This window comes from Gordonia bronchialis DSM 43247, assembly GCF_000024785.1.
In the GTDB taxonomy this organism is placed as follows: Bacteria; Actinomycetota; Actinomycetes; order Mycobacteriales; family Mycobacteriaceae; genus Gordonia; species Gordonia bronchialis.
On the sequence record NC_013441.1, the window covers coordinates 115,344 to 343,636 of the forward strand.

Annotated in this window: 205 protein-coding genes, 4 tRNA genes and 7 pseudogenes (2 of these 216 cut by a window edge); 114 read left to right on the forward strand and 102 right to left on the reverse strand. The window is 67.5% G+C overall.

The annotated features are described in order from the left end of the window. The 4 genes in view from GBRO_RS00495 to GBRO_RS00510 are tightly spaced (at most 54 nt apart) and all read right to left on the reverse strand, a layout consistent with a single transcriptional unit that may run on beyond the window. On the reverse strand, positions 1-18 hold the start of the coding sequence (locus tag GBRO_RS00495) for an SAM-dependent methyltransferase (protein ID WP_012832043.1). It extends 1,269 nt beyond the left edge of the window; the window shows 18 of its 1,287 coding nt (coding positions 1-18); it begins with the start codon at positions 16-18; its stop codon lies beyond the left edge, outside the window. Further along, entirely contained in the window at positions 15-812 is a 798-nt protein-coding gene (locus GBRO_RS00500) for a DUF1365 domain-containing protein (RefSeq protein WP_012832044.1), read from the reverse strand. The genes GBRO_RS00495 and GBRO_RS00500 overlap by 4 nt, the downstream gene beginning before the upstream one ends. Further along, a complete protein-coding gene (locus tag GBRO_RS00505) occupies positions 809-2,206 on the reverse strand; it encodes an NAD(P)/FAD-dependent oxidoreductase (RefSeq protein WP_012832045.1) in 1,398 nt (465 codons plus the stop codon). The genes GBRO_RS00500 and GBRO_RS00505 overlap by 4 nt, the downstream gene beginning before the upstream one ends. 54 nt (positions 2,207-2,260) lie before the next feature. Then, complete coding sequence (locus GBRO_RS00510; RefSeq protein WP_012832046.1) at positions 2,261-2,506, reverse strand: hypothetical protein; 246 nt, start codon at positions 2,504-2,506, stop codon at positions 2,261-2,263. Between the two features lie 50 nt (positions 2,507-2,556). On the opposite strand from GBRO_RS00510, the gene GBRO_RS00515 reads away from it, so the two are divergent. Beyond that, positions 2,557-2,952: a YccF domain-containing protein gene (locus tag GBRO_RS00515; RefSeq protein ID WP_012832047.1), complete on the forward strand. Its 396-nt coding sequence runs from the start codon at positions 2,557-2,559 to the stop codon at positions 2,950-2,952. Positions 2,953-3,459: 507 nt separating this feature from the next. On the opposite strand, the gene GBRO_RS00520 is transcribed toward GBRO_RS00515, so the two are convergent. Continuing rightward, on the reverse strand, positions 3,460-4,023 hold the full coding sequence (locus GBRO_RS00520; RefSeq protein ID WP_012832048.1) for a maleylpyruvate isomerase family mycothiol-dependent enzyme: 564 nt from the start codon (positions 4,021-4,023) through the stop codon (positions 3,460-3,462). A gap of 40 nt (positions 4,024-4,063) precedes the next feature. On the opposite strand from GBRO_RS00520, the pseudogene GBRO_RS00525 reads away from it, so the two are divergent. Continuing rightward, positions 4,064-4,894 (forward strand): annotated as a pseudogene (locus tag GBRO_RS00525) (helix-turn-helix domain-containing protein); the annotation flags it as partial. A gap of 50 nt (positions 4,895-4,944) precedes the next feature. On the opposite strand, the gene GBRO_RS26685 reads toward GBRO_RS00525, so the two are convergent. Both GBRO_RS26685 and GBRO_RS26690 read right to left on the reverse strand, forming a co-directional pair. Further along, positions 4,945-5,619 (reverse strand): DUF2207 family protein, encoded by a 675-nt coding sequence (locus GBRO_RS26685; RefSeq protein ID WP_227892827.1) that lies wholly within the window; start codon positions 5,617-5,619, stop codon positions 4,945-4,947. Between the two features lie 111 nt (positions 5,620-5,730). Beyond that, positions 5,731-6,726: a DUF2207 domain-containing protein gene (locus GBRO_RS26690; protein WP_227892828.1), complete on the reverse strand. Its 996-nt coding sequence runs from the start codon at positions 6,724-6,726 to the stop codon at positions 5,731-5,733. Between the two features lie 232 nt (positions 6,727-6,958). Here GBRO_RS26690 and GBRO_RS00535 point away from each other — a divergent pair, with 232 nt between their 5' ends. The 3 genes from GBRO_RS00535 (at position 6,959) to GBRO_RS00545 (ending at position 10,493) form a co-directional block, all read left to right on the forward strand. Next, on the forward strand, positions 6,959-8,227 hold the full coding sequence (locus tag GBRO_RS00535) for a GAF domain-containing protein (protein ID WP_012832050.1): 1,269 nt from the start codon (positions 6,959-6,961) through the stop codon (positions 8,225-8,227). A gap of 298 nt (positions 8,228-8,525) precedes the next feature. Continuing rightward, the gene (gene exaC / locus GBRO_RS00540; protein WP_012832051.1) at positions 8,526-10,049 is read left to right on the forward strand and encodes an acetaldehyde dehydrogenase ExaC; all 1,524 of its coding nucleotides are present in this window, start codon (positions 8,526-8,528) and stop codon (positions 10,047-10,049) included. Positions 10,050-10,067: 18 nt separating this feature from the next. After that, positions 10,068-10,493 (forward strand): DUF779 domain-containing protein, encoded by a 426-nt coding sequence (locus GBRO_RS00545; protein ID WP_012832052.1) that lies wholly within the window; start codon positions 10,068-10,070, stop codon positions 10,491-10,493. An 8-nt stretch (positions 10,494-10,501) separates the two neighbouring features. Here the strand turns inward: GBRO_RS00545 and GBRO_RS00550 are convergent, their stop codons facing one another. After that, complete coding sequence (locus GBRO_RS00550; protein ID WP_041920096.1) at positions 10,502-11,308, reverse strand: PIG-L deacetylase family protein; 807 nt, start codon at positions 11,306-11,308, stop codon at positions 10,502-10,504. A gap of 213 nt (positions 11,309-11,521) precedes the next feature. Between GBRO_RS00550 and GBRO_RS00555 the strand changes: the two genes are divergently transcribed. After that, entirely contained in the window at positions 11,522-12,211 is a 690-nt protein-coding gene (locus GBRO_RS00555; protein WP_115311632.1) for a hypothetical protein, read from the forward strand. Between the two features lie 15 nt (positions 12,212-12,226). Here the strand turns inward: GBRO_RS00555 and GBRO_RS00560 are convergent, their stop codons facing one another. The 5 genes from GBRO_RS00560 to GBRO_RS00580 form a co-directional block, all read right to left on the reverse strand. After that, positions 12,227-13,489 (reverse strand): glycosyltransferase, encoded by a 1,263-nt coding sequence (locus GBRO_RS00560; protein WP_012832055.1) that lies wholly within the window; start codon positions 13,487-13,489, stop codon positions 12,227-12,229. A 4-nt stretch (positions 13,490-13,493) separates the two neighbouring features. After that, a complete protein-coding gene (locus GBRO_RS00565) occupies positions 13,494-13,829 on the reverse strand; it encodes a hypothetical protein (RefSeq protein WP_012832056.1) in 336 nt (111 codons plus the stop codon). 58 nt (positions 13,830-13,887) lie between these two features. After that, positions 13,888-14,355: a hypothetical protein gene (locus GBRO_RS00570; RefSeq protein WP_041920098.1), complete on the reverse strand. Its 468-nt coding sequence runs from the start codon at positions 14,353-14,355 to the stop codon at positions 13,888-13,890. A 177-nt stretch (positions 14,356-14,532) separates the two neighbouring features. After that, entirely contained in the window at positions 14,533-15,132 is a 600-nt protein-coding gene (locus GBRO_RS00575; protein WP_012832058.1) for a DUF937 domain-containing protein, read from the reverse strand. Positions 15,133-15,158: 26 nt separating this feature from the next. Further along, entirely contained in the window at positions 15,159-16,163 is a 1,005-nt protein-coding gene (locus tag GBRO_RS00580) for an alpha/beta hydrolase (protein WP_115311752.1), read from the reverse strand. Positions 16,164-16,642: 479 nt separating this feature from the next. Between GBRO_RS00580 and gltB the strand changes: the two genes are divergently transcribed. Both gltB and GBRO_RS00590 read left to right on the forward strand, forming a co-directional pair. Beyond that, a complete protein-coding gene (gene gltB / locus GBRO_RS00585) occupies positions 16,643-21,256 on the forward strand; it encodes a glutamate synthase large subunit (RefSeq protein WP_012832060.1) in 4,614 nt (1,537 codons plus the stop codon). Then, positions 21,249-22,703: a glutamate synthase subunit beta gene (locus GBRO_RS00590; RefSeq protein ID WP_012832061.1), complete on the forward strand. Its 1,455-nt coding sequence runs from the start codon at positions 21,249-21,251 to the stop codon at positions 22,701-22,703. The genes gltB and GBRO_RS00590 overlap by 8 nt, the downstream gene beginning before the upstream one ends. A 172-nt stretch (positions 22,704-22,875) precedes the next feature. On the opposite strand, the pseudogene GBRO_RS00595 reads toward GBRO_RS00590, so the two are convergent. After that, a pseudogene (locus GBRO_RS00595) lies at positions 22,876-23,798 on the reverse strand (alpha/beta hydrolase fold domain-containing protein). Between the two features lie 872 nt (positions 23,799-24,670). Here GBRO_RS00595 and GBRO_RS24510 point away from each other — a divergent pair. Further along, a complete protein-coding gene (locus GBRO_RS24510; protein WP_052298193.1) occupies positions 24,671-25,108 on the forward strand; it encodes a hypothetical protein in 438 nt (145 codons plus the stop codon). A 116-nt stretch (positions 25,109-25,224) separates the two neighbouring features. Here the strand turns inward: GBRO_RS24510 and GBRO_RS00605 are convergent, their stop codons facing one another. Then, positions 25,225-25,680, reverse strand: a complete 456-nt coding sequence (locus GBRO_RS00605; RefSeq protein ID WP_012832064.1) for an SRPBCC family protein — start codon at positions 25,678-25,680, stop codon at positions 25,225-25,227. A 135-nt stretch (positions 25,681-25,815) separates the two neighbouring features. On the opposite strand from GBRO_RS00605, the gene GBRO_RS00610 reads away from it, so the two are divergent. Continuing rightward, a complete protein-coding gene (locus tag GBRO_RS00610) occupies positions 25,816-26,706 on the forward strand; it encodes a cutinase family protein (RefSeq protein ID WP_012832065.1) in 891 nt (296 codons plus the stop codon). 254 nt (positions 26,707-26,960) lie between these two features. Continuing rightward, positions 26,961-27,128 carry a hypothetical protein gene (locus tag GBRO_RS26170; RefSeq protein ID WP_012832066.1) on the forward strand — a complete coding sequence of 56 codons (168 nt, stop codon included), beginning with the start codon at positions 26,961-26,963 and terminating at the stop codon, positions 27,126-27,128. Positions 27,129-27,153: 25 nt separating this feature from the next. Here the strand turns inward: GBRO_RS26170 and GBRO_RS00615 are convergent, their stop codons facing one another. Next, positions 27,154-27,378 (reverse strand): RNA-binding S4 domain-containing protein, encoded by a 225-nt coding sequence (locus GBRO_RS00615; protein ID WP_041920100.1) that lies wholly within the window; start codon positions 27,376-27,378, stop codon positions 27,154-27,156. Positions 27,379-27,454: 76 nt separating this feature from the next. Here GBRO_RS00615 and lysX point away from each other — a divergent pair, with 76 nt between their 5' ends. From lysX to GBRO_RS00680, 13 genes are all read left to right on the forward strand, one after another. Next, on the forward strand, positions 27,455-30,871 hold the full coding sequence (lysX, locus tag GBRO_RS00620) for a bifunctional lysylphosphatidylglycerol synthetase/lysine--tRNA ligase LysX (RefSeq protein WP_012832068.1): 3,417 nt from the start codon (positions 27,455-27,457) through the stop codon (positions 30,869-30,871). Beyond that, entirely contained in the window at positions 30,868-31,743 is an 876-nt protein-coding gene (locus tag GBRO_RS00625) for an alpha/beta fold hydrolase (protein WP_012832069.1), read from the forward strand. The genes lysX and GBRO_RS00625 overlap by 4 nt, the downstream gene beginning before the upstream one ends. 71 nt (positions 31,744-31,814) lie before the next feature. Then, positions 31,815-32,528 (forward strand): hypothetical protein, encoded by a 714-nt coding sequence (locus GBRO_RS00630; protein ID WP_012832070.1) that lies wholly within the window; start codon positions 31,815-31,817, stop codon positions 32,526-32,528. A 518-nt stretch (positions 32,529-33,046) separates the two neighbouring features. Then, the gene (locus tag GBRO_RS25835; RefSeq protein ID WP_147290607.1) at positions 33,047-33,502 is read left to right on the forward strand and encodes a hypothetical protein; all 456 of its coding nucleotides are present in this window, start codon (positions 33,047-33,049) and stop codon (positions 33,500-33,502) included. Continuing rightward, positions 33,429-33,902 (forward strand): helix-turn-helix domain-containing protein, encoded by a 474-nt coding sequence (locus GBRO_RS00640; RefSeq protein ID WP_041919648.1) that lies wholly within the window; start codon positions 33,429-33,431, stop codon positions 33,900-33,902. The genes GBRO_RS25835 and GBRO_RS00640 overlap by 74 nt, the downstream gene beginning before the upstream one ends. A 175-nt stretch (positions 33,903-34,077) precedes the next feature. Beyond that, complete coding sequence (locus tag GBRO_RS00645; RefSeq protein ID WP_012832072.1) at positions 34,078-34,533, forward strand: hypothetical protein; 456 nt, start codon at positions 34,078-34,080, stop codon at positions 34,531-34,533. 69 nt (positions 34,534-34,602) lie between these two features. Beyond that, on the forward strand, positions 34,603-35,067 hold the full coding sequence (locus tag GBRO_RS00650; protein ID WP_147290608.1) for a hypothetical protein: 465 nt from the start codon (positions 34,603-34,605) through the stop codon (positions 35,065-35,067). A 419-nt stretch (positions 35,068-35,486) separates the two neighbouring features. After that, positions 35,487-36,020, forward strand: a complete 534-nt coding sequence (locus GBRO_RS00655; protein WP_115311635.1) for a hypothetical protein — start codon at positions 35,487-35,489, stop codon at positions 36,018-36,020. A gap of 138 nt (positions 36,021-36,158) precedes the next feature. Continuing rightward, on the forward strand, positions 36,159-36,647 hold the full coding sequence (rraA, locus tag GBRO_RS00660; protein ID WP_227892829.1) for a ribonuclease E activity regulator RraA: 489 nt from the start codon (positions 36,159-36,161) through the stop codon (positions 36,645-36,647). A gap of 29 nt (positions 36,648-36,676) precedes the next feature. Continuing rightward, positions 36,677-38,230, forward strand: a complete 1,554-nt coding sequence (locus tag GBRO_RS00665) for a succinic semialdehyde dehydrogenase (RefSeq protein WP_012832077.1) — start codon at positions 36,677-36,679, stop codon at positions 38,228-38,230. 98 nt (positions 38,231-38,328) lie between these two features. Beyond that, positions 38,329-39,522, forward strand: coding sequence for a CapA family protein (locus GBRO_RS00670; RefSeq protein WP_012832078.1), 1,194 nt, complete (start codon positions 38,329-38,331; stop codon positions 39,520-39,522). 70 nt (positions 39,523-39,592) lie between these two features. Then, the gene (locus GBRO_RS00675; RefSeq protein ID WP_041919650.1) at positions 39,593-40,798 is read left to right on the forward strand and encodes a PQQ-dependent sugar dehydrogenase; all 1,206 of its coding nucleotides are present in this window, start codon (positions 39,593-39,595) and stop codon (positions 40,796-40,798) included. A 1-nt stretch (position 40,799) separates the two neighbouring features. Next, positions 40,800-41,594, forward strand: coding sequence for a cyclase family protein (locus tag GBRO_RS00680; RefSeq protein WP_012832080.1), 795 nt, complete (start codon positions 40,800-40,802; stop codon positions 41,592-41,594). Between the two features lie 22 nt (positions 41,595-41,616). On the opposite strand, the gene GBRO_RS24515 is transcribed toward GBRO_RS00680, so the two are convergent. Together GBRO_RS24515 and GBRO_RS00690 are read right to left on the reverse strand one after the other, a co-directional pair. Continuing rightward, positions 41,617-42,057, reverse strand: a complete 441-nt coding sequence (locus GBRO_RS24515) for a hypothetical protein (protein ID WP_147290609.1) — start codon at positions 42,055-42,057, stop codon at positions 41,617-41,619. Between the two features lie 4 nt (positions 42,058-42,061). Then, a complete protein-coding gene (locus tag GBRO_RS00690; protein ID WP_012832082.1) occupies positions 42,062-42,460 on the reverse strand; it encodes a hypothetical protein in 399 nt (132 codons plus the stop codon). 183 nt (positions 42,461-42,643) lie between these two features. On the opposite strand from GBRO_RS00690, the gene GBRO_RS00695 reads away from it, so the two are divergent. After that, complete coding sequence (locus tag GBRO_RS00695; RefSeq protein WP_012832083.1) at positions 42,644-44,680, forward strand: ArnT family glycosyltransferase; 2,037 nt, start codon at positions 42,644-42,646, stop codon at positions 44,678-44,680. Positions 44,681-44,737: 57 nt separating this feature from the next. Here the strand turns inward: GBRO_RS00695 and GBRO_RS00700 are convergent, their stop codons facing one another. Then, on the reverse strand, positions 44,738-45,175 hold the full coding sequence (locus GBRO_RS00700) for a DUF3224 domain-containing protein (RefSeq protein WP_012832084.1): 438 nt from the start codon (positions 45,173-45,175) through the stop codon (positions 44,738-44,740). Between the two features lie 105 nt (positions 45,176-45,280). Here GBRO_RS00700 and GBRO_RS00705 point away from each other — a divergent pair, with 105 nt between their 5' ends. Continuing rightward, positions 45,281-46,135, forward strand: coding sequence for a helix-turn-helix domain-containing protein (locus GBRO_RS00705; RefSeq protein ID WP_115311753.1), 855 nt, complete (start codon positions 45,281-45,283; stop codon positions 46,133-46,135). A 4-nt stretch (positions 46,136-46,139) separates the two neighbouring features. Continuing rightward, on the forward strand, positions 46,140-46,985 hold the full coding sequence (locus tag GBRO_RS00710; protein WP_012832086.1) for an alpha/beta fold hydrolase: 846 nt from the start codon (positions 46,140-46,142) through the stop codon (positions 46,983-46,985). Here GBRO_RS00710 and GBRO_RS00715 read toward each other — a convergent pair. After that, positions 46,963-47,535: a hypothetical protein gene (locus GBRO_RS00715; RefSeq protein ID WP_012832087.1), complete on the reverse strand. Its 573-nt coding sequence runs from the start codon at positions 47,533-47,535 to the stop codon at positions 46,963-46,965. The two genes, GBRO_RS00710 and GBRO_RS00715, sit on opposite strands and share 23 nt — an antisense overlap. A 67-nt stretch (positions 47,536-47,602) precedes the next feature. Then, positions 47,603-48,295, reverse strand: coding sequence for a DUF6474 family protein (locus GBRO_RS00720; RefSeq protein ID WP_012832088.1), 693 nt, complete (start codon positions 48,293-48,295; stop codon positions 47,603-47,605). A gap of 101 nt (positions 48,296-48,396) precedes the next feature. Between GBRO_RS00720 and GBRO_RS00725 the strand changes: the two genes are divergently transcribed. Continuing rightward, on the forward strand, positions 48,397-50,136 hold the full coding sequence (locus GBRO_RS00725; protein WP_041919651.1) for a TM0106 family RecB-like putative nuclease: 1,740 nt from the start codon (positions 48,397-48,399) through the stop codon (positions 50,134-50,136). On the opposite strand, the gene GBRO_RS26175 is transcribed toward GBRO_RS00725, so the two are convergent. Beyond that, positions 50,068-51,117, reverse strand: a complete 1,050-nt coding sequence (locus GBRO_RS26175; RefSeq protein ID WP_012832090.1) for a hypothetical protein — start codon at positions 51,115-51,117, stop codon at positions 50,068-50,070. The two genes, GBRO_RS00725 and GBRO_RS26175, sit on opposite strands and share 69 nt — an antisense overlap. A gap of 271 nt (positions 51,118-51,388) precedes the next feature. Between GBRO_RS26175 and GBRO_RS00735 the strand changes: the two genes are divergently transcribed. The 3 genes from GBRO_RS00735 to GBRO_RS00745 are packed head-to-tail and all read left to right on the forward strand — an operon-like array spanning position 51,389 to position 53,662. Then, positions 51,389-52,006, forward strand: coding sequence for a helix-turn-helix domain-containing protein (locus GBRO_RS00735; RefSeq protein WP_041919652.1), 618 nt, complete (start codon positions 51,389-51,391; stop codon positions 52,004-52,006). A gap of 31 nt (positions 52,007-52,037) precedes the next feature. Then, the gene (locus GBRO_RS00740; RefSeq protein ID WP_012832092.1) at positions 52,038-52,550 is read left to right on the forward strand and encodes a hypothetical protein; all 513 of its coding nucleotides are present in this window, start codon (positions 52,038-52,040) and stop codon (positions 52,548-52,550) included. Continuing rightward, entirely contained in the window at positions 52,541-53,662 is a 1,122-nt protein-coding gene (locus tag GBRO_RS00745) for an MAB_1171c family putative transporter (RefSeq protein WP_012832093.1), read from the forward strand. The genes GBRO_RS00740 and GBRO_RS00745 overlap by 10 nt, the downstream gene beginning before the upstream one ends. Here the strand turns inward: GBRO_RS00745 and GBRO_RS00750 are convergent. From GBRO_RS00750 to GBRO_RS00760, 3 genes are all read right to left on the reverse strand, one after another. After that, complete coding sequence (locus GBRO_RS00750) at positions 53,659-54,420, reverse strand: SDR family NAD(P)-dependent oxidoreductase (protein ID WP_012832094.1); 762 nt, start codon at positions 54,418-54,420, stop codon at positions 53,659-53,661. The two genes, GBRO_RS00745 and GBRO_RS00750, sit on opposite strands and share 4 nt — an antisense overlap. Before the next feature lie 106 nt (positions 54,421-54,526). After that, complete coding sequence (locus GBRO_RS00755; protein ID WP_012832095.1) at positions 54,527-55,243, reverse strand: TMEM165/GDT1 family protein; 717 nt, start codon at positions 55,241-55,243, stop codon at positions 54,527-54,529. A 118-nt stretch (positions 55,244-55,361) separates the two neighbouring features. Beyond that, positions 55,362-55,883, reverse strand: a complete 522-nt coding sequence (locus GBRO_RS00760) for a hypothetical protein (protein ID WP_012832096.1) — start codon at positions 55,881-55,883, stop codon at positions 55,362-55,364. 202 nt (positions 55,884-56,085) lie between these two features. Between GBRO_RS00760 and GBRO_RS00765 the strand changes: the two genes are divergently transcribed. Genes GBRO_RS00765 through GBRO_RS26695 form a run of 4 tightly spaced genes read left to right on the forward strand, consistent with a single transcriptional unit; the run spans position 56,086 to position 60,086 of the window. Continuing rightward, the gene (locus GBRO_RS00765; RefSeq protein ID WP_012832097.1) at positions 56,086-58,113 is read left to right on the forward strand and encodes an ABC transporter ATP-binding protein; all 2,028 of its coding nucleotides are present in this window, start codon (positions 56,086-56,088) and stop codon (positions 58,111-58,113) included. Further along, positions 58,110-58,859 carry an energy-coupling factor transporter transmembrane component T family protein gene (locus tag GBRO_RS00770; protein ID WP_012832098.1) on the forward strand — a complete coding sequence of 250 codons (750 nt, stop codon included), beginning with the start codon at positions 58,110-58,112 and terminating at the stop codon, positions 58,857-58,859. Before GBRO_RS00765 ends, GBRO_RS00770 begins: the two co-directional genes overlap by 4 nt. 46 nt (positions 58,860-58,905) lie before the next feature. Continuing rightward, positions 58,906-59,790, forward strand: a complete 885-nt coding sequence (locus GBRO_RS00775; protein ID WP_012832099.1) for a low temperature requirement protein A — start codon at positions 58,906-58,908, stop codon at positions 59,788-59,790. Further along, a complete protein-coding gene (locus GBRO_RS26695; RefSeq protein ID WP_012832100.1) occupies positions 59,790-60,086 on the forward strand; it encodes a hypothetical protein in 297 nt (98 codons plus the stop codon). Before GBRO_RS00775 ends, GBRO_RS26695 begins: the two co-directional genes overlap by 1 nt. Before the next feature lie 99 nt (positions 60,087-60,185). Here the strand turns inward: GBRO_RS26695 and GBRO_RS00780 are convergent, their stop codons facing one another. Beyond that, a complete protein-coding gene (locus GBRO_RS00780; RefSeq protein WP_012832101.1) occupies positions 60,186-60,815 on the reverse strand; it encodes a superoxide dismutase in 630 nt (209 codons plus the stop codon). Between the two features lie 219 nt (positions 60,816-61,034). Further along, on the reverse strand, positions 61,035-61,184 hold the full coding sequence (locus tag GBRO_RS25850; RefSeq protein ID WP_012832102.1) for a hypothetical protein: 150 nt from the start codon (positions 61,182-61,184) through the stop codon (positions 61,035-61,037). Between the two features lie 154 nt (positions 61,185-61,338). Between GBRO_RS25850 and msrA the strand changes: the two genes are divergently transcribed. Both msrA and GBRO_RS00790 read left to right on the forward strand, forming a co-directional pair. Next, positions 61,339-62,055, forward strand: coding sequence for a peptide-methionine (S)-S-oxide reductase MsrA (msrA, locus tag GBRO_RS00785; protein ID WP_012832103.1), 717 nt, complete (start codon positions 61,339-61,341; stop codon positions 62,053-62,055). A gap of 6 nt (positions 62,056-62,061) precedes the next feature. Continuing rightward, positions 62,062-63,129, forward strand: coding sequence for a winged helix DNA-binding domain-containing protein (locus tag GBRO_RS00790; RefSeq protein WP_012832104.1), 1,068 nt, complete (start codon positions 62,062-62,064; stop codon positions 63,127-63,129). 27 nt (positions 63,130-63,156) lie between these two features. Here the strand turns inward: GBRO_RS00790 and GBRO_RS00795 are convergent, their stop codons facing one another. After that, positions 63,157-63,918 (reverse strand): VOC family protein, encoded by a 762-nt coding sequence (locus tag GBRO_RS00795; protein WP_012832105.1) that lies wholly within the window; start codon positions 63,916-63,918, stop codon positions 63,157-63,159. A gap of 65 nt (positions 63,919-63,983) precedes the next feature. On the opposite strand from GBRO_RS00795, the gene GBRO_RS00800 reads away from it, so the two are divergent. The 5 genes from GBRO_RS00800 (at position 63,984) to GBRO_RS00820 (ending at position 68,552) form a co-directional block, all read left to right on the forward strand. Continuing rightward, positions 63,984-64,877, forward strand: a complete 894-nt coding sequence (locus tag GBRO_RS00800; protein WP_012832106.1) for a S49 family peptidase — start codon at positions 63,984-63,986, stop codon at positions 64,875-64,877. Positions 64,878-65,277: 400 nt separating this feature from the next. Further along, positions 65,278-65,625: a rhodanese-like domain-containing protein gene (locus GBRO_RS00805; RefSeq protein WP_041920103.1), complete on the forward strand. Its 348-nt coding sequence runs from the start codon at positions 65,278-65,280 to the stop codon at positions 65,623-65,625. Positions 65,626-65,705: 80 nt separating this feature from the next. Beyond that, positions 65,706-66,719: a DUF4328 domain-containing protein gene (locus tag GBRO_RS00810; protein ID WP_321573971.1), complete on the forward strand. Its 1,014-nt coding sequence runs from the start codon at positions 65,706-65,708 to the stop codon at positions 66,717-66,719. After that, positions 66,716-67,525, forward strand: a complete 810-nt coding sequence (locus GBRO_RS00815; RefSeq protein WP_012832109.1) for a glycerophosphodiester phosphodiesterase family protein — start codon at positions 66,716-66,718, stop codon at positions 67,523-67,525. Before GBRO_RS00810 ends, GBRO_RS00815 begins: the two co-directional genes overlap by 4 nt. A 43-nt stretch (positions 67,526-67,568) precedes the next feature. After that, positions 67,569-68,552: a DUF5926 family protein gene (locus GBRO_RS00820; protein WP_012832110.1), complete on the forward strand. Its 984-nt coding sequence runs from the start codon at positions 67,569-67,571 to the stop codon at positions 68,550-68,552. An 11-nt stretch (positions 68,553-68,563) separates the two neighbouring features. On the opposite strand, the gene GBRO_RS00825 is transcribed toward GBRO_RS00820, so the two are convergent. From GBRO_RS00825 to GBRO_RS00840, 4 genes are all read right to left on the reverse strand, one after another. Continuing rightward, positions 68,564-69,115: a ferritin gene (locus GBRO_RS00825; protein WP_012832111.1), complete on the reverse strand. Its 552-nt coding sequence runs from the start codon at positions 69,113-69,115 to the stop codon at positions 68,564-68,566. Between the two features lie 106 nt (positions 69,116-69,221). Beyond that, positions 69,222-70,622 (reverse strand): LCP family protein, encoded by a 1,401-nt coding sequence (locus GBRO_RS27865; protein WP_223373013.1) that lies wholly within the window; start codon positions 70,620-70,622, stop codon positions 69,222-69,224. Positions 70,623-70,692: 70 nt separating this feature from the next. Next, positions 70,693-71,499: a CPBP family intramembrane glutamic endopeptidase gene (locus GBRO_RS00835; RefSeq protein ID WP_012832113.1), complete on the reverse strand. Its 807-nt coding sequence runs from the start codon at positions 71,497-71,499 to the stop codon at positions 70,693-70,695. 45 nt (positions 71,500-71,544) lie between these two features. After that, positions 71,545-72,336 carry a DUF2470 domain-containing protein gene (locus tag GBRO_RS00840; RefSeq protein ID WP_012832114.1) on the reverse strand — a complete coding sequence of 264 codons (792 nt, stop codon included), beginning with the start codon at positions 72,334-72,336 and terminating at the stop codon, positions 71,545-71,547. A 181-nt stretch (positions 72,337-72,517) separates the two neighbouring features. Between GBRO_RS00840 and pheA the strand changes: the two genes are divergently transcribed. Both pheA and GBRO_RS00850 read left to right on the forward strand, forming a co-directional pair. Further along, positions 72,518-73,504, forward strand: coding sequence for a prephenate dehydratase (gene pheA / locus GBRO_RS00845; RefSeq protein ID WP_012832115.1), 987 nt, complete (start codon positions 72,518-72,520; stop codon positions 73,502-73,504). Beyond that, entirely contained in the window at positions 73,504-74,181 is a 678-nt protein-coding gene (locus GBRO_RS00850) for a histidine phosphatase family protein (protein ID WP_012832116.1), read from the forward strand. The genes pheA and GBRO_RS00850 overlap by 1 nt, the downstream gene beginning before the upstream one ends. 5 nt (positions 74,182-74,186) lie before the next feature. Here GBRO_RS00850 and GBRO_RS00855 read toward each other — a convergent pair whose 3' ends face one another. Both GBRO_RS00855 and GBRO_RS00860 read right to left on the reverse strand, forming a co-directional pair. After that, positions 74,187-74,537 (reverse strand): metallopeptidase family protein, encoded by a 351-nt coding sequence (locus GBRO_RS00855; protein ID WP_012832117.1) that lies wholly within the window; start codon positions 74,535-74,537, stop codon positions 74,187-74,189. A gap of 4 nt (positions 74,538-74,541) precedes the next feature. After that, positions 74,542-76,002, reverse strand: coding sequence for a septum formation family protein (locus tag GBRO_RS00860; RefSeq protein ID WP_083775496.1), 1,461 nt, complete (start codon positions 76,000-76,002; stop codon positions 74,542-74,544). Positions 76,003-76,144: 142 nt separating this feature from the next. Between GBRO_RS00860 and GBRO_RS00865 the strand changes: the two genes are divergently transcribed. The 4 genes from GBRO_RS00865 (at position 76,145) to GBRO_RS00880 (ending at position 79,873) form a co-directional block, all read left to right on the forward strand. Next, on the forward strand, positions 76,145-76,477 hold the full coding sequence (locus GBRO_RS00865) for an ankyrin repeat domain-containing protein (protein WP_083775664.1): 333 nt from the start codon (positions 76,145-76,147) through the stop codon (positions 76,475-76,477). Positions 76,478-76,565: 88 nt separating this feature from the next. Then, positions 76,566-77,825: a serine--tRNA ligase gene (gene serS / locus GBRO_RS00870; protein ID WP_012832120.1), complete on the forward strand. Its 1,260-nt coding sequence runs from the start codon at positions 76,566-76,568 to the stop codon at positions 77,823-77,825. A 65-nt stretch (positions 77,826-77,890) separates the two neighbouring features. Beyond that, positions 77,891-78,817, forward strand: coding sequence for a hypothetical protein (locus GBRO_RS00875; protein WP_012832121.1), 927 nt, complete (start codon positions 77,891-77,893; stop codon positions 78,815-78,817). Positions 78,818-78,889: 72 nt separating this feature from the next. Next, on the forward strand, positions 78,890-79,873 hold the full coding sequence (locus GBRO_RS00880) for a hypothetical protein (RefSeq protein ID WP_012832122.1): 984 nt from the start codon (positions 78,890-78,892) through the stop codon (positions 79,871-79,873). Between the two features lie 78 nt (positions 79,874-79,951). On the opposite strand, the gene GBRO_RS00885 is transcribed toward GBRO_RS00880, so the two are convergent. Both GBRO_RS00885 and GBRO_RS27445 read right to left on the reverse strand, forming a co-directional pair. After that, positions 79,952-81,205 carry an HNH endonuclease gene (locus GBRO_RS00885; RefSeq protein ID WP_012832123.1) on the reverse strand — a complete coding sequence of 418 codons (1,254 nt, stop codon included), beginning with the start codon at positions 81,203-81,205 and terminating at the stop codon, positions 79,952-79,954. 131 nt (positions 81,206-81,336) lie between these two features. Beyond that, complete coding sequence (locus tag GBRO_RS27445; RefSeq protein ID WP_169309849.1) at positions 81,337-82,791, reverse strand: LuxR C-terminal-related transcriptional regulator; 1,455 nt, start codon at positions 82,789-82,791, stop codon at positions 81,337-81,339. 139 nt (positions 82,792-82,930) lie between these two features. On the opposite strand from GBRO_RS27445, the gene GBRO_RS00895 reads away from it, so the two are divergent. Then, positions 82,931-83,530, forward strand: a complete 600-nt coding sequence (locus GBRO_RS00895) for a hypothetical protein (protein ID WP_012832125.1) — start codon at positions 82,931-82,933, stop codon at positions 83,528-83,530. A 25-nt stretch (positions 83,531-83,555) separates the two neighbouring features. On the opposite strand, the gene GBRO_RS00900 is transcribed toward GBRO_RS00895, so the two are convergent. From GBRO_RS00900 to GBRO_RS00915, 4 genes are all read right to left on the reverse strand, one after another. Further along, the gene (locus tag GBRO_RS00900) at positions 83,556-84,947 is read right to left on the reverse strand and encodes a lipase family protein (protein ID WP_083775665.1); all 1,392 of its coding nucleotides are present in this window, start codon (positions 84,945-84,947) and stop codon (positions 83,556-83,558) included. Positions 84,948-85,088: 141 nt separating this feature from the next. Then, positions 85,089-85,754, reverse strand: a complete 666-nt coding sequence (locus GBRO_RS00905; RefSeq protein ID WP_052298194.1) for a TetR/AcrR family transcriptional regulator — start codon at positions 85,752-85,754, stop codon at positions 85,089-85,091. Beyond that, on the reverse strand, positions 85,723-87,369 hold the full coding sequence (locus GBRO_RS00910) for an MBL fold metallo-hydrolase (RefSeq protein ID WP_012832128.1): 1,647 nt from the start codon (positions 87,367-87,369) through the stop codon (positions 85,723-85,725). Before GBRO_RS00910 ends, GBRO_RS00905 begins: the two co-directional genes overlap by 32 nt. A gap of 685 nt (positions 87,370-88,054) precedes the next feature. After that, positions 88,055-88,963, reverse strand: a complete 909-nt coding sequence (locus GBRO_RS00915) for an NAD-dependent epimerase/dehydratase family protein (protein WP_012832129.1) — start codon at positions 88,961-88,963, stop codon at positions 88,055-88,057. A 65-nt stretch (positions 88,964-89,028) separates the two neighbouring features. Between GBRO_RS00915 and GBRO_RS00920 the strand changes: the two genes are divergently transcribed. Genes GBRO_RS00920 through GBRO_RS00930 form a run of 3 tightly spaced genes read left to right on the forward strand, consistent with a single transcriptional unit; the run spans position 89,029 to position 91,453 of the window. Further along, a complete protein-coding gene (locus GBRO_RS00920; RefSeq protein ID WP_012832130.1) occupies positions 89,029-89,793 on the forward strand; it encodes a lysophospholipid acyltransferase family protein in 765 nt (254 codons plus the stop codon). Between the two features lie 23 nt (positions 89,794-89,816). Next, complete coding sequence (locus GBRO_RS00925; protein ID WP_012832131.1) at positions 89,817-90,623, forward strand: lysophospholipid acyltransferase family protein; 807 nt, start codon at positions 89,817-89,819, stop codon at positions 90,621-90,623. Continuing rightward, complete coding sequence (locus GBRO_RS00930) at positions 90,620-91,453, forward strand: Cof-type HAD-IIB family hydrolase (RefSeq protein WP_012832132.1); 834 nt, start codon at positions 90,620-90,622, stop codon at positions 91,451-91,453. Before GBRO_RS00925 ends, GBRO_RS00930 begins: the two co-directional genes overlap by 4 nt. A 196-nt stretch (positions 91,454-91,649) precedes the next feature. Here the strand turns inward: GBRO_RS00930 and GBRO_RS00935 are convergent, their stop codons facing one another. From GBRO_RS00935 to GBRO_RS00945, 3 genes are all read right to left on the reverse strand, one after another. Next, positions 91,650-92,258 (reverse strand): peroxidase-related enzyme, encoded by a 609-nt coding sequence (locus GBRO_RS00935; RefSeq protein WP_012832133.1) that lies wholly within the window; start codon positions 92,256-92,258, stop codon positions 91,650-91,652. Between the two features lie 9 nt (positions 92,259-92,267). After that, positions 92,268-92,804, reverse strand: coding sequence for a peroxidase-related enzyme (locus GBRO_RS00940; RefSeq protein ID WP_012832134.1), 537 nt, complete (start codon positions 92,802-92,804; stop codon positions 92,268-92,270). A 185-nt stretch (positions 92,805-92,989) separates the two neighbouring features. Next, a complete protein-coding gene (locus GBRO_RS00945) occupies positions 92,990-94,498 on the reverse strand; it encodes a peptidoglycan recognition protein family protein (RefSeq protein WP_012832135.1) in 1,509 nt (502 codons plus the stop codon). Between the two features lie 266 nt (positions 94,499-94,764). On the opposite strand from GBRO_RS00945, the gene GBRO_RS00950 reads away from it, so the two are divergent. After that, positions 94,765-96,312, forward strand: a complete 1,548-nt coding sequence (locus GBRO_RS00950) for a SpoIID/LytB domain-containing protein (protein ID WP_172491670.1) — start codon at positions 94,765-94,767, stop codon at positions 96,310-96,312. 18 nt (positions 96,313-96,330) lie between these two features. Here GBRO_RS00950 and GBRO_RS25855 read toward each other — a convergent pair whose 3' ends face one another. The 6 genes from GBRO_RS25855 to GBRO_RS00980 form a co-directional block, all read right to left on the reverse strand. Next, on the reverse strand, positions 96,331-96,858 hold the full coding sequence (locus GBRO_RS25855) for a hypothetical protein (RefSeq protein ID WP_012832137.1): 528 nt from the start codon (positions 96,856-96,858) through the stop codon (positions 96,331-96,333). 90 nt (positions 96,859-96,948) lie between these two features. Continuing rightward, positions 96,949-97,602: a GAF and ANTAR domain-containing protein gene (locus GBRO_RS00960; RefSeq protein ID WP_041919656.1), complete on the reverse strand. Its 654-nt coding sequence runs from the start codon at positions 97,600-97,602 to the stop codon at positions 96,949-96,951. A gap of 17 nt (positions 97,603-97,619) precedes the next feature. Beyond that, a complete protein-coding gene (locus GBRO_RS00965; protein ID WP_012832139.1) occupies positions 97,620-98,342 on the reverse strand; it encodes a class I SAM-dependent DNA methyltransferase in 723 nt (240 codons plus the stop codon). Next, the gene (locus tag GBRO_RS00970) at positions 98,339-99,097 is read right to left on the reverse strand and encodes a PIG-L deacetylase family protein (RefSeq protein WP_041919657.1); all 759 of its coding nucleotides are present in this window, start codon (positions 99,095-99,097) and stop codon (positions 98,339-98,341) included. The genes GBRO_RS00965 and GBRO_RS00970 overlap by 4 nt, the downstream gene beginning before the upstream one ends. Positions 99,098-99,168: 71 nt before the next feature. Next, on the reverse strand, positions 99,169-100,170 hold the full coding sequence (locus GBRO_RS00975; RefSeq protein WP_012832141.1) for an acyl-CoA dehydrogenase family protein: 1,002 nt from the start codon (positions 100,168-100,170) through the stop codon (positions 99,169-99,171). Continuing rightward, positions 100,167-100,844, reverse strand: a complete 678-nt coding sequence (locus tag GBRO_RS00980) for a glycosyltransferase (protein ID WP_012832142.1) — start codon at positions 100,842-100,844, stop codon at positions 100,167-100,169. The genes GBRO_RS00975 and GBRO_RS00980 overlap by 4 nt, the downstream gene beginning before the upstream one ends. Positions 100,845-101,072: 228 nt before the next feature. On the opposite strand from GBRO_RS00980, the gene glf reads away from it, so the two are divergent. The 13 genes from glf (at position 101,073) to GBRO_RS01045 (ending at position 123,372) form a co-directional block, all read left to right on the forward strand. Then, on the forward strand, positions 101,073-102,269 hold the full coding sequence (glf, locus tag GBRO_RS00985; RefSeq protein ID WP_012832143.1) for a UDP-galactopyranose mutase: 1,197 nt from the start codon (positions 101,073-101,075) through the stop codon (positions 102,267-102,269). Then, positions 102,270-104,222, forward strand: a complete 1,953-nt coding sequence (locus GBRO_RS00990; RefSeq protein WP_012832144.1) for a glycosyltransferase — start codon at positions 102,270-102,272, stop codon at positions 104,220-104,222. Beyond that, a complete protein-coding gene (locus GBRO_RS00995) occupies positions 104,203-104,922 on the forward strand; it encodes a phosphatase PAP2 family protein (protein WP_012832145.1) in 720 nt (239 codons plus the stop codon). The genes GBRO_RS00990 and GBRO_RS00995 overlap by 20 nt, the downstream gene beginning before the upstream one ends. Then, positions 104,919-105,845 (forward strand): decaprenyl-phosphate phosphoribosyltransferase, encoded by a 927-nt coding sequence (locus GBRO_RS01000; protein ID WP_012832146.1) that lies wholly within the window; start codon positions 104,919-104,921, stop codon positions 105,843-105,845. Before GBRO_RS00995 ends, GBRO_RS01000 begins: the two co-directional genes overlap by 4 nt. Next, positions 105,832-108,126: a flagellar motor control protein ZomB gene (gene zomB / locus GBRO_RS01005; protein WP_012832147.1), complete on the forward strand. Its 2,295-nt coding sequence runs from the start codon at positions 105,832-105,834 to the stop codon at positions 108,124-108,126. The genes GBRO_RS01000 and zomB overlap by 14 nt, the downstream gene beginning before the upstream one ends. Before the next feature lie 339 nt (positions 108,127-108,465). Next, entirely contained in the window at positions 108,466-109,455 is a 990-nt protein-coding gene (locus GBRO_RS01010) for an alpha/beta hydrolase (protein WP_012832148.1), read from the forward strand. A 275-nt stretch (positions 109,456-109,730) separates the two neighbouring features. Continuing rightward, complete coding sequence (locus tag GBRO_RS01015) at positions 109,731-111,158, forward strand: alpha/beta hydrolase-fold protein (protein ID WP_012832149.1); 1,428 nt, start codon at positions 109,731-109,733, stop codon at positions 111,156-111,158. Positions 111,159-111,339: 181 nt separating this feature from the next. Further along, positions 111,340-111,906, forward strand: a complete 567-nt coding sequence (locus GBRO_RS01020) for a DUF732 domain-containing protein (RefSeq protein ID WP_370452856.1) — start codon at positions 111,340-111,342, stop codon at positions 111,904-111,906. Positions 111,907-111,910: 4 nt separating this feature from the next. Further along, positions 111,911-112,924, forward strand: a complete 1,014-nt coding sequence (locus GBRO_RS01025) for a cutinase family protein (RefSeq protein ID WP_012832151.1) — start codon at positions 111,911-111,913, stop codon at positions 112,922-112,924. Between the two features lie 240 nt (positions 112,925-113,164). Continuing rightward, positions 113,165-114,175, forward strand: coding sequence for an LLM class F420-dependent oxidoreductase (locus tag GBRO_RS01030; protein WP_012832152.1), 1,011 nt, complete (start codon positions 113,165-113,167; stop codon positions 114,173-114,175). A gap of 285 nt (positions 114,176-114,460) precedes the next feature. Next, positions 114,461-116,383: a long-chain-fatty-acid--AMP ligase FadD32 gene (fadD32, locus tag GBRO_RS01035; protein WP_012832153.1), complete on the forward strand. Its 1,923-nt coding sequence runs from the start codon at positions 114,461-114,463 to the stop codon at positions 116,381-116,383. Positions 116,384-116,491: 108 nt separating this feature from the next. Then, positions 116,492-121,771, forward strand: a complete 5,280-nt coding sequence (pks13, locus tag GBRO_RS01040; protein ID WP_012832154.1) for a polyketide synthase Pks13 — start codon at positions 116,492-116,494, stop codon at positions 121,769-121,771. A gap of 50 nt (positions 121,772-121,821) precedes the next feature. After that, the gene (locus GBRO_RS01045; protein ID WP_041920116.1) at positions 121,822-123,372 is read left to right on the forward strand and encodes an acyl-CoA carboxylase subunit beta; all 1,551 of its coding nucleotides are present in this window, start codon (positions 121,822-121,824) and stop codon (positions 123,370-123,372) included. A gap of 145 nt (positions 123,373-123,517) precedes the next feature. Here the strand turns inward: GBRO_RS01045 and GBRO_RS01050 are convergent, their stop codons facing one another. The 3 genes from GBRO_RS01050 to GBRO_RS01060 form a co-directional block, all read right to left on the reverse strand. Then, the gene (locus tag GBRO_RS01050) at positions 123,518-124,726 is read right to left on the reverse strand and encodes a DICT sensory domain-containing protein (RefSeq protein ID WP_012832156.1); all 1,209 of its coding nucleotides are present in this window, start codon (positions 124,724-124,726) and stop codon (positions 123,518-123,520) included. A 318-nt stretch (positions 124,727-125,044) separates the two neighbouring features. Continuing rightward, positions 125,045-125,593 (reverse strand): Dps family protein, encoded by a 549-nt coding sequence (locus GBRO_RS01055; protein ID WP_012832157.1) that lies wholly within the window; start codon positions 125,591-125,593, stop codon positions 125,045-125,047. 337 nt (positions 125,594-125,930) lie between these two features. Continuing rightward, complete coding sequence (locus GBRO_RS01060) at positions 125,931-127,088, reverse strand: AraC family transcriptional regulator (RefSeq protein ID WP_012832158.1); 1,158 nt, start codon at positions 127,086-127,088, stop codon at positions 125,931-125,933. A gap of 176 nt (positions 127,089-127,264) precedes the next feature. Here GBRO_RS01060 and GBRO_RS01065 point away from each other — a divergent pair, with 176 nt between their 5' ends. The 3 genes and pseudogenes from GBRO_RS01065 to GBRO_RS01075 all read left to right on the forward strand — a co-directional run bounded on the left by GBRO_RS01065 (position 127,265) and on the right by GBRO_RS01075 (position 130,320). Next, positions 127,265-128,848, forward strand: a complete 1,584-nt coding sequence (locus GBRO_RS01065; RefSeq protein ID WP_012832159.1) for a 4-hydroxyphenylacetate 3-hydroxylase family protein — start codon at positions 127,265-127,267, stop codon at positions 128,846-128,848. Between the two features lie 56 nt (positions 128,849-128,904). Then, positions 128,905-129,386, forward strand: a pseudogene (locus GBRO_RS01070) (flavin reductase family protein). A 130-nt stretch (positions 129,387-129,516) separates the two neighbouring features. After that, entirely contained in the window at positions 129,517-130,320 is an 804-nt protein-coding gene (locus GBRO_RS01075; RefSeq protein ID WP_012832161.1) for an IclR family transcriptional regulator, read from the forward strand. Here GBRO_RS01075 and GBRO_RS01080 read toward each other — a convergent pair. Beyond that, the gene (locus tag GBRO_RS01080) at positions 130,317-131,057 is read right to left on the reverse strand and encodes an IclR family transcriptional regulator (RefSeq protein WP_012832162.1); all 741 of its coding nucleotides are present in this window, start codon (positions 131,055-131,057) and stop codon (positions 130,317-130,319) included. The two genes, GBRO_RS01075 and GBRO_RS01080, sit on opposite strands and share 4 nt — an antisense overlap. Positions 131,058-131,139: 82 nt before the next feature. On the opposite strand from GBRO_RS01080, the gene GBRO_RS01085 reads away from it, so the two are divergent. From GBRO_RS01085 to GBRO_RS01095, 3 genes are read left to right on the forward strand one after another with little or no spacing between them, the layout of a single operon-like run. Beyond that, positions 131,140-131,934 carry a 2-keto-4-pentenoate hydratase gene (locus GBRO_RS01085; protein ID WP_012832163.1) on the forward strand — a complete coding sequence of 265 codons (795 nt, stop codon included), beginning with the start codon at positions 131,140-131,142 and terminating at the stop codon, positions 131,932-131,934. Then, entirely contained in the window at positions 131,931-132,740 is an 810-nt protein-coding gene (locus GBRO_RS01090) for a 2-keto-4-pentenoate hydratase (RefSeq protein WP_012832164.1), read from the forward strand. The genes GBRO_RS01085 and GBRO_RS01090 overlap by 4 nt, the downstream gene beginning before the upstream one ends. Before the next feature lie 2 nt (positions 132,741-132,742). Further along, a complete protein-coding gene (locus GBRO_RS01095; RefSeq protein ID WP_012832165.1) occupies positions 132,743-132,949 on the forward strand; it encodes a tautomerase family protein in 207 nt (68 codons plus the stop codon). Positions 132,950-133,454: 505 nt separating this feature from the next. Here the strand turns inward: GBRO_RS01095 and GBRO_RS01100 are convergent. Then, a complete protein-coding gene (locus GBRO_RS01100; RefSeq protein WP_012832166.1) occupies positions 133,455-134,396 on the reverse strand; it encodes a GlxA family transcriptional regulator in 942 nt (313 codons plus the stop codon). Between the two features lie 107 nt (positions 134,397-134,503). On the opposite strand from GBRO_RS01100, the gene GBRO_RS01105 reads away from it, so the two are divergent. Together GBRO_RS01105 and GBRO_RS01110 are read left to right on the forward strand one after the other, a co-directional pair. Beyond that, positions 134,504-134,815, forward strand: coding sequence for a putative quinol monooxygenase (locus GBRO_RS01105; protein WP_003941073.1), 312 nt, complete (start codon positions 134,504-134,506; stop codon positions 134,813-134,815). Positions 134,816-135,447: 632 nt separating this feature from the next. After that, positions 135,448-136,775: pseudogene (locus GBRO_RS01110) on the forward strand (ISL3-like element ISPfr2 family transposase). Here GBRO_RS01110 and GBRO_RS01115 read toward each other — a convergent pair. Further along, complete coding sequence (locus tag GBRO_RS01115; RefSeq protein WP_012832167.1) at positions 136,741-137,769, reverse strand: AraC family transcriptional regulator; 1,029 nt, start codon at positions 137,767-137,769, stop codon at positions 136,741-136,743. The pseudogene GBRO_RS01110 and the gene GBRO_RS01115 sit on opposite strands and share 35 nt — an antisense overlap. Before the next feature lie 125 nt (positions 137,770-137,894). Between GBRO_RS01115 and GBRO_RS01120 the strand changes: the two genes are divergently transcribed. From GBRO_RS01120 to GBRO_RS01130, 3 genes are read left to right on the forward strand one after another with little or no spacing between them, the layout of a single operon-like run. Continuing rightward, positions 137,895-139,121 (forward strand): cytochrome P450, encoded by a 1,227-nt coding sequence (locus tag GBRO_RS01120; RefSeq protein ID WP_012832168.1) that lies wholly within the window; start codon positions 137,895-137,897, stop codon positions 139,119-139,121. 42 nt (positions 139,122-139,163) lie between these two features. Beyond that, a complete protein-coding gene (locus GBRO_RS01125; protein ID WP_012832169.1) occupies positions 139,164-140,186 on the forward strand; it encodes an NADH:ubiquinone reductase (Na(+)-transporting) subunit F in 1,023 nt (340 codons plus the stop codon). Beyond that, a complete protein-coding gene (locus GBRO_RS01130) occupies positions 140,186-140,497 on the forward strand; it encodes an EthD family reductase (RefSeq protein WP_012832170.1) in 312 nt (103 codons plus the stop codon). The genes GBRO_RS01125 and GBRO_RS01130 overlap by 1 nt, the downstream gene beginning before the upstream one ends. A gap of 182 nt (positions 140,498-140,679) precedes the next feature. Here the strand turns inward: GBRO_RS01130 and GBRO_RS01135 are convergent, their stop codons facing one another. The 5 genes from GBRO_RS01135 to GBRO_RS01155 are packed head-to-tail and all read right to left on the reverse strand — an operon-like array spanning position 140,680 to position 145,271. Beyond that, positions 140,680-141,096: a tautomerase family protein gene (locus GBRO_RS01135; RefSeq protein WP_012832171.1), complete on the reverse strand. Its 417-nt coding sequence runs from the start codon at positions 141,094-141,096 to the stop codon at positions 140,680-140,682. Further along, positions 141,096-141,857, reverse strand: a complete 762-nt coding sequence (locus GBRO_RS01140) for an SDR family NAD(P)-dependent oxidoreductase (RefSeq protein WP_012832172.1) — start codon at positions 141,855-141,857, stop codon at positions 141,096-141,098. Before GBRO_RS01140 ends, GBRO_RS01135 begins: the two co-directional genes overlap by 1 nt. Beyond that, complete coding sequence (locus tag GBRO_RS01145; protein ID WP_012832173.1) at positions 141,850-143,331, reverse strand: aldehyde dehydrogenase; 1,482 nt, start codon at positions 143,329-143,331, stop codon at positions 141,850-141,852. Before GBRO_RS01145 ends, GBRO_RS01140 begins: the two co-directional genes overlap by 8 nt. 9 nt (positions 143,332-143,340) lie before the next feature. Then, entirely contained in the window at positions 143,341-144,396 is a 1,056-nt protein-coding gene (dmpG, locus tag GBRO_RS01150) for a 4-hydroxy-2-oxovalerate aldolase (protein WP_012832174.1), read from the reverse strand. Further along, the gene (locus GBRO_RS01155) at positions 144,393-145,271 is read right to left on the reverse strand and encodes an acetaldehyde dehydrogenase (acetylating) (RefSeq protein WP_012832175.1); all 879 of its coding nucleotides are present in this window, start codon (positions 145,269-145,271) and stop codon (positions 144,393-144,395) included. Before GBRO_RS01155 ends, dmpG begins: the two co-directional genes overlap by 4 nt. Before the next feature lie 222 nt (positions 145,272-145,493). Between GBRO_RS01155 and GBRO_RS01160 the strand changes: the two genes are divergently transcribed. Then, the gene (locus GBRO_RS01160) at positions 145,494-146,582 is read left to right on the forward strand and encodes a VOC family protein (RefSeq protein WP_012832176.1); all 1,089 of its coding nucleotides are present in this window, start codon (positions 145,494-145,496) and stop codon (positions 146,580-146,582) included. Between the two features lie 79 nt (positions 146,583-146,661). On the opposite strand, the gene GBRO_RS01165 is transcribed toward GBRO_RS01160, so the two are convergent. Beyond that, a complete protein-coding gene (locus tag GBRO_RS01165) occupies positions 146,662-149,988 on the reverse strand; it encodes an arabinosyltransferase domain-containing protein (protein WP_012832177.1) in 3,327 nt (1,108 codons plus the stop codon). Then, positions 149,981-153,352 carry an arabinosyltransferase domain-containing protein gene (locus tag GBRO_RS01170; RefSeq protein WP_083775498.1) on the reverse strand — a complete coding sequence of 1,124 codons (3,372 nt, stop codon included), beginning with the start codon at positions 153,350-153,352 and terminating at the stop codon, positions 149,981-149,983. Before GBRO_RS01170 ends, GBRO_RS01165 begins: the two co-directional genes overlap by 8 nt. A 103-nt stretch (positions 153,353-153,455) precedes the next feature. Between GBRO_RS01170 and GBRO_RS01175 the strand changes: the two genes are divergently transcribed. Together GBRO_RS01175 and GBRO_RS01180 are read left to right on the forward strand one after the other, a co-directional pair. Then, the gene (locus tag GBRO_RS01175; RefSeq protein ID WP_012832179.1) at positions 153,456-156,800 is read left to right on the forward strand and encodes an arabinosyltransferase domain-containing protein; all 3,345 of its coding nucleotides are present in this window, start codon (positions 153,456-153,458) and stop codon (positions 156,798-156,800) included. Next, entirely contained in the window at positions 156,793-160,086 is a 3,294-nt protein-coding gene (locus GBRO_RS01180; RefSeq protein ID WP_012832180.1) for an arabinosyltransferase domain-containing protein, read from the forward strand. Before GBRO_RS01175 ends, GBRO_RS01180 begins: the two co-directional genes overlap by 8 nt. Before the next feature lie 119 nt (positions 160,087-160,205). Here GBRO_RS01180 and GBRO_RS01185 read toward each other — a convergent pair whose 3' ends face one another. After that, on the reverse strand, positions 160,206-163,538 hold the full coding sequence (locus tag GBRO_RS01185) for an arabinosyltransferase domain-containing protein (protein WP_041919658.1): 3,333 nt from the start codon (positions 163,536-163,538) through the stop codon (positions 160,206-160,208). A gap of 84 nt (positions 163,539-163,622) precedes the next feature. On the opposite strand from GBRO_RS01185, the gene aroQ reads away from it, so the two are divergent. The 3 genes from aroQ to GBRO_RS01200 all read left to right on the forward strand — a co-directional run bounded on the left by aroQ (position 163,623) and on the right by GBRO_RS01200 (position 164,977). Continuing rightward, positions 163,623-164,093 (forward strand): type II 3-dehydroquinate dehydratase, encoded by a 471-nt coding sequence (aroQ, locus tag GBRO_RS01190; protein ID WP_012832182.1) that lies wholly within the window; start codon positions 163,623-163,625, stop codon positions 164,091-164,093. Between the two features lie 109 nt (positions 164,094-164,202). After that, a complete protein-coding gene (locus GBRO_RS01195) occupies positions 164,203-164,655 on the forward strand; it encodes an SRPBCC domain-containing protein (protein WP_012832183.1) in 453 nt (150 codons plus the stop codon). After that, a complete protein-coding gene (locus GBRO_RS01200; protein WP_052298196.1) occupies positions 164,642-164,977 on the forward strand; it encodes an ArsR/SmtB family transcription factor in 336 nt (111 codons plus the stop codon). Before GBRO_RS01195 ends, GBRO_RS01200 begins: the two co-directional genes overlap by 14 nt. A gap of 9 nt (positions 164,978-164,986) precedes the next feature. Here the strand turns inward: GBRO_RS01200 and GBRO_RS01205 are convergent, their stop codons facing one another. From GBRO_RS01205 to arr, 7 genes are all read right to left on the reverse strand, one after another. Next, positions 164,987-165,733 carry an MBL fold metallo-hydrolase gene (locus GBRO_RS01205; RefSeq protein WP_012832185.1) on the reverse strand — a complete coding sequence of 249 codons (747 nt, stop codon included), beginning with the start codon at positions 165,731-165,733 and terminating at the stop codon, positions 164,987-164,989. Further along, positions 165,730-167,679, reverse strand: coding sequence for a galactan 5-O-arabinofuranosyltransferase (locus tag GBRO_RS01210; RefSeq protein ID WP_012832186.1), 1,950 nt, complete (start codon positions 167,677-167,679; stop codon positions 165,730-165,732). Before GBRO_RS01210 ends, GBRO_RS01205 begins: the two co-directional genes overlap by 4 nt. 2 nt (positions 167,680-167,681) lie before the next feature. After that, complete coding sequence (locus tag GBRO_RS01215) at positions 167,682-168,443, reverse strand: decaprenylphospho-beta-D-erythro-pentofuranosid-2-ulose 2-reductase (protein WP_012832187.1); 762 nt, start codon at positions 168,441-168,443, stop codon at positions 167,682-167,684. A 30-nt stretch (positions 168,444-168,473) separates the two neighbouring features. Beyond that, on the reverse strand, positions 168,474-169,898 hold the full coding sequence (locus GBRO_RS01220; RefSeq protein ID WP_012832188.1) for an FAD-binding oxidoreductase: 1,425 nt from the start codon (positions 169,896-169,898) through the stop codon (positions 168,474-168,476). 175 nt (positions 169,899-170,073) lie between these two features. Continuing rightward, entirely contained in the window at positions 170,074-170,475 is a 402-nt protein-coding gene (locus tag GBRO_RS01225) for a hypothetical protein (RefSeq protein ID WP_012832189.1), read from the reverse strand. 14 nt (positions 170,476-170,489) lie between these two features. Beyond that, positions 170,490-170,954 carry a hypothetical protein gene (locus GBRO_RS01230; protein ID WP_012832190.1) on the reverse strand — a complete coding sequence of 155 codons (465 nt, stop codon included), beginning with the start codon at positions 170,952-170,954 and terminating at the stop codon, positions 170,490-170,492. Between the two features lie 114 nt (positions 170,955-171,068). Further along, on the reverse strand, positions 171,069-171,494 hold the full coding sequence (gene arr / locus GBRO_RS01235) for an NAD(+)--rifampin ADP-ribosyltransferase (protein WP_012832191.1): 426 nt from the start codon (positions 171,492-171,494) through the stop codon (positions 171,069-171,071). 314 nt (positions 171,495-171,808) lie between these two features. On the opposite strand from arr, the gene GBRO_RS01240 reads away from it, so the two are divergent. After that, complete coding sequence (locus tag GBRO_RS01240; RefSeq protein ID WP_012832192.1) at positions 171,809-173,155, forward strand: hypothetical protein; 1,347 nt, start codon at positions 171,809-171,811, stop codon at positions 173,153-173,155. Positions 173,156-173,169: 14 nt separating this feature from the next. On the opposite strand, the gene GBRO_RS01245 is transcribed toward GBRO_RS01240, so the two are convergent. The 4 genes and pseudogenes from GBRO_RS01245 to GBRO_RS25000 all read right to left on the reverse strand — a co-directional run. Continuing rightward, entirely contained in the window at positions 173,170-173,820 is a 651-nt protein-coding gene (locus GBRO_RS01245) for a GntR family transcriptional regulator (protein ID WP_012832193.1), read from the reverse strand. A 44-nt stretch (positions 173,821-173,864) separates the two neighbouring features. Continuing rightward, positions 173,865-174,896: an isopenicillin N synthase family dioxygenase gene (locus GBRO_RS01250; RefSeq protein ID WP_012832194.1), complete on the reverse strand. Its 1,032-nt coding sequence runs from the start codon at positions 174,894-174,896 to the stop codon at positions 173,865-173,867. 27 nt (positions 174,897-174,923) lie between these two features. After that, positions 174,924-175,793 carry an ABC transporter permease gene (locus GBRO_RS01255; RefSeq protein WP_370452942.1) on the reverse strand — a complete coding sequence of 290 codons (870 nt, stop codon included), beginning with the start codon at positions 175,791-175,793 and terminating at the stop codon, positions 174,924-174,926. Between the two features lie 75 nt (positions 175,794-175,868). Then, positions 175,869-176,285: pseudogene (locus tag GBRO_RS25000) on the reverse strand (ATP-binding cassette domain-containing protein); the annotation flags it as partial. A 302-nt stretch (positions 176,286-176,587) separates the two neighbouring features. Here GBRO_RS25000 and GBRO_RS01260 point away from each other — a divergent pair. The 3 genes and pseudogenes from GBRO_RS01260 to GBRO_RS01270 all read left to right on the forward strand — a co-directional run bounded on the left by GBRO_RS01260 (position 176,588) and on the right by GBRO_RS01270 (position 180,124). Beyond that, on the forward strand, positions 176,588-177,766 hold the full coding sequence (locus GBRO_RS01260) for a hypothetical protein (protein ID WP_012832196.1): 1,179 nt from the start codon (positions 176,588-176,590) through the stop codon (positions 177,764-177,766). A gap of 36 nt (positions 177,767-177,802) precedes the next feature. Beyond that, positions 177,803-178,804 carry an isopenicillin N synthase family dioxygenase gene (locus GBRO_RS01265; RefSeq protein ID WP_012832197.1) on the forward strand — a complete coding sequence of 334 codons (1,002 nt, stop codon included), beginning with the start codon at positions 177,803-177,805 and terminating at the stop codon, positions 178,802-178,804. A gap of 5 nt (positions 178,805-178,809) precedes the next feature. After that, a pseudogene (locus tag GBRO_RS01270) lies at positions 178,810-180,124 on the forward strand (amidohydrolase family protein). Between the two features lie 10 nt (positions 180,125-180,134). Here GBRO_RS01270 and GBRO_RS01275 read toward each other — a convergent pair. Further along, complete coding sequence (locus tag GBRO_RS01275; RefSeq protein WP_012832198.1) at positions 180,135-181,676, reverse strand: phytoene desaturase family protein; 1,542 nt, start codon at positions 181,674-181,676, stop codon at positions 180,135-180,137. Between the two features lie 41 nt (positions 181,677-181,717). Beyond that, on the reverse strand, positions 181,718-182,923 hold the full coding sequence (locus GBRO_RS01280; RefSeq protein ID WP_115311637.1) for an alpha/beta hydrolase family protein: 1,206 nt from the start codon (positions 182,921-182,923) through the stop codon (positions 181,718-181,720). A gap of 66 nt (positions 182,924-182,989) precedes the next feature. On the opposite strand from GBRO_RS01280, the gene GBRO_RS01285 reads away from it, so the two are divergent. The 4 genes from GBRO_RS01285 (at position 182,990) to GBRO_RS01300 (ending at position 187,813) form a co-directional block, all read left to right on the forward strand. Continuing rightward, positions 182,990-183,838, forward strand: a complete 849-nt coding sequence (locus tag GBRO_RS01285; protein ID WP_012832200.1) for an aldo/keto reductase — start codon at positions 182,990-182,992, stop codon at positions 183,836-183,838. A gap of 173 nt (positions 183,839-184,011) precedes the next feature. Continuing rightward, positions 184,012-185,820, forward strand: a complete 1,809-nt coding sequence (locus tag GBRO_RS01290) for an HNH endonuclease signature motif containing protein (RefSeq protein ID WP_012832201.1) — start codon at positions 184,012-184,014, stop codon at positions 185,818-185,820. A 69-nt stretch (positions 185,821-185,889) separates the two neighbouring features. Beyond that, complete coding sequence (locus tag GBRO_RS01295; RefSeq protein WP_012832202.1) at positions 185,890-186,402, forward strand: GtrA family protein; 513 nt, start codon at positions 185,890-185,892, stop codon at positions 186,400-186,402. 10 nt (positions 186,403-186,412) lie between these two features. Continuing rightward, positions 186,413-187,813 carry a phytoene desaturase family protein gene (locus tag GBRO_RS01300; protein WP_012832203.1) on the forward strand — a complete coding sequence of 467 codons (1,401 nt, stop codon included), beginning with the start codon at positions 186,413-186,415 and terminating at the stop codon, positions 187,811-187,813. A 15-nt stretch (positions 187,814-187,828) separates the two neighbouring features. On the opposite strand, the gene GBRO_RS01305 is transcribed toward GBRO_RS01300, so the two are convergent. The 4 genes from GBRO_RS01305 to GBRO_RS01320 all read right to left on the reverse strand — a co-directional run bounded on the left by GBRO_RS01305 (position 187,829) and on the right by GBRO_RS01320 (position 193,946). Next, entirely contained in the window at positions 187,829-190,432 is a 2,604-nt protein-coding gene (locus tag GBRO_RS01305; protein WP_012832204.1) for an ABC transporter ATP-binding protein/permease, read from the reverse strand. Further along, the gene (locus tag GBRO_RS01310) at positions 190,429-191,394 is read right to left on the reverse strand and encodes an ABC transporter permease (RefSeq protein WP_012832205.1); all 966 of its coding nucleotides are present in this window, start codon (positions 191,392-191,394) and stop codon (positions 190,429-190,431) included. The genes GBRO_RS01305 and GBRO_RS01310 overlap by 4 nt, the downstream gene beginning before the upstream one ends. A gap of 6 nt (positions 191,395-191,400) precedes the next feature. Next, on the reverse strand, positions 191,401-192,951 hold the full coding sequence (locus GBRO_RS01315; protein ID WP_012832206.1) for an ABC transporter substrate-binding protein: 1,551 nt from the start codon (positions 192,949-192,951) through the stop codon (positions 191,401-191,403). A gap of 116 nt (positions 192,952-193,067) precedes the next feature. Beyond that, positions 193,068-193,946 carry a TIGR03619 family F420-dependent LLM class oxidoreductase gene (locus tag GBRO_RS01320; RefSeq protein WP_012832207.1) on the reverse strand — a complete coding sequence of 293 codons (879 nt, stop codon included), beginning with the start codon at positions 193,944-193,946 and terminating at the stop codon, positions 193,068-193,070. Positions 193,947-194,127: 181 nt separating this feature from the next. On the opposite strand from GBRO_RS01320, the gene GBRO_RS01325 reads away from it, so the two are divergent. Further along, positions 194,128-194,565, forward strand: coding sequence for a hypothetical protein (locus GBRO_RS01325; RefSeq protein WP_012832208.1), 438 nt, complete (start codon positions 194,128-194,130; stop codon positions 194,563-194,565). A gap of 5 nt (positions 194,566-194,570) precedes the next feature. Here the strand turns inward: GBRO_RS01325 and GBRO_RS01330 are convergent, their stop codons facing one another. Next, positions 194,571-195,044: a winged helix-turn-helix transcriptional regulator gene (locus GBRO_RS01330; protein ID WP_012832209.1), complete on the reverse strand. Its 474-nt coding sequence runs from the start codon at positions 195,042-195,044 to the stop codon at positions 194,571-194,573. 54 nt (positions 195,045-195,098) lie between these two features. On the opposite strand from GBRO_RS01330, the pseudogene GBRO_RS01335 reads away from it, so the two are divergent. Continuing rightward, a pseudogene (locus GBRO_RS01335) lies at positions 195,099-196,481 on the forward strand (DHA2 family efflux MFS transporter permease subunit); the annotation flags it as partial. A 34-nt stretch (positions 196,482-196,515) separates the two neighbouring features. On the opposite strand, the gene glfT1 reads toward GBRO_RS01335, so the two are convergent. From glfT1 to GBRO_RS01355, 4 genes are read right to left on the reverse strand one after another with little or no spacing between them, the layout of a single operon-like run. Further along, positions 196,516-197,421: a galactofuranosyltransferase GlfT1 gene (gene glfT1, locus GBRO_RS25005; RefSeq protein ID WP_012832211.1), complete on the reverse strand. Its 906-nt coding sequence runs from the start codon at positions 197,419-197,421 to the stop codon at positions 196,516-196,518. Beyond that, complete coding sequence (gene wzt, locus GBRO_RS01345; protein WP_012832212.1) at positions 197,418-198,251, reverse strand: galactan export ABC transporter ATP-binding subunit Wzt/RfbE; 834 nt, start codon at positions 198,249-198,251, stop codon at positions 197,418-197,420. Before wzt ends, glfT1 begins: the two co-directional genes overlap by 4 nt. Positions 198,252-198,257: 6 nt before the next feature. Further along, complete coding sequence (gene wzm / locus GBRO_RS01350) at positions 198,258-199,124, reverse strand: galactan export ABC transporter permease subunit Wzm/RfbD (protein ID WP_012832213.1); 867 nt, start codon at positions 199,122-199,124, stop codon at positions 198,258-198,260. A gap of 51 nt (positions 199,125-199,175) precedes the next feature. After that, positions 199,176-199,736, reverse strand: coding sequence for a bacterial proteasome activator family protein (locus tag GBRO_RS01355; RefSeq protein WP_041919664.1), 561 nt, complete (start codon positions 199,734-199,736; stop codon positions 199,176-199,178). A 65-nt stretch (positions 199,737-199,801) separates the two neighbouring features. Here GBRO_RS01355 and GBRO_RS01360 point away from each other — a divergent pair, with 65 nt between their 5' ends. Together GBRO_RS01360 and GBRO_RS01365 are read left to right on the forward strand one after the other, a co-directional pair. Further along, positions 199,802-200,998: a cysteine desulfurase-like protein gene (locus GBRO_RS01360; protein WP_012832215.1), complete on the forward strand. Its 1,197-nt coding sequence runs from the start codon at positions 199,802-199,804 to the stop codon at positions 200,996-200,998. Between the two features lie 87 nt (positions 200,999-201,085). After that, positions 201,086-201,586 (forward strand): MarR family winged helix-turn-helix transcriptional regulator, encoded by a 501-nt coding sequence (locus GBRO_RS01365; protein WP_052298198.1) that lies wholly within the window; start codon positions 201,086-201,088, stop codon positions 201,584-201,586. On the opposite strand, the gene GBRO_RS01370 is transcribed toward GBRO_RS01365, so the two are convergent. Further along, complete coding sequence (locus tag GBRO_RS01370; RefSeq protein ID WP_041919665.1) at positions 201,569-202,537, reverse strand: NAD(P)H-quinone oxidoreductase; 969 nt, start codon at positions 202,535-202,537, stop codon at positions 201,569-201,571. The genes GBRO_RS01365 and GBRO_RS01370 overlap by 18 nt on opposite strands. Before the next feature lie 85 nt (positions 202,538-202,622). Here GBRO_RS01370 and GBRO_RS01375 point away from each other — a divergent pair. After that, positions 202,623-202,708, forward strand: a tRNA-Ser gene (locus GBRO_RS01375). A 171-nt stretch (positions 202,709-202,879) separates the two neighbouring features. On the opposite strand, the gene GBRO_RS01380 is transcribed toward GBRO_RS01375, so the two are convergent. The 5 genes from GBRO_RS01380 to GBRO_RS01400 all read right to left on the reverse strand — a co-directional run bounded on the left by GBRO_RS01380 (position 202,880) and on the right by GBRO_RS01400 (position 206,028). Continuing rightward, a complete protein-coding gene (locus GBRO_RS01380; protein WP_012832218.1) occupies positions 202,880-203,278 on the reverse strand; it encodes a response regulator in 399 nt (132 codons plus the stop codon). Continuing rightward, positions 203,275-204,603, reverse strand: a complete 1,329-nt coding sequence (locus GBRO_RS01385; protein WP_041920125.1) for a sensor histidine kinase — start codon at positions 204,601-204,603, stop codon at positions 203,275-203,277. Before GBRO_RS01385 ends, GBRO_RS01380 begins: the two co-directional genes overlap by 4 nt. A 62-nt stretch (positions 204,604-204,665) precedes the next feature. After that, complete coding sequence (locus GBRO_RS01390) at positions 204,666-205,232, reverse strand: dihydrofolate reductase family protein (RefSeq protein ID WP_012832220.1); 567 nt, start codon at positions 205,230-205,232, stop codon at positions 204,666-204,668. Beyond that, positions 205,232-205,693 carry an SRPBCC family protein gene (locus GBRO_RS01395; RefSeq protein WP_012832221.1) on the reverse strand — a complete coding sequence of 154 codons (462 nt, stop codon included), beginning with the start codon at positions 205,691-205,693 and terminating at the stop codon, positions 205,232-205,234. The genes GBRO_RS01390 and GBRO_RS01395 overlap by 1 nt, the downstream gene beginning before the upstream one ends. Continuing rightward, positions 205,690-206,028 (reverse strand): ArsR/SmtB family transcription factor, encoded by a 339-nt coding sequence (locus GBRO_RS01400; protein ID WP_012832222.1) that lies wholly within the window; start codon positions 206,026-206,028, stop codon positions 205,690-205,692. The genes GBRO_RS01395 and GBRO_RS01400 overlap by 4 nt, the downstream gene beginning before the upstream one ends. Before the next feature lie 109 nt (positions 206,029-206,137). Here GBRO_RS01400 and GBRO_RS01405 point away from each other — a divergent pair, with 109 nt between their 5' ends. Further along, positions 206,138-206,680: an EXPERA domain-containing protein gene (locus GBRO_RS01405; RefSeq protein WP_012832223.1), complete on the forward strand. Its 543-nt coding sequence runs from the start codon at positions 206,138-206,140 to the stop codon at positions 206,678-206,680. Here GBRO_RS01405 and GBRO_RS26715 read toward each other — a convergent pair. Beyond that, complete coding sequence (locus GBRO_RS26715) at positions 206,611-207,111, reverse strand: multicopper oxidase domain-containing protein (RefSeq protein ID WP_223373103.1); 501 nt, start codon at positions 207,109-207,111, stop codon at positions 206,611-206,613. The genes GBRO_RS01405 and GBRO_RS26715 overlap by 70 nt on opposite strands. 330 nt (positions 207,112-207,441) lie before the next feature. After that, a complete protein-coding gene (locus tag GBRO_RS25010; RefSeq protein ID WP_227892832.1) occupies positions 207,442-207,837 on the reverse strand; it encodes a Fic/DOC family N-terminal domain-containing protein in 396 nt (131 codons plus the stop codon). Between the two features lie 69 nt (positions 207,838-207,906). On the opposite strand from GBRO_RS25010, the gene GBRO_RS01415 reads away from it, so the two are divergent. The 3 genes from GBRO_RS01415 to GBRO_RS01425 are packed head-to-tail and all read left to right on the forward strand — an operon-like array spanning position 207,907 to position 210,474. Next, positions 207,907-209,121, forward strand: coding sequence for a multidrug effflux MFS transporter (locus GBRO_RS01415; RefSeq protein ID WP_012832224.1), 1,215 nt, complete (start codon positions 207,907-207,909; stop codon positions 209,119-209,121). A 46-nt stretch (positions 209,122-209,167) separates the two neighbouring features. Further along, positions 209,168-209,740, forward strand: a complete 573-nt coding sequence (locus GBRO_RS01420; RefSeq protein WP_012832225.1) for a YceI family protein — start codon at positions 209,168-209,170, stop codon at positions 209,738-209,740. Further along, entirely contained in the window at positions 209,737-210,474 is a 738-nt protein-coding gene (locus GBRO_RS01425) for a dienelactone hydrolase family protein (RefSeq protein WP_012832226.1), read from the forward strand. The genes GBRO_RS01420 and GBRO_RS01425 overlap by 4 nt, the downstream gene beginning before the upstream one ends. Here the strand turns inward: GBRO_RS01425 and GBRO_RS01430 are convergent. The 4 genes from GBRO_RS01430 to GBRO_RS01445 all read right to left on the reverse strand — a co-directional run bounded on the left by GBRO_RS01430 (position 210,471) and on the right by GBRO_RS01445 (position 214,504). Next, a complete protein-coding gene (locus tag GBRO_RS01430) occupies positions 210,471-210,779 on the reverse strand; it encodes a hypothetical protein (RefSeq protein ID WP_012832227.1) in 309 nt (102 codons plus the stop codon). The two genes, GBRO_RS01425 and GBRO_RS01430, sit on opposite strands and share 4 nt — an antisense overlap. An 82-nt stretch (positions 210,780-210,861) precedes the next feature. Continuing rightward, positions 210,862-211,737, reverse strand: coding sequence for a hypothetical protein (locus tag GBRO_RS27325; RefSeq protein ID WP_147290611.1), 876 nt, complete (start codon positions 211,735-211,737; stop codon positions 210,862-210,864). Positions 211,738-211,791: 54 nt separating this feature from the next. Beyond that, complete coding sequence (locus tag GBRO_RS01440; RefSeq protein WP_370452857.1) at positions 211,792-213,306, reverse strand: phosphatase PAP2 family protein; 1,515 nt, start codon at positions 213,304-213,306, stop codon at positions 211,792-211,794. A gap of 133 nt (positions 213,307-213,439) precedes the next feature. After that, positions 213,440-214,504, reverse strand: coding sequence for a magnesium transporter CorA family protein (locus GBRO_RS01445; protein WP_012832230.1), 1,065 nt, complete (start codon positions 214,502-214,504; stop codon positions 213,440-213,442). 100 nt (positions 214,505-214,604) lie between these two features. Between GBRO_RS01445 and GBRO_RS01450 the strand changes: the two genes are divergently transcribed. Together GBRO_RS01450 and GBRO_RS01455 are read left to right on the forward strand one after the other, a co-directional pair. Beyond that, on the forward strand, positions 214,605-215,735 hold the full coding sequence (locus tag GBRO_RS01450) for an acyltransferase family protein (protein WP_012832231.1): 1,131 nt from the start codon (positions 214,605-214,607) through the stop codon (positions 215,733-215,735). A gap of 34 nt (positions 215,736-215,769) precedes the next feature. After that, the gene (locus GBRO_RS01455; protein ID WP_012832232.1) at positions 215,770-217,002 is read left to right on the forward strand and encodes a hypothetical protein; all 1,233 of its coding nucleotides are present in this window, start codon (positions 215,770-215,772) and stop codon (positions 217,000-217,002) included. On the opposite strand, the gene GBRO_RS01460 is transcribed toward GBRO_RS01455, so the two are convergent. Beyond that, positions 216,987-217,424, reverse strand: coding sequence for an acyl-CoA thioesterase (locus tag GBRO_RS01460; RefSeq protein WP_012832233.1), 438 nt, complete (start codon positions 217,422-217,424; stop codon positions 216,987-216,989). The two genes, GBRO_RS01455 and GBRO_RS01460, sit on opposite strands and share 16 nt — an antisense overlap. A gap of 210 nt (positions 217,425-217,634) precedes the next feature. Here GBRO_RS01460 and GBRO_RS01465 point away from each other — a divergent pair, with 210 nt between their 5' ends. Continuing rightward, complete coding sequence (locus tag GBRO_RS01465) at positions 217,635-218,612, forward strand: alpha/beta hydrolase (protein WP_012832234.1); 978 nt, start codon at positions 217,635-217,637, stop codon at positions 218,610-218,612. Positions 218,613-218,622: 10 nt separating this feature from the next. Here the strand turns inward: GBRO_RS01465 and hisC are convergent, their stop codons facing one another. Then, positions 218,623-219,690, reverse strand: coding sequence for a histidinol-phosphate transaminase (gene hisC, locus GBRO_RS01470; RefSeq protein WP_012832235.1), 1,068 nt, complete (start codon positions 219,688-219,690; stop codon positions 218,623-218,625). A gap of 130 nt (positions 219,691-219,820) precedes the next feature. Here hisC and GBRO_RS01475 point away from each other — a divergent pair. Both GBRO_RS01475 and GBRO_RS01480 read left to right on the forward strand, forming a co-directional pair. Further along, positions 219,821-219,909: transfer RNA gene (locus GBRO_RS01475), tRNA-Ser, on the forward strand. Between the two features lie 42 nt (positions 219,910-219,951). Beyond that, positions 219,952-220,024, forward strand: a tRNA-Arg gene (locus tag GBRO_RS01480). 90 nt (positions 220,025-220,114) lie between these two features. On the opposite strand, the gene GBRO_RS01485 is transcribed toward GBRO_RS01480, so the two are convergent. Next, entirely contained in the window at positions 220,115-220,699 is a 585-nt protein-coding gene (locus GBRO_RS01485) for a hypothetical protein (protein WP_012832236.1), read from the reverse strand. Positions 220,700-220,859: 160 nt separating this feature from the next. Between GBRO_RS01485 and aqpZ the strand changes: the two genes are divergently transcribed. The 4 genes from aqpZ (at position 220,860) to GBRO_RS01505 (ending at position 225,234) form a co-directional block, all read left to right on the forward strand. Beyond that, positions 220,860-221,630, forward strand: a complete 771-nt coding sequence (gene aqpZ / locus GBRO_RS01490) for an aquaporin Z (RefSeq protein WP_012832237.1) — start codon at positions 220,860-220,862, stop codon at positions 221,628-221,630. A 340-nt stretch (positions 221,631-221,970) separates the two neighbouring features. Further along, positions 221,971-223,665 carry a cation:proton antiporter gene (locus GBRO_RS01495; RefSeq protein ID WP_012832238.1) on the forward strand — a complete coding sequence of 565 codons (1,695 nt, stop codon included), beginning with the start codon at positions 221,971-221,973 and terminating at the stop codon, positions 223,663-223,665. Positions 223,666-223,746: 81 nt separating this feature from the next. Next, on the forward strand, positions 223,747-224,541 hold the full coding sequence (locus tag GBRO_RS01500; RefSeq protein ID WP_012832239.1) for a hypothetical protein: 795 nt from the start codon (positions 223,747-223,749) through the stop codon (positions 224,539-224,541). A 138-nt stretch (positions 224,542-224,679) separates the two neighbouring features. After that, complete coding sequence (locus tag GBRO_RS01505) at positions 224,680-225,234, forward strand: putative glycolipid-binding domain-containing protein (protein WP_012832240.1); 555 nt, start codon at positions 224,680-224,682, stop codon at positions 225,232-225,234. 13 nt (positions 225,235-225,247) lie between these two features. Here GBRO_RS01505 and GBRO_RS01510 read toward each other — a convergent pair whose 3' ends face one another. After that, on the reverse strand, positions 225,248-226,225 hold the full coding sequence (locus tag GBRO_RS01510) for a prephenate dehydrogenase (RefSeq protein WP_012832241.1): 978 nt from the start codon (positions 226,223-226,225) through the stop codon (positions 225,248-225,250). 59 nt (positions 226,226-226,284) lie between these two features. Here GBRO_RS01510 and GBRO_RS01515 point away from each other — a divergent pair, with 59 nt between their 5' ends. The 5 genes from GBRO_RS01515 to GBRO_RS01535 all read left to right on the forward strand — a co-directional run bounded on the left by GBRO_RS01515 (position 226,285) and on the right by GBRO_RS01535 (position 228,197). Beyond that, positions 226,285-226,824: a tRNA adenosine deaminase-associated protein gene (locus GBRO_RS01515; RefSeq protein WP_012832242.1), complete on the forward strand. Its 540-nt coding sequence runs from the start codon at positions 226,285-226,287 to the stop codon at positions 226,822-226,824. Positions 226,825-226,852: 28 nt separating this feature from the next. Next, the gene (locus GBRO_RS01520; protein WP_012832243.1) at positions 226,853-227,284 is read left to right on the forward strand and encodes a nucleoside deaminase; all 432 of its coding nucleotides are present in this window, start codon (positions 226,853-226,855) and stop codon (positions 227,282-227,284) included. A 103-nt stretch (positions 227,285-227,387) separates the two neighbouring features. Then, positions 227,388-227,657, forward strand: coding sequence for a hypothetical protein (locus GBRO_RS01525; protein ID WP_012832244.1), 270 nt, complete (start codon positions 227,388-227,390; stop codon positions 227,655-227,657). Between the two features lie 173 nt (positions 227,658-227,830). Further along, entirely contained in the window at positions 227,831-228,040 is a 210-nt protein-coding gene (locus tag GBRO_RS01530) for a CsbD family protein (RefSeq protein ID WP_012832245.1), read from the forward strand. A 66-nt stretch (positions 228,041-228,106) separates the two neighbouring features. Then, a tRNA-Ser gene (locus GBRO_RS01535) sits at positions 228,107-228,197 on the forward strand. A 65-nt stretch (positions 228,198-228,262) separates the two neighbouring features. Here GBRO_RS01535 and GBRO_RS01540 read toward each other — a convergent pair. After that, a protein-coding gene (locus GBRO_RS01540) for an HNH endonuclease (RefSeq protein WP_012832246.1) crosses the window boundary here: on the reverse strand, positions 228,263-228,293 show its final stretch. The gene runs 1,034 nt beyond the window's last position; 31 of the gene's 1,065 nt are visible here — the last part of the coding sequence; its start codon lies beyond the right edge, outside the window; its stop codon occupies positions 228,263-228,265.

The following is a 228,293-nucleotide window of genomic DNA, read 5'->3' on the forward strand; positions in this document are numbered from 1 at the left end:
GCGAATGGGGACGTTCATCGACGGACCTCCTCGGTGTCGGGTGTGGGCGCGGCAACGGTGTGGGTGAGCAGATGGGGCGGACGCGGCACGACGGACAGTCGCCGCGCCCAGAGTCTGATGCCCTGCAATCGGATTCGGGCCGATACGACGAGCGGTGCCAGCGGAGTGCGGATCTGCGCGGCCAGTAACGCGCGCGTGGTGGCCGCGACGGTGTGTCCGCGCAGCGTGGCCACAAACGGTGCGTGTCCGTCGCGATGCAACGTCACGGACAGGGCGACGCGACCGTCGGGTCCCGGCTCCGGTAGCGACAGCTCGTAGGCACCCTCGACGGGATTGAACGGTGACACATAGAATTCCTTGCCGACGCGGGCACGTCCGGCGGCGTCGGTGGTGACCACATAGCAGTGACGTTCGCCGTAGGTGTTGTGCACCTCGGCCACCACGTAGCGCAGTGATCCGTCGGCCCGGTGACACCAGAAGACGCTCAACGGGTTGAACACGTGTCCCGCGACCCGGGCCGAGAGCAGGGCGGTCACCGGCCCGTCGGGTGGGTCGATACCCGCCTGACGCAGGTGGCTTTCGAGTCGATCACGCAGTGACGCACCGGGAGTGGCGGGTTCGGGGAAGTGATCGTCGGCGTCGAACCGGGCGAAGGGGCCCAGTGGCCGTGGCGGGTGCGGCAGGTCGTCGATGTCGATGAACCACGAGTAGCTGCGGTAGGTGAATCCATGTCGCACCGGGGTGCGCCGAAGGTGCCCGATGGTGGCGGGGACCAGCGACGGTGTGCCGGCTCGGGGGCCGGAACCGGTCATGCCGGCACCACCTCGGTGGGCCGGCTGTCCCAGCGCACACCGAGCCGGGCGGCCGCACGCTCGCCGGATGCGGCACCGTCCTCGTGGAAACCCCACCCGTGATAGGCGCCGGCGAAGACGATCCGATCAGTGTCGATGGTGGGTAGAAGGCGCTGGGCAGCAACGGATTCGGTCGTGTACAGCGGATGCTCATAGGTCATCTCGGCGTGGATCGCTCTCGGGTTCACCAGATCAGTGCGGCCCAGGGTCACCAGCATGCGTGGTCTGCTCGTCGGTAGCCGCATCAGACGGGTGAGGTCATAGGTGACGGCGACCCCGACGCCGGCCTCACCCGCGTCGACCCGGATCTGCTGATTCCACGACGCCCAGGCACGCCGCGCCCGGGGCAGCAGTGATGTGTCCGAATGCAGCACAGCGGGTTTCGGGAGATAGCGGATCGCGCCCAGGGTTCGTTGGGTGGCGGGTGTTGGCGCGGTCAGCATCCGCAGTGCCTGATGCGGATGGGTGGCGATCACCGCGGCGTCGAATAGTGTTGGGCCGCAGCCGTCGTCGGCGGTGAGCCAGACGCCGTCGGACGCGTCGTCGATGCGGGTGACCGCCGCGCCGGTGCGGATGCTGCCCGCGCGGGCGGTGATCTCGGCGGCGACGGCGTCGACGTAGGTTATCGAACCGCCCACCACGGTCCGCCAGGTAGGGGAACCGTAGACCGACAGCATGCCGTGGTGGTCGAGAAAGGTGAACAGGTATCGGGCGGGGTAGCGCCCGGCGTCGGCGTCGCTGCACGACCACACCGCGGCGACCAGGGGATACAGGAAGTTGTCGCGGAAGTAGCCGGAGAAACCGGTGCGGATCAGGAAGTCGTCGAGCGGTTCGTCGGAGCCCGACGACGCGTCGTCGAGGAGCCGGCGGGCCTCGCGGTGAAACCGTTTGATCTCCACCAGCATCGCCAGATAGTGCCGGCGGACGAGGTTGCGTGGTGTCGGGAACAGGCCCGAGATGCCCAACGCCCCTGCGTACTCCAGGCCGTTGATCTGCGAGGACACCGACATCGACATGTCCGAGTCCTGCGTGGCGACACCGAGGTCGTCGAACAGCCGGGACACGGTGGGGTAGGTGCGGTCGTTGTGCACGATGAAGCCGGAGTCGACGGCGAGGTGAGTGCCGTCGGGCATCGGTACCCGGTGGGTGTGCGCGTGTCCGCCGAGCCGATCGTCGGACTCATAGAGGGTGACCTGCGCCTGTGCGGAGAGGATGTGCGCGGCGGTGAGGCCGGCGACGCCGCTGCCGATGACCGCGACCGATCTCGGCGGGGTGGACCGGCCGGGCACGGTGTGTCGGGACGCGGATGGGGGCTGCGGGGACCGGCGCTTGCTCGACCGATCGGTTGGTGTCATGCCCGGTATTCGGACCGGCGGGGGCTGTGGATGGGGTGACCGGGGTCTCGGGCTTCACGGAATCCATCCGTTGCGCCGCGGATACCGTACCCGCAGATAGCTGTACAGGTACGTGCTGAGGAACAGCGCAACACCGGCGCCGACGGCGGGCCAGAGGAAGACGTTGTCCAGCGACGAGCGGATGGCCGCGACGGCCCAGCCGAGGGCGAGCAGTACCAGCGCGATGGTGGCCAGAATGCGCACCACCAGTATCAGTGTCGTCACGACGGCCCACACCGCCTCACGTCCCCGCCCGGTCATGCGGCCAGCATATCGGCGCTCACCGCGCGGGCTTCGGGAAGAATGGGCTCATGAAGACAATTCTGAACGTGATCTGGCTCGTGCTGTGCGGGTTCTGGATGGCGGTGGGCTATGTACTGGCCGGCATCATCTGCGTCATCCTGATCATCACGATCCCGTTCGGTATCGCCTCCTTCCGGATGGCGAACTACGCGCTGTGGCCCTTCGGCCGCACCGTGGTGCGCAAGCCGACCGCGGGTTCGATGTCGATGATCGGCAATGTGATCTGGATTCTGGTGGCCGGCTGGTGGCTCGCCCTCGGCCACATCACCACCGGAATAGCGCTGTGCGTCACCATCATCGGTATCCCGCTCGGCATCGCCAGCTTCAAGATGGTGCCGATCTCGCTGCTGCCATTGGGGGTGGACATCGTCGACACCGACGATCCCGCCGTCGCCTACCGATAGGGCGGATCGACGTCTCACCCGGCCGGTTGAGCGCGCCGCCCTGTTGGTTGAAGCCGACCCCATCCCACTGCTGGTTGAGCTGTCCGGATCCCGCTGCTGGTTGAGTCGTCCGGATCCCACTGCTGGTTGAGCCGTCCCGATCCCGCTGCTGGTTGAGCCGTCCCGATCCCTCTGCTGGTTGAGCCGCGACGGGCGAGCTTGCGAGCCCGCCGCGCGTCGAAACCACAGTGAGACAACGATGTTCGCGACCACCGGGGAGCACTCGCTGGGCGCGGACATCGTCGGCTTGCGGGTGGTTTCGACGCGGCTCGGTCTCGCTTCGCTCGACCGTGCCGGCTCAACCAGCGGGTGGGATGGGGCCGGCTCGGCCAGCGGGGTGGGATGGGGCCGGCTCGGCCAGCGGGGTGGGATGGGGCCGGCTCGGCCAGCGGGGTGGGATGGGGCCGGCTCGGTCTCGCTTCGCTCGACCGTGCCGGCTCGATCAGCGGGTGGAGGGACGGCAGGTGTTCAGCTCCGGCGTCCCAGCCGGGCGAGCAGGATGGTCTGGCGGTCGGCGTCGTCGGGAATCTCGACGCGTTCGCACACGCCGTCGCTGTAGAGCGCCTCACCGAAGCCGTCGGCGGCGGTCTCCATCATGGTCAGTTCGTCGTCGGTGAATCGCAGCTCGGCGCCGACGGCGGTGGCGACGTCCCAGCGGTGGGCGACCATGTCGAATCCGTAGAAGCGGAGCAGGGTTTCGCCGACGCTCGTCGGGCCGAAGTGTCCGTCGAAGGAGCGGTTGGCGATGTCGGGGTCGGCCACCGCGCCGGCGACGCGATGACTGTGGCTGCGCCAGGCCGCGGCGGGGTCGTGCAGCGATGGGGCGGGCCCGGCGTCGACGTCGTGTCCGGCGAGAAAATCGCGCTGGGTGTCGATGACGTGCGCGACCACATCGCGGGCGGTCCACCCGGCGCATGGTGACGGTGCGGTCCAGTCGTCGGGGCCGACGGCGTCGAGGACGGCGCCGAAGCCGGCGGCGAGGCCGGCGTAGCGGTCGGCAAGGGATGCTGAGGTGTCGGTGGAGGAAGTCATGATGTCAGTGAACAGCGAGCGGGACGGGTGAGGATTGAACATTCGCGACAGATCCGGCGGTGATCGGCTCGATGACGTCGAACGGGCGCATCTCGTCGACCCCGCGGACGCGAGTTACCGGATCGGCCGATGGGGACCATCGCCGGAGCTCGGTGACCTGGTGCGACGGTTCTGGGTGCCGGTGTGGTCGGTTCCGGAGGGGGCCGAGGCCCCGCAACGGGTGCTGCAGTATCCGGTGTGTCTGATGGTGGTCAGCGACACCTACGCCCGGTTCTACGGCGTGGTGACCGGCCTGAGTGAGACCGTCCTGACCGGCGACGGCTGGGGCGTCGGCGTGATGTTGACACCGGCCGCGGGCGGATTGCTCGTGGGCGGCTCGGTGGACGCGTGGACCGACCGGCACGACGAACTGTCGCACGTCTTCGGCGACCGCGGCACCGCGCTGGCCGACGGGATACGCGCACGGATGGCACCGAATCCGGCCGACGAGTCGGCGCAACATGCGGCGACCAGGGTCGTCGAGGACTGGTTGGCACCGCATCTGCCCATCGACGACGACGGCCATCTGATCAACGGGATCGTCGATTTCGTGGAGAACGACTCGTCGGTGATTGCACTGAGTCAGATCTGCGATCGGTTCCATCTCACCGAACGCAGTCTGCAACGTCTCACCCGGCGACGACTCGGACTGACCCCCCGATGGCTCATCCAGCGTCGTCGTCTGCAGAAGGCGGCAGAACGGCTGCGCGACAACTCCACCACGCTGGCCGCGATGGCCGCCGACCTCGGCTACTCCGACGAAGCGCACCTCGTACGCGACTTTCACAAGGTCACCGGTATGACCCCGCGGGCGTTCACGGCGCGATTCAGTCGAGGAGATCCGCAGAAAACCGTCACCTCGCCCGCCACGGGTCGGCGTCATCACCACGAACCGCCCCCACCACCACCCCCGCCCCCGGAGAAACCGTCCCCGGAGAAGCTGCCGCCACCCGTACTCAACGACGCCGATTGACTCGCGGCGTACGCCGACAGCGACGACGAGAGACTCGACTCGAAGCTGTCGATGCCCGAACCGCCGAGGAAGCCGTAGGAGCCGTCGTGGCCGGTGACGGAGACGAGCCACAGCGGTGTGGGTGGTTCGGCAGCGGTGGCCGCGCGGTACTTCTGCGCCCACGCGTCGTCGCAGTCGAAGGCCACCGCGTAGGGAAGGTAGTCGCTGTAGAGCTCCTTCCGGGTGCCGAACTCCAGCCGTCCCGGATTCGACGGCGCCGACAGCAGACGTTCGAATCCGCCTGCGCGCGAACATATGTCGCGGCCGAGCTGGGTTCGTCTGGTGCGCGAGCCGGCTGCCCACAATCCGGCGCCCCCGACGGCGAAGGCGGCAACCGGGGCCACGAGTAGCGAGAACGGAAGCCACTGCCCGATGAGGAGTACCGCAGCGATCAGGAAGGCGAGGATCACCACCGGGCGTCCGATCCGCTCGGAGCGGTTGCGGGTGAAGGCGCCCACGCTCCTCGACCACGACGAGGTCGTCGCGGACAACTCGTAGCCGGCCGATCGCAGGATCTCCCCCGCCTCGAGTGAACCGTCGGCCACAAATGTGCTCCCGGCACCGGCCGACAGCCCCAGTTCGGGCCCACGGAACGGGAAACCTCGTCGACCCGCTCCCACCCGTCGGCGCCGACGAGCGAGGTGATCGTCCAGGTGTCACCGTCGCGGTCGAGCCGGACGAGGCGACGGTCCGCGAGATACAGCAACGTCGCCGCAAGGGCCCGTCGCGGCATCACCGTGCGTCGCGAAGTAGGTCTGCACCGGTCCGAGAGCGGAGTCCGGTCGCAGCGGATCCGCCGGCGGAACGACCATCACCGGCTGCGGCGGTGTGGACTCACGACTGCGGAGCACCCACGCGACGCCGGCGCCGAACAGGACCAGGGACGCGAGGACCAGTGCAATCACGGTGCGCAGGGATCGGCCGAGGACGGCGTCGAAGTACTGCGACCACGGCGTGGCGGTGCGATCCGGTACGGCCGACGGCAGGTCGGCGCGGAACGCCACACCCGTCATCGGGGGCAGCGCTCCGGTGGTCACGATGCGAGACCGGGGACCGCTCTCGGTGATGGTGCAGGGTGCACCGTCGTCTACACGGCAGGCGGCGGCCAGTGGTTTTCCGGGGAGTTCGATGCGGGTCTCCGACCGCGTGATAGGCATCCGCCTTCCGTCGGGCACCACCCGCCAGAGGAAGCGGGCGTCGGTGCCGGAGGTGCCCCCGCGCGCCGGCGCCAGCACACCGTCGACCCGGTAGGTGATGACGAACACGTGCATGCCCGGCGAGAGGTAGCTGTCGGGATCGCCGATCTTGGCCACACGGAACCGCCGGTTGGCTTCCCAGCTCAACTCGACCGGGACGGCATGGCCGTCGAGGGTCACCGCGATGGCGTCGGGGATGTAGCGAACATGGGGATCGGCGGCGTCGGTGACGTCCCAGAAACGGAAGATTCCATGGCGCGACGGGGGGAACAGGGTGCTGATCGATTCCCGCGCGGTGAGTTCCCCGTCGTGGGCGATGCGGTAGTCGGCGCGATAGTCGGAGATGGTCACCGGGTCGACCGTCGGATCGGCGTCGTCGCTTAACTGGATCAGAGGCGCCGCCAAGCCGATCAGGGCCAGCACGGCGACCCCGAGTGACATCAGCACCCGCTTCATCTGGGCAGCGTAAGCCTTCATCTGTCCAGGTGGGAGGCCATGTGTCATCTTTGACCGACACGACGCGCAGGGCAGCGCCCGCGCTATCCTGGTGCCACACGTATACGGAGAACACCGTCGGGGGACCACGTTAGTCCACTTGGGTGGGCGGCGTCGGCCGGGCTGTTTGTTGCCGAGATCACACTCGGCACGGCAGAATCGGAACATAGACCAGGCAAGCGACGGAGGACGAATGAGCGACGCTGCCGCCGTGTCCTCCCGGATCCGGCAGGCGTACGAGGACTTCCTGTCGGGGGTCACGCCGCCTGCCGACTCTGTGCGGTCGGTCGTGCGGGAGTCGTGGGTCCGGTCGCGCAATCGTGGTATCGATCCCGGCGACGCGGTTCCGGAGTCGTCGGTGCCCGCGATGAGCGACGCCGAGTTCGCCGATTACCGCGCCACGCATCCCATCACCGCCGTCCGTCCTCTGGTGCAGTCGCTGATGGTCGACGCCATCGCCGACTCCGGTGTGGTGGTCGCGCTGACCGATCAGGTGGGCCGGCTGCTGTGGGTCGAAGGCGAGTCCACGGCCCGCGACAAGGCCGGACACATCAACTTCGTCGAGGGCTCGGTGTGGAGCGAGGACGTCGTCGGCACCAACGCCCCCGGGCTTGCGCTCGCCGTCGACCGCGGCGTGCAGGTGGTGGGTCCCGAACATTTCGCCGGACCGGTGCAGGAGTGGAGTTGCGCGGCCGCCCCCGTCCACGACCCGCTGACCGGGCACGTCATCGGCGTGATCGATGTGACCGGTGGGCGGGAGGTCGCCGCGCCGTTCGCGCTTGCCGCGGTGCGTTCGGTGGTGGCCGCCGTCGAACGTGAACTGCAGTCCAAGGCCATCGATCTCGGCGACCCGCATACCTTCGAAGCCGCGGGTCCACGACTCACCGTGCTCACCGACAACGGCTACCGATGGCATCGCCATGCACCAGAGTCGCGAAGCCTGTCGCGGCGCCATGCCGAGATTCTCCTTCTGCTGCAAGCATTTCCGGAAGGCCTCAACACCGAGCAACTCGCGCTCAAGCTGGCCGAAGACGGAATTGACCCGGTGACGGTGCGTGCCGAGATCTCCCGGCTGCGCCGCGATCTCGGCGACGACGTGGTGCAGTCGCGGCCCTACCGCCTGACCGTCGAAATGTGGTCCGACGTCGGCGACCTGCGTCAACGTGTCGCCTCGGGTGGCGATCTGGAATCGGTGATCGACGAGCTGGGCCGTGGTGGTCTGCTCGTCGAATCGACCGCACCCGGCATCGTCGAGATCTTCGAGGAACTGCGCGAGGACGTGCGTTCGAGGGTCATCGCCGAAGGCCAGGTGGGAGCCCTGCGGAAGTGGACGTCGTCGATCCACGGACGCGACGACCTCGTCGCCTGGCGCCGGCTCGAACACCGGTTGCCCGTCAGTGACCCCGACCGCGCCGTGGTCGGCGGACGGATCCGGCTGCTGGATCGGCGTTACGGGGTGTAGGTCCGGTTCGGATCTGTACCGGGTGGGCACGTCGGGTGGATGGTGTGGGTTGGCTGGCTGGGGTGTTCCGGTTTCGGCGGGCCGACGATGCGCACAGCACACCCCCGGGTGCCCACTCGTACAGCTTTCCGCACCGCCCCGACCTGCGACGACGATCCGTTGCAACCGCTGCAACGTGTGTGCAACCAACCCGCTCCTACTCTGTGCAACAGATCACATGTGAGCCCGTCAGTGGCTCCTGTGACATCCACATAGGCCCTCGTCGAGAGGCGAGGCCGACAGCGAGGAGTAACACCACATGACTGTCTACGCAAAGCCGGGGACCGAAGGCTCGGTCATGAGCTTCGAGTCGCGCTACGACAACTGGATCGGTGGCCAGTGGACCCCGCCGGTCAAGGGCCAGTACTTCGAGAACCCGTCTCCCGTCGACGGCAAGACCTTCTGCGAGGTCGCGCGCTCTACCGCGGAGGACATCGACCTCGCGCTCGACGCCGCCCACAAGGCCGCACCGCAGTGGGGCAAGGTACCGGTGGCCGAACGCTCGCTGGTCCTGCTGCGCATCGCCGACCGCCTCGAGGAGAACCTCGAGAAGATTGCCGTCGCCGAGACCTGGGACAACGGCAAGGCCGTCCGCGAGACGCTGGCCGCCGACATCCCCTTGGCCATCGACCACTTCCGCTACTTCGCCGGCGCACTACGCGCCCAGGAGGGCTCCATCTCGGAGGTCGACGAGGACACCGTCGCCTACCACTTCCATGAGCCGCTCGGCGTCGTCGGTCAGATCATCCCGTGGAACTTCCCGATCCTGATGGCCGTCTGGAAGCTCGCACCGGCACTGGCCGCCGGCAACGCGGTGGTTCTCAAGCCGGCCGAGCAGACCCCGGCGTCGATCCTGTACGTGATGAGCCTGATCAGCGACCTGCTGCCCGCCGGTGTGCTCAACGTCGTCAACGGCTTCGGCGTGGAGGCCGGTAAGCCGCTGGCCTCGAGCAACCGCATCCGCAAGATCGCATTCACCGGTGAGACCACCACCGGCCGCCTGATCATGCAGTACGCCTCGGAGAACCTCATCCCGGTCACCCTCGAACTCGGCGGCAAGAGCCCCAACATCTTCTTCGACGACGTGATGAGCAAGGACGACGGCTTCCTCGACCGCGCACTCGAGGGCTTCTCGATGTTCGCGCTCAACCAGGGCGAGGTGTGCACCTGCCCGAGCCGCGCGCTCATCCAGGAGAACATCTACGACGACTTCATCGCGAAGGCCGTCGACCGGGTCAGCCAGATCAAGCAGGGTAACCCGCTCGACACCGAGACGATGATGGGCGCACAGGCCTCCAACGACCAGTTCGAGAAGATCAGCTCCTACCTGGCCATCGGCAAGGAAGAGGGCGCCAAGGTCCTCATCGGTGGCGAACCCGCCGACCTCGGCGGCGACCTCTCCGGCGGCTACTACATCAAGCCGACCGTGTTCGAAGGCCACAACAAGATGCGCATCTTCCAGGAGGAGATCTTCGGGCCCGTGCTCGCGGTCACGACCTTCAAGGACTACGCCGACGCCATCCACATCGCCAACGACACCCTCTACGGTCTCGGTGCCGGCGTGTGGAGCCGCGACGGCGCGACCGCCTACCGAGCCGGCCGTGAGATCCAGGCCGGTCGCGTGTGGACCAACACCTATCACGACTACCCGGCGCATGCCGCCTTCGGCGGGTACAAGCAGTCCGGTATCGGTCGTGAGAACCACCTGATGATGCTCGAGCACTATCAGCAGACCAAGAACCTGCTGGTCGGATACGCTCAAAACGCGAAGGGATTCTTCTAAAGAAGAAGAGGTGCAACGATGACCACCGAACAGAATGTTCCTGATCGGGTGGTCGCCACAGACGCCGCCGTGCAGCTCCTGACGAAATTATCGGAGCTGCACGGCGGACTCATGATCCACCAATCCGGTGGATGCTGTGACGGCTCGGCCCCCATGTGCTACCCGGTGGGCGAATACCGTGTGGGACAACGTGATGTCCTCGTCGGCGAGATCGACCTCCCGGAACCGATTCCAGCCGTGCGGGTTTGGATCAACGGAGACCAGTTCGAGCTGTGGAAGCACACCCAGCTGATCCTCGACGTCGTGCAGGGCCGGGGTGCCGGCTTCAGCCTCGAGGCGCCTGAAGGTGTCCGCTTCCTTTCGCGGGCAAGGGCTTTCAGCGACACCGAGAATGCTGTGCTGGCGGCCTATCCACCGCTGACCGGAGCCGCTGTCGGGGTGTGAAGCGAGAGTCAACCCTCGTCGAGCCACCACCCGCGCACCATGCCGGGTGGCCGGCCCGGTTCGAGGTAGTGCTCGGTGCCGAAGGCGATCGGGAACACCTCGACCGGTAGGGCCAGCAGCTGACGGACGTCGCTCTGACTGGCGTGGCAGGCCAGCGCTTCGCGTTTGGCCGCCACGTCGTCACCGAGTTCGACGGCCCAATGCAATTCGGCTTCGGGGGTGCCGATGGGATTGCCGTCGTCGCCCGCAGTGTCCGGATCGAATCCGTCCATCCCCATCTCGGTCGCCAGCACGAAGAGGTTGCGCATGAGGTCGCGGTTCATCGTGACCTCCAGATAGCGCGGGCGTTTCGTGGCGAGATCCGTTGCGGCGCGGGCGGTGTGGTGCAGCATAATGTGGTCGGGATGCCCGTAACCGCCGTGCCAGTCGTAGCCCACCACGACATCGGCAGATTCCTCGTCGAGGATGTCGGCCAGGCGTCGGGCCGCCTCATCGACGGGGACGCGCGAGAAAACGCCGTCGGTGTGGTTCTGCGCCCAGCCGGTCATCCCGGAATCGGCGTAACCGAGCCACGCCAGGCGCGCGGTGCCGGTGATGGCCGCCGACGCCTCCGCCTCGCCGCGCCGCCGGGTCGCGATCGTCTCACCTGGTGCCAAGTCGAGTGGTGCGCCATTCTCGCCACCGGAACCAGGGTCCCCGTCGGTGCAGTAGACGACCACCACCCGGTGACCCTCGCGGGATGCGCGGATCATGCTGCCGGCGGTGGCGGTGCCCTCATCGTCGGGGTGGGCGTGGACAAACACGATGGTGCTCACCGCCTCGATCATGCCTGCCCGAGCATTGCACCGCAGCATCGGGATGCCCAGCGCAGCGGGGGTATTTGCTTTTCCGATCGCGACATTTCGGTAAGTGAATCAATCATGGGGTGGAATTTCGCCGGTCGCCTTTGTTACGTTCGCCAAAAGTGATCCATTGTCACGAATCTCGGGAAAGGTGAATGCGCAGTGAACAAAAAACTCAGCCGCACAATGATTGTCGGTGCCATGATCGGCGCCACGTCGATGGCGGGAATGGTGACGTCGGGAGTGGCAACGGCCGCTCCGTTATCGCCGACGAACTGTGCAAAGACCGCAACACCGTCGGCCCCCAACGGGTGGGGGAACAGCTTTTCGGATGAGCGCGGGCAGGCGGGCAAGATCGTCGCCACCAACGTCGTCGATCAGGACGGTTCGCTGCAGTTCACGACGACTCCGGAAGTACCGCGTCAGGCGTCGTACCATTCGGCCGGCAAGCTGCCGCTGACGACCTTGGCCGGCAAGCCGCTGGCCTTCGAGAAGTCCGCCGGCAATGCGAACTGGCAGCTCCGGGTGACCGGCGCAAATACCGGGCAGGGTGACGGTTTCGCGACACTCGTCTGGTCGGCTCCTGATGCTGCGGGCAAGTACGACGCAGCGTCGTCCGACAAGTGGTGGGCGACCCGTGATCTCGGTTCGCTGAAGCGGGGTCAGACCGGCACTCTTGCGCAACTGACCGCGGCGGCCAACTCGGGTGGAAAGAACACGGTCGTCGAGCACTACGGCGTTTCGAGTCAGCCGAACAGCGGCACCGGAAAGGTGAATGTCGACAATGTGAGCCTCAACGGCTGCACGACCAACTTCGCAGTCAAGGGCGGAAACGGATCGCTGGGTATCGAACTGCCCGGTATCGGCACCCTGTAGTCGCGAGCGCGATGGTCAGTTGCCGGTGACCGTGCCGGGCCGCGCGAGTAGATGGTCGACGGTGGCGACCACATGGTCTGCGCCGTCCTCGGCCAGGATTGCGTCGCGCAATTGGGCTGCGGCGACTCGGTATCGGTCATCGGCTGTGGCGGCCGTCAGCGCCTCGGCCAGTTGCGTCGCCCGCAGCTTCGGCCGAGGAAGGGTGGCGGCACTCACGCCGAGCCGCCCGAGGCGTCGCGCCCAGAACGGCTGATCTCCTCCGGGAGAAGGGATTCCGACGACAGGCAGTCCCGCCCGCAGAGATGCCGCGGTGGTCCCGGCGCCGCAGGAATGGACAGCTGCGCGCATCCTCGGGAACAGCCAGGAATGGGGTACCGTCCCGACGGTGAGGACGTCGTCGCCCTCGACATGCAGGCCGGCGCCGCCGCCGGAGACGATGCCGCGCAGACCGGCGGACCGCAGCGCCGTGCCGATCACCTCGGAGAGGCGAGCCGACTCCTTCTCCGGCACCATCAGGCTGCCGAGTCCCACGTACACGGGCGCTTCACCCGCGTCGAGGAAGTCGACGAGTTCCGACGGTGGGGTCCAGTCCGGTAGGTCCTGCGGCCACCAGTAGCCGGTGACCTCCAGGCCGTGCCGCCAGTCGCCCGGTGTGCGAATCACCGAACGGGAAAACCCGTGCGGGATAGGCCATTTCACTGCAGTGCGGGCATTGCGTAGACTCCGCGCGGATCGTCGCGGTAGGCCGAGCTCGGCGCGGAACCCGGCCAGCGGTGTCCGATAGATCCGATCGAACCACCGTGCCGCCGACCGGCCGGCGGCACGGTTGACGACCCGACCGGCCGACCAGGCGCCGAGTAGTGACGGCGGGAAGTCTCCGGTCGCCGACATCGGCTGCAGTCGGAGACCCAGGCTCGGGATGCCCCGGGCCTCCGCGAAGAGGTGACCGGCCAGCTCGGCGAACGGGGTCAGCAACACGATGTCGGCAGGGGTATCCGACATGGCGGCAAGCAGATTCGCCCCGAGTTGTCGCATGCCTCGCGGCTTCACCATCTCGGCGGCCAGCTTCAGCGGATCGGCGGCTGACGTATCGACGTCGGCGTTGAGCCGGAAGTCGGCCGGCCGGGCGTCGATGCCGAGCGGGGTGATCTCGTCGACGAGGTCGGGTGTGCAGGTCATGCTCACCCGATGGCCCACTCGCTGCAGCGCTCCGGCTATGCCGGTCAGCGGCATGATGTCGCCGCGCGATCCGTAGGCGGCAATGAGTATGTCTGCCAAGTGCCTATCCGTTCTGTGATCCGGGTTCGGTAGCGCGCGCGAATGCGGTGACCAGGTCTTCCCCGTAGGCGACGACGTCGAAGTCGGGATCGGCGGTCGCGCGCATCACCGCACCACCGATCGCGCTGCGTACCGCGAGCGCCATGGAATCGGCTGAGATGCCGACGAATTCACCGGTGGCCAGTCCGTCGCGGAGGATCACCTCGAGGTCGATGCGGCGCAGCGCCTCGAGGTGGTCCGGGTCGACCTGCAGATCGGCGAGCCGCCGGCCACCCCGGCCACGAAAGTTGTTGGCGATCTCCATGATCGGGACCTGATGGGCCCGCGCCGGCCCGAACACACAAAAGACTCCGCTCCCGTCCGGGTGGACGGGAGCGGAGTTGGATTGTGTCAGCGGATCACCACTGGTCGAAGCCGACGTTGACGTTCGGGTAGCGGCTGGAGATGGAGTGGCTCATCCAGTATTGCTGGGCATGCGGACCCCAGATCCCGCTCATCGCGGTGTTGACGTTGCCCTTCATGTCCTCGATCTCGTAGTTGGCGGTGGGCCCGAAGTGCCCGATCCGGTACTGCGCGTTGGCCGTGAGATAGTTGCTGAACGGTGCGACCGCGGTGACGGTCTCGCTGGCACCGGGGTAGAGCACCCGCTGCGGCGCGTTGACCCACTGCCCGGACTGTCCGGCGGTGGAGCCGATCAGGTACTCGGGCTTGTCGGTGTGGTTGGTGATCGTCATGGCGACGGTCGGCTCGCCCGGGCGGGTGATCGGCATCGTGCCGGCGTGGGCGGCGCCGGCAGCACCGAGGCCGATGCCTGCGGCGGCGGCGATTCCGACGACTCCGGCGGCGATACGAGTTTGCAGCTTCATGGTGGTCTCCTCGGTGGTGGGCCGGTGGTCTGTCCGTTCCGGCGACACCACTGAGATTGCCTGGTCGGGAGCATTCCGGGTGGCCCCCGACCGGTGGATCGAGGGGATGAAACCCATGTCCACCGATCGGTGGACCCCGGCCATCACCTGTCCCCGAGCTCAGTGGGCTGGCCCGAGTTACTTGCGGCCACCCAGGATCGACCCCAGAAGATCACCCAGGCCGCCACCGCCCGGCGTCGCACCGGCCCCACCGAGGACGCTACCCAGCACGCTGCCCAGACCGCCGGCCGCGCCACCACCTCCGCCGAGCATTCCGCCCAGAATCGATCCCAGATCTCCGCCGCCGGGCGTCGTGCCGGAATTGGTTGCGCCACCGGTGATCTTGCGGGTCAGGTAGCTCAGCACGATCGGCGCGAGGATGGGCAGCATCCTGGCGATCAGTCCCTGGTCCACCGCGGCCGCAGGCACCTGATCGGACAGCGCGCCGGCGACCTGATCGGTCTTGTCACCGAAGATCTTCGACACGATCTTGGTGCCGTCGGCGGTGTCCACCTGGCCGAGATCGATCTCACCGTCGGCGAGGTCGTTGTCGTGCTGTTGCAGTGCGTGCGCGAGTTGTTGCGCTGAGTTCTCGTCTCGCGTCTGAGTCTGCAGACCGGTCAGCAGCGCCGGAACCGCTTGTGCGGCAGCCGCTTGCGCGGACGCTTCGTCGACGCCGAGCTGCGCGGCGATATCACCGATGGGCAGCCGGGACAACAGGTCGTCGACGTCGGACATGGCGATACACCCTTTCGTGGAACGGATCAGTCGGAGGCGGTCATGAACTCCGCGGCTACCGCCAGCGCGCGTCGCGATTCCGGGGTGAACCGCGGGAACATCTGGAAGACATGTCCCTGGTCTGGCCATTCCTGCAGCTCGACTCGTGCACCGGAGTTCGACAATTCACGGTGGATGGCTCGCGCGTCGGCACCCATCACCTCCAGCCCACCGAACTGGATCAGCGTGTCCGGCAGATCCATGTCGGCGGTGAGCCGTATGCGCATCCGCGGATCGTCCGGGTCGGCCGAGCGGGTATAGAGACGCAGAATGCGTTGCGCGGCAATTGCTTCGATGATCGGGTCGCGTCGCCCGGAGCGCTGGTGCTCGATGGCCAGGGAGAACGTCGGGTCATACAGCGGGGAGAACAGCACCATCGCGCCCGGCTGCGGGGTGCCCGCCGCGTGGTTGGCGGACAGCAGATCGAGGGCCAGGTGTCCGCCCGCGGAGTCGCCGGCCACCACGATCTGTTCGGCGCGGAACCCCTGCGACAGCAGCCAGCGGTAGCCGCGGATGGCGTCGTCGCCGGCGGCGGGAAAGCGGTACTCGGGGCCCATCCGGTAGTCGAGAGAGAACGCCGACATGCCCGTCCGGTTGCTCAGCCGGGCAACGAGTCCGCGGTGCGTCCGCGTCGAGCAGATGACGTACCCGCTGCCGTGCAGGTAGTAGATTATCGGCTGATCGGGATGGATCGGGCCGGCGGCGACGCGCGCCCCGGTCACCCACTCGCCGCGGACCTCACCGCCGTCGAAGCGTTCGCGGATGCCGGTGGCGCGCGTGCCGGCCGGTACCGGGCTCATCGCGACCAGCGTCTGATTCACACTCGGACGTAGCGCCCGGATCATCTGGGCGCGCACCGCGGGGTGGCCGGCGCGCGCCGTGGTCATCAGCGGGCGGGCTACGCGTCCGAAATAGCTGTTGATGGCCCGCGCGCGGGCCGAGCCCCGGTCGCCGGGTGTACGCAACCTCTCGGCCCGGGGAAAACCGGGCATTTCGGGCGCCACGAGGTCGGCGACGGCAGGTGGGGGCAGCGGTGCGCTCACCCGTGTGACGGTAGTCGCCTGCTGTGGCATCCGGAGCCGAAATGGGCGGATCGTCTCACTGTCTCTCGTCGGTGGCGCCGGGTCCTCCGACCTGCGGAATCGGTCTCGATGTGGTAGCCGGATTTCGATAGTTGGCCATCGGCGTGAGAAAATAACCGACAATGCTCATGCGACTGCGAGCGGGCCGGTACGGCTGCACGTGAGCGCGGATGAAGCAGGGGTGGTGCCGAACCGCGTGATCGGGGGTCGGCAGCGGCGATCAGCAACGGCGCTGATGCGGACGCCCACCAAGTGACCGTCGGATCTGCCCAGGTCAGCCCCCGATTTCGGGCGGATTTCGACATTGCGGCCAGTGGGACATCGGCGTCCCCAGACATTGACGACGTGGATGTGTGTGCCCGTCTGGCGCACAGAGTTGAGGCGAAGTTATGAAGCATGCTCCGGGACGAGTGGGTCTCTACGACCCGCGCTTCGAGCACGATTCGTGCGGTGTTGCGTTTGTCGTCGACATGTATGGGCGGCGCAGCCGCGACATCGTCGACAAGGCGATCATGGCGCTGATCAACCTGGAACATCGCGGTGCCGCCGGCGCCGAGCCCAACACCGGTGACGGCGCGGGCATCATGATCCAGGTCCCCGACCGCTTCCTGCGTGAGTCGGTGGACTTCGAACTGCCTGCCGCCGGCCGCTACGCCACCGGCATCGCCTTCCTTCCCCAGGGGTCCGAGGACGCTCGCCAGGCGTGCGCCGGAGTGGAGAAGATCGTCGAGGCCGAGGGTCTGAGCCTGCTCGGCTGGCGTGAGGTGCCCACCGACGACTCGTCGCTGGGCGCGCTCGCCCGCGACGCCATGCCGACGTTCCGGCAGATCTTCATCGCCCAGCCCGACGCGGGTGCCGGTGAGCCGTCGGCCAACGAGATCGCCGAACTCGAGCGGCGCGCCTACGTGGTGCGCAAGCGGGTCACCTACGAACTGGGCAACAAGGGAGCCGGCGCCGACGGCCCGGGCCGCGAGACCGTGTACTTCCCGAGCCTGTCCGGGCAGACCTTTGTCTACAAGGGCATGCTGACCACCCCGCAGCTGCGCGAGTTCTACGTCGACCTGCAGGATTCGCGGGTCGAGAGCGCGCTGGGCCTGGTGCACTCGCGCTTCTCCACCAACACCTTCCCGTCGTGGCCGCTGGCGCACCCGTTCCGGCGGGTCGCGCACAACGGTGAGATCAACACCGTCACCGGCAACGAGAACTGGATGCGGGCACGTGAGGCCCTCATCAACACCGACGTCTTCGGGCCCGACGCCGCGGAGAAGATCTTCCCGGCGTGCACGCCCGGCGCATCGGACACCGCGCGGTTCGACGAGGTGCTCGAACTGCTGCACCTCGGTGGGCGCAGCCTGCCGCACGCCGTGCTGATGATGATCCCGGAGGCGTGGGAACGCCACGAGACGATGAAGCCGGAGCACAAGGCGTTCTACCGGTATCACTCCTCGCTGATGGAGCCGTGGGACGGCCCGGCGTCGGTGTGCTTCACCGATGGCACCATGGTGGGCGCCGTGCTCGACCGGAACGGACTGCGCCCCAGCCGCATCTGGGTCACCAAGGACGGTCTGGTGGTGATGGCCTCGGAGGTCGGCGTCCTCGACATCGACCATGCCGACGTCGTGCAGAAGATGCGCCTGCAGCCCGGCCGGATGTTCCTGGTGGACACCGCGGCCGGCCGCATCGTCGACGACGAGGAGATCAAGGACGAACTCGCCGCCGAGCATCCCTACGCCGAATGGCTCGAGCAGGGTCTGGTGCAGATCGACGACATCGCGTCGCGACCGCACATCCACATGGCCCACGAGCGGGTTGCGTTGCGCCAGCAGGTCTTCGGCTACACCACCGAGGAACTCAATCTGCTGGTCGCGCCGATGGCCAAGACCGGGGCAGAGGCGATCGGCTCGATGGGCACCGACACGCCCATCGCGGTGCTCTCGGCCCGCCCGCGGATGCTGTTCGACTACTTCCAGCAGATGTTCGCGCAGGTCACCAACCCGCCGCTGGACGCGATCCGCGAGGAAGTGGTCACCAGCATCGGTGGCACCATCGGTTCGGAGGCCGACCTGCTCAACCCGAGCGCGGCGTCGTGCCGGCAGATCGTGTTGCCGGAACCGGTGCTGGACAACGACTCCCTGGCCAAGCTCGTCGACATCGGTGACAACGGCAGCCTGCCGGATTTCCGCAGTCTGCACGTGCACGGTCTGTACCCGGTGTCCGAGGGTGGCGCCGGATTGCGGCGCGCTCTCGACGAGATCCGCGCCAAGGTCAGCGCCGCCATCGACGACGGGGTGAACCTGATCGTGTTGAGCGACCGCGAATCCGACGAGAAGGCCGCGCCGATCCCGTCGCTACTGCTGACCGCCGCCGTGCACCATCATCTGGTGCGCGAACGCAAGCGCACCCGCGTCGGCCTGGTCATCGAGTCCGGTGACTGCCGCGAGGTCCATCATGTGGCCGCTCTCATCGGTTTCGGTGCGGCCGCGGTCAATCCGTACATGGCCTTCGAGTCCATCGAGGACATGGTGGAGCGCGGCGCCCTCGGCGACATCGACTTCCCCACGGCCCGTGCGAATTACATCAAGGCCGCCGGCAAGGGTGTGCTGAAGGTGATGAGCAAGATGGGCATCTCGACGCTCGCCTCCTACACCGGTGCCCAACTGTTCCAGGTCATCGGCATCGGCCAGGAGACCGTCGACGAGTTCTTCGCCGGGCTGCGCAGCCAGCTCGACGGCATCGGGCTCGACGAGATCGCCGCCGACGTCGCCAAGCGGCACGCGCTGGCCTTCTCCGAGCGGCCGACCGAGCGCGCGCACCGTGAGCTCGAGGTGGGCGGCGAATACCAGTGGCGCCGTGAGGGCGAGTACCACCTGTTCAACCCGGACACGGTCTTCAAGCTGCAGCACTCCACCCGCACCGGCCAGTACCAGGTGTTCAAGGAGTACACGCGCCTCGTCGACGACCAGTCGGCCAAGATGGCCTCGCTGCGCGGCCTTTTCGACTTCAACTTCGGCGACCGGGACCCCATTCCGATCGACAAGGTGGAGCCGGCGCGCGAGATCGTCAAGCGGTTCTCCACCGGCGCGATGAGCTTCGGCTCCATCTCCGCCGAGGCCCACGAGACCCTGGCCATCGCGATGAACCGGCTCGGTGGTCGCTCCAATTCCGGTGAGGGCGGCGAGGATCCGCGTCGCTTCCACCACGACGAGAACGGCGACTGGCGACGTAGCGCGATCAAGCAGGTCGCGTCGGGACGCTTCGGCGTCACCTCGCACTACCTCTCGAACTGCACCGACATCCAGATCAAGATGGCCCAGGGTGCGAAACCCGGTGAGGGCGGCCAGCTCCCACCGCACAAGGTCTACCCGTGGGTGGCCGAGGTGCGTGGCTCCACGCCGGGCGTCGGCCTGATCTCGCCGCCGCCGCACCACGACATCTACTCGATCGAGGATCTCGCTCAGCTGATCCACGACCTGAAGAACGCCAACCCGTCGGCCCGCATCCACGTGAAGCTGGTCAGCGAGGTCGGTGTCGGTACGGTCGCGGCGGGCGTCTCCAAGGCGCACGCCGACGTGGTGCTCATCTCCGGGCACGACGGTGGCACCGGCGCCACTCCGCTCACCTCGATGAAGCACGCCGGTGCGCCGTGGGAGATCGGTCTGGCCGAGACCCAGCAGACGTTGCTGCTCAACGGCCTTCGGGACCGCATCGTCGTTCAGGTCGACGGTCAGCTCAAGACCGGACGTGACGTGGTGGTCGCCGCACTGCTCGGTGCCGAGGAGTTCGGCTTCGCCACCGCACCGCTGGTGGTATCGGGCTGCATCATGATGCGGGTCTGCCACCTCGACACCTGCCCGGTGGGTGTGGCCACCCAGAATCCGCTGCTGCGTGAACGCTTCACCGGCAAGCCGGAGTTCGTGGAGAACTTCTTCATGTTCATCGCCGAGGAAGTGCGTGAACTGCTGGCGCGCCTCGGGTTCCGCACCCTGCAGGAGGCGGTCGGTCACGTCGAGGCACTCGACACCGGAAAGGCGCTGGCGCACTGGGGATCGGCCAAGGCTGGCAAGCTCGACCTGAGCTCCGTGCTGGCCGCACCGGAATCGCCGTTCATGAATCAGGACCTGTACTGCTCCGGCGTTCAGGACCACGCATTGGACAAGGCACTCGATCAGCAGTTGATCGCGCAAAGCCGTGAGGCCATCGACCACGGCACCCGCGTGTCGTTCAGTTCCAAGATCACCAACGTGAACCGTACGGTCGGCACCATGCTCGGCCACGAGGTCACCAAGGTGTATGGGGCGCAGGGCCTTCCGGACGGCACCATTATGATCGACTTCACCGGATCGGCGGGTAACAGCTTCGGCGCCTTTGTGCCCAAGGGCATCACGCTGCGACTCGAAGGTGACGCCAACGACTTCGTCGGCAAGGGCCTCTCGGGCGGCCGGCTGGTCGTGCGTCCGGCCCGGAATGCGCCGGAAGACTTTGTCGCCGAGGACAACATCATCGCCGGCAACGTCATCGGCTTCGGTGCGACGGCAGGCAAGATCTTCCTGCGCGGTGTGGTCGGCGAACGATTCTGCGTTCGCAACTCCGGAGCGACGGCCGTCGTTGAAGGCGTCGGCGATCACGGCTGCGAGTACATGACCGGTGGCCGGGTGGTGGTTCTCGGCGACACCGGACGCAACTTCGCGGCCGGTATGTCCGGTGGTATCGCCTTCGTGTACGACCCCGACCGGACATTTGCCAACAACCTCAACACCGAACTCGTCGACATCGAAGAACTCGAGACGCAGGACGTGGAGTTCCTCGCCTCGATCATCACCGAGCATCGAGCGGAGACGGAATCACCTGTCGCCGCGGCGATCCTGGCCGATTGGGAGAACACCCAGGGGCAGTTCGCCAAGGTGATGCCGCGCGACTACAAGCGTGTGCTGCTGGCGATCGAGACCGCCGAAGCCCAGGGACGAGACGTGAACGAAGCGATCATGGAGGCCGCACGTGGCTGACCCCAGAGGATTCCTCAAGCACCCCGAACGCGAACTGCCGGACCGTCGTCCGGTGGAACTGCGGCTGCTGGACTGGAAAGAGGTCTACACCGACTTCGGTCACGACCAGCTGCAGACGCAGGCGAGTCGCTGCATGGACTGCGGTATCCCGTTCTGCCACAACGGTTGTCCGCTGGGTAACCTGATTCCCGAGTGGAACGATCTGGTCTACAAGGATCGGTGGCGCGAGGGTATCGAGCGGCTGCACGCGACCAACAACTTCCCGGAGTTCACCGGTCGTCTGTGCCCGGCCCCGTGTGAGGCGTCGTGCGTGCTGGGCATCAACCAGCCGCCGGTCACCATCAAGCAGGTCGAGGTGGAGCTGATCGACAACGCCTTCGACAACGGCTGGGTCACCCCGGTGCTGCCGCTGGAGAGGACCGGCAAGTCGGTGGCCGTCGTCGGCTCCGGTCCCGCGGGACTGGCTGCGGCGCAGCAACTCACCCGCGCCGGACACGACGTGACGCTCTTCGAGCGGGCCGACCGCATCGGCGGACTGCTGCGCTACGGCATCCCCGAGTTCAAGATGGAGAAGCGCCACATCGACCGCCGGCTGGCGCAGATGGAGGCCGAGGGCACCGTCTTCCGCACCGGCGTGAACGTCGGCGTCGACGTCACCGTCGAGCAGTTGCGGGCTGACTTCGACGCGGTGGTCCTGGCCAACGGCTCCACCATCGGCCGCAACCTGCCGATCCCCGGACGTGAACTCGACGGCATCCACCAGGCGATGGAGTTCCTGCCGCAGGCCAACCGGATTCAGCTCGGCGACGAGGTGGAGAACCAGATCACGGCCAAGGGCAAGAAGGTCGTCATCATCGGTGGCGGTGACACCGGCGCCGACTGCCTGGGTACGTCGCTGCGCCAGGGCGCCGAGATCGTGCACCAGTTCGAGATCATGCCGCGTCCGCCGATGGAGCGGGCCGAGTCCACCCCGTGGCCCACCTACCCGTTGATGTATCGTGTGTCGTCGGCCCACGAAGAGGGCGGCGAGCGTGTGTTCTCGGTCAACACCGAGCAGTTCATCGGCGAGAACGGCAAGGTCACCGCGCTCAAGGCGCACGAGGTGGTCATGCGCGACGGCCGCTTCGAGAAGGTCGAGGGCAGCGACTTCGAGCTGGAATGCGACCTGGTTCTGCTCGCCATGGGCTTCGTCGGCCCGGAGCGCGAGGACCTGCTCGACAAGCTCGGCGTCGACTACGACCAGCGCGGAAACATCAAGCGCGACGACAACTTCGGTGCCGTCGGCCTGCCGGGTGTGTTCGTGGCCGGTGACGCCGGTCGCGGGCAGTCGCTGATCGTGTGGGCCATCGCCGAGGGCCGTTCGGCTGCTGCGGCCGCCGACGCCTATCTGGCCGGGACCACCGATCTGCCCGCACCGATCTACCCGACGCAGGTCGCCCAGCGCTGATCTTCGATGGTCCGAGTGGTCACCAAAGGCGGTGGCCCCTCGGCTCTTCGAGGCTCGTCGACTTCGAGACGCTCCATGCTCGTTCCTCGCAGGGGGCTCCTCAGCCCGGCGGCCAACGCCTCGCACCACAGCTGCCGGAGCAAAGAGGTCGGTCGCGTCCACGGATTCAGGCTCAGGCGGCGCCACCGTTCGGTATCTGGGCCAGCCACCGGTCGGTATCCCGCACCGCAGTGCGACCGATCGGCGTCTCGTGCAGGGTGAACCCGTGTGGCACTTCGGGATACAGCAAGAGCTCGACGTCGTTGGCGGCTGCGGACAGGCGGGCCGCCATCGCCAGGTTGTCGGCCAGCACTATGTCGTCGGCGCCGATCACCACCAGGGTCGGCGGCAGACCGACCAGATCGGCGAACGCTGGTGAGATGTCGGGATCGCTGCGATCGGCGGCATCGCCGGCATAGGCTTCGATGAAATATTCCCCCTCGATCACGCGACCGGCCGGGGTCTGACCGCTCAGGTCGTATGACCCGGCTTCGAGCACCGCGCCGGCAAAACGGGTGGCGAGGCCTCGGGACCGTAGGCGCACAAGCGTTGCCACGACCAGTGTCGCCCCCGCCGACATCCCGCCAATGGTGAGACGACGGGTACCGAACCGTGATTGCGCGACCTCGATCAGCCATCGGGCCACGGCCTCGCAGTCATCCGGGGCCGCGGGCCACGGAGATTCCGGCGCGAGACGATAGTCCACCCGATCACCGCGACACCCAGCGCGTCGGCACGACGAGCACTCCGCGCGTCGTCACGGGCGGCGCAGTCCATGTAGAACCCGCCGCCATGGAGGTGCAGATGAACGCCGTTCACAACACCGTTGCGCGGCAAGATGATTCGCACCGGCACACCGCCCACATCTGATTCGACGATGTCTTCGATCGTTCGGCCGGGAACGGTGGGATCAACTCTTCGCGCTGCGCGGACCTCGCGCAGTTCCGCCCAGGATGAGGGCCCGGCTCCGCCGACCCTCGTCTCGTAAAAGGACCGGGTGGCCGCGGTGTCCGCGTCCGGGATCGCCCGCATCAGATGTCGCAGTCCGAGGTGCACAGATCCAAAGTACTCACGGCTCGCGGCCGATGGCGTCGACGGCTCCGGACCGACGGCATTGCACAGAACGCTTGGCCGGCTCCCCCACATGTCGCCGAGATGCCTTGGTACCTGGAATCGGCGCGGTGCGTTGCTACGTGCGGTTCAGGGCTACAGCTCTCATTGATGAGGGCGAACGCGTCGGCGCCGAGAACGCGATCCTCTTTGATGTCGATCGCGCGCGGACACCCGCGCCGAGGTTGGCGTTACCAGGCTCGACGGGTCGGGCAGCGACGAGCCCCCTCGGTGAAGGCTCAGGGAGCGGACATGGCCCCGTATACACATGGCTAGCCTGGGCGCATGACCACATGGGTGGAAGTGCTGAGCGCAATGGTCGACGAGCCGTCGAAGCCGATCACCGGGGTCGTGGAAACTATACTGCCGGAAGGCCATTCGGAGACCTTCGGCTGGGCCGGTGCGCCACCGGTGGTCGTCGGCCTGCCGTCGCGGGTGCGGATGTGGCGCGACGGTTCGCGGCTGCGTGTGGACCTTCTTGACGGCACTCCGGCATTCCGGTCCGACGGGGAGTCGGTGTGGAGGTTCGGCTCGCGGGGTGAACCACCGCTACGCGCCGAGCGGCGGCGTATCCATTACACGGGCCCAGGGCGAACGCTCATCCAGGTGCGACCTGCCGGCGACTGGGCCGGCTTCGACGACTTCACCGACCCACCGACAAACCCATCGAGTCCGTCGAATTCCTCGGCCGGCCGGCGTGGGAAGTCGAACTGGCACCGCCACAGCACAAACCGCATCCCATTCAGCAGGTCGTCGACAAGGAGACCGGCGCGGTCCTGCAGAGCCGCAACGACGCGTTCGGGATGTCGAGTTCCTTTGTGGAGTTCGAGGTGCTCGACGGCGTGGACGCGGCGTTCTTCTCCTATGACGGCCCGGTCGTCGAAGACGCCGACCTCCGGCAGGCGCAGCGCCAGGCGGCCGACGCCGAGCGCGAAGAGCAATGCGCGTGGTTCCGCGAGAACGTCGGTGCCACCGAGGTGTCGATACCGGTGACCCTGGACGCCCGGCTCGACCACGTGCATCGCCGTGATGCGGATGGCGGCTTCGAGGCCACGCTGCGGCTACCCGGCCATCGACACGCCAGCCTCGCGCGTCGGCCGCGTTCGGACGAACCGTGGGAGCTGCGGTGGAGTGGTGAGGTCAGCCGCTGGTCGACCGCCGAGTTCGATTGGGCGGTAACACTCCATGACCTGCCGCTGGACGACGCGGCGTTGGCTTCCCTGCAGGAGCAGTTGCAAGCGCCGCCTGCTGGGTGAGCTGGGCGTGCTCGCGCTTGGGCGGTGTCCGGGGCGCGGTGGATGCGGATAAGTGTGTCTCACTTGTGGTCTCGCTGCGCTCGACCGTGCCGGCTCAACCAGCAGGGCGGCTTGGCTCAACCCACTGATCCGGCGGCCGGGGCGTTCTCGATCGCCCGTTTCATCTGCTCGGCCACCTCGGGTGCGAGGCGCTTGAAGCCGAGTTGCGCGAGCGGGTCGGCGAGGCGGGCGGCACCGTTGAAGTCGACGTGGGCGTGATAGGTGACCTCGGTGTGCCCGGAGTCGAGGCTGACGAAGGACAGGTCCTCGGTACTGGTGGCGGTCTTGTTGGTGCCGGTGAAGACGAGGTGGTCGGGGTCGTCGCGGGTGAGTTCGTAGGTCAGGGTCGTCGAGATGCCGTAGAGCTTGGTCTCGTTGTGCCAGCGGGAGCCGACACCGATGGCTCCGGTGCTGATCGGCTCGCAGGACTGGGTGCCCGGGTCCCATTCGACGGCGTTGGCGAAGTCGCGCAGGTAGGCGACCACCTCCTCGATGGGGCGCTGCACCGGGAATGAGCGGGTGACGTCGACCATGATGTCCTTCCGGGTTGTGGTGGACAGTGATTCGTCGTGACTGCCGGTTCGGATGACCGGGCGGGCGATGCGTCCTACACTCCCGGTAACGAGCCCGTGCACGACAGCGAAGTGCGGGTACGGAGGGTGAATCGTATGTCGCACAGAATCGTCGCCGCCTGCATCGCGGTGTTGTCCCTGGTTGCCGGTCTGCTGGTGGCCGCGACGCCACAGGCGCGTTCGGCGCCTGGGGATTGTCCCAAGATCTACGTGCTCGCGATCCCGGGGACGTGGGCCAACGGGTCGAGTCCCGGGATCATGTCGCAGGTGACCAGCGGACTCGGCCCCGAGACACAGGTGGCGTTCGTCGGGTACGACGCGACGGCCTTCCCCTGGGAGCGGGCGATCTACGGCAAGTCCAAGGCGCAGGCCGTGGCCAACACCGAGGGTCTGGCCCTCACCATGCTCCGACGCTGCCCGGGCACCCGGATCGCGCTGACCGGCTACAGCCAAGGTGCCGACGCCGCCGGTGACGTGGCGTCGGAGATCGGCACCGGACGCGCGCGCATCCGGCCCGGGCAGGTGGCCGGCGTCGTGCTCATCTCCGACCCCCGACGATCACGCAAGGACAACCTGGTGGGACCCCCGCTGCGTGGCGAGGGTAGCGGCGGACCGCGTCTCGACGGTATGGGCTGGGTGTTGCCGCGCGCGTTCACCATCTGCGAACCCAAGGACATTTACTGCAACGTCCCGCGTGACTACTACCTGACGCGCATCGTCGGCTACCTCGCCGAGACCAGCAACCCGACGCCGAGCCAGATCCTGCAATACCAGGCCGAGGCGTCGGCTATCGTCGGCGAGCTGCTCACCCGCGGCGGGCCGGGTGCGATCGTCGGCGAACTGAGCAACAAGCGGGCCCGTGATCAGATCACGTCGTTCAGCAATTTCCTGCAGTCCGGCGCGCATGGAACCTACACGACCTTCCAGGTGAAGCCCGGTGTCACCGCAGTCCAGTGGGCGCACAACTTCCTCGCGGGACTCGCCTGACTCAGTCGCTCCACACGGCGTCCGACGGACACCCTGCGCGTCGGTGCCCGACGTGTAACGGGGTTGGTGGGACGATCGATGTAGCCGGATGAGTGGTTGGTTGCGATTGATCGCGACTCCGGCGAGTGGCGTAGGCCACCAGGAAAAGAGGGCGACAGACCCGCAGTCCGCGACTACACTACCGAAAAGTAACTGTGCACCACAGCGAATGTGGTACGAACGAAACGCGCAACGACATCAGGGAATGATCTGTCATGAAGCTGGCTGACACTCTGCACACTTCCCGCCGGGGCACGGCATCCACCTCCTCGATGCTGGGCTCGATCACCGGTCGTCTCGGGCGATCCCGCACCGCACGCATGTTTCCCGCCGAAGCCGAGCGGCTCGTGACGCCGGCCGAGTTCAAGCGCCTGCACGGCTGAGATCCTGATCCTGCCCGGCTGAGTTCTACGGCTCTGCGACGACGCGGGCGCCGACACCACCGATCTCGACGACGTCACCCACCGACAACTGGCGGCCGCGTCGTGTCTCGACCTCCCCGTTGACGCGCACCAGGCCGTCGCCGATGACCTCTTTGGCCTCGGAGCCTGACTCGATCAGGTTGGCCAGTTTGAGAAACTGGCCAAGCCGGATCACGTCGTCGCGGATGGGTACCTCGTAGCGATCGTCCACGTCCACAGATCATGCCCGCTCGGCACACGCGATGCGATCGCAGCCGTGTGGGCACGGTGGGGACTACGGTTGAGCAATGGCTCTCGACACCCCTTCGTCGGACCTCCCGGTCAGCACCGACGACACTGCTGAGCACCAGCCCACCCCAGCGCACCGTCCGCCGTCGGCGGCCGATCGCCGATCCGTCGACCTGCTCGAAAAGATCAGGCGGCCCAGAGGATTCGGGGCCGGCGCACCCAAGATCGCGGGCACTGTGGTCGGCGTGCTGGCCGGCATCGCGCTGTTGTCGAGCATCTTCCCGCTGTTCCGCCGGCTGATCCACTACCCGCGCGACTTCATCGACAACTACATCGTCTCGCTGCCCAACACGAGTCTGGCGTGGGCCTTCGTGCTGGCGCTGGTCGCGATCGCACTGTCGTCACGCAAACGCATCGCGTGGTGGATCGCGACGATCTACCTGGTGCTGTTCATGGTGAGCAATGCGCTGCTGCTCGTCGATCCGGTGGCCACCGACTTCGGCGTCGACACCGACGAACGCATCCAGATCTGGATCGGACTGGGAATCGATGCGGCCGCACTCATCTTCCTGATCGTCACCTACCGGCAGTTCTACACACGTGTCCGCCGCGGCGCCCTCTTCCGGGCCCTCGGTGTGCTCATCGTCGGACTCACCGCCGCCACCCTCGTCGGATGGGGTCTGGTGTGGGCGTGGCCGGGGAGTCTGGAGCGGACCGAACGCCTGCCGTACGCGTTCAACCGGGTGGTCACCTTCGGCAGCATCGACAGCCGAACCTTCGACGGTCACCACACCCACATCGTCATCGACAGTGCACTGGGGCTGCTCGGGGCGCTGGCCCTTATCGCCGCGGCGACGGTGCTGTTCCGCTCACAGCGACTGGAATCGTTGATGACCAGCGACGACGAGAAGCTGATCCGCGCACTGATCACCCGATTCAACGACGACGATTCGCTGGCCTACTTCTCCACCCGCCGCGACAAGGCGGTGGTGTTCTCACCCGACGGCCGGGCCGCGATCACCTACCGCGTGGAGATCGGCGTCGGACTGGCCGGCGGCGACCCGATCGGAGATCCGGAATCCTGGCCCGACGCCATCGCCGAGTTCCTCACGTTGTGCGATCGGTATGGCTGGCATCCGGCGGCGATGGGGTCGAGTGCGCGGGGCGCGGCCGCCTACGATGCGGCCGGATTCGGCTCGCTCTCCATCGGCGACGAAGCCATCCTGCACACCCGCGAGTACACGATCAGCGGACCCGCGATGAAGGCGGTGCGGCAGGCCGTGACGCGCACCCGCCGCGCCGGGGTGACGGTGCGGATTCGACGGCACGGCGAGGTGCCCGACGATGAGATGCCACAGGTCATCGCCCGGGCCGATGCGTGGCGGGACACCGACGAGGAACGCGGCTTCGCGATGGCGCTCTCGCGGCTCGGTGACCGTGCCGACGACGACTGCCTGCTGGTGGAGGCCGTCGAACATGCGGGCACCCCCGAGGAGAAGGTGATCGGGATGCTCTCGTTTGTGCCGTGGGGCCGACGAGGTGTCTCGCTGGATGTGATGCGACGCGATCGTGGCAGCGTGAACGGCGTCGTCGAGACGATGGTCACCGAATTGTGCCGCAACTCCGAGCAATTCGGTATCACCGAGATCTCGCTGAACTTCGCCACCTTCCGCGCCTTCTTCGAGCAGGGCCCGCAGATCGGGGCCGGGCCCATCATGCGGCTCGGCTACTCGGTGCTCATGTTCGGCTCACGGTTCTTCCAGATGGAGTCGCTGTACAAGTCGAACGCCAAATATCTGCCGGACTGGCAGCCCCGGTTCCTGTGCTTCGAGGACAACCGAATCCTGCCGCGCGTCGGGCTGGCCGCCATCGTCACCGAGGGCTTCGTGCAGCTGCCGAGGTTCGGGCGCAAGCAGCATTACATCGCAGGTCAGTCGTCGATTCCGGCCGGAGTCGACGCCGACGCATTGATCGCGCAGCTGGAGTCCGAGGAGGACCGCACGGCCGTCGAGGTGCACCGGCCTGAGCAGGTACGGGTGCGCGTCGCCAAGCTCGACCGGCTGATCGAGGAGGGCTTCGACCCGTACCCGCCCGCCGATGCGCCGACACACACGATTGCCGAGGCGATCGCCGAGCCGGAGGGCACGCAGGTCACCATCGCCGGACGGGTCACCAAGATGCGCGACTTCGGCAAGGTCACCTTCGCCGATGTGCACGACTGGTCCGGGCAGATACAGATGCTCGTCGAGGCGTCGCGGGTTATCCCGGGCACCCCCGACTTCGGATCCGACGTCGACCTCGGCGACCTCGTCGAGGCACGTGGGGTGATCGGGCGGAGCCGGTCCGGGGAACTGTCGGTGCTGATCGATGCGTGGCGCTTCAACGGCAAATGCCTGCGGCCGCTGCCCGATAAGTGGTCCGGACTCACAGACCCGGAAGCCCGTGTGCGGCAACGCTATGTGGACCTTGCGATCAACCCGCGCAGCCGTGAGCTGCTGGCCACCCGGAGTGTGGTGGTCAAGGCGCTGCGGGATTTCCTCGCCGACCGCGGATTCATGGAGGTCGAGACGCCCATCCTGCAGCAGATTCACGGCGGGGCGAATGCCACCCCGTTCCAGACCCACATCAACGCCTACAACCTGGATCTGTATCTGCGGATCGCGCCGGAGTTGTATCTCAAGCGGCTGTGTGTCGGCGGCGTCGAGAAGGTGTTCGAGATCGGTCGCAACTTCCGCAACGAGGGTGTCGACTTCAGTCACAACCCCGAGTTCACCAGCCTGGAAGCCTATGCGGCACACAGCGATTACCTGAAGATGCTGGACCTGACGCGGGAAATGATCCAGCACGCAGCGACTGCCGCGCACGGCGAGCCGGTGATCATCCGCGTCGACGACGAGGGCAACGAGCAGCGCGTCGACATCTCCGGTGACTGGCCGGTCCGGACCGTGCACGAGGTGGTGTCGGAAGGCGCCGGTGTCGAGATCACATCGGACACAGAGGTTTCCGAGCTTCGCGGCATTTGCGATCGTCTGGAGATCGCCTACCGGCCGGACTGGGATGCCGGGCAGATCGTGCTGGAACTCTACGAGCATCTCGGCGAGGATCGCACCACCGTCCCGACGTTCTACACCGATTTCCCCACGTCGACGTCGCCGCTGACCCGGGCGCACCGCAGCAAACCCGGCGTGGCCGAGCGCTGGGATCTGGTGGCCTGGGGGGTGGAACTCGGTACCGCGTACACCGAGCTGACCGATCCGGTCGAGCAACGCAAACGGCTGACCGCACAGTCGATCCTGGCCGCCGACGGTGATCCGGAGGCGATGGAGTTGGACGAGGACTTCCTCACCGCCCTCGAGTATGCGATGCCGCCCACCGGTGGTCTCGGCGTCGGGGTGGATCGGGTGGTCATGCTCATCACCGGGCAGTCGATTCGTGAGTCGCTGGCGTTTCCGATGGTCAAGCCGACGGACGCGTGAATGCGACCGGGATTCCGGGCCGGCACATCGATGTCGGAGGCCTGCGGCTGCATGTGCTCGATGAGGGGAGCGGACCGCCGCTGCTGTTGATGGCCGCGTTGGGCAGCAACTGGTTCGACCTCGATCCGCTGGCGACCCGGCTGGTGGTGCGTGGCTGGCGGGTGATCCGCTACGACCGGCCCGGTTATGGACTCTCGGCCGGTCCCCGGCGGCGTGAGGTGCCGACGCTCGACGCCGAGATACGCCGGATGACAGGGGTTCTCGATGCCGTCGGCGTCGACGGCCCGGTCACCCTGGTGGGGCATTCGATGGCGTCGCTGTATGTGGAGGGCTTCGCGCGAAGTGAGCCGGCCCGCACCGCCGGGCTGGTGATCCTGGACGGTTCGTATGTACTGCTGCCGTGGCGGGTGGTGCCGCCGTCGTTCCGGGTTGCCAACGCGCACCGCTTGATGGGCGCGGCTCGAGGTGTCTCGGTACGTGTGGGCTTGCGGTTGCGTGGGCGCGGGCAGTTGCGAGCCCGGATCCTGCCAACGCCGCCGGAAGGGTTCGACGCCGCGCAGCGGGTTTGGGGTGATCGCGTCTTCGGCGGTGGACGCATGCTGCTGGCCACGCTGGTGGAGAACGCGGCGTTCCCGACGATCAACGCATCGTTGCGGCGGCTGCGGAGTGCGCGTGCACTGCCCGCGGTACCGACGGTGGTCGTGGCCGCACTCTCGGGATCGGTTGTGTGGAGGCGGTTCTGGCGTGCGAAGCAGGCACGCTATGCGGCCGGTCTGGGGGCGCGGTTGCGAACTGTCGGCTCGCATCACTTCCTGGTCCTCGAGGTACCCGACGAGGTGGCGGACATCATCGATGAGGTGCGGCCGGGTTGACCGACTGTGGCGACAGGACGGTCGAGGGGCCGTGGTGGGGGCGTCCGGGATTTGTGCGGTGGGTCGGACTGATGGCCCTGGTGGTCGTCGTCGCGATCGAACTGCCAATGTGGTTCAGGGGCCCACCTGTCCAGGCGGCATTCGGTCTGATCGTCTTGGGTGCGTTCGTCATTCTGATCGCGTTGGCTCTTGCGGTGTCGGTGGGGCGCCGCTGGTGGGCAAGATGGTGGGCAATGCGACATGGCTTCGCCTTCTCGCACCGTCCGCACCGGTCGGAACCACCGCACGGCGTCGAGTCCTTCGACAACTGGCAGATGCTGACGTTCGTGCACTACTCCGCGACCGGACAGATATCCGACCGCTCTGCCCGACTTTTGTTCTACCGGAACTGGTTTGGAGCTAGGTGGCGCTACGCGCATCGCCACGTCTTCACCGTGACGCTGCCGACGGCTTTGCCCGGCCTGACGATCGGGCCGAATCTCCACACTCGAACCAGGGGAGAACACATCATCTTCGACGATGATGACGGTTCCGACTTCGCTCGCTATCTGCCGGTGTTTTCGCCGGCGCCGGACGTCGCCCGACGGGTGCTGACCCGATCGGTCCGCGATCGGCTCGGTGATCTCGCGGCCCGCAGCAGCGTGGTGCGGATAACCGTGTTCGTCGTCGTCGGCGACAAACTGCACGCGGTGTGGTTGAACACTTCCCAGCCGCAGGACCTCACGGACGTGGCTGAGGGCTTACGGATCCTCGTGGCGGCGCTCGAGGCGAACAGCAAGTTGTAGTAGAACGTCACTCCCAGCGTGACCTTCTACTACAAGTTGTGGCACCGGCGCACGCGTGAGTACCAGAACAATTAGCCGCGCTAATCACCAGTGCGCCCGCGCATTACGGCGGACCGCTTCCCCTCGCCGCGGGTGTCATCCGTTCAGTTGCCTTTGGCATCGTCGATTTGATACACGCAACATACCCTTGCGAACGCTGGCACAATCTGCCTTCATGTCGCTCACGTCGACACCCGAACACGAGCCGCCCTCGCGGCCCGGGTGGGACGCCGACGACCTTTGCATCCGGCAGGCCGTCACACGTGCCGGGATCAGCCTCGAAAGCCATCGGCACGGATGTGTCATAGTCGCACCACGGTTGTCCGGCCGCACCACGATGCTGCGGGCGCTGAGCAGCTCGCATCCGGGTGCGGCGCTCTGGGTCGCGGGTTCCGGAGGCGATGTGACCGGCGTCTTCGGGGGACTCCTCACCGGTGGCGACGCGGGGGCCGAGCCGCGAGCCGTCGAGGGACTGATCCGTGCAGAGCTCAACCGCGGTGGCAGGGTTGGTCGACGAGGTGGATGCGGCCCTGGCGCGTGCGCAGGTCGTCACCGCCGTCGATCTGTGCGAGATGGCGCTGCGCATCGCGCCGACGGTCACCGACACCCTGGTCGATGTGGTGCCGCGAGTCTGCCGTCGAGCCGACGAACTGGACGTCAACGCCGTGGTCTCCGCGCGGGCGCAACTTCTCGTCGATCATCTGTCGGCTCTGCGCTCCGGGGATGCACCCATGTTGGAAACTGTTGCCGCAGAGCATGAACGGCAAGGACGCGCATTGGCCGCAGCCGATGTGCTGGCCCATGCTGCCGCAGCACATCGTCGTGGTGACACACCGTTTCGGGCGATGATGTGCGTTGCCCGTGCGCGGCGTTCGGTTCGGCGACGAGAACTCGGCGCGAGTGTTGATCCCGCTCGCTCGTCGGTGCGACGGTGACCTGATCCCGTTGTACGTCGACCACGCCGAAGCATTGCAGGCGAAGGATGTCGTCGCGCTGGAGAAGGTGGCCGACGACTTCGACCGGCTCGGGTACCGGCCGCTCGCCGCGGATGCGCTGGCCCAGGCGATCGCGCGGTTGGTCACCGATGGTGAGCTTCGACGAGCACGGCGTCTGCGGGTGCGGCTGGCCGAGATCTGCACCGCCTGTGATGGTCTGAGCACGCCGGCCATTCGAGCTGCCGCCGTCGACGTGCATCTCTCCGTGCGGGAACTCGAGGTATCGGCGTTGTTCGATGCCGGGCTGGGACGCCGGGAGGTGGCGGAGATGCTGGGATTGTCCGTCGCCACGGTGGACGGGCACCTGGCGCGGGCGCGCATCAAGCGCGGCGAGATGTAGTAGAAGGTCACTCTGTGCGTGACCTTCTACTACATCGTGCGGGCACGAGGTGCGGTGCATTGCGTAGTCGGGGGCGTGGTTCTGCGTAGTCGGTCTGCTATCCGCCGGCGGTGCGTGCGTCCACGATCAATGTGGGTCGGTCCAGCGGAGGCGTGTTCCTCAGAAGGGAGCTTCGATGAGAGTTCGACATCGATTGCGGCTATTGGCCGTCCTCGTGGCACTCGGGCTCGGTGGTGGATTGACTCTCGTCGGGCTCGGACAAGCGGTTGCCACGCCGGGCGATGTCAAGACTCGGGTGAACAACTACTGGGAGGCCCGCGTCTATCAGGCCTACGACATCGGCGGTGCGTTTCAGCTGACCAACAAGGCGTCGCAGCGACCGATCTACCTGCAGTACAAGCGAACATCGCGCTACGGGTGGCCTTCCGGCTGGCACCGACTGACGGGCGATGTGGCCCGTGGTCAGACCAAAGTCGACGGCTGGTATGTCGCGCCGCGCGGCTACGACGGGGTTTTCCTCCGGGTGTGCCGAAACGACCCGGGCGACAGGGACTATTGCTGGTCCAGCCTCATGTACTTCGGCAAGCCCGGCGGTCAAGGCGGTGGCAGCGGGATGATAACTGGCGCGTGATGACGGCACATCGGATGGGAATTCAAAAGAGGAGACGAAGCTATGAAGAGATGGGCAAGCGTACTGATCGTGGCGGCGGCACTGACGCTGACGGTCGGTGCGGGTAGTTCAACAGCGGCGCCACGCAGTGAGCAGAATTCGGCGACACTCGTCGCGCTGACGGTTGAAGCTCAGCCGGTGGCGGTACCGGGCTGGCCGGTGTTTCCGGCGGTCTACGGCCCGCGGTACTGGCCGCAATTCAAGGTGTGGTTCACGCACAACACATTCCTCAATCGGGCACAGACGAGGCAGTTGTACGAAACCGGTTGGGTACCCGGCTATGCCAACACGCAACTCCCGTTCAGCAGCGTGGCCAGAACCCTGCAGGGCAACAACCTGCTGAGGACCGCAGTCCAGCGAGGGGGATGCTTTGCAATCGGTACTCGTACTGATCCGGTGTGGTCGCCCGTTGCCAAGAAGTGGGTGACGGCGGGCGCTCAGGGCTATATGTCCCCACCGCACCTCAAGGCACAGGTGGACGCCATCTGCCGCTAACGCCGCACATGGTCAGGTGAAGCACTCGGCTACCGAGCCATCGTGGATGTAGATCACACCGGTGACGACAGGAGACGCGATATGACGACAAAGCTCACGACAACTGTCGGTGCGGCGGCGGTGGTGACGGCACTGTTCGTCGGCACGGCCCCGATCGCAGAGGCTCAGCCCAGGGGTTACTCCGTCAGGAATACAACGCAATCTGTCAGAACCTGACCCGCCCAGGCCAGCTCACATACTCGTGGGAGCCCTATTGGAATGGGCAGTGGCTGGCTCACCAACGACTGACGATCAAATTCGTTCGCTGGCAACAGATCAAACGCCGATTCTGGCCCGACACTTGGCAGAAGGTCGTCTACGAATATTGGAAATCTGGCTATCCAACCTGGACCGGGTACAAGTACACGGAGTGCTGAAGGATGACACTGATGAAGAGATGTCTCGCAACCCTGGCCGCGATCGTGTTGGCCGTGGTCGGATTGGGCACCGCGACAGCGGTGGCAGGCGCCGACGTGCAAGATCGAAGGGGGTTGGCGGGCAAGGTGATCTCGCCGCCGCAGGCGCGCTGCGACTACATGCGGAACACGAGTTCTGGATGGTTGGCGGTATCCACATATCCGCCGACCGTGTATGCGGCGCAGGGAAAACGGCAATCGGTGATCTACCGGCTGCTCCTGGCCGACGCCAACACCGGGAAACTGCTCCAAACAAGCAATTGGAGCGGAGCGCAGTCCGTCACCGGTAATCGCCCGGCACGCTGGAATGGCGTCGGCACACTGACCGGCGCCTGGCAAGGCAACTATCATCTGGCGTTCGAGGTGCGGTTCTTCCAGCCCGGCGGCAAGTGGCAGGGGACGATCACTTCTCTCCAAACTCGCTACCAAATCTTCAACCAGCGCATCGGCCCGTACGGCCCGACGTCGAGCTGCGTCAAGTTGAAAAACTTCGGGTAGCAGATCCCGCGAGCCGGGTCGGCCTCCGACGTACAGGCCGGCCCGGTTCCCCGTGTGCGAACAGCGGACCTCCCGACTGGCCGCAGTACCCTACCCACCGGTAACCCGGGACTTGCGGTAACACCTATGCTGGTCGGCATGAGTGAGCTGACCTTCACCCCGACTGCCGACCTCGTCGACGAGATCGGCGACACCGTCCGCAGCTGCGATCTCCAGTTCACCCAGTACGGCGGCAATCGCGAATTCGTCGGCCGGGTGACCACCGTCAAGTGTTTCCAGGACAACGCCCTGCTCAAGTCGATCCTCGGTGAGTCCAACCCCGGCGGCGTGCTGGTCGTCGACGGTGCCGGCTCGGTGCACACCGCGCTGGTCGGCGACCTCATCGCCGAACTCGGCCGGTCCAACGGGTGGGTCGGGATCATCATCAACGCCGCCATCCGCGATTCCAAGCCGATCGGCGAGATGGAGATCGGCGTCAAGGCGCTGGGCACCAACCCGCGTAAGTCCACCAAGACCGGCGTCGGTGAACGTGACATCCCGCTGACCATCGGCGGCGAGACCTTCAATCCGGGCGACATCGTCTACTCCGACGACGACGGCATCGTCATCGTCACCCCCGAGAACTGACCCACTTCCTGCAGCGTCGAGGAGACCCCATGCCAAAGCCCACCGCCGACTACTTCGCCCGCCTCGGTGCGCTGGTCGCGATCGACAACGCCGCCGAGCGTCCCACCCGCTCGGTACTCGAGGCGTTCAGCGGCGCCGAGATGGCCACCATCCCGGTCGGCACCGCCGACGACCTGGAACAGGCCGTCGCCCGCGCCCGCGTCGCGCAGGAGGGTTGGGCCAAGCGGACCCCCGCCGAGCGTGCGAAGGTGCTCGACGCCTTCTCCGAGCTCGTCTACCGCAACGCCCAGGAACTGATGGACATCGCGCAGGCCGAGACCGGCAAGGCGCGCACCTATGCCCAGGAAGAGGTGCTTGACGTTGCGCTGACCGCCCGCCACTACGCCAACGTCGGCCCCAAGTTGCTCGCCGACCGCAAGGTCAAGGGAATGCTCCCCGGCGCCACCAGTGTGCGGGTCCGCTATCAGCCCAAGGGCGTCGTCGGGGTGATCAGCCCGTGGAACTATCCGCTGACGCTGGCGGTTTCCGACGGTGTGGCAGCCCTGCTGGCGGGCAACGCCGTGGTGATCAAGCCGGACAGCCAGACCCCCTACTGTGCACTCGCCGTTGCCGAGCTACTTTATCAGGCCGGTCTGCCGCGTGAACTGTTCGCGGTGGTCCCCGGTCCGGGAAGTGTTGTGGGACAGGCGATTGTCGCGCAGACCGACTACGTGATGTTCACCGGGTCGTCGGCGACGGGTGCGACGCTGGCCGAGCAGGCGGGGCGTCGGCTCATCGGCTTCTCCGCCGAACTCGGGGGCAAGAACCCGATGATCATCACCAAGGGCGCCAAGATCGCCGACGCGGTGCAGGGTGCAGCCCGGGCCTGCTACTCCAACTCCGGCCAGCTGTGTATCTCGATCGAACGCATCTACGTCGAGAAGGCGATCGCCGACGAGTTCGCCGACCGCTTCGCCGCCTACGTCTCGGCCATGAAGCTCTCTGCCACTTACGATTTCAACGCCGACATGGGTTCGCTCGCCTCGGCTGCGCAGGTCGAGACCGCCGAGGCGCACGTCGCCGACGCGGTGGCCAAGGGCGCCAAGATCCTTGCCGGCGGCAAGCGTCGCGCCGACCTCGGACCGTTCTTCTACGAGCCGACGGTGCTGACCGACGTCACCGACGAGATGACCTGCTACGGGCAGGAGACCTTTGGTCCGGTGGTGTCGATCTATCCGGTCGACTCCGTCGACGAGGCCATCAAACTGGCCAACGACACCGAATACGGCCTCAACGCAAGCATTTTCGCGGGCAGCAGCGCCGAGGCCAACGCGATTGCCGACCAACTGCGGGCCGGCACGGTCAACATCAATGAGGGCTACGCCGCCGCCTGGGCGTCGACCGCCGCACCGATGGGTGGGATGGGGATCTCCGGGATGGGCCGCCGCCACGGCGAAGAGGGTCTGCTCAAGTACACCGAACCGCAGACCATCGCCGAGCAGCGTTTCCTCGGGATCGACCGCATGCCGGTGGTGCCGCAGAACATCTACCGGGCCATCACCCCGTCCGTCGTCCGCGGGCTGAAGTACCTGCCCGGTCGCTGAGTCGAGGTCGCCGCCACCAGCGGTGACCCAGGTGGCCGCGGGTGGCCGCGTGCGCGAATGGTCCGATCGGCCGACAGGCGCCTACGTCCGTTCTGGTGTTGGATGCAGAGGTGGTCGGTCGGTCGTGGGGTGTCGTGGGTGGATGTGCTGCCGTGATGGTGGCCGTGGCAGCGCTGGCGGCAGCGTCGTCGAGCACACCGCACCCGGTGGTGACTTCGGCCGTTCACGCGCACCAACCGAGGATGCACACGCCGGTGGCGACCGATCTCGTGCTCAGTTTCACCGGCGACAACATCCTCGGCACCGACGACAAGTTCTCGACGGCGTCGAGTCTGCCGACGTTGTGGGAACAGAGCGGCCGACGCCCCGACTACTTCTTTCGCAACGTCCGCCAGTACTTTGACGCCGACGACCTGACCGTCGCCAACTTCGAAGTCGCGCTGACGAATTGGCGGGAGAAGCGCTACAAGGGCGAAGGCGAGGTGTACCACTTCCACGGCGACGCCGCGCTCGCGCACACGTTGCCGGCCGGCGGTATCGACGTGGTGACCGTCGCCAACAATCACACCTTCGACTACGGGCAGCGCGGCTTCGACGACACCCTCGCCGCGCTCCGCTCGGCACGGATCGGCTACTTCGGCACCGGCGACGCGAGCGAGGGGTCTGACTACGACATGTCGCTGCTGCGCACCGTCAACGGGGTCACCGTCGGCCTCGTCGGTTACCAGACCTGGACTGACACTCCCGAGGTCGAGCGCAAGATCCGCACTGACTTCGACCGGCTGCGGGCCGCGGGCGCCGACGTGCTGATCCCGTTTTTCCACTGGGGCATCGAGTCCGAGCACACGCCGTACGAGGTGCAGACCAACCTGGCGCATCTCGCGATCGACGCCGGTGTGGACCTCGTCGTCGGAACGCATCCGCACGTGATCCAGTCGATGGAGATCTACCGCGGCAAGCTGATCGCCTACTCCTTCGGCAACTTCGCCTTCGGCGGCAACAGCAACCCGACCGACAAACGCACCTTCATCCTGCAGGCGCGCCTGCACACCGTCGACCGTGACGTACGGTCGGTGGATTTTCGGGTGATTCCGACGCGGGTCTCGCGGACCGAGAGCTACAACGACTACGTGCCGACGCCCTACGCCGGCCCGGAGAAGCAGCAGGTCCTCGAGTTCATCAACGGCATCTCACCGACGTTGCACGGACGGGCGGCCGATTGCTTTGTGCCCGTGGCGCCATCGCGTACACACCCGCCTGCCCCGACGGTGCAGGCGCGGCCGGCGGGATGAGACCCACGTTGGTAACGACTTCGTAGGTAACCCTTCCGCGCCTGACACTCCTGCGATTAGCGTGGCCAGAGTGACTCCTACCAGGACAAAACGGACCTTTCGCGCTGCGGCGCTCTTCGCCAGTGCCGTGGTTGGTGCGACGATCGCGGCAACCCTGACCCCCGTACCGGCTGCGCGCGCGACGGCGCCCCTCCAGGTCACGACCGTGGCGTCGAATCTGAGTATCCCGTGGGATGTCGAGGTGGCGCCCGACGGGACGATTCTGACTGCTCAGCGCAGCGGCAGCCTGGTGGCGATTCGGCCCGACGGCCGGCTGATCAGCATCGCCCACGACACCTCGCGAATCTTCGCGGCCAAAGAGGCGGGCGCGATGGGGATCGCGCTCGATCCGGGGTTCGCCCAGAACCGTCGCGTCTACATCTGCCAGGCCGAATACACCCGGCCCGGCGCACCCACCATCCCGGGCGAAGTCGCGGATCTGCCGCTGCCCTGGCCGAACACCGGCCAGGTCATCAACGTCGTCTCCTGGCGGATCGACGGTGACTGGATTCGCGCCAACCGAGAACGCACTGTCCTGAGCGGGATTCCGATCACTGCCGCGGGCCGCCACGCCGGCTGTGCGCTGACGGCGTCGGGTCGCTCGCTGTGGGTCGGTACTGGCGACGCCGCGCTCCCGGGTAATGCGCAGAACCGAAATTCTCTGGGTGGCAAGGTCTTACACATCAATCGCGACGGCACCCCGGCAGCCGGGAACCCCAACCCGCGCAGCCCCATCTACACCCTCGGGCATCGCAACGTCCAGGGAGTCGCGGTGGCGCCGGGGACCGGACGCGTCTACGCGATCGAGCAGGGGACGGACCGCGATGATGAGCTCAATCTGCTTCGTTCCGGTGGCAACTATGGTTATCGACCCGATCGCGCGCCGGTCATCTACGACGAGTCGGTGCCGATGACCGATCCGATCCGCGTGCCCGGTGCCATCGGCCCCGTCTGGCGGTCGGGCCCGGCGACCATCGCGACCACGGCGCTGGCCTTCCTGCCCGCCGGCTGGGGGCCGTACTCCGGCGGACTGGTGGTCTCCACGCTCAAGGGCAAGCGGCTGGTGTTCATGAAACTCTCGGCCGATGGCCGGCGCGTGGTCGCCAAGACCGAGGCGCTCACCGACCGCTACGGGCGACTCCGCGGGCTGGCGGTGGCGCCGGACGGGTCGCTGCTGGTCACCACCAGCAACGGCAACAGCGCCGACAAGATCCTGCGCGTGCGCTGGGGAAGCTGACATGTGTGACGACGCACTCGTCCGGAGTGCCCATGAGCAAGCCGCCGGCCTCTCGCGACGCGACGCGCTCCGTCTCGCGGCCGGGGTCGCCACCGGAGTGTCGGCGGCGATGGTGGCCGGGACGGCGACGGTGTCCGCGGCGAATGCGGCGCCGTCGTCCCGTGTCGTCGACCTGACACATGTGCTGTCGCCGAGTTTCCCGGTATGGCCGGGTAATGCGCCCTTCGTGTCGCTCCCGACCTCACGCGTCGGGCCCGGCAACTCCGGTTTCGCCACCAACTGGGTGTCCTTTGCCGAACATTCGGGCACCCATGTGGACGCGCCCGCGCACAAGATCGGTTCGGGCATCACCGTCGACCGCATCGCCGCGTCGGATCTCGTTGCGCCCCTTGCGGTCATCAGCATCGATGGGCGGGGTCCGCGATCGACGCTGGGCGTCGCCGACGTGGTCGCCTTCGAGAAGCGGCACGGCCGGATTCCGCGGGGCGCGCTGGTGGCACTGCACACCGGCTGGCAGCCGCGCACCGGCGGTCCCGACGCGGCCGGGTTCTCCGCCGCAGCCGTACGGATGCTGGTCGGCGACCGGGCGGTGGTCGCCATCGGTACCGACACGCTGTCGATCGACGTGCGCGGGGCCTCCGCCGCGCACACCGCGATCCTGGGATCGGGACGCTATGCGGTGGAGGCGCTGGCGAATCTGACCTCGGTGCCACCGCTCGGGGCGACGGTAATGGTCGGGGCCCCGCGGTTCGCCGGCGGGACGGGCGGACCCGCGCGGGTGTTGGCGCTGCTCTGAGTGGTCCGGCACGGAACCTGAGTCAGAGGTCGTCGGCGTCGACGGTCAGGCAGACGTAGAGCGGCGACGTCACGGAATCGGCCGCGATGCCGGCATCGACGTCGAGGTAGGAGACCGATCCCGTTCCACTCCTGTGCAGCGCGCTGACCTGGCCGGTGACACCGCGGACCGGCCGGTCCAGAGTCGACAGCGCTCCCGTCACCTCCAGACGGGGGTCTCCCAGATCGACCGTGATTTGTGCGCCGCGGTCAGGCACGGTCGTACCGAACGCGACGGCCGGACCGACGATCGTCACCGTTCGCGCGGCCCGTTCGACGTCAGCGTTGCGTCGATCGATGTCGGCGCGGGTGGGCTCGGTGACGCCGCGGATCGACAAGCCCAGCACCACCCCGGTGATCTCATGCGCTTCGTCGCCGGGGGCGGCCAGGGTCGGATCGCCGGCGGATTCGGGGAACTTCGCCACGCGGTCACCGGCCGGTACGTCGTGCGACCGGGGATTCGCTGCCACCCGGGTGTGTCCGGCCGGCGCCGGACGACCTCCGATACCACGTGCAGGTGACGATCGTCGCCTCCACCCGCGGGATCACCCTCGACTCGTCGTGCCATCCGCCGTAGAGACGCAGGCGCCGACCCCGCGGATCGCCGTCCACGGGCGCGTAGTGGGCCGAACAGCTTGGGAGACCGACCAATTCGAGGTCGGGACGCCAATCGACCACGGGCTCGGTGGCAAAGGGTTCGTCGTCGCCGGCGAGGCCGGACGTGAGCGCCACGGTCACGGATTCGCCGACGGCCGGTGTGACACCGCAGCAGCCCCACTCCCAGCTGGAAAGGCGAACGTGCACGTGCGGGACGTCGGGTGAGGTCATCGAGTGGGGCGGCGGCGGGGATAGGGACGAGTCCCGAGTAATCGGGGACCGATGCCGCCGAGCCGAAGATATCAGGCTCTTCCGATCCACGCGCCGCGCTCACAGACTTCTCCCAGCCTCCATCCAGCCTCGGCGGAGTCCCCGGCCCCACTCTGGACGCAACGATTCAGAGAAGGAGCATTCATGACCGCAGTACTCGACCGGGCGGGGCCGGAGAACGACACATCCCCGGGAGTGACCGACCCACCGTCCCGATCCCTCCGGAAACGGCGGAGTGCGCGCCCGGTGCGGTGGAACCCGTTTGCCCTGACCGGGCTACTGATCACCACCGCGGTGCTCTACCTGTGGAATCTCTCCGCGAGCGGCTATGCCAACACCTTCTACGCGGCGGCGGCCTGGGCCGGGTCGGAGAGCTGGAAGGCGTGGCTGTTCGGGGCCCTCGACCCGTCGAACTTCATCACCGTCGACAAACCGCCGGCCGCCCTGTGGGTGACCGGGCTCTCGGTCCGGCTGTTCGGGATGAACAGCTGGGCCGTGCTGGTGCCCCAGGCGCTGATGGGGGTGGCGTCCGTAGCGTTGGTCTACTGCGCGATGCGCCGGACCTTCGCCGACCCGCGGCAGGGGACCGCGGCCGGCCTGATCGCCGGGGCGGTTCTCGCGTTCACCCCGGCCGCCGCGCTGATGTTCCGGTTCAACAACCCGGATGCGCTCCTGGTGCTGCTGATGGTGGCCGCCGGTTACTGCCTGATCCGCGCGATCGGCACCAACTCCGGGCGCTGGCTCGCGCTCGTCGGCGTCGCACTCGGCTTCGCCTTCCTGACCAAGATGCTGCAGGGTCTGCTGGTGCTGCCCGCCTTCGGGCTGGCCTACCTGCTGTTCGCGAACAACGGCTGGCTCAAGCGGATTGGGCACCTGATCCTGGCGACGGTCGCGCTCATCGTGTCCGCCGGCTGGTTCGTGGTGGTCACCATGCTGGTCCCGGCGTCGTCGCGTCCCTACATCGGCGGCTCCACCGACAACACCTTCATGGATCTCGTCTGGGGCTACAACGGTGTCGGCCGCATCAGTGGCGGCAACGGACCCGGCGGCGGCGGACCGGGTGGCGGTCAGGCCGGCGGATCGTTCGGCGGGTCGACGGGCCTGGACCGGCTGTTCAGCTCGGAAATGGGCAACGAGATCTCCTGGCTGCTGCCGGTGGCGCTGTTTGCCCTGACGTTCGCGATCTACGCCATGATCCGCAGCTTCCCCGGTTTCCGGTTCACCGGCCGGGTGTCGCGGGTCGAGTCGGGCGCCGTGGTCGCCTGGGGCGGCTGGCTGTTGGTGACCGGACTGATCTTCAGCTTCATGAGCGGCACCATCCACCCCTATTACACGGTGGCACTGGCACCCGCGATCGGCGCGCTCGTCGGTATCGGTGCCGTGCTGGCGTGGCGTCGTCGGGATCACTGGGATGGACGGATCGCGATGTCGGCGATGATCGGGCTCGCCGCGTGGTGGTCGATCGTCTTGTTGAACCGCAATGACTTCGGCCCGACGTGGTGCCGGTGGCTGATCGGTGTCGCTGCTCTTCTCGCCGTGGTCGGCGTCCTCGCCGGCAGCACGCTCAAGATGCGAAAGCTGTTGGCCACCAGCCTGATCGTCGGATCACTGGCCGGCGCCGGCGGAAGTGTGGGCTTTGCCATCGCGACTGCGGCGACACCGCACAGCGGGTCCATCCCGAACGCGGTGAACACCTCGATCGAGGGTGGTGGCATGGGCGGATTTGGCGGTGGCCGTGGCGGTCCCGGCGGCACACCGCCGGGGCAAGCCGGCCAGCAGGGACAGACGTCGCAAGGCCAGGCGCATCAGGGTCAGTCCGACGACCGGAGTGGCACCCGCGGCGGTGGCACAGGCATGGGTGGTGACATCGCCGCCAACACCGAGCTGGTGAACCTGCTCAAGGCCACCGACACGACGTGGGCGGCGGCCACCAACGGTTCGCAGTCGGCGTCGGGTATCGAGATCGCCACGGGCACATCGGTGATGGCCATCGGCGGCTGGAGCGGTGACCCGGCTCCGACCCTGCAGCAGTTCATCGCCTACGTGCAGGCCGGCAAGATCGGTTACTACATCGGCGGCGGGCAGGGTGGCCCCGGCGGCAATTCGGAGATCGCCACCTGGGTCGCGCAGAACTACACCGCGACGACGGTCGGCGGGACCACGGTCTACAAGCTGACCTGAGCGACGCGCGCCACCACGACGAGCAAGCCCAGACCGCATCGGTCTGGGCTTGCTCGGTCAGTCCAGGGTGTAGTGAAAGGTGATCGGGTAGCCGTCGTCGCTGTGCCCCGCGATCTCCAGTTCCGCGTAGCCGCGAGCATTGGCCAGACCACCCGTGCCGAGCCCCTCGACGATCTCCATCCGGCCGGTGACATGCATGCCCGCGTGCTCACCGGTGGCCCGCAGCACCACACTGCCCTCATGTCCGTCGATCGATCCCTCGAAAGCCAGGAACCCGAGGGTCGGGGCGGCGTGCTCGCCGTTGTACGAGATCAGCGACGACTCCACGCCGCGCCCGGCGACATCCCCGGTGTAGGCGTATTCGACTGTTGCGCTAGTGAATCCGCGTGCCGGATAGTGCGCACCGCCCATCTCGATCGTCTCGTCGTCGGCCTGGTACACCGTCTTCTCATCCCAGGACGTCACGGTGAATTTCCCGATCGCGGTGTGTGTCATCGTGTCCTCACATTTCTTCGGGCACTCCTGCTGTTGGTAGCGCTGTCGGTTCCAGTCTGCGGTGGCCGCTTGTGCCGAATCTTGAACAAACGCGACACTGTGACGGTGGAAGGTGCTGATTCCGACGAGTTGCTCGGGCGCGGTGAACGAGCGATTCTGCATCCGTCGCGGGCCGCGGTGATCGATGTGACGCGGCAGGTGCCCGCGGCCGACCTGAGATCCTGGATCGACTACTTCTGGATCGTCCGGTGGCAGGCCGAGGAGCCGCACACACAGGCCGTCATCCCGCAACCCGTGGTGCATGTCGCGGCGGAGAACGGACGCCTGTTGGCCCACGGCGTGGGCGGCAGCCATTTCACCCGTACCCTCCTCGGCGACGGCCATGTGCTGGGAATGGCGCTGCGGCCCGGCGCCTTTCGTTCCTTCATCGGCCGGCCGGTGAACACGGTGAGCCGGTCGGTGATCGCGATGGGGGACCTGACCGGCGTCGATGACCGGCCGATTGCCGATGCGCTGCTGCGTCCCGGTGCAGCCGACGCCGAACTCGTCGGGGTCGCCGAATCGTGGGTGCGGGGACTCGACCTCGATCGGGACCCGATGATCGACACCGTCGCCGGCCTGGTGACCCGCGCCGAGTCCGACCACACCATCGTCCGCGCCGAACAACTCGCCGCCGTCGCGTCGATGAGTCTGCGCAGCCTGCAACGACTCTTCGGCGAGTACGTGGGGATCGGACCCAAGTGGGTCATCCAGCGTTTCCGGCTGCTCGACGCGGCCGCCGTCGCCAACTCCGGGACCAGGTTCGCGCGCGACGTGGATTGGGCGGCGCTCGCCGTCGACCTCGGTTTCAGCGATCAAGCACACCTGACCCGGGAGTTCAGCAGAATTGTGGGGACGCCGCCGGCGTCGTATCTTCGCAGCGAACACGACCAGGCCGACGACCGGCCTCGAAGGGGATGACCCCGTGACCGAACGCATCACGGAATACCGCCGTGGCCCATGGACTTTCGACGTCATTGACGAGGGGCCCGCCGACGGCGATCCGGTGATCCTGTTGCACGGGTTCCCGCAGCGGGCGTCGAACTGGGATCGGGTGGCGCGGCTGCTGCACGAGCGGGGCCTGCGCACGATCGCACCGGATCAGCGCGGGTACTCGCCGCGGGCCCGGCCGCGCCGACGACGGGACTACCGGCAGTCGGAACTCGTCGCCGATGTCGTCGCCCTCATCGACGAACTGGGGGCGCCGCGTGTCGACGTCGTCGGCCACGACTGGGGAGCGGCGGTGGCGTGGACACTGGCCGCCAATCACCCCGGCCGGGTCCGCACGCTGACCGCGATCTCGGTCCCGCATCCGGGTGCGTTCCTGCGGGCGATGCCCCGCGCGCAGATCCTGCGGTCGTGGTACATGCTGGTCTTCCAGCTGCCGTGGCTACCGGAGAAGCTGCTGGGCGCCGGAATGCGCCGGCCGGGTTTCGCCGTCCGGATGGGATTGCCGGCCGACCACGACGACCGGCTTGCCGACATCGTCGACAGCGGAGCCCTGAACGGCGCTCTGAACTGGTACCGCGGCATGCCGATACCCGACCCGGCCGTGCGGATGCGCAAGGTCACGGTGCCGACCACGTATGTGTGGAGCGACGGCGACCCCGCGCTGGGACGGGCGGGCGCCCGGCTCTGTGCGTCCTGGGTCGACGCGCCGTACGAGTTCGAGGCGCTGACCGGCGCCAATCACTGGCTGCCCGAGAACCGGCCGCGCGAGGTGGCCGAGGCGATCCTGGGAAGGGTACTCAGCGTCGACGACGCCGGATGACGATCAGTGCGGCCAGCAGACCCAGCAACGCCGCGATCGTGATCGGCACGGTCCGGTTGGGCGTCGGCAGCTCGGTCGGTGCGCCGGCACGCAACTGCGCGAAGGTGGCGCGCTGAGCGTCGGACTCGGCAACCACATCGACGGGGGGCTTCGCCGGTGCCGTAGGCGGCGTCTTCGGTGCTGCCGGCGTGGGTGTGGCCGGCTGTGATGCGGCGGGCTCACTCTGAGTGGGTGCGGATGCCGGCTCCGGCTCGGCAGGCGCGGGCGCCGGCTGTGGAGGCTGCGCGGGCGCCTTCTTGGCCGGCGCGGTCGACGCGGGACCGGCTGGGCCGCCCGCGGCCTTTTTGGCCGGTGCCTTCTTGGCTGCCGCCTTTTTTGCCGGGGCTTTCTTGGCCGGTGTCTTCTTCGCCGGTGCCTTCTTGGCTGCCGCCTTCTTCGCCGGGACCTTCTTTGCCGGCGCCTGCTCGCCCGGCACCTGCTCTGGTGGCACCGCCGCGGCGCCGTTGGGCGACGATTCCTCGGGGGTGACGGGCGGGTCCGGCTCGGTCATCTCAGGGCGCTCCTGGCGTCGGTGCTGGGCGGTCTCGGGGTGTAGAGCCTGATCCTATTCATCCGCGTCAGGCACGGACACCGAGACGGGCCAGGATGTCGGCATCGATCGCGGACAGTTCGTCGTCGATGGACTGATGAGCGGTGCGACGCTGCCCGGCCGGCATCGCCTCGGAGGCGTGGACGGCCACGCTGAGGTTGTCCAACCGGGTCGCCATCGCCTTCACGAAGTCGTCAGAATCGGCGCTCTTGTCCTGTGCGGTGACCTTGTCCAGGGCGGTGCGGGTGGTCGCGATCCGTGCCGACAGGGTGGCCCCGTGCCCGGAGAACTGGCGCAGCACCTCCGGCGAGACGCCCACCCGCCCGGCCTGCAGCGCGGTGAGACGACCGCGCCCGGCAACGGCGGCGCGGTAGACGATGGGGATGACGACCGGCGCGACCAGACGCGCCACGGTGAGATACCGACGCACACTGGCCGGGCTCAGCGCCTTGGCGTCGGCCGCGGCCTTGGCCTGCGCCTCCACCTTCTTGGCCTCCGCCTTGGCCACCTTGGCCTGGTTCTTCGCGACGTGATCGGAATTCTTGCGCTGGGCCTTCAATTCCTTCTTGAAGTACTTGTGCTCGGTCTTGCGACGGGCCTTCTCCGTGCGCCGCCGGTCCTTGGCGTCGAGCTTGGCCTCCAGCTTCGCCTTGGCCTTGAGTGCTTTGGCCTCCGCCTTGCGCTGCGCGCGGCTCTTACCGTCGGACGAGAACAAACCCATACCTATGACCTTTCGCTGCCGGCTCGTGGTGCTGGTACAAGCATTACATAGGGTGGAACGCGACCGGCCTGTGGTGATCAGGTGGCGGGGAAAGAGGTGGCGTGCCTGCAGTGGTGTTGGCGCCGCGTGATCTCGCCGGATGCGAGCACCGGCTGGCGCTTGACTTCGCACATCCGGAGCTGGTCCGTGACCGGCCCGACACGCCCGGCGTGTCCCGCCGTAAGGAGGCCGCCGCGGCACACCGCGCCCGGGTGCGCGAGTTGCTGCGGGGTATCCACAGCGACCAGCCCGAGAGCTTCGTCGTCGTCGATGCCGCGGACAGTGCGACGCGTGCCCGCCAGACGATGCAGGCCTGCGCGGATGGTGCGCGCTGGATCTGGAATGCGACCCTGCCCCTCGACGCCGAACACGGGCGGCGTGGCCACGCCGAACTCCTCATCGCCCACGGCGACGGCTACGTCCCGGTCATCGTCGTCAACCACCGAACCACCCAACCGGCCAAAAAGCTGCCACGCGAAGCGGATGCGCGCCCGACGACGGTGGTAACCAGTCCGCTCTGGGCGTGGGCTCCCGGTCCCGATCCGCACCGCACCATCCGGCCGAACAGGCGCGACTCGCTGCGGCTGGCGCATCTGACCGCGATGCTCGTCGAACTGGGCCTGGCGGTGGGCCCCGACGCCGACGACCTGGTGGGTGGCGTGATCGGGATGGATGCCGACTGCATCGTCGTGTTGGCCGTCGGGCCGATCCTCGACGACTACGCACAGGTCGCAGAACGACGCAAACAGATTGCGGCGCAACGGATAGCCACCGTCCCGCGACGGGTGTCCGAATGCCGGTCGTGTCTGTGGTGGGCACGGTGCGGGCCGGAACTCGCCGAGCGGCGTGACGTGAGCCTGGTGGCGTCGGGCAACCAGGGCCAGGCGCTGGTGGCGGCGGGGATCACCACCATCGATCAGCTTGCCCGGCACGACGGTCCGGTCCCCGATGGTTGGCCGGGCAGCGCGCGATTCGACGACGCGATCGTGAATGCCGTTGCGTGGCTGGGGTACATCCCGCTGGTACGTCGCGTCGATCGCCCGGAGGTCAGCCGCGCCGACGTTGAGATCGACGTGGACATGGAGAGTTTCGGCGAGGACGGAGCTTACCTCTGGGGAACGTTGCTCACCGACAACACCGATCCCGACCGCCCGGTGATATACCGTCCCTTCGTCACCTGGGACCCGCTGCCCACTCGCGATGAGGCACGGTCCTTCGCCGAGTTCTGGCACTGGCTCACCGCCGAACGTGCCGCTGCCCACGCGGCGGGGAAAACCTTTGCGGCCTACTGCTATTCCGAACAGGCCGAGAACCGGTGGCTGCTCGGCTCGGCGGACAGATTCGCCGGTGAACCAGGCATCCCGGACCGGGCCGCGGTGGAGGCGTTCATCGCCTCACCGGAATGGGTGGACATCTACGCCGCTGTTGGGCGGAACTTCATCTGCCCCAACGGAAAAGGACTCAAGAAGGTCGCCCCGGTTGCCGGCTTCACCTGGCGCGACGACGACGCCGGCGGTGAGGCGTCGATGGAATGGTACAGCGCGGCAGTCGGTCTCGGCGGTGCGGCGGTGGACACATCGCAACGCACCCGGCTGCTCGAGTACAACGAGGACGACGTCCGGGCCACCAAGGTGTTGCGCGAGTGGATCACCGAAGCGGCGGCCGACGAGGTCCCGCACGAGCGCGATCTGCTGGCATCGGGCGGCCATCGCGGCGGGGAGCCGACTGACCGGTCAGGAGCGCATGTTGCGCAAGGCGTCGAGGAAGGAGCCGCTGCCGAGCAGCGCGATCGCGCCCAGTAGGAGCAGGGCACCCGGCGCGATCCCGATGAGGAAGCGACGCATGCCCGCCAAACTGATCGACGTGCTGTGGGTATCCGGCGCCAGCGGCGTGGCGACATCGGCGGCCACGTGCGCGGGTGCGGTGGTTCCTCGGGCCTGCGGGACCTGAGCCGTGGTCGGGGTGGCGGCGGGTCGGGGTGTGCCGGCCCGGGGGAGGGTCGGTCCTCTCGTGCCGGCACCCGGAACCGGGCCGGGTGCCACGCCGGCGGGCCCACCGGGGTTACCGCCGCTCGGCGGGGCGACCGTGGGGACCGGCGCCGACGCCGAATCACGGTGGGTGCCGGTGCTGCGCGAGCCGTCGCTGCTGCCCTGGGTGGTCGTGGTCGTGGTGGTGGGCGGCGTCACCCGCGGTTTGTAGGTGAAGCCACCGCCGGGGCGGCGCGTGGTCGAGGACTCCGTCGTCGGGTCGGTGGTGGGTGTTTGCGTCGTCGGATCAGTGGACTCGTCCGGGTCCGTGGTGCCGGTGGGGTGCCCGTGCCCGTGCCCATTGCCGTGACCATTGCCGTGACCATGCCCGTTGCCGTGACCATGCCCGCCACCCCAGTGACCGCCACCGTTGGTGCCGGAGTCGTTGGTGCCGGAGCCGTTGGTGCCGGAGTCGTTGGTGCCGGAGCCGTTGGTGCCGGAGCCGTTGGTGCCGGAGCCGTTGGTACCCGAGCCGTCGGTGCCGGAATCGTTGTCATCGGAGTTGTTCGTACCGGAGTTGTTCGTACCGGACCCGGTGTCGGTGTCATCGTCGGTGCCACCGGCTCCGTCGTGACCGTCACCGCTCTGGTGGCTCTCACCACTGCCTGAACCGGAGCCGCCGTCACCGCCGGATGGGGTGGACGCACCGATCCCGGCGGTGAGCGAGATGGCCAGCAAGGCCAGGACCGCCACGACGGCCGCGGTGACCCGCGAGCGCACGCGGGGACGCCGCGGCGCTGGTGCGCGGTGCTTCATTGGCCCCTCCGGAGTACCGTCGTGGTGAAAGGTTGTTGCCCCGTGTTCATGTTCTCGTACCCGATCGTTGGTCGAATCGCGATCGTGCCGCAATGGGCAACCCCCAAAAGTGTGAACAACGCCACACCGCTCATCGTTACACCATTGACACAGGTGACACGCATCGGTCCTTTGCGTCGGGTACGTTCTGATCGTAACCAGCGTTGCAATCGCGCTGCACTGGGGGCTTTAATTTTTGCAAATTCAAATTCTGGGTTTTGAGAATGCTGTCATGACTGCAGGAGGGACGGAGAACCCGATGGGCGACACCGGCCATACCGACGGCGATCGGATTTCGTCGCACAACATGGCGAGCGGGTCGGGGGCGAGCACGGATACACCGAGCGGCCCGAGCAGTAACGTCGACCCGGGCCTGTTCGCCCGTCGTCTCGAGGAACTGTTCCGCACCGTGCCCGGACCGAACGGGCGGGCCTACAGTGCCAAGGCGATCGCGCAGCGATCCACCGAGCGCGGTTTCCGGCTCGGCGAGTCCTACCTCAGCCAGCTGCGGTCGGGGAAGGCCAAGTCGCCGTCCTTCCGCACTGTCGAGGGAATCGCGGCGGCGTTCGGCGTCGACGTGCACTACTTCCTCGAGGATCGCGCCGCACAGCGCACCCGCGACGAGATCGACCTCATGCGTCTGCAGGCCGACACCGACGTGCAGCTCGCCGCCTTCCGCCTCGCCGGACTGTCCAGTGACTCGGTCACCGTCGTCAACGAACTGATCAAGGTGCTGCGCGAACAGCAGGGCCTGCCCAAGGACCCGCCGGACGTCATCGCTGCGGGACTGACCGACGACTCGCCGACCGACTCACGGTTGCGCGTGGTGGGAGAGTCTCGCGAGGACTGACCTCGTGAGGTGACCCTGGGGGAACCACGCAATGCGTCGAAGCAAAGGGGCGCTGCGCGCGCTGTGCCGAACCACGTTGAAGGGGCTTGATCTCGATCTCCCCCTCGACGTCACTCAACTCTGTGACCGCTACGGCGCGCAGCGCGGACGGCCTATCCGGCTCGTCGCACATCCGCTGCCGGTCGGCGCGCCCAACGGCATCTGGCTCGCCGCCTCCGACGCCGACTACTTCTTTCATCAAGCCAACACCTCACGTCTGCATCGCGATCAGATCGTCATCCACGAATTCGGCCATCTCATCGCCGGTCACCAGGTCCTCGGCGAACTGTCGGCGCTCACCGCCGGCGGACCCACCCGCGACGAATCCGAGGCGGCACTGCGTCGTACCTGCTACTCCGACGATCGGGAGTGGGAGGCCGAGATGCTCGCCTCGATGATCCTGACCTGGGCGACCGATGCCCGAACCGCCGTCGGGTCCACGGCCGAACACGAGGGTCTGCGGGGGTTGCAGAAGCTGCTCGGCGGCCATCGGGGATGGTTGTAGGTGTGAGTGTCGGTATCGGGATCGTCAACGCGATCGCCCTCGTGGTCTTCGCGGTGGCCCTGTGCTGGCGGCTCGACCAGATCCGCCGGAACGGGTGGGGGTTGCAGCCGCTGGCGATGACAGTGGCCATCGCGGCGCTGACCTTGGCATTTGTCATGTCGGACTCGTCGGTGACCAATGCGCTCGACGCCGCCCTGTTCACCGGCGCCTCCCGCGTGGTGTTCTATGCGCTGCTCGCGGTAGGGGTGGCCGCGCTGGTCGTCGTGTTCTTCTTCCCGGGTCAGGTGTCGCGGGAGCGGCGCGCCGGGCTCGAGGCGCTGCCGCTCGTCGTGGCGCTGATCGGACTGCAGGTCACGATGCTGGTGATACCCGTCGAGATCCGGACCGCGTCGATCACCGAATGGACCGCGCGCAACTGGAGTTTCGCGCTGTTCTTCCTGATCGCGAGCGGGTATCTCGCCTACGGATTCATCGCCTGCGTCCGCAACGTCCGACGGTTCTACCGCACTGCGAGCGGCTACCTGCGGATGTCGCTGGGACTGCTCGTGCTGGGTCTCGGGCTACTGGCTCTGGGATCGATCGCACAGATCGTTTTCGTCGTGGGATCGGCGGGTGATGTGCTGCGCGCACCGTGGTTGCTGACCGCGAGCCGCGTCCTCGCAGTCGCCGGCGTGGTCGCGTTTCTGGTGGGGATCAGCTACCCGATGATCTACGCGCGCTACCAGTCGTTGACGGCCAACCGTCGGCGCCGACGCGTCGACGAGGAGCTGCAGCCACTGTGGAAACTGGTCACCGAGGCGGTCCCCGAGGTGGTGCTCCCCGAGGCGGGAGCACTCACCCCGACCATCCGTCTGCATCGTCGCGTGGTCGAGACCCGCGACGCGCTGACCCAGATAAGTCCCTGTCTCCCAGTGGTATTCGAGTACGCAGAGCCGGCCGTGCAGGCGCGGTTGCTGCGCGTCGCGGTCGACGAGTACACCTCTGCCAACCGGGTCAGCGGCGAGGTCCGTGACGTCCTGCCCGACGAGGGGGACGGACTCGACGACGACGCCGCACCACTGGTGGCGCTGTCCCGCGCGTTGCGTGAGGAGACGCTGGGTCTGGCTAGCTAGCGCGGCGCCATGCGGATGGCGCCGTCCATGCGGATCGTCTCCCCGTTGAGATAGTTGTGCGCGACGATGAACTCCGCGAGCTGGGCATACTCGTCGGGCTCGCCGAGGCGCTGCGGGAACGGGATGGCCTCGGCCAGCGTCTTCTGGAACTCGGGGGTGACGCCGGCGAGCATCGGGGTACTGATGGTGCCGGGTGCGATGGTGCACACCCGGATTCCGAGGCGGGCGAGGTCGCGCGCGGCCGAGATCGTCATGGCGTGCACGCCACCCTTGGACGCGGCGTAGGCGATCTGACCGATCTGTCCCTCGAAGGCCGCGACCGAGGCGGTGTTGATGATGACGCCGCGCTGTCCGTCGCCGTCGATCGTCGACTCCTCCTGCATGCGGTTGGCGGCCAGGCGCATGACGTTGAAGGTGCCCACCAGGTTGATGTTGATGACCTTCTGGAAGAGATCGAGTTCGTGGGGGCCCTTCTTGCCCAGGATGCGGGCGGCCCAGCCGACGCCGGCGCAGTTGACCGCGACCCGCAGCGGGGCGCCGGATTCGGCAATCGTGTCGATCGCGGCCTGGACCTCCGACTCGCTGGTGACGTCGGCGGGGATCAGGGTGACGCCGTCGACCGGTGCCGCCTTGTCGATGGAGGCCTGCAGGTCGAGTCCGAAGACCTGGGCGCCGCTCGCGGCGAAGCGTCGAGCGGTGGCGGCACCGAGGCCGGAGGCGCCACCGGTGACCAAGACAGATGAGCCGGATACGTCCATGGGGATTCGTGACCTTTCGAGAAGGGGAAACGGTCGGCCGGAACGGGGCTCGGCCTGGCCTCACCCTAGACAATCGGTCCTATGCGACCGGAACGAACCCCCCGAATTACCGAGCGATCGGTCGGGGATCGTCGGTGTCGGTGTGCTCGGCGTGCTCGGCGGCTGTCCGGTGAACACGCCAGACATACACCGAGCCGAGTCCGGTGATCAGCACCGCAGCGCTGATGGTTGCGACGACGGTCGGCATCGTCGAACCCACCAGACCCTCGGCTAGCAACCACGCGGCGAACCCGAAGAACAAGACGGCCGCGCCGATCGCGATGGTGCGTTCGGGCAGGTGCTTGCCCAGGAGTGCGCCGATCGCGATGGCCAGGGCGTCGGCGGCGACCATGCCCAGCGTCGATCCGATCCACACCCCGAGCCAGTTGTGCCCGGTGGACAGCGTGATGGTCGCGAGCATGGTCTTGTCGCCGAGCTCGGCGAGGAAGAATGCGGACATCACCGCGAAGAACACCGACGCGCCCACCCGGTTGGCCTTGGTGGACTCGTCGTCGTCGAGCCGGTCGCCGCGCAGCGTCCACAACCCGAAGATGAGCATCGCCAGGCCGGCGAAGATCGACATCAGGTTGGCCGGGATGGACAGGCCGAGGAAATGTCCGAAGAAGACCGACACCGCGTGCACCGCGGTGGTGGCGACGGTGATCGCGCCCAGCACCACCCACCAGCGGTAGCGCAGGGCATAGGTCATGGCCATCAGCTGTGACTTGTCGCCGAGCTCGGCGACAAAGATCACGCCGAAACTCAGCAGCAGGGCAGCAATCACCCAAGCAACGTTAGAGACTCTCGTTGCGTGGCGCAACAGATCGCGCACCCGTATTCATGCAGGTAGGAGGCACAAAAAGGAGAGTTTGGGTACCCTCAAAACAGGGTTGGGAAACCACCTATGCGGCCAGCAGCATGGCCAGCACAGCGGTGTCCGGGTCGGCATTGGGATCGATACCGATCTGATTGCGCAGGTTGACCACGGTGCCGTCGGCCTCCGCCTCGGCCCACCCGGCCCGGTGCTCGAGCCCGAGTTCGGGCAGACCGGGCAGCAGCACACAGCCCGACGCGACGTCGGAGCACTCCGGCAGCGACGGCCTCGTCCGGGACGGCGGATGCAGCATGAACAGGGCCGGCGGGTTGGTCAGGAACCGACCGGCTTCGACGAAGCTGTCGTCGACGACGTTGCCGACCGCGACCATCATGCCGACGGCGTCGCGCTCCGCGTCATCGGGACGATCCTCGACGACCCCGAAGATCGTTGTCGTCGGCAGAAACCCGGGCCGGCACGCGATCCGCACCGACGCGACGAGTGTCTGTGTCCACTCGAGCGTCGACTCCGGCCACCGGCCGGAGATGAGAATGCCGCCCAATTCACCCTCGTGATTGAACGGGGTGAGGCCGATCGGAATCGATTGCATCAGCTGCCCTCCCTCGGGGACCACCGGCGCGAACACCGGTGTGAAAAAATATGCTCCCGGCCGGTGGCGTGGACAACCCGAAACACCGTGTTGTGACGGTTCATTTACATGACGTAACCGATCGGGCAGACGACGCGACGACCGATCCGACGGACCGACCAGGCACACTGGTTTCGTGAAGAACTCGCCACCACTGCGGCCGATGGAGATCGCGTCCATCGCCATCTTCGGTGGTCTGACCGTCGCGGCGGTGGTGGTGGCAGCGGTCATCCCGCTCGCCCAGGCCGCCGGCCTGCTCGCTCCGGTACCGCTGGCACTGGTCGCCGCCCGCACCCGCCCGCGCGCTCTCGTCGCGGCCACGGTCGCCACCACGCTGGTCGCCTTCGCGATGGCCGGCACCGGGGCGATGGCCACCGTCATCGGGTCTGCCCTGGTCGGCGGGATCGTCGGCGATCTCAAACGTCGCGGCCGCGGCTTCGGGGCGCTGAGTCTGGCCACCGTCGTCTCCGCGCCGCTGATCGGCGGCGTCTCGGTGGTGGCGCTGCTGATCCTGGTTCCGCTGCGCACCCTGGCCATTGAGGCGATGACCAACTCGATCAACGGCGTCGCGAAGTGGCTGGATCGGGCCGGCCCGCTCGCGCGGGTCGGTGACTGGCTGGAGGCGTTCAGCCGCAGCATCGAGAGTCACTGGTGGGTGTGGATCTGGGTGTCCGGGACGCTGGGTACCGCGGTGTCGCTTGTGGTGGCGTGGTGGATCGTCGGCGGCGTCATCAACCGCCTGGCCGCCGTGCCCAGCGAGGACACACTCGCCGCCGATGTCGCCGAGCACGCAGAAGAGGCCGCCGCGCCGCTGCCGTTGCGGCTGAGCGGCGTCGGCTTCGGCTACCGCCCCGACGGTCCGCAGGTCCTGCATGACATCGACCTCGAGATCGGACCCGGCGAGTTCGTCGCCATCGTCGGTGCCAACGGCTCGGGCAAGTCGACGCTCGCCAAGATCCTGGCCGGACGCACCCCCGGCATCGGCAGCGTGTCCCGTCCCGGGCCGGCGGGTCTCGGTCGCCGCGGCGGAACGGCGATGGTGCTGCAACGACCGGAAACCCAGATGCTGGGTTCCCGCGTCGCCGACGACCTCGTGTGGGGGTTGCCCGCCGACGTCACCGTCGACGTGGAGGCGCTGCTCGCCGAGGTCGGCCTGGCCGGGCTCGGTGGCCGCGAGACGAGCGATCTGTCCGGCGGTCAACAGCAGCGCCTGGCCATCGCCGCCGCACTGGCCCGCAATCCGGCCCTGCTCATCGCCGACGAGGTGACCTCAATGGTCGACCCGCTCGGGCGCGGCCAACTCCTCGAGCTGCTGGCCGGGCTGCCGGAGCGTCGCGGCATGACCGTCGTCCTCGTCACCCACCGCGGCACCGAGGCCGCCGCCGCCGACCGGGTGATCCACCTCGCCGGCGGCCGCGTCGTGCCGCATCAGCCGGACTGGGTGCCGGACCGTTCGATCGGCGCACCCACCGTCCCCGACGCCGCGCCGTCCCCGCCGCCGGTGCCCGCGCCCCGGCCCGCCCACGCCGAACCACTCCTCGTCCTCGACCACGTGGGCCACGCACACCTCGCCGGTTCGCCGTGGGAGGTAGTGGCGTTACGCGACGTCACTCTGACGGTCCATCGCGGCGAGGGCCTGCTGATCGTCGGCGGAAACGGTTCCGGGAAGACCACGCTGGCGTGGATCATGGCCGGACTCATCGATCCGGGCTCGGGAACCTGCACGCTCGACGGCTCGCCGGTCACGTCCCAGGTGGGCATGGTGGGACTCGGGTTCCAGCATGCGCGGCTGCAATTGCAGAAGTCGACCGTCGGCGACGAGATCATGGCCGCCGGCGGCGAGAAGGTGGGTACCGCCGAAGTCGCGCGGGTGCTGGAGTCGGTGGGACTTCCTCGCGCGATGGCCGCGACCGGCGTCGACGCGCTGAGCGGTGGGCAGATGCGCCGCGTGGTGCTCGCCGGCCTGATCGCCCGGCAACCCAAGGTCCTGGTGCTCGACGAGCCGCTCGCGGGTCTCGACCCGTACGCGCGTGCCGAGATCGTCGAGCTGCTCGCGCGGCTGCGTCGGCAGGGACAGACGATCGTGATCATCTCGCACGACTTCGAGGCGCTGGAGACGGTCTGCGACCGTCGGGTCGAACTCATCGACGGGCGACTCGACAACGGCGTACTGGCCGGAGGTGCCCGATGACCATGCGGATGGTTCCCCTGCGCCAGGTTCCCGGCGATTCCTTTGTGCACCGACTGTGGGCGGGCACCAAACTGCTGATCGTGCTCATCCTGGGCGTGATGACCTGGGTGCTGCCGTCGTGGCCCGCCCTGGGGATGGTGGCCGCCGTCGTGGTGATCACCGCGCTCATCGCCGGTATCCCGTTGGGCGCGTTGCCTCGGCCGCCGTGGTGGTTCTGGGGCCTGATCGCGCTCGGTGTCGCGGTGAACGCCTCCTTCGGGTTGGCCGCGGTCGTGGTGTTCCTGCGCGCGGTGGTGCTGGGCCTGGTGCTGGTGGCCAGTTCCATCCTGGTCATCTGGACCACCCCGATGGCCGAGGTTGCCCCGGCCCTGGCAAAACTGATGCGCCCGTTACGGATGCTGCGTCTGCCCGTCGATGAGTGGGCGGTGGCCATCGCGCTGTGCCTGCGGGGCCTGCCGATGCTCATCGACGAACTGCGCATGCTGCGCGCCGCGCACCGGCTGCGGCCCACCGCCAAGGGGCGCTCGGACCATCCGTCCGCCGAGATGGGGATCATGGACATGATCACCGCCGCGATGTCCTCGGCGTTGCGGCGCAGTGCCGAGATGGCCGAGGCGATCACCGCGCGCGGCGGGACCGGCCGGCTCACCGCCTACCCGTCGGGACCCGGCCGCGCCGACGCGGTCGCGCTGGTGGTCATCGGCCTCGCCTGCGCGGTCGCGATCACGCTGACCGTGGTGCTCTGAGCCCTCACCCGCGCCGAGACCGCCCGGTGGCGATAGGTTGTGCCGCATGGTGATGCAGCATGTCCGTCGGGCCACGGGGCGCGCGCCCGGGGTCACGACCATGGAACTGTTCTTCGATCTCGTCTACGTCTTCGCGATCATCCAGCTGTCCTCGTTGCTGGCCCACCACCTCTCGGTCGAAGGGGGGCTGCAGACGCTGGTCCTCTTCGGCGCGGTGTGGTGGGTGTGGAACTACACCACGTGGGCGACCAACTGGATCGACCCCGATCGGCTCCCCGTCCGGGTGCTGATGGTGGTGTTGATGGGCCTCGGTCTGGTCATGTCGACAGCCATCCCGGAGGCATTCACCGAGCGCGGGATGCAGTTCGCCATCGCGGTGGCCGCCATGCAGATCATCCGGCCACTGTTCATGGTGATCACGCTCCGCGGCGACCCGATCGGACGCAACTACGTCAACCTCGGCATGTGGTCGACTGCGGCAGGTGCGTTGTGGATCGTCGGCGCGTTCACCGAAGGCCATGTGCGGCTGGCCATCTGGGCGCTGGCACTCGCGGTGGACGTGGCCGGTCCGATGGCGAACCTGTGGGTCCCCGGGCTCGGCGCGACGCCGATGTCCACCTGGACGCTCGCGCCCGAGCATCTCGTCGAACGCAACCGGCTGATCTTCATCATCGCGCTCGGCGAGACGGTGCTCGCGCTGGGTCGCGAGTTCACCGAGGTCGATCCGACGGCGTACGCCTTCATCAGTCTCGCAATCGGTTTCGCATTGACCGTGGCGTTCTGGTGGTTGTACTTCGCCCGGCATTCCGACGCCGCCGAAGAACGGCTGGCACACGCCGACGACCCGGCCGCGCTCGCCCGCGGCGGATACGCCTACGCGCACGCGATCCTCGTCGGCGGTGTGATCGTGGCGGCGGTGGGAACGAGCTGATGGTTGCGCATCCGCTTGAGCAGGCCGCCACCGGAACGGCCGTGGCCATCGCGGGCGGTCCGGCGATCTTCCTCGTCGGACTCGTCGTCTTCGTCCACTTCACCACCGGCGTCGACGGCTTCGAATGGCTGGTGGCCGCGGCGAATCTGGCTGCGCTGATCCTGATCGGCGTGGTCGCGGATCTGGCGGGGCTGCCGTTGTGGGTGGTGTCGGCCCTGGTGCTGATCCCGATGTATGCGCTGGTCGGGCTGGCGGCCTGGCATGCGCGGGATGCGCGAGCGGTGTCGGCTTCCTGAGGTGCGAACGAAGTGAGCCCCGAAGGGGTCGGCGAGTATGTCTCGCCAAGCCCTTCGGGGCTCGTCGACTTCGCGACGCTACGGGAGCGTCGGGGCCGATCAGGCGGGGACGATGAGTCCCGAGCCCTGGCTCTTCGCGGTGGCGTAGCGCTCCGCCGCGTCGGCCCAGTTGACCACGTTCCACCAGGCCTTGACGTAGTCCGGCTTCACGTTCTGGTAGTCGAGGTAGAAGGCGTGCTCCCACATGTCGAGCATGACCACCGGGATGATGGCTGCCGGGATGTTGCCGCTCTGGTCGGTGAGCTGCAGGATCACCAGGTTGCCGCCGATGGTGTCGTAGCCCAGGATGGCCCAGCCCGAACCCTGCAGGGTGGTGGCGGCTGCGGTGAAGTGCGCCTTGAACTTGTCGAAGCCACCGAACTGCTCGGTGATCGCCGACGCGAGGTCACCGTCGGGTTCCCCACCGCCGTTGGGCGACAGGTTCTTCCAGAAGATGGAGTGATTGGTGTGTCCACCCAGGTGGAAGGCCAGGGTGGCCGAGAGGCCGTAGACCTTTCCGGCGATCGACTCGTCGTCGCGCGCGGCGGCCAGCTTCTCAAGGGTGTCGTTGGCGCCCTTCACGTACGTCGCGTGGTGCTTGTCGTGATGGAGCTCCATGATCTTGCCAGAGATGTGGGGTTCGAGGGCCCCATAGTCGTAAGGGAGATCCGGCAAGGTGTATTCAGCCACGGTATTCCTCTCTGAGGTCATGCTCGTTCTCACTGATCACGCGCGGTCCCGAAGCTGTTGCGCCACGGGAGCGCGGGTACTTCCACCCTTCCCCAGAGCATGGGCGAATGCAACAAAGCCGTCAAAAAGACCTCAACCAGGGTTGAAGTCCAAAACGGGGAACGTCAAGCCGCGATAACTCGAAAGGGGCTGCGCCCGAAGAGTTTTGGCGCGTACAGCTCAGATGAGGGCCAGAATCACAAAGACGATCAGCAGGACGGCGATACTGATGCCGATCGCGCGGCAACGGGCTCCGACGTCGTAGGCAACGCGTCCGGGAGTGGGTCGCCGGACGACACTGCGGAGGTCGCTGCTCGCGTGGGTCGCCATTGTCACCTTTCGCTCGGAGCGGCGCGTCGGGCTGCGACACGCGCGTGACGACGTGAGCGCCGTCACATTTTGTGTTCCCCATTCAAACAGAGTCGATGACACGTCTCAACCCGGCCGGGCCGACGGGCGCGACCGTGCCGCGTAGAATTGACGCATGTCGTGGCTTGACCAGCTGTTATCCGCCCGCGCCCACAAGCAGGAACTCGTCGAGAGGCATTCCGCCCTCCCCGGACGCGAGGTCGCGATGCCATTGGCCGCGGAGAACATCGAGCTGCATCATCCGATGCGCGGTGAACCCGACCCCGATTCCGACGACCCGCTGCGCGGCGGCATCGGCCACTTCGACGGGCATGGCGCGGTGATTCTCGGCGGTGGCTGCTTCTGGGGGGTCGAGGAGATCTTCTGGCAGGTGCCGGGCGTCTACACAACGGCCGTCGGATATGCGGGCGGATACACCCCCAATCCCACCTACGAGGAGGTGTGCTCGGCACGCACCGGACACACCGAGGCGGTCCTCGTCGTCTTCGACCCCGCGGTCATCGACCTCACCGGCATTCTCAAGATCTTCTGGGAGACACACGATCCGACGCAGGAGATGCGTCAGGGCAACGACGTTGGCACCCAGTACCGCTCGGCCGTCTACACCACATCCGATGAGGACGCTCGGCTCGCACGGGACACGGCCGAGAAGTATGCGACCGTGCTGCAGGAGGCGGGCCTGGGACCGGTGGCCACCGAGATCACGCCGCTCGCCCAGGCCGGTGACGGCCGGTTCTACTACGCCGAGGATTATCACCAGCAGTACCTGGCGAAGAATCCGCTCGGGTACCGCTGCCATGCGGCGACCGGAATCGCCTACCCCGTCGCCTGAGGACCGGTGGCCGAGAAACTCACCCGGCGGCAGTGGAATCGCACCCTGCTGCAGCGGCAACACCTGCTCGACCGTGTCGACGAGGACGCAATCGAGGTCCTCGACCGGTGTGTCGGACTCCAGTCGCAGGACCCCCGCGCGGCGTTCTTCGGACTGCATTCGCGCATCGAGGGATTCGACCCTGCCGAACTCGACGACCTGCTCACCGAGCGGGAGGTGGTGCGGATGGCGCTGTTGCGATCCACCGTCTTCCTCGTCGACGCGCAGGACGCGCGCTGGATCCGGGCACTCGCCCAACCGGCGATCACCACCGAACTCGAGCGCTACCAGGCCCCCCGGCTCCTCTCCGCCGACCCCACGCGGGTGATCGCCGATGCCGCCGACCTCCTCGCCGGCCGCGAACTGCGCGGCTCGGTGCTCGGCGCCGAGCTCGAGAAACGACACCCCGGGGAGTCGCCGTCGGTCCTGACCGCCATCGCCCGCTGCGGCCTGCCGCTGGTGCAGGTACCGCCCCGCGGTCTGTGGCGGGGGCGGGGATCGGTGACCTATCGGCTCTTCGACGAGTGGGTCGGGCCCGGCGAACCGGCCGTCGAGGGTGACGAGGCACGCAAAGACCTGATCCGCCTCTACCTGCGCGGCTTCGGGCCGGCGACCGTCCAGGGCATCCAGACGTGGTCAGGACTCACCCGGCTGCGTCCACTGGTGGAGGCCATGGAGGCCGACTGGGAACTCGCCCGACTCACCGGACCCGACGGCGAGGAGCTCTTCGACCTCGAGGGCCTCGACCTCACGGACGCCGAAGCACCCTGCGCCGCAACCTTTCTCGCTCCCTACGACAACGTCATCGTCGCGCAGGCCGATCGTCGTCGGATCGCCGACGACGAGGCATACGCGGCGACCTGGACCCCGAACGGCCGCTCACCCGGCTTCCTCCTCGTCGACGGGTTCCTGGCCGGCACCTGGCGGATCGACGCCGACGGCGTGGTGACCGTGGACTGCCTGCGCCCGTTGTCGGCCGCCGAGCGTCGTGGCGTCGAGGTGGAACGTGAACGCCTGCAACAGTTCTGCGGTTGACAGTGCACAGTTCCTGGCCGGCGACCGCTAACCTCCGGTGCGCGGATTGCGGCTGGTGATGCAGTACCGTCGGCCCACCGGGTCGGCCATCACCGTCCATCGCTCGAAGGTCTCGACCACCCTCGCGCCCCAACCCTCATGGCGCGCAACCTCTTCGGGGACCGACGTGGTCGCGATGTCGAGGTGGGCGCGTGCCTGTGCGAGATGGCTGTCGACCGTCGGGGGCGTCTCGTCGAGGCGTTGCAGCAGCAGGCCCAGCGTCAGACCCTGGTCGCGGCGTAGGCCGACGAGCTCGGATCTGCTGGTCGACCGCGTACCCCAGCCGGTCAGCCGGGACCAGAACACGACCTCCGCGTCGAAGACGGCGGGCGGGCAGTCGATGCACACCTGGTCGATGATGCTGATGGTGTCACCGGGCCAGCGGATGGGGCGAGAACGCCGCGACTCCCCGCCCCAGCCGACGAGGCAGAAGACGAACCCGCCGGGCGAACGCAGGGTGAGGTAGTCGCCGGCGTCGCGCACCGTGCTCGCACCCAGAGCGATGGCCTCGCCGGCCGCCGCCCGTGGATCGTCGGTGTGCAGATCGAGGTGGACGCCGCCGGGCCCGTCGTCGACGCGCTGGACCCGAAGATGCGGATCGCCGGCAAACGGTTGCAGAGAAGCGAACTCGCGGTGTTCCCCGCGTGGCGGCGAGACGGTACTGCCCGCGATGGCACGCCAGAACGTGACCTCCGCCCCGAACTGTTCGGCCGGGAAGTCGAGGAATGCGCTCAGCCATCGCACCTGCATCCCGCAAAGTCTAGGGCGTGTCCGCGGCAGCCGAGTCTGCACGGCAGCCAACTACACTCGGTCCAATGACCCTGCGACCACTGGCCGAGCTGGAGAAGAAGTTCGCGCGATCGCGCGCCGACCACGTGGCCGTGGTCCGCCTCGACGGCCCCATCGGTGCGTCCCCGGTGGGCCGTCCCGGGCTCACCACCGATGCCGTCGAACCGATTCTCAAGCGCGCCTTCGAAACCGAGCGGCTCAAGGCGGTGGTGGTGGTCGTCAATTCACCCGGCGGGTCGCCCGCGCAGTCGGAGTACATCGCCGAACGCATCCGTCAGCTGGCCTCCGAGAAGGGGGTGCCGGTCCTCGCCTTCTGTGAGGACGTCGCCGCGTCGGGCGGATACTGGATCGCGTGCGCGGCCGACGAGATCTTTGCCGCGCACACCTCGATCGTCGGGTCGATCGGTGTCGTCTCGTCGGGCTTCGGTCTCGCCGATGTGCTGTCGCGGTTCGGGGTGGAGCGCCGGCTCTACACCTCCGGTGACAACAAGGCGCGCCTGGACACGTTCTCGCCGGCCGTGCCCGAGGACGTCGAATGGCTCAAGGGCCTCCAGCATCAGCTGCACGAGGCGTTCATCACCTGGGTGCGGCAGCGTCGCGGCCGCAAACTCAACGCTCCCGACGATCAGTTGTTCAGCGGTGACGTGTGGGTGGGGTCCAATGCCGCCGAGGTCGGACTCGTCGACGGTATCGGGGTGATGCGCTCGGTGATCGCCGAACGGTATCCCGATGCCGAGATCACCGTGGTGCAGGCGCCCAAACCTTTGCTGGCGCGGGTGGTCGGGGCGCAGATGTCCACCGCCGGTGCGGGGGTCGCCGGGGGGTGGCTCACAGCCGTCGCCGAGAGCCTCACCACCGGGATTCTGTCCGGCGTTGAGCGCGCTCAGACGCTGCGCACCTCATACTCGATGCGCCCCTGACACGCAAATTCTCCCCACGTTATCCACAGGGCTTGTCTACTGAGAATCTTCTACGCATCACAAAAGATCGGTGTACTACCGTGAATTCTGTGTGCTCATACTGCACTTTTCCAGTGACGCCGATCACATGTAAGCGCGGGCTGGCCTGCGGTTTTCCACAGTTTCCACAACCTCATCCACAGGTTGACAGTCAGGGTTGATTGTCTGGCGCATGCGGGGAAGTTCACATGTGGATAGAACTATGATGACCTACATAGGCTGTTCAGGTCATTCCCCCGGCCGGATGACACGGTCCCTGCGACGTTCCTCGGCAGGGTCCCCCGGATGGCCGATGACACGCTACTTGTGTGCCGGCAAGGTCCGCGCGGGCGGGGCGTTGTGCCACCATGGACGCGTGAGCATGAGCGACATCGAATCGATCGCCGTCAGTGAACTCCCGAACGATTTCACCGGGGTCACCGACGCCGTCATGCTCGACGTCCGTGAGGACGACGAATGGTCCGCCGGTCACATCCGCGGCGCCGTCCACATTCCGCTGGCGCAGGTCCCGGCGCGCATCGACGAGATCGACCTCGACGCCGACCTCTACGTGGTCTGCCACTCGAGTGGCCGGTCGATGCGAGTCCTGCAGTACCTCGCGCAACGCGGCGTCGACGGCACCTGTGTGGGCGGCGGCATGCTCGCCTGGGTGGAGCACGGCAAGCCCGTGGAGACCGGTCCCGCCGCCGAGGGTGACGACAACGGATGATCGATCTCTGCCCGCGGTGCCGCATCCAGGCACCCCACCGACCGGGCCGTGACCGGTGTCCCCGCTGCGGCGGTGCCCTCATGGTCGTCGACGACGAGCGCGCGGCCGCCGGGATCGTCGCGGCTGCACAGCCCGCCGGACCGCCATCGTCGCGACAGCCCTCGCCGCCGCCACGATCCACCGGACATCCGCCGCGGCCGAGCATGCCGTATGCCGGATCCGCCCGGCCCGGTCCGCCGCCTCTCCGTTACGCGAATCCTCAGCGGCCGGCTCCCCAGCGCCGGACCTACCGCAGCCCGGCCATCCGCTGGATCGCGCGGCGGCCACCCGAGACCATCCCCCCGCGCCGTCCGGCGCGGCCGAGTGGACCGCGGCTGATCCCGCGCTACGTCTACCTGCCCACCTGGGGGCTACGCGATCAGCCGATCACCGAGCTGCGTGCGGGCGACCCGGTCGCGGTGGCGCAGTCGCGACTACACATGGCATTGCTGGCCACCGGCGGGATACTCGCCGTCTCCGGGCTCGTGCACATCCTGCGATACATCCTGCTCACCATGAACCGAAGCCGGCCGATCCCGACGTGGCTGGCCGATCTCTCCGGGGCCCTCGTCGTGACGGCCGGTGCGCTGGCCGTGGTCGCCTTCGTCGTGGCCACGGTCCTGTTTGTGCGCTGGGTCATCGAGGTGCGCACCGAGTCCTACGCCATGGCCGACCGGCTCGACCCGCGACGTCGACGATGGCTGATCCCACTCGCCGCGATCCCGCTGGTGAACATCATCGGCGGCCCGCTGCTCGTCTACGAAGCGGCCATGGTGCGGACCGACGTGGACCGGGATGTGGTGCGGCGCAGGATCAACCGGCTGTGGGTGGCCTGGGCCATCGTCAACGGGGTCGCGATCGTGACCGTCGTCGCACGCCTCTACGCGTGGCAGTCGGGTTCCATCCAGTCCGGTGCCAATGCGCTGACGATGGTCATCATCAGCGCCGTCGTCTCGGCCGCCTTCGCCATCTGGGCGGCATCGCGCCTCCCGCGGCTGTTCGCCGGACCCGAGACCGCGACCGTGCCCGACCGACGATGGGTGGCAGTCGCATGACCGGCGACAGTTCTCCCGGCCCCGCCGAGCAGGTCTCCCGATCCGGGAAGCCCGCCGTCGTCGCCCATCGCGGGGCATCGGGGGATCGGGCCGAGCACACCCTGGGCGCCTACGAACTCGCTCTCACCCAGGGTGCCGACGGACTCGAATGCGACGTCCGCCTCACCAGCGATCACGAACTCGTCTGCGTGCACGACCGCACCGTCGACCGCACCTCCGACGGCAGCGGCGCGGTCAGCGAGTTGTCGCTGGCCCAACTGCGCGAACTCGACTTCGGGTCCTGGCACGACCCCGGAACGCCCGCCTCGATCCTCACGCTGCGCGAGCTGCTCACCCTCACCCTCGACTGGCGTCGCCCGGTCCGGTTGTTCATCGAGACCAAACACCCGGTGCGCTACGGCAGTCTCGTCGAACAGCGCCTGCTGGAATTGCTGCACGAGTTCGGGGTGGCCACCCCGCCGTCGGCGGACCACAGCCGGGCCGTGGTGATCTCGTTCTCCTCGGCCGGTGTGTGGCGCATCCGCCGGCACGCGCCGATGCTGCCGACCATTCTCCTCGGCGACACCGCGCGGGTCCTCGGGGGCAGTGCCGCAACCGCCGTCGGCGCCACCGGCATCGGCCCCTCGATCACCACGCTGCGGCAGTACCCCGACATCGTGGACCGTGCCGCGGCGGCCGGCCGGGTCACCTACTGCTGGACCGTCGACGAACTCGTCGACGTCCAGCTGTGCGCCGACCTCGGGGTTCGCTGGCTGGCCACCAATCATCCGGCGCAGGTGCGCGACTGGCTGGTCACCGTCGACTGACGCACCCGGTCATGGCCGCGCGCGAGCGTGAGATGCTGTGGGCATGGGTAAGAAGAGCAAACGGGGCAGTGGCCCACGTCCGGGCAGCAATCGTGCCGAGCGGGTGGCCGCCCGCAAAGCGCGTCAGGCGGCGGCGCTGGCGCCTCCGCCCCGGCCGTTCGCGGGTCTGGCTGCCGAATGTGACCTCGTGGCATTGCGCACCTTCGTCGCATCGGCCACCGCCGAACTCGACCTCGTCGAACCCGGCGCCCCGAAGCCGGCCCTCACCTCGGTGGTGAGTACGGAGCGGCCCGCGCGCGAGGTGCCGACCGATGCACGCAACGACGTCATGCTGGCCACCGTCCTGCCCGGGGCCATCCCCGCGCTGATCCGCGAAACCACGTATTTACCAACAGGTTTCGTGGCGCTGCAGACCGAGCCGGATCGGATCGAGCCGGCCGCCGATCTCGCGGCAGCCATTGCCTGGGCCGCGCACGCCGAGCCCGGCGCCGAGTTCGATGCGGCGTCGGCACCCCCGACGACTCTCGCCGACGTCGTGAACGTCGATGTGCCACTGGAGATCACCGTCTACGACGACTTCGCGTGGTGGTTCCCGCCGGGCAGCGACGTACCCCCCGAGATCGCCGAGATGCTGCAGCGCGCAAATGATTCCGTGATGCCGACCGCGCGGCTCGCGCCGGACAGCGGCATCGGCGCACCGTGGTGGGTGGATGCCGGTGAGCGGGCCCATCTGCGCTGGATCCGGCCCGAAGCCGAGGACGAGTTGATGACCGCGCTCGCGCGCCTGCATGCGGCCGGACGGCTGACGCTGGGCGAGGGGTCACGGTTCGCCGGGTCGTTCCGCACCCACGGGCTGCTGGTCCCCGTCTTCGACCTCGACAACGAGATGCACCACGAGGAGTGGTATCCGGGACTCAATCAGTTCGACGCGTGGCTCTCCGACGCGCTCGCGCAGATCGCCCCGCTCACTCCGGATGAGCGGAGTTCGCGGGACGGTATCCGCGGACGTCAGGTCACCCTGCGCTGAGCGTTTCCGCCTCAGAGGTTGCCGCCGGCGGCCGGGGGCGCGGTCGCGTCCTTGCCGTCGGCGACGTTGAGTTCGCGCTCGACGAAGTTCTCGAGGTCGAACAGATTGCCCTTGGCGCGTTCGGCGATGGTGCGCAGCGTCGTCATGGTGGCGACCTCCTCCACCTGCTCCTTGAGGAACCACTGCATGAACTGCTCGCCGAGGTAGTCGCCGCTGTCGCGGGCCGACTTGGCTAGGTCGACGATCTGCTGGGTGACCGCCTGCTCCTGATTGAGCGCCAGCTCGATGGGCGCCTTGTAGTCGGCGAAATCCGTGCGCGGGGCGTCGATCCCGGGGATCGCGACCTCGATGTCGCGGTCCAGGAAGTACTGCACGATCATCATCGCGTGGTTGCGTTCTTCCACCGCCTGCCGGTAGAAGTGCCGCGCGAGCTGCGGCATGTCGTGGTTGTCGTAGTAGAGCGCCACCGCGGTGTACTGCTGTGACGCGAAGAATTCGTTGCTGATCTGGTCGTGCAGCAGTTGATGGAACTTGGTTCGTTCGGTGGACGTCTCAGTGCTCATGAGCCCATGATAAAAGGGCAAAACGACACCCGCCCACCAAGTTTCGCCTTACTAAGGCAAGTCTGGCCTGCCCAGAACGGGTCCTGGTGAACCGGTTCGGCGCCGGTCAGCCGACGACGCCGCCGGTACTGGTGAGCAGTTGTTTCGGAACTTCCTTGCCCGCCTTCAGATATCCGAAGAACTCGGTGGTGGAGTCCGACACCGGCAGTGCCGACTCGCCACCGACGAACTCGGCGTCACCCGTCGGCGCCGTTGTGGTGATCGGATCGTCGCGCAGAGCAAACGCCAGGGATGCGAGGTTCCAGATGTGATCGCCCTGATCCACGGTCAGGGCGTCGATGGCACCGTTGATGAAACCGAAGAGACGGAACGGATTCAGCAGGATCGACGGGCTGGTGACGCGGGAGATCAACGCCGCGAGGAACTTTCGTTGATTGACCACGCGGTCCAGGTCGGCCTGCGGGAAGTCGCGGGAACGCACCAGGGTGAGCGCCTGCTTGCCGTTGAGCCGGTGGCAGCCCTTCTTCAGAGGTGGACCGGCCTTCGGATCGTTGATCGACTGATCGAGGCAGACATCTACGCCACCCACCGCGTCGACGAGGGTGTCGAACCCACCGAAGCCGATCTCGGCGTAGTGGTCGATACGAATCCCGGTGAGGTCCTGCACCGTTCGCACCAGCAGTTGCGGACCGCCGGAGTTGAACGCCGCGTTGATCTTGGAGTCGCCGATGCCGGGAATGGGAACGTAGAGGTCGCGCGGCAGGCTGACGATCATCGGTCGACCACTGGGAGGATTGTGCACCAGCATGATGGTGTCGGTCCGGGCGCCGGCGGCGTCACCGGTCGACAGGTCGGTGCGCTGCTGCTCGGAAAGATCTGCGCGCGAATCGGTTCCGACGATGAGCCAGTTGGTGCCCGGGGTGTCGCCGGGGCGTCCGGCGTAGGAGACCAGGGCATCCACGCGGTGCAGCTTGGAATCGTAGTAGAAGACCATGGCGACCGCGCCGATCACGATGACGAGCAACAGCACCAGCAGGATGCGCAGGATCGGCCATCGTCGGCGACGCCGTGGCTTCGGCGGGGTGCGGGGCGGCGCACCGGGTGGCGGCCGCAGCCCGCGAGCCCGGTCGGGGGTGGCTTGTAGGGGCCGGGCCGGCCCGGGTTCGGCCGGGATCGGCTCGGGCCGCTGCGTCGGTGCGTACTCGCGCGCCCCGCGGTCGGGTGCCGCCGACCACGCCTGCGGCGGACGGTAGACCTCGCCGGGCGCGGGTTCGCGCGGCGGTCCGTCCGGCCGGGGCCGGGACGACGGGTTGCGAGGTGGCGGGTGGTGGGCTGGCTGGTTGTGAGCTGGTTGACCCGGCGCGCGCCGAGGCGGGGCCTGCTGACCGGGTGGCTGCTGGCGGGGAAGGGGATTGCGAGGCGGGTTGCCGGGCTGCCGAGGCGCGGCGCCCGGGCCCGGGCCGGGTTGGCCCTGCCTGCGCATCATCGGCGGGTCCGGCTGGTTCATCAGATCCAATGTACTGACGCCGAACCCGGGATGGTCCCGGCCCGGCGGACCCGTCGGCTCTTCGACGAGTTCACCCCACCCAGGAGAGGTGGTCGCGCAGCAGGGCATATCCGACAAACGCGACCATGTCGATGACCGCGTGCGCGATCACCAGCGGCCACACTCGGCCGGTCAGCTGGAAGTACCGGCCGTACACCAGGCCCATCACCAGGTTGCCCAGTCCCGCGCCGACACCCTGGTAGAGGTGATAACCGCCACGCAGCACCGCGCTGGCGGCCAGCGACCCGTTCTCGCCGACGCCCAGCTGACGCAGCCGGGTGATGAAGTAGGCGACCACGATGACCTCCTCGGCGACGGCGTTGGCCACCGCCGCGAGGATCAGGATGGGCCACTGCCACCAGGACGAGACCGTCGCCGGCACCAGATGCGCGTTGACGCCGAGTGCGCGGGCCACGGCCACCAGGCCCAGTCCCGGCAGTCCGATGATCGCGGCGAGCACCAGCGCCGCGGGCACGTCGCGGCGCGGCGTCAGGCGGCGCAGACCGGCCTGCGCGACACCGATGCCGCTACGCCAGAGCAGATAGACGCCGAGGCCGGCGACGGCGAACAGGCGCAGTGCGCTCATCACCTGCCGGATTGCGTCGATCGGACCGAGTTCGGATCGGCTCGGATTCAGCGCGACGGTGGTGTTGCCGAGACCTTGGGCGAGTTCGCTCTCGATGAGGGACAGGATCGCGTAGATGGCCGAGAACCCGAAGCTGAGCACACCGACGATGCACAGTTCGATCCACAGGGCACGTCGCCCGGCGCGGTCGGTGACCACGTCGATACCGTGTGTGCCGCGCGGATCGAGGATGGCGCGCACGGAGAAGCCCATGGCGGTCAGGGTACGGTTCCCGGCCGCCCGCGCCGATCCCGACGGTCAGTCGGGCAGGCTGTTCATAAACGGGCAGCCGGCCAGCGATCGCAGCGCGTGCGAGAGTTCGTAGACGTCGGACACCGGGCGGCCGAAGGGCAGCCGGACGTCGGAGTCGCCCTCGGCCGACTCGATGCGGAAGCGGATACCGAAGCGATCCAGTCCGAGCGGACGGACCCGGCCCTTGCGGAGGTGGCGGGGCAGGCGTCGGATCAGTTGGCCGACGACGTCGGCGTGATCGGAATCGAGGTGGGAGATCCAGCCGTGCTCGTACTCCCAGAACGGGTCCGGGCTCGCACCCGCCAGCTCCGACGCGCTGACCGACGCCGCGCCGGAACTGCTCGCGATCACGGCACTGTCGATCTGCAGCCGCAGCATCGAGCGGCCGTGGCCGATGTCGAGCAATCCGCCGTCGGGATGCTCGGCCGCGATCTCGATCGCCAGGTCACGTTCGAGGTCGGCGGGTACCTGGTGCAGGTCGCCCTTGAGCCAGATCAGCGAACGTACCCGTTCGCGCAGGTCGATCGGTGCGCAGTCGGTGATCTCCAGCATCGCCGCGACGCCGTCGGGGGCGGCGGAGACCGCCGCGAGCGTAGCGCCGGCAGTGGGAACCAGGACAAAGGCCTGCGACTCGAACAGATGCACCACATCGACGGTCACCGGGTCGACCGGAGACTGCTCAGCGGGTGCGACGGCGGGGTCGGTCGGTTCGACTGCGAGGATCGCGTCGCTGACCCGGCGACATGCCGTCTGGATCATCTCGGCGTCCGTCGGGCGGTCGGTGACGGCTTGGGTCATGTCGGCCTCTCTCCCCGGGGTCGGGAACGGTGGGTGCGAGTCACGAAGGTAACCCTAACCTAAATCGCAGCGGTGGCGGGAGTCAACGCCTCGAATCCACCGATCCCGCCTGCCGGTTGTTCGCCGGACCGGCATCCGTTGGTCACACGGCACCACCGGCGGCGTCGACTAGTGTCGTGTCGTGCCCGTGTTCGCGTATTTCGGCCCGGCCGGCACCTTCACCGAGATGGCTCTCGAACAGGTGCTGGCCCAGGCGGCCACACCCGGAGAATCCACCGCGCCCCTCTTCCTCCCCGCCGCGGAGCGGATCGCGGCGCCGAGCCCCGCCGCCGCCATCGCCATGGTGCGCACCGGCGAGGTCGACTACGCCTGCGTGCCGATCGAGAGTTCGCTGGAGGGGTCGGTGCCGGCGACCATGGATGCGCTGGTGCCCGGCCCCGGCGCCGGCCGCGTCCAGGTGTTCGCCGAGACCGTCATCGACGTCGCCTTCACCATCGGCGCGGCCGCGCCGATCCCGCCGGCGCAGGTGACCCGGCTCGCGGCCTATCCGGTTGCCGAGGCCCAGGTGCGCGGCTCGGTGGCCCGACTGTTCCCCAACGCCCATTTCGTCACCGCGGCGTCCAATGCCGCTGCGGCACACGATGTCGCGGCCGGTGACGCCGACGCGGCCGTGACCACCGCACTGGCCGCGAGGCTGTCCGGACTCACCGTCCTGGCCGACGGCATCTCCGACGCCACCGATGCGGTCACCCGATTCCTGATCATCGGCCGCCCCGCCCCGCCGCCGGCTCCCACCGGCGCCGACCGCACCGCGGTCATTCTCGAATTGCCCAACGCGCCGGGCAGCCTGATGGCCGCGATGAACGAATTCGCGTCCCGCGGAGTCGATCTCACCAGAATCGAATCACGCCCGCGACGCGAGCTGGAACGCGGCCTCAGCAACGCCGGTGAGTACCGGTTCTTCCTCGACGCCGTCGGCCACATCGACGACGACGCCGTCGCCGAGGCCCTCGCGGCACTGCACCGACGGTGCGATCGCATCGTCTATCTCGGGTCGTGGCCTGCCCATCGGGTTCCCGGCGCGGTGCCGCCGGATCATTCGGCGTCGACCGCCTGGGTGCAGACGATGCGGCGCGGCGGCGACGCCACCACCGGGGCCGACCGCTGATGGCCCGACTGCACCTGGTCCGGCACGGCGAGACCACGTCCAACGTCATGCGCCGGCTCGACACCGCCCTACCCGGCGCAGCACTCACGGATTTCGGTGTGCGCCAAGGGGTTCGGTTCGCATTGGAGAATGCCCGCGAGCAGCCCGCGGTGCTCGTCAGCTCGGTGGCCCGCCGTGCCGAGCAGACCGCCGAACTCATCGCCTCGGTGTGGGACGTCGACACCGAACCGCTCGAGGGCATTCACGAGGTGCAGGCCGGTGACCTCGAGGATCGGGTCGACACCGACGCGCACCAGGTCTTCCGCGAGGTGATGGATCGCTGGCATGCCGGTGACCTCGACGCCCGCATCCCGGGCGGCGAATCGCTCGCCATGGTCTACGACCGCTACCTACCCGTCGTCGACGACCTCGCCGGGCGTTTCCTGACCGGGGACAACCAGCAGGACGTCTACATCGTCAGCCACGGTGCCGCCATTCGGTTGATCGCGGCACGGCTATCGGGCATCGACGCCCGGTTCGCCGCCGCCACCCATCTGCACAACACCGGCAGTATCGAACTCGAGTACACCAACGGCATCTGGGTGTGCCACCGCTGGGGCGCCGAGACCGCTCCGTTCGGGCGGGTCGACGAACCCCTCGTCGTTGCCGAATCGATCGGGGACGAACCGATGGGGTGAGGGGCTCAGCCCCAACCGTTGGCGTGCAACCAGGCGTCGTCGATCCCGAAGTGATGGGCGATCTCGTGGATGACGGTCACCGCCACCTCGTGCACCACCTGCTCGCGGCTGTGGCACATCGCGAGGATGGGTTCGCGATAGATCGTGATGGTGTCCGGTAGGAAACCGCCGTAGTCGTGGTCGCGGCTGGTGAGCGCGACGCCGTGATAGAGCCCCAGGATGTCGGGGGCTTCCGGGTTGTGCGCCTCCACCAGGATCACGACGTTGTCGATGGCGTCGGTGAGTTCGGCCGGAATGGTGTCGAGCGCGTCGGACACCAGTCCGTCGAAGTCGTCGTCGGACATGCGTACGGGCATCGGATCAGCCCGCCGGAGCCGGGACCTCGAGCGGATTCTCCGACACACCCGGCGGCAGCGGCACCGGGGTGGGCAGAGCGCGGCCCGGTGGTGCCTGCGGCGGCGGAACCGGCCGCTTGCCGTTGATGAGCAGCAGATCCCCACCTCCCTTGGCGTCGCCGACGAGGGTTGCGAAACCGCCACGACGGTCCGGCAGTCCCAAGTAGCAGACCACCTTTCGGCTACCCGCCAGCCAACTGGTCTCCTCCAGGACCGACCACTGCACGTTCAGCGTCGTGGCCTCGAGCTTCGCCTTGCCCCCGACGAACCGCTCGGCCTGCACCGGGCAGATCCCGTCCAGATAGTCGTTCTGGGTGCGGAAGTTGGGCCACGGCTTGCCGGAGAGCTTGTCGCCGAAGCGAACCGCGAGATCCACGATTCCGGTGGCCTGGAAGGAATGCGGCTCAGCACAATTTACCGGGAAACCGGTGGCCTTGCGGGTGTCGGTGTCGATACCGATGCAGGTGCCCTCGGGCCACACCCGCGACTGGTTCTGGTCGGCGACACGGCCGGAGAAGGCGACGGGCTGCCCGTCCGGGCCGGTCTCCTGCAGGCCGCAGCGCAGGGCGCGTGCACCCCGATCCCATTGGTACTGCGACGGATACATCATTCCCACCGAGAATCGGCCGTGCGGATCGAGTCGACCGGCGAGATACTCGCCGACGATCACCGGGCACTGTTCGTCGCGGATCGTCCCGAATCGCACATCGCCCGGCCACGGGGCCTTCTCGCCGAACTCCGCGCCCGGGAACACCGACGTGTCCAGGGCCCCGGCCACCTCGAACCGGTGCTTCTGCTCGCATCCCACCTTCACCGGCTGACCGGGATTGCCGGCCGGCCAGTCCAGGCAGTCGCCTGCAACCGAGCGGGCGAAGTCGTTGTCGTCGATGCGTTCACTCTCACCGATGTCGCTGGTGCCGACGCTGCCGCTGTCGTCGAAGAGCCCGACGGCAAGCGCGATGACGCCCATCACGAGAGCGCCGACAACCACCGCGGCCAGCACCAACCGAACCGGATTGGCGAGCAACGCGCCCCGCCATCCCGACGACGCGCCGGCGGGATGGTGTCGCTCGTCGGCGGTGGTGTCGATCCATTCGGTGTCGGTGTCGGTGTCGGTGTGGTCGTCGGCCCGGCCCGGCCCGTCGACGGCACCGAGTTCGGTGGTGTCGGCCGCGGAGTCGGTGGTGCGCTCGGGTGCCGGAGTGTCGCCTGCCGTCGTGTCCTCCAACGGGGAGGCCGCGGGAACACGGTGGTCGGGAACACCCTGGTCGGGGGTGTTCGGGGTCTTCTTGAGCGACACGGTGGCGTCGTCGTCGGCGCCTGACGCACCGGCCGTCCCGGTCGCGGCGTCACCGCTGTTGGGCCCGTCCGGCTGCCCGGGTGCTGGTGCGTCATCGGTGTCGCGACGCGGATCGTCGTCGTTCATCGCTGTCCATCATGCCTGTTGGGTCGCCCGTGCCACACCTACACTCGCGATTGTGGGCACCGACCAGGATTCGACCGCCGGGCACGAGCCCCGCGCCGCCGACGCCGCCGACCTGACCGAGCTGGCCGGACGGCTCTTCGACATGGCCCGCACCGGAGACCGCGACACCCTGGTCGCGTATGTGGATGCCGGCGTACCGGTCAACCTGCGCAATCAGTCGGGCGACACCCTGCTCATGCTGGCCGCCTACCACGGGCATGCGGGCACCGTCGAGGCGTTGATCCAGCGTGGCGCCGACGTCGGGCTGGCCAATGACAAGGGGCAGACCCCGCTGGCCGGTGCCGTGTTCAAGGGTCACGACGACGTGGTGGCGGCCCTCGTCGCGGCGGGCGCCGATCCGCAGGCCGGCACTCCGTCGGCCGCGCAGGCGGCGACCATGTTCGGCCGGGCCGACTACACCGGGCTGTGGGGGTGAGCGCCGGCGGATGACCGCCCGGGGCGCACGGGCGGCCGACCTCGGGTGATGGCGCTGCACCCAGGTGGCTCCAGTAGGGTTTGAAGTCGTGATCGACCTCAGAATTCTTCGCGAGAATCCGGACCTCGTTCGGGCGTCGCAGCGCACCCGAGGCGAAGACCCCGGCCTGGTGGACACGCTGCTCGAGGCCGACGGCACTCGCCGGGCGGCCATCGTCGAGGCGGATGCCCTGCGATCCGAACAGAAGGCACTCGGCAAACAGGTCGGCAAAGCCCACGGGGACGAGAAGACCGCGCTGCTGGCCAAGGGCAAGGAACTCGCCGAGCAGGTCAAGGCCGCCGTCGCCCGGCAGAACGCCGCCGACGAGGCCGCCGCCACCGCCCACCGCGCCATCTCCAACATCGTCGCAGACGGTGCCCCGGCCGGTGGCGAGGACGACTACGTGGTGCTCGAGCACGTCGGCGAACCCCGCGAGATCGCCGACCCCAAAGATCATCTGGAGCTGGGTGAGGCGCTGGGTCTCATCGACATGGAACGCGGTGCCAAGGTGTCCGGCTCGCGCTTCTACTTCCTCACCGGGCAGGGTGCGCTCCTGCAGCTCGGCCTGCTCAACATGGCCGCGCAGAAGGCCGTCGCCAACGGGTTCACCCTGATGATCCCGCCGGTGCTGGTGCGCCCCGAGGTCATGGAGGGCACCGGCTTCCTGGGGGCGCACGCCGACGAGGTCTACCACCTCGACAAGGACGACGACCTGTATCTGGTGGGTACCTCCGAGGTGCCGTTGGCCGGCTATCACATGAACGAGATCGTCGACCTCAGCGACGGACCCAAGCGGTACGCGGGCTGGTCGAGTTGCTTTCGGCGTGAAGCCGGCAGCTACGGCAAGGACACTCGCGGCATCATCCGTGTGCACCAGTTCGACAAGGTCGAGGGCTTTGTCTACTGCAAACCCGAAGACGCTGACGCCGAGCACCAGCGTCTCCTGGGTTGGGAGAAGGAGATGCTGGCCGCCATCGACGTGCCCTACCGGGTGATCGACGTCGCCGGCGGTGACCTCGGGTCGTCGGCCGCCCGCAAATTCGACTGTGAGGCATGGGTTCCGACGCAGAACACCTACCGGGAGCTGACGTCGACCTCCAACTGCACCACCTATCAGGCACGTCGCCTGTCCATCCGGTATCGCGACGACTCGGGTAAGCCGCAGATCGCCGCCACACTGAACGGCACGCTGGCCACCACCCGCTGGCTCGTCGCGATCCTGGAGAACCATCAGCAGCCCGACGGTTCGGTGCGCTTGCCGGCCGAGCTCGCGAAGTTCGTCGGCACCGACGTGCTGACACCTCGATGACGTCGCGGTGGTGATCGCGTGAGTGCGCCGGTGCGCTCTGGGCCGGTGATGCGGAGGCGGTGGCGATGATCGCCGGGGTCATCGTCGCGGTGATCGGTGCGTTCGCCTTCGCCGCGGCGGCCGTGTTGCAGGCGCTCGGCGCCGAGCAGGTGGCACAGCGCGCTGCGACCCGCGAGGAACGAAAACGATCGGCCAAGGCGCATCCGTCGTTGCGATCGACGGTGGCCACGATGCTGACCGTGCCGTTCCTGATCGGATTCGTCTTCGACATCATCGGCTTCGTCGCGACCCTCGCGTCGGCCCGGATGATCCCGTTGTTCCTGTCGCAGACCATCATTTCGGCGCGGTTGGTGGCGACGGCACTGTTGGCGATGGTCGTCCTGCACATCCGCCTGACGACGCGTGACTGGATCGCCGGAGCGGTGGTGGTGGCGTCGCTGGTGCTGCTGGCGGTATCGGCCGGTCGCGAAGGCGTCGACGATCAGAGCTGGATGCACTGGGCGGTGCTGGTGGCCGGTCCGGGTCTGTTCCTGCTCGGTCTGCTGGTGATGCGAACGGTGCGGCGACACATCGCTTCGGCCACCGGACTCATCGCCGGAGCGGTGTTCGGCGTGATGGCGGTCGCGTCGCGGATCCTTGAGGGCGTCGACCCCTTCGAGCCGACCCGGCTGTTCACCGACCCGGCGTTGTACGCCCTGCTGATCAGCGGAATGGGCGGCTTCTATCTGTTCACCGTCGCTCTGCAGACGGGCTCGGTGAACGGGGCGGCGGCCGCGCTGGTGGTGGGTCAGACCGTGCTGCCGGGAGCCGTCGGGATCGCCTTCCTGGGCGACGTCACACGTGCGGGCTGGGGTCCGGTGGCCTTCGTCGCCTTCGCGGCCGCGGTGGTCGGCGGGGTGATGCTCGCGTCGTCGCAGGCGGTCACGGCCGTCGAGAAGGCCGACGTCACCAACATGCCGACCGGTTACGGGCACGGTTCGCGAGACGGCTGATCGTCGGGACCCCGGTGCCGCCAGGGGGCCGAACACCGCCTACCGCGGCGTCGACCGGTGAATACTGGCCCGATGGTCATCGGCATACTCGCCGCCGTGTTCGCCGCACTGGCATACGGCACCGCGTCGATCCTGCAGGCGCGTGCCGCGCAGAACACGCCCGTCGATCCACCGGTTGCCGAGCCCCACGCCGCCCCGTCGCCGGCGTCGACCGTCGCGGCCATGCTCAGCCTCTGGTACCTCTGTGGGCTGGCCCTCGACGGTCTCGGATTCCTCGGGAATCTTGTTGCAGCACGCGAACTCCCACTGTTCCTGGCACAGCCGATCGTGAGTGCCAATCTGGTGGTCACCGCGGTGCTCGCGGTGGTCGTCCTGCACGCCCGGCTGTCCCGGCGCGACTGGTCGGCCATCGGGGTGGTGGTCGTCTCGCTGGTGGTGCTCGGCTTCGCCTCCGGCGACGAGGGCCACGGGCACGACGATCCGTGGCTGCACTGGACGGTGCTGATCGCCGGGCTGGTCCTGCTGGGTCTCGGCGCCATCGGATTGCATCTGCTCGATCGCGGCGTGGCGGTGCTGGCCGGACTGCTCGCCGGTGTGCTGTTCGGGATACTAGCGGTGGCCGTCCGGATTCTCGACGGACTCGATCCGTGGGACCTGACCGCGCTACTCGCCGATCCCGCGCTCTACACGTTGCTGGTCTGTGGCGTCGGCGGCTTCTACATGTTCACGGTCGCACTGCAGACGGGTTCGGTGGCCGCGGCGTCGGCGTCGTTGGTCGCAGGCGAGACGGTCCTGCCCGGCGCGGTCGGCATCATGGTGCTCGGTGACGCGACGCGGGCCGGGTGGGGGCCGGTCGCGTTCATCGCTTTCACGACGGGTTTGCCGGACAGTACACCGGAGGATGCGGACGATAGGACCTCGGAAGACAGTTGCCGCGCAGCCGGATTGGTGATCTGGTTGCGCGGCAACAGCTTCCGCTGCGCCGTTTCGCACTATGGAGTTCTCAAAGGACTGATGCGGTCCCGGCTGGGCCGGGTGCTGGTTTCGTTGGTCTAGTTCATGATGCGGTGGGGTACTGACATTTTCGGGGTGTTATGGCGTTTGGGGCTCGCAGCTCAGCCGGCGTGAGGATTCTCATGCGGCGATGTCGTCTAGTCGCATGGTGCGCCGGTTGTAGGCGGGGAGGGGTCTTCTGCGGGGGTCGACGGTGGCGGGTGGGATGAGCCAGGGGTGTCGGTCGTCGCCCATGACGATGTCCCAGCCGTTGTGGTGGACGTCGGTGTGACAGGACGGACAGAGCAGGCATCCGTTGTCCAATACGGTTGTGCCGCCGTGGGAGTAGAACGTGATGTGGTGGGCGTGGGTCCAGCCGGCGGGGGCGCCGCATTTGATGCAGCACTGATCCCGCACAATCAGGGCCTTTCTGAGTTTCGGGCCAAATAGTCGGTCGTCTTGGCCGACGGCGAGGGGGACGCGGTCGCCGTTGACGATGATGTCGGTGATGGTGGAGTCGCAGGCGAGCAGGCTGGTGGTGGCCCCGGACACGGGTCCGGTGAACGAGAGGACACCGCGGCCGTCGGCGTCGGCGGGCATGGTCAGCAGGATGGATTGTTTGGGGGCACCACCGAGGAGGCCGTGGTCGGCGGCGGTCATGGCGGCGTCGAGGATGCGTTCCAAAGCATCGGAGCGGCGTCGTCCGGGTGCGCGGGTGTCTTCGGTGCCGTCGGGTTCGGGTCGGGGTGTACTGAAGGCGTCGATGAGGGTGTGCAGTTTCTCTCCGATGACGGCGTCGAGGTCACCGCGCACGATGGTGCGCCCATCCCCACCGGTTTTCGGTTCGTTGACGGTGACGGTGAAGTCGTTGATGGCACGATCCTCCGCGGCAGGCAACCCGACGTCGGAGGCGTCGGCGAGTTGATTGCCTAATGCGCGGGCGCGGTTGGTGATCTCCGACGGCGTGGCACCGGAGAAGGTGTGGGCGAGCAGATCGGTCACCATACTTTGACGCTGCTCGTCAGACAGGGGTTCCCCGTTCCGGGTGGCGATATGCGTCATCCCGCGGACCACCGCGTCGGCATGCTCGCCGGACACTGTGCCGTCGCCGGTGTGTCCGGCCAGCCGCGGCAGGAGCGCCAGGTTCCCGGCGACACGTACCAACCGTGATGCGACGGCGGGGGCACAGCCCATCACGATCAGCAACTCCCGCATGGTGCGGCCCTGTCTCTTGGCGACGCCGAGTGCGGTCAGCCGCGCGACCAGGACTGCGGCGTGGTGTTCGACCACGTTGCGCAACCGCAGCACCATCTGCAACGCGGTGTGGGCCTCGGGTCCGGTGGTGTCGTCACAGGTGTGGTTGGCCAGCTGCTCGACCAGGTGTTCGATTTCCATAACTCCACAATACTCGCATAGGCGTTCGAGTCAAGGACTATTTTTGCAGCTCAAAGGCCATGAATCGAGTGTGTATTTTGAGTGATCTCAGAGCTCAGCAGTCACACAAGTCGTCACACTGGTCACATCAGTCACGTGCCGTCGCGGAAGAAGATCGCGGCCTGCACTCGCGACTGAAGGCCCAGCTTCATCAGGATCCGCGAGACGTGTGTCTTCACCGTCGCCTCGGAGATGACGAGGGCAGCGGCGATCTCCGCATTGCTCAGCCCGTCGCTCACGCATCGCAGGACGTCGCGTTCTCGCTCGGTCAGGGCGTCGAGGGTGTCGGTGGTTGGCGTCGAAACGTGGCCCGCCTCGCGCGGCCCGAGGGCGCTGATCACCGTCTTGGTCACCTCGTGAGCGAGTACCGCATCCCCGGCCCGGACCACGAACTCCCCATCATCGGGTGCGGCGGTGAGGTGCCCGCCGACCGCCCGCGAGCGGGTGCGCATGTTGTCGATCCCGCGCCCGACGTGGCGTGCCGGAATCCTCGGTGTGGCCGCCAGTGGATTGCGGATGTCGAGGACGAGTTGGGTGTCGTGCTCGGTCACCTCGACGCGGATGGGTTGACCGGGTGCGTGCCGGACAGCGTTGTGGACCGACTCGGTGATGATGCGGTAGGCGGCGATGTCCACCAGCGGCGGTATCGCCAGCGTATCGGTGTCGCATGACGAATCCACAAGCTCTGGTGGGCACCGCAATTCGACCGTGGTGCCGGATTCGACGATGGGGTGGACCAGCCTGTCGAGCCGACGCAGGGTGGCCGTTTCGTGGGTCGGCGACACGTTTGTGGCGTCCTCGGCCAGCAGGTCGATCATCCCCCGCATCTCGCGCAGGGCGTCGACGCTGCTCTCCCGTATCGAGCGCAGCACCTTGTCGGTGAGTACCGGATTCGTCGGGTACTCCAGTGCGGCAGCGGAATGCATGGCGATCGCCGAGAGCCGTCCGGCGATGACGTCGTGGAGCTCTCGGGCGAGCCGGTGCCGCTCGTCGGCAACGGCTTCGGACCGTTCGCGTTCGGCGAGTTGCGCGAGTGCGGCGGCCCGTTCACGTTCGGCGGCAAGGGCATTGCGATGCTCGCGGACCGCGTGGCCGTAGGCGAGCGGGGAGGCGACGAAGGCGATGAGCCACAGACTCACCAGGAACAGCGGTCGCCAATCGGCGGTTCCGGTCTCGATTGCGGCGAGTGTCAGGCCACCTGCGCACACCAGCACGACGATGACGTGCAGGGTCCGCACCAGGCGTGCGCCCCCGTAGACACACGCGGCATAGACGGTGTCGGAGAACACAAGCCACACGCCGATGGACGACACCGTGACCACGTCCACCACCAGGACAACGGTCGTCGCCGTGAGGGTGAGAGCCGGGCGTGTCGATCGGGTCAACTGGAACGCCGCGGCCACGGACAGGGTGACGAGCGAGAACCACGTGGGTACACCCACGACGCTCAGACCGCCGATCTTGTTGAGACCGGCCAGATAAAGCCCGACCCCGCACAGCAGGAACAGTGCGGTCAGCCCGGCATCGTCGAGCTGCCGTCGACTCAACGGGACACGCCACATATGACCATCGTCGCATCCGCCGGCGCGACGATCATCCGACGAAAGGATGACATCCGAAGGTCGGAGAGAAGAGGTCCTTCCGGGCGATGCGCCCGCGCGGTACCGGGTTCGATACTCGCTGACTATGCAAGCAATACAGTTCGTGTCGTCGCCGACGGTACCCGTGGCGTCGGAGGATCTCACCGGGTCACCGGTCCTGTGGGTGATCCTCGGTTGCGAGATCGGCTTCTGGGTCCTGGTGATCGTCGGCCTCGGTGTGCGCTACTTGTTGCACCGGCGTGGTCTGTCGCAGGTCGTCCTGTGGTCCGTTCCGGTGCTCGATGTGGTCCTCCTGTCCGCGGTCGCGGTCGACCTGCAGTCGGGGGCCGAGGTGACCACGATCCACCGCATCGCCGGGATCTATCTGGGCGTCACGATCGCATTCGGTCACAGCATGATCCGGTGGGCGGACGTTCGGTTCGCCCACCGGTTCGCCAACGGCCCCAAGCCGTCGAAACCGCCGAAGCGAGGTATGCCCGCGCTGCGGTACGAGACGAGGACCTTCGCACAGTGGCTCCTCGCGGCCGCGATAGCAGCGGCCGCGATTCTGCTGCTCGAGGCCACCGTCGCCGACGACAGGCAGCGGGCCGCACTCGACGGGGTCTTCCCGATGCTCGGTGTGGTCACCGTGATCTGGCTGGTGACCGGGCCGGTGTGGGCGCTCTTCACGGCATCGGATGATTGACCGATCACCTAAGTGGTGGCAACCACTACGGGTGCCGCGGAATACGTCCCAGCTGTTCGCCGATCAGCAGCGCCAGATTGTTGCCCACCAGGTTCACGAACGCACGCCAGCCTGCCGGGTTGAGGGCCATCGATCCCTGGTCGGAGACAGAACATCCCTTGCGGGCCGGTTTCCCGTCCAAACGATCGCCGAGCCACACGATGGCGGGTGCGAAACCTTCGACGGCCAGCGTGATGTGTTCACTGAAGTGATCGCGGGTGTACTGGATTTGCGCGCCGGGGTCGGCGCAGTAGGTGCGTACCAAGGTGTTCACCGGGCCGACCGGGGCGATCCAGTCGGGATTCGACTGATAGATGAACATGGGGAAGTCGGGCACCGCCTTACCCATCTGCAACTGCCCCAGCACCTTTCGTGGAGTCGGGTAGTTGAGTGGGTCGCCCGGGAGGTTGATCAGCCCTTTGATGTTGACAAACGGGGCGAGTGCGGCCTGGTAGGTCAGGCAGAGTGGGTTCTTCACCGTCAGCAGTGCACGGCCGAGCGGGTTGATGTGGCGCTGCAGAAAGCGTTCCAGCTCAGGGTATTCCCGGCTGACACCGATGATCCCCGCCATGATGAGCCCGGACGCCGCGTTGTTGTTCGCGAGGTCGACCAGAGCCCGGATGTTCGCCGGGACACCGCCTTCGGCGGCGCCGACGATCGGCAGCTCGGGTGCGTAGGACTTCGCGAGCTCCGCAGCCCAGCCGGTGGCTATCGCGCCTCCCGAGTACCCCATCATGCCGATGCGTAGATCCCGCTTGAGTCCCAGCGGCGCGAAGTTCTGTGCACCGCGGATTGCGTCGAGTGTGATCCGGCCGGCAAGAGGTCCTGCGGCGAAGGCGGATTGAGGTCCCTGATGATCAGGGATGACCACGGAGTAACCAGCACCCACCAGTGAGGTGATCTGCAAGACCTCGTACTGGGAATCCACCGACCCCGAGAGCTGACCGGGGATAGAGGCCAGCTGCAGCACGTAGGACGGCGTGCAGTACAGGGCGGTCGAGTCCTCGGCCGACTGCCACGACACCAGCTTGGACGGCCCGGGTCGCGCCGGCCCGCGCGGTTTCAGCAAGGTGGCCACGGCGGGAATCGGCTCGCCGCGGGTGTTGGTGGAGCGATAGGAGATCTGCCAAGCGTTGACGTTGATCGGGATCACCGACAGTGCAGCAAGATTCACGCGCCGGGCCGCGATCAGCTCACCGGGCTTCTTGGACGCCACCACCTGTTGCGGTGGCAGGTAGAAGGACCGGTCGAACTCGGGGATCGCAGGCGGCACCGGGAACGGGAGTGCCGGCCGAACCGGAACCGCCTGCGCCGGTATCGGTTCCAAGACACCGCCGACGCTGATCAGCGTCGCAGCCACGACCAGCCAGACGATCATCCGCACCAACGGTGCACGACCACCCGATCTCGCCGGCATCGTTTTCCGCCCCATCGGCGTTCCACCCCTCCCACACTATGTGAGACGACCGTGTCTCACATTGCGGATGAAGATACACGGATGTGTGCTGGGCCACAACCGTCAGATGTGGGTGAAGGCGAGCAGGATGTCGGCGAGCACCGCGACGACCTCGGCGAGTGGTACCGGGTCGTCGGCCGAACTCCAGCGATGCACGAGACCGGTCAGCGCGCCCACGAAGGCGATGGCGAGATGACGCTGACGCTCCGACGGCTCCCGGTCGGCGAACTCGGCCATCGCGGCCACAAAGAACTCGACCCACTCCTCCCGGCCGTCGAGGCGGTGTCGCTCGACTCGGGCGCTCACGCCGACGATCTGCACAAAGGACACCTCGGCGCGACGCGGATCGTTGCCCACAGACGCCATGTACGCGGCCATGGCGGTGGTCGCGAGCTGATGCAGATCACGAGAATTGTTGTCTGCCAGCGCTTGTGCCACTGCGGTCCGGGCGTCGCCCTGGATCTCGTCGTACAGCGCGATCAGCAGGTCCTCGCGGTCGTCGAACAGCTCGTAGAACTGCCGTCGGGACAGCCCGGCCTCCCGGCAGATCGCGGTCACCGACGACGCCGCATAACCGGTGCCGGTGAATTCCGCGAGAGCGGCGTCGAGAAAGCGTCGTCGTCGCTCGGCCAGCCGGTCGCTGACCGACCGGCCGCCGTAGGTGCGTTCGGCGGCGGTCACGACACGCCACCGCGATTCACGACCCGAGCCGCTCCGCGCGAAGTTCATGTCCCTTCGACGTCAGGCAGCGTCCGGTGGGCAGATCCCATTGCCAGCCATGGAGATTGCAGGTCAGCTTCTCGCCCTCGATCACGCCGAACTTGCCGAGGTCGGCCTTGAGGTGCGGGCAGCGGCGCTGGATCTCCCAGCCATCCTTGGTGATCGACGCCGAGTCGTCATGCGCTTCGGAGAACCAGCCGTCGGCGTAGGCGATGCGCTCGTCGGTGAGGCACTTGAAGAACGTGTACAGGTACTCGTTGTACCCACCGATGCGCCACGTGGTGAACCGGGTGGACAGGAAGATGGTGTTCACCCAATCCGGCTCGTTGTCGCGCAGCACGGTGCGGACCAACTCGGTGGGGATGCGAAAACCGTAGCGGTACTTGCCTTCTCCCTCCTTCGGCTCGCGGACGATCCGATTCGGGAAGTCGATCACCACGATCTCGGTCTCCTCGGTGGTCTCCTTGCCTGAACTGTGCGGAGTCATCACCAGGCCCACCGGATAGCCGATGCCGTCGCAGATGAGATCGGAGGCCGCCATGATCGGCTCGAACAGTTCCCGGAGCTGCCCGATCAGCGGTTCGCCCTCGGCCTGTGCCCATGTCGCCTTGTCGGCGGCGATCACCGGTGCGAATTTCTCCTTCATCTGCTCCAGATATGCGCGCTTGTTCTCGCCGAAGACGTCATGCGGCGCGAACGGATGGCTGACCTCGTTGAGAGTCGAGCCGGTGAAATCGGCGACCGAACCCGACACCATCATCAGGCCGCGGTGCTTCTCGCCGTCGTCGGTGCCGTGGATACGCATCTGCTCCAGGAAGGTCTCCTGATCCGGGAAGATCGACGTCTCGTCGGCCGTCCACCGAGGAGCCGACCCGCTCGCTTCGCTCCCGGCGTCGATGGACCCGAAGTCGTTGAGCCCGAACAGATCGTCGTCGAGGAACATCGGCGGACCGGCCGACGGCACCACCCAGGTGGCGCCGACCTGCTCGATATAGGAACGTGCGCGGTCCATGCCGCGCTGACGCTTCTGCGCGGCGAAGTTCGCCTTGGACTTGCGCGGGATGTCGTAGACCATCGGGTACCAGATGGCCCCCGAGTACTGCAGCAGATGGACATCGACGCGACCGAAGGCCTCGTCGATGACGTCGAGATCGATGGGCCGGGCGTCGTTCATGTTGAAACACACCGTCTCCCCGTCGGAGACGATGAGTCCGGAGTCGCCGATCGGGCCGTCGGCGGGAGCCCGCAACGCGATGATCATCACGTCCAGCGACCCCTTGTCGCCGGTGACGGTGATCTTCTCGGAGTCGACGGTCTCCACGAACTTGGTGAATCCGAGCTTCTCCAACTCGCGCTTGAGGTCGGGCACCGGATAGTCGGGGAGCAGTACGGTGGCGTCCTTGCTGACGTTCTCGCGCAGGTTGCGCTCGTCGAAGTGATCGCGGTGCAGATGCGACACGTACAGATAGTCACATTGCCCGAGGGCCTTCCAGTCCAGCTCCGAATTGTCGGGGAACGGGACCCAGGACGCGAAGTAGGTGGGGTTGACCCACGGATCGCACAGGATGGAACCGGCTGCGGTCTGGATGTGGAAGCCGGCATGTCCGATGCTGGTGATCTGCACGTTGGGCGCCTTTCCTTCTGCTGTTCTCGCCGCGCGGGCTGGATGCGCCGGACGAGCACTCGACATACCAATCTATCGAGTCGTCCGGGGTGGCGTCGTGGGGCCAACGGACCATTTCCCGCCGTGGTGACCCTGCTCACGCAGGTGTCAGGGATGTCAGCCATTCGTCGACCGCCCCCTGGCCGCTCAAGCGGAGGATCGGTTCGCCGGCGGCGATGCGCTGTTCCATGCGTTCGCGGACCCGCGGGTACTGCGTCCCACGACCAGCGCAGGATGTTCTCCTCGGGGTCCCGGCGCAGCCAGGAACGGGGATCCTCCCGGTTGCCGTGCCATAGTTCGGTCCGTCGCACGGCACGTCCGGCCGTGCGTCCGACGACCCGCCGCATCACCACGCGGCGTGGATGGTCGGGCCAGACCACCAGGTCGGGGCCGTCGGGGGAACCGGGTTCGAGCAGTCCGGCCAGTCGGCCGGTCCAGTTGCCGTCGATGACCCAGCCGTCGGGGTTGGCCTGCAAGAACGCACGGACACGGGCGTGCGCGTCGTCGAGATTGCGGTAGGTCCAGTTCTCCTGCCAGAAGTCGGCGTCGAGTTCGAGATGGCCGACACCGAGGATCGCGGCGGCCTGCCGGGCCAGTGTCGTCTTTCCCGACCCGGACACGCCGATGACGTGGATTCGACGAACGCTCAATCGAGCACCTCGAGGGCTTCGTCGAGGGTGACAAGATCGGCCATGGTGACCGGGCCCGGCGGCGTGTTCTGCGCCGCGCGGATCGCGGCGAGAGCGGTGAGACGGCCGGTGGCCTCCGATTGACCGGTACCGCGTGCATGACGCTGCTCGCTGGTGCGGCGGTTGTGAACCAGCAGGTGCCAGTCGGCGCTGCCGAGATGCGGACTGCTCGCCATCGCACCACGCAGGGCCGGTAGACGTCCGACGAGACCGAGTGCGACGGTCATCGGTGCCGAGCTGAGGGTCAGGTAGGCGCGGATACACAGACCGTTGGTCCCGCCCACCAGAACGTGATCGGGGAAGTCGGCCCGCAGGTACCTTCGAGTCCGGCCGTCGGGCCCGGTGGCGCGCACACTCGTGGTGAGATTGCGGACCCGCCCGTCCTCGGGGGGCGCGTAAACATCAGTTCCGACGAGGTTCGCCGTCCAGTCGACGGCGGCGGGTCCGTGGTGTTCTCCGGAGCCCAGCATCACGAGCACGTCGACGTCATCGCCGGTGTCCGCGCGCAGCGATTGGACCATGACGGTACTCAGGCCGGGGATCAGGCCCGCGCCGAGTACGACGGCGTGCTCCGGCGCGACCGACCGCAGCGCGTCTAGGTAGCTTCCGGTCGCCGAGATCTCGATCAGCGGCGTGCGGCCGGTTGCCCGGGCGAGATCCACGCGCTCGACTCCGGAGGCGTTGACCACCACGTCGTGCTCCTCGGTGAGGGTGGACAGCGCGTCGAGGTCACCGCCGTGCAGGTCGATCACGGCGTCGGCTTCGGCGGTACGACCGGCCCGGGTCACGTCGTGTCCGGCGCGCAGCAGTTGATCTCGGACGACCGAGCCCACCGCACCGCGAGCGCCCAGCAACAGCGTCCTCATCGTCGGTCCTTCCTGTCGGCGGCGACCCCGGCCGAGCCTAGCCAGACACCCACTAAGCTCGACCCATGGAACCCGTCTATTCCGCCGTCATCACCACCGCCCGACTGTTGTGGCTGGCCGAGGGCCTGAAGTTCAAGGTGTCGGGTGTGGAGAACGTCCCGAAGACCGGTCCGGGCGTCGTGGCCTTCAACCACACCGGATACCTCGATTTCACCTACGCCGGCATCCCCGCCTACCTGCAGGGGCGCCGGTATGTGCGGTTCATGGCCAAGAAAGAGGTCTTCGACAACAAGTACGGTGGCCCGATCATGCGGGCCCTCAAGCACATCCCGGTGGACCGCGAGCAGGGCGGCGAGAGCTACCGCACCGCCGTCGAGTACCTCAAGCGAGGCGAATTGGTGGGCGTCTACCCGGAGGCCACGATCAGCCGCAGCTTCGAGCTGAAGGCCTTCAAGTCGGGTGCGGCGCGGATGGCGCTGGAGGCCAACGCCCCGATCATCCCGACGGTGATCTGGGGCGCGCAGCGCGTGTGGACCAAAGGCCATCCCAAACGGCTGGGCCGGTCGAACTACAAGATCATGGTCGGCGTGGCCGAGCCGCTGGAACCGATCGGCGACGCCGACGCACTCACCGCGAAGCTCCACAAGGTGATGAGCGAGAAACTCCTCGAATTGCAGGACGCCTACGGCGAGCATCCCCAGGGCGAGTTCTGGGTGCCCGCGCGGCTCGGTGGTTCGGCACCGACGCTCGAGGAGGCGAACCGGCTCGACGCGCAGGAGAAGGCGGAGCGTGCCGCCAAGCGGGCCGCGCGGGAGGACGAGGGACGGTAGCCACGGCCCGATAGTCTGAGTCCATGCAGTCCCTGACCCCAGCGAAGCGGCGGGAGCCGGTGTTCCGGGCCCTGGAGCTGATCGCCCACGGGCTCGTTCGTGCGCAGGGCCTCGACCTCACATTCACGGGCGTCCAGAACATCCCGTCGACCGGCGGCGCCGTCCTCACCATCAACCACACCGGTTACATGGACTTCCTGCCCGCCGCGCTCGGCGTCTACCGGGCGGGGCGTCGAACCCGGTTCATGATCAAGTCCGAGGTCATGGACATTGCGATCATGCGGTTCCTGGTCAACCACACCTCGACGGTGCCGGTCGACCGGTCCGAGGGCGCGCAGGCCTACACCGCCGCCGTCGACGCGCTGCGTGCCGGTGAGATCGTCGCCGTCTATCCGGAGGCCACGATCAGCCGCAGCTTCGAGCTGAAGGCCTTCAAGACCGGCGCGGTGCGGATGGCCGCCGAGGCGCGGGTACCGATCGTGCCGGCCATCGTGTGGGGCGCGCACCGCCAGTGGACCAAGACGGGCAAGCGCAACATGGGCCGCAGCAAGCTGCCGGTGTCCGTGCGGTTCGGGTTGCCGCTCGCGATCGATTCCGCCGTCGATCCGTCCGCCGAGACCGCCCGGCTGCGCGACGCCATGAGCACGATGTTGCACGAGGTGCAGGACGCCTACGGCGAACATCCGAAGGGCGAGTTCTGGGTGCCCGCCCGGCTCGGCGGATCTGCGCCCACCCCCGAGGAGGCGGCGGTCATCGAAACCGAAGAGGCGCAACGTAAAGCGGAGGAGCGAGCACGAAAAGCGTCTTCCCGCAAGGATGCTCACCGATGACCTTCGGACCGCCCACGCTCATCGCGAGTGACGTCGACGGCACGCTCATCGACGACGAGAACCGCGTCTCGCCACGCACTCTGGCGGTGCTCGGTGCCGCACGGTCGGCGAACGTCGAATTCGTCCTGGCCACCGGCCGCCCGCCGCGGTGGATCGCCGAGATCACCGACCAGTTCGACGGCACCGACGCGTACGTTCGATATGCGGTGTGCGCCAACGGCGCCATTCTCTACGACGCGCACAACGATCGCATCCTCGCCTCGTCCACCCTGTCGTCGGATGTGCTGGCTAAACTGGGCGACCTTGCCTACCAACTCATCCCGGGGTGCGGTATCGCCGCCGAACGCGTCGGACAGTCGGCGCACGACGCGGCGACCGCGCCCTTCGTGGCCAGCTCGGGCTACCAGCACGCCTGGCTCAACCCCGACCACGTGGAGGTCGGCGACGACGAGGTCTTCGCCGAACCCGCCGTCAAGCTGCTCGTCCGTTCGCCCGGGATGGCCAGCGGCGAGATGGCCGCCCGCCTCGAACCCGCTGTCGCCGACCTCGCGCAGATCACCTTTTCCACCGACAACGGCCTCATCGAACTGTCCGTCCCGGATACCCACAAGGCGTCGGGACTGGAAAAGCTTGCCGCGCTTGCGGATCTGCGTACCGACGCGGTGATCGCCTTCGGCGACATGCCCAACGACGCCGAGATGCTCACCTGGGCCGACCACGGTGTCGCGATGGGACACGCGCACGCCGCGGCGATCTCGGCGGCCGACGAGGTGACCATCGGCAACAACGAGGACGGGGTGGCGCGGGTGTTGGAGCGGTGGTTCGGCTAGGGAGTCGGGGAGCCGAAACTAGGGGAAGGAAATTCGTCCCCTAGTTTTGGCTTCCTCCTCGAGTAAGTGTTGGGGGAGATCACCAAGCCCAGGGGACGAATTTCTCTCCCCTACTTTTAGTCTGACGCTCGTGGCCTCGCTGTACTACGACAACTCCAGCGCAAGCCGATGGTTGTCCCCCGTCGCATCAGTTTCTTCAGGTGTGTGCGCCGGCGTGATCACCGTCGAAGATCTCCGGGTCCGGTAACAGCCCGAGCGCCAGCGAGATTCGGTTGGTGGCGTTGAAGACCGAGGTGATCTGCACGGTTTCGAAGATGTCGGCGTCGGAGAGACCGAAACCGCGCAGGGCATCGATCTCGGCGTCGGACACACCGCCGGGCTCGTCGGTGACGGTGAGCGCCAGCTCGATGAGTGCCTGCTCACGATCCGAGAGTTCCGGTACCTCACGGTGATCCAGGGAGATGCGGTGCGCGAGCCAGGCGTCGCCGAGGAACTCGGCGAGTTCGTGGACGTGCAGCGCATGGCAGTAGGCGCAGCCGTTCCGAACCGAGACGACGGTCGCGAGGATCTCGCGTTCACGGCGCGTCAGCGAGCTCGGCACCGCGGGATCGCCTTGCACCAGCGGGAACAGGTAGGCGTTGAGACGCTCGAAGTGTCCCTCGTCGAGGGCGAAGCCGCGCAACCAGTTCGGGATGAAGCCGGGTTGCTTCTCGGTCTGGGCGAAGACGGCGGCCACCGACGGCGACAACTCGTCGTCGGTGGGGACCCGCAGCCGGGAGATGCGCAGGGGAGTGGTCGATGTCATGGAGCGTCCTCAGTTGAAGAACTGGTCGTCGGGGGTGACCTGCAGGAAGATGCTGAAACGATTCGCCGCGGCGAACGCCGAGATTACGTGCACGGCTTCGAAGATCTCCTCGTCGCTCAGGCCCAGGTCGCGCAGTTCGTCGATGTCCGCGTCGTCGACCTCCCCGGGATGAAGCGAGAGCTTGCTGGCGAAGCGAGCCAGTATGCGATGCCTCGGCGAGAGTTCCCGTACCTCACGGAAATCGATGGCGATCCGGGTGCCGAGCTTGTTGTCCCCGAGGGCCGCGCCGAGGTGGCCCGCGTGATTGAGGCGGCAGTAGGAGCATTTGTTCTCCGCCGAGGTCACCGTGGCAAGGATCTCACGGTCGACGTAGGGCAGCAGGCCACCGTTCGGGTCCAGCAGCCCGAGGATGTAGTCGTTGAATCGCGCCGCGTGTGCACCGCCGAGACTGAACGCGCGCCCAGTTGGGGATGTAGCCGAGCTGGTTGCCGAGGGACTCCAGTTGCGCCCGCAGTTCGTCGGGCAGCTCGTCCAATTCAGGCACACGAAGGCGCGAGATCGTTGTGGCAGTAAGGGGCTCAAGGGTGTTCGTCATGATTGACCTCATGGTTGGGGCGCGAACCGCCACATGCGGATCGCGAGGATGATCCCCTCAGACGCTATTGCCCTCGGCGCACCAGACCCAGAGATGTACCTTCGGTGATTGCAATTTCGCCGGGTGCGGCACCCGCCTACTGGGGCGCGTTCGGGGTCGGGGTGGGAGAGGGCGTCGGTGCGGGGGCTCCGCCCGCCAGCGCCCGGATCTGTGCCAACGCCGGATAGCCTTGAACTCCCGGACAACTGGTGTTGTTGTAATCCCGATGCCCGGCGATCATCGGCAGGGTGGTCTGAGCGCCGGCGGGGAACTTGCTGTCGGAGAACGCTTCCGCGGTGAGGGTGGCCGTGCCGCCCGGGTTGAGCCCGGCCTTGCCGAGGCGCCACCGCAGGAACCGGGCGACCGAGGCGACCATCGCACCGGTGGGCGCCGCGACGTCGAGGTTGCCGATCATCGACACCCCCACCGTCGACCGGTTGAAACCTCCGGTGTGGGTGCCCTCCACGTTGCGGTCCAGTCCGCCGAAGGCACCCTCGAAGATCTGTCCGTACTTGTCGACGAGGACGTTGTAGCCGATGTCGCACCAGTTCAGTGTCCGTGCGTGGTACGCGTAGATCCCGCGCACGATCTCCACCGACTGGGCCGCGGTGTACTCGTTGCTGCCCGCGGTGTGATGAATGATGGCGCCGCGCAGCGCCGGTGAGTAGGCGGGTTGTGAACAGCGGATCGCCTCGTCGGCGCCCCACTGGGCCCGGGCCACCACCTGTGGGCCGCCGAGCAACGGGGTCAGCAGCGACGAGCCAAGCGACAGAATCGATTCCGGGCTGATCAGGGTTGCCTTGACGGCCGAGAGCGCGGTGGTCACCAGTGTGCCGATGATCTCGCTGGCAGTACCGACCGCGAGCTGCGGAAGCCCGCTGTCCTGGGCTTCGGCCGCCGGGATGGCCAGACCGTCGTCGGTGGCGGCGATCTGCACCTCCCGGGCATCGCCGACCCAGATGGGTTCGGTGCCGGCAGGCCGCCCGGGGGTGGCCGCGGCGGAATCGGTCGCCGGCTCGAGGGCCGTCCACGGTGCCCATCGGCCGTCGGATCGCTTGGCGCGCACCATCATGTCCACGTCGACCGGGCGGTCCCAGGTGAAGGCGAGCATCTTGATCGGGGCGTCGCGCACGAGGGTCGTGACGGCGGCACCCACCGGCCGGCCGTCGGCCATGCGTGGCGTGGGAGGTGTCGTCGGCGCTGTGCGTCTGGTGGTCGACCGTGGTGTTCGCGGCGTGGATCGCGTCGTCGATGGCGAGGTCGCTGATGCGCTCGGCGTCGAACGTGGGGTTGTGGGCGCGGATCGCGTCGGTGACGGCAACACGCCCGACGGCACCGGCACGGTGATATCGGGAAGCGGGAAATGGGTGGGATCGATCGCCGGGAGCTTGATCCCGACCGCATCGAGGCCGGAGGTGGCGACGTCGAGCACCGCGGTGGGCAACTCGCGCAGCGACACCTGTTCGATCCCCGTGGCGCCGATCTCCTTGCTCCGGTCCACGAGCCTCGGGTCGCGATCGGTCACGCTCACCGCAACGGCGCCTGCCAGCGCGGCGATCGCGATGATCGCCGGTGCGATCGAGAGTCTGGGCCGGGAATAGCGCACGCGGTCTCCTGAACTGAGTGGTCGGGTCGAAAGCCGGTCGCCATCGTGTCGTCGGCGTCGCCGTGGCACGACAGCCCCACGCCGCGTCGTGCCAACTTGTGATGCTGTTGTTATCTCCTGGGGTTGGTGTTAACCAAGATGCTTCACTAGGGTCACTTAAGTCTCAATCGTCACACCAGTCACAGGAGTTACATCCTGTGGACCCAACGACCCAGGGATGTGTTCCGCCAGTGCAGAAACTCCGCCCGACAACGTGGCTGTCGGGGATGGCGCCCGGTGTCCGGCCCCGCCATGCCCGCCGACGCACGCTGTCCTGGACGGCCTTCGGGCTGGCACCCGCACTCCTTGCCGGTGGTCTCGCAGTCGGCGGCTTCGCGGTCGTGGGATCGACCCGATCCGAGAACGTCGAGTTGTCGGTGGGGTCGACGGTGACGCTGATTGGACACGGGCACGGTCACGGCCGCGGTTTGGGTCAGTGGGGTGCCTACGGTTATGCACGAAAGGGCTGGTCGGCCGGCCAGATACTGCGTCACTATTACGGCGGCACCACCGCGGGGAAGGCGGACAGGCCCGAGATCACGGTGGCTCTCACCGGTCAGAGCTCGGTGAATGTGCGCGCGGACGCCGGGATGCGAGTCGGTGATGCGACGGTGGGACCCGGGCAGGCGGTCAGTCTGTCCGGGACCACGGCCACCATCATGAACGGCTGTGGTGGCGGTGGCGTGCGCACCGTGACACTCCGCACGCCGTTTGTCGAACCCCTCAACATGGGTCCCAACCGGCCCGCCGCCGAGTTCCTGAAGTTCTGCGGTTCCAACAAGGCCTACCGCGGCGCCCTCGGATTCGACGGTGGGCGCGTGGTCAACAAGCTTCACATCGACGACTACGTCAAAGGCGTGATCGCCAAGGAGAGCGTGCCCGCCTGGGCCGACTCCGGTGGTCTGGAGGCGCTCAAGGCCCAGGCCGTCGCGGCCCGCACCTACGCACTCGCCGCGATCGCCGGCGGCAAGAAGATCGACGACACCCAGAACTCCCAGGTGTACGGCGGCATCGCGGGTGAGGACCCGCGCACCAACCGGGCCGCTGACGCGACCGCCGGTCAGATCCTGCGCCAGAACGGCCAGTACGCCTTCACCGAGTTCTCCGCGTCGACAGGCGGATTCACCGCCGGTGGCCGGTTCCCGGCCGTTCCCGACGAGGGTGACACCGCATCGCCCGACCACAACTGGACGGCCACCGTCAGCACCGGCAGCGTTGCGTCGGCCTTCGGTGTCGGCGCGCTGCGCAGCTTCGAGGTGATCGAGGCCAACGGCCTCGGCGCCGAGGACGGCCGGGCGCTCAAGGTGCGCGTCGTCGGATCGAGCCGGACGGTCGAGGCCACCGGCGAGGAAGCCCGCACCAAGCTGCAACTCAAGTCGTCGTTCTTCTCCATCAAGGGCCAGACCACCCGGCCCAAAATCGTCAAACCGCCGGTCGGGCCGGGCGGCGGGTCCGGCAGCCTCGACCTCGGTAGCCTTAACCAGCTCGCCGACGCGATCGTCCCCGGTGCCTCGCAGTTGCTGAGCACCGCGACGTCGTTGCTGTCGGGCAAGTTCGATCAGCTCGGCGGGATCACCGGACCGCTCGGGCGGGCCATCGGGGTACCGAACCTCACACCTGACGCCGCCGGCGTCACCCAGCTCTTCGAGCGCGGGATGATGTTCTTCAGCAACCAGACCGGGGCGCATGCCCTGGCGGGCAACGGGCTCAAGCGCTTTCAGGCGCGCGGCGGCATCGCGACGCAGGGATTCCCCAAGCGCGACGTGTTGCGGTAGCGCGCCAGTCGATCGCCACTAGGTGAGGATCGGCACTCCTGCCCTGATTCCGTAGGCTTCTCGGCCGGCGACGTGGGGGATCGTGTCGATCAGCGTGTTGTTGCGGAGAACCTCGTAGGTCGGGCCGTCGGGAACATTCACGAATTCGAAGAGGCTGCCCCAGCACTCCCAGTGTCCTGGCAGACCGCAGGCGGGATCGAGGTTGTGCTCGGGCTTCTCGCCGAAGTTGAGAGCCGCGATCGGAACCGGCGAGGTGTGCGCGCAGGGCATCGACGGGGACCCGGAATCGCACCGTCGCAGGGTGAACTCGGAGGCGATATGCGCTGACGTCCCAGCGGAAGACTCCGCAAAGTAGGTCACCGAGATGCTGATCGGCCGGGGCAATGGAATCGGCCGTTGTTTCAGACAAGCGTAGGGATGGCGGGCGCAGACGGGGTGGGGCATGGGTGACCGGGTGGGGGCAGCGCTGCTCGCCCCTACACCCAGGGCGAGCGTGGCTATGGCGACGAGCGTGCCGACGACCACGCCGAAGAGTTGACGGGACATGGTGATTCCTTGGTGTATAGGGGCTCACCAAGTGTGATCGCATGGCCGATGGAACGTCATCGTTCACATGGACGATGACCCCGCACCCACTCAGCTACCCGGGCCGGCCTCGATGATCCGCGCGGCGATCTCGACGAGCTTGGTGTTGGAGTCCTGGGAGAGCCGGGCCAGCAGTGAGAAGGCGGCGGTGGCGTCGATCTGGTAGCGCTCCATCAGCATGCCCTTGGCCTGACCGATGAGGTCGCGCGAGGTGAGCGCGGCGCGAAGCTGCTCCTTCTCGCGGACGGCGCCGAAGGCGGTCGCGGCATGGGCGGCGAACAACTCGCCGACGAGTCGGGCGTCGCGGTCGAAGGCACCGGGCGTGGTGCTGTGGACATTGAGTGCGCCGAAGTCGTTGCCGTCGATGTAGAGGCAGAAGCACGCCATCGATGCGATGCCGAGATCGGCTGCGGCGGGCGCGAACCGCGGCCAGCGGGTCTCGACGCGCATGTCGTCGATCCACACCGTCTCGGAGTCGACGGCGGCGCGCACACACGGGCCTTCCCCGAGGGTGCGTTGCAGCTCGTCGGCCTGCCCCCCGAGGTCGCCGACGATGACCGGCGACTCGATCTTCCCGCCCGTCACCAGGGTCACGGTCGCGTACTCGGCCCCGGGCAGGGTGTCGACCGCGTACTTCGACGTCTTGCGCAACACCGCCTCGGTGTCGTCGCTCTGCGCGCGAAGCTCATTGGCGATGCGCGCCATTTCCGAACCCGAATCCGTCAACACAGCCGCCTCCTGTCGCTCCATGGTCTGCCCTGCCCCGTGTGGCCGTTGATCGTGGCTCCTCGATTATTGCTCATGCCGTCCTCCGGTGGGCCGACGAGGCCACCACTCTCGGCGACCGAGGGCAGCGGGCGGGCGGTGAAGACGTCGGCGCGGAAGTCGCGGTCCGCGTAGCCGCCACGATGTACCAGGTCGGAGGCCATGAGGACCTCGTGGACGTCGTCGCCGGTGCGCGGGTACTCGCCGACGGGCCAGCGCCAGTGCACCGCGACCAGCTCGCCGTCGGCGGTGAGCGAATCGGGTAGACGATCGACGACGGTGGTCAGCGACGCGTCGTCGAGGTAGTAGAGCAGTTCGCTGAGCACGATCAGGTCGAAGCGCCCGGCCGGCCAGTCGTCGACGACGTCGGCCACGTAGGCCCGGACCCGCTCGCCGTAGGGCGCGAGGTTCTCGCTCGCGAGCTCGATGGCCCGCGAACTGAGATCGGTACAGATCAGTTCATCACAGCGTTCCGCCAGTGCCGCACTGAGGATTCCGATGGAACACCCCGGCTCGAAGGCCGACTCATACCGTGGTGAGGACAGCAAAGCCATGGTCAGCGCGTACTTGCGGTACTCGTACCAGCGGGACGAAAACCCCCAGGGATCATCGTCTTTCGCGTACATGGCGCCGAAGTAGCCGGTTGGCATACCGGTGTTGGACGTTGCGCGAGCGCTCATACGAAGACGAACTCCTGCTCACGCAACAGATGCGACAGGATGTGGGGTCCGAGCACCGGCTGATCTTCGGGGGCGGGTGAGAGGGGACCGATCTGGGACTCGAAGGAGCGGACGGCGGCGTGTTTGACGGCCAGCACGTCGTCATCGAGCCGATGGGTGCGCATCTGCTGCCACGGGATACCCGGGTCGCCCGGATATGCCCAGTGCCACATCCAGATCGGATACATCCACAGCGGGATGCCGCGCCGGGCGGCCAGGGCCTGCGCGCAGTGCCCGACCGCCTCGTGATCGGGATGACCGTCGTGGCACCACACCGACAGCAGGCCGGTGACCGCGTCGGGCTGCTCGTCGAGCACGGATTTCACGATCCCTGTCATCTGCTGCTGGTGGGCGGCGAGCTCGCCGTCGGGCAGCCCCTGCCACCGCGGGGTGTCGAGCCCGAGAATGGTTGTGGCGGCGTCGAGTTCGGCGTGGCGTCGGACCGCTAGCTGTTCGGGGGTCAGCGTCGGCGAGCCGGGATGGGAGCCGGAGCCGTCCGACAGGCAGACCGTCACCACCTCCACTCCCGCCCGGGCCGCGTCGGCCATCATGCCGCCGGCGCCGAGTACCTCGTCGTCGGGATGGGCGGCCAGCACCACCAGCCGGTCGACCTCGAATTCGACTGCGGTCCACGGTCCGTGGCTCGACAACCAGTTCAGCCAGGTGGGTTCCGGGGTGCCCGCGTCGGTGGGCGACATCGCGGCCATCCGCGTCATCGATACCGACCCGAAAGACCCCGTGCCCGTCGATCCCGACTGTTCTCCGACCGGTTGCAACGCGTCCGATGTCACCGACGTTCTCCTTTCGAGGGCGAGGTCTTCGAAGCCGTGGTCGTCGAGGCCGTCGGCCCGGGGATGGTGCCCGAGAGTGATCCCGCGACAACAGAACCGAGGGTCACCAGATCCCGGTCGGCGTGGGACTGGCGAATGTAGACCTGCAGATCGGCGACGGCCTGGGCGTGCTCGGCGTCGCCGGCCAACGGTCCGGGACCCAGAGCCCGTCCGACGCGGTCGATGACCGCGGTCGCGATCTGTTCGACGGACCATCGGACCTGATGCGCCAGCCGTGTGGCGGAGGCATCCGGGTCGGCGTCGATGGCGTCGGCCGCGGCCATCAGGTGGGCCCATCCGCCGGCCAGCAGTGCGTCGACGGCGCCGAGATGCATGCGCAGGATCTCGTCGTCGCGTCGTACGGCCGTCCGGTACAGCGGCCGTGCGACGCGTCGTGCCCCACCGAACCAGCAGGCGGCCACCCCGATCCCGCCGTGCCAGAAGCCGGGTCGTTCCAGGTAGCGGCCGGGCGCACCGACCGGCTCGGCCGACGCACCGTCGAGGAAGACGGTGGCGGTCTCCGAGTCGCGCATGCCCGCGGTGTGCCATCCCGATCCGTCGGCCTCGATACCGGGTTGATCGAGGTTCACCGCGAACAATCGGTCGCCGTCATCGGTATGTGCGGTGATGAGCGCATGCGTGCAGTGCCCGGCGCCCGAACACCACGGCTTGGTGCCGTTCAGCCGCCAGCCGCCCTGCTCCCGGATCGCATCGACACGGGTCTGGGGCGGATTGGACGCCCAGACCGCCCAGAATTCGCCGGGTCCGGTGCCGCCGCCGCAGATCTCGCCGAGGATGGCATCGGCGTCCGCGTGGGCCTCGACGAGACGTCCGGTGGAGATGTCCTCGGTAGTGAACCGGGTGAGTTCGGCGAAACGTTCACGGGTGCGTCCGGAACCGGGCCGCGGCAGGCCGAAGCCCTCGGCGGTGACGATCGAACGTGCCCGGGGTGCGGTCATCGACGGTTGCCCGACAGGTCACGCAGATGCGTCCAGAACCCCTCGGCGACCCGGCCGGTCCGGCGGGTGGAGGTACGGACCGGTGCGCCGGCATCCCAGCAGATCTCGACGGGTCCGTCGTAGCGCGACCGAGAACCATCGGTCAGCCGGGAGACCAGGTCGACGTCCTCATGGGCGGGTAACGGGGCGAACCCCCCGACGGCGGTGTAGACCGACGCGCGGATGCCGAGGTTGGCGCCGTGCACATGCCGGTGACCGGGGGTGTCGTCGTAGCCGGCGAAGTAGCGCTCGGCGGTCCCCGACGGCCACTCGTCGAAGTCGGTGGGCGTCACCGTTCCCACATAGGCGTCGGCACCGCCGTCCGCCGCGGCGAGGTGGGCGCGCAACCAGTGGGATGGGACGGCGGAGTCGGCGTCGGTGGTCGCGAACCAGGTGGCAGCCGGATCGGGCAGTTCCCGCAACGAGGCGAAGCCGGCCCGACGGGCCGCGCCGACGTTCTGGGCGTCGATGCGCACCCTCGACATGTGATCACCGACCAGCTCCGCCGAACCGTCGTCACAGGCGTCGAGCACGACCACCACCCGCACCCGCTGCGGTACCGCGGCCGCGGCAGCGTCGAGCGCGGTCAGGCAGGCAGGCAGCCGGCGACGCTCGTTGTGCACGGGCACCACCACGACGACGGAATCGATCGGCCGCCGGGCCGGTGCGGGCCGGGCGCGATCGTCGCACCAAGCAGAGTCGAGAATGGTCACAGAGGCCCCTGAACAGGTCGAAGGCGAGCGCGGGCCCGACTGCTCCAGACCGGTCTGGCAAACATTACCCCTCCGGCCGCGACAGCGGCCAGCGATCAGCGCGTTCCCGCTCGGACAATCCTCAGGTTGGGTCCGTTACCCTGAGGACCCGTGGCAACCAGTGGAAGTTTCGATCTGATCGTCGTCGGATCCGGGTTCTTCGGACTCACCGTCGCCGAGCGGACGGCGACACAGCTGGGCAAACGGGTCCTGGTACTCGACCGGCGCGACCACATCGGCGGCAACGCCTACTCCGAGCCCGAGCCCACCACGGGTATCGAGGTCCACCGCTACGGGGCGCATCTGTTCCACACCTCCAACCAGCGCGTGTGGGACTACGTCAACCAGTTCACCGACTTCACCAACTACCAGCACCGCGTTTTCGCCATGTACAAGGGGCAGTCCTACCAGTTCCCGATGGGACTCGGCCTCATCAGCCAGTTCTTCGGCCGGTATTACAGCCCCGACGAGGCGCGGGCGCTGATCGCCGAGCAGGCCGCCGAATTCGACACCAAGACCGCCGCGAACTTCGAGGAGAAGGCGATCAGCCTCATCGGGCGTCCGCTCTACGAGGCGTTCGTGAAGCACTACACCGCCAAGCAGTGGGAGACCGATCCCACCAACCTGCCGGCCGGCAACATCACCCGGCTACCGGTGCGCTACACCTTCGACAACCGCTACTTCAACGACACCTACGAGGGGCTGCCCGTCGACGGGTACACCGCGTGGCTGGAGAAGATGGCCGCCGACGAGCGCATCGAGGTGCGTCTGGGTGTCGACTGGTTCGACGTCCGCGACGAACTGCGTGCCGCCAATCCGGACGCACCGGTCGTCTACACCGGGCCGCTGGATCGTTACTTCGACTACTCGGCGGGTCGACTAGGCTGGCGCACACTGGATTTCGAGACCGAGGTCCTCGACACCGGCGACTTCCAGGGCACCCCGGTGATGAACTACAACGACGCCGACGTCCCCTACACCCGCATCCACGAGTTCCGGCACTTCCATCCCGAACGTGACACCTATCCCGACGACAAGACGGTGATCATGCGGGAATACGGAAGATTCGCCAAGGACGACGACGAACCGTACTACCCGATCAACACCCCCGAGGACCGAAAGATGGTGGCGGAGTACCGCGACCTGGCGCGGACCGAGACCGCGTCGTCGAAGGTGCTCTTCGGTGGCCGCCTGGGGACCTACCAGTATCTGGACATGCACATGGCAATCGCCAGCGCGCTCACCATGTTCGACAACACGCTGGCACCACACCTGCGTGATGGTGTCGCGCTCGATGGGGCGGAGTAGATGACAGTGACCGAAGTGAGCCAGTCCGACTCGCGGACCGACATACCGGCCGCCGGTGAGGGCCCGTCGAACGCGAAATCCCTTCTGCAGCGGGTGATCCTGCCGCGCCCGGGAGAGCCGCTGGACGTCCGGTCGCTCTACCTCGTCGAGGATGAACGCAACGCACGCCGGGCGCACGCACCCTCGCGCACCGCGGTGTCGCTCGGCGCCGAATCCCAGGTCAGCTTCGAGGCGTACTTCAATGCGTTCGCGGCGGCGTACTGGCGGCGCTGGAGCATCCTGGAGTCGGTGGTCCTGCGCGTCGAGGTCATCGGTTCCTGCCGGGTGGACCTCTACCGGTCCAAGATCGACGGCTCACGCATCGGGATCGGCGGCGATCTGATCACGACCGACGAGACCGGCCGCGGCGTAGCGGAATTCGAGCTCGACCTCGGACCGTTCGAGGACGGCGGCTGGATCTGGTTCGACGTCACCACCGACACCGACACCGAGATCCTATCGGCCGGTTGGTACGCGCCCATCGACCCGCCCGACGGTGCGGACCGGGTGGGCATCACGGTCGGCATCCCCACCTTCAACCGCCCCACCGATGCGGTGGCCGCGTTGAGCGCCCTGACCTCCGATCCCCTCGTCGACGAGGTTCTCGACGCCGTGCTGATGCCCGATCAGGGCACCAAGAAGGTCGTCGACGAACCGGGATACACCGAAGCCGCTGCGCGACTTGCCGATCGGCTGCGCGTCTTCGATCAGGGCAATCTCGGCGGGTCCGGCGGCTACGCCCGGATCATGTTCGAGGCACTTCGGCTCACCGACAGCCCGTACGTGCTGTACATGGACGACGACATCGCCATCGAGCCCGACTCGATCCTGCGCGCCCTGGCGATGTCGCGGTTCGCCAAGACCCCGATGCTGGTGGGCGGGCAGATGCTCAACCTGCAGGACCGCAGCCATCTGCACTGCATGGGCGAGGTCATCGACCGCAACAAGTTCATGTGGACCGCCGCGCCGTTTGTCGAATACGACCACAACTTCGCCAAATACCCACTGCGCGACCGGGATAACTCCAAGAACCTGCATCGTCGCATCGACGTGGAGGGCAACGGCTGGTGGATGTGCATGATCCCGCGGGAGTGCGCGGAGACCATCGGGTTGCCGATGCCGCTGTTCATCAAGTGGGACGACTGGGAATTCGCGTTACGCGCCGCCAAGGCCGGGTACCCCACGGCCACCATCCCGGGGATCGCGATCTGGCACATGGCGTGGAGCGACAAGGACGACGCCATCGACTGGCAGGCCTACTTCCATCTGCGTAACCGCCTGGTGGTGGCGTCGTTGCACCACGACGGACCGATCACCGGCATCCTACGGTCGATGACCAAGGCCACGGCCAAACACCTTCTGTGCCTGGAATACTCGACGGTCGCGATCCAGAACGAGGCGATCCGCGACTTCCTCGCCGGCCCACATCACATCCGCGAACTGCTGCCCACCGCGCTGCCGAAGGTCGCGCAGATGCGCAAGCAGTTCCCGGACGCCGTGGTACTCGATTCGGCCACCGAACTGCCGCGGACGTCGGGGGAGGCCACCGCATTGGGCACCAACCCGCCGGAAGGGAAGGTGGCCAAGGCCAAGGCCCTTGCTGCCTCCGTCCGCAACAACCTGCGTCCCGCCGACCCGCGGCATCACGAAGTGCCGCAAGCCAATTACCCGCCCATCGAGGCCCGTTGGTTCAGCCTCGGACGCGTCGACGGGGTCACCGTGACCACCGCCGACGGCCGGGGTGTGGTGTACCGGCAGCGTGACCGCGACAAGGCGATCGAACTGGCACGGGAGCACTTCGCCCTGGTGAAGGAACTCCGGGAGAGGTTCGGCGAGATGAAAGAGCAGTATCGGGCCGCGCACGCGGAACTGACTGGCAAGGAGAGTTGGGCGCGTGTCTTCGGAATCGACTGATCAGGTGGTCCCCGCCGACGCCGCTGCCACCGGCGAGGTCGCCGCTCTGATCGCCGTGCAGGGTGCGCTGGCGCAGCGGCCCGGGGTGCTGCCCGCCGCACGCGGACTGTCCCACTTCGGTGAGCACGCACTCGGCTGGATGGCCGTGAGCGCCCTCGGCTGGGTCCTGGCGGTCCGGCGCGGTGACCCGGTCGCCGAACGCCGCTGGGTCGAGGCCGGTGTCGGTGCCGTCGGCGCACACGCGGCCTCGATCGTCATCAAACGGATCGTCCGCCGCAAGCGGCCGCACGATCCGCGCATCGTCGTCGGGGTGTCGACGCCGAGCCGGCTCAGCTTCCCGTCGAGCCACGCGACCTCCACCACCGCCGCAGCCATCCTGATCGGTCGGGCAGCGGGACTACCGAGGTGGCTGCTACCCGCCGCACTGGTGCCGCCTATGCTCACCTCGCGGCTCGTACTCGGTGTGCACTATCCGAGTGACGTCGTCACCGGCGCGGCGATCGGCGCGCTGACCGCGGGTGCGATCACCGGGGTCGACGCCCTCGCCGAACGCGCCGCGACCACCGCCGGGGCGCATCCGCGTGCCGCGCGCGCCGCCGGTGCGGCCGCCCGGTTGTCGGCGCTCGCGCTGGTACCCGGCCGGACGGCACGGGTGGCCCTGCCCGCGCTGCGGGCGCTGAGGAAGCAGGAGAAGGCATGAGTGAGGAGCCGATCGAGCACGACAAGGTGCTCGGTCCGCCGAAGAATCTGGCGACCGGACTGATCAAGGCCGTCCGTCCTCGGCAGTGGGTGAAGAACGTCCTGGTCCTCGCCGCACCGCTCGCGGCCGGTACCGACTCGCTGACCAACGGCCATGCGATGGCTCACGTCGGCTTCGCCTTCGTCGCGTTCTGCCTGGTCGCGTCGTCGATCTACCTGATCAACGACGCGCTGGACGTGGAAGCCGACCGCGCCCACCCCACCAAACGCTTCCGGCCCATCGCGGCCGGCGTGGTGCCGCGGAACTTCGCCTTCGTGCTGGCCGTGGTGCTCGCGGCCGGCTCGATCGGCGTCGCCCTGCTCGCCAACTGGCAGACCGCGGTCGTCATCGCCGTCTACCTGGTCATTCAGCTCGGCTACTGCTTCGGACTCAAACACCAGGCCGTCATCGACATCTGCATCGTGTCGTCGGGGTTCCTGCTGCGTGCCATCGCCGGTGGTGTGGCCGCCGAGATCGCCCTGTCGCAGTGGTTCCTGCTGGTGATGGCCTTCGGTTCGCTGTTCATGGCAGCCGGTAAGCGCTACGCCGAGCTCCAGCTCGCCGAGCGGACCGGCGCCAAGATCCGCAAGTCGCTGCAGTACTACACGACGACCTACCTACGTTTCATCTGGACTCTGTCGGCCACCGCGGTGGTCATCTTCTACGGGCTCTGGGCCTTCGACAAGGGCTCCGACCACGACACCAACGTCGCGTATGCGGTGTCGATGGTGCCGTTCACCATCGCCATCCTCCGCTATGCCGTCGACATCGACGGCGGCGAGGCCGGTGAGCCCGAGGAGATCGCGCTCGGCGACCGGGTCCTGCAGCTGCTGGCGATCGCGTGGATAGTATGCGTGGGTGTCGCGGTCTATGCAGTCTCCTGAGCAGCCGTCGCAGCAGCAGGATTTCGACGAGAAGCCGGGTCGTCGTCGGCGCCCCGAGGTCGATGACGAGGCGGCAACCACCCGCCTCGACCGCATCACCGATCCCGCCGACAGCACCGCAGATTCCGCCGACAGCACCGACACGCCCCCTGCGGTGACAGCGAAGCGAGCCTCGACGGGCTTGCGTACCTGGGGAACGCGGCAGTGGGTACCGGCGGTCAGCTTCGTGGTCGGGGCCGTCACGGTCGCCACGTTCTTCGCGATCGGTGCCTGGCAGCGACGCTGGATCGCCGACGACGGTCTGATCGTCCTGCGCACCCTGCGCAACCTCTTCGCCGGCAACGGCCCGGTCTTCAACGCGGGTGAGCGGGTGGAGGCCAACACCTCGACCGCCTGGACCTACCTGCTGTGGTTCTGGGCGTGGGTGACCGACGGACAGCTCGAGTACGTCGCCCTGTGGGTGGCACTCGTGCTGTCGGTCGCCGCGATCCCGATCGCGATGTACGGGACCGCCCGCCTGCTGAGCAGCCGACTCGGCGGCCTCACCGGCGACGGCTGGACGCTGCTGTTGCCCCTCGGCTCGATCGTCTACATCGCACTGCCTCCCGCGCGGGACTTCGCGACCAGCGGCCTCGAGAACGGGCTGTGCATCTTCTGGGTGGCCGTCCTGTGGTGCCAGTTGGTGGCGTGGGCGCGCCGGGGGCCCACATCGACGCGTTCTGCCGCGGCCTGGACGCTGCTCTTGGCGTTCACGGCCGGCCTCGCCCCGTTGATCCGCCCGGAACTCACTGTCTTCGGCGGCGTCGCCCTGGCGCTCGTGTTCCTCGCGCCACTCGGCTGGAAGATGCGGGTCGGTGTGGTGGTCGTCGCGGCCGTGGTGCCGGTGAGCTATCAGATCTTCCGCATGGGGTATTACGCACTGCTGGTACCGAATCCGGCGGTGGCCAAGGACGCCAGCGGGTCCAAGTGGCATCAGGGCCTGGTGTATCTGGGCAATCTCTTCGGACCGTATGTGCTGGTCCTGCCGGTGATCCTCGCCGTCGTGGCAGGTGTCGCGATGGGTGTCTTCGCGCACTACCGTGTGCGCACCGAGACGCCCGACGCCGCCCCGGTCTCGGTGCGTGAGCGGGTGGCTCGGTCCTCGCGCGGTCTACAGACCCCCAAGGCGGTGGTCATCACCGTGGTGGTGGCCGGCCTGATCGGTGGGACCTACTGGATTCGTCAGGGCGGCGACTTCATGCACGGCCGCGTCCTGCTGGTACCGCTGTTCATCCTCCTGCTGCCGGTGATGGTGGTACCGGTGACCGTGCCCGCCCGGATCCGGGACGCCTTTGCCGGCCAGCGGGCAGACCGGTCGTCGTCGACGCCCGACGAGACCGACGACCTGGAGTCCTTCCTGCACGCCACGACCCCGGCGGCCCCCGCCGACCGTGCACCCGAGGACGTCGACCGTGCACCCGACGACGCCGACCCTGCACTCGACGACGTCGATCGTGCACCCGAGCCCGACCGCCGCCGAATCCGCGCGCAGCTGGCCGGTTCGGTACTGATGGCCGCGCTCTGGGTCACGACCCTCGTCTGGGCGATCGTCTGCCACGAGAACGTCCTGCCCAACGCCGGCATCGACATCGGCCGCAGCGGCATCGTCGACGAGCGACGCTTCTACGTGACCAACATGGGCAACGAGAACCCGGTCACCGCGCAGGATTATCTGGACTATCCGCGGATGCGCGCGATGGTCGAGATGATCGACAAGTATCACGCCGAAGGCGGGGTCATCCTTCCCTCGTCGAGCTACGACGAGTGGTACGTCGCGCGGATGCCGGGCGTCATGCCCAAGGGGCATCCCCGTCAGGTCACCGTCTACTTCCTCAACCTCGGTATGACAAGCATGAACGCGCCCCTCGACGTCCGCGTCATCGATCAGATGGGTCTGGCCTATCCGCTCGCGGCCCACACCGAACGTCTCGAGGACGGTCGCATCGGACATGACAAGATCCTGCCGAGCGAATGGGTGGTCGCGGAGTCCGGGGCCTATCCCCGGCGCCCGGTGCTACCCGGATACCTCGACGAGGACACCGTCCGGCAGGCGCAGGAGGCCCTGAAGTGCCCGGAGACCGAGGCGCGGTACGCCTCGTTCACGGACCCCTGGACCTTCGCACGGTTCAAGCACAACCTGCGCGAGTCATTCCGTTTCACCGACTACCGCATCGAACGCAACCCGGAGTACGAGCTGCAGCGATGCGGTCTGCCGATTCCACCGCCGCTGCCGCCGCAGTGACCGGACTCACCGTCCGAGTTTGCCCAGCAAGGTCTCGAATAGGTAACGTCCCAGCGGACTGAGACGATGCTAAGAAGGTCACCACGACACAGGGACAACCGTCCAAAACGTGTCGCTGACAGGAAGAGCAACCGTTGTGTGACTGCGATCACACGGTTTGTCTGTCCTCCGGGATTGCAATAGGCTGCCGAAACGGTGAGCGACGCCGAAGAATCGGCTGAGAATCGTCGTCTCGCTGCAGGCTTTCGGGGGATGGGCGACCACGGTCGCAAAACCGATCCGGTCGGTGAACTGGGAAGAAGGCCCAGACCGACCGGTTGACGAGGGAGATTTGAGTCCATGCACGAAGCTGCATCCGAGCCGCGCGCGACCAGACGGTCCAGTAGCCGGTTCGTCGCCGCCATCGTCGCCCTGATGACCGTGTTCGGGATGGCCTCGGTGGTCGTCGGAGCCGGCCAGGCCGACGCTCGTATCGGCGGTACCCAGTTCGGCAAGCAGGAGTTCTGGGTCAACGGCTGTGGCATGCCGAGTGTCAAGGTGCGTGCCTGGAAGCGTCCGGGCAACTACAAGACCGTCATTCTGCTCGACGGCATGCGCGCCCAGTACGACTACAGCGGCTGGGAGATCAACACCAACGTCCAGGAGATGGTGAAGTCCGGCGTCAACGTCGTCGAGCCCATCGGTGGACCGGCCAGCTTCTACACGGACTGGAACGCGCCCAGCAACTTCAACGGGCAGCGCTACCGCTACACCTGGAACTGCGTCATCACCAACACGCTGATCCGTGGACTGGATGCGCGCGGCTTCCGCGTCGGCGCGTCCAAGAAGTACGCGATCATGGGCGTGTCGATGGGCGGTAATGCCGCGCTGACGATCGCCGCGCAGAACCGCCGCAACTTCGACCGCGCGGGTTCGCTCTCCGGGTACAACTTCCTGAGCGCGCCCGGCATGCACACCATGATCCGGCTCGCGATGCTCGACGTCGATCCCAAGCCGTGGAACGTCGACTGCATGTGGGGACCGCCGTGGGACGCCCGCTGGTACCAGAACGATCCGTTCCTGAACATCAACCGCATGCACGGGATGAAGATCTTCACCGGCTCGGGCAACGGCCTGTTCGGCAAGTACAACGCCCTGCCGAACGTGTTCGACGACCTGTTCAAGGGCTCGACGCTGGAGTTCCTCGCACTGACCCAGCGCAAGGCGTTCGAGGCCGCGGCAACACTGCAGGGCGTGCCGGTGATGACCTATGACGCCGTCGGAACCCACGCGTGGGGTTACTGGCAGGACATGGTCTGGAACGCCAAGGCCCGCGGCTTCTTCCGCTGACCTGACGCGCTCGCTTCTCGAGACGCTCAGCGCCCCCGTCCGGTTGATCCGGGCGGGGGCGCTGTCGTGTGCGGATAGCACCGGATGAGTAACTCCAGCATCTCAATTCACACCAATCCCACGTGCCACAGCGTGGCGTCCCCACATCGAACGCCGACGACGTGTAAGAAACACCTGAGGCGTTTGTTGTGGATGATGCTCATGTGACTGGAGGGGAACCGGTCACCGGGCCTGGCGACGCCGACCTACCGGGGCGTGAAGGAGTTCAGAGGACGATGCGGCGAGCAGTGATGGCCGGGCGGGTGCCCGGCAAGCGGGGAGACCGGACGCGTATGCGGACGGCGTGGGTGACGATGGTCGCCGTGATCGCGGCGATGACCGCCCTGGTCTTCACCGGCGGCGTACCCGTCGGTGCCGAACCGACGACCACCCCGCCCACGGCGCCCCCGCCGGCCCCGGCCCCCGCGGCGCAGCCGGGCAAGGTGGTGAACACCTACTGGTACACCGACCGCCGCGTGGCGCTGTGGGTGTACTCGCCGTCGATGAACACCAACATCCAGGTGCAGATCCTGCTGGCCCGCGACTGGTACGCCAAGCCGCGGGATAAGTTCCCGCAGCTGACCATGCTCGACGGTCTGCGCGCCCAGGACGATCAGAGCGGCTGGATCATCAACACCAAGGCCGTGGACTTCTACAAGGACAAGAACGTCAACGTCATCCTCCCGATCGGTGGCGAGTCGAGCTTCTACACCGACTGGAAAGAACCCGACAAGGGCAAGAACTACAAGTGGGAGACCTTCCTCATGCGGGAGCTGCCACCGATCCTCGAAGGTGAGTGGCGCTCCACCGACGTCCGCGGGATCGAGGGACTGTCGATGGGCGGCTCGGCGGCGATGATGCTCGCCGCGCGCAATCCCGGCTTCTACAAGTTCGCGGCGTCGTTCTCCGGCATCCTGCAGCTCACCTCCTACGGCATGCCGCAGGCCATCCAGTTCGCGCTCCGCGACGGCGGCGGCTACGACTCGATGAAGATGTTCGGCCAGCCCAGCGACCCGGCGTGGAAGGAACACGATCCGTACCTGCTCGCCGACAAACTGCAGGGCACCAGCCTCTACATCTCGTCGGGCAACGGACTCATCGGGCCGCACGACAAACCGTCGGACATCCCGATGCTGGCGACCAACTACTCCGGTGTCGGTCTCGAGATGCTCAGCCGGGTCACCTCCCAGCAGTTCGCGATCCAGTTGAACCGCAAGGGAATTCCGGGACAGGCCGTCTACCGGCCGTCGGGCACGCACACCTGGCCGTACTGGGAGTTCGAGATGATCCAGGCGTGGCCGCAGGCCGCCGGTGCGCTGGGTCTGGCCGGTGACCGGGTCGCCTGCCGGGTGGCCGGGCCGTTCCGCAAGGTCTACGACCGCAACAAGACGCTGCTCGGCGGTTGCCTGACCTCCGATTACGCCGTGCCCGGCGGACGGGCGCAGGACTTCTTCGGTGGCCGGATCTTCAGCGGGCCCAAGGGTCCCAAGATCGTCACCGGCGCCATCGGCGGCGCCTATGCGGGCACCGGCGGTCCCGGTGGACGTCTCGGGAAACCGACGAGCGACGAGATGGCGACCCGCGACGGCAAGGGCCGGGTCAACACCTTCGAGCGCGGCCGCATCACCTGGACGGCCAAGGACGGGTCCAAGGTGACGCGGTGATGTGTGCGGGCTGAAACTTCGCTGAGGAAACAGCGGGTTTCCGCAGGTGGCGCGGGTCGCGTGGCTCTCGGGGGCCTCGGGAACGGTAGCCTGACCGAGGCGGTGCACCACGATGACCGCCCGGGAAAGATGTGGACGCGATCGCGGACGCGACCGGAAGGACACGACCGAGGAAGTGGCGATGACGAAGAAGGCGACGGCGATGAGGACGAGACGAAGGCTTGTTCCGACACTGCTGTTGATCGGCGGACTCGCCCTGGTGCTCGGTTCCGTCGCGGCCTGCTCCGACGACTCGACCGCGTCGGCGCCCATCACCAACACCCCGGTGACGACCACCTCGATGTACTCGGGGGTGGACGGCAGCGTGACACCGTCCACCCCGCCCGGGTCGGCGAGTCTCGCGCCCACGTCGGGCTCGCCGGAGAGCCGGCTGCCGGCCACCGGGCCCAACCCGAACACCACCGTGCCGTCGAACTATCCCGGCCCGAGCGGGGCGCCGCTGAGCGACAAGGCGCGCAAGTATCTCGCCGCGCTCAAGTCGCAAAACGTCACCTTCATGGGTGACTCCGACAATTCGGTGGCCCTCACCATGGCCGAGTACGTGTGCGGCGCCCGCGCCAAGAACACCGACCCCACCACCATCAAGGCCTTCGTCACCGCCTCCGTCGGCCCCGGCACGCGGACCGTCGAGGAGGCGAACACGAAGGCCGACAAGGTGATCGCCGCGGCCACGGACAACTACTGCTAAGCCTGTGAACGCACGCCGCGCAACGCCGGGACGCCCCCGGCGCAAGTCCACCCGTCGCCGCATCGGCATCGTCGCGCTGTTGCTCGGCCTGCTGGCGATCGTCGCGATCATCCTGATCGTGATCCTGGTGATCTCCCTGTTCCGGCCCGGCCCGCCCGGGGTGCCGCCGCGGCCGACCACACCGTCGACGCCGTCGGAGCGGCCCCAGGCCCAGCCCGCCGACTGTCCGGATGTGCTGACCGTCGTCATTCCGGGAACCTGGGAGTCCTCGCCCGACGACGACCCGGACAACCCGACGTCGCATCCGCGGTCGCTGATGCTGCGGGTGTCCAAGGCGTTGCAGAACGACTTCGACGACGCGCGCACCGAGGTGTACACGGTGCCGTATCTGGCGCAGTTCCGGAATCCGACGAATCTCACCGACCGGCAGGCCGACTACAACGTGTCCCGCACCCAGGGATACAAGCGCGCGGCGGGCAAGATCATCGCCACCAACAAGCGGTGTCCGTTGACGACGTACGTGATCATGGGCTTCTCGCAGGGCGCGGTGATCGCCGGTGACCTGGCCAGCAACATCGGCAACGGACGCGGTGTCCTCGCCGAGGGCGATCAGGATCTCGTCCGAGGGGTCGGCCTGATCGCCGACGGCCGGCGCCAGTCCGGCGAGCAGAACGACGTGCCGCCCAGCCCGGACGGCGTCGGTGCCGAGGTGGCACTCGGCGGCTTCGGCGGACTGGTGCCCGGGATCACGATGACCGGCCCGCGCACCGGCGGCTTCGGCGCTCTGCGGGACCGTGTCCAATCCATCTGTGCCCCAGGCGATCTCATCTGTGACGCGCCCACAGTCACCAACCCGCTGCAGGCGGTGGGGCAACTGGCGAACGCGCAGAACAACCCGGTGCACGCGATGTACGCGACCACCCGCTACTGGAATCACGACGGGGCCAGCGCGACCCAGTGGATGTACCGCTGGGCCAAGGGCGAGATCGACGACGCACCACACCCGCCCCACGAGTGACCCGCGTCGCATACCGCGGCGCTGTGCGCGGGAGTCATAGTCGCGCCGGCTAACACCGGGCTCCGTCGGCACGAAAACCCTTCCATACCCCCACGACTGGTGGTTGGCTGATTCCTGGCTGTGAGCTGCCCGGGAACAGGTAGGGGAGTTTGGGCGGGCGCTGCACGCTGCACTAACGTGTTGCGGGGTCCGCGCCGCGCGCGCCGCCCGAGCAACGCCGTACACGAGGAGATGAGAGCGATGACGCAACCGGAGACCGGACTCGACGCTCCCGTCGACGGCCTACGGAAGTTCCACTTCGGCGCCGGTGGCGAGGGCAACAAGGACGAGGGCGGGGCCCGCAAATTCGTCAAGCTCGCCCAGACCGCCGAGGAATACGGCTACGACACCTTCGCCGTACCCGATCACCTGGGCAATCAGGTTGGTCCGATCGCCGCGCTCGGGGCGCTGACGCAGGCGACCTCCACCATCCGCCTGGCCACCTCGGTGCTGGCCAACGGGTGGCGCCACCCCGCGCTGCTGGCCAAGGAGGCCAACACGATCGACGTGCTGAGCAAGGGCCGTCTGGAACTGGGCATCGGCGCCGGCTGGATGAAGGACGAGTTCGACAAGGCCGGCATCGAGTTCGAGTCGCCCGGCGTCCGTATCCGCCGCCTCGACGAGGCGCTCACCGTCCTCGACGGCCTGATGCGCGGCGAGACCGTCGACTTCGACGGCGAGTTCTACCAGATCAAGGGCCTCGAGGGCAGTCCGCGCCCACGACAGGGTCCCCGTCCGCCCATCGCGGTCGGCGGCGGCGGCCCCAAGATGCTCGCGCTGGCGGCCAAGCACGCCGACGTCATCTCGGTGGCGCCGGGCACCACGCCCGACGGCAAGATGAAGCTCTCCGACATGACCATCGAGAAGACCGCCGAGCGGGTCGAGCGGATTCGGGCCGCGGCCGGCGACCGGTTCGCCGACATCGAGCTGAACTGGACCATCGCGGTCATCGTGATCACCGACGACCGACAGGCGACCGCGGAGATGGCGCTCAAGGCACTCGATCAGGGCTACCCGCCCAACATCGAGCGCGACACCGAGTTCACTGTCGACGACGTGCTGTCGTCACCGTACATCGCGATCGGCAGCTTCGAGGAGATCGCCGATCAGATCCGCGAGGTCAGACGACGCACCACCATGTCCTACGTCGGGGTCTTCCCCACCCAGATGGACGCGTTCGCGCCCGTGCTCTCACTTCTCAAGGGCGAGTAGGCCGGGGTGCGATGGGGAGTAGGATGACCGACGGCCTTGTGGATGAATCGCAAGGTCGGAGGCAATGAGACGTTCGGTGCAACCACAGCAACCAGGCGTGCACCACAACGAATGATCAGTTGATGATCACAAGTTCGAGAAATGGGTAATTGGACGTGCGCTACCGTCACCCACGGTAGGCAGAGGACGTGGATGGGCAGGGCCGCCGGTGGCGCGCGGGGGGGAGCGCCACGCGGAGCTGCGCACTCGGGCGGGGGAGTCCACGAGGGGGCCACAGGAGTATGAATGCTGAACACTGAATTCGAACAGTTCCTCGACGAGAACGGCAATCTGCGTTTCACCGAGGATGCGACGCTGGTCGACTACGTCGAACGCAATGTGCGCGACGCGGCTGACACCCTGGCGTACCGCTTCATCGACTACAGCCGAGAGCGCGACGGTGAGTACCAGGATCTGACGTGGTCGCAGTTCGGCAAACGGCTACGTGCCGTCGCCGCGCGGTTGCAGCAGGTCACCAAGCCCGGTGACCGGGTCGCGATTCTCGCGCCGCAGTCGCTCGAATACGTGATCGGCTTCTTCTCCGCGCTGTACGCGAGCAACGTCGCGGTGCCGCTGTTCTCGCCCGACGAGCCCGGGCACACCGACCGGCTGCACGCCGTCCTCGCCGACTGCAAGCCGACCGCGATCCTCACCTCCACCAAGTCGGCCGAGGCGGTCCGCGACTTCTTCGCGCCGCTGCCGGCGAAGGAACGTCCGCGCGTCATCGCCGTCGACGCCGTGCCGGATTCGGTCGGGTCGTCGTGGGTCGCGCCGGTGGCCGGCAAGGACCACAACCGCGACACCGTGGCCTATCTGCAGTACACCTCGGGTTCCACACGCGTGCCGGCCGGCGTCGAGATCACCTACGAGGCGGTCGCCGCCAACGTCCTGCAGATCTACGACTGCATCGAGATCGACCGCAACGCGCGCGGCGTCACCTGGCTGCCGATGTTCCATGACATGGGTCTGCTCACCGTGATCCTGCCCGCGCTCGGCGGCCGCTACATCACGATCATGAGTCCGCAGGCCTTCGTGCGCCGGCCCGGTCGCTGGATCAAGGAACTCGCCGCCGCGGCCGATGGCGCGGAGACCTATGCCGCCGCTCCCAACTTCGCCTTCGAGCATGCGGCGATCCGCGGACTGCCCAAGGAGGGCGAGTCCCTCGACCTGTCCAACGTGATCGGCCTGATCAACGGCTCCGAGCCGGTGACCGTCAGCTCGATGAAGAAGTTCAACGAGGCATTCGCGCCGTACGGCCTGCCCAAGACCGCGATCAAGCCCTGCTACGGCATGGCCGAGGCCACGCTGTTCGTCTCCGCGACGCAGCGCAACAACGAGGCCAAGATCATCTACGTCGACCGCGACGAGCTCAACGCGGGCCGCTTCGCCCTCGTCGACTCCGACGCCCCCAACGCGGTCGCCCAGGTGTCCTGCGGCCAGGTCGCGGTCAGCCAGTGGGCGACGATCGTCGACACCTCGCAGGTGGAGGACGGTATCGCGACCGAGCAGCCCGACGGCCACGTCGGCGAGATCTGGCTGCACGGCCTCAACATCGGCGCCGGGTACTGGAACAAGCCCGAGGAAACCGAGGCGACCTTCCACAACACGCTGACCCACCCGCTCGCCGAGGGCTCGCACTCCGAAGGTGCGCCGCAGGACGCGAAGTGGATGCGGACCGGCGACTACGGGGTGTGGCTCGACGGCGAGCTCTACATCACCGGCCGCGTCAAGGACCTCGTCATCGTCGACGGCCGCAACCACTACCCGCAGGATCTCGAGTACAGCGCGCAGGAGGCCAGCTCGGCCCTGCGTCCGGGATTCATCGCGGCCTTCGCCGTGCCCGCCAACGAGCTCCCCCCGGTGGTCTTCGAGCAGTCCACCAGCGGGCTGCAGTTCGATGCCGACGACTCGTCGGAGCAACTGGTGATCGTGGCCGAACGTGGTCCCGGCAAGCGCACCGACCCGCAGGAGATCGCCGACACCGTGCGTGCCGCGATCGCCCAGCGGCACGGCGTGATGGCCCGTGACGTGCTGCTGGTCCCCGCCGGCTCGATCCCCCGCACCTCGAGCGGCAAGATCGCGCGCCGGGCCACCAAGGCCGCCTACATCGACGGCAGTCTGCGCGGCGGCTACAAGCAGACCGCATTCCCGGATGCATCCGAATCCTGAGCGGCCCGACCACTCAGTGCGCGGTGCCGCCGGCGTGCGAGCCCATCAACGTTCCCTGAGGTGCGAGCTTGCGAGCCTCCAAGGGCCCCGATCGTTAGTCTGGAAGCGATGTCTGAACTGAATACCGACCAGTCCGAGAACACCCCCGACGACGCCGCGACGCAACCGGCGGACGGGGCGAGCACAGACGGCGAGACCGCAGGCGACCTGACGGTCGCCGAACTGCGTGACTGGCTTCGTGAATGGGTGTCCACCGCGACCGGGTTGCCGGCCGCGCAGATCTCCGACGACCGCCCGATGGAAGAGTTCGGGCTGTCGTCGCGGGATGCGGTGGCGCTGGCCGCCGACGTCGAGGACAAGACCGGCGTGATCCTGACGGCGACCGCCGCCTACAACCATCCGACCATCGCGATGCTGGCCAAACGCATCATCGAGGGTGACCCGGATGAGGGGCTCGACGACGACGACGCCGACTCCTACTGGCGGCGTGAGCGCGACCCGGCCGACGACATCGCCATCGTCGGGCTGTCCACCCGCTTTCCCAAGGCGGGTGCCACGCCGGAGTCCACCTGGGCGGCGTTGATCGAGGGACGCGACGGCATCTCCGATCTGCCGGAGGACCGCTGGACGGAGTTCAAGTCCGATCCGCGCATGCTCGAGGTGCTCGAGAAGCGCAATCTGCGCGGCGGCTACCTCGACGACGTGAAGGCCTTCGACGCCGACTTCTTCCAGATGAGTCCGCGCGAGGTCGAGATGGTGGACCCGCAGCAGCGGCTCGCACTGGAACTCACCTGGGAAGCGCTGGAAGACGCGCACATCCCGGCCAGCGACCTCAAGGGCGGGCAGGTCGGCGTCTTCGTCGGCACTTCCACCAACGACTATCAGCTGATGGCCGCCCTCGGCCTCGGCGAGGGGTCCGACGAGACCGCGGCGTACGCGCTGACCGGCACCGCGACATCGATCATCGCCAACCGTGTCTCCTACTTCTTCGACTTCCACGGCCCGTCGGTCGCGGTGGACACCGCCTGCTCGTCGTCGCTGGTGGCGGTCCATCAGGCGGTGCGCAGCCTACGTTCGGGCGAATCCGACGTGGCGTTGGCCGGCGGCGTCAACATGATCCTGACCCCCGCCGCGACGGTCGGGTTCGACACCATCGGCGCCGTCGCCAAGGACGGGCACATCAAGGCGTTCTCCGCCGACGCCGACGGCATGGTCCGCTCCGAGGGCGGTGGCATGTTCGTCCTCAAGCGGCTCGCCGACGCTCGCCGCGACGGCGACGACGTCCTCGCGGTGATCGCCGGTTCCGCGGTCAACTCCGACGGCCGGTCCAACGGCATCTTCGCGCCCAATCCCGAAGCGCAGGTGGAGGTTCTGCGGTCGGCGTATGTCGACGCGGCCACCGATCCGCGTCAGGTGGATTACGTGGAGGCGCACGGTACCGGCACCATTCTCGGTGACCCCATCGAGGCCGACGCGCTGGGCCGCGTGGTGGGTCGCGGGCGCGTCGTCGGCGCGCCGGCGCTGCTCGGCTCGGCCAAGACCAACTTCGGGCACATGGAATCCGCCGCGGGTGCGGGTGCGTTGGCCAAGGTGGTGCTCTCCTTGCAGCACAACGTGATCCCGCCATCACTGAACTATTCGGGACCCAACCCGTACATCCAGTTCGGTGCCAACGGATTGCAGGTGACCGACCAGGTCGCCGAGTGGCCGCGCTATTCCGGCCACGCCATCGCCGGCGTGTCCGGCTTCGGCTTCGGCGGCACCAACGCCCATCTCGTGGTCCGTGAGGTCCTGCCCACCGATCTCGTGGACGACGCGCCGGTCCTCCCGGTCGTCGACGCGGCCGCCGCCGAGACACCGGCCGCCGACCTCGACGACGACGAGGATTTCCTCACCGAGGCCGAACGCGCCGTACTTGCCGCGCAGGCCGGCGCCGGGCAGACCGAAACCGTTGTGGCGGAGAAAGACCCGGCTGCGGGGTTCGCGCCGTGCGCGGTCGAGGGCGCGGTGGTCCCGCTGGTGATCTCGGCCTTCCTGCCGTCGCGTCGCCGCAAGGCCGCCGCCGATCTGCTGGAGTGGCTGGAATCGGATGCGGGACAGTCGACCCCGCTCGCAGACATCGGTCGCGCCCTGTCCCGCCGCAATCACGGTCGGTCGCGTGCAGTGGTGATGGCCCGCACCCACGACGATGCGGTGAAGGGCGTGCGTGCGGTGGCCGAGGGCAAGGCCAATCCGATTGTGTACTCGGCTGATTCGCCGGATGCCGCGTCGGCGGTGTGGTTGCTGTCGGGTTTCGGGTCGCAGCACCGCAAGATGGCCAAGCAGCTGTATCAGGAGAACCCGGTCTTCGCCAAGTACGTCGACCGCGTCGATGAGTACGTCCAGAACGAGCTGGGCTACTCGATCACCGAGATGTTCCTCGACGACGCGCAGACCTATGGCATCGAGACCAGTCAGGTCGGCATCTACACGATTCAGGTGGCTCTCGCGGACACATTGCGCCACTTCGGTGCCGAACCCGGTGTGCTGGTACCGCATTCGATGGGAGAGGCGTCGGCCGCCTACATCAGCGGCGGACTCTCGCTGGCGGACGCGACCCGCGTCATCTGCCAGCGTTCGCGACTGATGGGCGAGGGCGAGTCGATGCTCGCCGGCGACGACATCCGGCTGATGGCGCTCGTGGAGTACAGCGCCGAGGACATCAACGACGTCCTGGTCGACTATCCCGACCTGGAGATCTGCGTGTACGCCGCCCCGACCCACACCGTGATCGGTGGGCCCGAGCCGCAGGTCGACGCCATCGTCGAGCGCGCCGAGGAGGAAGGGAAACTCGGCCGCAAACTGCAGACCAAGGGTGCCAGCCACACCTCGCAGATGGACCCGCTGCTCGGCGAACTCGCCTACGAGCTCACCGGTATCGAGCCGCAGCGCCCGACCGTCGGGTTCTACAGCTCCGTCGACCGCGAGACCTTCTACCGGCCGGGCCACGAGCCGGTGCACACCATCGACTACTTCCTCAAGGGTCTGCGGCACAGTGTGTGGTTCTCCCAGGCGATCTCGAAGTCGGTGGAGAACGGTCACCGCACCTACCTGGAGCTCTCGCCGAACCCGGCCGTGCTGATCTCCGTTGCCGCCGTGACCTTCTCGTCCGGTGTGCACGACGCCGAACTCATCGAGACCTTGCGTCGCAAGGAAGACGAGAGCTACGGCCTGGTCAACGCGCTGATGAAGCTGTACGTCCACGGACATCCGGTGAACGTCGGATCACTTTTCGGCACAGGCGATTTCGCGGACATCCCGCGGACACGCTTCGAGCGTAAGCCCTACTGGCTGACCGCTGACCTGTCCTCCGGCGGTTCGGCCGGCCGCGCGCCCGGGTCGCATGTTGCCCTGCCCGACGGCCGGCACGCTTGGGAGGTGAATGCCGCCGCCGTCACCGATCCGCGTGAGCTGGTGCGGGCGGCTGCCGCCGAGGTGCTCTCCGGAGCGTCCGTCGGCGCGGCGGTGTCACACGGCGCCCTCCCGGCGTCCGGCACGGTCACCACCACGCTGGCCCCCCACCCCGGCGGCGCGTCGGTGACGGTCCATGTCAAGCAGGACAAGAACTTCCGGCTGCTCTTCGAGGCCGCCGTCACCGGTGATCCCGCCGAGGGCACCACCATTCCCGCCGACAGCACCGCGAGTCTCGCCGACGGCACCGTGAATCTCGCCGACAGCACCGGCGCGGCGGTGTTCGCCGACGACAAGGTCGTGGTCGAGGACGAGATCGTCGACGACATCGGCAACAAGTGGTCGCCGGATTCCGCTGAGTCCGTGGCCGATCGGCTCGCGATCATCGTCGGCGAATCGATGGGTTACGACCCCGAGGACCTGCCGCGGGAGATCCCGCTCATCGAGCTGGGACTCGACTCGCTGATGGCGGTGCGGATCAAGAACCGCGTCGAGTACGAGTTCGACATCCCGCAGCTGCAACTGCAGGCGATGCGCCAGGCCAACCTCGACGACGTGACGAAGTTCGTGGAGTTCGCGGTGACCCACCGCGATCAGCTCGACGACCTGGCCCAGAACGCCGCGGGCGGCGGAGAGCTCGACACCGCGGCCCTCAACGCCTACATCGACGAGCAGAACGCGAAGCAGGCCGAGGCACCCGCCCCGACCCCCGCTGATCGTGCGCCCGATCCCGTTGATCGTGCGCCCGATCCCGTTGATCGTGCGCCCGATCCCGTTGATCGTGCGCCTGAAGCCACGGATCTCACCGATCAGCGCGCGGTCGCCGAGGCTGCCGGCTCGGACGTGCCCCCGCGCGACGCCGCGGAACGGTTGACCTTCGGGGTATACGCGATGGTGACCAAGCGGTCGGCGGGCGGCATCTTCAACAAGCTGCCTGTGCTGGAAGAAGAAGTGGCGCAGCAACTCACCGATCGCCTGAATGAGCGCGCCGGCGGCGACATCGATCTCGAGGACATCCTGGACTCGGAGACCATCGAGGAGATGTCGGACTACGTCCGGCAGTACCTCGACGCCTCCGCCGACACCGACGGTTTCCTGCGCTACCTGCGGCTGGTGCCGGACGGCAAGAAGTCCTATGACCCGACGGTGGGTGATCCGACGCCGATCCTGCTGTTCCATCCGGCCGGTGGTAACACGTCGGCCTACGAGGCGCTGCTCAAGCGATTGCCGGCGGACCGGCCGGTCATCGGTTTCGACCGTGGTGTCGAGGGCTCCATCGAAGATCGTGTGCGCAAGTACATTCCGCGCCTGCGCGAGGTTCAGCCGCATGGGCCGTATGTGCTCGTCGGCTGGTCGTTCGGCGGCGCACTGGCCTACGGCGTCGCCCAGGTGCTGCGCGACGCGGGCGAGGAAGTGGCCTTCGTCGGCCTGATCGACGTGGTGCGGCCCCGCCAGGACATGATCGAGACCGCCGACACCAAACGCGAACGGCTGGAACGATGGAAGGATTTCGCGATCCGCAACTACGATCTCGACCCCGACATCCCGATCCCGATGGATCGGCTCGTCGAGGCCGACGACGAGGGGCAGTTCGCGATCATCATGGAGATGATGTCGATGTCGGGCACCAAGATCCCCGGCGGCATCATCGAGCATCAACGCACCTCGTTCATCGAGAACCGCGCGCTGACCAACATTTCGCCTGCACCGTACGGCGGCAAGGTGGTTCTGTACCGCGCCGACAAGATGCATGCGGGGGCAATCGAACTCGAGCCGCAATGGGCCGAGATCGACGAGGACGGGCGCTGGCGTGAGGTGGTCGACGATCTGGAGATCATCCACATCGGTGGTGACCACCTGTCCATCGTCGACGAACCGTACGTCGCCAAGATCGGGACCGACCTGGCCCAGCGGCTGAGCGAGCTCGACAAGAAGTAGACGGCCAGGTCGACGAGGACCTGCCGATCGATGTGGAAAGTGAAGTGACCGTGACTGACAGCACCGCCGCCAAGCTCGCAGACCTACGGCAGAAGCTCGAGGCGTCCCGGGAACCGGGCGGCGAGAAGGCTCTCGCCAAACGCGCCGCCAAGGGCATCTGCTCGCCTCGGGAGCGGTTGGCGATGCTGTTCGATCCGGGCACCTTTGTGGAGATCGGCGCGCTGGCCAAGATGCCGGGAGCGGCGCAGAGCGGGTACGGCGACGGTGTCGTCACCGGGCACGGCCTGGTGTACGGCCGGCCGGTGGCCGCCTTCTCGCACGATCAGTCCGTGTTCGGGGGCACCGTCGGAGAGATGTTCGGCCGCAAGGTATCCGCACTCATGGAGTGGGCCGGCAAGATCGGCTGCCCGATGGTCGGCATCAACGATTCGGCGGGCGCGCGCATCCAGGACGCGGTGACATCGCTTGCCTGGTACGCGGAGATGGGGCGCCGCAACGATCTGCTTTCCGGGCTGGCGCCGCAGATCTCGGTGATCCTCGGCAAGTGTGCCGGCGGAGCGGTCTACACGCCTGCCAACACCGACGTCCTGGTGGCTGTCGAGGACAAGAGCTACATGTTCGTGACCGGACCCGATGTGCTGAAACAGACCACCGGCGAAGACATTTCGGCCGAGGATCTGGGCAGCGCACACAATCAGGCACGCTGGGGCAACATCCATCACATCGCACCCGACGAGAAGGCCGCCTTCGAGTGGGTGCGGGAGTACCTGCAGTACATGCCGTCGAGCGCCTACGAGCAGCCGCCGGTGATCAATCCGGGACTCGAGCCGGAGATCACCGAATCGGACCTGTCGCTCAACGATTTCATGCCGGACAACGACAATGCCGGCTACGACATGCACGACATCATCATCAAACTCTTCGACGACGGTGCCTTCCACGAGGTCGGAGAGTTGTTCGCGCCCAACCTGATCACGGGATACGCCCGCGTCGATGGTCGGTCGGTGGGCGTGGTCGCGAATCAGCCGAGCGTGATGTCCGGGGTACTCGATACCGACTCGTCGGAGAAGGCCACACGGTTCGTTCGTATCTGCAATGCCTACAGCATCCCGCTGATCTTCCTCGTCGACACCCCGGGCATCCTGCCCGGCCTCGTGGAGGAGCAGAAGGGCACCATCCGCAGGTCCGGCAAGTTCTTGTACGCCTATGTGGAGGCCGACGTCCCGAAGATCACCGTTGTGCTGCGCAAGGCCTACGGCGGCGCCTACGCGGTGATGGGTTGTAAGCAGCTCGGTGCGGACATCAACTTCGCCTGGCCCACAGCGAAAATCGCGGTGATGGGCGCCGAGTCGGCGGCCGCGGTTCTCACCCGGCGGCAGACCGAGGGGCTCTCGGCGGCAGAGGCCGACAAGGTCCGACGTGACTTCATCGACTTCTACAACTCCATGATGGCGACGCCCTACATGGCCGCCGAACGTGGCTACATCGACGCCGTCATCGAACCAGCCGAGACCCGGTTGCAACTCCGAAAGGCGTTGGCGCAGTTGCGCGACAAGGAAGTCTTGCGTACCCCGCGCAAGCATTTCCTGATGCCAATCTGAGTGCTGGCCGAGCCTGAACGCCTGCTGTGTGGGTTGTGGATTGTGTTGGGGCGCTGACGTTGTTGGGTCGCGGATGGTTTCGACACGTGGCCGCTCGTTCCTCGCGGACACGGCTCAACCAGCAAAAGGGGAGTGGCCTACGGATTCAGGCGAACCGCCGCAGGATCGAGTGCACCGCCTGGGTGACCGTGACGCGGTCGTAGCTCTGCACGAAGTCGAAATCGCGTTCGAGATCCGTTGCGCCGGTGTGCTGATCGCGCGCGGACAACAGCGCCGCGAAATGTGGCCCGAGGACGGCAACGTTCCATTCCTCGATCAGGTCGTCGTCGGGGGCGAGCGGCGCGCGGTGGACGTTGCCGTCGCGGACGTCGGGTAGTCCCACGCCGTAGACACCGGCGAGTCCGGTGTGTTCGGACATCTCGCGCCAACGTCGTGCCGTGGTGGGGGTGAAGTGTTCGGCGTACTGAAAGGTGCCCAGCACGATGGCCGCGCCGCCGCCGGCGGCCTGCTGCTCGAGGGCCTTGGACATCTCGATCAGCAGCCGCTTGTTTCCGCGCCGCGGCGTGTTCGTCGACGACGCGATCGCATACGGTGTCCCGTGATCAGGGTCCGGAGTGGACCAGACCGGCATATCCGGAAGCGGCACAACGGTTCCCGACGCGATCACGGCCGGATCCTCGACGGCGGGGAACAACGCCCCGAGCCCATAGTCGGCCCCGAGGGTCAACGCCATCACCCGCGCAGCCTCGTCGTCGACGCCCTCGGCAACGATCACCGCGTGGCTGCGTTCGCGGTGGGCGGCCAGCGCATGCGCCAGACGCGCGGAATCCGGTGTCGCGGGCTCGCGGAGCAGCTCGGCGCCGGTGACGATCACATCCGGTTCCACCAGGGAGAGCAGCGTCGCCGCATCGGTGTTGCGGACGAGACCGTCGACGCAGACGATCTTGCCGGCCGCCCGGGCGCGGGCAACTCGCGCCAGGGTTCGCTGAGGGCTTCGGGTGACGGCATCTGGTGCCACCACCATGACGTGGCGTTCCAGCACCTCGGCGGTGGCGTCGTCGACGACGTCGATGAGGTCGAGGTCCAGCGAGACCAGCAGAGGAAGGATCTTGGCCACCGATTGAGCGCGCGACGAGTGGGCGAGGAGCCGTTTACGGTCATCGAGAACGGTGTGCTGCTCGACCATGCGAGCGGCACGACGTAGTGCGTCGGCCGTCGACAATCGGGTTCCGGCCGGACCTCGAACCTGCAACTCGAGGGTGGCCAGCGCGCCGTCGGAGAGCCGGCACACCGGCGCGAACTGCATGTGGAGCTCCAGATCGTCGAAGAGGGTGAATCCGCGGGTCTCGGACATCAGAACCTCCCGTCAGAGGTTCTTCGGCGGACAGCCGCAAGTCGCTCCGATAGATACTCGGACGCGGATTGGCTTCACATCCTGGACAGGGCGCACACAGCGCCTGTTGCCAGGCTAACAAAGAGGCCGACAATCAACAGTGCAGGCCACAACGAGCCGACCAGCGGAACCGCCACGAGGATCGCCCATAGCGTGAAGGCCACAGCGAATACGAGACCGGTCACATGGCCCCGGCCAGCGATGTCGTCGCCCGAGGGCGGCGATGCCGGAGGGGCGGACACTCCGGCATCGCCGGCGACAGATGGCATGGTCAGGGTGTCAGTGCTCCGCGCGAGCGGCGTGGGCTGCCGCGGTTTCCGACGAGGCACCGGCGGTCGTGAGTTCACCGGTGTAGCTCTCCACGTGAGCGCGTACGAACCATTGGAACTTCTCCAGCTCGGCGGTCTGCCCGATGAGGATGTCCTCGGTGATGGGGTCGAGGTCGCCGGTCTTGGCGATGGCGTCGCGGTGGGAGCTGACGAAGCCGTCGTAGACCAGGTCAAGCGCGCCGAGATGGGCCTGCGCGGTGTCGCGACCGATGGAGTAGTCGTTCCAGGTGCGATCGGTCTCGATCGCCTTGGCGGTACCGCTTGGCGAACTGCCCAGGGTCGCGATGCGCTCGGCGATGGTGTCGGCGTATCCGCGGACCAGCTCCACCTGGGGATCGATCATCTCGTGGACTCCGATGAAGTTGGCGCCCACCACATTCCAGTGCACATGCTTGAGCGTGAGGTGAAGATCGTTGAGGGCGCTGAGGCGTTCCTGCAGGATGCCGGTCACCTCGTCGGCGGCGGCGGTGGAAAGTCCGGGTGCGGTGAATGAGGTCATGACCTGACGCTAGGGCTGCCAGGTCCGCCGGCGCATGGTCAGAGAGTGGGACGGGACGCAATCGAGACGCCGGTAACGATCGGATAACTGGACCTTCACTCAGGCCGGTCAGTGTTGCCCATGCGTGGCGGCCAACGCCGCAGTACGATCTTCGCATGTCGGGCCGGTGAACGGGTGCAATGCCGGCGGATCTGGTTCCGGCCGTCAGTCGCACCCGAGGACCCGGTCATGACCACACGCACATCCCCGAACCGTCCCGTCCGGCCGCAGACGCTCACTCGAGCCACGCCGCCGCAACCGGTGGAACCATGAAGCACGGGTTCCCGGACAGCGCCGACTATGTGGTCGTCGGCGCCGGATCAGCGGGATCGATTGTGGCATCGGAACTTTCGTCTGCTGGTGCGCGCGTGGTGCTGATCGAGGCTGGTGGGACCGACCGCCGCCGACTGCGGCCGGCGCTGGGGACCGCCTCGTCGGCTGACGGGCGATTCACGCCGACACGGCGGTACCGGCCCGGACTCACCCCCACCTGCTTGCGAAACATGCGGCTGAAGTGCGAGACGTCGCGGAAGCCGACGCACTCGCTCACCTCCGCCACCGACTGACCGGTGGACATCAGCAGATGTTTCGCGCGCTCGATCCGCGCCGCATAAAGCCACGCCATCGGTGAATTCCCGGTGGTGGCCACGAGCTTCTGCACATTGCGCGCCGACATCCCGGCCTGCGCGGCGAGATCGGACAATGAGAAGTCGGCGTCGTGCAGGTTGTCGGCGATTACCTGCTGAATCCGCGCGAGATCCTGCGACCGGAACGACTCCTTGCGATGCTCGGCGGGCAGTTCGGCCATGATCGTCGTGGTGAGCATGTCGACGACCGACGTGGCGAACGACGTCGACGCCGCCCGCGGAATCGGCGCATCCGCGTTCGCGATCTGAGTGAGCAGGGTGCCGACGATGCCGGCCGGACGCGAGGTCGGGGCAAACTCCCGGCCGGTGAACCGATGCGCATACGAGTTCGGTAGCCGCCCGGACATCATGCGTCCCGGTACTCGGACCACCACCTGACGGAAGGTGTCCGGGGAGTGGAAGACGAACGGTTCACCGAGTTCGAGGAACGCGAAACCGCCCGGGCGCAGCAGCGTGGCACGACCCGCCTGGGTCACCTCCACCGACCCGTCGGTGATGAGGCAGACGAGGAAGTCCTCGGTGGGATCGGAGCGGATCATCGCGGGCGAACGGATGACCGTCTGTTCTTCACAGCGGATGCTGCTGACGTGCAGATCGCCGAACGGCCGGCCACCCCACTCGGCGTCGAGACCGTTGCCTTTCGGCCAGGCGACGTCCATCTCGCAGTACAACGACCCCAGGGTGTTGCGCCATTCGTCGCGGCCTTCGGCGGTGTCGAGCCCGGAGGTCCGCAGCATCACGACGTCGGCGGATTGAGCTTGCTCGCCTCCGGTGCGCGCACAGTCATGTGAGTGGTCGCGCTCAGTCATTCTCTGCCACTCCTCTGCCTAATAGTGTTCTGCGTCACAGGGACGGTGGCTTCGGCAAAGGCTATACCGGCCCCGAACACAAGACAAGCACAGGACCATTTCTCCACTACCGCAACAGATTCCACCACCGCCACACAAATCTCCGTTCGCCGTGCGCCATTCAAGGAGGCCCGAAGATGACCACCGCTCCCGTCGCCGACAAGATCGCCGAGACGCCCACTGTCACTGCCGCCAACAACGTCCGTCCGATGACCGGCGCCGAGTACCTCGAGTCGCTGCGCGACGGCCGCGAGATCTACATTCGAGGCGAACGGGTCGAGGATGTGACCGAGCATCCGGCATTCCGGAATTCCGCCCGCTCGGTTGCCAGGATGTACGACGCGCTGCATGAACCCGCTGCTCAGGGTGTACTTTCGGTGCCCACCGACACCGGAAACGGAGGTTTCACCCACCCGTTTTTCAAGACTGCACACAACTCCGACGACCTAATGGCCGCGCGCGACGCCATCGTCGCCTGGCAGCGCGAGGTCTACGGCTGGCTGGGCCGTTCCCCCGACTACAAGGCGTCGTTCCTGGGCACCCTCGGCGCCAACTCCGACTTCTACGGCGAGTACAAGCAGAACGCCCTCGACTGGTACAAGAAGTCGCAGGAGAGCGTGCTCTACCTGAATCACGCGATCGTCAATCCGCCCATCGACCGCGCCAAGCCGGCCGATGAGACCGCGGACGTGTGCGTACACGTGGTGGAGGAAACCGACGCCGGTCTCATCGTGTCCGGCGCCAAGGTGGTCGCCACCGGCTCGGCCATCACCAACGCGAACTTCATCGCGCACTACGGACTTCCGTTGCGTAAGAAGGAGTTCGGCCTGATCTTCACCGTCCCGATGGACTCTCCGGGACTGAAGCTGTTGTGCCGCACCTCGTATGAGATGAATGCCGCGGCCACCGGGACGCCATTCGACTATCCGTTGTCGAGCCGCTTCGACGAGAACGACTCGATCATGGTGTTCGACCGCGTTCTCGTGCCCTGGGAGAACGTCTTCGCCTACGACGCCGAGACCACCAACAACTTCGTGATGCGCTCCGGCTTCCTCAATCGGTTCATGTTCCACGGCTGCGCCCGACTGGCCGTCAAGCTCGACTTCATCGCCGGTTGCGTGATGAAGGGCGTCGAGATGACCGGAACGGCCGGATTCCGCGGTGTGCAGATGCAGATCGGAGAAATCCTCAACTGGCGCGACATGTTCTGGGGTCTCTCTGATGCCATGGCCAAGTCGCCGGACGAATGGGTCAACGGCGCGGTACAGCCCAACCTCAACTACGGCCTGGCCTACCGCACCTTCATGGGAGTCGGCTACCCACGGATCAAGGAGATCATCCAGCAGGTCCTCGGCAGCGGCCTCATCTATCTCAACTCGCACGCCGACGACTGGAAGAACCCGGACATCGAGCCGTACCTCAACCAGTACGTCCGCGGCTCCGACGGCATCGCCGCCATCGACCGGGTCCAGCTGCTCAAACTGCTGTGGGACGCGGTGGGCACCGAGTTCGGCGGGCGCCACGAACTGTACGAACGCAACTACGGAGGCGACCACGAGGCGGTGCGATTCCAGACCTTGTTCGCCTATCAGGCCAGCGGGCAGGACGCCGCGCTCAAGGGCTTCGCCGAGCAGTGCATGTCCGAATACGACGTCGACGGCTGGACGCGGCCAGACCTCATCAACAACGACGATCTCGAGATCGTCTGGAACAGAAAGTGACCGCCGTGACCACCCCGTCCGACGAGCGGGAAGATCTCGGACCGACCCCGCTGCGCATGCGAAAGGCGCTGGGACGCTTCGCGAGTGCGTCACCATCGTCACCACCGCGGAGGGCGACGACGAGGATTCGGTGCACGGGATGACCGCCAACGCGTTCACCTCGGTGTCGCTCGATCCGCCGCTCGTGCTCGTCTCGATCGCCAATCGCGCGAGAATGAACGAGAAGATCAGCCAGACCGGACGGTACGGCGTCTCGATCCTCGCCTCCGATCAGGAACCGCTGTCGTTGCACTTCGCCGGCGGGACCAGGCAGCCAGACCTGGTGCGCTTTGCGTGGCGCAAGGGCGTGCCGCTGCTCGAAGGCGCGCTCGTGCACCTGTCCTGCCGGGTCACCGACTCGCACCTCGCCGGGGACCACACGCTGCACATCGGACATGTGGAAGAACTCTGGTACGACGACGGTCACCCGCTGCTGTTCTACACCGGCAGTTTCCGCGCACTGGAGCTACAGGGTAACGACGACCCGTGGGGATTCTGATCCCATACGGTCCAACGCACATCTTTGCAGTTGTGCCGCTCAGCGGCACAACTTCGTGGACAGTGCGCTCACCAGACGCCCATAGTGAGCGCCAGGTGGACTCTTCCACCACAGAGAAAGGTTTGAGGGAATGGCAGCACTGCAGACGGTCCAGAAGATCGGGCCCGTGCTGGATCTGTTCACCGTTCGACGACCCGAATGGGGTGTCACGGAGGTGGCCGCCGAGATCGGTGTACCGCGCTCGAGCGCGCACGCGCTGCTCGCCTCACTGGTCGACATCGGCCTACTCCAGTGCCGCTCGCGCGGCCGGTATCGGATCGGCTGGCGCGTCGTCGAACTCAACCAGACCCTGCAGGGGACAGTCGATGTACGATCGGTTGCCGCGCCGGTGCTCGCGGCGCTCTCCGAGAAGTACGGTGAGACAACGCACCTGGCGATCATGGAACGCTATCGCGTGCTCTACGTCGACAAGGTGGAAGGCAATCACGTCATCAACGTGACCGGTGCGCGCATCGGTGCGCATCTCGACGCGCACTGCAGTGCGGTCGGCAAGGTTCTTCTGGCGCACTGCCTTCCGAGCGAGATCGAACGCAACGTCACCAATAGACCGCTGCGACGATTCACGCCCACGACCATCACCAATCCGATCGCTTTGACGCAGGAACTGCGCTCGGTGCTCCGCACCGGCTGTGCGTTCGACGCGGGTGAAGCGGTCTCCGAGGTGCACTGCGTGGCCGCGCCCATCCGCGACGACATGGGCGTGGTGATCGCCGCGCTCAGTATCACCGCCCCGGCCACGCGGTTCGCGGCCGGTCAGCAGGAGTTCAAGCGTGCCGTCATCAAAGCGGCCGCCGACGTGTCGAAATCCCTTGCCGCCTACGGGGACAGCCCGGCCAACGGGGAGCTCGACAACCTCACACTTCGAGCGGTCTAATGATCGCCGCGCAGTTGCCGGGACAGACCGAGTGCCGCGGTGCGGACCGCCGCCGCGGAATGGTCCAGGTTGATCCGGTTGTGCCAGCCAGACACCGAGATGCCCGCCAGCGGGGCGCGCGTGGAGTCGAGCACCGCACTGGCCACGCAGGCCACTCCCGGACGCGACTCCTCGAGGTCGTAGGCGATGCCGCGTTCGCGAATCCGGCCCAGTTCGGCGGTGAACATACCCGGGGTGGTGATGGTGCGTTCGCTCAGTCGCGGCAGGCCGGTGGCGAGAATCCGGTCGGTCACGGCACGAGGAGAGAACGCCAGTATCGCCTTGCCGATTCCCGTGCCATGAGCAGGCCACCGCACGCCGGCGCGTGTCGGCAGGGGAGGCGCCGTGGGGCTCTGCAACACCTCGAGGTAGACGACCTCGGTCCCGTCGAGCACCGCGAGATGCACTGTGTGACCGGTCGCCTCCCGGAGGTCGTTCATGAACGGGAGGGCCGCATCGTGCAGGTCGCGCTGACGCGGCACGCGCTGCCCGAGTTCGAACAGGCGCAGTCCCAACCGGTATCCGGTGCCCTGCCGTTCAAGCAGCCCACTCTGCTCGAGGTCACCGGTGATGCGATACACGCTGGATTTGGATATGCCGGTGCGACGGGCCAATTCGGATACGCCCAGGGTGCTCTGACTGACCGTGAACTCCTCGAGCACACGTACCGCCCGGCCGATCGATCCATCACCCTGCACGGTGATCCATCGTGCATCAGCCTCCGTGGCGCGCGCAACGGGCCGACCACCCCCGACACAGACGAGAAGGAGACGCATCCCCATGGCTGACGACATTCAGTGGGCGGCCGACGCGCTGCTCGAGGCCTATCGGACCAAGACGCCGATCGATCCGATCACTCCGCGGTTCGCCGACGCTCCGTTGTCGGCGGCCTACGAGATCGCGCTGGCCCAGGTGCAGGCGTGGGAGAAGGACGGCGACACCGTCAAGGGGCACAAGGTGGGTCTCGCCTCGCGGGCCATCCAGGCCCAGATGGGGGTCGACCAGCCCGACTTCGGCCACCTCACCGCGAGTATGTTCCACCTCGAGCATCAGCCGATCCCGGCCGGCACGTACATGCAGCCGCGGATCGAGCCCGAAGTGGCGTTCGTGCTCGCCCGCCCGCTGACGGGCCCGGGGGTGACCGTCGCCGAGGCCGCCGCCGCCGTCGACTTCGTCCTGCCGGCACTCGAGATCGTCGACTCCCGAATCCGGGACTGGCAGATCGGCATCTTCGACACCGTCGCCGACAATGCGTCGTCGGGTGGTGTCATCCTCGGCAGTCGACCCAGCCGGCTATCCGACGTCGACCTGCGGCTGGCCGGCTGCACGCTGCACGTGAACGGCGAGCTGGTGGCCACCGGCGCGGGCGGAGCGGTACTCGGCTCGCCGCTCAATGCGCTTGTCTGGCTGGCTAATACCGTCGGACCGCTCGGGGTCACCCTCGAACCCGGACATGTGGTGTTGCCGGGCTCGATGACCCAGGCCGTACCGATCATGCCCGGCGACACCGTCGTGACCACCATCGCGGGCGTCGGGAGCGTCACCGCGTTGCTCGGAGAGGACAACAACTCATGACCGCACCAACCGAGACCACCCCCGATGCCGAGTGGAATGCCGCCCGCGTCGCCGACATCCTGCTCACCTCGGAGCGCACCCAGACCCCACGCACGTCGATCAACGCCCAGTGGCCCGGCCTGACCCTCGATGTCGCCTATACAGCCCAGGACATCGCACTCGCGGACCGAAAAGCCCACGGGGAGCGGGTGGTCGGTGTCAAGCTCGGACTCACGTCACGTGCCAAGCAAAAGCAGATGGGCGTAGACGTGCCCTCGGTGGCGTGGCTGACGGACTCGATGGCGCTGCCTGCCGGACTGCCGGTCCCGCGCAGCCAGCTCATTCATCCGCGGGCCGAACCCGAGATCGCTTTCGTGCTCGGTCGTGATCTGCGTGGCCCCGGCGTCACCGCGGCCCAGGCGCTCGCCGCCGTCGACCGTGTGCTCGCGGCGGTCGAGATCATCGACAGCCGCTACTCAGGCTTCAAGTTCACACTCGCCGACGCCGTCGCCGACAACAATTCGTCCGGCGCGTATGTGACCGGGCCGGTGGCTCTCGATCCCGGCGAGCTCGACCTCGGCATGGAGGCCTGCCTGCTCGAGGTTGACGGTCACGTGGTGGCCAGTGCGACCGGAGCTGCGGTACTCGGACATCCGGCCGAGGCATTGGCGTTCGCCGCCAACACCTTTGGCGCGCGTGGACACAGTCTCGAAGCGGGCTGGGTGGTCTTGACCGGCGGTATGACCGATGCGGTGGCCGTGGAACCAGGCGCCCGGGTGGCCGCCCACTTCACCTCGCTCGGCTCGATCACGATTGCCGGTGGATAGCGATGCCGATCATTGATGTCACTCTGGCACAGGGACGTTCGGACGAGCAGGTACGCAAGCTGATCCACGAACTCACTCACGCGGCGTGTCGAGCCATCGACGCCCCGCCGGCCAGTGTCCGCGTCATCGTGCACGAGGTCCCAGCCACTCATTTCGCGGCGGCTGATGTCACGATCGCCGAACGCGCTGCGGCCGAGCCCGACGCCTGAGCTTGAATCCGTAAAGCTGTCGACCCCGCACGCTCCCTGAGCCGGATTCAAGCTCGGGGGTGCGCAGCTCACTGTTCCCCAGCTGGGGCTCAGTGCTCGGTCCGGTAACGTGGCTCTTCCCAGATGAGGGTGTAGGTCGGCCGGGCGCGTCGGTCCGCAGATAGACGTCGAGATCTCCCGACGATGGAGGTTCCTACGCCATCCATCCGAAAGACCTCGACGTGTCCGAAGCTACCCCGCCGGCCGGCTTCGGCCGCCCTGACCTGACCGCCTTCGCGTCTTATCCCAATCGACTCTGATCGGGTCTGCTGATCCTCTCGACGAGAACGCAGCGACATCACAGCCACCCAACCCCGACCGTCCGGGAAGCCGGGACACGTCACATGGCCTGTGCTGCGGGCGTGTCGAGTGGGTCGTCCAGGGGCGACGCAGGAGCGTCGACGCGACGTGCTGAGAGGTGGTTTTAGTCGAGCACTAGCACACCGGCTACAGGCATGGCGATAGGTCAGGAACGGCGTCGCTCCCTACGCAGGAGGGAGCGCAGAGTCTCGGCGTTCGCGTAGCCGACCCGTAGCGCGATCTCGGCGGAGGTGAGGTCCGTGGTTGCTGAGAGGTGCCGAGCTCGTTCGATGCGAAGCCGTTGGACGAAGCCGAGCGGAGTGAGGTTGAGCGCCGCACGGACTCGTCGTTCGAGGGTGCGCCGGCTGGTGCCGAGCGACTGCGCGACGAAGGCGACGTTGAACGGTTCGTCCAGGCGGGCGCGCACGAAGCGTTCGAACTCGACGACGATCGGGTCCTCGTGCCGGAGATGTTCGTAGGCGACGAAGGCCGCCTGCGACGGGCGCTCGTCGATGATGAGGAGCTTGGCGACATGTTGGGCCAGGTCGGGGCTGATCGATCGCACGAGTGAGAGCGCGAGGTCGATGTGGGCGAACGCGGCGCCGGCGGTGACGAGGTTCCCGTCGACCACGACCATGGTGTCGAGATCGAGGGCGACGGTCGGATAGCGCTTAAGGAACTCCGGCCCCAGGAACCAGCTGGTCGTCGCCCGCCGATGATGCATCCGTCCGGTCTCGGCGACAGCGAACACGCCGGTGCACGCCGCGGCGATCCGGGTGGTCGCCTCGTCGAGGCGCCCGAGCGAGGCGATGACCGAACGAGCATCTCGGCTGTGGAGGGCGTCGTTGGTAGCGGCGGCCGTAAGGGTTCCAAGCGCAGGGACGACGACCACGTCGAACTCTGCGGACTCCGACAGCGGGTGGTCCACCGACAGGGTCATCGATGCCGTCGTGGTCACTCGCCGTTTCGGTCCGAGGATGGCGAGTTTGATCGGGTCGATCCGCGGGTCGACATCGCCGCGGGCTCCGTCGGCCACCCGCACGATGTCGATGATCGACGCGATAGCCGAACCGAAGCAGCCGTCGATCGCGATCAGTCCGATACGCATGACGTAAACAATAGCAATACTGCCGTATACGCCACTTCCCACCGGCCCTCGCTCGTCATACGCTGAACTCGTCCCACGAAGAACCCCGACTTCAAGGAGAGTCCCTCATGTCCACACCCGCATCACTTCCGTATGCCTTCGTCGCCAAGATCGTCGCGGCCGATGGACAGCACGACGCGCTCGCCGATCTGCTCGCCGGCGCTGTCGCACTCGCCAACGAAGAAGTAGGAACGATTGTCTGGTTCGCGGTCAGGACCCACGCCGACACCTTCTGGATCTTCGATGCATTCCCCGACGAGGCCGCTCGCGACGCCCACGCCAACGGCGCCATCGTCGCAGCCCTGATGGCCAACCAGCACCTCCTCGGCGCAGCACCCGAGATCCTGGCGGCCGACGTCCTCGCGTCCAAGCTCCCGTAGTCCGCCAACGCACGAGACGATCGCGCCCCGCCGAGCCGTCGCCAGGTCGCGACGCAACGCCATGCTGCGTTGCCGAGCGGTGCGAGGCCTATCGGCACACGGACAGGATGCCGGCCGCGAGCGCTCAGCCGGCGAGGGGTGCGTCGCAGAGGAGAGCGACGTCGGTGTCGGGCAGAGCCGTGAGGCCAGCGCATCGCGCGACCACCAGAACCGAACCGCCCCTGCCCTGCGTTTCCGCAGGTCAGGGGCTGTTCGCCGGAGCCGCCTGTCGGAATCGAACCGACGACCTAATCACGTCGGCTTTGCGTCTATCGCTTGATGCGCCCACTGGGCGAACGAGCCGCTGACCTGCGCAAAAGCCGAGCGTGGGGGACGCCGCCATCCGGTGGTGACCGACGACGATCGACCAGTATCGACCGTTTCACCGGAGCTTGCGGCGGCGTCGAAGCCGAGCAAGCTCCATTCCTTTAGCTCACCGCGCCCTCCTCCTCGCCGGTCCCGTCGTCGTCGAAGACGTTTCAGGGGTCTTCTCAGATGACGGTGTAGGTCGGCCGGGCGCGTCGGTCCGCAGATAGACGTCGAGGTCTCCCGACGATGGAGGTTCCTACGCCATCCATCCGAAAGACCTCGACGTGTCCGAAGCTACCCCGCCGGCCGGCTTCGGCCGCCCTGACCTGCCCGCCTTCGCTCGACTCGACGGCCTCGGTCTGAGCGTGACCGGACAACGACTTGAACCGGATCGTGCGGTCCTCGCGTGCCGCGTGGTGGAACCAGATCAGCGGTGCCGACGGTGCGGCAGCGAAGGCGCTGCTCGTGACACCGTGATCCGGCGGTTGGCCCACGAGCCGCTGGGCTGGCGACCGACCGTGCTGGAAGTTGTAGTGCGCCGCTACCGCTGTGCCGACCGCGGACACGTGTGGCGCCAAGACACCAGCGCCGCGGCGGAGCCACGCGCGAAGCTCTCGCGCACCGGGCTGCGGTGGGCGCTGGAAGGGATCGTGGTCGCACACCTCACCGTCGCCCGTGTCGCCGAGGGACTCGGGGTCGCGTGGGACACCGCCAACAACGCGGTCCTGGCTGAAGGCAAGCGGCTGCTGATCAACGACCCCACGCGGTTTGAGGGCGTGAAGGTCATTGGCGTCGATGAGCACGTACTTGTCGCCACACCAGGCGTGGCGACAAGTACGTCACCGTGATCATCGACCTCACCCCGGTCCGCGATGGCGCCGGCCCAGCAAGGCTGCTGGACATGGTCGAGGGCCGGTCGAAGGCGGCGTTCAAGACCTGGCTCGCCGACCGCGACGACGCCTTCCGTGACGCGGTCGAGGTGGTCGCGATGGACGGCTTCACCGGGTTCAAGACCGCCGCTGCAGAGGAGATCCCGGACGCGGTCACGGTGATGGATCCCTTCCACGTCGTGCGCCTGGCCGGTGACGCCCTCGACAGGTGCCGGCGCCGGGTCCAACTCGCGATCCACGGGCACCGTGGGTTCAGAGACGACCCGCTCTACAAGTCGCGGCGCACGCTGCACACCGGAGCGGACCTGCTCACCGACAAGCAGAGCGACAGGCTACGCGCGCTGTTCGTTGATGACGCTCACGTCGAGGTCGAGGCGGCCTGGGGTGTCTACCAGCGCATGATCGCCGCCTATCGCCACGAGGACCGGCAACGTGGCCGCGAGCTCATGGAGAAGCTGATCACCGACCTCAGCGCCGGCGTCCCCAAGGTGCTCACCGAGCTCACCACCCTGGGCCGGACCCTGAAGAAGCGAGCCGCTGACGTGCTCGCCTACTTCGAACGACCCGGCACCAGCAACGGGCCGACCGAGGCGCTCAACGGACGGCTCGAACACCTGCGCGGCTCCGCACTCGGGTTCCGCAACCTGACCAACTACATCGCCCGAAGCCTGCTCGAGACCGGCGGCTTCAGACCCCAACTCCTACACCCCCGATTGGGATGAGCCGGTAACGTCCCGGACTGATGCCGAACTGCTTGCGGAATGCTCTGCTGAAGTGTGAGACATCCCGGAAGCCGAGCTGCTCGCTGAGGTTCGCGCATGTGATTTCCGACTGCAGCAGAAGTGTTCTCGCGCGATCCAGGCGACGCGCGTAGAGCCAGGCTCGCGGCGTGGTCCCGCTTGCGCTGAACAGCTTGTGGATGTAGCGCACCGACATCCCGAGTTCGGCGCCGACGTCGGCGAGGGTCCGATCGGGATCCGCGATGTCACGCAACAGCACCCGCTGGATCGCACTCAGGTCGTCGGTGTGTGACTGTTGCGTCGCCGACAGGTGGGTAGAGCATTGCTGCACCGACGCCGAGACGACCTCCAGGACGGCGGTGGCAACACCGGCCCACGATCCTTCGTCGAGCCGGTCGTCATGCATCGCCAGGTCCACCAGTAGGCGCGACGCGACCCGTCCGATGCCCTCCGTCCCGGAGATGGACCGTCCGAGGGAGTCGTCGACCACGGCCGCCGGCAACCGTCCCGCCAGGGTGGCCCGCGGAATTCGCACCACCACTTGTTCGAAGGGTGTTTCACCGGCAACCGTGAACGGCATCGACGCGTCGACGAACCCGAATGAGCCGTCCGAGAGCACCCCCGAATGACCCTGCTGCACAATACTTGCCCGGCCCCGGGTGATGAGGCAGAGCAGAAGATCGTCGCCCGGGTCGGAGGCGATCATCGCCGGCGTCCGGACCACGGTATGCGGATCGGCGCGCACCACACTCAGCGATAGTTCCCCCGCCTGCCGTGCGACGATCTCCGCACCGAAATCAGCGGCGCCCACCGGGGATCCAGGCCACACCACATCCATCTCGCAGTACGTCGAATCGAGTGTCTGCGACCAGAGTTCACGTGCCTTCTCCGGCCGGTACTCCCGGGTGTTCAGCTCCACCGCGGATGTCGGGGCGGTCATGCAGTCCGAGACAACCATTCGTGCATCAACGGTCATTCTCCACCTTCACTTCCGCCCATAGTGTCCCAGATCACAGGGTGCTCGCGGAAGCCGCGAACGACGCAGCCGGCCATCCCGAACACCCGAGGGCCCGAATTCGGACTATCGGAACGGAGAAGTTCATGACCACAGCCCACACCCTCACGCCCGACTGGCTCACCGACGTCACAATGGAGCAACTGGAGTCCGACCCGCATCAGGTGTACGAGCGACTTCGCCGCGAGGCGCCGGTCGCCTACGTGCCGCAGCTGGGTCTGCACATCGTGTCCACGCGTGAGCTGTGCCTGGAGATCGCGAAGGACTCGGCGAACTGGCCCGCGGTGATCTCACCGGCGGGTGGGCGCACCTTCGGCCACGGCGCGATCCTGAACACCAACGGACCCGAGCACCGCGACCTCCGTGACATGGTCGAACCGCACCTGCAGCCATCCGCTGTCGACGAGTACATCGACAATCTGGTGCGCCCGTTCGCGCGGGAACGACTGGTGTCCTTCGATCAGGACGGTGCGGCCGACCTCGTCGCGCAGTACTGCGAGCCCGTCAGCGTGCGCGCTCTCGGAGATCTACTGGGACTCGACGACGTCCCCGTGGACAAGCTGCGCGAATGGTTCCACAAGTTGAGTGTCTCGTTCACCAACGCGGATATGACCCCCGACGGCGAGTTCGCCAATCCGGACGGGTTCATCCCGGGCGACGAGGCCAAGGCCGAGATCATCGCGCACGTCGATCCCAAGATCGATCGGTGGATCGAGCATCCCGACCGTACGGCCATCTCGCACTGGCTGCACGACGGGATGCCCGACGGCGAGACGCGCAGCCGCGACGTCATCTACCCCAATCTGTACGTGTTCCTCCTCGGCGCGATGCAGGAGCCGGGACACGCGATGGCCACCACCCTGGCCGGACTGTTCAGCAGACCAGAACAGCTCGAACGCGTCATCGACGATCCGGCACTCATCCCTCGAGCGGTCAGCGAGGGCATGCGGTGGGTGGCACCCATCTGGTCCGCCGCGACGAAGGTCTCTACCTCGGAGGTCACCGTCGGAGACGTCACCCTCCCCGAGGGGTCACTCGTGATGCTCACGTATGGATCGGCGAACAACGACGAGAATGCCTATGACGCTCCGACGGAATACGACCTCGATCGGCCTGTCATCCCCAATCTCACCTTCGGTGGCGGTGTTCATGCGTGTGCCGGAACGTACTTCGCCACTGCGGTCGTACGCATCGCACTCGAGGAGCTCTTCGAGTCGATTCCCAACATCGAGCTCGACCCCGACCACGACGTGAGCTTCTGGGGCTGGGGATTCCGCGGGCCCAAGGAACTCTTCGTGAACTGGGAGGTCTAGGTGACCATCACAGCCGAACCAACATCACTTCGAGAGGAAGCGATGGCTGACACACATCGAGTCCAGGTCAAAGGCCAGGACGCCACCCTCGACGTGGGCAAAGAGCAATCGATACTCGACGCCGCTCTGCGAGCCAACGCGTGGATACCCCACTCCTGCACCCAGGGAACCTGCGGCACCTGCAAACTCAAGGTCCTCAAGGGCGCGGTCGACCATCGGGAGTCACCCGAGTACACGCTGACTGCAGACGAGCGAGCCGCGGGCCTGGCCCTGGCTTGTCTGGCCACGCCCCGGGAGGATCTCGTCGTCGAGCCGACCGGTGCCGTCGATGACGACGTCCCGCATCATCGACTACGGGACTTCACCGGTAGGGTCACAGAGCTGTCCGACGTGGCCGCATGCACCCGCCGGCTCGTCGTCGAACTCGATGAGGACCTGGCATTCAATGCCGGCCAGTACTGCGAACTCATCGTCCCCGGCGCCGGAGTGGGCCGCCAGTACTCCATGGCCAACCCGCCCAGCGAGGCGCGGCGCCTGGAGTTCCACGTGAAACTGACCCCCGGCGGGCTGGCTTCGGACAAATGGATCTTCTCCACGCTGTCCGAGGGCGATCGGATCGCGCTGCGCGGGCCGTTCGGCGGATTCCACCTGGTCCGCGAGCAGGCCGAGCCCGCCATCCTGATCGGCGGCGGGACCGGCCTCGCGCCGCTGAAATCGATCGTGCGCCATGCATTGGAGCACAACCTCGTCCCCGAGCTACACCTCTACCACGGCGGACGTCGCCGCGAGGATCTCTACGACGTCGAGTTCTTCACCGAACTCGCCGACCAGTTCGCCGAGTTCCACTACCACCCCGCCTTGAGCGAGGAGACCTGGGACGGTGCGATGGGAATGGTGACCGATGTGGTGATCGACGACTTCCGCTCCTGCAAGGGGATGAGCGCCTATCTGTGCGGACCGCCACCCATGATCGCCGCCGCCGTCAAATCGCTCAAACGGCGCCGGATGGCACCGCGACTGATCTTCCGAGAAGAGTTCACACCGATCAACCAAGGAAGTGCCTGATGTACCACCTCACTGTGATCTACGGTCAGCCCGACGATCCGAAGGCGTTCGACGAATACTATGCGACACAGCATCTTTCGCTGGTCAAGAAGATTCCCGGCCTGGTTCGGTTCACTGCGGGCAAGTGCGAGTCCCTCGACGACACACCCCCGGCGTCCTACCTGATTGCGCAACTGACCTTCGACTCCAAGGAGGCCTGCGGCAGTGCCCTCGGCTCATCGGAAGGCCAGGCGGCAGCCGCCGACGTGGCCAACTTCGCCACCGGCGGGGCGACGATGCTGTTCTCCGCGGAGACGACCACGATCCCGTGAGGTCACGCCGCTCGGCCACCGGGGCCGGGCGGCGAACTCGGTACCTCAGCCTGGATTCGCGGACGCAACGGCTCCCAACGCACCCTGAGCTGAGGCGGAAATCCCCAACGCCCACTGAGCTGAGGTGCTCCTCGCACCTCAGCTCAGTGGGCGTGGTGGCGGCGCCGTTGTTGTCGGGCTCCCTATGCTCCCTCGCCGGCCGATGCCCGCGCCGCGATCTCCGCCGCGCGGGCACCACTGGCGGGCACTCCGGCGATTCCCCAATTCTCCGGTGCCACTTCGACGATCTGGCCGCGGACCCCGGATCGTTCGACACCCAGGGTGTCGACGATCAGATCGGTGAACGCGGTGAGCAACGCATGTCGCTGCTCGACCGCACGCCCCGCCAACACGATTGCGGTGAAGTACGGGGCCGCGGAGTCGGCCACGCGGCCGCCCACCGCCACGAGGTTCGGCTCGTAGTGGACGATGAAGGCCCGCACCCGTTCGATCGGTGAATCGAGTATCCGCGCATACGCGGCGCTTCCCTCGACGAGGAGGCCTTGCAGTTGATCGACCGTGAATGCCCCTGCGGGAAGATGAAAATGGACTATCGGCATCACAGCACCCCGTGTCGGACGCCGCCATCGGCGGTGAGGACGGCTCCGTGCAAGACGGCCGCCTCCGGGGCGAGCAGCATGTCCACCAGCCAGGCGATCTCGTCCAGCGTGGGCAGCCGCCCCAACGTTGTCTTACCGAGGTAGGCCGACCAGATCTCGTCCACCGGCCGACCGGTTTCGGCGGCCTGGGTCTCGACCAGGGCACGTAACCGGGGGGTGTCGATGGGGCCGGGAGCGATGGTGTGGGTGGTGATGCCCTTCGGGCCGTAGAGCGCGCCGATCTGCCGCATCAGGTTGAGCAGGGCCGCATTTGCGGTACCCGGCCCGGCGTCCAGCGGTCCCGGTTCGATGCCGAGGGAGCCCGCGATGGCAACGAATCGTGACCCCTCGGTGAGGTGGTCACGAACAGCGTGGAGCAGGCGTACCGGTCCGGCGACCTTGATGTTGGCGGCCACCGCGAGGCCCGACGGCTCGATGGTGTCCGCCGAGCCCCGCACCGGTAGTCCCGCGGCGAAGAGCGCCAGCCGCACCGGTCCGTCGAGGCCGTCCGCGATGGCGCCCACCGCGTCGTCGGAGCCGATGTCGGCTACACACGTCGAGATGAGCTCGCTTGTGGTGGCGAGCTTTTCCAACTCATCAGCGCTGCGTGCCACCGCCAGCACCCGGCGACCCGCGCCGGCGAGACGCTGGGCGATCACCGATCCCATCGCCCCGGTGGCACCGACGATCACACATGTCTCCGGCGTGGAACTGTCAGTCATGGTCGGCACCTGAGCGCTGGAGGCGAATCGTGACGGCGCGCGGCTCGGTGAAGAACTCCCGCGAGTACTGTCCACCCTCGCGACCGAGGCCACTGATGCCCTCGCCACCGAACGGCAGACGCAGATCCCGCTCGAAGAACGTGTTGATCCACACGGTGCCGGCCTTCCATCGCGCGGCCATCCGGTGTGCGCGGTCGAGGTTCTGGGTGAACAGCATTCCGGCGAGGCCGTACGGAGAGTCGTTGGTGATCCGCAGCGCCTCCTCCTCGGTGTCGAACCCGAGAACGGTCTCCACCGGGCCGAAGATCTCCTCGCGTGCGGCCCGCGCCTCGTTGGTGAGTCCGGTGATGATAGTCGGCGGATAGTAGAAGCCGTCCTTGTGCTCGGCGCCGGTCAGGCGTTCGCCGCCGGTGATGATCTTGCCGCCTTCCTCCTGTGCGAGTTCAACATAGCCGTGCACCTTCTCGAGGTGCTGTTCCTCGATGAGTGGACCCATGAACGACGCCGGGTCCTTGGGATCCCCGACCTTCAGGTTGCGTGCCTCCTCGGTGAACCGTTCCAGGAACTCCTCGCGAATCGAGTTCTGCACCAGAAGTCGGGTACCCGACAGGCAGACCTGGCCATTGCCTCCGAAGATCGCCCGGATCGCCTTGGGCACGGCCACATCGAGATCCGCGTCGGCGAAGATGATGTTCGCAGACTTGCCGCCCATCTCCGCCGACACCGGTGTGTGATTGGCCGCAGCTGCCTGCAGGATCTTCACGCCGGTCGCACTCGAACCGGTGAAGGTGATCCGGTCGACCCGCGAGTCCGATGTCAACGGCCCCGCCACCGCGTCGCCGCCGAAACCCTGGACCACATTCAGCACACCCGGCGGCAGGCCTGCCTCGAGGGCGAGTTCGGCGAATCGGTGGGCGGTCAGTGGTGTCTGCGGTGCTGGTTTCAGCACCACGGTGTTGCCGAAGGCCAACGCGGGCGCGATCTTCCAGGTGGCGAGCATCAGTGGCGCGTTCCACGGGCTGATCGCCGACACCACGCCGGCAGGCGGATACAGAGTGTACGAGAACAGGTCACCGTCGGGGTATGCCTCGTTGCCGGCCATCGCGACATAGTCGGCAAAGAACCGAAAATTGTGTGCCACACGCGGGATCTCGGCATGCAGGGACTGTGTGATCGTCTTGCCGCCGTCGCGAGTCTCGAGTTGTGCGAGTTCGTCGCGGTGCTCATCGACGTTGTCGGCGACCGCGTGCAGAATCGCGGCCCGCTCCTTCGGTGACATCTGTGGCCACGGACCGTCGTCGAAGGCGGTGCGTGCCGCGGCGATCGCGGCCCGGCCGTCGTCGGCGGTGCCGCGCGCGACGGTCGCGAGCAGCGAACCATCGTGCGGGTCACGGGATTCGAAGGTGTCGCCGTCCGACGACGCGACCCATTCGGTTCCGATGAGGTGTTTGACCTCGGATACTGTCGTGCTCATGTGTGCTCCTCAGACGGCCGCGACGGCCGGTGTCGAGTAGGTGCGGCCCGCAAGTTCGGTTGCCACGTCGATGATCATGTCCTCCTGGCCGCCGATGACACCGCGGCGGCCGAGTTCGAGAAGGATCTCGCGGGTGGACACGCCGAACTTCTTCGCGGCCCGCTTGGTGGGGTGGAAGAAGGTGGAGTAGACGCCTGCGTAGCCGAGGATCAGCGCGGTCTCGTCGACGATCTGCGGCTCCGTCATCAGCGGTGCCACCACATGTTCGGCCGTGTCGATCAGCGGGTACAGATCGACGTTGGTCTCCCACCCGGCACGTTCGAAAGCCGCTGCGAGCACCTCGGTTTGCGCATTGCCGGCGCTGGCACCGAGGCCCCGCAACGATCCGTCGATGAACGTCGCCCCGTTGTCGGCCGCCGCGAGCGCATTGGCCACGCCGACACCGAGATTGTTGTGGGCGTGAAAGCCGATGTCGGCTCCGATGGCCGAACGCAGCGCGGCCACCCGCGCCCCGGCCTGATCGGGAACCATTGCCCCGGCGGAGTCGACGACGTAGACGACGTCGGCGCCGTAGGAGTCGAGTGCGGCAGCCTGCTCGGCAAGTGCGTCGGGTTCGAGTTTGTGGCTCATCATCAGGAAGCACATCACGTTGAGACCCTTGGCTTTTGCCCACTCGACGGGCTGCTGACCGCAATCGGCCTCGGTGCAGTGCACGGCGACGCGGACCGTCTTGATTCCGGCGTCGATGGCGCCCTGCAACTCGGTGAGGGTGGCGATGCCGGGCACGTACAGCACGGCGATATCGGCGTTGTCGACAGCATCCACGGCGGCCCGCACGTATTCGGGGTCGGTGGCGGCGGCAAAGCCGTACTGGATCGACGACGCACCCAGCCCGATACCGTGGGCGACCTCGATGGTGGGGACACCTGCGCGGTCGAGTCCGGCTGCGATGTCGGCGACGTTTTGTGTCGTGAACTTGTGCGACACACTGGACATGCCGTCGCGCAGCGTGGTGTCGACCAGGGTCACGGTGCCCTTGGTTCCGGTTGTGGCGGTGGTGGTCATCGGGTTGCTCCTGTCACGAGGTTCTGCTGCGCCATGACGTCGGCCACCCGGACGGCGGCCGCGGTGATGATGTCGAGGTTGCCGGCGTAGGTGGGCAGGTAGTCGCCCGCACCCTCGACTTCGAGCATGACGGTCACGAGGTCACCGTCGACGTCGACGAGCCGTAGTGAATAGCCCGGCACGTACTTCTGCACCTCGGCCACCATGTCGACGACGGCGCGTTCGATGGCCGCCGCGTCGGGGTTGCGCACCTTGGCATATACGGTGTCGCGCATGTTCATCGGCGGTTCGGCCGGGTTGATCACGGAGATCGCCTTTGCCCGATCCGCACCGGCGACCTGGGCCAGGGCGCGCCCGGTCTTCTCACTGAACTCGCTGAGGTTCTGACGTGTGCCGGGTCCGGCGCTCTTGGCGGCGATGGCGGCGACGATCTCGCCGTAGGAGGCGTCGGCAACCTCGTTGATCGCGTACAGGATCGGGATGGTGGCCTGGCCGGCGCAGCTGACCATGTTGACGTTGGGTGCACGCAGGTGTTCCTGCAGGTTCACTGCGGGAACCACATAGGGGCCTACGGATGCGGGCGTGAGGTCGATCGCCGTGATGCCGGCCTCCGCATAGCGGGGAGCGGTGGCAGCGTGGATCTTCGCCGAAGTCGCCTCGAACACCAGATCCGGTAGGTCGTTCTGCGTGAGCAGCCAATCGGCACCGCCGGCGGAGGTCTCCAACCCCGCCGCGCGGGCTCGCGTGAGGCCCTCGCTGTTGGGGTCGATGCCCACCATGTAGACCGGGTCGACGTCGGGCGACCGAATCAGTTTGTACATCAGGTCGGTTCCGATGTTGCCGGAACCGACGATCGCGGCCGTCAATCGACTCATCACATTCTCCTCCGTCGGCGCGTGTCGAGTCCGACGGTAAGAGGCAGGTGGCTCCCAGGGCGTTCCGAACGGACTGCCCGGACGGCGGCAGCCCATTTCGTGACGCTGTTCGGGATTGCCGAACAGTGGTGACCGGCATCACAACGATCGCGCATGCTTGCGGTCATCCGCACCGGAACGGACGTCGAAGACCGGCGTCCGATGAGTCACACAGGAGATCCGATGGCCGAGAACCCAGCTCGTTTCGACATTGCGCACCTCGCGCGGGTCGAACTCTTCAGCCCGAAGCCCCAGGAGACCGAAGAGTTCTTCACCAAGTTCCTCGGCCTGCGCGTGACCAAGCGTGAGGGCCAGTCGGTGTACCTGCGTGCCTTCGAGGATCCGTACCAGTGGAGCCTGAAGGTCACCGAGGCGCCAGAGGCCGGGATGGGGCATGCCGCATTGCGCACCCAATCGGCCGAGGCCCTCGAACGGCGCGTCTCGTCACTCAAGGACGCGAACGTGGAGGGCAAGTTGCACGAGGACGACTTCGGCTACGGCAAGACCTTCAGCTATCAGTCGCCCGACGGGCACAACCTGTCGCTGCTCTGGGAGGCGGAGAAGTACGTCGCACCGCCGGAGCTGCAGAGCAAGATCCTGACGCGGCCGTCGAAGAAGCCGCTGCAGGGAATCCCGGTCAAGCGCATCGACCATCTCAACCTGATGGCGTCGGACGTGTCGGCCATCCGCAACTCCTTCGAACGTCACCTCGGGTTCCGCACGACCGAGAGCGTCGTCGACGGCGACACCGAGATCGGCGCGTGGATGAGTTCCAACCTGCTCGGCCACGAGGTGGCCTGCATGAAGGACATGACCGGCGGACGCGGCAAACTGCATCACGTCGCGTTCTTCTACGGAAACGGCCAGCACAACATCGATGCGGCAGAGATGTTCCGCGACTACGACATCCAGATCGAAGCCGGCCCCGACGTCCACGGCATCACGCAGGGCCAGTTCCTCTATGTCTTCGAACCCGGCGGCAACCGGATCGAGCTGTTCGGTGAGGCCGGCTACCTGCACATGGACCCCGACGCCGAGACCAAGACGTGGCAGATGTCGGACATCGACACCGGCCTGGCGATCGGTGGCGCGAAGCTGCCGTGGGAAACCTACTTCACCTACGGCACCCCGTGCGTACTGAATCTCGATCGCCACATCGAGGCGTTTGCCCACTTCGGTCCGGGTGAACCGCTGCCGGAGGCGCATCTCGCCGCGGCGAACATGCCCGACGAGATCGAGCAATCCCGCGCCGTCGCCGGCGCGCCCGCCTGACCGATCATCCACACAGCTCTGCCCACCGTCGGATGGCGGTGGGCAGAGCTGTGTTCGGGTGTTGGTTCGCTACCCCCGATCAGTACCCACTCGACCGCATCGGCGCCGGGTCGTACATCCCAGACCGGCGCGCGGTGCCGATCTCGAGCTCAGCCGGGGGCGCGGGCGCGATCTCGGTGAACCGTTGCAACCCACCCCAATCGCGTCCCCAGTTGTTCCGCAGGTAGGTCGGCAGCAGGGTCGGACGCAGCATCGCCTCGGTGATGCCCAGCGGCCCACCGGCCTTGCCGGACATCCAGGTCTGGCTGTTCTTCCGGGTCGCCTCGGCGTCGGGCATGATCCGCCACTTGGGTACCTCGAGGACACCGTTGCGGACCGCCATCGGCCGCTGGCAGGGGAACACGAATCCGGGCAGCCAGTCGATGAAGACCGGATCGGTCCGTCCCACAACGTCATTCAACGTGGCAAGCGAGCTGACCCGGGGTGGTGTGATGGCCACCCATTCCGACGGCGCGCCGGAGGTGTCCTCGACGATCACGCGGACCACCGTCGCCTCACGGGGCGCGTCGGCGAGCGGGAACCGGAGGTTGCGCCAGGTCGGAGTCTCCCCGATGTCAATCGGGGTGCGGATGGCAACGGTGCTGACCCGGCCGGACGGTTCGAGGTGCCCGTATTGCACGACTACCTTCTGCCCGGGATGCACCACGCCGATACCGTCGACGGCTTGTACCGAGCCGGCGACCGCGATGGTCAGCAGCGGGGCGTTGTGCCGCTCCGGCAACCGATACCAGTCCGTGGTCAATGACGCGGTGCCCGAGGGTGATCCGTAGGATCCCAGGACCGGGGTCTTGGCCGGGTCCAGACCGAAGGGCAGGCGCACCGTCGAACCGTTGACGCCGCGGACGCCGCCCTTGCCGCCCTCGGTGCCACCCTGGGCCGAGGTGTTCTGGTCGTCGGACACCTCGTCTGCACCGGCGCCGGTCTGCGCGGTGTTCTGTGCGGACGTGGTGGAGTCCTGATCCTCGGTGGCGTCCACCGACAGGCGGTCGGGCACCCCGTCGGGGGTGAATCCGGAACTGTCCGCGCCGGACAACGCCTGTGCGACACCGGGCGCCGGGCGGCGGCCGATCGCGGCCGGTACGAGCAGGCCCGCCGTCGGGTCGGCCTCCACCAGCACGTCGTTGGCGAGAGCACAGGAATTACCGCTCAGCGCACGGGCATTCGATTTCGCCCACGACCACGAATCGCGTTGTTCGTAGGCGCCCTTGATGAACGAGGCCACCATGAACAGCACGACGAACCCGGCGATCACCGGCAGCGGCGAGAACTTGAGACGCGAATACCACGCGCCACCACCGATTGTCCGGGTCTTCTCGTCGACGTAGTCGTCGCGGAAGTGGAACCAGAGACCCACCAGCGCGGTGACCACGGCCAGGATCAGGAAGGCCCAGCCGAGCTTGATCGGCCCGATCGACGGCGGACGGTCCCACCAGGGGATGCCGTAACTGCCGACGAACCACCAGCCGTTGGTCCCGGCGAAGGACATGCCGGTGACCGCGAGGACAGCCGCGGCGAAGAAGGTGCGGTTGCGCCGCGACCGCAGGATCGCCGGCGCCATCATGGCGCCCGCCGCGGCAGCGAGACCGGCAGCGATACCGGCGTACACACCGAAGTGGTGTGTCCACTTGGTGGGTGTGAACGAAATGAAGAACATGGTACCCAGCGTCACCGCCACCAGCCGCCAGATGGGCGCGCGCGCAACACCGCTCGGGTGTTCACGACGCAGCAGCCGCAGCAACACCACCACCAGGCACAGGATCATGATGAGAATGCCGAAGCGGCGTGCCAGCGTGCCGTCGGCGGTCGGCAGGATCAGGTAGTAGTAGCGAACCGGTTCCTGCCACCACTCCAGCGTCGGGCCGACGTCGGTGGCCACCTGATTGCCGGCGATCAGCGGTGCGAGCGGCTGATCGGCGAAGATCTGGAACAACACGGCGGTACCGGCGGCCAGGATCGGTGCGAGCATGGGCAGCAACCCATCTCGACGACGACGCGTCACCAGTGCCTTGACGACGGGACGGATTCCGGCGAGCAGTGCCGCGACGGCCATCAGCCCGCCCGGTGCCAGCGCCAGCGTGAAGGCGGCGGCCACCACCGCGACCGCGTACGGCAACAGACGACGCGTCGCGATGGCCCGCTCCACACAGCACCAGGTGAGCAGGGCGCCGACGGCTTCGGCGGGTTCGGGACGCAGACCGTTGTTGTAGGGCAACCAGATCGCGAGGAACACGAAGGCCGCCGACCACACCGCCGGGGTGCTGTTGCGCACCGCGCGGCCCAATCGTGGGATCACCTCGCGGCTGATCAGCCACCAGCCGAGCAGCCCGAGTAGGAAGGCGGGCAGGCGCATCCACGGCGCGGCCAGACTCACGTGGCTCATCGCCGAGATCACCTGGAAATGCCAGCCGAACGGGTCCTGCGGCACCCCGAAGTACCGGAAGTAGTTGTCGGCGTAGCCCGCCTCACCGGTGATACGCCCGACGACGAAGTTGTAGCCGTCGTCGGAGGTGTTGGTGCCGGCGAACCACCAGAACGCCAGGATGACGAACACCGCGACGTCCGGGCCGCGGATGGTCCACCATTGTGAGGGCAGAAAACGCTTGTGGCCCCGACCATCCCGGTGATCGAGGATGCCCAGCGCGACCAGCGACAGGATCGTCATCAGGATGCCGAGGATGATCACCGTGAGTTTGAGAGCCGATGGCGTGCTGACGTAGCGGGTGTCGATGGTGGCCCGCAACGAGAGTCCGTCACGCGGGGCATCGGCCGGGAGATAGCTGTACACGCCGACGATCTGCGGCCGCATCTCGTGATCACCGGTGGTGAAGGTGGTGAGTCCCGTGCTCGCGCCGGCGTTCTCGAAACGTGCCTGCACGCCATGTCCGTCGGCGTGCAGGATGATGCGGCAGCCCGGATTCGACTGTGCCGCAGCACGCGGGGTGCTGAGGATGACGACGTCGCGGTCGGTGACGGTCAGGGTGTCGGCGGTGGCCCGCACGAACAGTCCGCGCGCCGCCGAATCCTGTCCCTGTTCGGGGATGGTGGACAGCAGCACCCCGCCGTTCGCGGGTAGCCGTGCCGCCAGCACACACGGCACCGTCATGTCCATGTCGATCGGCACGTACGACACCAGCGGAGCCGCAACATCCGACACGGTATCGCCTTGTGGCCAACGGAGTTCCGCGGTGGTCTGATTGACCGGCAGCAGAGGGGTCAGCACGGCCGCCAGGAATCCCAGCAGGCCGGTCACCACCGCGGCGATCTTCACCCAGCGATAGTCCCGGCGAGCGTCGGCGGGTGCCTCGTCGTCGGCTGTGACCACTGTGTTCTCGGGTCCGTCACTCATCTGCTTGCGGCTCCACCCTGATCGAACCCGTTCGCGACCAACCCCACTGTGTCACCTCTCCGGTGCTCAGCCGGGCCGGCGGTGCATCCGGCACCAACGGCGTGAGTCGTTCCAGTGCACCCCAATCCCGCGTCCAGTCGTCCTTCAGGTAGGTCGGGACGGCCAGCGCCGAGGTGGTGGACTCGGAGACGGACAGCAGGCCACCGTCGGCCGCGGCCTGCCACGTCTTGGACTGCGAGTTGGTGGTCGGGTAGTCGGCCAGGATGCGCCACTGGGGTACCTCGGCGACGCCGTGGCGCACCTGCAGGGGACGCTGGCAACTGAAATGCGCGGCCGCGCTGAAGTCGATCAGCGTCGGCGCGTCGGACCCGACGACCTGCTGCAGGGTCTGCAACCGCGGGGCGCGCGGCGGCGTGATCCCGATGAACTGATACTGCCCGAGGTTGTTGTCCAGCAACGACAGTCGCATCAAGCTGGCGGCCCGGGGTACGGCGGCCATCGGTACCCGCAGGTTGCGCCACGGCCGATTGGTGATCACCGGGCCGGGATCGATCGGCAACACATCGGGACCGATCTGGGTGAACGCACCGCCCGGACCGGGCCGGCCGAATTGGACGACGAGCTTCTGCCCGAAGTTGCGCACCCCGAACTGATCGATCGTCGACACCGCGCCCGCCGTGCTGAAGACCAGCAGCGGCGACACCGACCGGTCGGCGGGCAGTTCGTAGGCGCCGGTGGTCAGCCGCGCCTCACCGAGGTGGCCGTAGCTACCGAGAACAGGCGTCGTCTTCGGGTCGAGTCCAAAGGGCAGCAATGCATTCGAGCCGTTGACGGTGGTCGGTCCGACGCCGCCGGTGGTTCCGGCGCCGAGTCCGCCGGTGATGGCGAACGGCTTGGCGAAACTCGCCGACACATTCATCTGGCCGGGCCGCTGACTGCCGGGTTCGGGAGCCAGGTTCTCCGGAATGCCCTGCGGGGTGAAACCGACCGAACCGACACCGGTCAACGCCGCGGTCGCCGAGAGCCCGTCGGCCGGGACCAACATGCCCGCGTTCGGATCCGACTCCACCAGAACCTGATCGGCCATCCCGCAGGAGTTGCCGCGCAGCGTATCGACGTTCTCGGAGAACACGGTGACGGCCGGGTAACGGCTGACCGCCGCCTTGGCGAACACCAGGAGTTCGGCGATCACCATCAGGCCCGCGATCACCGCGATCGGCGACGACGCCAGGAACAGTCGTCGCCGATCGGCTCGGCTCTGCCCCGGGCCGTCGTCGGCGTGCGCCAGCCCCTTGTTCTGCACGTAGTCGAGTCGAAGATGTTGCCAGACAGCCATTCCCGCGGTGATGACGGCGAGGATCAGGAACCCCGTCGATACCTCGTAACCGGCGAGAACAGGTGCGCGGTCGAACCAGGAGATCCCGTATTCATAGACGAACGGCCACGAGTTGTAACCCGCGGTAGCCGCCGCCATCGCGAAGAACAGGCCGGAGACGAACACCGTCAGATTGCGGGCCGAGCGCGCCGCCGACTGTGCCACGGCCAGAGTGGCGGCGGCCGCGATCGCCGCACCGAGACCGGCGAAGACACCGAACTGGATGGTCCACTTGGTGGGGGTGAAGGCGAACAGCAGCAGCGTCACGCCGATCGCACCGATGAGCCGCCACATCGGGCCGGGCGCGACACCACGGATGCGGGTGCGCCGCAGCATCACCGCGACCGTGACGATCACACCGGCCAGCAGGAGCAGCAGCGGTACCCGTCTGGTGAGCGCGCCGTCGTCGGTGGGGACGGTGATGAAGTAGTAGCGCAGGAACTCCTGATGCCAGCTGATCACCGGACCGACCTGATAGCGCAGCTTCATCGCCTCGAGGACGCCTGCCAGGGTCTGATCACGGAACACCACGACGGCCACCAGCGAGCCCGCGGCCGCGATGGGTGCGATCAGGGCGAGGGTACCGGCGACTCCGCCGCCGGTGGTACGCCGACGATCGAGCAGGATGTGCAACAACGGGCGGGCCGCGACCAACAGGATGGCCACCCCGATCACGCCGTGCGGGGCCAGTGCCAGCGTGAACGACGCCGCGATGGCCGCCAGCGCGGCCGGCAGCAGCCGCCGGGTGGCGATGGCGTTCTCGGCGGCCCACCACGTCAGCAGCGAGCCGAGCACGATGATGCCCTCGCTGCGCAGGCCGCTGCAGTACGGCAACCAGAACGCGGTGAAGGTCAGCGCAGCCGCCCACAGCGCCCAGCCACTCGATCGAACCGCCGCCCCCAACCGCGGCAACAGCACGCGAGTGAGGATGAACCACGACGCCAGCCCGGCGATCAGCGGCGGGATGTGCATCCACAGCAACGACGGCGACACCGACGACCAGTGGGCCAGGAAGCTGTAGTACCAGTCGAACGGCGCTTCGGGGATGCCGTAATAGCGGTAGTAGTTGGCCAGGTAGCCGAAACCGTCGGCGGTGCGGCCCATGTTCAGGATGTAACCGTCGTCGGGGCTTCCCGCGCCCAGCAGCAGCCAGATCAGCAGCACGGCGGTGACGGCGAGATCGGTGACTCGCGGACGCAGCGTGCGCCACCACGGGCCGGCCCGCGTGCGGCGAACCCGCGGCGCGTGCAGCCGGTCCAGCAGGTACAGCGCGATGAGCGCGACGAGCACCGCCACCACCGCGGCCACCATCACGACAAGTTTGAGGACCGTGGGCGAGTTCTCGTAGCGGTTGTCGATCTCGACGTGCACGCGCAGGCCCTGCGCGGCGCGCACCGCGTCGGTCGGCACCGCACTGAAGACGCCGTCGACCTGCGGGCGTTTGTCCGGCGCCAGGGTGGTCGACGGTCGCAGGCCGACGAATTGCGCGCCCGGCCCGCTCGGCGCCGACCACACATGGAGCTCGCTGCATCGGCCCAGCTCGGAGCGGGCAGCGGTGGCCGCGACGCTGTTGCGGAACGTCACCGTCACCGACTCCGCGGTCGCGGTGATGTAGAGCGCCGACGCCTTGGACTTGGCTGCCGCGGTCGGCATGGTCCCCACGATGACGCCGGCGCCGTCGGGCAACGCGGGCAGGATCGTCGAGGTGAGCGTCGCGCACGGGATGCGGATGTCGAGGCTACGGGGGGTCTGTGCGATCAGCGGTGCCGTCACCGACGACGTCTGTGCCGACAGCGGCTGATCCTGCGGCCAGTCGAAGGTGGCGTCGGTGGCCTTGACCGGCAACAACGGCGTCAGTGCACACAGCACGACACCCAGGACGCCGGCCACGATGGCCACCAAGCGGGCGTTGTCCGCCGAGAACGGCCCGGACACCTCTGCGGTCGGCTGATCTGCTCCTGGCGCAGGGGTCGGGGCTGTCACAGGCACGATGTCTGATGGTAAGCGAGATGCCTGAGAGCACCTAAATCTCTTCTCAGACTTCCGCCCGCCGCGATTCCGGCGCGCAGCTGTCCACTACTGTCACAGACTGATGACTGCGCCTTCCGAGCCGTCCGCGGAACCATCGCCGGACGCGCCCACCGATTCGGCCGAACCGGCCCATGCCACCGCGTCGAACACCCGGCGCTGGGCGCTGGCCGCCGTGTTCGGCGGGATCGTCGCGGTCATCGCCGCGATCCTGACGCCGCTGTTGCCGGTCACCGAGCACACCGCCCGCATCGACTGGCCGCAGGCGACCGGCACGGCCGTGACCGCCTCACTCGCGGCGCAGACGCCCGCCGGACTCGACATCGCCGTGCCGTGTTCGACGCTGGACCGCGAGGTCCGCAGTGGCACGCCCGGCGCCGCGCGGGTCGTGGTGCTGTCCACCGTGCCCGCCGGCGGCTTGCGGGCCGCCGACAAGGGCCTGTTCATCACCACCGACCGGACCGGCGCATCGGTGACCGTCCGCGGCAAAGAGGTGCTGCGCATCCCGGCCGCCGAGCTCGCCCGATGCGAGCGTGTGCGCATCACCTCGACCCTCGCGGGTCTGCAGGCCCGCGCGGTGGGTATCGGCACCACCGGGTCCGTGGGTCCCACCGACCTACCGCAGGTGTCCGGGGTGTTCACCGACCTCGAGCCGGCCGCGGTCACCGCCGCAGGCGCCGACGGACTGGCCGTCCGCATCGACATCGACAACCGATTCGACACCGCGCCCACGGCACTGAAACTGTTCGTGATGATCGTCGGGGTGCTGGCCGCGATCCTCGCCCTGATCGCGATCGCCGTGCTCGACGTCCGCGGCGGCTACCACCGGCGTGTCGGCCGAGGTGACCTGCGCCGGCTGCTCTGGCCGCGCCCCGCCGACCTCGCCGTCACCGCGGTGCTGGTGATCTGGCATTTCCTCGGTGCCGGGTCCTCCGACGACGGCTACATCCTCACCATGGGCCGCAACAGCACCGACGACGGCTTCCTGGCCAACTACTACCGCTTCCACGGCATCCCCGAGGCCCCGTTCGACTGGTACTACACCTTTCTGGCGCACTGGTCGACGGTGTCGACCGCGGGTGTGTGGATGCGGTTGCCCGCACTGATCGCCGGACTCGTCTCGTGGTTCATCCTGAGCCGAATCCTGTTGCCGCGGCTCGGCGGGGCGGTACGCCGATCGCAGTGGGCGATGTTCACCGCCGCCGCCGTGTTCGTCGCGTTCTGGATGCCGCTGTGCAGTGGGCTGCGCAGCGAGGGCATCATCGTCGCCGGTTCGCTGCTCACCTGGTGGGGCGTCGAGCAGGCCATCGCCACCCGGCGCATGCTGCCGGCCGCCGGCGCGGCCCTGGCCGCGGGAATCACTCTCGCGCTCGCGCCGCACGGCATCATCGCCGTCGCCCTGCTCATCGCCGGATCCCGGCCGATGCTGCGGATCATCCGCCGGCGCGGCACCGAGAACGGACTGCTGCCGCTGATCGCGCCGATCGCCGCCGCGGCCGCGATCGTGGTGATCCTGGTGTTTCGTGACCAGACGCTGGCGACCGTCGCCGAAGCGCTGCGGGTGCGCTACACCGTCGGCCCCACCCTGGCCTGGTATCAGGAACTACTGCGCTACTACTTCCTCTCGCTGACCACCCAGGACGGCAGCCTGGTGCGTCGCGTGCCGTTGCTGCTGTTCCTCACCGCCCTGTTTGTCGCCATCGCGGTGATGTTGCGGCGCAAGCACATTCGTGGCGTCGATCCAGGGCCCGTGTGGCGCCTGGTGGGCGCGGTGCTGCTCACCGTGCTGCTGCTGTCGTTCACGCCCACCAAATGGACCGTGCAGTTCGGCATCTACGCCGGCGTCGCGGCCGCGATGGCGGCGGTCGCAACCGTGGCCGTGGCCGAGTCGGCCCGCCGATCCCCACGCAATCTGTGGATGTACATCGCGGTGCTGATGTTCGCGTGTGCGGTGGCGTCCGCGGGGAAGAACGCGTGGGGCTGGGCCTACGACTTCGGTATCGCCTGGTTCGACAAGGCGCCGTCGGTCGCCGGAATCCAGCTCTCCAGCGTGCTGCTGGTGGCCACGGTTGCGGCGCTCGCGGTGGCGGTGTGGTTCCACCTGCGCATCGACGTCGACGCCGAACGCGGCGTCGTCCGGTCCGCACAGGCGGCGCCGTCGGCAACCCAGATCGCCATCGCATCGTCGCCGATGCTGATCATCGCGACGCTGTTGGTGCTGGTCGAGTTGGCGTTGTTCGCCAAGGCCGCCGCGGTCCGGAGCGACACCTACACCACGTTCAGCGCCAACATGCGTGCGCTGACCGGCAACACCTGCGGGATGGCCGACGACGTCCTCGTCGAATCCGATCCCAACGTCGGTGCGCTGCAACCGATCGGCACCACCGACATCTCGCGTGCCCTCGCCGGTGACTCCACCGGCTTCACCCCCGACGGGGTGGCGCCGGACCTGCTGCCCGACCCGGAATCGCTCGGTGCCGGCACCATCAACACCTCCGGCAACCTGGCCCGGCCGTTCGTACTCTCCGGCGGTCCGCCCGGAACCACCGGCGGCGTCGGGCCGGTAGGGGTCAACGGCAGCCGGGTGAAACTCCCGTTCGGATTGAACCCCCGAACCACCCCGGTGCTGGGCAGTTTCGGGCACGACAACGAAACCGCCGAGCTCACCTCCGGCTGGTATCGGCTTCCCGACCGCAACGCCTCACCGTTGTTGGTGATCACCGCGGCCGGACCGGTCTTCTCCGTCGACCAGGACGGTGTCGCCGCACCCGGTCGGTCGCTGAAGGTCCAGTTCGGGCGAGCCGGGACCACGCCTGACGCCTTCGAGCCGATGGGCCCGGGTTACGTGCCGATCGACCCGGGACCCACCAAACCCAACCGGCCGTGGCGGAACCTGCGCATCCCGATGGAGGCCGTCCCGGCGGGTGCGACCGCGATGCGGATCGTCGCACTCGACAACAACGTGAGTCCCGATCAGTGGCTGGCGTTCACGCCGCCGCGCGCCCCGCGGCTGCGGACGCTGCAGCAGGTCGTCGGCTCCGATGCGCCTGTGCTGCTGGATCTCTCGGTGGGCAGCCAGTTCCCCTGCCAGCGCCCGATGACCACCCGAAACGGTGTGCTCGAGGTCCCGCAGTGGCGGATCGTGCCCGATGCGGTCACCACGAACTCGAAGTCCAAGACGTGGCAGGCGGCGGTCAACGGCGGTCTGTTGACCACCCCGGAGGCACTCACCTCGGCGGACACCGTCGCCACGTACCTCGACCATGACTGGTATCGGGATTGGGGTGGCCTGCAACGACTGTCGCCGCTGGTGCCCGACGCGACACCGGCACACGTGACGACGGGGGAGAAGACGACGTGGGGCGTGAGCCGACCGGGCCCGATCAGGGTGGTGCCGCAAGATGACTGAGAAGCGTTACCGCATCGCCAAGCTCGTGGCCGTCATCGCCGGCGCGATCGGTGTCCTGCTCGCGCTGGCCGCACCCTTCCTCCCGGTGACCTACACCAAGGCCGAGCTGAATTGGCCGCAACAGGGTTCGGTGCAGAATGTGGCCGCCCCCAACGTGTCCTATGTGCCGGTGTCGGTGGACATCGCGGTGCCGTGCACCTTGGCCGCCGACCTGCCGGCCGCCGGTGGCGTGCTGTTGTCGACGGTTCCCGAGAACGGGGCCGAGGCCGGCAAGGTGGGCCTGTTCATCCGGGCAACCGAGCAGCGACTCATCGTCACGCAACGAAATGCGGTGCTGCTCAGCGTGCCCCGCGCACAGGCGCAGGACAATCCGGGATGTCGCGTGGTGATCCACGCCGACACCTCCGGTACCCGCGGCGCGGTGGAGGGACTTGCCCCCGAAGCCGGGGTGACCACCTTTGATCTGCGCGATCCCAACGCCCGACCGCAGATCATCGGCGTCTACACCGATCTGCCGCCCGGTGCGTCGACCGAGGGCCTGTCCTACCGGTCCACCATCGACACCCGATTCATCTCGAGTCCCACCACCCTCAAGGGTCTCGCGCTCATCATCGGCGTGCTGTGCACCATCGCGTCGATGATCGCGCTCGCGGTGCTCGACTCCCGGGACGGCCGCAAGCTGCGAAAGCTGTTGCCGCACCGCTGGTGGCGTCCGCGCATCGTCGACGTCGTGGTGGGCGTGGTGCTCCTGATCTGGTTGTTCATCGGTGGCAACACCGCCGACGACGGCTACCAGGTGACCGTCGGCCGGATCGCGCCCGGCGCCGGCTATCTGGACAACTACTACCGCTATTTCGGTGCGCCGCAGGACCCGTTCGGCTGGCACTACCAGTATCTGGCGCTGTGGATGCAGGTCAGCACGGCCACGCCATGGCTGCGTCTGCTGCCGTTCCTGTTCGCGCTCGCCGGCTGGTTCCTCATCAGCCGGGCCGCCCTGCCACGGCTCGGCAAGGCGGTCGCGTCGTCGACGCCGGCGATGTGGGCGGCCGGCCTCGGCTTCCTGGCGGTATGGCTGCCGTTCAACAACGGTCTGCGGGTGGAACCCGTTCTGTCGGTGGGCATCCTGCTGACCTGGGTGCTGGTGGAACGCGCCGTGGCCACCGGCCGGCTGTTCCCGCTGTCGCTGGGTATCGTGTCGGCGGCCTTCACCCTGACGATCCATCCGGCCGGGGCGATCGCCGTGCTACCGCTGCTCGCCGCGCTGCGGCCGATCCTGAAGCGACTGCGAATGCGGTGGCGCCGAGACGGATTCCTGCCCGTACTGATGCCCATCCTGGCGTCGGGTCTCGCGGTCCTCTTCGAGATCTTCGCCGACCAACCGCTCGCCTCGATCCTGGAAGGTGTCGAGGTACAGGGCATCGTCGGCCCCACCAACAAATGGTGGACCGAGGCGATGCGGTACTACATCCTGCTCAATCCCACACCCGACGGCTCGATCGCCCGCCGCGTGGGCATCTTCGTGACCATCCTGGCGGTGCTGATCATCGTGCTCACGCTGCTGAGCAAGCGCCGGGTGTCGCGGGTGGCCAGCGCGCCGCTGTGGCGGTTGGTCACGGTGACCGCCGGTGCGGTCGCGGTGCTGGCTTTCGTGCCCACCAAGGCCACCCACCAGATGGGCGCCTTCGCCTGTCTCACCGGTGTTCTCGCGGCTGCTGCGACGGCGCTGCTGCGACCGTCGGTGATGCGACGACGCTGCAACCGGACCTTCGTCACCGCGGCGGCCGCCTACGCGCTCGCGGTCGCCTTCGCCGGCCGCAATCAGTGGTGGTACGTCGGCAGCTACGGCATCCCCTGGGGCGACGACACCCCCAACGTCCGCGGTATCGGACTCTACGTCCCGATCCTGGTGGTGGCGGTCGCGCTCACCGCCTACGGCGCCTGGCAGTACTACCGCGACGACAAGCTTGCCGAACTCGGCGAGCCGGTACCCGCCTACCGCGTCAACGATCCTCGCCCGCAACGGTTCCTGCGCCGAATCCCCACCTACTCACTGGCCATTATCTGCGCCGCGATGCTGGGTTTCACGTTCATCTCATTCGCCAAGGCGATCGACACGCAGCGCGATTCCTGGTCGTGGGCAAGTTCCAACCTCGACGCCATGCGGGGGAACACCTGCGCCCTCGCCGACGCCGTCCTCGTCGAGGAGGACCCCAATACGGGACTGCTGGCACCGGCACGTGTTGCCGGGCAGAACAATCCGTCGCCCGGTGCGGCGCTGGCGGGCCGCGGGATGACCGGATTCGATCCCAACGGGGTGTCGTCGAACCTGGAGAGCGACAGCGAGGGAGAGGACTCCGACGACGCCGGCCAGGACCGCACCCAGACCGATCCCAACAAGGCGCCCGAAGAGCCCAGCGGCGGTGCGGGTTCGGCCGACACGGGTGGCGGCACCACCGCCACGCGTGGCGTGAACGACTCCATGGTCCGCCTGCCGTTCGGCCTCGACCCACAACGCGTCCCGGTCCTGGGAACCTACGGAAACCCCAGCGGCAGTGGCCATCTGCAATCCGACTGGTATCAGCTGCCCGCGCGCAGTGACGACCGCCCGATCGTGACCATGTCGGTGGCCGGCAAGATCGAATACATCGACGAGCTCGCCGTGCGTCATCCCGGACAGAAGTTGCGACTCGAGTTCGGGCGGGTCGAGCCCGACGGTCGCGTCACCACCGTCGCGTCGATGCTGCCGCTGGACCTCGACGCCGCACCCGAGTGGCGCAACCTACGCTTCCCGCTCGACCAGGCTCCGCAGCGCGCCTCGGTGGTGCGCATCGTCGCCGACGACACCTCCGCCGACCCCGACCAGTGGCTCGCCGTCACCCCGCCGCGGGTGACCAAGCTGGTGACACTGAATTCGCTTGTCGGTAGCGAAGATCCGGTACTCCTGGACTGGGAGGTGGCCTTCGCCTTCCCGTGCCAGCGTCCGGCGTCGGCCGCCAATGGGGTCCTCGAGACACCGATGTGGCGCATCACCCCCGACGCCGAGGGTGAGCGCGTGAACTCGCGGCGCTGGATGGCCGGCGACTACGGCGGCCCGCTCGGCATCGTCGAGAACGAACTACGCCCGACGGTGCTGCCGGCCTACCTGCGCAACGACTGGGCCAAGGACTGGGGCAGCCTGCAACGCCTGACCCCCCTCAAACCGCAGGTGACCGCCGAGATCGACCTCACCGACGACGTCCACTGGGGCTGGTGGACACCCGGACCGATGCGCGCGGTCAAGAACTGACCCGCCTCCGCGGTCGTTGACCGTGCGTCGGATCTCGACGCACGATCAACGGATATGGACGCACGGTCAGTGGGCGGACGCAGGGAGACGACGCTGGTCGTAACCGGGAGCGTCGAGTACTACTTCCGGATCGGCGCCGGACTCCACAGCCCGCTGCGGGTGGCGGTGCCGGTCTGGATGTCCGCGAGGGTCGTCACGCCGCCATACGGCGTGTAGCGTTCCAGCGCTCCCCAATCGCGACCGATGTCGCCTCGCAGGTAGGTGGCGAGTGCGGTCGCCTCCTGGGACACCTGCAGCCAGCCGACCGGGCCGCCGCCGAACTGGTCCTGCCAGGCGGTCACCGCGGCAGCGAGATCGGCGCCCGGCTTGATGCGCCAGTCGGGGATCTCGGCCACACCGACGTGATGGTCGAAGGGCCGCTGGCATGGGAAGGCGAGTCCGGAGGTCCAGTCGACGTGCACCGGCGCCTCACGTCCGACGACGTCCTCGAGCGTGCGCATCTTCGGCACCCGCGGCGGGGTGACGACGATGAAGCGATCCTCGGACAGGTTGTCGTCGGTGGCGACGATACGGACCGCGGTGGTGTCGGCGGGCAGATCCTTGGTGTCATAGCGCAGGTTTCGCCAGGACGGCCGGGGCCCGGGGTCGATGAGTTCGGTCTCGTCGGCCGGGGTGAGGTCGCCGTCGCGGGTGTTCGGCCCGATCGGATCGGAGGTGTACTGCAACATCAGATTGGGGTTGTCGTACTCGCCGGCGACCGACATCGTCAGCAGCGGACGGTCGCGCCAGCCGGCGGGCAGTGCGTACCAGCCGGAGGTCAGTTTCGCCGGGATCTGGTCGGTCTTGGAGTAGCTCCCCATCACCGGGGTGGTGGCCGGGTCGAGGAAGAACGGCAGCTTGGCGCGGCTGCCGTTGATTCCGGGGGTGGGCAGTACGCCGCCGCCGGTGCCGCCGGGGTTGGAGTTGAGGATGTCCGGCGCCGCCCAGACGTTGCCGGCGAGGACGCCCAGTGAGCCCTCGCTGGCGGTGCTGGACAGATCGTCCTCGACGCCGTTGGGCGAGAACCCGACGGTGCCGGGCTGGGCGTCGGAGCCCGGTGGCGTCGTCGGCCCGCCCAGCGGGTTGGGGAGCGTTCGATCGACTGGCCGGAGCATGTCGCGGTTGGGGTCTTCTTCCACCCACACCCAGTCGGCCATCCCACATTCGTTCCCCGCGAGAGCTTCCAGGTTGGAACGCGGAGTGGAGAAGGAACTGCTCTGGTTGATGGCGGAGAACGCGGCGGTGACGATCTCGAAGACCACCACGGCGGCCGCGACGTAGGCGAACGGAGCCGATGCAATGGATGTGCCCACCCGCCGGTAGGCGCGTGGATGACGCGGTGGGGGAGCGTTCTCGGCCGGGTCGGTGCCGGTGAACGGTTCGCGGAAGTGGAACCACAGGGCCAGTGCGAGCAGCAGCAGCGACAGGTAGAGCAGCAGTTGGCCGAGCATCAGCCCGCCGATCGTCACCTGGCTGATGCCCCACGGCATCCCCCACGACGAGTAGTAGTAATACGAGTTGGGTGCGGTGAATGCGAAGCCCGTGACAAACAGGACCAGCGCCGCGAACAGCGTCCGGTTGCGGCGCGAGTGCATTGCCTGATGGCCGGCCGCGATGGTGGCGATCGCCGCCAGCGCGGCGGCGAGCCCCGCGAACACGCCGAAGTGGTGGGTCCACTTGGTGGGCGTGAACATCAGGAACACCAGTGACGCGAAGGTGATCCCGACGATGCGACGTGACGGACCCAGTGCGGTCCCCGGGATACGCGACTTGCGGATGAGGACAGCCGCGGAGACCACCATCGCCAGGATCATCGCGAGCACCGCGAACCGGCGCGCGATGGAACCGTCCGCCGAGAACGCGAAAAGCGAACTGTAGCGGTCGATCTCACTGAACCAGTGGCGCGACGGTCCGACGTCGGTCTTCATCGTCGACGCCTCGGTGAACGAGCGCAGCGTCAAGTTGGAGAAGACGACGAACACGACGAAGGTGCCGGCCGCAACGATGGGCGCGATCAATGCGACGTAGGACCACGCGCCGCCGCCGATGACCCGCGCCCGCTTGATGAGTGCCATGATCATCGGCCGGGCGCCGGCGATGAGCGCGGCGACCGCCAGCAGGCCGGTGGGCCCGGCGGCGAGGCTGAATGCGCCGACGAGGCAGGCCACCGCCGCCGGCAGGAGCCGTCCGGTCGCGATCGCGCGTTCCACCGAACACCAGGTGAGCAGGGCGCCGAGGCAGATGATGGGTTCGGGACGCAGCCCGTTGTTGAACGGGAACCAGAACGCCAGGAACACGAAAGCAGCCGTCCACGCCACCGGCGGCCGGGTCAGCGCGGCGCGGCCGAGGCGCGGAATGACCTCGTGGCTGACGATCAGCCAGGCCAGGATGCCGCAGATCAGGGCCGGGATCCGCATCCACGGACTGGCCACCGACACGTGGCTGAGCATGCCGAAGACCTGGTAATACCACCCGAACGGCGCTTCGGGTGCGCCGAACCAGCGGAAGTAGTTGGCGGTGTAGTCGGTGTCCTGGGCGACCCGCGACATGGTCAGCAGGTAACCGTCGTCGGAGGTGTTGGGCCCGATGAAGTGCCACACGATCAGCGCGCCGATCACCACGTAGTCACGGGCGTTGAGGTGCCACCAGCGGGCGGGCAGGAATCGGCGGTGACGGCGGCCGTCGGTGGAGTCGAGCGCAGCCAGGGCGACCAGCGACAGCAGGGTCGCGATCACGCCGACGATGACGACGATCCACTTGAACACCGTCGGGGCGGTGTTGTACCGGGAATCGATGGTGACGTGGGCGTCGAGCCCGGGGACGTCGGCGGCGGGGCCGCTGAGGTCGGTGAACAGCCCGGTGAGCTGCGGACGCTGATCCGGCCAGTACTTGTACTGGTCGCGGGTGTCGGTGGACCCCATCAGCGGTGACCCGTCGTTGCCGCGCATACCCACGAACTCGGCGGTCACCGCGTCGGCGTCGGCGTGCACCACGATGTCGCGGCACGGCTGTGACCGGACCTGGGCGAGTGTCGCCGACACGAGCGGCACGTTGCGGTTGACGACCTCCACCGAGCGGTGGTCGTCGGGGTCGCTCGGTGAGCCGGTGACGCGGATGAACAGTCCGCGTTCGCCGCTTTTCTCCGCTTGCTTGGGCAGCGTCGACAACAGGACCGAGCCGTTGTCGCCGAGGCGGTCGACCGCGGTGCATGGGATCGAGATGTCCAGGTCGATGGGGACGTAGCTGATCAGCGGTGCCGCCACCGAGCTGATCGCGTTCTGCTGCGGCCAGGTGATCTCTGCGGTCGTCTGCTTCACCGGCATGAGCGGTGTGGCGAGCGCGAGGAACAGGCCTGCCAACCCGGCGATGATGGCGACGAGTTTGGCTCGCCTCACGTTCTGGGCTGCGGACACAATGAGAGATGTTAGCCCCGGCGTCTCACCGTCCCTTTCCGGGACGGCTCCGGTAGGCCCGGCGGGGACCACTAAGGTGAGGTCATGTCCGACGACGCCGGGGCCCGCGAAACCACCGAACCACTGCCCATCCTGTTGCTCAACGGTCCCAATCTGAACACCCTGGGCACCCGTCAGCCCGAGGTGTACGGGTCGGACACCCTGGCCGACGTCGTCGATCTGGCCGAGCGCACGGCTGCCGAGCTGGGCTTTGGGCTACGGGCCGCGCAGACCAATCACGAGGGCCAGATGATCGACTGGATTCACGAGTCGGTCCGTCAGATCAGCGGCATCGTGATCAATCCAGCCGGCTGGACCCATACCTCGGTGGCGCTGGCCGATGCGCTGGTCATCCCGGGTGCCCCCATCATGGAGGTTCACATCAGCAATGTGGCCGCCCGTGAACCGTTCCGCCATCATTCCTACGTCTCCCCGCACGCATCGGGCGTGATTGCCGGGTACGGCATCCGTGGGTACGAGTTCGCGATCCGACGCCTCGTCGACATCATCGGATGACCTATCTTCGTACCGCAACCGTAGGGTTGCGTTACGCCGTCGTCGGTGTCACTATTCAAGTGCAACTCAGATGTTGCACTCTGGAAGATCCTCGACATCAGGAGCACCCATGACCACCGCCGACCACGACCGGATCGAACGTGAGATCACCATCGACGCGCCCGTCGACCGTGTCTGGACACTCGTCTCCGAACCCGGTTGGTACATCAACGACAAGCAGATCACCGAACACCGCATCGAGACGCGCGGTGAGGTGACGATCGTGCACGATCCCACCCACGGGGCGTTCGCGATGCTCGTCCTGGAACTCGACGAACCGCGCTACGCCGCCTTCCGCTGGCTCATCGACGCCGACGACCCGCAGAGCACGTCCACCCTCGTCGAATTCTGGCTCACCGAAACCGATTCCGGCGTCGTCCTCAAGGTTGCCGAGAGCGGCTTCGCGTCCCTCGACGACTCCGACGCCAATCGTCGTTCCCGATTCGAGGATCATTCCGACGGCTGGCGCATCGAACTCGAACTCGCCCGCGATCACCTCACCCGGCAGGATGCGCGTGCCTGAGAACGACGCGGCCACCGTCGAACTCTTCGCGGCGCTCGCCGACGACACCCGCTGGCAGATCCTGGTGCGGCTCGGCCGCGAGCCCGCGTCGGCCTCGGCGCTGGCCGGCGAGTTCCCGATCTCCCGGCAGGCCATCGCCAAACACATTCAGCTGCTCACCGACGTCGGTCTGGTGACACCGGTCCGCGTGGGTCGGGAGATCCGCTACGAGACGGTGGGAGCCCGGCTGTCCGGTGTCGCCCGGCGCCTCGACGACATCGCCCGTGGATGGGACCGGCGACTGGCGCGGATCAAGACGTTGGCCGAGGATGCAACCACCTAGTGGTCCCGTTCAGTTGTCCAGGGCGTGCTGCGCGGCCAGCGCCACGGGTCCCCGGTGGATCGGTCCGTGACCGGGGAACAGGACGGTCGCGTCGAGCCGAGTGAACGCGTCGACGGTGCGCCTCGCCTCGTCGACGTCGTGCTGGAAGGCATCCGAGATGCATTGTGGCCCGGTGATCGTCGAGATCGGGTGACCGCTGACCAGCGCGTCGCCGGAGACCAGTACCGCGCCGCCGGCTGCGAGGTAGGCGCTGTGGCCGTCGGTGTGTCCGTGTGCGGCAACGGGTGTGGGCCGACCGGGCAGATCGAGCGGATCGGGGAACGGTTGGGCGTCGGGCAGCCCGGCCCGACTCAGCACACCCAGCGGAGTCACCATGGCAAGCCACTTCAGGACCCGCGGGCGGTAGGCGATGGGTGCGATGTCGCGGACGTCGGCCTGCTGGAGGTGGTCGCGGCGGGCATGGGCCACCTCGACGGGGTCCATGTAGACGTCGAAGCCGTAGCGGCGCTGCAGTTTTGCCAGACCGCCGAGATGGTCGACGTGGGCGTGGGTGAGCAGGGCCCCGCGGATGTCCTCGGGTTGCGCACCGATCGCCCGGATCGATGAGACCACCGTCGACGCCTGTCCGGGGTAGCCGCCGTCGATCAGGGTGAGATCGGACCCCTCCCGCAGGATCACCCAGTTGACCGCGCCGGTGGTGACGAGATGTGCTGTGCCCGAATCGGATTCGACGGTCTCGAGCCGGAAGGCGCTCATCGCCGGGGTCCCTCTCGGACGACGAGGACAAACGGCCCTATCCCGTCGGTGGTGACGCGAAAGCGGGGATCGGCGAACAGCGTCGGGTCGAAGGTGACGGTGTAGCGCTTCACGTTCGGGTCGTTGGGGTAGACGTCCTGAGCGAGCCGGAGTGTGAAACCGTCTGCGCTGTAGCGGAACAGGAAGACATCGGGGGCGGGCCACGGCGAGCGGTTCAGCCGGTCGATGAGGTCCTGCGGTGACGTAGACTCCGACCAGCGTGCGATCGCGGCCGCCCGCTTGTCGAACTCGGCGAGCGGATTGGCGTAATGCGATGTGAGACCCTGGAATCCCCAGTACGGGTAGATGGACAGGAAACCGTAGTCGGCGGTCAGCACGATGTTGTCGGTGGGCACGCGCTGTGTCTGCTCGCGGATGAGCCGGTCGATCTTCGGGTAGTACGACTCGGCGCCGGCCGGTCGATGATCACCACGTTCGCCGTACCCGTCGGTGTCGGTGTATGCCGTGGTGATCTCGGCACTCAGATGTCCCGGAATCCCCTGTGCCACAGCGATCGCGGCGATGGTGGCCACGGCGCCGACGACGAACCGAACATCACCGAAGCGGCCCACCGCGGCGTGCGCGAGTTCGATCACCCCGAAGACGCCCGCCGCGGTCAGCACGGCGATCAGGATCGGGTCGAGCCGGAAGGAGAGCAGCGTGGAACCGGCCGCCGTCATGAGCATGGACAGCAGGCAGAAGAGATAGACGGCCACCACCGTCGCGCCGAAGGCGAGCGCCACCGTCCGTTGCCGGAATCGCAGCAGAATCCACACCAGGCCGATCAGGGTGATGACCCCGACCAGGTTCAGCTGGAACATCGGGACCGGGAAGACGGCACCGCCCTCGGGCAGATAGTGTTCGGCGGTCCCGCCGCTGGCGGGCCGGTTGGTGACCCGCGCCCACAGGTAGGGCGCCCAAACGGTCAGTGCGACAAGACCGGTGACCGCTCCGACGGCCACCAGCCGCACCGCGATCGCGCCGATCACGCGACGACGTTCGGTGCGCACCTCGTCGGTGGGCAGGGCCTTGTTGGCCAGGCCGCGCCACCCCTGGACGGCGAAGTAGAGCGCGAGCAGGATCGCGACGATGGCGAACAAGCCGATGAACAGCGTGTACATCGTGGCGCACAGGCCGACGAAGAGTCCGGCGGCGATCACCGCCGGCCAACTGGTGCCCTCCCGCACGCCGGGCACCGGTCCGTCCGCGGCCCGCGAACGCCCCCGCAACGCATACGTCAGGACGATCACCATCGGTACGGCCAGCAGAACCAGCACGGCGGCATAGGGTTCCGGTGACGCATACATCAACGTCACCGTCGTCACCGCGAGGGCCAGCGCGCCACCGCGGTCCGCACCGAACATGCGGTTGAGCGCGACCACGGCCACCGCCGCGGCGATCGCGATCGAGATGATCGCCCACGGCTTGTACGCCTCCCAGCCGGGCTGGCCGGAGAGCTGGGCAAAGCGTCCGCCCCACCAGAACCAGCCGGCCGGATAGTAGGGCGGCAGGTCCACGTAGGTCATGTCCGCCAGCCGCGGACTCGACGTCATCCGGGTGAGGTACTCGGTGCGGAACTCCTGGTCGACGGACAGGCCGAACAGATACAGCCGCGTCGCGCCCAGCGGCATGCCCAGGGTGACGGTGACGAACCCGGACATGGCTGCCGCCGACAGGAACGGGATCGCCACGCGCGCACGCCCGTAGCGGTACAGCAGAGCCACCGCGACGACCACCGCGATCGCGATGGCCTGACCGGCGGTGGTCAGTGCGCGGGTGACGTTGGACGAGTTGTAGGCCGGCCAGTCAACGGCGTCGATCACCTTCAGACCGGCCAGTGCGACGACCGCGCCGACCACCACGGCGATCACCAGTGTGCCGAGATCGCGCCCCAGGCTCTTGGTCATGCTCAGATGGGCAGCTTGCGGAAGACGGCGCGCGGGATGTGCCGCAGGACCATCATCACGAAGCGGAATTGCCCGGGTACCCAGACGATTTCCTTGCCCTTGGTGGCGGCGGCGACGGCGAGACGGCCGACGTCCTCCTTCTCGACGGTCATCGGCGCCTCCTTCACGTGCGCCGACAGTCGCGTCCGGACCTGACCGGGCCGGATCACCAGAACGCGAGGACCGAATGGCCGCAACGCTTCTCCGAGTCCGAGGTAGAAGCCGTCGAGACCGGCCTTGGTGGAGCCGTAGACGAAGTTGCTGCGCCGCACCCGCTCACCGGCCACCGAACTCATCGCGATGATCTGGCCGTGACCCTGCGCTCGCATCTTCTCGCCGAGCAGGACGCCGACGGAAACGGCTGCAGTGTAGTTGATCTCGGCTTCGGCGACGGCCAGCTTGTGGTCTTGCCACGCCTGCTCGTCGTCGCCCTGGATGCCGAAGGCGACGATTGCGACGTCCACGTCACCGCCGGCGAAGGCCTTGTCGATGACCTCGCGGTGGGTGTCGGTGGCGCGGGCGTCGAAGTCGATCAGTTCGACGTCGGTGGCGCCGGCCGCCTTGGCCTTGGTCGCGGCGGCCTCGGCGGTCGGATCACCGGGAACCGTCGCCAGGATCACCCGCGCCGGTCCCTTCTTGAGGTACTCGGCGGTGATTGCCAGCCCGATCTCCGAGCTCCCGCCCAGGACGAGGATGGACTGTGGTGCGCCGACGGCGTTCATCATTGTGTGTATGCCTTTCGATTGTGGTGCGCGTCAGCCGAGTTCGTAGCGTCGGCCCATGTCCGACATGAACACGCCGTGCGGGTCGATGCGGCGGCGGACGGCGAGCCACTCGTCGATGCGCGGGTACATCTTGTGGAAGCTTTCCGCCGATGTGCGTGAGTCCTTGGCGGTGTAGAGGCGACCGCCCATGGCCATCACGCGGGCGTCGAGCTCGTTGAGGAACTCCGCCAGCCCCGCCTTGACCGGGAAGTCGAGGCAGACGTTCCAGCCCTTGAACGGGAAGCTCAGCGGCGCCTTGTTGCCCTCGCCGAACAGCTTGATGACGTTGAGGAAGCTGACGTGCCCGGACGCCTGGATGTCCTCGATGAGTCTGGTGAACTCACCCTCGTTGCCGGTGGGCACGATGAACTGGTACTGGGCGAAGCCACCGCCGCGACCGTAGGCGTTGTTCCAGTTCCCGAAGACGTCGAGCATGTGATAGAACTGCGCGAGATTTTTGACCTTGCCCTGGCTGGGCGGTCCCATCCGGTAGTAGCCCTCGCCGACCACCGAGAAGCTCAGCTTGTTGGCCAGCCCCCGCGGGAAGATGTTGGGGAAGGTGATCAGCGGCTTGTTGTTGAAGCTCAGCGGGTTCTCCCGATACTTCTCCGGGAGTTCGTCGAGCTTGGCGAGGTTGCCGCGCGAAAAGGTGCCGCGACCCAGCTTGGGGGGTGCGCTGATGGTGTCGAACCAGCCCGAGGCGTACTCGTACCCGTCCTCGAAGCCGTCCTGCAGGTGCAGGTCGATGGTCTCCTGCAGGGTCGAGGTCTGCGCGGTGTCGGCGATGAAGTAGGCACTCTCGGTGCGTTTCATCGCGATCTTGGCGCGCAACACGATGCCGGTCAGGCCGATGCCGGCGACGGTCGCCCAGAAGAGTTCGGCGTCCGGGTCATCGGGCGAACCGTCGGGCGTCAGCGTCAGGATGCGACCGTCGGCCACCAGCAACTGCATCTCGCGTACATGGTTGCCGAAGCTGCCCTGGCTGTGATGGTTCTTGCCGTGGATGTCGTGGGCGATCGCCCCGCCGACGGTCACCTGGCGGGTACCGGGCAGCACCGGGACCCACAGTCCGTGCGGCAACGCCACCTGCATCAGGGTGTCCAGACTGATCCCGGCGTCGACGTCGACGATCCCGGTCTCGTCGTCGATCGAGTACACCCGGGTCAGCTGCGTCATGTCGACGGTCAGTCCGCCACTGTTCTGGCCGGACTCGTTGTAGGACCGGCCCAGGCCACGGGCGATCACGCCACGCTTGAGATAGTCCGGTTTGTCCGAGTTGTCGTCGGCGACGCGCGCGACGGCCTCGGCGATGACCTCGGGATATGGAGTCGAGAGCACGTGACCCTCGATGGGTGTGGTGCGGGACCATCCGACCAGCGTGCGGGTGGTGATCGGCAACAACTCTTCAGTAGACATCGCTCATGAGGGTACCCGGATCACCTGAGGGTCGAGACCGTCCCCGGGGGCACGGCGTGAGCGCCGCCCGATCATCGGCGGGCCGGCCGGGATCAGGCGTGCTTGTATCCATACACCAGTACATACTCCGACCCCATCATGCTGCCCGAGAGCATCACGATGGTGCCGCTGCGGCTCAGCGACGCCGACCGGATGGCCTTCCGGGCGGGTCGACAGTGGTCATCGGCGCGAAGCCGGCGGCTTCGAGTTGAGAGACGGCGGCGTCGAAGGCGCTCGGCCCCAGTCCCCGCACCTCGAGGGTGTCGGCGCCGGTCTGGCCATGTGCCATCCGGTAGGTGCCGCCGCTGACGACCGGGATGTCCTGCGGCCATTCTGCGGGGATCTGCGGGGACCCGGGCATGGTCGACCGCGTGGTCGGGTGCACGAAGGTCGATGTGGTCGATGTGCTCGTTGCGCTGCTGGTCGAGGCGGCCGCGTCATCGGCCGAGTCGTTGCCGCAGGCGGCGAGCAGGGCGACTCCGGCGACGACGCCCAGGATCGCTGAGACCTTCCTGGATCTCCTGGCGCTGGGACTCATGGCATACCTTTCGGTCAGGCGGCCTTCCGTACTGTGTAGGTGAGTACATACTGGTCGCCCTGACCCGTCGCGACCAGCACCACGACCGTTCCACCGCGGTTCAGCGACGTCGTCCGCAGGGACTCGGTCCCGGGATCGATCGCGCCGAGGGGTGTGAACCCGGCGTTCTTCAGCTCGTCGACGGCACGGTCGAAGGCCGACGGTTCCAGGCCGTACACCTCCACGGCGACGGCACCGCCGACCGATTGGGCCGTCGAGGACTTGTAGCGTCCGCCGCTGATGATCGGCACGTCCTGCGGCCAGTCGGCGGGCACCTGCGGAGAGCCCTGGTCCGCCGTTCCGGCGGTGGTGACGGTCACTGCCTGCGAGGAGCCCGACGACGTCGGTGTGCCGCTCGAATCGTCACCGCATGCGGTGACCATCGACATGGCTGCTGCCGCACAGATGAGTGCGGTGGCTCTGGCTCGCCTTCGCTTCATGAGTCCCTCCCGATCGCCGATTGCGCCATGCGAACCTACACCGCCGGTCCGTCAGCCGGAGAGGACGTCCTGGTGTGGCAAGTCATCCTCGATCGGTCGGGAACGGCCGAACGATCAGTCGTAGATGACGGCCTCGCCACGGCGTGTCAGGTCGGCCAGCCCGTCACGCATGGCTGCGATCTGCTCCGGGGCATGCCCCACCCAGTCCGTGACCTCGCCGACGACCCGCACCGGCTCGCGCGTGCGGTATGACCGGGTCGGATTGCCGGGAAACTTCTTGTCGGTGACGTTTGGGTCGTCCTCGATCTCGCCGAGCGGTTCGACGATGTAGATGCGGCCGCGGCCCTCGCCCTTGGCCATCTCGGCGCCCCACGTCGCCGCGTCGAGCGTCCGTGTCACGTACACGTGGTTGATGATCCGCCCGGTCTCGAAGTTGGATTCGCGGCCCGGCACCAGCAGATCACCCACGCCCAGATCGGCTTTCGTGCCGTGCAGGAGCTGTCCGGTCTCGTAGACCTCAAAAGGTTTCGGTGCGTCCATCGCTGGTATCCCCTCGCTCGGTCATCGCAGTCGGCCGCACGATTGTGGACCACGATGGGGGGCTTGCGGCAAGGCCCCCGGTGTGTCATAACGTGAGAGTGGGAGGCAACGGTTTCGCCGGCCTCGCGCAGATCATGGGGGATTACGCCCACGATGTCCTCGGCAGAACGGTTGGCGCGACCGGATAACCTGCGCCGTCGGCCGGATCTACATCGAAAGTATGGGTGACATCGAGACTTCCGGCTGATCCGTTCGGCGAATCGGGTCACTAGGTTCGGGTTGCACTGGGTACCAGCGAGATTCGAAAGCGGGCAATGACCACCGAAACCGAAGTAGGAGCCGACGAGCACGTCACCTCACCGGGCGCAACCGAAGCAGACACTGCACCGCACCGATGGAACTCGGTGCACCTGATCGCTTTTCGATTCTGCTGCGTCTACGTCACCGGCTTCTGTCTGCTGTTCGCGCAGATCCTGTTCGCACTCTTGGGCGTGGTGGGCGACCTGGTGCCGCCGAGCGCGATCATGTGGCAGCTGACGACGCTGGCTCCTGTCCTGGAATGGGTCGCCCGCACCGTGTTCGGGGTCGACGCCACGCTGCACACCGACTCGGGAAGCGGCGATCAGACGGTCATCTGGGTGCTCGTGTTCTGTTTGCTGGTGTTCGCGGCGCTGGTGACGGTGGTCTGGTCCGTGCTGGACCGCGGGCGCGGTGACTACCGGCGCCTGGCTGCGTGGTTCCTGCTGTTCGTACGGATCTGTCTGGCCGGGCAGATGCTGTTCTACGGGTTCGCCAAGCTGATCCCATCCCAGATGGGGGAGCCATCGCTGACAGCTCTGCTGCAGCCCCATGGCGATTTCAGCCCGGCGTCGGTGCTGTGGTTGCAGGTCGGGAGTTCCCCGGTCTACGAGATGCTGCTCGGCAGCGTCGAGGTCCTCGGGGGACTGCTACTGTTCTGGAATCGGACCGCGACACTCGGGGCGCTGGTCAGCCTGGTGGCCATGATCCAGGTGTTCCTCCTGAACATGACATTCGATGTGCCGGTCAAGATCCTGTCGTTTCACCTCGTGGTGCTGTCGCTGGTTCTGCTGGCACCGCAGATCCGGAATCTGCTGGGTCTGTTCGTGCTGAACCGGCCCGCCGCGACGGTGTCCCCACCCGAGTTGTTCACCAGCGCCCGCCGTAACCGTTGGGCGACGATGAGCGTTGTCGCGCTGGGCGTGTGGGTCACCGTCGGAACCGCGGTCGGCGGCTACGACGACTACCAGAAGTACGGTGGCGGAGCGGAGAAGCCAGCGCTGTACGGCATCTGGGAGGTGCAGGAGTTCCGGGTCGACGGGAAGCCGCTGCCACCCCTGACAACCGACGAGACACGGTGGCAGCGACTGGTTTTCGATACCCCCGAGGCGGCGACGGTACAGCTGATGGACGGCACCCTCACGGTCGTGCCGGCCACGGTCGACGCCGAGCGGCAACGCATCGACCTGCCACCGTTGGCCGCGAGCTTCGGCTTCGACCGTCCGGCGCACGATCGGCTGCTGCTCACCGGGACGCTGGATGGCAGACCGGCCGCGGTGAGGTTGGTTCGTGCCGACGAGAACGCCTTCACGTTGCGCAGCAGGGGTTTCCACTGGATTCAGGAAGAACCGTACTTCCGGTAGACCGACCCGATGGCTCAGGTTCGCATCAACCGTACGAGCACCCCGGCGGCATGGGCCTTCGCGGCCCGTTCGGCCTCGTCGGCGTCACCGGCCTCCAGCGCGGCGACGATCCGACGGTGCTCGGTGACGGCGAGTCGTCGGGTCACATCGTGGGACCACATGTGCGATCGGTAGAGATGCGACTGGGTGTCTAGCTTCAGCAGGGCGTCGCACAGCGGTTTGTTCCCCGACAGCGACCGCACCGCGGTGTGGAAGGCGAGGTCGATATCGGCGTCGCGCCGATGATCGGGCTCCGCGTCGAGCAGGCGTTCCTGCTCGCGGACGTGCTCCCACAATTCCGCCAGCTCGGCGAGGGTCACCTGCGCGGTCGCCTGCCGGGCGGCGAGTCCGTCGAGCACCTCCCGGACCTCGAAGACGTGCCGCAGCATCTCGTCGTCGAGCACCGCGACCTTGGCGCCGGCCCGCGGCGTGTACACGGCCAGACCGTCGGTCACCAGTTGCTGGACCGCCTCCCGGACGGGGCTGCGCGACACCTCGAGTCGCGCCGCCAGGCCGGGCACCGACAGGGCCGTGCCCGGCGGCAGGATTCCCTCGAAGATCTCGTCGCGCAGCCGGCGCAGCACCGACTGCGTCAGCAGCGCACCGGTCTCGCTGTCGTCGGTCATGGAGGTCAAGCCTAGGCGCCGGACCGGCCGTCGCGCCGCGGCGGTCACGATGCGGCCATCACGCGCCGCGCCTCCCGGTCGGCGGCCACCGGGGCGATCCCGCCTTTCATACCGGCGAGTTTGGCGTCGATGTTCTCCGCGACGGTGATCGGCGGGTAGCCGGGATGGTCGGTGCGGGCGCACCCGGGCAGCGTCTCGATGACGGCGTCGGAGTTGCCGTCGAAGAAGAAGGCGGCCGATCGTCGGCGCAGGATGCGCCCGTCCACCACCGGCGGATCCACCCGATGGATGGTGGAACGCCACCGGTCGTTGGTCCACCGGGCCATCGCGTCGCCGAGATTGACCAGCAACGCACCGTCGGCGGGTGCCACGTCGTGCCAGCAGCCGTCGTGGTCGAGTACCTGCAGACCGGGCACTTGGTCGGCCCACAACTCGGTGAGGATGCCGAAGTCGGTGTGCGCGCCCATGCCGGTCAGTTCGCCCGCAAGCTCGATGTCGCCTTCCGGCAGCGTGTAGTTGTTCAGTTTGAGGGCGTCGATGGAGTGATCGGTCATGGCGTCGAAGTAGCCGGGTGCCAGTCCGAGGTCGTCGGTGAAGGCGGTGAGCAGCACGCGGGAGAGCCCGCGGGCTGCGGTGAACCACTCCTGCACGGCCGGCCGGAAACCGGGTGCCGCGCCGGGCCAGGTGTTGTCGGGGTAGCTCGTTTCCGGCAGATCGTGCCCGGGGAACCAGGAGCGTTCCGAGCCGACGGTGAAGGCCTCGTAGAAGTCGTTCATCTGGTTGGCGGCGGCCACCCCGAGACTCATGCTGAGCGATTCGCTCTTGGGTGGGCTGTAGCCCCGGTTCTCGCCCGGGCGCGCATACTGCTTCTTCACCTCGAGTGGCAGGGCGTAGAACTCGTCGAGTGCCGCGGTGAGTCGCTCGACGACGGCGGTGTCGATGCCGTGGCCGACGATCTGGATGAATCCAACTCCACTGCAGGCATTGTCGAGTTCTTCCGCGACGCGTTGGCGGTCCTCGGGGCTGCCGTTGGGATCGACGTAGGGTGCGATGTCGACGGTGGGTACGGTGAACATGGTTGTCTCCTTGGTGGATTGAGATGGTCAGCGGCGTCGGTTCACCAGTGCGTTGAGCACACTGAAGATCCCGAAGACGGCGATGCCGAAGATCGACGCCAGAACGATCGCGGCGATCAGATCGTCGGATTGCAGTCGCGCACGGTAGATGTCGAGCAGGGTGCCGATGCCGGGTTGACCTTTGGCGAAGAACATGTCGCCGATGATCGCGCCGACCACCACCAGACCCGACGCCGTGCGGAAGCCGGTCATCATCGACGGTAGGGCAGAGGGGAATTCGAGCTTCATCAGGCGCTGGAGCGGTGACGCCTTGGCAAGGGTGAACAGCTCGTGGGAGGCCTTGTCGACCGACACCAGGCCGAAGTGTGTGTTCGCGATGATCGGGAAGATCGCGATGATGACGCAGACGATGGTGCGGGCGACCATGCCGTAGCCGAACCACAGACCGATCAGCGGCACAATGGCCAGCACCGGGATCACCTGCAACACAACAGCCCACGGGTAGATCGCGCGTTCCAGAAATGATCCGCGGCTCATCACCACCCCGATCGTCACCCCGATCGCCGCGGCGAACACGAAGCCCACCAGGCACACCTTGGCGGTCACGGCCAGGGCTTCGAGCATCGGTCCCACGTGTGCCGGGTCGAGCAGCGAATCGGTCAGCACCTCATGCGGCGGCGGGAGCAGGAAGCGCCGGTGTTCGGCGAGGATCAGGTAGGTCACCGCGTACCACGCCGCGATACCCACTGTGAACGACAGGATCGGGGGAAGTCCGTAGCGTAGAACGGCTTTCACACGGCGGTGCCGAGCGGTTGGTAGGGGCGCGGAATCGCGGCGCGCGGCCGGCGTCTCCGCTCGACGGGTGGTGATCGCGCTGGTCTCGGTGGCGGTGGTCATCATGCGCCTCGCAGGGTGTCGGAGATCTGCGCGACGTACTCGGTGAAGCGGGCGTCGTATCGCAGATCCGGATGGCGGGGGTGGGGATTCGAAGCCGGAGAGCCCGACGGCGTCGATGGCTGCCTGGGCACGTGCACGGCGTTGCGCGGTGGGGAGGCCGGCGATCTCGGCGCACAGTTCGACGTTGGCCCGCACGGATCGCCACGGGAGCAGCGTCGGGTCCTGGAAGATGAACCCGACCGCATCCGTGGCCAGTGCGACGCTGCCCTCGGTGGGGCGTTCGAGGCCGGCGGCCATCCGCAGCAGGGTGGACTTTCCGCAGCCCGACGGCCCGACGACTGCGACGAACTCACCTTCGGCGATGTCGAGGTCGACGTCGGAGAGGGCGACGGTGCCCGACGCGAACCGTTTGGTGACACCGGACATCGAGAGCGCGACACCTTTGGTGAGGTGCCGGGCGTCGACGTCGTTCATCGTGTCGTAGAGACTCATGGCAACTCCGGTCTGGTTTACATGTAATGGATGTGGCTGTTGCAGGTCTGATTCTTGGTTACATGTATTACGTTCCAGTGACCTGACGTAAATCCTGCGTCACCGAACCGCTGGGCCAGGACCTTCGCTCAGCAGGCATGTCGCCTCAAATAGCCAGTTCAGGTGGCTTCTTCCGACGGCGTGCGGCCGGGACCGATGGCAAATCCCAGGAGTAGCGCACGGTGGCGAGGTACATGTACATCTACATGTAGATCACGGAAGCGGCCACGCCATTGGTCCGCATCGCAGTCAGGAGACGCACCATGAACCTTCGTCCCGTCATCACCCGCCGATCCCGGGCCGTCCTCGCCGGCGTGTCGGCGGCCCTCTGTGCCGCCACATTGGCCGGCTGTTCGGGGTCGGATTCCGACGTCGCCTCGACGGCGAGCCTGGCGCCGGCGTCCGCCGCCAACAACCTTGCCCAGGTGTGCCCGAAAGACGTTGTGGTGCAGCTGCAATGGCAGCCACAGTCGGACATGGCCGGGGTCATCGGACTTCTCGGCCCCGGCTACACCGTCGACACCGACAACAAATCCGTCACCGGCCCACTGGCTTTTGACGGCCAGGACACCGGCGTGGACATCACCCTGCGTGCCGGGGGGCCGGCGATCGGCTTCCAGTCGGTGCCCTCGGCCATGTACGCCGACGACTCGATCAACCTCGGACTCGTGCACGGTGATCAGCTGATCTCGGCGGCGACCGATCAGCGGGTCGTCGGTGTGACCCCACTGCTGCAATACAATCCGTCCATCATCATGTGGGACCCGGCGAGCCATCCCGACGTGAAGACCATCGCCGACATCGGCCGCAGTGACGCCAGCGTGGTGGTCTCCAAGGACCAGATCTTCCCGCAATGGCTGGTGGCCAAGGGGCTTCTCAAGAAGAGTCAGCTCGACACCAGCTACGACGGTGCTCCCGCCCGCTTCGTCGGCGACCCGTCGATCACCCAGCAGGGCTTCGCCAAATCCGAGCCCTACACCTACGAACACGAGACCCCGGCGTGGAACAAGCCGGTCGCCTACGCCATGGTCAAAGACGCCGGCTACGACGTCTACGCGTCCAACGTGTCGGTGCGCGCCGACAAGCTCGCCGAACTGTCGCCCTGCCTGCGCAAACTGGTCCCGATGATCCAGCAGACCGGGAAGAACTACGTCAACGCGCCAGACGCCATCAACGCGACCATCGTCGACTGGGTCTCCCAGGACATGGCGGTTACCCCGTATTCGGCGGGTGAGGCCGCCTTCTCGGCGAAACTGTTGAAGGACAAGGGCGTCATCGCGCCCGGCAGTGACGGGGTCTACGGCAGCTACGACATGGTCAAGGCGCAGAAGATCATCGACGACCTGCGGCCCATCCTCAACGCCGACGGCGCGAACCTGCCCGCTCAGCTGCCCGCCACCACGATCTTCACCACCGAGTTCATCAGCGATCAGGTGCGCTGACCCCCGTTGACATCCCCGACCGCAGAAAGAGATCCGATGTCCCACACCACCGCAACAACCCCGACCGAGATGGCCGAACTCGATCGCGAACGCCGCATGGGCGGCCAGGGCACCGAGACCACCGACCGGGAGGTCCGGCGCATCAGCCTCGCCGACTTCGAGAACCGACGCGCCGAGATCACCGACCAACTCTGGTCCGCGGCAACCGACATCGGCTTCTTCCAGGTCGTCGACCACGGGATCGACCTCGCGACCGTCGACCACGCCTTCGACATGTCGGCACGGTTCTTCGACCTGCCGCGCGCGGTGAAGGAACAGTATCCGCTGAAGAAGGGGCAGAACGCGGGCTGGGAGTACATGACCCAGGTGCGCCCGTCGGTGGGTACACCGGATCAGAAGGAGTCCTACCAGTACACCCGGCCACGGATGGACGCGTTGTGGCCCAGCGAGGAGGAGCTGGCCGGATTCCGCAGCACCATCGAGGATTTCGAACATCGGTGCTGGCGGCTGGCGATGAACCTGCTCGGCTGCTTTGCCGACCGTCTCGGACTCGACCGCGAGTTCTTCACCCGCGCACACGATCCGTCGTCGACGACCTACCAGAGCACGCTGCGTCTGCTGCACTACTACGCCTTCCCCGACGAACTGCTCGACGACGAAAGCATCTGGCGGGCCGGCGCGCACACCGACTTCGACGCACTGACCCTGCTGTTCCAGCGGTCGGGGCAGGGCGGACTGCAGGTCTTGCCGGGGGCGGAGGCGCACGGTCAGGCCTGGACTCCGGTGGAGCCGTCCGACGACGCGATCACCTGCAACATCGGCGACATGTTGATGCGCTGGTCCGATGACCGGTTGCCGTCGAACTTCCACCGGGTCCGGGCCCCGCGTCGGGGTGAGTACCGCGGTCCGCGCTACACCATCGCCTACTTCGCGCAGGCCAACACCGACGTCCTGATCGAAAGTGCCGGTGGCACCTACCCGCCGATCACGGCTGCGGCCTACATCGCGCAGCGGATCGCCGCCAACTTCCGGAAGTAGCCGACATGGACAACGCCACAACCCGGCCGGAGCCGGCCTTCGCCGACGTCACCGTCTTCACCGGCGGCCGATGGCACGAGCACCAGGACGTGTACGTGGCCGACGGGGTGGTCACCTCGATGACGTCGGCGACCCGAAGCTCCGGAACCGGTGGCGGCCACCTGATCCCGGGATTCGTCAACACACACGCACCTGCAGCAGTCGTTGATGCGCGGCATCGCCGAGTGCACGCCGCTCCTCGAATGGCTGCTGGCCGTCGGGGAGGAGTCGGTGGCCATCACGCCGGAACGGGCGTACCTGGCCGCGGTGTCGGCGTGCCTGGAGGCATTGCGGTCGGGCACCACGACCGTCGTCGAACACATGTGGCCGCACCCGTCGACGGAGGTGCACGATGCGGTCCTGCAGGCGTTGCGCGACACCGGGATTCGCGCGGTGCTCGGACGGGGGGTGGCCGACCGGGCGGATGCCACCCGCAAGTGGGGTTTCGAGCCGCGGCTCATGCAGCCGCTCGGCGACGTCCTCGACCACGTCGATCATCTGCGCGCCGCGGTACACGACGATGCGCGGATCTCGATCGGGCTCGCCGTACCCAATCCCCGCTCGGTCACCGGGGCCGGGATGCGCTCGATCCAGGAGTTCGCAGCCGAGCGCGACCTCCCGGTGTCCATCCACCTGCTCGAGACGCCGACCGACGACCGGTTGTGCCGCGAACACGCCGGCGTCGGGGCCGTCGATTACCTCGACGGTGGTGGCTTCCTGTGGGATCGGGTCCTCGCGGTGCACTGCGTGGAGCTCGACGACGCCGGACAGCGCACCCTGGCGCAGCGCGGAGTCGCGGTGTCGCACAACCCGTTGTCGAACATGCGTCTCGGCAGCGGGGTCGCGCCGGTCCCGGCGATGCTCGCCGCCGGCCTCGCCGTGGGACTCGGAGTGGACGGTGCGGCCAGCAACGACACCCAGGACATGCTGGAGACCTTCCGCATCGCTGCGTATCTGCAGCGGGCGGTACATCGTCGGGCCGATCTGCTCGGCTTCGCCGACATGCTCGACATCGCCTGCGGCGGTGCGAATGCGGTGCTGGGGCTACCCGCGGTGTCCGGTGGGGTGCGGATCGGTGGTCCGGCCGATCTGACGCTGGTGCGCTTCGACCGGGACTACGCCACCCTGCCGGTCCGCGATGCGGGGGCCTCGCTGCTGACCACCGGATCACGGTCCATCGTCGATGTCGTGATGGTGGCCGGGGAGGTGGTCGTCGCCGACGGTCGCAGCACCCGCGTCGACGAGGTGGAGTTCACCAAGACGCTGGCGGCATTGGGGTGATGGGCTGAAGTCACCCGGCGTCGAGCACCTTGACCGCGGCGTTGCGTCCCGGTATCCCACTGACCCCACCGCCGCGTCGCGCACCCGCCCCGCACAGCAGCAGGCGCGGATGGCGTGTCTCGACACCCCACGTCCCGACCTCGGAATCGGTTTCGGCCCAGGGCCATTGCAGGCTGCGGTGGAAGATGTTGCCACCCGGCAGGCTCAGGGTGTCCTCGAGATCCTGCGGTGTCTTGAACTCGATGCACGGATTGCCGGCCCGGTCGTGGGCGAGGACGTTCTGGATGGGTTCGGCCAGAACCGAATTCAGCGACGACAGGGTCGCGCCGACGGCATGCTCGACGGCGCCCGGCTCGTCGAAGACCTCGGGTGGCATGTGTAATCCGAACAGGGTGAGGGTGTGTTTGCCGTCGAGTTCGGGGCCGAGGATGGACCGGTCGGACAGGGTGTGGCAGTAGACCTCACACGGCGGGACATCGGGAACCTCACCGCGACACGCCTGACGGTAGGCCGTATGCAATTGGGACGCAGTCTCATTGATGTGGAAGGTGCCGGCGAAGGCGGTCTCCGGGGGCACGCCGGACCGCAGCCGCGGTAGTCGCTCGAGCAGCAGGTTGATCTTGAGCTGCGACCCCCGTGGATCGAGTTCGGTGCTGATCGGGTCGTCGAGGTAGGTGTTGATCACCGCGGGTGCGCACGCCGCGTACAGCTGACCGCCGGCGATGGTGACCCCACCGTGCTCCGTTGTGCCGTATTCCACGGTTCCGTCGCCGACGTCGATGCCGCCCAACGTGATTCCGGTTTCGATTCGGGCTCCCGCCGACACCGCGGTCTCATACAGCGCTCCGGACACCGCGCCCATCCCGCCGGCCGGGACATCCCAGTCGCCGCCGACAAGGTGATACAGGAAGCAGATGTTCTGACGCAGCGACGCGTCGTCGAGGTCGGCGAAGGTGCCGATCAACCCGTCGGTGGCGGCGATCCCGCGGAGCACGTCGTCGTCGAAGTACTGCTCGAGCAGCTCGCCGAGTGGGCGGGTGGTGAGTCGCTCCCACAGTTCGGCGTCACTGGAGTCGGTGCCCACCGCCACGTCGCGGATGTCGTCGCCGCGGCGCAGCGGTTCGAGCATCGTCGGGAACACCCGCTCGGCGATCCCGGACATCCGCGTGTAAAACGACTGCCATGCGGTGAAGTCGGATTCGTCGCCGGTGGCGCGCCGGAAGGACTCCGCGGTGGCGTCGGGGTCGTCGTTGTCGACGAGCACTCCGCGGGTCGGGTCGTCGGGGAGCGGGGTGTACGACGAGATGCGACGGCGAATCAGCCGCAGGTCCAGATCGAGATCGGCCATGATCTGCCGCGGCATCAGCGATACCAGATACGAGTACCGCGACAGCCGGGCGGGCATGCCGGGGAAGGGCATCGCCGAGATGGCCGCGCCGCCCACATGATCGGAGCGTTCGAGGACGAGGACGCTGCGGCCCGCGCGTGCCAGGTAGGCGGCCGCGGTGAGGCCGTTGTGTCCGGCGCCGATGATGATGTCGTCGAATCGCATCTCCACCAGTGTCCCCCGCAACCGGGGTTCGTGTGGGCCGTTCAGCGCATGATGCGCGCGAGGAACGGCGTCGAATCCCGCATCGAGGCGATCACCGTGCCGGAGTGATCCTGGTCGGGGTAGATGTGCAACTCGACGGGTTGCCCGGCGGCCCGCATCTGCGCGTACAGCGAGAGCGCCGAGGGCGCCGGCACGTCGACGTCCCGCAGCCCCTGGCCCAGGAAGATCGGTCGATCAAAACCGGAGTACGGCGTTCCCATGTAGTCCACGAGTGCTGCGCGGACCCCGGGAATGGTGGCGACGGGCGCAGCGAACATGTCCCGCAACGTCTTTCCGCGCACCAGCGGCTTCATGTCCTGGTAGCAGGTGGTCCGCGCGAGCCGGACGAGCCGTCGGCCCTCGGCGGTGAGGATCGACAACGGGCGCAGGTCGGGGCGGGCGTCGGCGAAACCGGCCCAGATGTAAGTGGCGTAGGTGTTGAGCGCCGGCGGCAGTGCGACCGGCGGCAACTGTGGTCCCGCGAGCGCAACCACCTGCTCGATGTTGGCCGGCGTGCCGGTGGCCACCACACCGCGGTAGTCCAGATGGTGTCCCGCGGACAACCGGTTGGCGTCCCGGGCGGCGGCCAAAGCGGCACCGGCGCCCTGGGACTGTCCGACGATCGCCCACCGGCGTGCCAGCGGAACACCCATCCGATGGGCGGAGATCACCGAGTCAACGATCGAGGTCGCCTCGACCTTGCCGCTCAGGTAGTTCATCAGCCCGGGTGTGCCCAGGCCGGCGTAGTCGGTTGCGACGATGGCGTATCCCTGACGCAACCAGTGCCCGAGGTAGCGCACATCGCGCGGAATCCGCGGCTGCACCGACGGCGCACAGTCGTCGCCGAGGCCGACGGTTCCGTGCGCCCACGCCAGCACCGGATATCCGCCACGCGGTGCAGGTGAGCGCGGCAGTAACACCGCCCCGGTGCTCACCGCGGAACGACCGCGGATGTCCCGTGTCGCGTACAGAACCCGATATGCGCGACCGGCATCCGACAGCGTCACCGATCGGTCCAGCGGCACCTGCCGGATGAGGGTGCCCGGAGCGCCGATCGGGCCGGAATAGGTACGGGCGTCCAAGCCGGAGAGCGCCGGTGTCCGCAGCGGTGGCATGTCCTCGGCATGCGCCGCGGGGGTCATCAGGAGTGGCACCACGACGAGCAAACCGGTCACGAGTACCGGGACCATCCGCCTGAGTACGTTCATCACGAGCCGAACCCTATCGCGCCGAACCCTCTCGTTGAGCCGGTCAACGCTCATATTCTGTATGACGTGGACATTCCCGCCGCGTTGTCCGATCACACCGTCGCGCTCAGCGACGGCCACACGATTCCGCTCGTCGGTCTCGGGACCTTCGGGATGCTCGGGCAGGCGTGTGCGGATGCGGTGTCGGTGGCCCTGCGGTCGGGCTATCGGCTTCTCGACACCGCGTCGCGGTACAGCAACGAACTCAGCGTCGGAATGGGACTGCGCGAGTCGGGTGTACCGCGCGACGAGGTGGTGGTGCAGACCAAACTCGGTGGCGGCGATCAGGGATTCGACGAGGCGATCAACGCAGCCAAGGAGAGTGCCCGCCGGCTCGGCGTCGCCCACATCGACGTCTACCTCATCCATTGGCCGTGTCCGACGCTGGGACGGACCGTCGAATCGTGGCGAGCCCTGCTCACGCTGGCCGACGAAGGATTCATCCGGGTGCCGGGCGTCTCCAATTTCAAGCAACATCACCTGCAGATGCTCTATGACGAGACCGGTCGGTGGCCGGCGCTCAATCAGATCCAATGCTCACCGGCACTGGCGCGCACCGAGTTGCGTGCGTTCATGGCCGAGCACGACATCTTCGCGCAGGCGTGGCATCCGACCGGCCGCAAGGAGCACATGCTCGGCGAGCCCGCGGTGCTGCGCCTGGCGCGCAAGTACGGCAAGTCACCGACGCAGATCGCGTTGCGCTGGTCGGTTCAGCAGGGCATCGGGGTGGTGCCGAAGTCGTCGCATGCCGGCCGGCAACGGGAGAACGCCGATCTGTTCGACTTCGAGCTCGACGCCGACGACATGGCCGCTCTCGCGGCACTCGACCGCGGGGAACGCGCAGCGCGGGATTCCGATGTGGAAGAAGAGTTCTGACGGCGCCCTCGAGCCCCTGGCGTGACGGCCAGAGTCTTGTCGGTGGCCCGCGTTAGTGTGTGGGTAGTTCAGATGATGAGGGTGTGAACCGGCCAGGTTCACAGGAGTTTTCGACGACGAGTACGTGACGACAGCGTCCCTGGTTACTTCGTACCGGAAGCGTGCCTCTCGTGATGTTCACTCTGACCGATCCGGTCGCCGACGACACTGGTGTGTCGTCGATGGTTTCGGATGCGGTGGTGGACGCGGCGCGGGAGATGCAGCAGTTGGCGCGGCGTGCTGAGGCCCGTACGGTGCTGCTGGCCTACCGGATCGGGCATGCGGTGTATCAGGACATGATCGCCGACCCGTCCTGGAACCGGACACTGGGCCGTCGGGTCCGCGATATGCCCGACAAAGCCGCCATCGGGCAGGTGTCGGTCCGGCTGGGGATCTCCCGCTCCACCGCAAGCCGGTGGATCACGCTGGGCACCCACCTGCAGCAGCTGCCCGCGGTGCGGATCGCGTTCCTCGACGGCCGGCATTCGTTGGCGCGTACCGCGTTGATGGCCAACGCCCTGTTGTTGCTCGGTGAGGACACCCGGGTGGGTGCCGAACAGCTGGCGTTGACGCTCTCGGCGCGGCCGTCGGCGGATCGGGTGTTGCGTGAACAGCTCGAGGAACTCGTCATCGCGTTGGACCCTGACGCGGCGATCCTCGCGCGCAAAGACTTCGCCGAGCGTCACCAGAACGTCGTCATCGGCGATGACGCTCACGGGCATGCGAGCATCGATGCCACCGTGCCCGCCGAACACGGCGTGTATCTGACCCGCCGAATCGCCGACCTCATCGCCCGCCATCTCTGCGCCGACGATCCCCGCCGGATCGGTGTCCAACGCGTGGCTGCGCTGGCCCACCTCATCGGACTACCCGGCGGCCATCTCGCATGCACCTGCGGCACCACCACCTGCCCCGCCACCCCCGCCCCCGACCCCACCGCCGATGACGACGACTGCGCCGACGACACACCTACCGGCACCGACGAGGGAAACACCGCGGAGGGAGACACCGCGGAGGGAGACACCGCCAGCAGCACCCAAGCAGACACCGACTCTGACGCGGGCCTCGACCCGACCGCCACGACCACCTCGACCGACGTGGACACCGCGACCGACGTGGACACCGCGACCGACGTGGACACCTCGGTGGACCCGGCCGAGGCCGGCGTGCACACAGACAGCTGCTCGGACCCGGGTAGCGACGCACCTGAAGCACCCGAGGGCCCCGCGGTGGAGGTGGCCGACACCCCCACCGCGTGCGATCTCGGTGAACAAACCGCACTGATCGTCGTCACCGACCCCGCCGGCATCGAGGTGCCCTACCTGCGTGGCCATGGGCCCATCGACCCCGACCACGCCGAGGACCTCATCTCCAACTCGATCGCCGGCCAACTGCTCCTCCCGTCGGGCTACTCCGGGCTCATCGTCACCGGCCGAGACGGTCCGGCCCCACCCATCGACCCCACCGGACACGGCGGATACGACCTGCCACCACCGGGCGCCGGGAGCGAAGCGAGCGGGCCCATTCCACCGGGCGCCGGGAGCGAAGCGAGCGGGCCCATTCCACCGGGCGCCGGGAGCGAAGCGAGCGGGCCCATTCCACCGGGCGCCGGGAGCGAAGCGAGCGGGCCCATCCCACCGGGCGCGCTGACCTATCGTCCGAGTAGGGCGGTGCGTGAACGGGTGATCAGCCATGACCGCACCTGCCGCTACCCGCAGTGCGGGCGGCCGTCTGACGAATGCCAACTCGATCACCTGGTGAAGTTCGATCCCCGAGATCCGCTCACCGGGGGCTGGAGCATATTCGAGAACCTCATCCCGCTGTGCACCCCGGATCACCACCGCAAGCACCTCGGCCTCTGGATACCCACCATGCACACCGACCGCACCATCACCTGGCGCGACCCGATCACCGGGGAGATCATCATCACCTACCCACGATGAGCAGGGTTCGCCGTACGGGGGTCGGCGACTGCCGGGTCCGGACGTCGATGGTGGTACTAGGGTGGCAGGGTGTCTCGTCCCGATCCCGACCAATCGCGCGACCCCGCCGTCGAGCCGCGCCACGAGGATTTCGCCACCCGGCATGCGCCCACACCCATAGAGCTGCCGCTCGACGATGGCGAGGCGTCCACCAACGTCGACCTCAAGACCCAGATGATCCGGTTCATCATCACCGGTGCCGGGTCGGGGGTGCTGGACTTCGGGCTCACCATCCTGCTGCAGTACGTGGTCGGTGCGGACTTCTGGATCGCCAAGTCGTTCGGCTTCATCCTCGGTACCACCACCGCCTACCTGCTGAATCGGCGCTGGACCTTCGAGGCCCCGCCCAGCACGGTGCGTTTCCTCGCGGTGGTGGCGCTCTACGCGGTGACCTTCTTCGTCAACGTCGGCCTCTACACCGTGCTCTCGCACGCCTGGCCGGTGACACTGATCTACAGCTTCATCGCCTACGTCATCGCACAGGGCACCGCCACGGTGATCAACTTCGTCGTCCAGCGACTGGTCATCTTCCGGATTCGGTGAGGGCGGTTCGGTGACCTCGGCGGTCGTGGTCGGCAGTGGTCCCAACGGGCTGACCGCGGCGGTCACGCTGGCTCGTGCCGGGCTGTCGGTCGAGGTGATCGAGATGGCCGACGTCATCGGTGGTGGTACTCGGTCGAGTGAATTGTTGCGCCCCGGCATCATTCACGATCATTGCGCAGCGTTTCATCCACTGGGCGCGGGTTCGCCGGCGTGGCGGGGACTCGACCTGCGGTGGCGGTGGCCGGAGATCGACTGTGCGCATCCGCTCGATGACGGTCGGGCTGCGCTGCTGTTCCGGTCGGTGAGTGCCACCGCGGCCGGATTGGGTCGCGACGGTGACGTCTGGCGCGACGTGATCGGCAGCGTCGCCACCGATTTCGACGACCTCGCCGACGACATCCTCGGTCCGCTGCTGCACCTGCCGCGGCATCCGATGCGGCTGGCCGAGTTTGCCCACCACGCGTTGTATCCGGCGACGATGCTGGCCCGGGTGTTCGGTTCGGAGGACACCCGCGCCCTTTTCGCAGGTGTTGCGGCGCATGCGTTCACGCGACTCGACAAGCCCGGATCGTCGTCGGCCGGGCTGATGCTGCTCGCCGCCGGGCACCGCCACGGATGGCCGGTCGCCGAAGGTGGCTCGGCGTCGATCGCGACGGCGTTGGCGACGGCGCTGATCGACGCGGGCGGGTCCATCAGCACCGGCCGTCGGGTCACTGACCTCGCCGAACTGGACTCGCCGGACGTCGTGGCGCTGGACGTGATGCCCGGTGCGGCGGCGGCAATTCTTGGAGACCGGCTGTCGGCAAGCAGGTTTCGGCGATTGACGCGATACCGGCACGGCCCGGCCGCCTTCAAGGTCGACTATCTCATCGACGGTGAGGTCGGCTGGCTCAACCCGGACTGCGCGCGCGCCGGCACGGTGCACCTCGGTGGCACGTCGTCGGAGATCGCGGTCGCCGAGAGAGACGTGGTCGCCGGACGGATGCCCGAACGACCCTTCGTGCTGGTCGGCCAGCAATGGGTGGCCGATCCGACCCGCACACCCGGTTCGCTCAAACCGCTCTGGGCGTACGCCCATGTGCCGCACGGATACCCGCACGACGCCACCGATGTGGTCACCGCGCAGATCGAACGTTTCGCGCCCGGCTTCCGGGATCGCATCGTCGATTCCGTCAGCACCGGACCGGCCGACCTCCAGCACGCCAATCCCAACTACGTGGGCGGCGACATCGGTGGCGGCCGCAACGATCTGCGCCATCTGATCGCTCGGCCCCGGCTGTCTGCCAACCCCTATGCGACGGGGGTGCCCGGCGTCTATCTCTGCTCCTCGGCCACCCCGCCTGGCGGTGGAGTCCACGGCATGTGCGGGTATCGCGCGGCGCAGGCTGCACTCCGCGACCTCGATCGCTGAGTCCACGCGTCGGGCTCACGCCCGGCTTGGCGTCTCCGGTGGGATGGCGTCCAACAGCATTCGGGTGTAATCGGTTTCGGGGTTGTGCAGGATGTCGACGGCGGGGCCGGACTCGACGACGCGACCGTTCTGCATCACGGCCACGGTGTCGCTGATCTGCTCGACGACCGCCAGATCGTGAGCGATGAACAGATAGGTGAGCCCCTTCTCGCGCTGCAACTCGGCCAGGAGGTCGAGGACATTCGCCTGGACAGAGACGTCCAGCGACGCGGTGGACTCGTCGAGGATCAGGACCTCCGGGTCGGAGGCGAGAGCGCGGGCCAGGCAGACGCGTTGACGTTGGCCGCCGGACATTTCGTGGGGGTAGCGATCGAGGAAGGACCGATCGAGACTCACGTCGTCCATGAGTTGCTCGGCACGGCTGCGCATCTCGTCACGACCGGATGCCAGACGATGGGTACGCAGCGGCTCGGCGACCGACCGGCCTGCGGTCATCCGCGGATCGAGCGAGGCCGCCGGATCCTGGAAGACCATCGCGAGGCGACGGCGCAGGACCGCGGCGTCGGCACCCCGCACGCCGACCGCGTCGATGGTGCGTCCGTCAACGGTCACCTCGGCGCTGCCACGCACCGCAGTGCCGTGACCGGACTCGATCAGTCCGGTGAGAACCCCTGCGACGGTGGATTTCCCGGACCCGGATTCTCCGACGATCCCCAGCGTGGTCCCGCGCAGGACGTCGAGATCGACGTCGGTGATCGCGTGCACCGTGTCCCGGCCCGTGGCACCCCGAACCGTGTAGTCCACGCCCAGGCCCCGAACCTTCACCAGTGGTGCTTGCTTCGCGCGGGCGTCCGGGGCCTCGGGCGCCCGCTCGCTCACCTCGCTCAACAGTAGCCGCGCGTCCAGCAGCCGGCGCGTGTACTCGTCCTGCGGGTTGCCGAAGATGTCTGTCACCGAACCGGTTTCGACGACGCGTCCCTCCCGCATCACCATCACGTCGTCGGCGATGCGGCCGATGACACCCAGGTCGTGACTGATCCACACGACGGCCATGCCGCGTTCGCGCTGCAACTCGGCGACGAGCGCGATGATCTGCGCCTGCGTGGTCACGTCGAGTGCCGTGGTGGCCTCGTCGGCGACGAGGATGTCCGGGTCGCAGGCCAGTGCCACCGCGATCATCACGCGCTGGCGCTGGCCGCCGGACAGTTGATGCGGGTAGGCGCGCAGACGGGCTTCGGGATCGGGCAGATGAACGTCCCGCAGCAGCGTCAGGGCGCGTTCGCGGGCCGCGGCGCGACTGAGCCCGAGGTGGCGGCGCGGGCCTTCGGTGAGTTGATCTTCGATGGTGAGCAACGGATTCAGGCTCGACGACGGGTCCTGGAACACGAACCCGACCCGTGCGCCGTGCAGGGCCCGCAGCGTCGACGCCGAGGCACCGATGACCTCGGTGGCACCGATGCGCGCGGATCCCTCGACGTAGGCGCTTGGTGCGTTGAAGAGCCCGGTCGCGGACAGTACGCTCAACGATTTCCCGGAGCCGCTCTCCCCGACGATGCCGAGCGTCTGCCCAGCAGTCACCGAGAAGCTGATGCCGTGCACGATCTCTCGTGGTCCGACCCCGACGGTCAGGTCGCGGACGGTGAGCACCGGGGTGCCGTCCACCGGGCGCTCGTCACCGTCGCGTACGCCGGCGCCGGGTGCCTTCACCACCGGGCGCCGCACCTTGCCGCGATTGCGCAGCAGGGTGCGTTGCCGCGGGTCGAGGACGTCGCGGACCCCGTCGCCGATCAGGTTGAACGCGAACACCGTGAACAGGATGGCCAGGCCGGGGAACACACCCATCCACCAGGCAGTGGTGATGAAACCCTGTGCGTCATAGAGCATCCGGCCCCACGACGGATCGGGTGGCTGGACACCGAGACCGAGGAAGGACAGCGCCGCCTCGGACAGGATCGCGAAGGCCAGCGAGATGGAGGTCTGCACGATCACCGGTCCCGAGATGTTCGGCAGCACATGGGAGACGAGGGTTCGCCAGGTGGGCACGCCCATGGTGCGGGCGGCCAGCACGTACTGGGTCTGGCGGACCCGCAACGTATCCGCGCGGGCCACCCGGGCGAAGATCGGTATGTAGACGATGCCGATCGCGATCATCGCCGACGTCACCCCGGGACCCAGGATCGCGACGATGGCCAGCGCCAGCAGCATCACCGGAAACGAGAACACGACGTCGACGATGCGCATCAGCACGGTGTCCAGCACACCACCGGCGAATCCGGCCACCATCCCCAGGATGACCCCCACCAGTAGCGAGATCGCCACGGCGACAACGGCCACCCGCATACTCACCGAGGCGGCGAGTACCACCCGGGAGAACACGTCGCGGCCCAGGTCGTCGGTGCCGAACAGGTGCCCCCAACTCGGGGAGCGCAACGCGTTGGGGACGTCGATCTCGTTGGCGCCGAACGGGGCGATGAGCGGGCCGGCGACGGCGCAGATGATCACGATCGCGATCACCACCATGCCGAACACGGATGCCCGGTTACGCAGCAGAAGGCGCCACGCGGAATCGGTGTCCGGGGACCCGGCCCCGGCGGCGGGCTGGGGTGCACTGGTGGTCATGAGAGCCTGATCCTCGGGTCGATGACGGCGTAGCAGATGTCCACCACGAGGTTGACGATGAGGAAGATGATCGCGATCAGCAGGATCGCGCCCTGCAGAACGGGATAGTCACGTGCGGCGACCGAGTCGTACACGAGCAATCCCAGGCCCGGCCAGGCGAACACCACCTCGACGACGATGACACCGCCGAGCAGGGTGGCGAACTGGATGCCGGAGATCGTCAGCACCGGCACCAGCGCGTTGCGGCCGACGTGGGAGAGCAGGATTCTGCTGCGGCTCAGACCTTTCGACTCGGCGGTGGTCACATACGGTGCGTTGACCACTTCCAGGACCGACGATCGCACATACCGCGTCATGATCGCGCCGGTCACGATGCCGACCGTGATCGCGGGCAGCACGATGTGTTCCAGCCAGCCGCCGAGACCGTCGAGCAGTGGGGAGTAGCCGGCCGACGGCAACCAGCCCAGCGCAGTGGAGAACAGTCCGATGAGCAGGATGCCCATCCAGAAGTCGGGCACCGAGATGCCGAACTGGCTGACCACCCGGATCACGTTGTCGGCCGGACGCCCCTCCCGCAGCGCCGCCCACGACCCCAGGGGGACCGCGATCACGAGCGCGACGACGATGGAGGTCAGGGCCAGCGAGATGGTGGCGGGCAGCCGATCGAGCAACATCGTCGTCACCGATTCGCCGTTACGGAAACTCACCCCGAGGTCACCGGTGAACGCGTGACCGATGTAGTTGACGAGCTGGGTGAACAGGGGCTGATCGAGGCCCGACGCACTCCGCAGTGCCGCATAGGATTCCGGTGTGTACCGGGTCCCCAGCGCGATGCGGACGGGATCGCCGGGCACGATCTGGATGAGGAAGAACACCGCCACCATCACCCCGAGCAGAACTGCGACGGTGTACAGCAACCGGATGGCGATGAACCGCAACAGGGGTGAACGCAGCAGCGTCATGACAGATCAGCCCCTGTCCAGCCGGGCGGTACGGAACCGGACCGCCTTGTCGGAGCGGACCGTGTACCCGACGAGCGCCGTCGTGTAGGCCTGGTTGGCCGACGGGTTGTACAGGTACAGGTAGCTGACGTCGTCGGCGATGCGGGTGGCGGCGTCGCCGTAGATCTGTTTGCGCCTCGCCATGTCGAGTTCGGTGCGCCCGGCGTCGAGGAGACGGTCGACCTCGGGATTGGAGTACTTCTGCGCGTTGGATTCTCCGCTCGAATAGTGCTGCGCGTAGTAGTAGTCGTCGGGATCGAGGTTGCCCAGCCACCCGAGCATCAGCGCGTCGAAATCGCCCTGGGACTGGCGATCGAGCCACGCACCGAAGTCCAGCGTCTCGATGGTCACCGAGATCCCGACGTCGTCGAGATTCGACGCGATCACCTGCGCGGCGGTCACGGTCTCCGGATACTCGGTGGTCACCATCAATCCCATGTCCAGCGACGTCGTACCCGCCTCGCGCAGCAGTGTTTTCGACCGTTCGGTGGCCGCGGCGCGGTCCAGGCCGGCGGTGTAGCGGTCGTAGCCGATGAACCACGGGCTGGTGGACGGGATGGCGAGCTGGTTGGGTTTCGCGGTACCGTAACCGACCACCTGGGCGACGGAGTCGCGGTCGATCGCGTAGGCCACCGCTTGGCGAATGCGGTTGTCGGCGAACGGTTTCCGCTTGAAGTTCATCGTCATGTACCAGTAGTCGTTGGCGACGACGGTCCCGACCCGCAGCGAGTCGTCGCCCTTGAGGATGCTCAGCTGTTGCGCGGGCATCGCGTCGGTCCAGTCGATCTCACCCGAGCGCAGCGCCGACACCGCGGTGGTGCCCTGCGAGATGAAGCTGAACGTCACGCCGTCGACGGCGGGCGCCCCACCCCAGTAGCGGGGGTTGGATGTGATGACGATGGACGCGCCGGGGGAGCGGGACACGAACGAGAAGGGGCCGGTACCAACCGGGCGGGTGGCGATCTCACCCGATTCGACGTTGCGCCGGTTCACGATTGCCAGCCCCTTGAACCCGCCGATGTTGGTCAGCAGATTGGGTGTCGGGTGTTTCACGGTGAGGCGAACCCGGCGGTCGTCGAGTGCGGTGATCTGATCGATCGACTCGAGTTTCCAGGCGTTGGACAGCTCTTCGTCGATGATGCGGCGGTAGGAATAGACCACGTCGGCGGCGGTGCACGGGTCGCCGTTGTGAAAGGCGAGTCCCGGTCGCAGGGTGAACGTCCACACCAGGTCGTCGGGGCTGACTGTCCAGCTCTCGGCGAGCGCCGGCCGCATGGTCAGTTGCTCGTCGGGTTCGACGAGGGTGTCGAAGACGTTCTCGAGGACCTGGAAGGTGAAGTATGAACTCGATTTGTGCGGATCGAGCTGGTCGGGTTCCCCGGCGATGGCCGCTCGGATGGTGTTGCCCGCGGAACTGCCGGAGCCGCACGCGCTCAGCAGACCACCACCGGCCAGGGCGATCCCACCGGCTCCTGCGAGCGAGAGGAAACTTCGCCGGCTCAGCGGGGAACCGGTCATGGACATCCTTCGTGCCGGGGCAGGGTCGATTCTTGCAGTCTGCCCCAGCGCACGGAGGCCTGCAAGCACCCGCAGCCGACGATGCGGTGCGCCAACAGGCTTGCCGGATAAGGAATCTAGGTGTTGACCTTGGCGATCACGTTGTCGGCGTACCAGTTCAGATGGTCGAACTTCTTCTGCAGCGGTTCGGTGTCGACGCCCTTGATGTAGGGCATCCGGAAGCCCACGATGACGTCGGTGATCCCTTTGTCCTCGAGCCGTTTACATCCGTCGACGCTGTAGGCATCCAAGGAGATCACGTGGATCTCGAAGGGATCGTTGGTCGTGCCCTCCGCCTTGCGGATGTCGGCGATCTTCTCGAGCAGGACGTCGAGTTCCTCGGCCGGGCCGCCGCCGTGCATCCAGCCGTCGCCGCGGACGACCGCCCGGCGCAGTGCGGCATCGGCGTGCCCGCCCACCAGCAGCGGGATGGGCTCGGTGGGTGCCGGGGTCATCTTGATCTTCGGGATGTCGTAGAACTCGCCGTGGAACTCGAAGTACTCGCCGGTGGTCAGACCGCGGATGATGTCCATGCACTCGTCCATCCGCTTGCCGCGCCGGCGGAAGTCGACGCCCATGAAGTCGTAGTCCTCCGGCCACGGGCTGGTCCCGACGCCGAGGGCGAGTCGGTTGTTGGTCAGGTACGCCACCGAACTCGCCTGCTTGGCCACCAGCGCCGGCGGGCGGACCGGCAGCTTCAGCACGAAGGGTGTGAACCGGATGGTCGAGGTCACCGCACCCAGTGCCGCGGCCTGGATGAAGGTCTCGATGAAGGCCTTGCCGTCGAGGAATTCGCGGTTGCCGTCGGGTGTGTACGGGTAGGTCGCATCCGACTCGTACGGGTAGGCAAGCGAGTCGGGGATGGTGAACCCAGCATACCCGGCCTTCTCGGCAGCCTGCGCCAGCGGCGCGTAGTAGCTGGGGTCGGTCATGGCCTCGGCGAACGTGAATCGCATCGTGCTCCTCGGGGTGGGCGTCTCCACCGAGGGTAGAACACGTTCTAGTTTGTCCGGAAGTCTTCGGAGGAGTCGGCTTCCCGATTCGCCTACGAACGGGGGAATGTTTCATATATCTTCGCGAATGGCTGGTCGGGTGATGTGTCGGAAGTCCGCAGTCATCGTAGGTCGGGAGGATCTCATGCTCGGTTCATCAGGTCGTCGGGTGACGCTGGGGGCGGCCGTCGTCGCGGCGGCACTGTCGATCGCCGGCGTGGCCGGACTCGGGACGGCGCACGCGGCCGTCGGTGCGCCGCGGATCGTCGACCGGTCCGGCTTCGGGTCCGTGGGCAACGGTTACGGGGCGGGATGCACCTACGTCATCTCGGTGCCGATTTCCGCGAAGTCCGCCAAGACGACGGTCGTGGCCGGCCGGCCCGGCACCCGTGCCGCCATCCTCTACGACCAGACGCCACCCGCGGAGGCGGCCAAGGTGACGGTGTGGTGGACGCCACCCGCCGCGGGTCGGTACCGGATCATCGCCGGGCAGGTGGCCCAAGGTGGTGCGAAGATTTCGCGGAGCATCCTCGTCGACGTGAAGTTCGGCCTCAACACCGGAAGTTCTTGTCTCGCCGTCTGATCCGATCAGTCTGCTGGAAGCGGACCATGATCACGCGCACCCGGGCCACGGTGTAGCGCCAACGAGGCGCGGGTGACCGGTTCGCCGCATTCGGAGCAGACCGGCTGCAGCGTCGTGACCTGCCCGCAGTCGCGGTGGGTGGCGACCACCGGTGCGCCGCCGGGTGCGGCCCACTTGTCGCCCCACTGCCGCAACGCGGTGAGGACCAGCCACAGGTCGCGGCCCTTCTCGGTGAGTCGGTAGTCGTAGCGGACCGGCTTGTCCTGATAGGGCTCCTTGGTGAACACGCCGTGCTCGACCAGCGTCTCGAGACGCTGGGTCAGGACGTTGCGGGCGATGCCGAGCCGCTCGGAGAATGCGTCGAACCGGGTCACCCCGATGAAGGCGTCGCGGATGATCAGCAGCGTCCACCATTCCCCGACGATCTCGAGGCTCTGCGCGACCGAGCAGTTCATGTCGGAGAAGGACGCGCGGCGCATAGAACTCAGGCTAGTGGGTTGCGTGAAGCAACTCAACCTGCTGTGATCAGTTGCATGACGAAACTCATGGAGCGGCTCGACACGTCTGCGCCGCGGCGACCAGGCGTCGTCCTCGTGGTGCTCTCGCTCGCAGCATTCATGGCCAGCCTCGACGTGTTCATCGTCAACGTCGCCTTCGATCAGATCGGGCGCGACTTTCACGGTGTGGGTCTGCCCGAGCTGTCCTGGGTTCTCAACGCGTACACCATCGTCTACGCCGCACTACTGGTGCCGGCCGGACGGATCGCCGACCGCTACGGCCGCAAGGGGGCGTTCCTGGCGGGCCTGGCACTCTTCACCGTCGCCAGCGCGGCTTGTGCTCTGGCGCAGGGCATCTGGTGGTTGGTGGCGTTCCGGGTGATACAAGCCGTCGGGGCGGCGATCCTCACGCCGGCCAGCCTGGGACTCGTCGTGTCGACGATGCCGGTGGCCGTGCGCGCGCGGTCGGTGCGCATCTGGGCGGCCACCGGGGCGCTGGCCGCCGCCCTCGGGCCTGCGGTCGGTGGCCTGCTCGTGGAGGCGTCGTGGCGGTGGGTCTTTCTCGTCAACGTGCCGGTCGGCATCGCGGCGCTGATCGCCGGTGCCCTGGTCCTGACCACATCGGCAGATGAATCGGGCACGCCGCTACCCGATCTGCTCGGTGCCGGACTCCTGGCGGTGGCCATCGGCGCACTCACCCTTGGTCTCGTCGAAGGTCCCGATTGGGGGTGGTCCGACGGCCGGGTCGTCGGGGCGTGGATCCTCGCGGTGGTCGCCTTCGCCGGCTTCGTCGTCAGTTCCGGGCGGCACCGGGTCCCGGTGATCGACCCCGCGCTGCATCGCGTGCGATCCTTCGCCTTCGCCAACGTGACCGCGGTGCTGTTCGGTGTCCCCTTCGCCGGTGCGCTGCTCGCGAATATCCTCTGGCTCCAGCAGGTGTGGGGGTACTCCGCGATCAAGACCGGCTTCGCCGTCTCGGTCGGGCCGCTGATGGTTCCGATCTTCGCTGCGGTAGCCCATCGGCTCAGTGCGCGAATTCCGGTGGGCGCCATCGTCGCTGGCGGTTGTGCGCTCTTCGGCCTCGGCGGCGTGCTGATCGCAGCATCGGTCGGTGCCGAGCCCGACTACGCCGCCGAGATCCTGCCCGGGTGGCTCATCGGTGGTGTGGGCGTCGGGCTGGCTCTGCCGTCGATCCTGTCGGCGGCGACTGCCGACCTGCCGGCTCATCAGTCTGCGACCGGCAGTGCGATTGTCAACATGAGTCGGCAGGTCGGCCTGGTCCTCGGTGTCAGTGTGCTCGTCGCCATCCTGGGTACGCCGGTCGGTTTCGAGAACGCGCACAGCGCTTTTCAGCACGCATGGTGGGTGCTGGGGGCAGTGGCCGCCGCGGCCGCGGTGGCCGCACTCGGGATGACGCCACCGTCACGGGAATCGGGTGTGGGGTACCCGCCCGCTACTGCGGCCGCGAGAACCGCTCCCGACGCCCCAGTCCGCGCAGCTGCATCCACTCCCGAAAACCTTTCGGGTCACGTTGCTGCACAAGGAAATACCACCCGAATCGGGCATACTCCTGGGGCAGCAGCCTCCGCAGACCGGGCTGACTCATCAGATATCCGCGGTTGCGGTAGGTGAAGAAACGCTTGGTCTCGTTGTCCGGGTACTGGGTGTGCATGCGGCCACCCAGGATCGGCCGGAACTCGGCCGACCCGTCCGGATGCAGGTAGCCCGCACGCAGGCAGGTGCCGAACCGCACCCCCGAGCGCACCAGCCGTCGATGCACATCCACCTCGTCGCCGCGGAAGAACAGCCGCAGATCGGGCACACCGACCTGTTCGAGGCACGACGCGGAGAACAGGGCGCCGTTGAACAACGACGCGATACCCGGCAGCAGATCGTCGGTCTCCGAATCACTGAACAACTCCGAGCGCTTACGCCGCCACACCAGTCCCCGTCGCAGCGGGAACGCCAGGGTGTCGGGGTCGTCGATGTTGGCGACCACCGGCGACACCTCGTCGAGGTCGTGGCGTCGAGCGCAGTCCAGCAGGGTGCCCAGCACCTCGGGACCGTCGGGGCGGCCGTCGTCGTCGGCGCACCACACCCAGTCGGCGCCCAGTGTCAGCGCGTGCAGCATGCCGAGCGCGAATCCGCCGGCACCGCCGAGATTGCGTTGCGAGCCCAGGTACGTGGTCGGAACAGGTTGGGCGGCAACGAGTTCGGCGACCTCCGGCTCGTCGGCGTTGTCGACGACGATCAGGTGGTCGACGGGCCGGTGCTGCCCGCTGACCACCGTCAGCGATTCCGCGAGGAGTTCGACGCGACGATGGGTGACCACCACCGCGATCACCCGATCGGCACTCACGACTTGTCCAGATTGGCCAGCACCTTGCGTACGTGGGCGGCGGCGGCCGGCCCCTCGTAGGCGCCGACGACCTCTTCGATGCCGCCCTCCATCTTGACCTGCCCCTTGTCGATCCACATCGCCCGATCGCACAGCTGGGCGAGGAATTCGTTGGAGTGGCTGGCGAAGACGAGGATGCCCGAGCGTTCCACCAGTGCCTGCAGCCGGGCGCGGGCCTTGCGCATGAAGTCCGCGTCGACCGCGCCGATGCCCTCGTCGAGGATGAGGATCTCCGGGTCGATGGAGGTCACCACACCCAGCGCCACCCGCACCCGCATGCCGTGGGAGTAGGTGCGCAGCGGCATCTCCAGATGGTCGCCGAGTTCGGTGAATTCGGCGATGTCGTCGATCTTGCGCAGCATTTCCTTGCGGCTCATGCCCAGGAACATGCCGCGGATGAGGATGTTCTCGTAGCCGGAGATCTCCGGGTCCATGCCGACGCCGAGGTCGAAGACCGGCGCCACCCGCCCCTGCACGCGGCACGCGCCGCGCGTGGGCTCATAGATGCCGGCCAGCAGGCGCAGCAGCGTCGATTTGCCGGCGCCGTTGTGGCCCACCAGGCCCACCCGGTCGCCGTGTTTGAGGTGCATGTTGATGTCGCGCAGCGCCTCCACCACGATGACGTTGGAGTCGGTGGCCCCGATGACGCCACCGGCCGCGCCGACCACGGCCTTCTTCAGGGACCGGGTTTTGGCGTCGAAGATGGGGAAGTCGACGCACGCGTCCCAGGTGTCGACGCGTACGCGGGTGTCAGGCGCCCCGCGCGTGGTGTCCTTCTTGGTGAAAGCCATGTGTTCCTAAACCCAATACGCCACGCGGGCACGATAGTTGCGCATCACGAACATCGCCATCAGCCAGCCGACCGCGGTACATCCGAGCACGATGAGCCAGTGGTAGAGCTCGACGTGGTCGCCGAGCAGTTCACCGCGGGAGATCTCCAGATAGTGGAACATCGGGTTGATCTCGACGATCCGCAACCGCGACGACGATTCGCCGGCCTTGGTGCTGCTCAGGCTCTGCGCGGACCAGATGATCGGCGTCATGAAGAACACCAGCCGCACGACGGTGGTCAGCAACTGCCCGATGTCGCGGAACCGGGTCGAGAGAATGCCGAAGACGATCGACACCCACACCGCGTTGAGGACGAACAACAGCAGGGCCGGGATCACCAGGAGCTGCGAGAAGCCGAACGGCGGCGGGAAGACGATGAAGATGATGACGATGATCACCACGTTGTGCGCGAAGATGATCAGCTGCCGCCACACCACCCGGTACACGTGCACACTCACCGGTGCCGGGAGTTGCTTGATCAGCCCCTCGTTCTTGGCGAAGATCTCCGATCCCTCCAGGATCGAACTCTCGATGAACCCCCAGAAGATGAAGCCGAGCGCCACATAGGGCAGGAACTTGTGCAGGTCCTGATCGAAGAGTTCACCGTAGAGCAGGCCCATCGCGATCGCGGTGACGCCGGTCGCGATGGTGATCCACAACGGTCCGAGGACCGAACGCCGGTATCGCTGCTTGATGTCCTGCCAGCCGAGATGCAGCCACAGTTCGCGATTGTCGAGGCCGTCTCGCAGGTCCTTCACCGCGCGTTTGAGCGTGCGCGAATCCGAGCTCTGGGGACGCGCGGGGATCGCGTCGTCGTCGACTACCGCTGACACGAGGACCCACTGTACTTGCGGTCCCAACTGCGCCCGGTGGGCGCACCCGGTCTACAGGTACTGACCGGTGCTGGGGCCGTGTGCGCCGCCGGCGGTCATCCCCGGGGGCAGGGCGCCCTGACGCATCTGTTCGAGCTGGGCGCGGGCCGCCATCTGCTGGGCGAACAGCGCGGTCTGGATGCCGTGGAAGAGACCTTCGAGCCATCCGACGAGCTGTGCCTGCGCGATCCGCAGTTCCGCGTCCGACGGGGTGCCCTCGTCGGTGAACGGCAGGGCGAGACGCTCGAGTTCCTCACGCAACTCGGGTGCGAGCCCGTCTTCGAGCTCACGGATGGACGACTCGTGGATCTCCTTGAGGCGCACACGCGAGGCGTCGTCGAGAGGAGCCGCACGCACCTCCTCGAGGAGCTGTTTGATCATCGTGCCGATCCGCATCACCTTGGCCGGCTGCTCGACCATCTCGGCGATGTTGCCGTGGCCTTCGGCGCCGTCGGGCGACTCGGCCGAGGGGTCACCACCGCCGCCGACGATGATGACTTTGTCGCCGTCGTCGGACGTGGGACTGCCGCCGAACGGTCCTGGGGTCATTCCATCGCTCATCATGGCCTCCATTGTGCCGAAGGGATCCGACGAGAAGACGCGCAGGAGGCCTTGTGCGGGCCGTCTATCGTTGTGCCATGTCCTTCGACGTCGCTTCTGTGCGTGGATTGTTTCCCTCGCTCGGCGACGGCTGGATCCACTTCGATCCGCAGGCCGGCATGCAGATCCCAGACTCGGTCGCAACCGCCGTGTCCAGGGGTTTCAGGCAGTTGGTGTCCACGCCGGGCGACTCCTATCCGGCTGCCCGGGACAGCGCCGAGGCCCTCGACGGCGCCCGCCGCGCGATCGCCGATCTGGTGGCCGCCGATGCCGCCGGGGTGGTGCTGGGTCCGTCGCGGTCGTCGTTGATCCACAGCCTCGCCGAGGCCGTCACCCCCAATACGTGGTTGCGCGGGCAGGTGGTGGTCAGCCGGCAGGACGACGAACCGAACATCGTTCCGTGGCTGCGCGTCGTCGAGCGCTACGGCGCTCGTGTGCGGTGGGCCGAGGTCGACGTCGAGACCGGCGAGCTACCCGCGTGGCAGTACCCCGAGCTGATCACCGGTGACACCGAGATCGTTGCCGTCACGCTGGCGTCGGCGTCGACCGGCGCGATCACCGATGTCAGCGAGATCGCGCCGCTGACCCGGCAGGTGGGTGCCCTGCTGGTGGTGGATGCGACCAATGCGGCACCGTATCTGCCGCTGGACATCCACGAACTCGGCGCCGACGTGCTGGTGGTGTCCGCCGAACGCTGGGGCGGGCCGCGGATGGCGGCGATGGCGTTCCGCGAACCCCACACCATCGATCGGCTGCGGATGGTGTCGATGAACCCGCGCGCCGTCGGGCCCGAACGTCTGGAACTCGAGCCGCATCAGGGTGCGTTGCTGGCGGGGCTGGTGGCCTCGGTGGAGCATCTGGCCGGACTCGATGCCGATGCCATCGGCAAGCGGCGCCGACGGCTCGTCACGGCGATGGACGGCGTTTACGACTACCTCCAACGGCTCAACTTCTACCTGACGACGACGCTGGAACAACTCGGTCAGGTGCATCTCGTGGGAACCGGCGAGAACCGCATCCCGGTGCTCAGTTTCACCGTCGACGGGGTGAGCGCCGACAAGGTGGTGCGCCGCCTCGCCGACAACGGCATCTGCGCGCTCGGCGACCTGCCGAATCGGGCGCTGAGCAGGATGGGCGCCGACGATTTCGGTGGCGCAGTGACCATCGGACTCGCCCCGTACTCGACGCCCTACGAGGTGGATCACCTCGTCAGGACGCTCGGCTCGCTCGGGTAGCACCGACCCGTGGCTCGGGCCGCGATGTCGGTCGTTTGTCGTCGGACGGACTCGCGCTTGGCGATCGTGGCCGCTAAGTTGACGACAATGAATGTTGACACGGAGTGGCAGCGTCCGCTGACACCGCAGGAAGTCGAGACCTGGTGCGCCTTCGTGCACGGCGGCTGGGCGCTCTACGCCCGGGTCACCGACGAGCTCACCGCCCGCGGCCTATCCGTGTCGGACATGCGGTTGCTCGAATCCCTCGAGCGCACCGACTATCGGGGCATCTCCGAACTCGCCGACGACGTGCACATGCGCATCAGCACGGTGTCGCGGCAGATCGCGCGGCTCATCGACGACGGCGACGTCGAGAAGATCAGGTCCGACGGTGACGGCCGCCACCGGCTGGTGCGGCTCACCGAGAAGGGTCGCGAGACGTTGCGTGAGCACGTGAAGGTCCGGGACACCGTCATTCGCCGGCATGTGGTGAACGTGCTGTCCGAGGAGGAGTTCGCCGCGCTCGGTATCGCGTTCCGCAAGATCGGTGAAGGGGTTATCGGGAATCTCGACGGCTGCGATGGTGGCCTCTCAGGCGACGGTCAGTAGCACCTTCCCGATCGCATCGCCGCTGTCGAGGTGCGCGTGCGCGGCTTCGGCGTCGTCGAGTGAGAACGTGGTGTCGATGATCGGCACCACCTTCCCGGCGTCGATGAGCGGCCAGGTGATCCTCCGTGTCTGCGCGACGATGTCGGCTTTCCCGCCCGGGCCCGTCGTCGGACGCGACCGCAGCGTGGTTCCGTGCACCGATGCGCGTTTGGCGAGCAGCAATCCGATGGGTAGCTCGGCCTTGGCGCCGCCCTGCATGCCGATGATGACCAGCCGGCCGCCGGTGCGCAGGCTATCGATGTTGGGGCGCAGATACTTCGCGCCGATGATGTCGAGGATGACGTCGGCGCCGCCGCTATTGGTGATCACCTCGGTGAAATCCTGCGTCGAGTAGTCGATGAGGATGTCGGCGCCCAGCGCAGCGCAGCGGGCGAGTTTGGCCTGGGTGCGCGCGGTCACCGCGACCTGCACCTCGAGGGCATGCGCGACCTGGATGGCGTGGGTGCCGATGCCGCTCGATCCGCCGTGGATCAGCAGCAGCTCGCCCGGTCGCAGATCGGCGGTGCCGAACAGGTTGGACACCACCGTGCAGGCGACTTCGGGCAGACCCGCGGCCGAGACGAGGTCGACGCCGAGGGGGACAGGCAGCAACTGCGTGGCCGGCACCGCGACCTGCTCGGCATATCCGCCGCCGGCCAGCAGCGCGCACACCTCGTCGCCGACCGCCCAGCCGCTCACCTGCGGGCCCAGCGCCGAGATCCGCCCCGACACCTCGAGGCCCATCGTGTCCGGGGCGCCCGGCGGAGGCGGATACATACCCTTGCGCTGCAACAGGTCTGCCCGGTTGACGCCGGCAGCCACGACGTCGACGATCACCTCACCGACGCCTGCGACCGGGTCGTCGATGTTCTGCACGGACAGGTTCCCGGAATCCACGACGATTGCCTTCACCTGTTCGATGGTTCCACAGCTCTGTCGGGTGGTGGCGGGGGTCGGGACCGTCGGTCCCGGTTCCTGTCGTAGGCTTGCAGGTCAGGGAAGCGTGGCAGAGCGGCCGAATGCACTCGCCTTGAAAGCGAGCGTGCCTAAACAGCACCGGGGGTTCAAATCCCTCCGCTTCCGCAGCTGTCCCTCGGTGCCCGGCATCCGCGGCGGAGCGCGGCGCGCTCGCCTCACTGGGCCCGTCCCTTCGCGCAGACGGCGCCCGCTCGGGCGGAACCGTGGAGTCGGAACGGACACCTCCGCCGCCGCGGTCGGCATCCCGCCGTGCCGCCGCCGCGATCACCGCGCGGGTCACGTCGGGGAGAGGAGGGCGTCGCCGCGGGCGAGCACCTGCACCGCCTCGATCAGCTGCTCGGGGGTGGAGTTCTTCAGCAGGAACCCGCTCGCACCCGCGTCGAGGGCCTGGAACAGGTAGTCCTCGCGGTTGAACGTCGTGAGCACGAGCACCGAGGGGCGGCCCTCCCCGGCGTGCGCCGAGACGATGCGGCGGGTGGCCTCGAGTCCGTCCATGCCGGGCATCTGCACGTCCATGCACACGACGTCGGGTCGGAGGGTCTCGACGACGGCGACCGCGGCGGCGCCATCGGCCGCCTCGCCGACGACCTCGATGCCGGGCTCGGAGTCGAGGATCGTGCGGAAGCCGGCGCGCACGAGCGCCTGGTCGTCGACGATGAGCACGCGCACGCTCACGAGGCCTCCCCCGTCCGTCGGAGTGGCAGGCCGGCCCGGACGAGGAAGCCGCCGCGGCGTCGCGGCCCCACCTCGAGGGCGCCGCCGACGGCCGAGACGCGGTCCCGCATGCCGATGAGGCCCAACCCGCCCGAGCCGGGGACGCCGTTCGCCTCGGCGCGCGCCGCGGCGACGCCCGTGTCGGTCACCTCGACCTCGAGCGCGCCCGGCTCCCACCGCAGCCGGACCTCGGCGCTCGCGCCCGGGCCCGCGTGCTTCCGCATGTTCGTCAGCGCCTCCTGCACGAGCCGGTACGCCGTCACCTGCACCACGGGGCTCGCGTCGCGGGGCTCGCCGATGACCGTGAGCGAGGCCGGCACCCCGCTCGCGATCGAGTCCTCGACGAGGCCGGGCAGATCCTCGAGCCCGCGCGGCGCCGGATCGACGGCCAGTGCGCCCGCCGCGGCATCCTCGTCACCCGTGCCGTGCCGGAGTGTGCCGAGGAGCCCGTGCAGCTCGGCGACCGCCTCGCGGGCGCTCTCCTCGATGGCCGAGAGCGACGTCGCCGCCTGCTCCGGATCGCGCGCGAGCACCCGTCGCGCTGCGCCCGCCTGCACGCCGATGACGGAGACGTGGTGGGCGACGACGTCGTGCAGCTCACGTGCGATGCGGAGCCGTTCGAGCGCGACGGCCTGCTCGCGCGACCGCTCGCGCTCGGCGGCGAGCTCGTCCGTCCGCTGCCTGAGTGCCGCGGTCGACCGGGCCGACGCCGCGGCGGCGTCGCCGAAGTACCAGGCGCCGCCGAAGTACAGCAGGTTCGTGAGCACGTTGATCAGGGCGAATGCGACGTACGGCGACAGTGGTCCGTCGGTCTCGCGCGCCAGCGAAGGCGGCAGATCGGGCGCGTTCGAGGCGATCACGAGCCCCCAGAACAGCCACACGAACATGGCCGCCACGATCACCGCGCGCACCGCGGTGGCGCGACGGCGGCTGCGTCCCCACGCGCCGACCGAGTAGATCGCGATGAAGAGGGTGATGTTGCTGAACAGCGCCTCCCCGATCTGGGCGATGCCCCCGGCGATGAACGCCGCGCTCAGCACCACCGCGACGACCTCGGGCCAGCGCCGCCGGAAGGCGAGCGGCGCCGTCATCGCCAGTGACCACAGCACCGTCAGCCAGAACGGCGCATCCTCCCCGTACCCGGTGGTGCGGTAGAGCGCCGAGCTCGCGAGGGTGCCGGCGAAGAGCACGACCGCGAGCACGGCGTCGTATCGGCGGTCGGCGGCCGTCGGCGCGGGGCGGACCCACTCGACGCCGTCGATCACGGGTGGGGGGGTTGCGGTCACCACTTCACGCTAACGGGATGCCCCGGGCGGGGGCATCCGTCGCGCGGCGGAGCCGCCACCGCTCACCGCAGGCGGTAGTGCAGCCCGACGTGCCCGCTCGGGTGGGTCACCGCGTGGTCGAGCGCGAGCCGGCGCACGCCGAGGTCGGGCGGCGTGAACGTGCGCCCGGCGCCGATGAGGACGGGCACGATCCGCAGCCGGAGCTCGTCGACCGCGCCGGCGCGGAGCAGCCCGTCGGCGAGGGTCAGGCTGCCCCACACGATCACGCCGCCGTCGAGGGAGTCGGAGAGGGCGCGTGCGGCCGCAACGCCGTCGCCGCGGTGGATCCGGGCCGGTGCGTCGTCGCCCCACGGGGCATCCGTCAGGGTATTGCTCACGACGTGCTTCGCGAGGCGGGCGATGGGCGTGGCCACGGGCTCGATCGCGGGATCGGCGGTCGGCCAGTACGCGGCGAACATCTCGTACGTGATGCGGCCGAGGAGCATCGCCTCGACGCCCTCGAGCATCTCGAGCTGATCGGCGTCGGTGGCGTTGAAGTCCTCGATCGCCTCGAAGAACGAGATGCCGCCGTCGGCGTCGGTCGCGAAGCCGTCGACCGAGACGATCTGCTCGACGATGAGCCGGCCCATCAGCGTTCCGCCGCGTCGAGGTGCTCGCCGAGGAGGTCGAACGCCGAGTTCCAGCCGTCGTAGACGTCCTCGTCGCCGGGCGCCGCGTCGATGCCGACGAGGTGGAACAGCATCTCGGTGCGGTGGCCGTCGAGCTCGCGGAGGGTGACGGTGATGAGCGGTGCCTCGTCGTCGGCGTCGCCCGGCGATCCCCACGTGAAGACGAGCCGCTCGGGCGGCGTCACCTCCCGGTAGACGCCGGAGGTCGGGTACTCCCGGCCGTCGGGTCCGACCATCGTGTAGGCATAGCGTCCGCCGGCGCGAGCGTCGACGGAGACGGTGCCGGCCTTGATCCACACGTCGCGCGGATGCCACCACTCGGCGGCATCGGCCGTCTCGGTCCACGCGCGCCAGACCAGCTCGCGGGGCGCGTCGAAGATGCGGGTGATGGTGAACTGCGCGGTCGCGGTGCGCTCGGTCATGAGGATTCCCCTTTCAGTCGGCGGAGGTGCTCGTCGAGCAGGTCGAACCGCTCGTTCCACTCGCCGCGGTGGCGCTCCACCCACTCGGATGCATCGTCCAGCGGCTCGGTGCGCAGGGTGCAGGTGCGCCACTGCGCGTGGGCGGTGCGCTCGATCAGGCCGGCGCGTTCCAGCACGTTGAGGTGCTGCGAGATCGCGGGTCGGCTCATCGCGAACGGCTCGGCGAGCTCGCCGACGGTGGCCGGCCCGGCGGCGAGGCGCGAGAGCATCGCGCGCCGTGTCGGGTCGGCGAGGGCCTGGAAGACCAGGCTGAGCCCGTCAGTGGCACCACCCATGTAAGCAACTCCTTACGTAACAGTTCGCTTAACCTAAGCGGATGATGCGGCCGCGTCAAGACCCGCATGCCGATTCGCCGGACCGCCCGCGGCGCTGCGCTCAGTGCTCATGACCGCCACAGCCGCTCCGGCGAGCACGCCGGGCCCCGACGCATCCGCCCCCAACCTGCGCCTGCGCGAGCGACCCTTCGACTGGTTCTTCATCGTCGTCTTCTCGCTGTTCACCGTGACCAGCATGATCAGCGACATGCTGCCGACGCTCGGCGTCGACTTCTCCGAGCCGTCGCCGAACTTCCTCGTCAACGCCAACTGGTGGTACGCGCACGACACCGACCCGCTGTTCATGCACCCGCCCGTCTGGATGCGGATCGTCACCGGGCTCTCGGCGTTCGTCTACCCGGTCTTCTACGTGCTGCTCGTCATCTCGCTCGTCCGGGGCTGGAACTGGATCCAGCTGCCGAGCGTCATCTACGCGACGATGATCGCCTCCATCACGGGCGTCATCGTGTTCGGCGTCGAGTTCTTCGGCGAGCCCGAGTGGGTCACCCCGAACCCGGCGAAGTTCCTCGCGTTCAACCTGCCCTACGTCCTCATCCCGATCCTGCTGCTCATCCGCATGCGCGGGCCGATGCCGTTCACACGGAGGTTCTGAACCCGGCCCGACGCCACGATCCGACGCGTCGACGCGCCGAACGGCCTCCCGCTCCATCGAGCGGGAGGCCGTTCGTGCGCAGGGCCCGCGGTGCTCGCGGGCCCGTCCCTCTCAGCGCCGGAAGTGCGAGCCCAACCGAGGAGGTGACAGTGAAACATATACGGGTGCATGGGATCTGACGGTCCGGAGAAGGTCATTGCGATGGTGGCGCGATCACCGGGAGCGAGATACAGGGTGTCCTTGCGGCCCCGCAACTCGGGTGGTGGCGTCCGGTCGTTGATGGTGAGCACCTGGAACTGGACGTCGTGCACGTGGAAGTTGTGCGGCCAGTTGTCCACGTTGCGGACGCCCCATACCTCGGTGGTGCCCTCGGTGACGGCGCGAAGTCGATGCGCGACATGGCCATTCGCTCGTGGTTGATCATGTGCCACTGCAGATCGAAGTTGCGACGCGGGACGCTCGACGCCGGCGCGATCGGAGCGATCTCGGCGAGCCGAGCGGGTACCTCGGCTGAGGTGCCGAGCACCCTGCCGGTCCGCAGCGTGAGCACGTCCACTGTGTCCTTGAGACCGAATCGGCGGGCGAGCCGCGAGTCGATTCGGCCGCGGTGCGCCGCGTCGGCGGGGTAGGAGCGCAGGAGTACCTGCTCGTCGGGGCGCAGGTCGACGACGATCTCCGCCCGCTCGCCCGGACTCAGGAAGATCCTCTCGGTGACAACCGGTTTCGGCAGCAGACCGCCGTCGGTGCCGATCAGGCGGAATTCACGGTCGTCGGAGAAGCCGAGGTGGTGGTAGCTGCGCCCCGACGACCCGTTGAGCATCGTCGATGTGTCGGAACAGTTCGTCAGTGGTGGTGACGATGTTCTCGATCTCGGAACTCGCTTGTGCTTCGAGGATCGGTATCGAATTGATCAGCACGGTTGGGTTGGGCATCGACACCGCGGCCTGATCGAGCTTGGCGAGGGCGGAATTAGCGCCGATGACGGCCCTCAGGACAGGTCGTGTTTCTAGGGTATCGGCGTCGGGTGGCGGGGGTAGCGCATTGTACGGCACGTCCGGCTCCCAGGTCATGGGGTGACATTCCCACACAATCGCCAAATATGTAAACTTCTTGGCGGAATTTTTACATATCTGGGTTGCTTGTGAAGTTTCTTTCACCTCGTCGACCGTCGGCCCCGGCCGCTCACCCCCAGAATCTCCCACCCCGGTCTGCGTTACCGTCACCCGGTGACGACGCGTGAAGGACTCGGCCCGCGACTGCTGTTCGCGCTCGCGCTGCTCTCGGCGACCGCCCCCATCGCCACAGACCTCTATCTCCCGTCGTTTCTCGAGGTCAAGGACGCGCTGCACACCGACGCGACGCAGGTGCAGCTGACGCTGACGGCGTTCCTCGTCGGCGTCGCGGTGGGGCAGGTGGTGTGGGGTCCGGTGTCCGACCGCTTCGGGCGACGCTCACCGCTGCTGGTCGGGTCGGTGGCCGCGGTCCTCGCTGGCATCGTCGTGGTGGCCGCACCGACCATCGAGGTCCTCATCGCCGCGCGGTTCGTGCAGGCGTTCGCGGCGGCGGCGGGGATGGTGATCGCCCGGGCCATCATCGCCGACCTGCTGCGCGGATTCGCCGGGGCACGCTCGATGACCCTGATGATGACCATCCAGAGTCTCGCCCCGGTGATCGCGCCGATCATCGGCGGTGTGCTCGCCGGGCATGTCTCGTGGCGCGGGGTCCTCGGCGTGATCCTCGGTGCCACCGTGCTGCAGCTCGTCTTCGCGGTGACCTCGGTGCCCGACACCCTGCCAGTCGAACGCCGCACCCGGCGCGTCGGATTCGGTGATCTGCTGGGCAGATTCGGCCGCCCGGCCTTCCTCGCCTATGTGCTCACACAGGCCTTCGCCTTCGGTGCGCTGATGGCCTACGTCTCCAGTTCGTCGTTCGTCTACCAGCGGGTGCTCGGGGCGTCGACGGTGATCTACGGGCTGGCGTTCGCGGTCAACGCGCTCGGAATGACCGCGGCCGGACTCGTGGCGGCCCGGCTCTCGCGCCGCCACGTCCATCCGGCGACGACGATCGGCGTCGCACTGCCGGTGCTGGTCGTCGCGTCCGCGGGGGTGCTCGTCGCCGCGGTGTCGTCGACGAAGATCCTGCTCGTCGTGCCGCTGTTCATCGCGACCACCTCCGTCGGCTTCGTGATGGGCAACTCGGCGGCGCTCGCCATGGAACACACCCGCGACGCCGCCGGTGCCGGCAGCGCGGTCCTCGGCGGTCTGATGTTCCTGATCGGTGGTGCCCTCTCGCCACTCGGCGGCCTGGCCGGCGACGACACCGCCGTACCGATGGGGATCGTCATGTGCTCCTCGGCCGTGCTCGCTCTGGCCTGCTTCGTCGTCGCGCGCCGCTCGGTGGCCCGGAATCCGGAGTCCGAGGCGGCTTTTCGACGTCCCTGAGACAACCCGGGGCGCACCCATCCATCGCCGACTACCCTCGATCGTCGTGAGCGTCGAAACCTTCACCGCCGACGACGGTGAGCTGCTGATCCACACCGGGGTGACCGGTCCAGCCGCCCGCACCGGGCACCGGCTGACGATCGCGGTGCGTGCCTGGACCGCGACGGTCACCGTCGACGACGGAACCCCCACCGCCGTGGCCGCGACAATCGTCGTCGACTCCCTCGACGTGACCGCCGGCACGGGCGGCCTGACACCGATGACCGGTCCCGAACGTGCGATGGCGCGGTCGAACGCGTTGAAATCGTTGAAGGCCAAGAAGTTTCCCGAGATCACCTTCGCCGCGTCCGACGTCGCCGAGAGTGCCGGGGGCTACCGGCTGACCGGGATGCTGACCATCGCGGGAACCACACGCGAGCAGATCGTCGACATCGCGACCGACGAATCCCACCTCACCTTCGACGTGGCGCTCACCCAGTCCGACTTCGGGGTCAAGCCGTATTCGCTGGCGATGGGCACGCTCAAGGTCGCCGACGAGGTGCGTCTCACGCTCGACGTCACCCGTACCCACCCGCGGCCACCGGCCGCGGGGCAAGCCACCGAACGGAGCCTCTCGTGACCTCGTCCGTGACTGTCGAACGCATCACCATCGACGCCGAACCCGACTCCTTCGACGCTCTCATCGCCCGCCCCGCCGAGCCGAGCGGCCCACGTCCCTCGGTTCTGCTCGTGCATGATGCGACCGGCGACGAAGTCGACACCGAACGGAATCTGCGGATCGTCGCCGGCCAGGGATACCTCGCGTTGGCGCCGCTGCTGTTCACCACCGGCCCGAACAAGCTGGGCTGCATCGTTTCCGCGATGCGATCACTCGCTGTGGGCCACGGGCCGGCCTTCGCGATTCTGGAGCGCGCCCGCGTGACCCTCGCCGACGACGCGCAATCCACCGGCGATGTCGCCATTGTCGGTTTCTGCATGGGTGGCGGCTTCGCCCTACTCGAGGGTGATGCGCGCTATGTGGCCGCAGCCCCGTTCTACGGCAGCCTCACCAGCTATCGCCGGGTCCGCGCCGATACCTGCCCGGTCGTCGCTTCATTCGGTCAGCGTGATCCGCTGCTTCCGTTCGGTGAGCGACGGCTACGTCGGGTTCTCGACAAGCACGGGATCACCTCCGACATCAAGACCTATCCCGGTGTCGGACACAGCTTTGCCAACCAGATCGACGCCGTGCCCGACCGCGTGTTACGCATCGCCGGCATGCACTACGACGCGGACGTGTCCGCCGACGCCTGGGGCCGTGTATTCGCTTTCTTCGCAGCACGTTTCGCCGAGCACGACGAACATAGGGCTTAATCGTCGAGAATCGTGATCAGGAACGGATCACGGTTGAGCGGACCGTTACGGGCGCTGAGCCGCAGCGTTTCGCCCGGCTGTACGGTCACCGTCTCGGGTGCCTTCCCGAGTATCGCCGAGAAACCGCGATAACGAATACCCACCGCCACCTCATGCGACCCCGGCTCGACCGCGACCCGCGTCGGCTGCGACCATGCAAGGCGATGGACGGCCTCGTCGACGACGACCGCGGGAGTGGTTGCGACCAGCAGGAACCACGCGTTCACGAAGTTGGCGGTCACGGTGACCTCGAGGGCGCTGTCCATGCCGGAAGCTTAGTCGCGTAACCGGCGGGGTGGCGGCGAGCGGAGGAGGTTCTTCTCCGTCTCTCAGTTTCTCGCCTGAGCTTCACTGCTTCTGGCGCACGTCGCTGACGATCCCGCCGTTGGTGATCCGCCGGACGAACGAGTCGGGTTTGTCGGAGAGCTGGGATTTCTGCTGGGCGGCCGAGAGTCCGTGTGCCACAAAGCAGATGCCGTCGTCGAGGCGTCGGAAGGCGAGGGTGCGCTCGGCGGAGACCGAGGTGCGCGACGTGGATTCGGTGCTGACCGTCCACGCCCCGACGTCTTCGGTGTTCTTCAGCTCGGAGGACTTGATGTCGGAGCATTCGAGGGCGAAGAACTCGACGACGCTGATGGGTTCGATCGTCACGCCGTCGTCGGTGAGATCGGCTGAGTCGCTGTCGATCTTGGTGTAGCTGCGCTGTTCGGCCCGGGGTACCAGTAGATAACGGTCGGGGTATTCCGACGAGTCGGATCGCACGGTCTTCCAGCCGCTCGGCACGTCGACGGTGATCGTCACGTTCTCGGCCAGCCGCAGGGTTTCACCGGTCGGTTCGTCGTCGGGCCAGAAGGCCACGAGCAGTGTCGCGGTGACACAGACGACCGTGATGATCGCGCAGATCACCCCGACGATCAGGGCCGTGGACCGACGCCGGGGCGGCGGCCCGTAGGGCGGCATCCCGGGTGGCTGTCCGAAGGGTGGTCCGGGCGGCGCGGCGCCGGGTGGTGGGCCTAACTGTGATGGTGGGCCTGCCTGCGGCGGACGGCCGTAGGCGGCTGGCACCCCGACGGCGGGCACCCCGACGGCCGGCACACCGCCGGGTGGGGGTGAACCCCACGGCTGCGGCGGGGGGCCGGGCGTTCGATGTGCGACGGTGGGCTGCTCGGGACTGCCCTGCCACGGCCCGGGGACCGGTCGCCAGGAATCGGTCATCTCGCCCACGCCCTCACATCACTCACGAAATTCAGTGTGGCACGGCTCCCGGGGAGTCGACGATCAGTTGTCCTCAGGCCGGGTGTCGACGCCGGGAGACACCCGGGTCGTCAGTGGGTTCACCTCGGTCCGGCCCGGCGCGTCCAGCCGTGCTCGGATGCGGGCGATCCACGGAATGTCCAGGCAGGCAAGCAGATTGGTGCGCCGAACGGCGAGCTGGCCGCGCACCGCGCCGGCGGGGGTCACGCGTGTGGTGGCCATCGGGGCGAGGACCCGCTGCGGCGCGAACCACGTCGTGTAGAACGTCAGCGACAACGCGGCCAGCGATCCCAGTACCAACAGACCGGCGTAGACGGGATACTCGGCCATCGGCACGGCCAGATAGCGGTAGGCCACAAGCAACGCCCCGAACAGCACGCCGCCACCGGCGACGAGGCGAATCCGGAACCACCCCCAGCCGCGTGCCGGGTCGCGCAGAGCCGAGTCGACGGTCAGGCAGAGCACGGCGCCGGCGACGAGGTCGGCGCCGTAGTGATAGCCGAAGCCGAGTGTCGCGGCCAACGTGCAGATCAACCAGAAGGAGCCGACAATGCGCAGCCACCGCGGCGCCGGTCCGCCGTCGACGTCACGCCGGGTGTGCAGGAACACCGCCAGCGCCCAGGCGGTATGCATCGACGGCATGCAGTTGCGCGGCGGCCCGCCGTCGAAGAACATCGGCCCCGGGATGAGATCGGTCGGCGGGAGCAGCGTCGGCCAGAAGTTGCCGAGCTGTGCACCGCCACCGTCGGGCCCGAAGGCGAACATCGGACCGACCACCGGGAACAGCACATAGAACAGCGGGCCCACGAGGCCGAGCACCAGGAAGGTGCGAACCAGGAAGTGGTCGGGCCAGCGTCCGGACGTCACGACGCGACGCAACTGCCAGACCGCCACCACTGCGGCCGCCGCCGGTAACTCGATGTACACCCAGTGCAGTACCCACACCGCCTGCGGGCCGAGGACCTCGAGGAGTCGCCCGACATGCCACGACGGTTGTCCCAGCGCGTGATCGGCCAGCATCACGTACTCGTCGAGCACCATTGGCTGGGTGTGGATGGTGACGCCGAGCCAGATGTCGCCGACCTTGGTCGCCAGGATCAGCAGCGCACCCAGCGCGGCGGCGTAGAGCGCGTTGCGACGTTCGACACCCGTCCAGCGCATACATGCCAGTACGACGATCCCGGTCAGCACGATGATCGGCCCGTTGCCCACGGCGATCGTCCCGGTGAGCAGGAACCGCGGCGCGGCGTAGAGCGCATCGATCGTCAGCGCGGCCCCCAGCGCGAGGAATCGCCGGCGCCACGGTAGCCCGACCATCGTGAGCAGCAGACCGGCCCACGGCAGGGTCATCGACTTCGGGGTGCCCGCATAGTCGTTCCACAGGCTCTCCAGCGGACCCAGCGTGGCCTGCGTCGATGCGTAGATCTGCAGCGCGATCAGCACCGCCACCACCGCGGCGATCGCGCCGATGACCCGAATCCGCGACGACGACAGCACCGGCTGACCGTGTCGGCGGAGGTTCGGGTCTTCGACTAGCACCGTCGTATCGTAAACGCCGCGTGAACCGGAGCCCTCGACCCGTTGAATGAAAGTGTCGACTGGGTGAACGACGTGGGGTGGCCTGTGGATGGCATCGGCCGGGCAGATCGTCGGCGATCCGACCGAACCCGGCTCACAACCAGTCCTTTCTGCGGAATGTTGCATACAGCGCGGTGACGGCGACCACGATCAGCACCGAACTGGTGACGAACCCCAGCGTGTGGGAGAAGCCGGGAAACGGCACGTTCTGCCCGTAGAAGCCGGTGATGGCGGTCGGCACTGCGATGATCGCTGCCCATCCGGTCAGCTTCTTCATCACCGTGTTGAGCCGGGCGTCGGCGAGCGAGAGGTTGGTCTCGAAGACGGTGGTGATCATGTCGCGTAGTGATTCGGTCCACTCGGCGGCGCGCAGGGCGTGGTCGTAGAGGTCGGAGAAGTGCGGATCGAGTTCGGGCGGGGCGTGGTTCTCGAACCGTCGTCGCTGGATGCCGGCGATCACCTCCCGCATCGGCAGCACGATCCGGCGCAGTGAGACCAGATCCTTGCGCAGCTCATAGGTCCGACGCTGCAGGGTACGTCCGGCCACCTTCTCGTCGAAGAGCAGTCCCTCGAGGTCCTCGATGTCGTCGTCGAGTCGCTGGACCGCGTCGAAGTGTCCGTCCACGACGACGTCGAGCAGTCCGTGCAGCAGTGCGCCGATGCCGTGCTTCTCGCCGCCGATGTCGTTCCAGCGGTGCACCACCTCGTCGATGTCGAAGCCGGCGTTGCGTCGCACCGTGATCAGGGCGTTGGCCTTGACGAAGATCGAGATCCGGTGCAGATCGAACCGGTCGGACCGTTGCCGGACAGTCTCGCTCGACCGCCGCGGCGCGGGCGGGGGAGAGTCCGAATCATCTTGTGGTTCATCGTCATTCATGGTGATCGCGTAGACCATCATGAAAGTGTGCCCGGTGTAGGTGACGGTCTTGACGCGTTCGACGGCGGCCGTCGTGTCCTCCACCGCGAACGGGTCGAGATCGAGTTCGGCCGCCAGCTGGGCCAGCGTGTCGTGCGACGGGCATTCCAGGTCGGCCCAGATCAGCGTGTTCTTCTCATCGAGGCAGTCGGAGATCTTGGCGATGTCGAAGCCGTCCACCCGCTCCCCGTCGCGCCAGATCTGACCCCGGATGTGTTCGTCATTCGACTGCTCGTCGCCCATGCGGCCAATCGTGCCATCGCCGCCCCGCCGACAGCACCGCGTTTCGCGCCGAGAGCACCGCGTTTCGCGCCGGGAGCACCGTGCGGCAGGATCGGAAGGCATGGCCGCCGGGGAAGGATCGCGCAGGATCGCGCCACTCACCGGCATCCGGACCATAGCCGCGCTGGCCGTCTGTCTCACCCACGCGGCGTTCTGGACCGGGAACTACACCGACGACGCCGTCGGACGCCTGTTCGCGCGCTTCGAGATCGGTGTCGCGATCTTCTTCGTGCTCTCCGGCTACCTGTTGTTCCGGCCGTGGGTGCGTGCCACCGAGGGCTCCCCGACGCCGGGTATCGGCCGCTACTTCTGGCATCGGGCGCGTCGCATCCTGCCTGCCTACTGGATCACGGTGACCGCTGTGTATCTGCTGTACGCGATCGCCCCACCCGGCGGCGCGTCGACGACCGGCACCGGCGCCGTGGGCTATCTGCGCAACATGACGCTGACCCAGGTGTACGGGCTCGGCCACCTGCACAGCGGTCTGACCCAGATGTGGAGCCTGGCCGCCGAAGTCGTCTTCTACCTGGTGCTGCCACTGATCGGGTGGGTGCTGGTGGTCCTCGTCTGCCGACGACGCCGACGCCCAGACCTGCTGATCGTCGGCCTCGTCACGGTGATGCTGATCTCGCCGGTGTGGTCGGTGGTCGTGGCGGGCAGCGACGGTGTGGATCCCACCGCCCGGCTGTGGGCGCCGGCCTTCATCGGGTGGTTCGCCGGCGGCATGTTGCTGGCCGTCTGCGTCCCCTACCTGCGACGATGGCCCGCGATGTGGTCGCTGGGCGTCGCGCTCGTCGCCTTCGGGGCGTCGGTCGCCGACATCGCCGGTGAGCCGACGATCACCCCGACCACCGCGTCGGCGACGGTGGTGAAGCACCTGCTGTACCTGATCGTCGCAGTCGCACTGATCGGACCGCTGACGATCCCCGGCGCCGACGACGTGTGGGCACGGTTGTGCGGCTCACGGCCGATGGTGTTCCTCGGCGAGATCTCCTATGAGTTCTTCCTGGTGCACGTGGTGGTGCTCGAGGTGATGATGGTCGCACTCGGCTACCAGGTCTTCACCGGTTCGTGGGTCGTCGCCTTCCTGGTGACGACCGCGGTGAGCACGCCGATCGCGTGGCTGCTGCATCGCGGGACGGCTTCGCTCTGGCGTGCGCGGACGCCGGGGCATGTCGCAGCGCGCGGGTAACATCGAGGGCGACGTTGTCACAGGTGGGAGAGTCATGGTCGAGAACCGGTACCCGGGTCGCCCGGCGCGTGCACGCACCACCAAGGAGATCCGCGAGTGGTGCGACGCCGCGCAGATGCCCGGTGAACGTCCCGACCTCTCCGACATCGCCGCCCTGCTCATCGCCTCGGGTTTCCTCACCCCCGGTGGGCGGGCGATCCTGGTCCGACGCATCTCCACCGGCCTGCCGGTGCCGACGCTGCCGGCCGGGTACGGCGACCTGCGTCGTCTGCAGCGTGGGATCACCCAGCTCGAGAACCAGCTCGCCAGCCCGGTCCTGCCCGGTGTGGTCGGCGCGGTGGTGCGCAATCGGCTCAACGGCCTGGTGCGACGCCGCGAGGATGCGCACAAGACCGTCGTCACCGCCAAGGGAGTGTTCGCCGGCGGCACCCGCGCCATCCGTCGAGAACGCCGCGAGAACGTCTACCTCGAAATCGAGGAACGCGAACGTCTCTTCTCCGGTTTGCTGTGCACGCCGTCGCCCAACGTCAACGCGTCGAGCTATATGCGCCGGGCCGGGTCGGCGGCCATCGACCGGATCGCCGGCATGGTGAGTCAGGTCGCCGCCAAGTCGGGTAACCCGCAGGCCGAGCAATGGGCCGGTCAGGTCCTCGGCGGCGGGCGCGAGCAGCCGCCGGCGACCGCACCGCGGATGGCCGGTTTCGTCGACGGATACGAGACCATCCTCTACATCGCCGGCCATTACTACGACCGCATCGTGCGTAATCCGGCATGGCGTTCAGACCATTTCGAGGTGCAGCGCACCCAGGTGAACCTGCACGCCGAACTCGCCGAGATCGCCGCCGACGTCATCGCGCTGCGGGCGGTGCGCATCGACCTCGACCGCGCCAAACGCAACGGTGGCTTCGACAAATCCTTCGCCGAGCAGATCGACCGCCGGGAAACGGTGTTGCGGCCGGTGTGGACCGAGCTCATCGAGCGTGTCCAGGCACTCGCCGAAGTCGCGCACGTCGTCGAATCCGCGGCCGTCGAACTGCGCATCCTCGCCGAGTACAACAAGGCGCTCACCATCGACGACCGCATCGACGACCTCATCGCCCGATCCGGCGACCGCGAGATGTCGGTGGACAACTCCAAACGACTCACCGAACAGGTGCGCAGCGGCGAAGAGCAACTTCGGATCTATCGGGATGTGTTGCAGGGCAACATCGCTCGCATCTCACCGGCGGCTACGCGGGAGCTTCCCGCGCGCTACGAACCGTCCTGACGGCCCCAGCTGCGCAGATAGACCTTCTCGGTTGCGGTGAGGCGGCGCAGTTTGTGGGCCTCGACGTCGACGACGGCCATCTGCGTACTCGCCACGCATGCCGGGCGGCTGCCGGGTTCGGCGTCGGCGCCGCGGATCTCGTAGCCGATGGTGAAATCGACCGACCGAAAGCCCTTGATCCACATGGCGATCCGCAGCGGTGAATCCTCGTGACGCAGTTGGGACTGGTAGCGGATCTCCACGTGGACGATCATCGCGCTCTTGATCAGCGGGGCGTATTCCTCGCCGGCGCTGAGCAGCCACTGGATGCGCGCCTCTTCCATGAGGGTCACCACGCGGGCGTGGTTGATGTGCCCGAAGGCGTCCATGTCCGACCAGCGCACCTCGACCTGTGCCGTATAAGCGAATCCGTCGTCACCCACCGCGGTGATCTCCTCGCAGACAATCGTCTCTGTGTGATCTCAAACTTCCCCGTCGAACTTCCCGTCGACGATTACCCGCGGGTAGTCTGTCACCCTAGGAGTAGATCTGTCTGCTGGGGGGCATCGGAACCGCCGCCTTCCGGCTGACCCAGGTCGGCTGAACAGCACCGGCTGAAGGTGTGTCTCACGAACGGGGTAGGAGCTAACCGCATGGCCAGGCGTTGGATCGCAGTCGTCGCCGTGCTCGTCGCCACCTTGGTGGCCGCGCCTGCGCTGGCGCATGCGGCACCACTGAGCGCCCGCATCTCCAAGACCGTCAAGCTCAGCCCGCTGCGCACCGACATCTGGGTGTACTCGCCCGCGATGAACGAACGGATCAAGCTCTCGGTGCTCACCCCCGCCGGCGCGTCGGGCCCACGCCCGACCGTCTACATGCTCGACGGCGCCGGCGCCGAAGGTGACGTCAGCGACTGGATCACCAAGGGCCGCGCGGGTCGCTTCTTCGCCGGCAAGAACGTGAACGTCGTGCTGCCGACCGGCGGCAAGGGCAGCTTCTACACGGACTGGCAGAAACGGGACCCCACCCTCGGCAAACCGATGTGGGAGACGTTCCTCACCAAGGAACTGCCCACCCTGATCGATCGGCGCTTCGACGGCTCCGGCCGCAACGCCGTCATCGGCCTCTCAATGGGCGGTCAGGCGGCCTTCGCGCTCGCGATCCGTCATCCGTCCCTCTACTCCGGCCTCGCGTCGCTGTCGGGCTGCCCGCCGGTGTCCGGTCCGGCCAACGAGGCGTATGTGCGCACCACCGTCGGCCGTGACGGTGGCGACGCCACCAACATGTGGGGGCCGTTCGGTTCGGCCGGCTGGCGTGCCCACGACCCGAGCCTGCACCTCGACGCCCTGCGCGGTAAGAGCATCTTCATCTCGGCCGGGTCGGGCGCCGTCGGCCCGCTCGACCTGCAGCGCAAGGTGGATCCCGACGAGGGGCCGCGGGAGGCGGTGACGGCGTCGTCGTCGGCGCTGGAACTCGGCGCCTACCGCTGCTCCCTGGAGTTCGCGGTCACCATGCGCGCACACGGCGTTCACTACACCGACGGCTTCCGGCTCATCGGCACCCACACCTGGGCCTACTGGGAGCAGGATCTGCCCGTCGCGTGGCAGACCGTGTCGCGCGGGCTGTACTGACCCAGCTCGCCTACTGCGACTTGCCGGCCCAGTTCTCCGCGAACGCGAGGAACACGTCATTCTCGCCTGACTCGGTGATGGTGACGCGTACGCCGTCCCCGGCGAAGGGGCGGACCACCACACCGGCCTCGACGGCAGCGGTCGCGAACTCGACGGAGTCCGCTCCCAGCTCCAGCCACACGAAGTTGGCCTGCGAATCGGGCACCCGATAGCCGGCCGCCCGTAGCCGATCGGCGACGCGGGACCGTTCGCCGACCACCGCATCGGTACGCGTGAGCAACTCGTCGCCGGCGGCGAGACTGGCCAGCGCGGCCTGCTGGGCGACGCTGTTCACCGAGAACGGGACGTGCACCTTACCGAGCGCGGTGATGACCTCCGGCGCGCCGACCGCATACCCCACGCGCAGGCCGGCCAGCCCATACGCCTTCGAGAATGTGCGCAGCACAACCAGATTGGGGAACTCCCGACGCAGTTCCAGGGCGTCGTAGTGCTGCGACGACGGCAGCCGCATGTACTCGAAGTACGCCTCGTCGAGCGCGACGATGATGTCGGATGGCACGCTGCGCAGAAAGGTGCGCAACTCCTCGGCCTCGACGACGGTCCCCGTCGGGTTGTTGGGGTTGCACACGAAGATCAGACGCGTGCGGTCGGTCACGGCTGCGGCCATGGCCCGCAGGTCATAGGTGGCCTCGCCGGTGAGCGGGACCTGCACCGGCGTCGCTCCGGCCACCCGGGTCGCGAGGGGATAGGTCTCAAAAGAGCGCCAGCCGAAGACGACCTCGTCGCCGGGCCCGCTGGTGATCAGGATCAGGTTCTGGCACAGGATCACCGACCCGCAACCCACCTGCACCTCGTCCTCGGTGACGCCGAGTTGCTTGGCGAGCGCGGCGGTGAGATCCACCATGCCGTTGTCGGGGTAGCGGTTGACCGACGCGGCCGCCGCGCCGATGGCGTCGAGCACGCTGGGCAACGGTCCCTGCGTCACCTCGTTGCTGGCGAGCTTCACCGCTCCCGGAAACGTCTTGCCCGGCACGTAAACGGGAAGGTCGTCGAGGTCGGGGCGGATGCGAAACGTCACCTGTCCAGGGTAGGCGTCGGCGTGATCGCGGTACAAAGTGGTCGCCGCGCAGGGTACGGTCCTACCGGTTTGCTTCGCGGCCCGGCGAGTGTGTAATCTTCTGCTTCGGCAGTTCGAAAGGACTCCGCTGGGAGGCGTGCCAGAGCGGCCGAATGGGACTCACTGCTAATGAGTTGTCTCGCTTAAACGGGACCGGAGGTTCAAATCCTCTCGCCTCCGCGGCACCGCAGTCTCCGACGGCGGGGTACAACTGAAGAGCACGCGCCCGTAGCTCAACGGATAGAGCATCTGACTACGGATCAGAAGGTTTGGGGTTCGAATCCCTACGGGCGCACAGAGAAACCCCCGTCACCAGCGCAAGCAGGTGGCGGGGGTTTCGGCTATCCGGTGTCGCCCACCCCACCTGGTGAGACCTCGTTGCGCATTACCCGCCGTGGCCGACTGCGTCCCACCTGTCGAAGGACAGATCAGCTTCGGCAACAATCTCCGCGACCGCCTCGTACTGTCCCGTCACGTACGCGATGATGAACGCTGCCATCCCACCGCGGTGAAACAGATAGACGTCGTCGCGCAAGTCGGCGGACACCACCGGCCACTTGTTGGGGTCGTCGTCGACGCGATACCAGTAGCAGTAGGCGCCGCTGCTACTGCCGCCCCACGCCGTGAACGGGATCCGGGGATCGCCGAGGACCACCGGCTGACGGACACCGTCCGGGTCGACCCACTGGGTCGCATCCCGCGTGAAGTGCTCCCGCCATTCTTCGAGCGTGTCGTGTGCGTCGGGGATGCAGTTGAAGAGGTCCTCGTGCTCGGTGGCGTCGGCGTCGGGGATCCAGACCGAGATATCGCCGCAGAAGAGCCCAGGCCCGTACGCGCTGACGATCTGGCGGTAGTCCTCGGGTGGGGTGAATCCGAGACGATCTGCCGTGCTCGCCCAGTCGACTGCGACGGTGACTCCGTCTGTGGGCGGCGGGATGAGGATGGCGAGGTTATCGAAGGTTGGAGTCATCGGTGATGAGCGTAAGCCGCCGGGAACGTCCGGGAATTACGCCCGTGAATTTCGTTCGCGAACCTAACGCAGATCGGGCCGAATGCTGTTGTACTGACACAGGGGGTTCCCACGCACGCTGCTCGACCACGCATGTTCCCGACGAAAGGTATCCACGGTCATGGTCCCAGCTCCGGTGGCAAAAGTTGCCGCAGAACTCTTCGGTACTTTCTGGCTCGTCTTCGGCGGTTGCGGATCGGCGATCTTCGCCGCCAAACAGGTCGCCGAACTCAAGGGCGAGGACGATGCGATGTTCGGCATCAACGTCGGCATCGGCTATCTCGGCGTCGCCCTGGCCTTCGGTCTGACGGTGGTGACGATGGCCTACGCGGTCGGCCACATCTCCGGCGGTCACTTCAATCCGGCGGTGAGCCTCGGTGCTGCCATCGGTGGGCGTCTGCCCTGGAAGGATGTGCCCGGCTACTGGATCGCGCAGGTCGTGGGCGGTCTGATCGCCGGACTTGCCCTGTGGGCCATCGCCAGCGGCCAGCCCGACTTCGAGCGCACAGGCTCGATGGTGGCCAACGGCTATGGCGATCACTCGCCCAATCACTACACCCTCGCGGCGGTGCTCGTCGCGGAGATCCTGCTGACGGGGTTCTTCATCATCATCATCCTGGGTGCCACGGATTCCCGTGCGCCCGTCGGACTGGCGCCGTTGGCAATCGGGTTGTCGCTCACCCTGATTCACCTGATCTCCATCCCGATCAGCAACACGTCGGTCAACCCGGCCCGCTCGACCGGTGTGGCGTTCTTCAACGGCGACGGCGCGCCCGCACAGTTGTGGGCGTTTTGGGTGGCGCCGCTGGTGGGTGCGGCGATCGGTGCGCTGATCTACCGGGCGTTCCTCGCTGCGGAGGGAACCGCCGAAACCGAGTCCGAACTCGCCTGACCGCTCGTGAAAGTGCGGGTAAACGGACCCGGGTGCCACTTTGGACAAATGACCCACTAGGTCTTGCCGAACGCCGACCGTTATGTGAAGGTGACATCTAGTTCGCGTACGTGAACTAAGTGGTGGCCCTGTCAGGGGGTTGCCGCCCCCCGCGTGGGGTGGGGGCGGCAGCATGGCCCGATGGCCCGACAGCGACGTCGGGCGCCGCCCGACCCGAGATCGACTCGCCCAACTTGGCACGACGCCCGCGGTTACGGGGGTTCCCGCGGCGTCGTGCCTTTTCCTCTCATCAACCGACGTACCCGGCGAAACCCGTGATGGGCTGCCAGAATCTGCCCTCATGGAACTGCTCATCCTGGTTCTCGTCGGAGCGATCATCGTCACCGCCGTCGCCGATCGGCGGGGCATGCAACCGGCCCTCATCATCGTCGTGATCGCGCTCGGGGTGTCATTCATCCCAGGTCTGCCGCAGGTGGAGCTCGACTCGGAGGTCCTGCTCACCGTCGTCCTGCCACCGCTGCTCTACTCCGCGGCTCTCGGGTTCTCGTTCCCCAACTTCCTCCGCAACATCAAGCCGATCCTCGGATTGGGTGTCGCGATGGTCGTCATCACCGCATTCGCCGTCGGATTGATCGCGTCGCTGCTGATCCCCGAGTTCACCTTCCTGCTCGCACTGTTGCTCGGCGCGATCGTCGCCCCGCCCGACGCGGTCACCGCGGTCGCGATCGGACGCAAACTCGGACTCCCCAAACGACTGATGGCCATCCTCACCGGCGAGAGCCTGGTCAACGACGCCGCAGCGCTGTCACTGTTCGCGATCGCCATCTCGCAGATCGCCAACACCCACGCCTTCATCGAGAACCCCCTGCTGCTCTTCGGCTACAACGCCGTCCTCGGGCCGATCGTCGGCCTCGTCCTCGGCCTGCTGACGCTGTGGATACGCGGCCACCTGCGCAACCCCGCGCTGGAAACCGTGCAGGGATTCGTGGTGCCGTTCGCCGCGTTCCTCGCCGCCGAACATCTCCACGCGTCCGGCGTTCTCGCCGTCGTCATCGCCGGATTCGTCGTCGGCTCCGGCTCCGTGCACGCCGGCTATCAGACGCGGCTGCAGGAACGCTACGTGTGGAACTCGGTGGACGTCCTGCTCGAGGCATTCGTCTTCGCCTACATCGGGTTACAGCTGCGGTTCATCATCGAAGACCTGCGGGAGGCACGAGAATCGCTGGTGCAGATCGGGATTGCGTCGATCCTGGTCCTCGCCGTGGTCCTCGCGATCCGTCCGGTCTGCGTCTTCGCGATGTTCGGGCGCGGAGTGGTGGGCCGACGCATCGAGAACACGATGAGTCTGCAGATCCAGGCCAACCCTCGACGGGCCGCCGCCGCGCAGTCACGCACACCCCGACCGAAACGGTTGGCGGGACTCCGTGAACGCATCGACAACCGACCGCTCACCTGGCAGGAATCGGTGGTGGTGGCCTGGACGGGTATGCGCGGCGTGGTGACACTGGCCGCCGCGTCCGGCATACCGCCGACGCTGTCCACCGGGGAACCGTTCCCGGAACGATCCGCGATCCAGGCCATCGCGTTCGTGGTCGCCGTCGGCACCATACTCATCCAGGGTCCGACTCTGCCCTGGCTCATCAGCCGGCTGCATCTGCGCAACGAGGACGAGGAGCGATACGACGTCGAGCAGACCGAACGGGCCGAACGGATCGTGCAGATCGCCGCCCAGATCGTCATCGCCGATTTCGTCGCGAAACCGCCACCCGGCCTCGACGACGCCACCGTCGCGCACATCAAGGACACCGTCGCCCGCCAGTCACGCGACGCCGACGAGATGCCCGACCCCGACGCGCACACCGCGCGCGCCGACGCCTTCGCCGCGCTCTACCGTGACGTCCTGTCGGCGCAACGTGAATCGCTCGTGGAGAACCGCGACGCCGGCGCGGTGGAAGACGAGGCGGTGCGCGCCATGCTCGAACGCCTCGACCTCCAGGAGGCCGGCCTGTCGGCACGGCTGGAGAGTCGTTTCTGACCCTCGGCCGACCGGCCCGCAACGCCCGACGCCGTAATGTCGTGGGCAAGACGTATTGGATCGGAGAGGGACCGCACACACATGGGACAGCCCGGCCAACCGCGGCCACCGGAACCGGCCGGCGGCGCGCGCCCCGGCGGTTCCCGGTCCGGGCCGGAAGAATACCGCGGCACCTTGCGTCAGCTCTATCCGCCGCTCGGCTTCGCACCCGACGGCACACCCCTGTTCTGGCCGGGTCAGCAGACACCCCACCCGGGCGCCCGGCGGCCCGACGACAGCGGCCGGCAGGCACCCGACCAGGACCGAACCACCGCTTCGGCAGACGACGATTCGCCGCCCGCACCGCAATCCCGGCCACGACGCACCACCGACACGGTCCCGACGGTGCGCAGCATGGCGATCACCGCGGCCGCACTTGCCGCCGCGGTCATCCTCGTGGTCCTCGTCGCGATCGCGTTCATGCGTGCGGGCCCCGACCAGGATTCGACGACGGCCGCCGACCTGCCCACCTTCACCACTGAGACCTTCACCCGCATCCCGACCACCGGCCCGCGACTGACCCCCAGCCGACCGGACCGCAGTACCCCGCGCTCGCCGGCCGGTATCGATCCGGCCGGCAAACAGATCACCTATCAGGTCACCATCGAGGGCACCGCCACGATCCTCTACGTCGATGCCGCGGGTCTGCGTACCGAGTTCGCGCCGCCGGCCACCTGGAAATACACCTTCACCGGCAGCTATAACCCGCTGCGGCTGATCGTCGTCGTCGGTTCCGGCAGTACCGCAACCTGCACGATCACGGTCGACGGACAAGCGGTCGTCAATGACGAAGTCGGCCCGGCGTCGGCGAAGCGGAGTGCGTCATGCATTGCCTGACCGGTGGTCCGTCGCACATTTTTCCCGGTCTACCTGCAGATCAGTTGTGTGGAACGGGCGCGCGGTCGCTACCGTAGGTACGTGAGTTCTCCGCAAGCAGCGCCGCAGAGCGCGACACCCTCGGGTGATTACCGGACGATGCTGACGTGGCGGGGCGAAGGAACCGACCGCCTCGAGCAGGTACGTCTCCACGTGAACGGCACGCGCATCAAGGCCTATGGCCGCATCATCGCCGCCGCCACCGACGACCACGAGGCATTCTCCGCGTCGTACGAGCTGGTCACCAACGACTCCGGCGTGACCAAACGACTCTCCATCCACCTCGTCCGCGCCAGTGGTGAGACACAGTTCGCCATCAACCGCGACGAGGAGCAGCACTGGCTGGTCCACGCCCCCGGCGGCGAATCCATCCGCAGCGACTTCAACGGCGCCATGGACGTCGACCTCGCGTTGTCCCCGATGTTCAACGCCCTGCCGATCCGCCGCCTCGGGCTGGCCGCCGGCAGCGGCGAAGCCACCGAGGTCCCCGTCGTGTACGTGTACCTGCCGCAGGGCGTCGTGGAACCCGGGACCCTCACCTACACCCCGAAGCCCGACGGCCTCGGCGTGGTTTCCCCGGTCGCGAACTCCACCCTCACCATCGACGACAACGGCTTCGTCGTCGACTACCCGGGACTGGCCACGCGCGTCTGAGTCCCACCTGAACTCAGCCCACCCAGACCCGCCCGGCGTGCGCTTGGCGCCGGAGTTCGCTCTGCCAGCCCTCGGCACCCACGGTGACCCCGGTGATCGGTTGCACGTCGCTCTCGGCCATCGCCTCGTAGGCGCGCCGCGCGCGGTGCCCGTCGTCGATGAGGATCTCGACATTCCCCTTGTCGCGCAGGTCATCCCGGGCCGCGATGAGTCGGTCGATGGTCTCGCTGAGTACGTTGAGCACCGCGATCCGGTTGGCCTCGACCATGGCCCGCTGTAGCGCCGGCGCGCTTCCGGCGACGCGGGTGCCGTCGCGGAAACTGCCGGCGGCGAGGCGTAGCGCCAGTCCGCTCTCGGCAGCGCCGACCGCAGCGGTGGCGGCCGCCGTCAGATGCGGGAGATGGGAGATCGCGGCGACCGCGCGGTCGTGCGCATCCGGTGCCGCGGGAACCACCGACGCGCCCGCCGCCCGGGCCATCGTGGCGACGGTCAGCCAATCGTCGGCCGGCGTGGTGTCCTCGGTGGTGACCATCCACATCGCGCCGCCGAACAGCGTGGGATCGGTGGCCGCCCACCCCGACCGGCTGGTGCCCGCCATCGGATGCCCACCGACGTAGCGTCCACCGGGGTGCACCCGGCGCACGATCTCGGTGACCTCCTGTTTCACACTGATCACGTCGGTCAGCAGCACGGTCGGGGCCAGCTCGGCGACCCGTGCCACCAGCGGTTCGATCGTGGTCACCGGCGTCGCCAGCACCACCAGCGCGTCGACGTCGGCCGCCCGGCGCAGCGTCTCGTCGAGGTCCGACGACGCCGAATACCCGTCGCCGACCGCGTCCTGCGCGGTCTGGGTCGACCGGTTGTACCCGAAGGCGTCGTGCCCGGCGTCGTGCAGCACCCGCAGCAGCGATCCGCCGATCAGGCCGAGGCCGAGCACACACACCGGGGGAAGAGCGGAGGTCGGATCAGTCACCTCCACAGATTCCCACATCCGCCCGCGGCCGCCGCCGGGACTTGGGCGCTGTGCCGATTGCGGCTACCGTGACCTGCATGGCTGGTGCCGGCGCGCAGAAGACAGGCTCGAACACGCAGGACGATGACGACATCGACGGTTTCGCCGTCGCAGTTGTCCGCGAAGACGGTGCGTGGAAGGTCACCGCGATGAAACCCGGTGCGCTGAGCGATCTTTCCGACGCCGAACGGCAACTCCGCGACCTGCGCTCGGCGGGCGCGGTGTTCGGCCTGCTCGACGTCGACGACGAGTTCTTCATCGTCATCCGCCCCGCACCGTCGGGTGCGCACCTGCTGCTGTCCGACGCGACCGCCGCCGTCGACTACGACATCGCCGCCGACGCCCTCGACGCACTGAACATCGACGTCCCCGACCTCGACCCCGACGAACTCGACGACATCGATCCCTGGGAGGAAGGCGACCTCGCCGTCCTGGCCGACCTGGGACTGCCCGACGCCGTGATGAGCATCATCGTCAACGACACCGACCTCTACGCCGACGAGCAGATCGGCATGATCGCCGCGCGCCTCGGCTTCGCCGACGAACTCTCCAAGGTGCTCGACTCCCTCGGCCACTGAACCCGTGCGTGCCGTCTGGGAGTCGATGATGGCGTCCGCACTGGACGCGGCAGCCGACGCCGGCGACGACGACGTTCCCATCGGAGCTGTGGTCTTCGACCCCGGCGGTATCGAACTCGCCCGCGCCGCCAACCGCCGCGAAGCCGACGCCGACCCCACCGCGCACGCCGAGATCCTCGCCCTGCGCGCCGCCGCGGCCGCCTTCGGCGACGGCTGGCGACTACCCGGCTGCACCATCGCCGTCACCGTCGAGCCATGCACGATGTGCGCGGGCGCCATCACCCTCGCCCGCATCGATACCCTCCTGTTCGGGGCATGGGAACCCAAAACCGGGGCCGTCGGCTCACTGTGGGACGTCGTGCGCGATCCGCGCCTCACCCACCGCCCGCAGGTCCGCGGCGGCATCTTCGAAGACCGCTGCCGCGAACTGATGATCGACTTCTTCCAGCAACAGCGCTGACACTCAGGGTGCGAGTCCGGGAAATCTCGGTGATCGGACCCGATGTGTAATTTCGCCTGGCCTGGCAGGCTGGACACCAACCGCCCGTCACGAGGAGACAATCATGAACCAGCCCGCCGACAAGATCAGCGCCGCCGTCGACACTGCCGTCGAGAAGATCACCGAGTTCGCCGAGAGCGGCAAGGTGCAGGAGGCGCTGGGCACCGTGCGCGACAAGGTCAACGAGTTAGCCGAGAACGAGAAGGTCCAGGAGGCCATCAGCACCGCGAAGGACAAGATCGGTGAGGTGGCGAGCAACGAGAAAGTCCAGGAGGTGATCACCGTCGCCAAGGAGAAGGTCGGCGAGGTCACCGACAAACTCGGCGGCAAGTAGCGTTCCGATCACGCTGACCTGCAAACCTGGGCAGTCCGCGGGGGCTGTGGCACGTTGGAGTCAGGGAGTTCGACTCCCTGTGGTGCGCCCGTCCAGCAGCGGCGTGGCGTCGCCCACAGTTCCATCCCGGCCTGGCAATACGGCCGCGCCGGACCTCACATGAGGAGGACCCCATGGCAATTTCCGATGATGCCAAGAACAAGGCCGAAGAACTCAAGGGACGAGGCAAGGAAGCCGCCGGCAGCCTGACCGACGACCAGGACCTCAAGAACGAGGGCAAGGCCGACAAGGGCGCGGCCCAGGGCAAGCAGAAGGTCGCCGACGCTGCCGAGAAGGTCAAGGACAAGGTCGACGACGTCAAGAACAAGCTGACCGGCAACTGACTGGCATCCGGCCGCTCTGACCAGCCAATTTAAGGCTCACCGCGGGGCTGCGGTACAGTCTTCCGCGGTGGCGTGTCCGAGCGGCCGAAGGTGCAGCACTCGAAATGCTGTGTGCGGTAACCCCGTACCGAGGGTTCAAATCCCTCCGCCACCGCCAGCAACACCCTCCCATCTGTCCAGGTGGGAGGGTGTTTTGGTGTCCGGGTGTCTGCTGGCGGGGAGTCAGCGCAGTGGCCAGGTGATGTCCACCCGC

Excerpts from the sequence above, each read along its gene's own strand:
- GBRO_RS00895 (WP_012832125.1), top strand. The coding sequence starts at position 82,931 with ATGCAAGCAATACAGTTCGTGTCGTCGCCGACGGTACCCGTGGCGTCG.
- rraA (WP_227892829.1), top strand. The coding sequence starts at position 36,159 with ATGAGTGAGCTGACCTTCACCCCGACTGCCGACCTCGTCGACGAGATC.
- GBRO_RS00810 (WP_321573971.1), top strand. The coding sequence starts at position 65,706 with ATGGTCGTCGACGACGAGCGCGCGGCCGCCGGGATCGTCGCGGCTGCA.
- GBRO_RS00765 (WP_012832097.1), top strand. The coding sequence starts at position 56,086 with ATGGAGATCGCGTCCATCGCCATCTTCGGTGGTCTGACCGTCGCGGCG.
- GBRO_RS01240 (WP_012832192.1), top strand. The coding sequence starts at position 171,809 with ATGACCACCGAAACCGAAGTAGGAGCCGACGAGCACGTCACCTCACCG.
- GBRO_RS00965 (WP_012832139.1), bottom strand. The coding sequence starts at position 98,342 with ATGAGCGCTCGCGCAACGTCCAACACCGGTATGCCAACCGGCTACTTC.
- GBRO_RS26170 (WP_012832066.1), top strand. The coding sequence starts at position 26,961 with ATGAAGCTGGCTGACACTCTGCACACTTCCCGCCGGGGCACGGCATCC.
- GBRO_RS01145 (WP_012832173.1), bottom strand. The coding sequence starts at position 143,331 with ATGAGCACGACAGTATCCGAGGTCAAACACCTCATCGGAACCGAATGG.
- GBRO_RS01020 (WP_370452856.1), top strand. The coding sequence starts at position 111,340 with ATGACGAAGAAGGCGACGGCGATGAGGACGAGACGAAGGCTTGTTCCG.
- GBRO_RS25850 (WP_012832102.1), bottom strand. The coding sequence starts at position 61,184 with ATGGCGACCCACGCGAGCAGCGACCTCCGCAGTGTCGTCCGGCGACCC.
- GBRO_RS01510 (WP_012832241.1), bottom strand. The coding sequence starts at position 226,225 with ATGTGGGAATCTGTGGAGGTGACTGATCCGACCTCCGCTCTTCCCCCG.
- GBRO_RS00915 (WP_012832129.1), bottom strand. The coding sequence starts at position 88,963 with ATGAGGACGCTGTTGCTGGGCGCTCGCGGTGCGGTGGGCTCGGTCGTC.
- GBRO_RS00720 (WP_012832088.1), bottom strand. The coding sequence starts at position 48,295 with ATGGGTTTGTTCTCGTCCGACGGTAAGAGCCGCGCGCAGCGCAAGGCG.
- GBRO_RS27865 (WP_223373013.1), bottom strand. The coding sequence starts at position 70,622 with ATGAACCAGCCGGACCCGCCGATGATGCGCAGGCAGGGCCAACCCGGC.
- GBRO_RS00905 (WP_052298194.1), bottom strand. The coding sequence starts at position 85,754 with ATGAACTTCGCGCGGAGCGGCTCGGGTCGTGAATCGCGGTGGCGTGTC.
- GBRO_RS01230 (WP_012832190.1), bottom strand. The coding sequence starts at position 170,954 with ATGAAGCGAAGGCGAGCCAGAGCCACCGCACTCATCTGTGCGGCAGCA.
- GBRO_RS01505 (WP_012832240.1), top strand. The coding sequence starts at position 224,680 with ATGCTGACGTGGCGGGGCGAAGGAACCGACCGCCTCGAGCAGGTACGT.
- pks13 (WP_012832154.1), top strand. The coding sequence starts at position 116,492 with ATGTCTGAACTGAATACCGACCAGTCCGAGAACACCCCCGACGACGCC.
- GBRO_RS00645 (WP_012832072.1), top strand. The coding sequence starts at position 34,078 with ATGAGAGTTCGACATCGATTGCGGCTATTGGCCGTCCTCGTGGCACTC.
- GBRO_RS01465 (WP_012832234.1), top strand. The coding sequence starts at position 217,635 with ATGGCCAGGCGTTGGATCGCAGTCGTCGCCGTGCTCGTCGCCACCTTG.
- GBRO_RS00865 (WP_083775664.1), top strand. The coding sequence starts at position 76,145 with ATGGCCCGCACCGGAGACCGCGACACCCTGGTCGCGTATGTGGATGCC.
- GBRO_RS00760 (WP_012832096.1), bottom strand. The coding sequence starts at position 55,883 with ATGCAATCGATTCCGATCGGCCTCACCCCGTTCAATCACGAGGGTGAA.
- GBRO_RS01525 (WP_012832244.1), top strand. The coding sequence starts at position 227,388 with ATGAACCAGCCCGCCGACAAGATCAGCGCCGCCGTCGACACTGCCGTC.
- lysX (WP_012832068.1), top strand. The coding sequence starts at position 27,455 with ATGGCTCTCGACACCCCTTCGTCGGACCTCCCGGTCAGCACCGACGAC.
- GBRO_RS00930 (WP_012832132.1), top strand. The coding sequence starts at position 90,620 with ATGACCTTCGGACCGCCCACGCTCATCGCGAGTGACGTCGACGGCACG.
- GBRO_RS01050 (WP_012832156.1), bottom strand. The coding sequence starts at position 124,726 with ATGTCCGAGACCCGCGGATTCACCCTCTTCGACGATCTGGAGCTCCAC.
- GBRO_RS00695 (WP_012832083.1), top strand. The coding sequence starts at position 42,644 with ATGACCGCAGTACTCGACCGGGCGGGGCCGGAGAACGACACATCCCCG.
- GBRO_RS01000 (WP_012832146.1), top strand. The coding sequence starts at position 104,919 with ATGAGTGAGGAGCCGATCGAGCACGACAAGGTGCTCGGTCCGCCGAAG.
- GBRO_RS25855 (WP_012832137.1), bottom strand. The coding sequence starts at position 96,858 with ATGTCCCGTCAACTCTTCGGCGTGGTCGTCGGCACGCTCGTCGCCATA.
- GBRO_RS00700 (WP_012832084.1), bottom strand. The coding sequence starts at position 45,175 with ATGACACACACCGCGATCGGGAAATTCACCGTGACGTCCTGGGATGAG.
- GBRO_RS01255 (WP_370452942.1), bottom strand. The coding sequence starts at position 175,793 with ATGACCACCGCCACCGAGACCAGCGCGATCACCACCCGTCGAGCGGAG.
- GBRO_RS00975 (WP_012832141.1), bottom strand. The coding sequence starts at position 100,170 with ATGACCGCACCCCGGGCACGTTCGATCGTCACCGCCGAGGGCTTCGGC.
- GBRO_RS00900 (WP_083775665.1), bottom strand. The coding sequence starts at position 84,947 with ATGATCGTCTGGCTGGTCGTGGCTGCGACGCTGATCAGCGTCGGCGGT.
- GBRO_RS01010 (WP_012832148.1), top strand. The coding sequence starts at position 108,466 with ATGCACGAAGCTGCATCCGAGCCGCGCGCGACCAGACGGTCCAGTAGC.
- GBRO_RS00555 (WP_115311632.1), top strand. The coding sequence starts at position 11,522 with ATGATTGTCGGTGCCATGATCGGCGCCACGTCGATGGCGGGAATGGTG.
- GBRO_RS01115 (WP_012832167.1), bottom strand. The coding sequence starts at position 137,769 with ATGACCGTTGATGCACGAATGGTTGTCTCGGACTGCATGACCGCCCCG.
- GBRO_RS00505 (WP_012832045.1), bottom strand. The coding sequence starts at position 2,206 with ATGACACCAACCGATCGGTCGAGCAAGCGCCGGTCCCCGCAGCCCCCA.
- GBRO_RS00875 (WP_012832121.1), top strand. The coding sequence starts at position 77,891 with ATGATCGCCGGGGTCATCGTCGCGGTGATCGGTGCGTTCGCCTTCGCC.
- GBRO_RS00800 (WP_012832106.1), top strand. The coding sequence starts at position 63,984 with ATGACCCTGCGACCACTGGCCGAGCTGGAGAAGAAGTTCGCGCGATCG.
- GBRO_RS00770 (WP_012832098.1), top strand. The coding sequence starts at position 58,110 with ATGACCATGCGGATGGTTCCCCTGCGCCAGGTTCCCGGCGATTCCTTT.
- GBRO_RS01140 (WP_012832172.1), bottom strand. The coding sequence starts at position 141,857 with ATGACTGACAGTTCCACGCCGGAGACATGTGTGATCGTCGGTGCCACC.
- GBRO_RS01215 (WP_012832187.1), bottom strand. The coding sequence starts at position 168,443 with ATGATGAACGCCGTCGGCGCACCACAGTCCATCCTCGTCCTGGGCGGG.
- GBRO_RS00805 (WP_041920103.1), top strand. The coding sequence starts at position 65,278 with ATGAGCGACATCGAATCGATCGCCGTCAGTGAACTCCCGAACGATTTC.
- GBRO_RS00575 (WP_012832058.1), bottom strand. The coding sequence starts at position 15,132 with ATGTCCGACGTCGACGACCTGTTGTCCCGGCTGCCCATCGGTGATATC.
- GBRO_RS01105 (WP_003941073.1), top strand. The coding sequence starts at position 134,504 with ATGTCCACACCCGCATCACTTCCGTATGCCTTCGTCGCCAAGATCGTC.
- GBRO_RS01280 (WP_115311637.1), bottom strand. The coding sequence starts at position 182,923 with ATGAACGTACTCAGGCGGATGGTCCCGGTACTCGTGACCGGTTTGCTC.
- arr (WP_012832191.1), bottom strand. The coding sequence starts at position 171,494 with ATGGACGCACCGAAACCTTTTGAGGTCTACGAGACCGGACAGCTCCTG.
- GBRO_RS00835 (WP_012832113.1), bottom strand. The coding sequence starts at position 71,499 with ATGGGCTTCTCCGTGCGCGCCATCCTCGATCCGCGCGGCACACACGGT.
- GBRO_RS01260 (WP_012832196.1), top strand. The coding sequence starts at position 176,588 with ATGAACCTTCGTCCCGTCATCACCCGCCGATCCCGGGCCGTCCTCGCC.
- GBRO_RS00920 (WP_012832130.1), top strand. The coding sequence starts at position 89,029 with ATGGAACCCGTCTATTCCGCCGTCATCACCACCGCCCGACTGTTGTGG.
- GBRO_RS00610 (WP_012832065.1), top strand. The coding sequence starts at position 25,816 with ATGTCGCACAGAATCGTCGCCGCCTGCATCGCGGTGTTGTCCCTGGTT.
- GBRO_RS01405 (WP_012832223.1), top strand. The coding sequence starts at position 206,138 with ATGACCGCCACAGCCGCTCCGGCGAGCACGCCGGGCCCCGACGCATCC.
- GBRO_RS01395 (WP_012832221.1), bottom strand. The coding sequence starts at position 205,693 with ATGACCGAGCGCACCGCGACCGCGCAGTTCACCATCACCCGCATCTTC.
- GBRO_RS01265 (WP_012832197.1), top strand. The coding sequence starts at position 177,803 with ATGTCCCACACCACCGCAACAACCCCGACCGAGATGGCCGAACTCGAT.
- GBRO_RS26695 (WP_012832100.1), top strand. The coding sequence starts at position 59,790 with ATGGTTGCGCATCCGCTTGAGCAGGCCGCCACCGGAACGGCCGTGGCC.
- GBRO_RS00970 (WP_041919657.1), bottom strand. The coding sequence starts at position 99,097 with ATGACGCGGATGGCCGCGATGTCGCCCACCGACGCGGGCACCCCGGAA.
- GBRO_RS01210 (WP_012832186.1), bottom strand. The coding sequence starts at position 167,679 with ATGACCAAGAGCCTGGGGCGCGATCTCGGCACACTGGTGATCGCCGTG.
- msrA (WP_012832103.1), top strand. The coding sequence starts at position 61,339 with ATGTCGTGGCTTGACCAGCTGTTATCCGCCCGCGCCCACAAGCAGGAA.
- GBRO_RS01495 (WP_012832238.1), top strand. The coding sequence starts at position 221,971 with ATGGAACTGCTCATCCTGGTTCTCGTCGGAGCGATCATCGTCACCGCC.
- GBRO_RS01365 (WP_052298198.1), top strand. The coding sequence starts at position 201,086 with ATGAATGTTGACACGGAGTGGCAGCGTCCGCTGACACCGCAGGAAGTC.
- GBRO_RS00715 (WP_012832087.1), bottom strand. The coding sequence starts at position 47,535 with ATGACCGAGCCGGACCCGCCCGTCACCCCCGAGGAATCGTCGCCCAAC.
- GBRO_RS00960 (WP_041919656.1), bottom strand. The coding sequence starts at position 97,602 with ATGGCGCGCATCGCCAATGAGCTTCGCGCGCAGAGCGACGACACCGAG.
- GBRO_RS01065 (WP_012832159.1), top strand. The coding sequence starts at position 127,265 with ATGACCACCGCTCCCGTCGCCGACAAGATCGCCGAGACGCCCACTGTC.
- GBRO_RS01500 (WP_012832239.1), top strand. The coding sequence starts at position 223,747 with ATGGGACAGCCCGGCCAACCGCGGCCACCGGAACCGGCCGGCGGCGCG.
- GBRO_RS01445 (WP_012832230.1), bottom strand. The coding sequence starts at position 214,504 with ATGGGCGACGAGCAGTCGAATGACGAACACATCCGGGGTCAGATCTGG.
- GBRO_RS00860 (WP_083775496.1), bottom strand. The coding sequence starts at position 76,002 with ATGAACGACGACGATCCGCGTCGCGACACCGATGACGCACCAGCACCC.
- GBRO_RS01450 (WP_012832231.1), top strand. The coding sequence starts at position 214,605 with ATGGCCGCCGGGGAAGGATCGCGCAGGATCGCGCCACTCACCGGCATC.
- dmpG (WP_012832174.1), bottom strand. The coding sequence starts at position 144,396 with ATGACCACCACCGCCACAACCGGAACCAAGGGCACCGTGACCCTGGTC.
- GBRO_RS01160 (WP_012832176.1), top strand. The coding sequence starts at position 145,494 with ATGGCCGAGAACCCAGCTCGTTTCGACATTGCGCACCTCGCGCGGGTC.
- GBRO_RS01520 (WP_012832243.1), top strand. The coding sequence starts at position 226,853 with ATGGCGTCCGCACTGGACGCGGCAGCCGACGCCGGCGACGACGACGTT.
- GBRO_RS00545 (WP_012832052.1), top strand. The coding sequence starts at position 10,068 with ATGACCACCGAACAGAATGTTCCTGATCGGGTGGTCGCCACAGACGCC.
- GBRO_RS01455 (WP_012832232.1), top strand. The coding sequence starts at position 215,770 with ATGGTCGAGAACCGGTACCCGGGTCGCCCGGCGCGTGCACGCACCACC.
- GBRO_RS00655 (WP_115311635.1), top strand. The coding sequence starts at position 35,487 with ATGACACTGATGAAGAGATGTCTCGCAACCCTGGCCGCGATCGTGTTG.
- GBRO_RS00820 (WP_012832110.1), top strand. The coding sequence starts at position 67,569 with ATGGGTAAGAAGAGCAAACGGGGCAGTGGCCCACGTCCGGGCAGCAAT.
- GBRO_RS00825 (WP_012832111.1), bottom strand. The coding sequence starts at position 69,115 with ATGAGCACTGAGACGTCCACCGAACGAACCAAGTTCCATCAACTGCTG.
- GBRO_RS01095 (WP_012832165.1), top strand. The coding sequence starts at position 132,743 with ATGCCGATCATTGATGTCACTCTGGCACAGGGACGTTCGGACGAGCAG.
- GBRO_RS00735 (WP_041919652.1), top strand. The coding sequence starts at position 51,389 with ATGACTGCAGGAGGGACGGAGAACCCGATGGGCGACACCGGCCATACC.
- GBRO_RS01355 (WP_041919664.1), bottom strand. The coding sequence starts at position 199,736 with ATGGAGGCCATGATGAGCGATGGAATGACCCCAGGACCGTTCGGCGGC.
- GBRO_RS00775 (WP_012832099.1), top strand. The coding sequence starts at position 58,906 with ATGGTGATGCAGCATGTCCGTCGGGCCACGGGGCGCGCGCCCGGGGTC.
- GBRO_RS01055 (WP_012832157.1), bottom strand. The coding sequence starts at position 125,593 with ATGACCTCATTCACCGCACCCGGACTTTCCACCGCCGCCGCCGACGAG.
- GBRO_RS01090 (WP_012832164.1), top strand. The coding sequence starts at position 131,931 with ATGACCGCACCAACCGAGACCACCCCCGATGCCGAGTGGAATGCCGCC.
- GBRO_RS00680 (WP_012832080.1), top strand. The coding sequence starts at position 40,800 with ATGTGTGACGACGCACTCGTCCGGAGTGCCCATGAGCAAGCCGCCGGC.
- GBRO_RS01290 (WP_012832201.1), top strand. The coding sequence starts at position 184,012 with ATGTTCACTCTGACCGATCCGGTCGCCGACGACACTGGTGTGTCGTCG.
- GBRO_RS00880 (WP_012832122.1), top strand. The coding sequence starts at position 78,890 with ATGGTCATCGGCATACTCGCCGCCGTGTTCGCCGCACTGGCATACGGC.
- GBRO_RS01120 (WP_012832168.1), top strand. The coding sequence starts at position 137,895 with ATGACCACAGCCCACACCCTCACGCCCGACTGGCTCACCGACGTCACA.
- GBRO_RS01275 (WP_012832198.1), bottom strand. The coding sequence starts at position 181,676 with ATGCGATTCGACGACATCATCATCGGCGCCGGACACAACGGCCTCACC.
- GBRO_RS01530 (WP_012832245.1), top strand. The coding sequence starts at position 227,831 with ATGGCAATTTCCGATGATGCCAAGAACAAGGCCGAAGAACTCAAGGGA.
- GBRO_RS01390 (WP_012832220.1), bottom strand. The coding sequence starts at position 205,232 with ATGGGCCGGCTCATCGTCGAGCAGATCGTCTCGGTCGACGGCTTCGCG.
- GBRO_RS01085 (WP_012832163.1), top strand. The coding sequence starts at position 131,140 with ATGGCTGACGACATTCAGTGGGCGGCCGACGCGCTGCTCGAGGCCTAT.
- GBRO_RS01195 (WP_012832183.1), top strand. The coding sequence starts at position 164,203 with ATGACCACCGCCGACCACGACCGGATCGAACGTGAGATCACCATCGAC.
- GBRO_RS01205 (WP_012832185.1), bottom strand. The coding sequence starts at position 165,733 with ATGAGCGCCTTCCGGCTCGAGACCGTCGAATCCGATTCGGGCACAGCA.
- aroQ (WP_012832182.1), top strand. The coding sequence starts at position 163,623 with ATGTCCGACGACGCCGGGGCCCGCGAAACCACCGAACCACTGCCCATC.
- zomB (WP_012832147.1), top strand. The coding sequence starts at position 105,832 with ATGCAGTCTCCTGAGCAGCCGTCGCAGCAGCAGGATTTCGACGAGAAG.
- GBRO_RS01100 (WP_012832166.1), bottom strand. The coding sequence starts at position 134,396 with ATGCGTATCGGACTGATCGCGATCGACGGCTGCTTCGGTTCGGCTATC.
- GBRO_RS00750 (WP_012832094.1), bottom strand. The coding sequence starts at position 54,420 with ATGGACGTATCCGGCTCATCTGTCTTGGTCACCGGTGGCGCCTCCGGC.
- GBRO_RS01125 (WP_012832169.1), top strand. The coding sequence starts at position 139,164 with ATGGCTGACACACATCGAGTCCAGGTCAAAGGCCAGGACGCCACCCTC.
- GBRO_RS01200 (WP_052298196.1), top strand. The coding sequence starts at position 164,642 with ATGCGCGTGCCTGAGAACGACGCGGCCACCGTCGAACTCTTCGCGGCG.
- GBRO_RS01165 (WP_012832177.1), bottom strand. The coding sequence starts at position 149,988 with ATGAGTGACGGACCCGAGAACACAGTGGTCACAGCCGACGACGAGGCA.
- GBRO_RS01325 (WP_012832208.1), top strand. The coding sequence starts at position 194,128 with ATGCTCGGTTCATCAGGTCGTCGGGTGACGCTGGGGGCGGCCGTCGTC.
- GBRO_RS00935 (WP_012832133.1), bottom strand. The coding sequence starts at position 92,258 with ATGACATCGACCACTCCCCTGCGCATCTCCCGGCTGCGGGTCCCCACC.
- GBRO_RS00850 (WP_012832116.1), top strand. The coding sequence starts at position 73,504 with ATGGCCCGACTGCACCTGGTCCGGCACGGCGAGACCACGTCCAACGTC.
- GBRO_RS01155 (WP_012832175.1), bottom strand. The coding sequence starts at position 145,271 with ATGAGTCGATTGACGGCCGCGATCGTCGGTTCCGGCAACATCGGAACC.
- GBRO_RS00580 (WP_115311752.1), bottom strand. The coding sequence starts at position 16,163 with ATGCCCGGTTTTCCCCGGGCCGAGAGGTTGCGTACACCCGGCGACCGG.
- GBRO_RS00795 (WP_012832105.1), bottom strand. The coding sequence starts at position 63,918 with ATGCAGGTGCGATGGCTGAGCGCATTCCTCGACTTCCCGGCCGAACAG.
- GBRO_RS01515 (WP_012832242.1), top strand. The coding sequence starts at position 226,285 with ATGGCTGGTGCCGGCGCGCAGAAGACAGGCTCGAACACGCAGGACGAT.
- GBRO_RS00535 (WP_012832050.1), top strand. The coding sequence starts at position 6,959 with ATGAGCGACGCTGCCGCCGTGTCCTCCCGGATCCGGCAGGCGTACGAG.
- GBRO_RS01180 (WP_012832180.1), top strand. The coding sequence starts at position 156,793 with ATGACTGAGAAGCGTTACCGCATCGCCAAGCTCGTGGCCGTCATCGCC.
- GBRO_RS26175 (WP_012832090.1), bottom strand. The coding sequence starts at position 51,117 with ATGAAGCACCGCGCACCAGCGCCGCGGCGTCCCCGCGTGCGCTCGCGG.
- GBRO_RS01225 (WP_012832189.1), bottom strand. The coding sequence starts at position 170,475 with ATGAGTCCCAGCGCCAGGAGATCCAGGAAGGTCTCAGCGATCCTGGGC.
- GBRO_RS01430 (WP_012832227.1), bottom strand. The coding sequence starts at position 210,779 with ATGGACAGCGCCCTCGAGGTCACCGTGACCGCCAACTTCGTGAACGCG.
- GBRO_RS01245 (WP_012832193.1), bottom strand. The coding sequence starts at position 173,820 with ATGACCGACGACAGCGAGACCGGTGCGCTGCTGACGCAGTCGGTGCTG.
- GBRO_RS00690 (WP_012832082.1), bottom strand. The coding sequence starts at position 42,460 with ATGACCTCACCCGACGTCCCGCACGTGCACGTTCGCCTTTCCAGCTGG.
- GBRO_RS01060 (WP_012832158.1), bottom strand. The coding sequence starts at position 127,088 with ATGACTGAGCGCGACCACTCACATGACTGTGCGCGCACCGGAGGCGAG.
- GBRO_RS01015 (WP_012832149.1), top strand. The coding sequence starts at position 109,731 with ATGCGGCGAGCAGTGATGGCCGGGCGGGTGCCCGGCAAGCGGGGAGAC.
- GBRO_RS01130 (WP_012832170.1), top strand. The coding sequence starts at position 140,186 with ATGTACCACCTCACTGTGATCTACGGTCAGCCCGACGATCCGAAGGCG.
- GBRO_RS00630 (WP_012832070.1), top strand. The coding sequence starts at position 31,815 with ATGGCCCTGGTGGTCGTCGTCGCGATCGAACTGCCAATGTGGTTCAGG.
- fadD32 (WP_012832153.1), top strand. The coding sequence starts at position 114,461 with ATGCTGAACACTGAATTCGAACAGTTCCTCGACGAGAACGGCAATCTG.
- GBRO_RS00885 (WP_012832123.1), bottom strand. The coding sequence starts at position 81,205 with ATGGAAATCGAACACCTGGTCGAGCAGCTGGCCAACCACACCTGTGAC.
- GBRO_RS01310 (WP_012832205.1), bottom strand. The coding sequence starts at position 191,394 with ATGACGCTGCTGCGTTCACCCCTGTTGCGGTTCATCGCCATCCGGTTG.
- GBRO_RS00840 (WP_012832114.1), bottom strand. The coding sequence starts at position 72,336 with ATGACCCAAGCCGTCACCGACCGCCCGACGGACGCCGAGATGATCCAG.
- GBRO_RS00500 (WP_012832044.1), bottom strand. The coding sequence starts at position 812 with ATGACCGGTTCCGGCCCCCGAGCCGGCACACCGTCGCTGGTCCCCGCC.
- GBRO_RS01220 (WP_012832188.1), bottom strand. The coding sequence starts at position 169,898 with ATGTCTACTGAAGAGTTGTTGCCGATCACCACCCGCACGCTGGTCGGA.
- GBRO_RS00950 (WP_172491670.1), top strand. The coding sequence starts at position 94,765 with ATGGCGCCCGGTGTCCGGCCCCGCCATGCCCGCCGACGCACGCTGTCC.
- GBRO_RS00605 (WP_012832064.1), bottom strand. The coding sequence starts at position 25,680 with ATGGTCGACGTCACCCGCTCATTCCCGGTGCAGCGCCCCATCGAGGAG.
- gltB (WP_012832060.1), top strand. The coding sequence starts at position 16,643 with ATGAAGCATGCTCCGGGACGAGTGGGTCTCTACGACCCGCGCTTCGAG.
- wzt (WP_012832212.1), bottom strand. The coding sequence starts at position 198,251 with ATGGCTTTCACCAAGAAGGACACCACGCGCGGGGCGCCTGACACCCGC.
- GBRO_RS01315 (WP_012832206.1), bottom strand. The coding sequence starts at position 192,951 with ATGACCGGTTCCCCGCTGAGCCGGCGAAGTTTCCTCTCGCTCGCAGGA.
- GBRO_RS00740 (WP_012832092.1), top strand. The coding sequence starts at position 52,038 with ATGCGTCGAAGCAAAGGGGCGCTGCGCGCGCTGTGCCGAACCACGTTG.
- GBRO_RS00515 (WP_012832047.1), top strand. The coding sequence starts at position 2,557 with ATGAAGACAATTCTGAACGTGATCTGGCTCGTGCTGTGCGGGTTCTGG.
- GBRO_RS01075 (WP_012832161.1), top strand. The coding sequence starts at position 129,517 with ATGGCAGCACTGCAGACGGTCCAGAAGATCGGGCCCGTGCTGGATCTG.
- GBRO_RS00510 (WP_012832046.1), bottom strand. The coding sequence starts at position 2,506 with ATGACCGGGCGGGGACGTGAGGCGGTGTGGGCCGTCGTGACGACACTG.
- GBRO_RS01400 (WP_012832222.1), bottom strand. The coding sequence starts at position 206,028 with ATGGGTGGTGCCACTGACGGGCTCAGCCTGGTCTTCCAGGCCCTCGCC.
- GBRO_RS00745 (WP_012832093.1), top strand. The coding sequence starts at position 52,541 with ATGGTTGTAGGTGTGAGTGTCGGTATCGGGATCGTCAACGCGATCGCC.
- GBRO_RS00520 (WP_012832048.1), bottom strand. The coding sequence starts at position 4,023 with ATGACTTCCTCCACCGACACCTCAGCATCCCTTGCCGACCGCTACGCC.
- GBRO_RS01320 (WP_012832207.1), bottom strand. The coding sequence starts at position 193,946 with ATGCGATTCACGTTCGCCGAGGCCATGACCGACCCCAGCTACTACGCG.
- GBRO_RS00570 (WP_041920098.1), bottom strand. The coding sequence starts at position 14,355 with ATGAAGCTGCAAACTCGTATCGCCGCCGGAGTCGTCGGAATCGCCGCC.
- GBRO_RS01135 (WP_012832171.1), bottom strand. The coding sequence starts at position 141,096 with ATGCCGATAGTCCATTTTCATCTTCCCGCAGGGGCATTCACGGTCGAT.
- GBRO_RS00855 (WP_012832117.1), bottom strand. The coding sequence starts at position 74,537 with ATGCCCGTACGCATGTCCGACGACGACTTCGACGGACTGGTGTCCGAC.
- GBRO_RS00925 (WP_012832131.1), top strand. The coding sequence starts at position 89,817 with ATGCAGTCCCTGACCCCAGCGAAGCGGCGGGAGCCGGTGTTCCGGGCC.
- GBRO_RS01330 (WP_012832209.1), bottom strand. The coding sequence starts at position 195,044 with ATGCGCCGCGCGTCCTTCTCCGACATGAACTGCTCGGTCGCGCAGAGC.
- GBRO_RS00815 (WP_012832109.1), top strand. The coding sequence starts at position 66,716 with ATGACCGGCGACAGTTCTCCCGGCCCCGCCGAGCAGGTCTCCCGATCC.
- GBRO_RS00665 (WP_012832077.1), top strand. The coding sequence starts at position 36,677 with ATGCCAAAGCCCACCGCCGACTACTTCGCCCGCCTCGGTGCGCTGGTC.
- GBRO_RS01250 (WP_012832194.1), bottom strand. The coding sequence starts at position 174,896 with ATGTTCACCGTACCCACCGTCGACATCGCACCCTACGTCGATCCCAAC.
- GBRO_RS01360 (WP_012832215.1), top strand. The coding sequence starts at position 199,802 with ATGTCCTTCGACGTCGCTTCTGTGCGTGGATTGTTTCCCTCGCTCGGC.
- GBRO_RS01485 (WP_012832236.1), bottom strand. The coding sequence starts at position 220,699 with ATGACTCCAACCTTCGATAACCTCGCCATCCTCATCCCGCCGCCCACA.
- GBRO_RS01175 (WP_012832179.1), top strand. The coding sequence starts at position 153,456 with ATGACTGCGCCTTCCGAGCCGTCCGCGGAACCATCGCCGGACGCGCCC.
- GBRO_RS00990 (WP_012832144.1), top strand. The coding sequence starts at position 102,270 with ATGACAGTGACCGAAGTGAGCCAGTCCGACTCGCGGACCGACATACCG.
- aqpZ (WP_012832237.1), top strand. The coding sequence starts at position 220,860 with ATGGTCCCAGCTCCGGTGGCAAAAGTTGCCGCAGAACTCTTCGGTACT.
- exaC (WP_012832051.1), top strand. The coding sequence starts at position 8,526 with ATGACTGTCTACGCAAAGCCGGGGACCGAAGGCTCGGTCATGAGCTTC.
- GBRO_RS26690 (WP_227892828.1), bottom strand. The coding sequence starts at position 6,726 with ATGAAGCGGGTGCTGATGTCACTCGGGGTCGCCGTGCTGGCCCTGATC.
- GBRO_RS01030 (WP_012832152.1), top strand. The coding sequence starts at position 113,165 with ATGACGCAACCGGAGACCGGACTCGACGCTCCCGTCGACGGCCTACGG.
- GBRO_RS01305 (WP_012832204.1), bottom strand. The coding sequence starts at position 190,432 with ATGACCACCAGTGCACCCCAGCCCGCCGCCGGGGCCGGGTCCCCGGAC.